The sequence below is a fragment of the Streptomyces sp. NPDC007189 genome, from assembly GCF_040703635.1.
In the GTDB taxonomy this organism is placed as follows: domain Bacteria; phylum Actinomycetota; class Actinomycetes; order Streptomycetales; family Streptomycetaceae; genus Streptomyces.
This window is the reverse complement of record NZ_JBEYEY010000009.1, coordinates 1-226616: the sequence shown is the minus strand read 5'-3', so window position 1 is coordinate 226616 and position 226616 is coordinate 1. Positions and strand designations below refer to the sequence as shown.

208 protein-coding genes, 5 tRNA genes, 1 pseudogene and 3 riboswitches (1 of these 217 running past the window's edge) are annotated in these 226616 nt (G+C 71.7%); of the genes and pseudogenes, 66 read left to right on the top strand and 148 right to left on the bottom strand.

What is annotated here, in order from left to right:
- The 6 genes from AB0950_RS20565 to AB0950_RS20540 form a co-directional block, all read left to right on the top strand.
- Nucleotides 1-377 carry the 3' portion of an Lrp/AsnC family transcriptional regulator gene (locus AB0950_RS20565; protein WP_071375713.1) on the top strand. The gene continues 145 nt to the left of window position 1, outside the view, so the window shows 377 of its 522 coding nt (coding positions 146-522); its start codon lies off the left edge, out of view; it ends in the stop codon at nt 375-377.
- Entirely contained in the window at nt 362-1744 is a 1383-nt protein-coding gene (locus tag AB0950_RS20560; protein ID WP_360152646.1) for an aspartate aminotransferase family protein, read from the top strand. Before AB0950_RS20565 ends, AB0950_RS20560 begins: the two co-directional genes overlap by 16 nt.
- Before the next feature lie 196 nt (nt 1745-1940).
- A complete protein-coding gene (locus AB0950_RS20555) occupies nt 1941-2687 on the top strand; it encodes an ATP-binding cassette domain-containing protein (protein WP_360152643.1) in 747 nt (248 codons plus the stop codon).
- Nucleotides 2669-4126: a hypothetical protein gene (locus tag AB0950_RS20550; RefSeq protein WP_360152640.1), complete on the top strand. Its 1458-nt coding sequence runs from the start codon at nt 2669-2671 to the stop codon at nt 4124-4126. The genes AB0950_RS20555 and AB0950_RS20550 overlap by 19 nt, the downstream gene beginning before the upstream one ends.
- A 109-nt stretch (nt 4127-4235) precedes the next feature.
- Complete coding sequence (locus AB0950_RS20545; RefSeq protein WP_360152637.1) at nt 4236-4643, top strand: VOC family protein; 408 nt, start codon at nt 4236-4238, stop codon at nt 4641-4643.
- Between the two features lie 209 nt (nt 4644-4852).
- A complete protein-coding gene (locus tag AB0950_RS20540) occupies nt 4853-5548 on the top strand; it encodes an LAETG motif-containing sortase-dependent surface protein (RefSeq protein WP_366779133.1) in 696 nt (231 codons plus the stop codon).
- Nucleotides 5549-5622: 74 nt separating this feature from the next.
- On the opposite strand, the gene AB0950_RS20535 is transcribed toward AB0950_RS20540, so the two are convergent.
- The 5 genes from AB0950_RS20535 to rlmN all read right to left on the bottom strand — a co-directional run bounded on the left by AB0950_RS20535 (nt 5623) and on the right by rlmN (nt 11552).
- Nucleotides 5623-6420: a maleylpyruvate isomerase family mycothiol-dependent enzyme gene (locus tag AB0950_RS20535; protein ID WP_360152631.1), complete on the bottom strand. Its 798-nt coding sequence runs from the start codon at nt 6418-6420 to the stop codon at nt 5623-5625.
- Between the two features lie 24 nt (nt 6421-6444).
- The gene (locus tag AB0950_RS20530) at nt 6445-7464 is read right to left on the bottom strand and encodes an ABC transporter ATP-binding protein (RefSeq protein WP_360152628.1); all 1020 of its coding nucleotides are present in this window, start codon (nt 7462-7464) and stop codon (nt 6445-6447) included.
- Nucleotides 7465-7526: 62 nt separating this feature from the next.
- The gene (locus AB0950_RS20525; RefSeq protein WP_366779132.1) at nt 7527-9128 is read right to left on the bottom strand and encodes an iron ABC transporter permease; all 1602 of its coding nucleotides are present in this window, start codon (nt 9126-9128) and stop codon (nt 7527-7529) included.
- Nucleotides 9129-9166: 38 nt separating this feature from the next.
- The gene (locus AB0950_RS20520; RefSeq protein WP_366779131.1) at nt 9167-10240 is read right to left on the bottom strand and encodes a thiamine ABC transporter substrate-binding protein; all 1074 of its coding nucleotides are present in this window, start codon (nt 10238-10240) and stop codon (nt 9167-9169) included.
- Between the two features lie 70 nt (nt 10241-10310).
- Nucleotides 10311-10419: riboswitch (TPP riboswitch) on the bottom strand.
- Between the two features lie 26 nt (nt 10420-10445).
- Nucleotides 10446-11552, bottom strand: coding sequence for a 23S rRNA (adenine(2503)-C(2))-methyltransferase RlmN (rlmN, locus tag AB0950_RS20515; protein ID WP_360152619.1), 1107 nt, complete (start codon nt 11550-11552; stop codon nt 10446-10448).
- Between the two features lie 166 nt (nt 11553-11718).
- On the opposite strand from rlmN, the gene AB0950_RS20510 reads away from it, so the two are divergent.
- Entirely contained in the window at nt 11719-12054 is a 336-nt protein-coding gene (locus AB0950_RS20510) for a DUF6416 domain-containing protein (RefSeq protein ID WP_366779130.1), read from the top strand.
- A gap of 27 nt (nt 12055-12081) precedes the next feature.
- On the opposite strand, the gene AB0950_RS20505 is transcribed toward AB0950_RS20510, so the two are convergent.
- Complete coding sequence (locus AB0950_RS20505; RefSeq protein WP_366779129.1) at nt 12082-13680, bottom strand: NAD(P)/FAD-dependent oxidoreductase; 1599 nt, start codon at nt 13678-13680, stop codon at nt 12082-12084.
- A gap of 575 nt (nt 13681-14255) precedes the next feature.
- Between AB0950_RS20505 and AB0950_RS20500 the strand changes: the two genes are divergently transcribed.
- Nucleotides 14256-14432 carry a hypothetical protein gene (locus AB0950_RS20500; RefSeq protein ID WP_360152610.1) on the top strand — a complete coding sequence of 59 codons (177 nt, stop codon included), beginning with the start codon at nt 14256-14258 and terminating at the stop codon, nt 14430-14432.
- Nucleotides 14433-14456: 24 nt separating this feature from the next.
- Here AB0950_RS20500 and AB0950_RS20495 read toward each other — a convergent pair whose 3' ends face one another.
- On the bottom strand, nt 14457-14663 hold the full coding sequence (locus tag AB0950_RS20495) for a hypothetical protein (protein WP_360152607.1): 207 nt from the start codon (nt 14661-14663) through the stop codon (nt 14457-14459).
- 277 nt (nt 14664-14940) lie between these two features.
- Between AB0950_RS20495 and AB0950_RS20490 the strand changes: the two genes are divergently transcribed.
- Nucleotides 14941-15591 carry a YceI family protein gene (locus AB0950_RS20490; RefSeq protein ID WP_360152604.1) on the top strand — a complete coding sequence of 217 codons (651 nt, stop codon included), beginning with the start codon at nt 14941-14943 and terminating at the stop codon, nt 15589-15591.
- A gap of 75 nt (nt 15592-15666) precedes the next feature.
- Here the strand turns inward: AB0950_RS20490 and AB0950_RS20485 are convergent, their stop codons facing one another.
- The 5 genes from AB0950_RS20485 to rpsB all read right to left on the bottom strand — a co-directional run bounded on the left by AB0950_RS20485 (nt 15667) and on the right by rpsB (nt 20467).
- Nucleotides 15667-16848 carry a phosphatidate cytidylyltransferase gene (locus AB0950_RS20485; protein ID WP_366779128.1) on the bottom strand — a complete coding sequence of 394 codons (1182 nt, stop codon included), beginning with the start codon at nt 16846-16848 and terminating at the stop codon, nt 15667-15669.
- Complete coding sequence (frr, locus tag AB0950_RS20480; protein WP_031120910.1) at nt 16848-17405, bottom strand: ribosome recycling factor; 558 nt, start codon at nt 17403-17405, stop codon at nt 16848-16850. Before frr ends, AB0950_RS20485 begins: the two co-directional genes overlap by 1 nt.
- A 175-nt stretch (nt 17406-17580) precedes the next feature.
- The gene (gene pyrH, locus AB0950_RS20475) at nt 17581-18339 is read right to left on the bottom strand and encodes a UMP kinase (RefSeq protein WP_360152597.1); all 759 of its coding nucleotides are present in this window, start codon (nt 18337-18339) and stop codon (nt 17581-17583) included.
- Nucleotides 18340-18543: 204 nt separating this feature from the next.
- The gene (gene tsf / locus AB0950_RS20470; protein ID WP_360152594.1) at nt 18544-19380 is read right to left on the bottom strand and encodes a translation elongation factor Ts; all 837 of its coding nucleotides are present in this window, start codon (nt 19378-19380) and stop codon (nt 18544-18546) included.
- A gap of 181 nt (nt 19381-19561) precedes the next feature.
- Nucleotides 19562-20467: a 30S ribosomal protein S2 gene (gene rpsB, locus AB0950_RS20465; RefSeq protein WP_360152591.1), complete on the bottom strand. Its 906-nt coding sequence runs from the start codon at nt 20465-20467 to the stop codon at nt 19562-19564.
- Nucleotides 20468-20736: 269 nt separating this feature from the next.
- Between rpsB and AB0950_RS20460 the strand changes: the two genes are divergently transcribed.
- Nucleotides 20737-21318: a M23 family metallopeptidase gene (locus tag AB0950_RS20460; RefSeq protein ID WP_366779127.1), complete on the top strand. Its 582-nt coding sequence runs from the start codon at nt 20737-20739 to the stop codon at nt 21316-21318.
- Between the two features lie 11 nt (nt 21319-21329).
- On the opposite strand, the gene AB0950_RS20455 is transcribed toward AB0950_RS20460, so the two are convergent.
- The 17 genes from AB0950_RS20455 to AB0950_RS20375 form a co-directional block, all read right to left on the bottom strand.
- Nucleotides 21330-21887, bottom strand: coding sequence for a helix-turn-helix domain-containing protein (locus AB0950_RS20455; RefSeq protein WP_360152939.1), 558 nt, complete (start codon nt 21885-21887; stop codon nt 21330-21332).
- An 85-nt stretch (nt 21888-21972) separates the two neighbouring features.
- On the bottom strand, nt 21973-22815 hold the full coding sequence (gene whiG / locus AB0950_RS20450; RefSeq protein WP_330337563.1) for an RNA polymerase sigma factor WhiG: 843 nt from the start codon (nt 22813-22815) through the stop codon (nt 21973-21975).
- A 333-nt stretch (nt 22816-23148) separates the two neighbouring features.
- Nucleotides 23149-24291, bottom strand: a complete 1143-nt coding sequence (dprA, locus tag AB0950_RS20445; protein WP_366779126.1) for a DNA-processing protein DprA — start codon at nt 24289-24291, stop codon at nt 23149-23151.
- Complete coding sequence (locus AB0950_RS20440; RefSeq protein WP_366779125.1) at nt 24288-25913, bottom strand: YifB family Mg chelatase-like AAA ATPase; 1626 nt, start codon at nt 25911-25913, stop codon at nt 24288-24290. Before AB0950_RS20440 ends, dprA begins: the two co-directional genes overlap by 4 nt.
- Nucleotides 25914-26276: a YraN family protein gene (locus AB0950_RS20435; RefSeq protein WP_360152578.1), complete on the bottom strand. Its 363-nt coding sequence runs from the start codon at nt 26274-26276 to the stop codon at nt 25914-25916.
- Nucleotides 26277-26392: 116 nt separating this feature from the next.
- The gene (locus AB0950_RS20430; protein ID WP_003965949.1) at nt 26393-26701 is read right to left on the bottom strand and encodes a DUF2469 domain-containing protein; all 309 of its coding nucleotides are present in this window, start codon (nt 26699-26701) and stop codon (nt 26393-26395) included.
- A 56-nt stretch (nt 26702-26757) separates the two neighbouring features.
- Nucleotides 26758-27282: an NUDIX hydrolase gene (locus AB0950_RS20425; protein ID WP_360152575.1), complete on the bottom strand. Its 525-nt coding sequence runs from the start codon at nt 27280-27282 to the stop codon at nt 26758-26760.
- Complete coding sequence (lepB, locus tag AB0950_RS20420; protein WP_366779124.1) at nt 27272-28006, bottom strand: signal peptidase I; 735 nt, start codon at nt 28004-28006, stop codon at nt 27272-27274. Before lepB (AB0950_RS20420) ends, AB0950_RS20425 begins: the two co-directional genes overlap by 11 nt.
- Nucleotides 28007-28132: 126 nt before the next feature.
- Nucleotides 28133-29116, bottom strand: coding sequence for a signal peptidase I (gene lepB / locus AB0950_RS20415; RefSeq protein ID WP_360152569.1), 984 nt, complete (start codon nt 29114-29116; stop codon nt 28133-28135).
- Entirely contained in the window at nt 29004-30095 is a 1092-nt protein-coding gene (gene lepB / locus AB0950_RS20410; protein ID WP_360152566.1) for a signal peptidase I, read from the bottom strand. The genes lepB (AB0950_RS20415) and lepB (AB0950_RS20410) overlap by 113 nt, the downstream gene beginning before the upstream one ends.
- Nucleotides 30088-30789: a signal peptidase I gene (lepB, locus tag AB0950_RS20405; protein WP_360152563.1), complete on the bottom strand. Its 702-nt coding sequence runs from the start codon at nt 30787-30789 to the stop codon at nt 30088-30090. Before lepB (AB0950_RS20405) ends, lepB (AB0950_RS20410) begins: the two co-directional genes overlap by 8 nt.
- 45 nt (nt 30790-30834) lie before the next feature.
- Nucleotides 30835-31185 (bottom strand): 50S ribosomal protein L19, encoded by a 351-nt coding sequence (rplS, locus tag AB0950_RS20400; protein WP_055704359.1) that lies wholly within the window; start codon nt 31183-31185, stop codon nt 30835-30837.
- A 135-nt stretch (nt 31186-31320) separates the two neighbouring features.
- A complete protein-coding gene (trmD, locus tag AB0950_RS20395; RefSeq protein ID WP_360152559.1) occupies nt 31321-32154 on the bottom strand; it encodes a tRNA (guanosine(37)-N1)-methyltransferase TrmD in 834 nt (277 codons plus the stop codon).
- A complete protein-coding gene (gene rimM / locus AB0950_RS20390; RefSeq protein ID WP_360152556.1) occupies nt 32151-32696 on the bottom strand; it encodes a ribosome maturation factor RimM in 546 nt (181 codons plus the stop codon). Before rimM ends, trmD begins: the two co-directional genes overlap by 4 nt.
- Nucleotides 32697-32799: 103 nt before the next feature.
- Nucleotides 32800-33039, bottom strand: a complete 240-nt coding sequence (locus tag AB0950_RS20385; RefSeq protein ID WP_003973401.1) for an RNA-binding protein — start codon at nt 33037-33039, stop codon at nt 32800-32802.
- A gap of 5 nt (nt 33040-33044) precedes the next feature.
- On the bottom strand, nt 33045-33464 hold the full coding sequence (gene rpsP / locus AB0950_RS20380) for a 30S ribosomal protein S16 (RefSeq protein WP_208898581.1): 420 nt from the start codon (nt 33462-33464) through the stop codon (nt 33045-33047).
- Nucleotides 33465-33771: 307 nt separating this feature from the next.
- Complete coding sequence (locus AB0950_RS20375) at nt 33772-34368, bottom strand: hypothetical protein (protein ID WP_061925775.1); 597 nt, start codon at nt 34366-34368, stop codon at nt 33772-33774.
- Between the two features lie 523 nt (nt 34369-34891).
- On the opposite strand from AB0950_RS20375, the gene AB0950_RS20370 reads away from it, so the two are divergent.
- Nucleotides 34892-35881 carry an SAM-dependent methyltransferase gene (locus AB0950_RS20370; RefSeq protein WP_366779123.1) on the top strand — a complete coding sequence of 330 codons (990 nt, stop codon included), beginning with the start codon at nt 34892-34894 and terminating at the stop codon, nt 35879-35881.
- Nucleotides 35882-36007: 126 nt separating this feature from the next.
- Here AB0950_RS20370 and ffh read toward each other — a convergent pair whose 3' ends face one another.
- The 5 genes from ffh to AB0950_RS20345 form a co-directional block, all read right to left on the bottom strand.
- Nucleotides 36008-37558 carry a signal recognition particle protein gene (gene ffh / locus AB0950_RS20365; protein ID WP_360152548.1) on the bottom strand — a complete coding sequence of 517 codons (1551 nt, stop codon included), beginning with the start codon at nt 37556-37558 and terminating at the stop codon, nt 36008-36010.
- A gap of 768 nt (nt 37559-38326) precedes the next feature.
- A complete protein-coding gene (locus tag AB0950_RS20360; RefSeq protein ID WP_366779122.1) occupies nt 38327-40768 on the bottom strand; it encodes a [protein-PII] uridylyltransferase in 2442 nt (813 codons plus the stop codon).
- Nucleotides 40769-40796: 28 nt separating this feature from the next.
- On the bottom strand, nt 40797-41135 hold the full coding sequence (locus AB0950_RS20355) for a P-II family nitrogen regulator (protein WP_190180844.1): 339 nt from the start codon (nt 41133-41135) through the stop codon (nt 40797-40799).
- Nucleotides 41132-42475: an ammonium transporter gene (locus AB0950_RS20350; protein WP_360152541.1), complete on the bottom strand. Its 1344-nt coding sequence runs from the start codon at nt 42473-42475 to the stop codon at nt 41132-41134. The genes AB0950_RS20355 and AB0950_RS20350 overlap by 4 nt, the downstream gene beginning before the upstream one ends.
- Nucleotides 42476-42815: 340 nt before the next feature.
- On the bottom strand, nt 42816-44294 hold the full coding sequence (locus AB0950_RS20345) for a hypothetical protein (protein WP_360152538.1): 1479 nt from the start codon (nt 44292-44294) through the stop codon (nt 42816-42818).
- A gap of 458 nt (nt 44295-44752) precedes the next feature.
- Between AB0950_RS20345 and AB0950_RS20340 the strand changes: the two genes are divergently transcribed.
- A complete protein-coding gene (locus tag AB0950_RS20340; RefSeq protein ID WP_360152535.1) occupies nt 44753-45415 on the top strand; it encodes a bifunctional DNA primase/polymerase in 663 nt (220 codons plus the stop codon).
- Nucleotides 45416-45521: 106 nt separating this feature from the next.
- On the opposite strand, the gene ftsY is transcribed toward AB0950_RS20340, so the two are convergent.
- Nucleotides 45522-46724, bottom strand: coding sequence for a signal recognition particle-docking protein FtsY (gene ftsY / locus AB0950_RS20335; protein WP_366779121.1), 1203 nt, complete (start codon nt 46722-46724; stop codon nt 45522-45524).
- A gap of 169 nt (nt 46725-46893) precedes the next feature.
- On the opposite strand from ftsY, the gene AB0950_RS20330 reads away from it, so the two are divergent.
- Nucleotides 46894-48348, top strand: a complete 1455-nt coding sequence (locus tag AB0950_RS20330; protein WP_366779120.1) for a cytosine permease — start codon at nt 46894-46896, stop codon at nt 48346-48348.
- A gap of 512 nt (nt 48349-48860) precedes the next feature.
- Here AB0950_RS20330 and AB0950_RS20325 read toward each other — a convergent pair.
- The 4 genes from AB0950_RS20325 to AB0950_RS20310 form a co-directional block, all read right to left on the bottom strand.
- Nucleotides 48861-50279 carry a sugar porter family MFS transporter gene (locus tag AB0950_RS20325; protein ID WP_360152526.1) on the bottom strand — a complete coding sequence of 473 codons (1419 nt, stop codon included), beginning with the start codon at nt 50277-50279 and terminating at the stop codon, nt 48861-48863.
- Between the two features lie 227 nt (nt 50280-50506).
- Complete coding sequence (locus AB0950_RS20320) at nt 50507-54448, bottom strand: AAA family ATPase (protein ID WP_366779119.1); 3942 nt, start codon at nt 54446-54448, stop codon at nt 50507-50509.
- Nucleotides 54449-54691: 243 nt separating this feature from the next.
- The gene (locus AB0950_RS20315) at nt 54692-54895 is read right to left on the bottom strand and encodes a hypothetical protein (protein ID WP_031167290.1); all 204 of its coding nucleotides are present in this window, start codon (nt 54893-54895) and stop codon (nt 54692-54694) included.
- Between the two features lie 381 nt (nt 54896-55276).
- Nucleotides 55277-55558, bottom strand: coding sequence for an acylphosphatase (locus AB0950_RS20310; protein WP_360152520.1), 282 nt, complete (start codon nt 55556-55558; stop codon nt 55277-55279).
- 181 nt (nt 55559-55739) lie between these two features.
- On the opposite strand from AB0950_RS20310, the gene AB0950_RS20305 reads away from it, so the two are divergent.
- On the top strand, nt 55740-57131 hold the full coding sequence (locus AB0950_RS20305) for a CAP domain-containing protein (RefSeq protein WP_366779118.1): 1392 nt from the start codon (nt 55740-55742) through the stop codon (nt 57129-57131).
- Between the two features lie 62 nt (nt 57132-57193).
- A complete protein-coding gene (locus tag AB0950_RS20300; protein ID WP_360152514.1) occupies nt 57194-57589 on the top strand; it encodes a helix-turn-helix domain-containing protein in 396 nt (131 codons plus the stop codon).
- On the opposite strand, the gene mutM is transcribed toward AB0950_RS20300, so the two are convergent.
- The 8 genes from mutM to recG form a co-directional block, all read right to left on the bottom strand.
- The gene (mutM, locus tag AB0950_RS20295; RefSeq protein ID WP_360572706.1) at nt 57562-58422 is read right to left on the bottom strand and encodes a bifunctional DNA-formamidopyrimidine glycosylase/DNA-(apurinic or apyrimidinic site) lyase; all 861 of its coding nucleotides are present in this window, start codon (nt 58420-58422) and stop codon (nt 57562-57564) included. The two genes, AB0950_RS20300 and mutM, sit on opposite strands and share 28 nt — an antisense overlap.
- 83 nt (nt 58423-58505) lie before the next feature.
- Nucleotides 58506-59363 (bottom strand): ribonuclease III, encoded by an 858-nt coding sequence (gene rnc, locus AB0950_RS20290; protein WP_360152508.1) that lies wholly within the window; start codon nt 59361-59363, stop codon nt 58506-58508.
- Between the two features lie 8 nt (nt 59364-59371).
- Nucleotides 59372-59545 (bottom strand): 50S ribosomal protein L32, encoded by a 174-nt coding sequence (gene rpmF / locus AB0950_RS20285; protein WP_003951102.1) that lies wholly within the window; start codon nt 59543-59545, stop codon nt 59372-59374.
- 2 nt (nt 59546-59547) lie between these two features.
- On the bottom strand, nt 59548-60192 hold the full coding sequence (locus AB0950_RS20280) for a YceD family protein (protein ID WP_360152505.1): 645 nt from the start codon (nt 60190-60192) through the stop codon (nt 59548-59550).
- 147 nt (nt 60193-60339) lie between these two features.
- Complete coding sequence (locus tag AB0950_RS20275; RefSeq protein WP_366779117.1) at nt 60340-61416, bottom strand: cell division initiation protein; 1077 nt, start codon at nt 61414-61416, stop codon at nt 60340-60342.
- Nucleotides 61417-61473: 57 nt separating this feature from the next.
- Nucleotides 61474-61953 (bottom strand): pantetheine-phosphate adenylyltransferase, encoded by a 480-nt coding sequence (gene coaD / locus AB0950_RS20270; RefSeq protein ID WP_360152936.1) that lies wholly within the window; start codon nt 61951-61953, stop codon nt 61474-61476.
- A 26-nt stretch (nt 61954-61979) separates the two neighbouring features.
- Nucleotides 61980-62567, bottom strand: coding sequence for a 16S rRNA (guanine(966)-N(2))-methyltransferase RsmD (gene rsmD / locus AB0950_RS20265; protein ID WP_360152499.1), 588 nt, complete (start codon nt 62565-62567; stop codon nt 61980-61982).
- Between the two features lie 82 nt (nt 62568-62649).
- Nucleotides 62650-64869 carry an ATP-dependent DNA helicase RecG gene (gene recG, locus AB0950_RS20260; RefSeq protein ID WP_366779116.1) on the bottom strand — a complete coding sequence of 740 codons (2220 nt, stop codon included), beginning with the start codon at nt 64867-64869 and terminating at the stop codon, nt 62650-62652.
- 222 nt (nt 64870-65091) lie between these two features.
- Here recG and AB0950_RS20255 point away from each other — a divergent pair, with 222 nt between their 5' ends.
- A complete protein-coding gene (locus AB0950_RS20255) occupies nt 65092-66927 on the top strand; it encodes an HSP90 family protein (protein ID WP_366779115.1) in 1836 nt (611 codons plus the stop codon).
- Nucleotides 66927-69875, top strand: a complete 2949-nt coding sequence (locus AB0950_RS20250; protein ID WP_366779114.1) for a tetratricopeptide repeat protein — start codon at nt 66927-66929, stop codon at nt 69873-69875. The genes AB0950_RS20255 and AB0950_RS20250 overlap by 1 nt, the downstream gene beginning before the upstream one ends.
- A 9-nt stretch (nt 69876-69884) precedes the next feature.
- Here AB0950_RS20250 and AB0950_RS20245 read toward each other — a convergent pair whose 3' ends face one another.
- The gene (locus tag AB0950_RS20245) at nt 69885-71780 is read right to left on the bottom strand and encodes a DAK2 domain-containing protein (protein WP_366779113.1); all 1896 of its coding nucleotides are present in this window, start codon (nt 71778-71780) and stop codon (nt 69885-69887) included.
- A gap of 258 nt (nt 71781-72038) precedes the next feature.
- On the opposite strand from AB0950_RS20245, the gene rpmB reads away from it, so the two are divergent.
- Nucleotides 72039-72224 carry a 50S ribosomal protein L28 gene (gene rpmB / locus AB0950_RS20240; RefSeq protein WP_003993230.1) on the top strand — a complete coding sequence of 62 codons (186 nt, stop codon included), beginning with the start codon at nt 72039-72041 and terminating at the stop codon, nt 72222-72224.
- 115 nt (nt 72225-72339) lie between these two features.
- Here the strand turns inward: rpmB and thiD are convergent, their stop codons facing one another.
- Together thiD and AB0950_RS20230 are read right to left on the bottom strand one after the other, a co-directional pair.
- On the bottom strand, nt 72340-73128 hold the full coding sequence (thiD, locus tag AB0950_RS20235) for a bifunctional hydroxymethylpyrimidine kinase/phosphomethylpyrimidine kinase (RefSeq protein WP_366779112.1): 789 nt from the start codon (nt 73126-73128) through the stop codon (nt 72340-72342).
- Nucleotides 73125-74090 (bottom strand): thiamine-phosphate kinase, encoded by a 966-nt coding sequence (locus AB0950_RS20230; RefSeq protein WP_360152480.1) that lies wholly within the window; start codon nt 74088-74090, stop codon nt 73125-73127. The genes thiD and AB0950_RS20230 overlap by 4 nt, the downstream gene beginning before the upstream one ends.
- Before the next feature lie 267 nt (nt 74091-74357).
- Here AB0950_RS20230 and AB0950_RS20225 point away from each other — a divergent pair, with 267 nt between their 5' ends.
- Together AB0950_RS20225 and AB0950_RS20220 are read left to right on the top strand one after the other, a co-directional pair.
- Nucleotides 74358-74591, top strand: a complete 234-nt coding sequence (locus AB0950_RS20225) for an Lrp/AsnC ligand binding domain-containing protein (RefSeq protein WP_003997603.1) — start codon at nt 74358-74360, stop codon at nt 74589-74591.
- A gap of 20 nt (nt 74592-74611) precedes the next feature.
- Nucleotides 74612-75133, top strand: coding sequence for a DUF3515 domain-containing protein (locus tag AB0950_RS20220; protein ID WP_360152476.1), 522 nt, complete (start codon nt 74612-74614; stop codon nt 75131-75133).
- Nucleotides 75134-75145: 12 nt separating this feature from the next.
- On the opposite strand, the gene AB0950_RS20215 is transcribed toward AB0950_RS20220, so the two are convergent.
- The 3 genes from AB0950_RS20215 to AB0950_RS20205 form a co-directional block, all read right to left on the bottom strand.
- Nucleotides 75146-76303, bottom strand: coding sequence for a D-alanine--D-alanine ligase family protein (locus AB0950_RS20215; RefSeq protein ID WP_360152473.1), 1158 nt, complete (start codon nt 76301-76303; stop codon nt 75146-75148).
- A 103-nt stretch (nt 76304-76406) separates the two neighbouring features.
- Complete coding sequence (locus AB0950_RS20210; RefSeq protein WP_361987433.1) at nt 76407-77417, bottom strand: NAD(P)H-dependent glycerol-3-phosphate dehydrogenase; 1011 nt, start codon at nt 77415-77417, stop codon at nt 76407-76409.
- Nucleotides 77414-78202, bottom strand: a complete 789-nt coding sequence (locus AB0950_RS20205) for a lysophospholipid acyltransferase family protein (RefSeq protein ID WP_360152467.1) — start codon at nt 78200-78202, stop codon at nt 77414-77416. Before AB0950_RS20205 ends, AB0950_RS20210 begins: the two co-directional genes overlap by 4 nt.
- Before the next feature lie 153 nt (nt 78203-78355).
- Here AB0950_RS20205 and cofC point away from each other — a divergent pair, with 153 nt between their 5' ends.
- Both cofC and AB0950_RS20195 read left to right on the top strand, forming a co-directional pair.
- Entirely contained in the window at nt 78356-78991 is a 636-nt protein-coding gene (gene cofC / locus AB0950_RS20200; RefSeq protein ID WP_366779111.1) for a 2-phospho-L-lactate guanylyltransferase, read from the top strand.
- A gap of 72 nt (nt 78992-79063) precedes the next feature.
- Entirely contained in the window at nt 79064-79267 is a 204-nt protein-coding gene (locus AB0950_RS20195) for a hypothetical protein (protein WP_360152461.1), read from the top strand.
- A 71-nt stretch (nt 79268-79338) separates the two neighbouring features.
- Here AB0950_RS20195 and AB0950_RS20190 read toward each other — a convergent pair whose 3' ends face one another.
- The 4 genes from AB0950_RS20190 to leuC form a co-directional block, all read right to left on the bottom strand.
- Nucleotides 79339-79989 carry an HU family DNA-binding protein gene (locus tag AB0950_RS20190; RefSeq protein WP_360152458.1) on the bottom strand — a complete coding sequence of 217 codons (651 nt, stop codon included), beginning with the start codon at nt 79987-79989 and terminating at the stop codon, nt 79339-79341.
- 136 nt (nt 79990-80125) lie between these two features.
- Complete coding sequence (locus AB0950_RS20185; RefSeq protein WP_330337608.1) at nt 80126-80356, bottom strand: hypothetical protein; 231 nt, start codon at nt 80354-80356, stop codon at nt 80126-80128.
- Between the two features lie 263 nt (nt 80357-80619).
- Nucleotides 80620-81213, bottom strand: a complete 594-nt coding sequence (gene leuD, locus AB0950_RS20180) for a 3-isopropylmalate dehydratase small subunit (protein WP_360152454.1) — start codon at nt 81211-81213, stop codon at nt 80620-80622.
- Nucleotides 81214-81219: 6 nt separating this feature from the next.
- Nucleotides 81220-82644, bottom strand: coding sequence for a 3-isopropylmalate dehydratase large subunit (leuC, locus tag AB0950_RS20175; protein ID WP_360152451.1), 1425 nt, complete (start codon nt 82642-82644; stop codon nt 81220-81222).
- A gap of 207 nt (nt 82645-82851) precedes the next feature.
- Between leuC and ndgR the strand changes: the two genes are divergently transcribed.
- Nucleotides 82852-83568: an IclR family transcriptional regulator NdgR gene (gene ndgR / locus AB0950_RS20170; RefSeq protein WP_023546516.1), complete on the top strand. Its 717-nt coding sequence runs from the start codon at nt 82852-82854 to the stop codon at nt 83566-83568.
- A gap of 75 nt (nt 83569-83643) precedes the next feature.
- Here the strand turns inward: ndgR and AB0950_RS20165 are convergent, their stop codons facing one another.
- Nucleotides 83644-84153 carry a DUF4188 domain-containing protein gene (locus tag AB0950_RS20165; RefSeq protein ID WP_366779110.1) on the bottom strand — a complete coding sequence of 170 codons (510 nt, stop codon included), beginning with the start codon at nt 84151-84153 and terminating at the stop codon, nt 83644-83646.
- Nucleotides 84154-84236: 83 nt separating this feature from the next.
- Here AB0950_RS20165 and AB0950_RS20160 point away from each other — a divergent pair, with 83 nt between their 5' ends.
- A complete protein-coding gene (locus AB0950_RS20160; protein WP_366779109.1) occupies nt 84237-84881 on the top strand; it encodes a MerR family transcriptional regulator in 645 nt (214 codons plus the stop codon).
- A 73-nt stretch (nt 84882-84954) separates the two neighbouring features.
- Here the strand turns inward: AB0950_RS20160 and AB0950_RS20155 are convergent.
- From AB0950_RS20155 to AB0950_RS20130, 6 genes are all read right to left on the bottom strand, one after another.
- A tRNA-Glu gene (locus AB0950_RS20155) sits at nt 84955-85027 on the bottom strand.
- Nucleotides 85028-85055: 28 nt separating this feature from the next.
- A tRNA-Gln gene (locus tag AB0950_RS20150) sits at nt 85056-85127 on the bottom strand.
- Between the two features lie 21 nt (nt 85128-85148).
- Nucleotides 85149-85221, bottom strand: a tRNA-Glu gene (locus AB0950_RS20145).
- A gap of 29 nt (nt 85222-85250) precedes the next feature.
- Nucleotides 85251-85323 (bottom strand) — tRNA-Glu (locus AB0950_RS20140).
- Nucleotides 85324-85344: 21 nt separating this feature from the next.
- Nucleotides 85345-85416, bottom strand: a tRNA-Gln gene (locus AB0950_RS20135).
- 90 nt (nt 85417-85506) lie between these two features.
- Nucleotides 85507-86241 carry an HAD family hydrolase gene (locus AB0950_RS20130; protein WP_360152441.1) on the bottom strand — a complete coding sequence of 245 codons (735 nt, stop codon included), beginning with the start codon at nt 86239-86241 and terminating at the stop codon, nt 85507-85509.
- A gap of 40 nt (nt 86242-86281) precedes the next feature.
- Here AB0950_RS20130 and AB0950_RS20125 point away from each other — a divergent pair, with 40 nt between their 5' ends.
- A complete protein-coding gene (locus tag AB0950_RS20125; RefSeq protein WP_360572727.1) occupies nt 86282-86566 on the top strand; it encodes a hypothetical protein in 285 nt (94 codons plus the stop codon).
- Nucleotides 86567-86626: 60 nt separating this feature from the next.
- Here the strand turns inward: AB0950_RS20125 and gltX are convergent, their stop codons facing one another.
- From gltX to AB0950_RS20110, 3 genes are all read right to left on the bottom strand, one after another.
- Nucleotides 86627-88111, bottom strand: coding sequence for a glutamate--tRNA ligase (gltX, locus tag AB0950_RS20120; RefSeq protein WP_366779108.1), 1485 nt, complete (start codon nt 88109-88111; stop codon nt 86627-86629).
- On the bottom strand, nt 88104-88889 hold the full coding sequence (locus AB0950_RS20115; protein WP_366779107.1) for a fumarylacetoacetate hydrolase family protein: 786 nt from the start codon (nt 88887-88889) through the stop codon (nt 88104-88106). Before AB0950_RS20115 ends, gltX begins: the two co-directional genes overlap by 8 nt.
- A 182-nt stretch (nt 88890-89071) precedes the next feature.
- Nucleotides 89072-89263, bottom strand: coding sequence for a hypothetical protein (locus AB0950_RS20110; protein WP_360152429.1), 192 nt, complete (start codon nt 89261-89263; stop codon nt 89072-89074).
- A gap of 569 nt (nt 89264-89832) precedes the next feature.
- On the opposite strand from AB0950_RS20110, the gene AB0950_RS20105 reads away from it, so the two are divergent.
- The 8 genes from AB0950_RS20105 (at nt 89833) to AB0950_RS20070 (ending at nt 100523) form a co-directional block, all read left to right on the top strand.
- Entirely contained in the window at nt 89833-93717 is a 3885-nt protein-coding gene (locus AB0950_RS20105) for a nitrate- and nitrite sensing domain-containing protein (protein ID WP_366779106.1), read from the top strand.
- 9 nt (nt 93718-93726) lie between these two features.
- Complete coding sequence (locus AB0950_RS20100) at nt 93727-94140, top strand: roadblock/LC7 domain-containing protein (protein WP_005479910.1); 414 nt, start codon at nt 93727-93729, stop codon at nt 94138-94140.
- A 112-nt stretch (nt 94141-94252) separates the two neighbouring features.
- Nucleotides 94253-94651 carry a DUF742 domain-containing protein gene (locus AB0950_RS20095; RefSeq protein ID WP_009190816.1) on the top strand — a complete coding sequence of 133 codons (399 nt, stop codon included), beginning with the start codon at nt 94253-94255 and terminating at the stop codon, nt 94649-94651.
- Nucleotides 94632-95207: an ATP/GTP-binding protein gene (locus AB0950_RS20090; RefSeq protein ID WP_069778535.1), complete on the top strand. Its 576-nt coding sequence runs from the start codon at nt 94632-94634 to the stop codon at nt 95205-95207. The genes AB0950_RS20095 and AB0950_RS20090 overlap by 20 nt, the downstream gene beginning before the upstream one ends.
- Nucleotides 95208-95598: 391 nt before the next feature.
- The gene (locus tag AB0950_RS20085) at nt 95599-98880 is read left to right on the top strand and encodes a nitrate- and nitrite sensing domain-containing protein (protein ID WP_366779105.1); all 3282 of its coding nucleotides are present in this window, start codon (nt 95599-95601) and stop codon (nt 98878-98880) included.
- A 10-nt stretch (nt 98881-98890) separates the two neighbouring features.
- Nucleotides 98891-99304 (top strand): roadblock/LC7 domain-containing protein, encoded by a 414-nt coding sequence (locus tag AB0950_RS20080; protein WP_004983065.1) that lies wholly within the window; start codon nt 98891-98893, stop codon nt 99302-99304.
- Between the two features lie 93 nt (nt 99305-99397).
- Nucleotides 99398-99961 (top strand): DUF742 domain-containing protein, encoded by a 564-nt coding sequence (locus AB0950_RS20075; protein WP_360152418.1) that lies wholly within the window; start codon nt 99398-99400, stop codon nt 99959-99961.
- A complete protein-coding gene (locus tag AB0950_RS20070) occupies nt 99942-100523 on the top strand; it encodes an ATP/GTP-binding protein (RefSeq protein WP_093769009.1) in 582 nt (193 codons plus the stop codon). Before AB0950_RS20075 ends, AB0950_RS20070 begins: the two co-directional genes overlap by 20 nt.
- Before the next feature lie 124 nt (nt 100524-100647).
- Here AB0950_RS20070 and AB0950_RS20065 read toward each other — a convergent pair whose 3' ends face one another.
- From AB0950_RS20065 to AB0950_RS20055, 3 genes are all read right to left on the bottom strand, one after another.
- Entirely contained in the window at nt 100648-100842 is a 195-nt protein-coding gene (locus tag AB0950_RS20065) for an acyl-CoA carboxylase subunit epsilon (RefSeq protein ID WP_360152415.1), read from the bottom strand.
- A 57-nt stretch (nt 100843-100899) separates the two neighbouring features.
- Complete coding sequence (locus tag AB0950_RS20060; RefSeq protein WP_360152412.1) at nt 100900-102495, bottom strand: acyl-CoA carboxylase subunit beta; 1596 nt, start codon at nt 102493-102495, stop codon at nt 100900-100902.
- 331 nt (nt 102496-102826) lie between these two features.
- Nucleotides 102827-103324, bottom strand: coding sequence for a hypothetical protein (locus tag AB0950_RS20055; protein ID WP_360152933.1), 498 nt, complete (start codon nt 103322-103324; stop codon nt 102827-102829).
- A gap of 243 nt (nt 103325-103567) precedes the next feature.
- Here AB0950_RS20055 and AB0950_RS20050 point away from each other — a divergent pair, with 243 nt between their 5' ends.
- A complete protein-coding gene (locus AB0950_RS20050) occupies nt 103568-104176 on the top strand; it encodes a YceI family protein (protein WP_366779104.1) in 609 nt (202 codons plus the stop codon).
- 20 nt (nt 104177-104196) lie between these two features.
- Here the strand turns inward: AB0950_RS20050 and AB0950_RS20045 are convergent, their stop codons facing one another.
- Nucleotides 104197-104568 (bottom strand): ATP-binding protein, encoded by a 372-nt coding sequence (locus AB0950_RS20045; protein ID WP_360152930.1) that lies wholly within the window; start codon nt 104566-104568, stop codon nt 104197-104199.
- 139 nt (nt 104569-104707) lie between these two features.
- On the opposite strand from AB0950_RS20045, the gene AB0950_RS20040 reads away from it, so the two are divergent.
- Nucleotides 104708-105511 (top strand): helix-turn-helix transcriptional regulator, encoded by an 804-nt coding sequence (locus tag AB0950_RS20040; RefSeq protein WP_366779103.1) that lies wholly within the window; start codon nt 104708-104710, stop codon nt 105509-105511.
- The gene (locus AB0950_RS20035; protein WP_366779102.1) at nt 105511-105702 is read left to right on the top strand and encodes a DUF397 domain-containing protein; all 192 of its coding nucleotides are present in this window, start codon (nt 105511-105513) and stop codon (nt 105700-105702) included. The genes AB0950_RS20040 and AB0950_RS20035 overlap by 1 nt, the downstream gene beginning before the upstream one ends.
- On the opposite strand, the gene AB0950_RS20030 is transcribed toward AB0950_RS20035, so the two are convergent.
- Together AB0950_RS20030 and AB0950_RS20025 are read right to left on the bottom strand one after the other, a co-directional pair.
- Complete coding sequence (locus AB0950_RS20030; protein WP_366779101.1) at nt 105616-106335, bottom strand: FUSC family protein; 720 nt, start codon at nt 106333-106335, stop codon at nt 105616-105618. The two genes, AB0950_RS20035 and AB0950_RS20030, sit on opposite strands and share 87 nt — an antisense overlap.
- An 11-nt stretch (nt 106336-106346) precedes the next feature.
- Nucleotides 106347-106706: a hypothetical protein gene (locus tag AB0950_RS20025; RefSeq protein ID WP_366779100.1), complete on the bottom strand. Its 360-nt coding sequence runs from the start codon at nt 106704-106706 to the stop codon at nt 106347-106349.
- A 60-nt stretch (nt 106707-106766) separates the two neighbouring features.
- On the opposite strand from AB0950_RS20025, the gene AB0950_RS20020 reads away from it, so the two are divergent.
- A complete protein-coding gene (locus AB0950_RS20020) occupies nt 106767-107213 on the top strand; it encodes a MarR family transcriptional regulator (RefSeq protein ID WP_366779099.1) in 447 nt (148 codons plus the stop codon).
- A gap of 12 nt (nt 107214-107225) precedes the next feature.
- Here the strand turns inward: AB0950_RS20020 and AB0950_RS20015 are convergent, their stop codons facing one another.
- Nucleotides 107226-108578, bottom strand: a complete 1353-nt coding sequence (locus AB0950_RS20015) for a hypothetical protein (protein WP_366779098.1) — start codon at nt 108576-108578, stop codon at nt 107226-107228.
- A gap of 47 nt (nt 108579-108625) precedes the next feature.
- Nucleotides 108626-111640: a glycoside hydrolase family 3 N-terminal domain-containing protein gene (locus AB0950_RS20010; RefSeq protein ID WP_360152391.1), complete on the bottom strand. Its 3015-nt coding sequence runs from the start codon at nt 111638-111640 to the stop codon at nt 108626-108628.
- Nucleotides 111641-111785: 145 nt separating this feature from the next.
- On the opposite strand from AB0950_RS20010, the gene AB0950_RS20005 reads away from it, so the two are divergent.
- The 3 genes from AB0950_RS20005 to AB0950_RS19995 are packed head-to-tail and all read left to right on the top strand — an operon-like array spanning nt 111786 to nt 114802.
- Nucleotides 111786-113651, top strand: a complete 1866-nt coding sequence (locus AB0950_RS20005; protein WP_366779097.1) for a ricin-type beta-trefoil lectin domain protein — start codon at nt 111786-111788, stop codon at nt 113649-113651.
- Between the two features lie 7 nt (nt 113652-113658).
- Nucleotides 113659-114147, top strand: a complete 489-nt coding sequence (locus AB0950_RS20000; RefSeq protein WP_360152385.1) for a hypothetical protein — start codon at nt 113659-113661, stop codon at nt 114145-114147.
- Between the two features lie 55 nt (nt 114148-114202).
- The gene (locus AB0950_RS19995) at nt 114203-114802 is read left to right on the top strand and encodes a GPP34 family phosphoprotein (RefSeq protein WP_360152382.1); all 600 of its coding nucleotides are present in this window, start codon (nt 114203-114205) and stop codon (nt 114800-114802) included.
- 3 nt (nt 114803-114805) lie between these two features.
- Here the strand turns inward: AB0950_RS19995 and AB0950_RS19990 are convergent, their stop codons facing one another.
- The 8 genes from AB0950_RS19990 to ureA all read right to left on the bottom strand — a co-directional run bounded on the left by AB0950_RS19990 (nt 114806) and on the right by ureA (nt 123236).
- Nucleotides 114806-115225 (bottom strand): VOC family protein, encoded by a 420-nt coding sequence (locus tag AB0950_RS19990; RefSeq protein WP_360152379.1) that lies wholly within the window; start codon nt 115223-115225, stop codon nt 114806-114808.
- A 13-nt stretch (nt 115226-115238) separates the two neighbouring features.
- Complete coding sequence (cimA, locus tag AB0950_RS19985; RefSeq protein WP_360152376.1) at nt 115239-116849, bottom strand: citramalate synthase; 1611 nt, start codon at nt 116847-116849, stop codon at nt 115239-115241.
- Nucleotides 116850-117135: 286 nt separating this feature from the next.
- Nucleotides 117136-118437 (bottom strand): MFS transporter, encoded by a 1302-nt coding sequence (locus AB0950_RS19980; protein WP_360572749.1) that lies wholly within the window; start codon nt 118435-118437, stop codon nt 117136-117138.
- A 63-nt stretch (nt 118438-118500) separates the two neighbouring features.
- Complete coding sequence (locus AB0950_RS19975) at nt 118501-119157, bottom strand: hypothetical protein (protein ID WP_360572751.1); 657 nt, start codon at nt 119155-119157, stop codon at nt 118501-118503.
- Nucleotides 119154-119756 carry a TetR/AcrR family transcriptional regulator gene (locus AB0950_RS19970; RefSeq protein ID WP_360152367.1) on the bottom strand — a complete coding sequence of 201 codons (603 nt, stop codon included), beginning with the start codon at nt 119754-119756 and terminating at the stop codon, nt 119154-119156. Before AB0950_RS19970 ends, AB0950_RS19975 begins: the two co-directional genes overlap by 4 nt.
- Nucleotides 119757-119773: 17 nt before the next feature.
- Entirely contained in the window at nt 119774-120811 is a 1038-nt protein-coding gene (locus tag AB0950_RS19965; RefSeq protein ID WP_360572753.1) for an agmatine deiminase family protein, read from the bottom strand.
- Nucleotides 120812-120819: 8 nt separating this feature from the next.
- A complete protein-coding gene (locus AB0950_RS19960; RefSeq protein WP_360572755.1) occupies nt 120820-122544 on the bottom strand; it encodes an urease subunit alpha in 1725 nt (574 codons plus the stop codon).
- The gene (gene ureA / locus AB0950_RS19955) at nt 122541-123236 is read right to left on the bottom strand and encodes an urease subunit gamma (protein ID WP_360152358.1); all 696 of its coding nucleotides are present in this window, start codon (nt 123234-123236) and stop codon (nt 122541-122543) included. Before ureA ends, AB0950_RS19960 begins: the two co-directional genes overlap by 4 nt.
- A 145-nt stretch (nt 123237-123381) precedes the next feature.
- Here ureA and AB0950_RS19950 point away from each other — a divergent pair, with 145 nt between their 5' ends.
- On the top strand, nt 123382-124815 hold the full coding sequence (locus AB0950_RS19950) for a cytosine permease (protein ID WP_366779096.1): 1434 nt from the start codon (nt 123382-123384) through the stop codon (nt 124813-124815).
- 129 nt (nt 124816-124944) lie between these two features.
- Here the strand turns inward: AB0950_RS19950 and AB0950_RS19945 are convergent, their stop codons facing one another.
- The 6 genes from AB0950_RS19945 to AB0950_RS19920 all read right to left on the bottom strand — a co-directional run bounded on the left by AB0950_RS19945 (nt 124945) and on the right by AB0950_RS19920 (nt 131283).
- Nucleotides 124945-126264: a lysine 2,3-aminomutase gene (locus AB0950_RS19945; RefSeq protein WP_360152352.1), complete on the bottom strand. Its 1320-nt coding sequence runs from the start codon at nt 126262-126264 to the stop codon at nt 124945-124947.
- 14 nt (nt 126265-126278) lie between these two features.
- Nucleotides 126279-127349: a hypothetical protein gene (locus AB0950_RS19940; RefSeq protein ID WP_366779095.1), complete on the bottom strand. Its 1071-nt coding sequence runs from the start codon at nt 127347-127349 to the stop codon at nt 126279-126281.
- A 207-nt stretch (nt 127350-127556) separates the two neighbouring features.
- Nucleotides 127557-128645, bottom strand: a complete 1089-nt coding sequence (locus AB0950_RS19935) for a branched-chain amino acid aminotransferase (RefSeq protein WP_360572763.1) — start codon at nt 128643-128645, stop codon at nt 127557-127559.
- A gap of 247 nt (nt 128646-128892) precedes the next feature.
- Nucleotides 128893-129936 carry a 3-isopropylmalate dehydrogenase gene (locus AB0950_RS19930; RefSeq protein WP_366779094.1) on the bottom strand — a complete coding sequence of 348 codons (1044 nt, stop codon included), beginning with the start codon at nt 129934-129936 and terminating at the stop codon, nt 128893-128895.
- Between the two features lie 81 nt (nt 129937-130017).
- Nucleotides 130018-130149, bottom strand: coding sequence for a hypothetical protein (locus tag AB0950_RS19925; RefSeq protein WP_015493350.1), 132 nt, complete (start codon nt 130147-130149; stop codon nt 130018-130020).
- A gap of 225 nt (nt 130150-130374) precedes the next feature.
- Entirely contained in the window at nt 130375-131283 is a 909-nt protein-coding gene (locus tag AB0950_RS19920) for a LysR family transcriptional regulator (protein ID WP_366779093.1), read from the bottom strand.
- Between the two features lie 104 nt (nt 131284-131387).
- On the opposite strand from AB0950_RS19920, the gene AB0950_RS19915 reads away from it, so the two are divergent.
- Nucleotides 131388-132383, top strand: a complete 996-nt coding sequence (locus AB0950_RS19915) for an NADP-dependent oxidoreductase (protein WP_366779092.1) — start codon at nt 131388-131390, stop codon at nt 132381-132383.
- A 7-nt stretch (nt 132384-132390) separates the two neighbouring features.
- Here AB0950_RS19915 and AB0950_RS19910 read toward each other — a convergent pair whose 3' ends face one another.
- The 3 genes from AB0950_RS19910 to AB0950_RS19900 all read right to left on the bottom strand — a co-directional run bounded on the left by AB0950_RS19910 (nt 132391) and on the right by AB0950_RS19900 (nt 135639).
- Nucleotides 132391-132930 (bottom strand): GNAT family N-acetyltransferase, encoded by a 540-nt coding sequence (locus AB0950_RS19910; protein ID WP_360152333.1) that lies wholly within the window; start codon nt 132928-132930, stop codon nt 132391-132393.
- 109 nt (nt 132931-133039) lie between these two features.
- Nucleotides 133040-134671: an L-glutamate gamma-semialdehyde dehydrogenase gene (gene pruA, locus AB0950_RS19905; RefSeq protein WP_360572773.1), complete on the bottom strand. Its 1632-nt coding sequence runs from the start codon at nt 134669-134671 to the stop codon at nt 133040-133042.
- A 41-nt stretch (nt 134672-134712) separates the two neighbouring features.
- Nucleotides 134713-135639, bottom strand: coding sequence for a proline dehydrogenase family protein (locus AB0950_RS19900; protein ID WP_366779091.1), 927 nt, complete (start codon nt 135637-135639; stop codon nt 134713-134715).
- Between the two features lie 164 nt (nt 135640-135803).
- Here AB0950_RS19900 and AB0950_RS19895 point away from each other — a divergent pair, with 164 nt between their 5' ends.
- Nucleotides 135804-137129: a helix-turn-helix domain-containing protein gene (locus AB0950_RS19895; protein ID WP_360572775.1), complete on the top strand. Its 1326-nt coding sequence runs from the start codon at nt 135804-135806 to the stop codon at nt 137127-137129.
- Between the two features lie 93 nt (nt 137130-137222).
- On the opposite strand, the gene AB0950_RS19890 is transcribed toward AB0950_RS19895, so the two are convergent.
- Entirely contained in the window at nt 137223-137807 is a 585-nt protein-coding gene (locus AB0950_RS19890) for a TetR/AcrR family transcriptional regulator (protein ID WP_366779090.1), read from the bottom strand.
- A gap of 96 nt (nt 137808-137903) precedes the next feature.
- Between AB0950_RS19890 and AB0950_RS19885 the strand changes: the two genes are divergently transcribed.
- Nucleotides 137904-139439 carry an MFS transporter gene (locus tag AB0950_RS19885; RefSeq protein ID WP_360152318.1) on the top strand — a complete coding sequence of 512 codons (1536 nt, stop codon included), beginning with the start codon at nt 137904-137906 and terminating at the stop codon, nt 139437-139439.
- A gap of 62 nt (nt 139440-139501) precedes the next feature.
- Here the strand turns inward: AB0950_RS19885 and serA are convergent, their stop codons facing one another.
- The 6 genes from serA to AB0950_RS19855 all read right to left on the bottom strand — a co-directional run bounded on the left by serA (nt 139502) and on the right by AB0950_RS19855 (nt 149518).
- Nucleotides 139502-141091 (bottom strand): phosphoglycerate dehydrogenase, encoded by a 1590-nt coding sequence (gene serA / locus AB0950_RS19880; RefSeq protein ID WP_360152315.1) that lies wholly within the window; start codon nt 141089-141091, stop codon nt 139502-139504.
- Between the two features lie 277 nt (nt 141092-141368).
- The gene (gene ilvC, locus AB0950_RS19875; RefSeq protein WP_360152312.1) at nt 141369-142367 is read right to left on the bottom strand and encodes a ketol-acid reductoisomerase; all 999 of its coding nucleotides are present in this window, start codon (nt 142365-142367) and stop codon (nt 141369-141371) included.
- A gap of 120 nt (nt 142368-142487) precedes the next feature.
- On the bottom strand, nt 142488-143012 hold the full coding sequence (ilvN, locus tag AB0950_RS19870; RefSeq protein WP_018544678.1) for an acetolactate synthase small subunit: 525 nt from the start codon (nt 143010-143012) through the stop codon (nt 142488-142490).
- A gap of 22 nt (nt 143013-143034) precedes the next feature.
- Nucleotides 143035-144882: an acetolactate synthase large subunit gene (locus AB0950_RS19865; RefSeq protein ID WP_361982276.1), complete on the bottom strand. Its 1848-nt coding sequence runs from the start codon at nt 144880-144882 to the stop codon at nt 143035-143037.
- A 243-nt stretch (nt 144883-145125) separates the two neighbouring features.
- Nucleotides 145126-148182 carry an EAL domain-containing protein gene (locus tag AB0950_RS19860; protein ID WP_366779089.1) on the bottom strand — a complete coding sequence of 1019 codons (3057 nt, stop codon included), beginning with the start codon at nt 148180-148182 and terminating at the stop codon, nt 145126-145128.
- A 382-nt stretch (nt 148183-148564) separates the two neighbouring features.
- Nucleotides 148565-149518 carry a 2-hydroxyacid dehydrogenase gene (locus tag AB0950_RS19855; RefSeq protein ID WP_360572781.1) on the bottom strand — a complete coding sequence of 318 codons (954 nt, stop codon included), beginning with the start codon at nt 149516-149518 and terminating at the stop codon, nt 148565-148567.
- A 76-nt stretch (nt 149519-149594) separates the two neighbouring features.
- Here AB0950_RS19855 and AB0950_RS19850 point away from each other — a divergent pair, with 76 nt between their 5' ends.
- Nucleotides 149595-150593 carry an aldo/keto reductase gene (locus tag AB0950_RS19850; protein WP_360152299.1) on the top strand — a complete coding sequence of 333 codons (999 nt, stop codon included), beginning with the start codon at nt 149595-149597 and terminating at the stop codon, nt 150591-150593.
- Between the two features lie 98 nt (nt 150594-150691).
- A complete protein-coding gene (locus AB0950_RS19845; protein ID WP_360152927.1) occupies nt 150692-151861 on the top strand; it encodes a PQQ-dependent sugar dehydrogenase in 1170 nt (389 codons plus the stop codon).
- 27 nt (nt 151862-151888) lie between these two features.
- On the opposite strand, the gene AB0950_RS19840 is transcribed toward AB0950_RS19845, so the two are convergent.
- From AB0950_RS19840 to AB0950_RS19765, 16 genes are all read right to left on the bottom strand, one after another.
- On the bottom strand, nt 151889-154930 hold the full coding sequence (locus tag AB0950_RS19840) for an AAA family ATPase (protein ID WP_366779088.1): 3042 nt from the start codon (nt 154928-154930) through the stop codon (nt 151889-151891).
- A 203-nt stretch (nt 154931-155133) separates the two neighbouring features.
- Nucleotides 155134-155325 carry a hypothetical protein gene (locus AB0950_RS19835; protein ID WP_366779087.1) on the bottom strand — a complete coding sequence of 64 codons (192 nt, stop codon included), beginning with the start codon at nt 155323-155325 and terminating at the stop codon, nt 155134-155136.
- Between the two features lie 199 nt (nt 155326-155524).
- A complete protein-coding gene (locus AB0950_RS19830; RefSeq protein WP_366779086.1) occupies nt 155525-156178 on the bottom strand; it encodes a hypothetical protein in 654 nt (217 codons plus the stop codon).
- 35 nt (nt 156179-156213) lie between these two features.
- Nucleotides 156214-156789, bottom strand: coding sequence for a GNAT family protein (locus AB0950_RS19825; protein ID WP_360152286.1), 576 nt, complete (start codon nt 156787-156789; stop codon nt 156214-156216).
- Nucleotides 156767-158998, bottom strand: coding sequence for an MMPL family transporter (locus tag AB0950_RS19820; RefSeq protein ID WP_366779085.1), 2232 nt, complete (start codon nt 158996-158998; stop codon nt 156767-156769). The genes AB0950_RS19825 and AB0950_RS19820 overlap by 23 nt, the downstream gene beginning before the upstream one ends.
- A 267-nt stretch (nt 158999-159265) precedes the next feature.
- Entirely contained in the window at nt 159266-160780 is a 1515-nt protein-coding gene (gene gatB / locus AB0950_RS19815) for an Asp-tRNA(Asn)/Glu-tRNA(Gln) amidotransferase subunit GatB (RefSeq protein ID WP_360152280.1), read from the bottom strand.
- 16 nt (nt 160781-160796) lie between these two features.
- Nucleotides 160797-161036, bottom strand: a complete 240-nt coding sequence (locus tag AB0950_RS19810) for a hypothetical protein (protein WP_360152277.1) — start codon at nt 161034-161036, stop codon at nt 160797-160799.
- Nucleotides 161033-162532, bottom strand: a complete 1500-nt coding sequence (gene gatA, locus AB0950_RS19805) for an Asp-tRNA(Asn)/Glu-tRNA(Gln) amidotransferase subunit GatA (RefSeq protein WP_360152274.1) — start codon at nt 162530-162532, stop codon at nt 161033-161035. The genes AB0950_RS19810 and gatA overlap by 4 nt, the downstream gene beginning before the upstream one ends.
- Before the next feature lie 5 nt (nt 162533-162537).
- Nucleotides 162538-162834, bottom strand: a complete 297-nt coding sequence (gene gatC, locus AB0950_RS19800) for an Asp-tRNA(Asn)/Glu-tRNA(Gln) amidotransferase subunit GatC (RefSeq protein WP_004925108.1) — start codon at nt 162832-162834, stop codon at nt 162538-162540.
- A gap of 173 nt (nt 162835-163007) precedes the next feature.
- Nucleotides 163008-163502 (bottom strand): cupin domain-containing protein, encoded by a 495-nt coding sequence (locus AB0950_RS19795; protein ID WP_360152271.1) that lies wholly within the window; start codon nt 163500-163502, stop codon nt 163008-163010.
- Between the two features lie 198 nt (nt 163503-163700).
- The gene (locus AB0950_RS19790) at nt 163701-165989 is read right to left on the bottom strand and encodes a bifunctional diguanylate cyclase/phosphodiesterase (RefSeq protein ID WP_360152268.1); all 2289 of its coding nucleotides are present in this window, start codon (nt 165987-165989) and stop codon (nt 163701-163703) included.
- A gap of 259 nt (nt 165990-166248) precedes the next feature.
- A complete protein-coding gene (gene ligA / locus AB0950_RS19785; RefSeq protein ID WP_360152265.1) occupies nt 166249-168444 on the bottom strand; it encodes an NAD-dependent DNA ligase LigA in 2196 nt (731 codons plus the stop codon).
- 14 nt (nt 168445-168458) lie between these two features.
- Nucleotides 168459-169466 (bottom strand): methionine synthase, encoded by a 1008-nt coding sequence (locus AB0950_RS19780; protein WP_366779084.1) that lies wholly within the window; start codon nt 169464-169466, stop codon nt 168459-168461.
- A gap of 79 nt (nt 169467-169545) precedes the next feature.
- The gene (locus tag AB0950_RS19775; RefSeq protein ID WP_366779083.1) at nt 169546-169935 is read right to left on the bottom strand and encodes a hypothetical protein; all 390 of its coding nucleotides are present in this window, start codon (nt 169933-169935) and stop codon (nt 169546-169548) included.
- Nucleotides 169932-170630 carry an SDR family oxidoreductase gene (locus AB0950_RS19770; protein WP_360152256.1) on the bottom strand — a complete coding sequence of 233 codons (699 nt, stop codon included), beginning with the start codon at nt 170628-170630 and terminating at the stop codon, nt 169932-169934. The genes AB0950_RS19775 and AB0950_RS19770 overlap by 4 nt, the downstream gene beginning before the upstream one ends.
- A 7-nt stretch (nt 170631-170637) precedes the next feature.
- Nucleotides 170638-171177: a TIGR00730 family Rossman fold protein gene (locus tag AB0950_RS19765; protein ID WP_360152253.1), complete on the bottom strand. Its 540-nt coding sequence runs from the start codon at nt 171175-171177 to the stop codon at nt 170638-170640.
- Nucleotides 171178-171241: 64 nt separating this feature from the next.
- Between AB0950_RS19765 and AB0950_RS19760 the strand changes: the two genes are divergently transcribed.
- Both AB0950_RS19760 and AB0950_RS19755 read left to right on the top strand, forming a co-directional pair.
- A complete protein-coding gene (locus tag AB0950_RS19760) occupies nt 171242-171565 on the top strand; it encodes a DUF427 domain-containing protein (protein ID WP_360152250.1) in 324 nt (107 codons plus the stop codon).
- Between the two features lie 37 nt (nt 171566-171602).
- Complete coding sequence (locus AB0950_RS19755) at nt 171603-172385, top strand: alpha/beta hydrolase (protein WP_360152247.1); 783 nt, start codon at nt 171603-171605, stop codon at nt 172383-172385.
- 46 nt (nt 172386-172431) lie between these two features.
- On the opposite strand, the gene mnmA is transcribed toward AB0950_RS19755, so the two are convergent.
- From mnmA to AB0950_RS19735, 4 genes are all read right to left on the bottom strand, one after another.
- A complete protein-coding gene (gene mnmA / locus AB0950_RS19750; RefSeq protein ID WP_360152244.1) occupies nt 172432-173556 on the bottom strand; it encodes a tRNA 2-thiouridine(34) synthase MnmA in 1125 nt (374 codons plus the stop codon).
- A gap of 108 nt (nt 173557-173664) precedes the next feature.
- Nucleotides 173665-173866, top strand: a riboswitch (TPP riboswitch).
- A gap of 35 nt (nt 173867-173901) precedes the next feature.
- Nucleotides 173902-175071, bottom strand: a complete 1170-nt coding sequence (locus tag AB0950_RS19745; protein ID WP_360572804.1) for a cysteine desulfurase family protein — start codon at nt 175069-175071, stop codon at nt 173902-173904.
- A gap of 155 nt (nt 175072-175226) precedes the next feature.
- On the bottom strand, nt 175227-175505 hold the full coding sequence (locus AB0950_RS19740) for a DUF4190 domain-containing protein (RefSeq protein ID WP_360152238.1): 279 nt from the start codon (nt 175503-175505) through the stop codon (nt 175227-175229).
- Between the two features lie 32 nt (nt 175506-175537).
- Entirely contained in the window at nt 175538-175705 is a 168-nt protein-coding gene (locus AB0950_RS19735) for a hypothetical protein (protein WP_360152235.1), read from the bottom strand.
- Nucleotides 175706-175851: 146 nt separating this feature from the next.
- Here AB0950_RS19735 and AB0950_RS19730 point away from each other — a divergent pair, with 146 nt between their 5' ends.
- Nucleotides 175852-176478, top strand: a complete 627-nt coding sequence (locus AB0950_RS19730; RefSeq protein ID WP_366779082.1) for a TetR family transcriptional regulator — start codon at nt 175852-175854, stop codon at nt 176476-176478.
- A gap of 17 nt (nt 176479-176495) precedes the next feature.
- Here the strand turns inward: AB0950_RS19730 and AB0950_RS19725 are convergent, their stop codons facing one another.
- Nucleotides 176496-176855: a hypothetical protein gene (locus AB0950_RS19725; RefSeq protein ID WP_360572806.1), complete on the bottom strand. Its 360-nt coding sequence runs from the start codon at nt 176853-176855 to the stop codon at nt 176496-176498.
- Between the two features lie 95 nt (nt 176856-176950).
- A complete protein-coding gene (locus AB0950_RS19720; protein ID WP_366779081.1) occupies nt 176951-177928 on the bottom strand; it encodes a YafY family protein in 978 nt (325 codons plus the stop codon).
- A 114-nt stretch (nt 177929-178042) separates the two neighbouring features.
- Here AB0950_RS19720 and AB0950_RS19715 point away from each other — a divergent pair, with 114 nt between their 5' ends.
- Nucleotides 178043-178642, top strand: a complete 600-nt coding sequence (locus tag AB0950_RS19715; protein WP_366779080.1) for a TIGR03086 family metal-binding protein — start codon at nt 178043-178045, stop codon at nt 178640-178642.
- A 216-nt stretch (nt 178643-178858) separates the two neighbouring features.
- On the opposite strand, the gene AB0950_RS19710 is transcribed toward AB0950_RS19715, so the two are convergent.
- Nucleotides 178859-179722, bottom strand: a complete 864-nt coding sequence (locus AB0950_RS19710; protein WP_360152221.1) for a thioesterase family protein — start codon at nt 179720-179722, stop codon at nt 178859-178861.
- 178 nt (nt 179723-179900) lie between these two features.
- Between AB0950_RS19710 and AB0950_RS19705 the strand changes: the two genes are divergently transcribed.
- Nucleotides 179901-181226: an alpha/beta hydrolase-fold protein gene (locus tag AB0950_RS19705; RefSeq protein ID WP_366779079.1), complete on the top strand. Its 1326-nt coding sequence runs from the start codon at nt 179901-179903 to the stop codon at nt 181224-181226.
- On the opposite strand, the gene AB0950_RS19700 is transcribed toward AB0950_RS19705, so the two are convergent.
- The 10 genes from AB0950_RS19700 to AB0950_RS19655 all read right to left on the bottom strand — a co-directional run bounded on the left by AB0950_RS19700 (nt 181135) and on the right by AB0950_RS19655 (nt 192416).
- Complete coding sequence (locus AB0950_RS19700) at nt 181135-181794, bottom strand: trimeric intracellular cation channel family protein (RefSeq protein ID WP_360152215.1); 660 nt, start codon at nt 181792-181794, stop codon at nt 181135-181137. The genes AB0950_RS19705 and AB0950_RS19700 overlap by 92 nt on opposite strands.
- 47 nt (nt 181795-181841) lie before the next feature.
- Entirely contained in the window at nt 181842-183233 is a 1392-nt protein-coding gene (locus AB0950_RS19695) for a M1 family metallopeptidase (RefSeq protein WP_366779078.1), read from the bottom strand.
- Between the two features lie 100 nt (nt 183234-183333).
- On the bottom strand, nt 183334-184617 hold the full coding sequence (locus AB0950_RS19690) for a dipeptide ABC transporter ATP-binding protein (RefSeq protein ID WP_366779170.1): 1284 nt from the start codon (nt 184615-184617) through the stop codon (nt 183334-183336).
- 11 nt (nt 184618-184628) lie between these two features.
- Nucleotides 184629-185711, bottom strand: a complete 1083-nt coding sequence (locus AB0950_RS19685) for an ABC transporter ATP-binding protein (RefSeq protein ID WP_360152206.1) — start codon at nt 185709-185711, stop codon at nt 184629-184631.
- Nucleotides 185708-186718 carry an ABC transporter permease gene (locus AB0950_RS19680; RefSeq protein WP_360152203.1) on the bottom strand — a complete coding sequence of 337 codons (1011 nt, stop codon included), beginning with the start codon at nt 186716-186718 and terminating at the stop codon, nt 185708-185710. Before AB0950_RS19680 ends, AB0950_RS19685 begins: the two co-directional genes overlap by 4 nt.
- A gap of 89 nt (nt 186719-186807) precedes the next feature.
- Nucleotides 186808-188550 (bottom strand): ABC transporter substrate-binding protein, encoded by a 1743-nt coding sequence (locus tag AB0950_RS19675; RefSeq protein WP_360152200.1) that lies wholly within the window; start codon nt 188548-188550, stop codon nt 186808-186810.
- 28 nt (nt 188551-188578) lie between these two features.
- Nucleotides 188579-189577: an ABC transporter permease gene (locus tag AB0950_RS19670; protein WP_360152197.1), complete on the bottom strand. Its 999-nt coding sequence runs from the start codon at nt 189575-189577 to the stop codon at nt 188579-188581.
- Between the two features lie 375 nt (nt 189578-189952).
- Nucleotides 189953-190744: an enhanced serine sensitivity protein SseB C-terminal domain-containing protein gene (locus tag AB0950_RS19665; RefSeq protein WP_360152194.1), complete on the bottom strand. Its 792-nt coding sequence runs from the start codon at nt 190742-190744 to the stop codon at nt 189953-189955.
- Nucleotides 190745-190881: 137 nt separating this feature from the next.
- Nucleotides 190882-191673 (bottom strand): enhanced serine sensitivity protein SseB, encoded by a 792-nt coding sequence (locus AB0950_RS19660; RefSeq protein WP_360152191.1) that lies wholly within the window; start codon nt 191671-191673, stop codon nt 190882-190884.
- A gap of 92 nt (nt 191674-191765) precedes the next feature.
- Entirely contained in the window at nt 191766-192416 is a 651-nt protein-coding gene (locus tag AB0950_RS19655; RefSeq protein WP_366779169.1) for an AAA family ATPase, read from the bottom strand.
- A 156-nt stretch (nt 192417-192572) separates the two neighbouring features.
- A riboswitch (glycine riboswitch) is annotated at nt 192573-192672 on the top strand.
- Between the two features lie 159 nt (nt 192673-192831).
- On the opposite strand from AB0950_RS19655, the gene gcvT reads away from it, so the two are divergent.
- From gcvT to AB0950_RS19635, 4 genes are all read left to right on the top strand, one after another.
- Nucleotides 192832-193950 (top strand): glycine cleavage system aminomethyltransferase GcvT, encoded by a 1119-nt coding sequence (gene gcvT, locus AB0950_RS19650; RefSeq protein ID WP_360152188.1) that lies wholly within the window; start codon nt 192832-192834, stop codon nt 193948-193950.
- 109 nt (nt 193951-194059) lie between these two features.
- The gene (gene gcvH, locus AB0950_RS19645; protein WP_360152185.1) at nt 194060-194437 is read left to right on the top strand and encodes a glycine cleavage system protein GcvH; all 378 of its coding nucleotides are present in this window, start codon (nt 194060-194062) and stop codon (nt 194435-194437) included.
- A gap of 14 nt (nt 194438-194451) precedes the next feature.
- Complete coding sequence (gene glyA, locus AB0950_RS19640; RefSeq protein WP_360152182.1) at nt 194452-195735, top strand: serine hydroxymethyltransferase; 1284 nt, start codon at nt 194452-194454, stop codon at nt 195733-195735.
- Between the two features lie 85 nt (nt 195736-195820).
- Nucleotides 195821-197188 (top strand): L-serine ammonia-lyase, encoded by a 1368-nt coding sequence (locus tag AB0950_RS19635; protein ID WP_366779077.1) that lies wholly within the window; start codon nt 195821-195823, stop codon nt 197186-197188.
- A gap of 12 nt (nt 197189-197200) precedes the next feature.
- Here AB0950_RS19635 and AB0950_RS19630 read toward each other — a convergent pair whose 3' ends face one another.
- The 3 genes from AB0950_RS19630 to AB0950_RS19620 are packed head-to-tail and all read right to left on the bottom strand — an operon-like array spanning nt 197201 to nt 198606.
- Nucleotides 197201-198061 (bottom strand): class I SAM-dependent methyltransferase, encoded by an 861-nt coding sequence (locus AB0950_RS19630; RefSeq protein ID WP_360152176.1) that lies wholly within the window; start codon nt 198059-198061, stop codon nt 197201-197203.
- A gap of 19 nt (nt 198062-198080) precedes the next feature.
- Nucleotides 198081-198425 carry a VOC family protein gene (locus tag AB0950_RS19625; protein ID WP_360152173.1) on the bottom strand — a complete coding sequence of 115 codons (345 nt, stop codon included), beginning with the start codon at nt 198423-198425 and terminating at the stop codon, nt 198081-198083.
- A 1-nt stretch (nt 198426) separates the two neighbouring features.
- Complete coding sequence (locus AB0950_RS19620; RefSeq protein WP_360152170.1) at nt 198427-198606, bottom strand: CopG family transcriptional regulator; 180 nt, start codon at nt 198604-198606, stop codon at nt 198427-198429.
- A gap of 153 nt (nt 198607-198759) precedes the next feature.
- On the opposite strand from AB0950_RS19620, the gene AB0950_RS19615 reads away from it, so the two are divergent.
- Nucleotides 198760-199797, top strand: coding sequence for a phosphatidylinositol-specific phospholipase C domain-containing protein (locus tag AB0950_RS19615; protein WP_366779076.1), 1038 nt, complete (start codon nt 198760-198762; stop codon nt 199795-199797).
- 36 nt (nt 199798-199833) lie between these two features.
- Complete coding sequence (locus tag AB0950_RS19610) at nt 199834-200388, top strand: GH25 family lysozyme (RefSeq protein WP_366779075.1); 555 nt, start codon at nt 199834-199836, stop codon at nt 200386-200388.
- Between the two features lie 8 nt (nt 200389-200396).
- Here AB0950_RS19610 and AB0950_RS19605 read toward each other — a convergent pair whose 3' ends face one another.
- On the bottom strand, nt 200397-201059 hold the full coding sequence (locus AB0950_RS19605; protein ID WP_366779074.1) for an NAD(P)-binding domain-containing protein: 663 nt from the start codon (nt 201057-201059) through the stop codon (nt 200397-200399).
- Between the two features lie 103 nt (nt 201060-201162).
- On the bottom strand, nt 201163-202155 hold the full coding sequence (locus AB0950_RS19600; RefSeq protein ID WP_366779073.1) for a zinc-dependent alcohol dehydrogenase family protein: 993 nt from the start codon (nt 202153-202155) through the stop codon (nt 201163-201165).
- 104 nt (nt 202156-202259) lie between these two features.
- Between AB0950_RS19600 and AB0950_RS19595 the strand changes: the two genes are divergently transcribed.
- On the top strand, nt 202260-203180 hold the full coding sequence (locus tag AB0950_RS19595) for an AraC family transcriptional regulator (RefSeq protein WP_366779072.1): 921 nt from the start codon (nt 202260-202262) through the stop codon (nt 203178-203180).
- Nucleotides 203181-203311: 131 nt separating this feature from the next.
- On the opposite strand, the gene AB0950_RS19590 is transcribed toward AB0950_RS19595, so the two are convergent.
- The 9 genes from AB0950_RS19590 to AB0950_RS19550 all read right to left on the bottom strand — a co-directional run bounded on the left by AB0950_RS19590 (nt 203312) and on the right by AB0950_RS19550 (nt 211958).
- Nucleotides 203312-203524 (bottom strand): EF-hand domain-containing protein, encoded by a 213-nt coding sequence (locus AB0950_RS19590; RefSeq protein ID WP_330337704.1) that lies wholly within the window; start codon nt 203522-203524, stop codon nt 203312-203314.
- A gap of 59 nt (nt 203525-203583) precedes the next feature.
- Nucleotides 203584-204495, bottom strand: a complete 912-nt coding sequence (locus tag AB0950_RS19585) for a MerR family transcriptional regulator (protein WP_366779071.1) — start codon at nt 204493-204495, stop codon at nt 203584-203586.
- 51 nt (nt 204496-204546) lie between these two features.
- Entirely contained in the window at nt 204547-205158 is a 612-nt protein-coding gene (locus tag AB0950_RS19580; RefSeq protein ID WP_366779070.1) for an ADP-ribosyltransferase, read from the bottom strand.
- A gap of 77 nt (nt 205159-205235) precedes the next feature.
- Nucleotides 205236-206423, bottom strand: coding sequence for a beta-propeller fold lactonase family protein (locus tag AB0950_RS19575; protein WP_360152146.1), 1188 nt, complete (start codon nt 206421-206423; stop codon nt 205236-205238).
- Nucleotides 206423-207232 carry a polysaccharide deacetylase family protein gene (locus AB0950_RS19570; RefSeq protein WP_366779069.1) on the bottom strand — a complete coding sequence of 270 codons (810 nt, stop codon included), beginning with the start codon at nt 207230-207232 and terminating at the stop codon, nt 206423-206425. Before AB0950_RS19570 ends, AB0950_RS19575 begins: the two co-directional genes overlap by 1 nt.
- Before the next feature lie 85 nt (nt 207233-207317).
- Nucleotides 207318-207821 carry an ATP-binding protein gene (locus AB0950_RS19565; RefSeq protein WP_360152140.1) on the bottom strand — a complete coding sequence of 168 codons (504 nt, stop codon included), beginning with the start codon at nt 207819-207821 and terminating at the stop codon, nt 207318-207320.
- Nucleotides 207822-208119: 298 nt separating this feature from the next.
- Nucleotides 208120-208887 (bottom strand): enoyl-CoA hydratase-related protein, encoded by a 768-nt coding sequence (locus tag AB0950_RS19560; RefSeq protein ID WP_360152137.1) that lies wholly within the window; start codon nt 208885-208887, stop codon nt 208120-208122.
- Between the two features lie 326 nt (nt 208888-209213).
- Nucleotides 209214-210386 (bottom strand): Ig-like domain-containing protein, encoded by a 1173-nt coding sequence (locus AB0950_RS19555; RefSeq protein WP_360152134.1) that lies wholly within the window; start codon nt 210384-210386, stop codon nt 209214-209216.
- 339 nt (nt 210387-210725) lie between these two features.
- Nucleotides 210726-211958: an Ig-like domain-containing protein gene (locus tag AB0950_RS19550; protein ID WP_360152131.1), complete on the bottom strand. Its 1233-nt coding sequence runs from the start codon at nt 211956-211958 to the stop codon at nt 210726-210728.
- A gap of 268 nt (nt 211959-212226) precedes the next feature.
- Here AB0950_RS19550 and glgX point away from each other — a divergent pair, with 268 nt between their 5' ends.
- Nucleotides 212227-214473 carry a glycogen debranching protein GlgX gene (gene glgX, locus AB0950_RS19545; RefSeq protein ID WP_360152128.1) on the top strand — a complete coding sequence of 749 codons (2247 nt, stop codon included), beginning with the start codon at nt 212227-212229 and terminating at the stop codon, nt 214471-214473.
- 30 nt (nt 214474-214503) lie between these two features.
- Here the strand turns inward: glgX and AB0950_RS19540 are convergent, their stop codons facing one another.
- Nucleotides 214504-216372: an ABC transporter ATP-binding protein gene (locus tag AB0950_RS19540; protein ID WP_366779068.1), complete on the bottom strand. Its 1869-nt coding sequence runs from the start codon at nt 216370-216372 to the stop codon at nt 214504-214506.
- The gene (locus AB0950_RS19535; RefSeq protein ID WP_360572835.1) at nt 216369-218171 is read right to left on the bottom strand and encodes an ABC transporter ATP-binding protein; all 1803 of its coding nucleotides are present in this window, start codon (nt 218169-218171) and stop codon (nt 216369-216371) included. The genes AB0950_RS19540 and AB0950_RS19535 overlap by 4 nt, the downstream gene beginning before the upstream one ends.
- 208 nt (nt 218172-218379) lie before the next feature.
- Here AB0950_RS19535 and AB0950_RS19530 point away from each other — a divergent pair, with 208 nt between their 5' ends.
- From AB0950_RS19530 to AB0950_RS19500, 7 genes and pseudogenes are all read left to right on the top strand, one after another.
- The gene (locus AB0950_RS19530; protein ID WP_360152119.1) at nt 218380-219300 is read left to right on the top strand and encodes an ABC transporter ATP-binding protein; all 921 of its coding nucleotides are present in this window, start codon (nt 218380-218382) and stop codon (nt 219298-219300) included.
- The gene (locus AB0950_RS19525; RefSeq protein ID WP_360152116.1) at nt 219297-220034 is read left to right on the top strand and encodes an ABC transporter permease; all 738 of its coding nucleotides are present in this window, start codon (nt 219297-219299) and stop codon (nt 220032-220034) included. Before AB0950_RS19530 ends, AB0950_RS19525 begins: the two co-directional genes overlap by 4 nt.
- 25 nt (nt 220035-220059) lie before the next feature.
- Nucleotides 220060-221310 (top strand): sensor histidine kinase, encoded by a 1251-nt coding sequence (locus tag AB0950_RS19520; protein WP_360152113.1) that lies wholly within the window; start codon nt 220060-220062, stop codon nt 221308-221310.
- A complete protein-coding gene (locus AB0950_RS19515; RefSeq protein ID WP_360152110.1) occupies nt 221300-221944 on the top strand; it encodes a response regulator transcription factor in 645 nt (214 codons plus the stop codon). Before AB0950_RS19520 ends, AB0950_RS19515 begins: the two co-directional genes overlap by 11 nt.
- 106 nt (nt 221945-222050) lie before the next feature.
- Nucleotides 222051-223793: an ABC transporter ATP-binding protein gene (locus AB0950_RS19510; RefSeq protein WP_366779067.1), complete on the top strand. Its 1743-nt coding sequence runs from the start codon at nt 222051-222053 to the stop codon at nt 223791-223793.
- Nucleotides 223790-225553 (top strand): ABC transporter ATP-binding protein, encoded by a 1764-nt coding sequence (locus tag AB0950_RS19505; RefSeq protein ID WP_360152104.1) that lies wholly within the window; start codon nt 223790-223792, stop codon nt 225551-225553. Before AB0950_RS19510 ends, AB0950_RS19505 begins: the two co-directional genes overlap by 4 nt.
- A gap of 281 nt (nt 225554-225834) precedes the next feature.
- Nucleotides 225835-226616, top strand: a pseudogene (locus AB0950_RS19500) (peptidase M4); the annotation flags it as partial.

The window sequence follows — 226616 nt, the reverse complement described above, 5'->3', positions numbered from 1 at the left end:
CGATCGGCAAGGCCGTGGGCCTGTCGGAGGCGGCCGTGCGCCAGCGCGTCCAGAAGCTCCTGGACCAGGGCGTGATGCAGATCGTCGCCGTCACGGACCCGCTCACCGTGGGCTTCCGCCGGCAGGCGATGGTCGGCATCAACGTCGAGGGCGACGTCGAGTCGATCGCGGACGCGCTGACCGCCATGTCGGAAGTCGAGTACGTGGTGATGACCGCGGGCTCGTTCGACATCCTCGCCGAGATCGTCTGCGAGGACGACGACCACCTGCTGGACGTCATCAACAAACGCATCCGGGCCCTGCCCGGCGTGCGCTCCACCGAGAGCTTCGTCTACCTGAAGCTGAAGAAGCAGACCTACATGTGGGGAACCCGATAACCGTGACCCAGAAGGACCTCAGCCGCACCGCGTACGACCACTTGTGGATGCACTTCACCCGCATGTCCTCGTACGAGAACTCCCCCGTGCCGACCATCGTCCGGGGCGAGGGCACCTACATCTACGACGACAAGGGCAAGCGCTACCTCGACGGTCTCGCCGGTCTGTTCGTGGTCCAGGCCGGTCACGGCCGCACGGAGCTCGCCGAGACCGCCTTCAAGCAGGCCCAGGAGCTGGCCTTCTTCCCGGTGTGGTCGTACGCCCACCCGAAGGCCGTCGAGCTGGCCGAGCGCCTCGCCGACTACGCCCCGGGCGACCTGAACAAGGTCTTCTTCACCACCGGCGGCGGCGAGGCCGTCGAGACCGCCTGGAAGCTCGCCAAGCAGTACTTCAAGCTGCAGGGCAAGCCGACCAAGTACAAGGTCATCTCGCGTGCGGTCGCCTACCACGGCACCCCGCAGGGCGCCCTGTCCATCACGGGCCTGCCGGCCCTGAAGGCGCCGTTCGAGCCGCTCGTCCCGGGCGCGCACAAGGTGCCGAACACGAACATCTACCGTGCCCCGATCCACGGCGACGACCCGGAGGCCTTCGGCCGCTGGGCCGCCGACCAGATCGAGCAGCAGATCCTCTTCGAGGGCCCGGAGACCGTCGCCGCGGTCTTCCTGGAGCCGGTGCAGAACGCCGGCGGCTGCTTCCCGCCGCCGCCCGGCTACTTCCAGCGCGTGCGCGAGATCTGCGACCAGTACGACGTGCTGCTCGTCTCGGACGAGGTCATCTGCGCCTTCGGCCGCCTGGGCACGATGTTCGCCTGCGACAAGTTCGGCTACGTCCCGGACATGATCACCTGCGCCAAGGGCATGACCTCGGGCTATTCCCCGATCGGCGCCTGCATCATCTCCGACCGCCTCGCCGAGCCGTTCTACAAGGGCGACAACACCTTCCTGCACGGCTACACCTTCGGCGGCCACCCCGTGTCGGCCGCGGTGGGCCTCGCCAACCTCGACCTGTTCGAGCGCGAGAACCTCAACCAGCACGTGCTGGACAACGAGGGCGCCTTCCTGCAGACCCTGCAGAAGCTGCACGACCTGCCGATCGTCGGCGACGTCCGCGGCAACGGCTTCTTCTACGGCATCGAGCTGGTGAAGGACAAGAACACCAAGGAGTCCTTCAACGACGAGGAGACCGAGCGCGTCCTGTACGGCTTCCTCTCCAAGGCGCTGTACGACAACGGCCTGTACTGCCGTGCCGACGACCGCGGCGACCCGGTCGTCCAGCTCGCCCCGCCGCTGATCTCCAACCAGGAGACCTTCGACGAGATCGAGCAGATCCTGCGCGCGACGCTGACGGAGGCGTGGACCAAGCTCTGAGCCTGATTCATCCGATCAGCTGATCTGTGCCGGCCCCGGTGCCGTCCGTTCGAGTGGGAACGGCGGCCCGGGGCCGTGTGCTGTCCGGCCTCCCGGTGACCGCTGCCTAGCGTGCCAGTGACCGATCGGCCCAGCCTTCGTTCCCCCGGACGAGGGATCGGAAGCGGGAAAACGGATCAGAACCGAGGTGTACGCCATGGAGGCCGAGGCCCCGCCGGACAACGACGTGCTCTGGGCACGCTCCCTGCACTTCAGCCACCCCGACGGCTCCCCCGGACTCACCGGGGTCTCGCTCGGTGTGCGCGCGAGCGAGATCCTCGCCGTCACCGGCCCGCGCGGCAGCGGCAAGACCACCCTGCTGCGCTGTCTGTCCGGTCTGGTGCCGGTGCGTGAGGGCGAGGTGTGGTTCAACAGCTCCCCCATGCACACCCTCGGCCCGATGCGCCGCGAGCGGCTGCGCCGGGAGCGGTTCGCCTGGATCGACACCCAGCCGGTCCTGGTGCCCGAGCTGAACGTCTGGGAGAACGCCGCGCTGCCCCTGATGCTGCGCGGCGCCGGCCGCCGCCGGGCCAAGGTCGCGGCGCTGGAGTGGCTGGAACGCCTCGACGTCGGCGACAAGGCCCGCAGCCGCCCGCACCAGCTGCAGCAGGCCGAGCGCCAGCGCGTGGCCATCGCCCGGGCCCTGGCCACGACCCCCACGGTCCTCTTCGCCGACGAGCCCACGGCCCCGCTGCACCGGGCCGACCGCACCCACGTGCTGCGCACCCTGACCACGGCCGCCCGCTCGCACGGCATCACGGTCGTCCTCGCCACCCACGACCCCGACACCGCCGCCCTCGCCGACAGCACCGTCTGCCTGCTGGACGGCCGGCGCGTCAGCACCGTGCACCTGCCGGAGACCCCCGAGACGGAAGGCCGGGCCGCGTGGTCGCTCTCCGTCTGACCCGTGCGGCCCGGCCCGCCGTCCAGCTGCGCCGGCTGCTGGTGACCGCAGCCTCGGCGGGCACCGGATTCCTCCTGCTGTCCTGCTTCGGCTACGCCCTGAACCACCCCGAGGCCGCGGACGCCGCCGCGCTGCGGCTCGCCTGGTGCACGGTGCCGCTCGCCGCCACGGTGTACTTCGCGCTCGCCGTCGCCCGCACCGACCCCGCCACCCGGCCGCGCACGGGACTGTCCGCGCTGGGCCTCGGCCCGGCCCGCATGATGGCGATCTCGGCGCTGACCACCGCCCTGTGCTGCACCCTGGGCTCGCTGCTGGCCCTGCTGGTCTTCCTCGACCTGCGCGGCGACCTCACCGGCGTGCCGTTCGACGGCGCGGCGGCGGACTTCCTGGCCGTGGACGCGCACCTGCCGGTGCCGGCCACCCTGACCCTGCTCTTGCTGGTCCCGGCCGCCGCCTCGGCCACGGTGGCCCTCGCCCTGCGCCCCAAGGACCCCCGCCCCACCGCCCCGCTGCTGCGCAGGTACGGCCGCTTCGGCGCGTACGGCTACTCGGTGGCCCGGGAGACGTTCGGGACGTACGGAAGGTTCGGTGCGCGGCTGCGGCCGGGGGCCGGAGGCCCGCGCGACGCGCACGGGAAAGCGGACGACGGCGAGCAGCCCGGTCCCCACCCCACGGGCGGCCGTACCGCCACGGCGACGAAGACGGCGGACGCCGACGGCACCTCGGCAGCGCCGGGCGGTGCCGCCGACCTCGGCCGCGCCGCCGCGGCGACAGGAACGGCGGACGCCGACGGCACCCCGGCGGCGCCGGGCAGCGCCACCGACCTCGAGCCGCAGACGCCGGCCACCGCGTGGACGGACGGCGCCCAGCCCCCCAAGGGCGCCCCCGCCGGCCTGCCCTGGGGCATCAGCCTTCTGGCCACCGGTCTCGCCGTCCAGGCCTACGCGGGCCACGCGGACATCGCCGTACTGCTCGGCCGGCTGCTGACCGCCACCGGCCTCGTCCTCGCCGGGCCCGGCCTCACCCATCTGTGCGGCCTCCTGCTGCAGTCCACCCGTCCCGGCGCCCTCCGCCTGCTGGCCGGGCGGGTCCTCATGACGGAGGCCACCCGCATCGGCCGCCCCCTCGGCGTCGTCTGCGCGGTCGCGTCCGCCGGCTACGCGATGACCACGCTCTACGCCGGCTCGGCGCCCGCGTTCGGCCCGCTGACCACCCTCGGCGCGCTGCTCGTGACCGGCTGCACGGTCGCCACCCTCCTCACCGCGGCCGTGGAGACCCGCCAGTGCCGGGCGGAGACGACGGCCGCGCTGCTCCGGCTCGGCGCGCCCGCCACGATGCTGCGCGCGGCGGCGGCCCTCCGCGCGGCGGCCCTGGTGGCCCTGTTCGGCCCGCTCACCCTGGCCGTCGCCGCCCTGGCGGCCCTGCCCGTGGAGCGCTGACCACCCGCCCGCGAAAAAGCTCTCCGGCGACCGATGAGTTCTCCCGGGGTCCCCGGTCCAACCCACCGAACACACCGACGTACGGCACGGACCGCCCCGGGAGGGCCCCATGTACCAGCAGATGATCTTCGTGAACCTGCCCGTGAACGACCTCGACGCCGCGAAGAAGTTCTTCACGGAGCTGGGCTACACGATCAACCCGCAGTTCAGCGACGACAACGCCGCCTCCGTGGTGATCAGCGACACCATCGTCGCGATGCTGCTGACCAAGCCGTTCTACGCGACCTTCACCAAGAAGGAGATCGCCGACGCCACGAAGACCAGCGAGGTGCTGATCGCGTTGAGCGCCGAGAGCCGCGAGAAGGTGGACGAACTGGTGGACCGGGCCCTCGCCCTGGGCGCCACGCCGAGCGGCGAGACCCAGGACCACGGCTTCATGTACGGCCGCTCCTTCGACGACCTCGACGGCCACACCTGGGAGGTCGTCTGGATGGACCCGGCGATGGTCCAGGGCTGACTCGCTGTCAGGGGGCGCGTCGACACGGTCAAACGTATCTGCGGGTAATAAGCAGGCAAAGCCAACGGCCGTTGGCGGCATATGCATTGACACTGCTTATGAAGCGCTTATAGACCTGTGAGTCTCTTGGGGGTGGTGGGGCACTGGTCTCGTTCGGTGCCGCAACTCCCCCTCTACCCCCCGCAGTTGCACACTGTAAAGGACAAGCGTTGTCCATAACTCACCGTGGCGCACGTCGTTCCGTGCGCATTCTGGGTGTTGCCTCCGCATCGGCCGCGATCGTGCTGGGTGTCTCCGGCTCCGCGCTCGCCTGCCAGATCGGTGACTTCAAGGCCGAAGCCGGCTGCGCCGGCGACAAGGGCCAGATCGTCATCACCGACACCGACTCGTCCAACACGACCGCTCACATCACCGTGTTCGAGAAGAACGACGCGGTCGAGACGAAGGTCGCCGAGGTCGACGTGCGGGGCTCCGCCCAGGGCACGAAGACCCCCGTCGACGTGGACTGGAAGGCCAAGACCACCTACAGCATCGAGGTCAAGGTCGACAGCGGCCGGTTCCACTTCGACCAGTACATCAAGCCGGATCTGACCACCCCGGCCGAGGCCTGCAAGAAGGAGGACTCCCCGACTCCGACGGCCCCCTCGAAGCCGACGCCGTCGCCGTCGAAGTCCGCCCCGGCCGAGTCGGCGACCCCGACCCCGTCGGCCTCCGCGTCCAGCTCCGCCCCGGCGAGCGCGCCGAGCAACGCGCCGTCCCCGGCGGCCGGTGACTCCAACCTCGCCGAGACCGGTGCCAACTCCAACACCGGCCTGATCGCCGGCGTCGCCGGCGCGCTGGTCGTCGTCGGCGGCGGCGCGGTCTACTTCGGCATGCGCCGTCGTGGAGCGCGCGGCAACGGCTGACGCCTCGCCCGTCGGCATCCGTACACCACCGCGGCCCGTCCCCCTATCCCCAGGGGACGGGCCGCGGTCGTACGTCAGCCGAAGGTGGCGTGCTGCCTCCAGAACTCCAGCACCTCGCGCTCACCGACGATCTCCAGGCCGGGGGCCTCCAGCGGCAGCCGGTTGTAGAAGGCGAGCAGCACGGAGGTGAGCGGGCCGCGCAGGGCGACCGTGGCCTTCTCGTGGCCGCGCCGCCAGCTCAGCCCGTCCTCGCCCAGCTCGATCAGCCACTCGGCGTTCAGGTCCGCGGCGGCGTCGGTGGCGTGCAGATGGATACTGCGGCCGGGCCCGCGCAGCTCCGCGGCCCACGGGCGCGCCCCGGCGCGCTGCACCCACTGGGCGATCTGCAGCCACTCGTCCAGCGCGTCGGCGGCGACGTCGGGCGCGACGTCGTAGGCCGCGCCGACGGTGAGCGCGGCGTCCGCGCGATGGACGGTGATCTCGTGGGTCATCCGGCGGGCCCAGAACCCGCTGGGGACCATGCCCATCCAGGACCACACCTTGGCCTCGGGACCGGCCTCGCGCAGCGCCCCGACGATCATCTCGCCGGTCTCCGCGAGCCAGGCGTCCAGGGCCGCCGCGTCGCCCTCGGCCTCCGGTCCTTCGCCGAGCGGCACCTGCTCGCGCGGGAGCATCTCCTGCGCCCGGGTCCGCACCAGCGTGGCCGCCCAGCGCAGGGCGCCGCCCATGTGCCGTACGAGCCGTTCCAGGGTCCAGTCCGGGCAGGTCGGCACGGTGGCCGACAGATCGGCGCCCGAGGTCACCAACGCCCTGAACCGGTCCACCTGGTCGGCGATTTCGTCGCAGTAGCGATCATGCGTGAGCAAGGTCATGCCCCCACCCTAGGGCGGGGGTGATCAGTCGAGCACGACGATTTCGGTCGCGTCGAACTCCACGCCCACGGCCTGGCCGACCTCGGGCGCGTCCCGCAGCGCGCAGGCCGCCTCCAGGCGCGGGGCGTCCGCGGGCTGGAGGCGGACGGCCACATGGGTGCCCTTGAAGGTGCGTGCCGTCACCGTGCAGCGCAGACCGGCGTCGGCGGCCACCAGCCGTACCCCGGCGGGCCGCACCAGCAGGCTGCGGGCGCCCTGCGGCGAGCCGTCGGGGACCGGCAGCTTGCCCCAGGGGCTGTCGGCGGCCGTACCGGCGACGGTCGCCTCCACCACGTTGTCGAAGCCGAGGAAGCGGGCCACGAACGCGTCGGCGGGCCGCTGCCAGACCTGAAGGGGCGTGCCGGACTGGGCGATCCGCCCGTCCCGCATCACCACCACCCGGTCGGCCAGCGCGAACGCCTCGCCCTGGTCGTGCGTCACGGCGAGCACGGTCGTGCCCAACCGGCCGAAGAGTTCCCGCAGTTCGACCACCAGGCGTTCGCGCAGCGAGCGGTCGAGCTGGCCGAGCGGCTCGTCCAGCATCAGCAGCCGGGGGCGGGGCGCCAGCGCGCGGGCGAGGGCCACGCGCTGCTGCTCGCCGCCGGAGAGGGAGGCCACGGCCCGCCGGGCGGCTCCGGGCAGCCCCACCAGGTCCAGCAACTGGGCGACCCGGGCGTCCCGTTCGCCCTTGGCCATGCCGTGCATGCGCAGCCCGAAGGCCACGTTCGCGCCGACGTCCCGCTGCGGGAAGAGCTGGTGGTCCTGGAACATCAGGCCGACGCCCCGCTTGTGCGCGGGCACGCCCGCCTGGTCCCGGCCGTCGAGCAACACCCGTCCGGCGGACAGCGGCTGCAGCCCGGCGACCGCCCGCAGCAGGGTCGACTTCCCGCTGCCGCTGGGCCCGAGCACGCACACCACCTCGTGCTCGGCGACCTGAAGGCCCACCGCGTCCAGCACGGCCAGGCCGCCCAGGCGTACGGTCGCGGCGTCGAGACTCAGCAGCATCGCAACTCCCCCGTCGGGAACTCACCTGTCCAGGCGGCGGCCACGCGTCCGGTCGGCGGCATCTAGAACTCCCCCGTCCGGTCGGTGCGCAGCCGCTCCAGGAGCAGCAGCGCGGCGGCGCACACCACCATGAGGATGGTCGAAAGGGCCATCGCCTGGCCGTAGTTGAGGTCGCCGGGGCGGCTGAGCAGCCGGGCCACGGCGACCGGGAGCGTCGGGTTGTCGGGCCGGGCGATGAACACGGTCGCGCCGAACTCGCCGAGCGAGACGGCGAACGCGAACCCGGCCGCGACCAGCAGCGCCCTGCGCACCATCGGCAGGTCCACCTCGCGCCACACCCGCCAGGACGAGGCCCCGAGCACAGCGGCGGCCTCCCGCAGCCGTACGTCCACCGCGCGCAGCACGGGCAGCATGGTCCGTACGACGAAGGGGGCGCCGACCAGCGCCTGGGCGAGCGGCACCAGGATCCAGGACTGGCGCAGGTCCAGCGGCGGCTTGTCGAGGGCGATCAGGAAGCCGAAGCCGACGGTCACGGCGGAGACGCCGAGCGGCAGCATCAGCAGCGCGTCGAAGCCCCGCACCAGGCGTCCGGCGTCCCGCCGGGCGAGCGCGGCGGCGGCGAGAGCGCCGATCACCACCGCGATGGCCGTGGCGGCGACGGCGTACTGGAGGGACGTCCACACCGCGTGGACCGGCGCCACCAGGAACGTACCGCCGTCGGCGTCGGTGAGCGCCCGGTAGTAGCCGAAGCCCGGCGCGTCGAGGGAGCGCTGGACGAGGACGCCGAGGGGCAGCACCAGGAGCAGGACGACGGTGCCGAGGACGAGGGCGAGCAGCGCCCACTGCCCGGCGCCGCGCGGCCGGCGGGCGGTCACCGCCGGGTCCACCAGCCGCAGGGCGGTCTCCCGGCGCCGTACGGTCCAGGCGTGCACGGCGAGGATCGCGCCGACGGCGGCGAACTGGACGAGGGTGAGGACGGCGGCCGTGGACAGGTCGAAGACCTCGGAGGTCTGCCGGTAGATCTCCACTTCGAGGGTGGAGAAGGTGGGGCCGCCGAGGATCTGGACGATGCCGAAGGAGGTGAAGCAGAACAGGAACACCATCAGCGCGGCGGCGGCCACGGCGGGCGCGAGCGCGGGGAGGGTGACCTTGCGCCAGGCGCCGAGCGGCGAGGCGCCCAGCATGCGGGCGGCCTCCTCCTGCCGGGGGTCGAGCTGGGACCACAGCCCGCCCACGGTCCGTACGACGACCGCGTAGTTGAAGAAGACGTGGGCCAGCAGGATGGCCCAGACCGTGGTGTCCAGCCGTACGCCCCACAGGTCGTCGAGCAGCCCGCCGTGCCCGACGAGGGCGAGGAACGCGCTGCCGGCGACGACGGTCGGCAGCACGAACGGCACGGTGACCACGGCCCGCAGCACCTGCCGGCCCGGGAAGTCGAGGCGGGCGAAGACGTAGGCGGCGGGCAGCGCGAGCAGCAGGGTGAGCGCGGTGGAGGCGAGCGCCTGCCAGGTGGTGAACCACAGCACGTGGCGGATGTCCGACTGCGTCACCACGTCCGCGAGCCGCCCCCACCGCCAGGCGCCGTCCGCCTTCAGCCCGCGCGCGACGATCGCGGCGACGGGCCAGGCGAAGAACAGCGCGAAGAACGCGACGGGCAGGGCCATCAGCCCCAGCCGCGCCGCGTACCTCCGCCGGGGCCCGGCTACTTCAGTACGAGCGAGGTCCACGACTTGACCCACTGGTCACGGTTGGCGGCGATTTTGCCGGAGGCCATGGTCTCGGGGTGCTGGGCGGCCTTGCCGTACTCGGTGAACTCGGCGGGCACCTTGGCGCCCTGCACCACCGGGTAGACGAACATGTTCAGCGGCATGTCCTCCTGGAACTCCTTGGAGACCAGGAAGTCGATGAACGCCTTGGCGCCCTTGGGGTTCTGCGCGTTGCTCAGCAGCCCGGCGAACTCGATCTGCCGGAAGCAGGTGCCGTACGACACCCCGGTCGGGGCGGTGCTGGGGCGCTTCTTGGCGTAGATCACCTCGGCGGGCGGCGAGGAGGCGTACGACACGACGAGCGGCCGGTCGCCGCCGGCCTTCTTCCCCTCCGAGGAGCCGGAGAACTCCTGGTAGTAGGCCTGCTCCCAGCCGTCGACGACCTTCACGCCGTTGGCCTTGAGCTTCTTCCAGTACCCCTGCCAGTTGTCGTCGCCGAACTGCGCGGCGCTGCCGAGCAGGAAGCCGAGGCCGGGCGAGGAGGTGGCGGCGTTCTCGGTGACGAGGAGGTTCTTGTACTGGGGCTTGGCGAGGTCGGCGAAGGACTGCGGCGGGGTGAGGTGGTGATCGGCGAAGTACTTCTTGTCGTAGTTGACGCAGATGTCGCCGTAGTCGACGGGCGTGACCCGGTGCTTGTCCTTGTCGAGCTGGTACGGGGCGCCGACCTTGTCCAGGCCCTTGGCGGTGTACGGCTGGAAGAGGCCGTTGTCGAGGGCGCGGGAGAGCAGGGTGTTGTCGATGCCGAAGAAGACGTCGCCCTGCGGGTTGTCCTTGGTCAGGATCGCCTTGTTGACGGCCTGCCCGGCGTCGCCGTCCTTGAGGACCTTGACCTTGTACCCGGTCTTCTTCTCGAAGTCGGCGAGCACGTTCTTGGACACGGCCCACGAGTCGTGGCTGACCAGGGTCACGGTCTTGGAGTCGGCGGCGCTCTTGGCGTGCGTCGAGCCGCACGCGGACAGACCGATGAGGCCGAGGCCGACCGCGACGGCCACGAGGGTCTTGTTCTGCACTGGTTGTCCTCCTGGGGTTGGCCAGGAAGAGACGCGGCCCCACCCGGGGAATCCGGGCAGGGCGCAACAGCTTGAGTGATGACCGAACTTCCTACCCAGAATGACCTGGGCGAGGTTCAGAGGGTCTGCGGCCCTGTCCGCCGCACTCTCAGCGCTGTGGCGCTCCCCTGTCGGAATATGAAGATGTGATGGGACGGTGGCCAGATTACCGCTCGGTGGCCGCCAGCTGACCACAGGCCCCGTCGATCTCCTGTCCCCGGGTGTCCCGGACGGTGACCGGCACACCGTGGGCGGCGATGGCCTCCACGAAGGCCTTCTCGTCCTCGGGCCGCGAGGCGGTCCACTTCGAGCCCGGCGTCGGGTTCAGCGGGATGAGGTTGACGTGCACGGGCCGGCCCTTGAGTAGCCGCCCGAGCCGGTCGCCCCGCCAGGCCTGATCGTTGATGTCGCGGATGAGCGCGTACTCGATCGACAGCCGGCGCCCGGACTTCTCGACGTACTCGAACCCGGCGTCCAGCACCTCGCGCACCTTCCAGCGGGTGTTGACGGGGACGAGGGTGTCGCGCAGCTCGTCGTCGGGGGCGTGCAGGGAGATCGCGAGCCGGCACTTGAAGCCCTCGTCGGCGAACCGGTGGATGGCCGGCACCAGCCCGACGGTGGACACGGTGATCCCGCGCTGCGAGAGCCCGAGCCCGTCCGGGGCGGGGTCGGTGAGCGCCCGGATCGCGCCCACGACCCGCTTGTAGTTGGCGAGCGGCTCACCCATGCCCATGAACACGATGTTGGAGAGCCGGGCAGGGCCCCCGGGCACTTCCCCGTCCCGCAGCGCCCGCATCCCGTCCACGATCTGGTGGACGATCTCGGCGGTGGACAGATTCCGGTCGAGACCCGCCTGCCCGGTCGCACAGAACGGGCAGTTCATGCCACACCCGGCCTGCGAGCTGATGCACATGGTGACCCGGTCCGGGTACCGCATCAGCACGGACTCCACGAGGGTCCCGTCGAACAGCCGCCACAGCGTCTTGCGGGTGGCCCCCTGGTCGGTCGACAGATGCCGGACGACGGTCATCAGCTCCGGGAACAGCGCCTCGCGCAGCTTGTCCCGCGAGCCGGCGGGGATGTCCGTCCACTGCTCGGGGTCGTGCGCGTACCGCGCGAAGTAGTGCTGCGCGAGCTGCTTGGCACGAAACGGCTTCTCACCGATCTCGGCCACCGCGTCCTTGCGCTCCGCGGGCGTGAGATCGGCAAGATGCCGCGGCGGCGTCTTGGCACCGCGCGGCACGACGAAAGTGAGTTCTCCGGGCTTGGGCATGGTGGTACCAGTGTCGCAGATCCACTTGGGTGGCCTGGGGCACGGCTGTCGCTCGCTACGACTGTCATGGGTGCTACGTATGAAAACCCCGAAGCGCCGGCGACCGATGACCTCTCCGGTGAACTGAGCCCTCCAGAGGCAGGGCCGCGACGGTTGCCGCCCATTGATGCTGGCCCTGGGCGGGCCGAACGAGAGTGATCCGGCGCGGCGCGTGGCAGGGGTGCTGTCGGGGATGAGCAAGGGACACGGCAAAAGTGGGCGGCGGCTTCCGTTCTACTGGTGGGAGGCACCCGGGGGGAGCGCGGGCGCGACGTGCGCAGTCCGCCCCTCCGTGGCAGCGGTTTTCCTGGCCTGCGTGAACATCGCAGGAGTTCCTTCCAGCGGCCCGAGGGCCGGGTGTGCGGCTTGCTGGCGTCCTGTGCAGTGTCCGGCATCGATTTCCCTGGTAGCCGGGATCCGTCAGCGGGGGTGGGACGCTGAGCGGGTCATCCCGACTGGGTGACCGGGCAGATGCCCACCTCACCGCGGGTCAGCGGCGGCTGCTCCGGCGCCTGCCGCGGATGAGGTGCTGGGCCACGAGGTGCCCCGACCCGGCGCCGAGGCCGGGGCCGGGGTGGGTCGAGGCGCCGATGTGCCACAAGCCGGGTACAGGTGTGGCGTGCCGGGCCGCGCCCGGTAGGGGGCGCCACAGCAGGGCCTGGTCGAGTTCGGTCGAGCCGCCGTAGGGGTCGCCGTTGACCGCGTTCCGATTGTGCGCCATCAGGTCCGACGGTGTGACGGCGTCCCAGGCGAGCAGCTTCTCCGGCAGGTCGGGCGCGTGAAGCGCGATCCTGGCCAGGACCCGTTGGACGTATCCCTCGGTCAGCTCCTTCGTCCAGTGGCCGTGGGCGTCCAGTTCGCCCGCCGCGTCGCCGCTCGGCTTGTAGGGCCGTTCCTGGAGCTGGGTCCACAAGGTGGCGGCGCCGTCGGGCACGCGTGAAGGGTCCAGGACATACTGCTGGCCGACGACCAGTGTGGGCCTGCGCGGCAGCAGCCCCGCCTCGGCCTCCGCGCACGCGATCGCGGTGCTCGCGGACCCGTCGCTGAGATGGACCAGCGGTATGCCGGCCAGGCGCGCATCGCGCCAGCCGAGCGGGGCGGAGAGGGCGACGTGGAGCTGCATCGCAGCGCGTCCGTACCGGAAGCGCAGGGCCTCGTCGCGGATGGCGGGCGGGACGGGCGCGTCCTGTGGCAGAAGCTCGCCGTACAGCGCGGTCGGGGTTACCGAGACCAGGACGGCGTGGCGGGCCCGGATGGTTTCGCCGTCGGTGGCCACGCCCATGACCCGGCCGCCTGTGATAAGCAGCCGCTCCGCCGACTGCCCCGTGGAGACGTGCACCCCGAGCTCGTCGAGCAGTGCCTCGAAGGCGCGGACGAAGTTCTGGGCGCCGCCCGCCACCACGGGCATGCCGAAACCGTGCAGGGTCGTGGCCATGACAGGCAGCGTCAGACCGCCCAAGGCGTGGTCAGGAGACAGTCCGGCGTGCAGCAGCCAGGGGATCCACAGCACATCAGGCTCGTCGCCGCGGAAGGCGCCGCGGCAGTAGGAGCGGCCGCTGGTCATGGTGGCCCGCAACCACTCCTCGGCGCCGCTGAAGCGCTCGCGGCGCAGCAGTTTCACCACATGCCGGAGCACACGGGGCGAGCGTGGTTCACCGCCCAGGATGCCGCCCAGTGCGTCGGCGTTGTCGAGGAACCTCTGCAGCAGGGTGAGGTAGGCGGTTCGGTCCTCGGAGTGGCCGAACATCTCGGCGGTGGCCGCGGGGTCGCGGTGGGCGAGGACCACGCGCCCTTCGTCGGTGACGGTGCCCGTGATCAGTCCGTCGGTGTTGCGATACTCCAAACCGTGACGGTGCAGGTCCTCACCGAGGGCGGCGTAGGCCCCGCCGGACACGAACAGCGGGTGCCACGAGGAGTACGTGTCGTGCAGGTATCCAGGCAGAGTCCGCTCCTCGGTGGCGATGAAGCCGCCCAGCCGGTCGCTTCCTTCTATGAGGGCCACCGACCAGCCGCTCTTGGCCAGCTGGGCAGCGGCAACCAAGCCGTTCACGCCGGACCCGATCACGACCGCGTCGAAGGTGGGTGTCATCAGCGCTCCTCCGACGTGAGGGGGGTTGGGTGCCAAGGCTCCGCCTGAGCGAGCCACCACCAGCCAGGACGAGGGCGCGGCCCTCGCCCATCCAGCCTTTCCCTCAGGCGCCGGGCTGTCCAACGCTTGCAGCCGCCGCCCCAGGCCCTGAGCACTGCGCCGATCAGTGCCTTGTTCGCGAGTCGGCCGAGCTCGTGCCGCTGCTGCTGGGCGGCGCCGGTGTCACCACACTGCAGGCACGCCCGCATCAGCGTGTCCCGCTGCCAGCGGCGTCTGCCCGGACTCGAACGCACCGGCGTGATCAAGAGGCTCTGTTCTGACCATGGCCGCGCTCTACGGGTGATCGACTCATGTCCGCCTGCTTACCCACGCGTCGGTGCGCGTCGGCGCAGCCCGCGCGGAGCGGGCCGAAGGCAGGAGCGGCGCGCGGAGCGGAGCCGGGAAGCGCGCCCGGCGGAGCGGAGCGCAGCCGGGGCTTGGCATCCAGGAGTGGAAGCCTGCCTTGCGGGTGCTGGACGCAGCGGGCGCGCGAGCGGCAACCGCCGGGATACAGTCTCGCAGAATGGGGGTGAGCCATGGCCGCGCTTTTCTATTCCGGTGTCGTGGCCGGTGTGGCGTTGCTGGCTTTCCTGGTTCTGCGGGAGCACGGAACGCGGCCGGCGAAGGCGGCTTCCTGGTTGTGTCTGGCGGTCGCCGCCCTCCCCGGGCTGGCGGTCATCGGCGTCGTTCTGCAAGTGGTCTTCGGGTCGTGAGACCGGTGCGGGGCTGCCGTCCAGTTACAGGCAGGGGACGTTGGCGTAGCCCGGGTAGAAGTAGCGGCCGGCCGGGCCCATGCTGTGGACGCAGCGGTCGAGGGCCGGGGTCTGGGGCTTCGGGCTGTCGGTGACGGCGGTCGCGGTCGGGGTGATCAAGAGGGTCGCCCCCAGGACCATCGCCGCCACCGCCGATTTCTTGCCCGGCATGCGCCTTCGGAACGTCTTCATTGCCGCCCTCCTCAGGGCCGAGACGGGAGCGCCGCGCGGTCCACGGGGCGAGGATTCGGCGCTCGGGGTTTCGTTATGGTCATATGCCTCAGTCATGGCGTCAATACCTTTAATCGGGCATTGGGCATCTTCAGTGCCTTTTCTGGCCCCTTGTCGTGGTCACCGGAATCGGCACGGGACGGTCGCCGTTGCTGCGCGGCGTGAAGTTCTGCCGGGGAACGGTCGGGTTTCCTGGTCGGGTCTTGTCCGGCACCCTGCCCTGGCGTAACCACGAGCCATGAACCTTTTCGGCCGCAATTCCTTCCAGCGGCGTGCACAGCCGTCTGCCGCCCCCGTGGCGACCGTCGCCCCGCGGGCCGGTGCCACCGCCGTTCTGCCCGACCCCGAGCTGGCGCATCTGACCGGCGAGTGGCTGATCGATCCCGCGCACAGCAGGATCGGGTTCTCCGTGCGGCACGCGATGGTGACGACGGTGCGGGGCGCGTTCACCGAGTACGAGAGCCGCCTCTACTTCGACGGCCGTCAGCCCACGCGCTCCCGCGCCGACATCGTGCTCTACACCGCCAGCGTCGACACCGGTGTCGAGCAGCGCGACGCGCATGTGATCGGGCGGCAGTTCCTGGACTCCGGGGCGCACCCGCGGATGACCTTCACGAGCACCGCCGTACGGCTCGTGGACGCGGACGTCTACCGCATGACCGGCGACCTGACGATCAAGGGCACCACCCGGCCCGTCGACCTGGACCTCACCTACATCGGCCATGTCACCGACGTGTTCGGGGACGAGCGCGTCGGCTTCGACGGCACCACGACGATCAACCGCTCGGACTGGGGCCTGACCTACGACGCCCGGCTGGCCCAGGGCGGGGCCATGGTGAGCGAGAAGGTCCGCCTCCAGTTCGACATCGCCGCCATCCGGGCCACGTGAGACTGTGCCGGACACACGTGAACGGCCCCGTCCTCCGCGGAGGACGGGGCCGTACGTATCCCGGCGTACGACGGCTCACGCCGAACCGACGAACACCACCAGCAGCAGCCACACCACCGGGGCCGTGGGCAGCAGGGAGTCCAGGCGGTCCATGATGCCGCCGTGGCCCGGGAGCAGGGTGCCCATGTCCTTGATACCCAGGTCGCGCTTGATCATGGACTCGCCGAGGTCGCCCAGGGTGGCGCTGGCCGCGACCGCGAGGCCCAGCACCAGGCCCTGCCACCAGGTGCCGTGGTGGATCAGGAACTGCATGCACAGCGCGCCGGCGACCATCGCGAAGGTCACCGCGCCCACCAGCCCCTCGCGGGTCTTGCCGGGGCTGATGCGCGGGGCCAGCTTGTGCTTGCCGAAGCGCCAGCCGACCGCGTACGCGCCGGTGTCGCTGACGACCGTGAGGAGGAGGAAGGTCAGCACCCGCCAGGGGCCGTCGTCCGCGGTCAGCATCATGGCGACGAACGTGGCCAGGAACGGCACGTAGAACGCCGCGAAGACGCCCGCCGTGACGTCCTTCAGATAGCCCTCCGGCGGCTCGGTCATCCGCCACACCAGGGTCGCCAGCGCCGTCAGCGCCATGGCGACCCACGCGCCCTCGGCGCCGCTGACGTACCCGGCGACCACCATCGCCGCACCGCCCACCGCGAGCGGCACCAGCGGGGCCTTGATCTCCTTGCGCTCGCGCAGCCTGCTGGTCAGCTCCCACAGGCCGACGACGACCGCGACCGCGATCACCCCGACGAACACGGCCTTGTAGACGAACAGCGAGGCGACGATCACCACCCCGAGCCCGACCCCGACCCCTATGGCCGCGCTCAGGTCACGGCCCGCGCTCTTCTTCTGCGGCGCTGGGGCCGGCTGGTGGGCGTCGGGCATGGGCTCCGGATTCTGGTTCTCGGCCGGGAGTGCCCGGCCCTGCGGGGACTCGGGGCGGAACGCGCCGCGGAATTCCTGGAACGAGGGGCCGCTCTGCCGGGCGGCCCCCAGGTCGCCGTCCTGGTCCGATCCGTACGCGGGGTCCGATCCGTACGCGGGCTCGTCGGGCACGAGGGGCATGGGGCGGGTGTGCTGCGCCTCGGGCGCATCGTACGCGGGACCCGCCGGGACGGCCCCCGGGGCAGGCTGGGCCGGCCCGCCCTCGGCGGCCCCCCAGTACCCGGCCCGGCCCGCCGTGGGCGGCACCCTCCAGGAAGAGTCGCTCATCAGACTTCGAGCAGCTCCGCTTCCTTGTGCTTCAGAAGCTCGTCCACCTGGGCGACGTACTTCGCCGTGGTGTCGTCCAGCTCCTTCTCCGCACGGCGGCCCTCGTCCTCGCCGACCTCGCCGTCCTTGATCAGCTTGTCGATGGCGTCCTTGGCCTTGCGGCGCACGGAGCGGATCGAGACCTTGGCGTCCTCGCCCTTGCTCTTGGCGACCTTGATGTACTCGCGGCGGCGCTCCTCGGTCAGCTCGGGGAACACCACACGGATGATGTTGCCGTCGTTGCTGGGGTTGACGCCCAGGTCGGAGTCGCGGATCGCCTGCTCGATGTTGCGCAGCGCGCTCTTGTCGAACGGGGTCACGACCGCCATGCGCGGCTCCGGCACGGAGAACGAGGCCAGCTGGTTGATCGGCGTCGGGGCACCGTAGTAGTCGGCCACGATCTTGTTGAACATCGCCGGGTGCGCACGACCGGTGCGGATCGCGGCGAAGTCCTCCTTGGCGACCACGACGGCCTTCTCCATCTTCTCCTCGGCCTCGAGGAGGGTCTCTTCGATCACCACTTGCTCCTGCGTGTCTTGAGTAAGGCCCGGCTGCTGTTCCTGAGTCGGGGCGGCGGCCGGCTGCGTCGCGTCTTCTTCCTGCACGGTTCCCGACCGGCAGGACATTGTCCATCCCCCGGCCAGGGTCAGGCCCCTCGCGGGGCCGCGCACCACCGGCCGGGTTGATCCCGGGTCAGTCCCGGCTGCCGTGTTCACCCACCAGCGTGCCGATCTTCTCACCCTTGACGGCCCGGGCGATATTGCCCTCCGCGAGAAGTTCGAAGACGAGGATCGGGAGCTTGTTGTCGCGGCACAGCGTGATGGCGGTGGCGTCGGCGACCTTGAGGTCGCGGGTGATGACCTCGCCGTAGCCGAGGGCGTCGAACTTGACGGCGTCGGGGTTGGCCTTGGGGTCGGAGTCGTAGACCCCGTCCACGCCGTTCTTGCCCATGAGCAGCGCCTCGGCGTCGATCTCCAGGGCGCGCTGGGCGGCGGTGGTGTCGGTGGAGAAGTACGGCATGCCCATACCGGCGCCGAAGATGACCACGCGGCCCTTCTCCAGGTGGCGCACGGCGCGCAGCGGGATGTACGGCTCGGCGACCTGGCCCATGGTGATGGCGGTCTGCACCCGGCTGTCGATGCCCTCCTTCTCCAGGAAGTCCTGGAGGGCGAGGCAGTTCATGACCGTGCCGAGCATGCCCATGTAGTCGGAGCGGGCCCGGTCCATGCCGCGCTGCTGCAGCTCGGCGCCGCGGAAGAAGTTGCCGCCGCCGATGACGACCGCGATCTGGGCGCCGTCCCGGACGACGGCCGCGATCTCACGGGCGATCTTGTGCACCACGTCCGGGTCCACGCCCAGGCCCCCGCCGCCGGAGAAGGCCTCTCCGGACAGCTTCAGCAGATACCGGCCGCGTACTTTGCCGTCGTCGCTCTTCTGGGCCTTGGTGGTCATGGGAGATCCCGCCTCTTTCACGTGTTGCACATACGAAGAAGGCCATTGCCGGTGGGGTCGCTTTTCGCTCCCATGCGCGGCAATGGCCTCCTCGTCAGATCTGCTGCCGTCCGCCACGTGCCTGGGTGTGGCGGTGTGCGCGGACGACTGCTGTCGACCCTACCGAGATTTCCCTCAGGGTCGCGCGTCGATCGCGGTACGGACTCAGATGCCGACCTTGATGCGCGAGAAGCGCTTCAGGGTGACACCGGCCTCGTCCAGCACCTTCTGGACCGACTTCTTGTTGTCGAGCGCGTACGGCTGGCCGAGCAGCGTGGCGTCCTTGAAGAAGCCGTTGAGGCGACCCTCGACGATCTTGGCGATCGCGGCCTCGGGCTTGCCCTCGGCGCGGGTGGTCTCCTCGGCGATACGGCGCTCGGACTCGACGACGTCGGCCGGCACGTCCTCCTTGGCCAGGTACTTCGGCGCGAAGGCGGCGATGTGCTGGGCGATGCCCTTGGCGACCTCGGCGTTCGGCTTGTCGAACTCGACCAGGACACCGATCTGCGGGGGCAGGTCGGGCATGGTGCGGTGCATGTAGGCGGTGACGTAGCCGTCGGAGAACTGCGCGAAGCGGTCCAGGACGATCTTCTCGCCGAGGTTGGCGTTGGCCTCGTCCACGAACGCCTGGACGGTCTTGCCGGGCTCGATCTCGGAGGCGAGCAGGGCCTCGAGGTCGGCCGGGTTCGTCTTGGCGACGTGCTCGGCGATGGCCTTGGCCACGGCCTGGAACTTGTCGCCCTTGGCGACGAAGTCCGTCTCGCACTTCAGCTCGACCAGGACGCCGGAGGAGTTGTCGTCGGCGATGATGGAGACCACGGCGCCGTTCTCGGCGGAGCGGCCCTCGCGCTTGGCGACGCCCTTCTGGCCCTTGATGCGCAGCGCCTCGACGGCCTTGTCGACGTTGCCCTCGGCCTCGTCCAGCGCCTTCTTGCAGTCCATCATGCCGGCGCCGGTCAGCTCACGGAGCTTCTTGACGTCGGCGGCGGTGTAGTTCGCCATGAGTCTGTGAGTCTTTCTCGAAGTCTGGAAGATCTTCAGATCCGCGCGGTTGCGCTCCACATGTAGTCGCGGAACGCGTACGTCGTGCCGACCTGCGGGTGAACAGCGGGGGCGGACTTCACCGCGCCAAAGGCGCCGTGACGCAGCACCGCCCCCGCCGTCGAACGCTGACGGACCGGCGTCAGGCCTGCTCGGCCTCGGCGGCCGGAGCCTCGGCAGCCGGGGTCTCGGCGGCCGGAGCCTCGGCGGCCGGGGTCTCGGCAGCCGGAGCCTCGGCGGCGGCCTCGGCCGGCTTCTCGGCCTCGTCGGCCTTCTTCTCACCCTCGAGCAGGTCGCGCTCCCACTCGGCGAGCGGCTCGCCCGCGGCCTTCTCGCCCTTGTCACCGGTGGCGACGCGAGAGCGGGAGATGAGGCCCTCGGCGACGGCGTCGGCGATCACGCGGGTGAGCAGGGTGACGGAGCGGATCGCGTCGTCGTTGCCCGGGATCTTGTAGTCGACCTCGTCGGGGTCGCAGTTGGTGTCGAGGATCGCGACGACCGGGATGTTCAGCTTCCGGGCCTCGCCGACGGCGATGTGCTCCTTCTTGGTGTCCACGATCCAGACGGCGCTCGGCACCTTCTGCATCTCGCGGATACCACCGAGGGTCTTCTCCAGCTTGGCCTTCTCGCGCGAGAGCACGAGAAGCTCCTTCTTGGTCAGACCGGACGCGGCGACGTCCTCGAAGTCGATCTGCTCGAGCTCCTTGAGGCGCTGCAGACGCTTGTAGACGGTCGAGAAGTTGGTGAGCATGCCGCCCAGCCAGCGCTGGTTGACGTAGGGCATGCCGACGCGGGTGGCCTGCTCGGCGATGGCCTCCTGCGCCTGCTTCTTGGTGCCGACGAACATGACCGTGCCGCCGTGGGCCACGGTCTCCTTGACGAACTCGTAGGCGCGGTCGATGTACGACAGCGACTGGAGCAGGTCGATGATGTAGATGCCGTTGCGCTCGGTGAAGATGAAGCGCTTCATCTTCGGGTTCCAACGGCGGGTCTGGTGACCGAAGTGGACGCCGCTCTCCAGCAGCTCCCGCATCGTGACGACGGCCATGGCCGTATCTCCTTGAGTTTCTCGGTTGTGCCGCGGATGCCGGACGGCTTCCGCGCCTGACGCCCGCGTGCGCCGTGCCGCTGAGGACCGAGAGGCGCTGACACCGGCCGGTGAGGGCTTGTGTCGGGGCGTGCGAAGTCGACCCGGTGACCCGGATCGCCAGAAGAAGTGTACGGGACCGCCGGGGCGCCGGGTGACGCCGCTGTCCACAACCAGCGGGTTGTCCACAGGCCCGACCATGATCGGCGGCGGTGCGGCACGGTGGTCGCATGCGAGAAGCGATGCGATATGTCCTGCTGTCGGCGGGTCTGCTCCTCGGGCTGGCGATGGCGGCCCTGGCGCCCTGCCGGTCCTGGGCGGACACCCCGCCCCCGGCCCCCGCGCCGCCCCCTCAGGCCCCGGTCCCCCGCGTCGCGCGCGTCTGGCCGGTGGGCGTGCCCCCGCTCGTGTTACGCGGCTTCGAGCCGCCGGCGACACCGTACGGCCCCGGCCACCGGGGCGTGGACCTGTCGGCGCCGGCCGGCTCCCCGGTCCGGGCGGTGGCCCCGGGCCGGGTGTCCTTCGCGGGCCGGGTGGCGGGCAGGGAGGTCGTCTCGGTCGACCTGACGGGTACGGACCTGCGCACGACGTACGAGCCGGTGACTCCGTCGGTCCACAAGGGGGACGAGGTGCGGGCCGGCGAGGCGGTGGGCGCGGTGCAGCCGGCGGGCTCCCACTGCCCCACCGCGTGCGTCCACTGGGGCCTGCTCAGGGGGAAGACCTACCTGAACCCGCTGTCCCTGCTGCCGCCCTGGCTGCTGCACCGGGGGCCACCGAGACTGCTGCCGGTGCTCGGGGTGCCGTTGCCGTAGCCCGGCGGGCCTCAGCCCTTCACGCCCCGCAGCGCCATGGCCACCGCCGCGTCCGTCACCGCGGAGGGGTCCTCGGCGGCTCCCAGCTCGATGCGCCGCACCGCAGCGTCCACGATCCCCTGCAGCAGCATCGCCGCCAGCCGGGGCTGCTCGTGCCCCATCTCCGCGAGCGCCTCGGCGATCATCGCGACGAGACCGCCGTGCGCCGCCCGGATCTTCTCCCGCGCCCCGGCGTCCAGCTCGCTCGCCGAGATGGCGACGACCGCCCGGTGCCGCCGGTCCCCGACCAGCGCCAGCTGCCGGCGTACGTACGCCTCGACCTTGCCCTCGGCGGTGCCGGCCCGCTCCATCGCGGCGGCCACCTCCGCCGCCCAGACCGGAAAGTCGACCGCGCACAGCTCCTCGACCACGGCGGCCCGCGACCGGAAGTACTCGTACACGGACGACCGCGCCAGCCCCGTCCGCTCGGCCAGCGCGGGGAACGTCAGCGCTTCGGTCCCGCCTTCGGACAGCAGAGAGCGAGCCGCGTCCAGCAGGGCGGCTCGCTGCATCGACCGGTGCTCGGCCACGGAGGCCGCTCGAATCCTTGGCACGTCAACCACTTTACGGACGCCCCCACCCGAACGGGAGCCGCGCGCCGCCGTGCCGCCCGCCTCAGCGCCCGAAGCTCGCCAGCTTCGCCCTCAGCTGCAGCACCGACTTGGTGTGGATCTGGCTGACCCGGCTCTCGGTGACCCCGAGGACGTTGCCGATCTCGGCCAGGGTGAGGCCCTCGTAGTAGTACAGCGTGACCACGGTCTTCTCCCGCTCGGGCAGTGTGTTGATCGCCCGCGCGAGGAAGCGGCGCAGCTCACGGTCCTCGGCCACCTCCACGGGGTTGTCCGCGGCGGTGTCCTCCAGCGTGTCCATGAAGCTCAGCCCGTCGCCGTCCTCGCTGCCCACGTGCAGCAGCTCCTCCAGAGCCACCACGTTGGCCAGCGACAACTGGCTGAAAACGGCATGGAGTTCCTCGACCTCCATGCCCAGCTCGGCGGCGACCTCGGTTTCGGTCGGGGTGCGCCGCAGCCGGGCCTCCAGCGTGGCGTAGGCCCGCTCGACGTTGCGCGCCTTCTGCCTCACCGACCGCGGGATCCAGTCCAGCGCCCGCAGCTCGTCGATCATCGCGCCCCGGATCCGGGTGATCGCGTACGTCTCGAACTTGATCTCCCGGTCGACGTCGAACTTCTCGATCGCGTCGATCAGCCCGAACACCCCGGAGGAGACGAAGTCGGCCTGCTCCACGTTGGGCGGCAGTCCGACGCTCACCCGCCCCGCGACGTATTTCACGAGCGGCGAGTAGTGCAGGATCAGCTGCTCCCGCAGCCGCTCGTCCCCCGTCGCCTTGTACGACCGCCACAGTTCGTCGAGCGTCGAGGGAGCGGGCGGCCGCACGCTGCCACCGTCGCGGGCGGCTGGGGGGATCGCCGCCCGGTCGGACCCGGAGGTGTGCTGGGGCATTCGTCGCCTTGTGCCGTTCTGCCGTGAAGTGCCGTGAAGTGCTGTGAAGTGAGAGCGGGTGGGGTTCGTGGGGTGGTGTGTGCGGTGATGTGGGGTAGCCGGGTGAGCTGTCGGTCTGGTGTCGAGTTGGCGCGTTCTGTGTCGGCGCCTTCGTGAGCGTAGCGTGACTGAGGTGTCGCGGTGCGCGAACAGTGCGGCACCACCCGTGCGCGGGGCGCTCCGGCCCGCCCGGGGTGCGGGTCGCGCGGCTCGCTCTGTGTGACCGGCCTGGGCGCCAACTCCGGGAAACCCCAAGGGCGTCGGGCGTTCCCCCGGACGGCCGAACACGCTCGGTCAGCACGGCCCGCGACCGGTACGCACCGACATCACCGCCTGGCGTGTCAACTTCCAGCCATCGCCATGTCGTTCGACGTAACCAAGTGCTCGGAGTTCGTACAGTCTCGCGATCGCCTCGTCGCGGGTGGCCGACGCGCCGAGCGCGATCTCCTCGACGCCGGCCGCGCGGTCGCCGGGCAGGGCGGCGAGGACGGCTCGTGCGGCGGGTTCCAGCAGGTCGCGCGGGAGCACGGGGCCGCGCCGGGGCGGGGCCAGCTCGCCCATGTCGCCCACCAGTTCGACGACTTCCGCGGCATCGGTGACCAGCGTGGCCTCGCCGCGCAGCAGTTCGTGCACACCGGCGGACAGGGCGCTGGTGACGGGTCCCGGCACGCCCATGGTGAACCGTCCGAGGCGCTGCGCGGCCCGTGCGGTGGCCAGCGAGCCGCTGCGGCAGGCGGCCTCCACGACGACGGTGCCCCTGGTCAGGGCGGCGATGACGCGGTTGCGGAGGATGAACCGGCTGGGCGTCGGATGGTCGCCCGGGGGCAGCTCGCCCACCACCAGGCCCTGTTCCGCGATCCTGCCGATCAGGGCGGCGTGGCCGCGCGGGTACGGCCGGTCGACGCCGCAGGCCAGGACGGCGACGGTGGCCCCGCGGGCGGCGAGGGCGCCGCGGTGGGCGGCGCCGTCGATGCCGTACGCACCGCCCGACACCACCACCCAGCCGCGCTCGGCGAGCCCCGAGGCGAGGGTGGCGGCGACATGGGTGCCGTACTCCGTGCAGGCCCGCGCGCCGACCACGGCCACCGACCGCAGCGCCCACATCCGCAGGCTGGGCCGGCCGCGCACCCACAGCCCGAGCGGCCGGGCGTCGCCGAGGTCGTCGAGCTGGCCGGGCCACTCGGCGTCGCCGGGCGCCACGAACCGGGCCCCGGCCGCCGCCGCGACCGCGAGATCCCGCTCGGGCTCGGCCCGCCGGGCCCGCGCGACGAGTCCGGCCCACCGCACGTCGCTCACCCCCGGCAGCGCCGGACCCCCGTCCCGCAGCCGCCGCACCACCTCCTGCACCCCGAACTCCCGAACCCACCGCCCTCCGACCTCGTCCCCCGGCTCGACCACCCGGCACAGGAACACCCGCGCAAGCAGCTCCGCACTCACATCAACGCCCCGATGGCCATGGGCACCCCTCGCGGGACCCCGGTGCGCAGCTGGAGGGCCAGCGCGACGTCCGTCGCGTCCGGGCGGTCGTGTCCGACGAGGTCGGCGACCGTCCAGGCGACGCGCAGCACCCGGTCGATGCCTCGGGCGGTGAGCACGCCCCGCTCCAGGCTGCGCTCCGCCTCGTCCATCGCGCCGGGGACGGGATGGTACCTGCTGCGCAGCTCCCGGCCCGGCACTTCGCTGTTGGTGCGCCACGGGGTTCCGGCCAGCCGGGCCGCCGCTCGCTCGCGGGCCTGCCGTACCCGCTCGGCCACGGTCGCGGTGGACTCGCCCCGGGCGTCGGGTTCGGTGAGCTGGGCCCGGGTGACCGGATCGACCTCGACGCGCAGATCCACCCGGTCCAGCAGCGGGCCGGAGAGCCGGGACTGGTACCGGCGGATCACCGACGGCGGGCATTCGCACAGGGAGTCGCGCTGTGAGAAGCGTCCGCAGGGGCAGGGGTTGGCCGCCAGCACCATGAGGAAGCGCGCCGGGAACCGGACGACGCCGGCGCTGCGCGCGATCACGACGTGCCCCGACTCCAGCGGCTGCCGCAGGGCGTCCAGAGTCTGGCTGTGGAACTCGGGCGCCTCGTCCAGGAACAGCACGCCGCGATGGGCGAGGGAGACCGCCCCGGGCCGTGCGATGCCGGGGCCGCCGCCGACCAGGGACTGCATCGTGGCCGAGTGGTGCGGGGCGCAGTAGGGGGCCACGTCGATGAGCGGCTTGCCCGGCGGGAGCAGTCCGGCCACCGAGTGCACCGCGGTGACCTCGAGCGATTCCTCCCTGGTGAGCCGGGGGAGGACGGCGGGCAACCGCTCGGCGAGCATGGTCTTGCCCGCTCCGGGCGGCCCCTCGAGCAGCAGGTGGTGCCCTCCGGCGGCGGCGACCTCCACGGCCGTACGCGCCGAGGTCTGGCCCACGACGTCCGCTAGGTCGTGATCCGGCTCGTGCTGTGCGGCGCCGACGCTGTGCATGCCGGTGGCCGCGCCGGTGCCCGGCACGCGCAGGCCGGCCAGAAGGGGGTCGGGGCGGCCCTGCTCGTCGCGTTCCTCCTCGGGGACGGGCTCCTCGGTGAGGACCGCGACGAGCTGCCGCAGGCTCCGCACGCCGAGCACCGAGACGCCCGGGACCAGGGAGGCCTCGGCGGCGGCGCACTCGGGTACGACGACTTGTTCGTAACCGGCGTCGGCGGCGGCGAGGACGGCCGGCAGGATGCCGCGGACCGGCCGGACCCGGCCGTCCAGGCCCAGCTCCCCGATCATGACGATGTCCGCGAGGACACGCGGATCGATCCGTTCGGCGGCGCCGAGCACCGCGCAGGCGACGGCGAGGTCGAAGCCGGAGCCCGCTTTGGGCACCGACGCCGGGCTGAGACCGACGGTGAGCTTCTTCTGCGGCCATTCGCCGCCCGAGTTCACCACCGCCGCCCGTACCCGGTCGCGGCTTTCCGTGAGGCTTTTGTCCGGGAGGCCTACCAGGGTGAACGCGGCGACGCCGGGTTCCAGGTCGGCCTGGACCTCCACGACGACGCCCTCCACGCCGACCAGGGCGACCGCGCAGGTGCGGGCGAAGCCCATTCAGGCCACCCCCCGCGCGTGCTCCACGGACGGGGCGCCCCGGCGGGGCAGCAGGACGCCGATCAGGTCGACGCGGACGCCGCCCGGTGGAGCGCCTCCGTGGGCGTGGATCCAGTGCTCGGCCAGTTCCCGCAGCCGGGCCGCCTTCTCGGGGGTCACGGCGGCCATCGGGTGTTCGTAGCCGCCGCCCCTGCGGGTCTTCACCTCGCAGATGACCAGCGTGTTCCCGTCCCGGGCCACGATGTCGATCTCGCCGGACCGGCCGCTGCGCCAGTTGCGCTCCAGGATCGTCATCCCGGCCTCGGCGAGCCGCCGGGCGGCCAGGTCCTCGCCGTACCTGCCCAGTGCCTCTCGTGCGTTCATGTCGGCACCACCTCCGGCGCCAACGGTCACGCATCCGCCCGACAGATGTTGATCTTGGTGGGTTACTCAGCGGTTGTGGACAACCTTGTCACCCACACGAGTCACAGCAGTCCCGCTCAGCCGCCCGGAAGCTCGAGATCGCTCTTGTTCAGCTCCTCGATGTTCACGTCCTTGAACGTGAGGACCCTGACCTGCTTCACGAAGCGCGCCGGCCGGTACATGTCCCACACCCAGGCATCCGCCATCGACACCTCGAAGAACACCTCGCCCTGCACCGAGTGCACCTGCATCTCGTAGTCGTTGGTGAGGTAGAAACGCCGCTCGGTCTCGATCACGTATTTGAACAGACCGACGACATCTCGGTACTCCCGGTAGAGCTTCAGCTCCATCTCGGTCTCGTACTTCTCGAGGTCCTCGGCGCTCATGGCATGTTCCCCTTCAGCCGTGCGATCCCCCCATTGTGCGCCAGTCAGACGGACCCTCAGACGATTTCCGTATCGAGGGTCACAGGACTGGCCGGGGGACCTTCGTCGAGCAGCGTGCGCAGCAGCTCGGCGAGTCTGGTCGGATACACCGTCTCATGTGCCCGGGTCAGTTCCTGGCACGTCCACCAGCGCGCTCCGGCGACACTGCGCCGCTCGAGCTCCGTCAGCGCCTGCGCGGCGGTGGCCGTCTGCGTCGTACGGGCCAGGTAGTACCACTCGTCCTGGTCCCAGCGGCGGCCGGCGAACGGGAAGGAGCACACGCGCCGCCACAGCACCGGGCCGAGGGCGACGTCGGTGATGCCGGTCTCCTCGGCGAGTTCCCGCAGCGCGGCCTCCTCGCGCGTCTCGGCGCCCTCCAGACCGCCGCCCGGGGTGAACCACCAGTCGTCGGCCGGATCGTCCGGTTCGTGGCCGTGCAGCAGGAGGATGCGGTCCTGCGGGTCGAGGAGGACCACCCGGGCCACCTTGCGCAGGCCGCCCCGGTACGGCTCCGCGCCGGTCGGGGCGGTGTCAGCGGACACCTGCCGCCTCCGGGCGGGCGGTTCGGGCGCGGGAGCGGCCCGTGCGCTTGGCGATGGGGCCGTAGGCTCCGCCGGCCAGCACCAGGACGGCGCCGGCGACGATCAGCAGCTCGATCGTGGACAGCGGGCCCGGCTGGGAGAGGGCGCCGAGGGGCTCGAAGCCGGTGGGGCGCTTGAGCGAGCCCTTCCAGGGCCAGATGACGGCGTCCACGCGGGCGGTCACGGCGTCCCGGGAGACCGTGCCCTTGGCCGCGTCGGTCAGATGGGCCGTGGAGTCCAGCGATCCCTGGCGCTCGTCGCCGAGGAGGAACAGCCGGCCCTTGGGCACGGTCACCGTGGGGAAGTTCTTGATCTCGGCCAGGGTGCCCTTGGGCAGATAGGGCTCGTCGATCTGCTTGCCGTCGACGGTCAGCTTGCCGTCGGTGCAGCAGGAGACGGTGTCGCCGCCGACCGCGACCACCCGCTTGACCACCTTGGCGTTGGTGACCCAGCTCTTGTCCTCGAAGACGACGACGTCACCGCGCCGCACCTCGCCGCCGTCGACCTTCTGCGCCAGCACCCGGTCGCCGGCGTCGATCGTGGGCGTCATGGAGCTGGTGGGCACGGTGTACGGCCGATAGGTCACCGCCGCCCAGGCGAACCCGCCGAGGAACAGCACCAGACCCAGTGCAACCGCCACCCCGGACAGCCGTTGTCCGAGCCCTTGCCTGCTCTCACCACTCATGGACCCGGACCCTACCCGGCGGTACGGCGGCTTGCCCACCCACCCGGGTCACTCCGTCCGGCGGACCGTCCACCGGAGCCCGATCCGCCCCGGACCCGAGGTCCGGGGCGCCGTCCGCTCGGCCGGTCAGCCGCGCTCGGCCTTGGCCGCCTTGCGCCGCCGCCACACCACGACCGGCAGCACCGCCGCGACGGCCACGCCCTGCGGGGCCACCGTCAGGGCGGCCGGGGTCGCGTACTGCTGGTTGATGCCGGGCTGGTCGAAGGTGTCCGGGACGGGCAGGGTGCCCCAGTGGTTGATCGGCCAGGCCTTGACGATCGCGCGGCCCACGACGTCCTTGACCGGAACCATGCCGTGGTGCTTGTCCGACTGGTTGTAGCGCGAGTCCCGGGAGTTCTGCCGGTGGTCGCCCATCACCCAGATGTAGCCCTTGGGGACCGTCACCTTGAACTGGCCGCCCAGCTCGTCGTCCGTGCAGGGCGTGTTGCCGGCGTACACGTACGACTGCTCGTTCAGGGCGCGGCCGTTGACCAGCAGCGGGCCGGTGCCCTTGCACTGGACCGTGTCGCCGCCGACGCCGATCACGCGCTTGATGAGGTCCTTCTCGTCCGCGGACGGCATCAGCCCGATCCAGCTGAGGACCTTCTGCACGGGGTTCGGGTGCGGCGCCGGCTCGCCCGCCAGCCAGTTGTCCGGGTCGTGGAAGACCACGACCTCGCCGCGCTCCGGCTTGGAGCCGAACCACGGGGTGAGCTTGTCCACCAGGACGCGGTCACCCACCTGAAGGGTGTTCTGCATCGAGGCCGACGGGATCGAGAACGCCTGCACCAGGAAGGTCTTGATCAGCAGCGCCAGCACCAGCGCGATCACGACGAGGATCGGCAGCTCCTTCCAGAAGGAGCGGGGCTTCCTCGGCCCGTCGGCCGACTCGCCCGCGCCCGCGCTCCCGGTGCTCGGCCGCTGTCCGTCCCGCGGCGCGCCCTCGTCGCCCGCCGCGTCATTCCCGGAGGTCATGGCGCCGTCCGGCACGGGGACGTTCTCGCCCACGGGGTGCCCGCGGTGCTCTTCGCCGTCGTGCCCCGACCGTGCGCCAACCGCCACATCCCCCACGCCAACTCCTTACTCTGCTCCGCCGCCCGCGCCGCATACGGCGCAGGCCCACCACTCCCATAACGAGCGGGAGTTCCGCAGGGGTCGGGAGCTGGGTCGTTCCGTTCGGATTCTCGGAGGCAACCCTATGCGACAGTCGGGGACCAGCCGTCGCACCCGACCCGGAGTGGCCGACGCTTGCGAAGGTTTTAGGTTCTTGGAGGCGTGTCCAGTGGCCGATCGGCCAGCCGATGGCGACGGCCCGGCCGACCACGGAGCTCTCGGCCACCGTGCCGCCGTACGGCGTGTCCTGGTGGAACCGGGAGTCCGCGGAGTTGCCCCGGTGGTCGCCCATGACCCACAGCCGGCCCTTGGGGACGGTGATGTCGAAGGGCTGGGCCGACGGGGCGTCACCCGGGTAGATGTAGCCGCCCTCGGTGAGCGGTACGCCGTTGACGGTGACGCGGCCCTGCTTGTCGCAGCACTTCACATGGTCGCCGCCGACGCCGATCACCCGTTTGATCAGGTCCTTCTCGTTGTCGGAGGGCAGCAGGCCGATGAAGGTGAGGCCTTCCTTGAGCTGCTTGACGACGACCGGGTCGTGCTTCTTGGCCGTCTGCTCGTCGGCCAGCCAGCCGCCCGGGTCGTGGAAGACGACGACGTCCCCGCGCTGCGGCTTGGCGCCGAACCACGGGGTGAGCTTGTCGACCAGGACCCGGTCACCGATCCGGATCGTCTGCTCCATCGAGCCGGACGGGATCACGAACGCCTGGACCAGGAAGGTCTTCAGGACGAGCGCTATGAGGACGGCGACCCCGACCAGAAGAGGGATCTCCCGAACGGCCGAACGCCTGCGCTTGCGTTTGACCTTGCGCTGGAGTTTCCGCCGCTCCGCGCGCGTGCGGCCGCCGCCCGGCGCGGAGGCGCGGCGCGCGCCGGTGGGCAGCAGGTTGTCGGCGGGGCTGCCGGGCACCCCGCGCGGTTTGCCGCGGTTACCCATGGGCGCCCTCCGCGAAGGCCGCCGGCACGCGCGCGTAGGCGCCGGGACGCGTCAGGTGCCTGAAGTGGCCGGACGGCCACAGGATCCAGTCGGCGCGGCCGATGACGTCGCCGACCGGGATCATGCCGCCGCCGGGCGAGCCGAGGTGGTCGCGGGAGTCGCTGGAGTCGCTGCGGTGGTCGCCGAGGACGAACAGGCGGCCGGCGGGCACGACGACGTCGAAGGGGACGCTGGAGGGGCTGTCCCCGGGATAGAGGAACGACGACTCGTCGACCGCGCGGCCGTTCACCTCGATCCTCCCCTTCTTGTCGCAGCAGACCACATGGTCTCCCCCCACACCGACGACGCGCTTGATGTAGTCGGCGTCCCCGAAGTACCCGGTGCCGTCGAACACGATCACATCGCCGCGGCGCGGCCGGGAACCGAAACGGTATGCCAACTTATTTACGAGAACGCGGTCCCCGATCCTCAACCCCTGTTCCATGGATCCGCTCGGAATCTGGAACGGTTGCACCACGAACGCGTTGAGGAGCAGCAAAAAGACCAGGCAGACCAGCACGGTGAGGGTGATCCGCCCGCCCGGCACCCAGTCGGCGATCCGCGCCGCCAACGCGAAACGCGACCGCTCCTCCGGGCCCGGGGAATCCGGGTGGGAGGAACGGTCGCGTTCCGTCGGCTGTGCTTCGGTGTCCATCGGAGCCAGATGCTATCCGGCTCCGCTGTGACGCCGGTGAAGCGCTCAGCTCTCGCGCTTCTCCTTGATCTTCGCGGCCTTGCCGCGCAGGTCACGGAGGTAGTACAGCTTGGCGCGGCGCACGTCACCGCGGGTGACCAGCTCGATCTTCTCGACGATCGGGGTGTGCACCGGGAAGGTGCGCTCGACGCCGACGGAGAACGAGACCTTGCGGACCGTGAAGGTCTCGCGGACACCGGAGCCCTGGCGACGGATCACCACGCCCTTGAACTGCTGCACACGGGAGCGGTTGCCCTCGATGACGCGGACGTGGACGTTGACGGTGTCGCCCGGGCGGAAGGCCGGGATGTCGCTGCGCAGCGACGCGGCGTCGACGGAGTCGAGCAGGTGAGACATTTCGTCTGCTTTCTTCGCTGATGCCACAGGTCATCAACGGAAACTAGGTGTTTGCACGAAGCCGTGTGCGGGTCGGGGCGGGCGTCGTCTCCCCCTGTGGCAGGGGCGCACGCCGGACGGGCGCACAACAGCGGCCTATTCTTCCACGCCCGCGGCCCGCCGCCAAAATCGCCCGTACGGCTCGCCCGCAGGGTCCGGCTCCCAGCCCAGGATGGAGAGCATCTCGCGGTCCTTCTTGTCGAAGGCCTTGGGGTCGCAGCGCTCGATCAGGTCCGGCCGGTGGGCGGTCGTACGCCTGAGGGCCTCGTCGCGGCGCCAGCGGGCGATCCTGCCGTGGTGACCGCTGAGCAGCACCTCGGGGATGTCGCGGCCGCGCCACACGGGCGGCTTGGTGTAGACGGGGCCTTCGAGGAGGCTCGCCATCGCGCCGGGCGCGAAGGAGTCGTCGCGGTGGGAGTCGGCGTTGCCGAGGACGCCGGGCAGCAGCCGCGCCACGGCCTCCGTGATGACCAGGACGGCCGCCTCTCCGCCGGCGAGGACGTAGTCGCCGATGGAGACCTCGTGGACGGGCACGCGCGTGGCGTACTCGTCCATGACGCGCCGGTCGATGCCCTCGTAGCGGGCCGGTGTGAAGATCAGCCAGGGGCGCTCGGAGAGCTCCACGGCGAGTTCCTGGGTGAAGGGCCGGCCGCTGGGCGTGGGCACGATCAGCGCGGGCGCCCGGTCACCGTTCTCGTACCCGTCGGCGAGGATCGTGTCCAGGGCGTCGCCCCAGGGCTCGGTCTTCATGACCATGCCGGGGCCGCCGCCGTAGGGCGTGTCGTCGACCGTGTGGTGCCGGTCGTACGTCCAGTCCCGCAGGTCGTGCACCCGGACGTCGAGCTGTCCACGCGCGCGTGCCTTGCCCACGAGGGAGACGTTCAGGGGTTCCAGGTACTCGGGGAAGATCGTGACGACGTCGAGCCTCATTCGCTGTCTTCCCTCACGGACGCGATCTCGGCGCGGTCGTCGATCAGGCCTGGCGGCGGGGCGATGACCGCCTTCTGCTCCGCCAGGTCGATGTCGGTGACGATCTCCTCGACGAAGGGGATCATGACCTCGGTCCCGTCCGGCCGCTCCACGATGAACAGGTCCTGGGAGGGCAGGTGCGAGATCTCGGTGATCCGGCCGACCTCCTCGCCGTCCTCGGTGACCACGTCGAGGTCGATGAGCTGGTGGTCGTAGTACTCGTCCTCGCCCTCGGGCAGCTCCTCGGGATCGACCTCGGCGATCAGGAGGGTGTTGCGCAGGGCCTCGGCCGCGCTGCGGTCGGTGACGCCCTCGAAGCGCAGCAGGAGGCGGCCGCTGTGGACGCGTCCCGTCTCGATGGTCAGCGGTCCCGCGGAGGCGGGGTCCGTGGCGAGTACGGCGCCGGGCGCCAGCCGGAGTTCCGGCTCGTCGGTGCGTACCTCGACGGTGACCTCGCCCTTGATGCCATGGGCACGGCCGATCCGTGCGACTACCAGCTGCACGTGTCCAATTCTCCTGTCATCTCCTGCCGGCGTCCTGCTCATACGACTGCGGGCCGGGGACGGCCAGTGGCCCTCCCCGGCCCGAGCCGGTTGCGTTGAAGCGTCAGCGGACGTGGTCCACGTCGACGAGGTCGACGCGGACGCCGCGACCGCCGATGGCGCCCACGACGGTGCGCAGAGCGCGCGCGGTGCGGCCGTTGCGGCCGATCACCTTGCCGAGGTCGTCCGGGTGGACCCGGACCTCGAGCACGCGCCCGCGACGCAGGTTGCGCGAGGCGACCTGCACATCGTCAGGGTTGTCGACGATGCCCTTCACGAGGTGCTCAAGCGCCTCTTCGAGCATGCTGCTCAGGCCTCGGTCGACTCGGACTCGGCAGCCGCCTCGTCCTTCTTCTCAGCCTTCTTCTTCTGGGTGATCGCCTCACCCTTGCCCTCGTCGTCACCACCGAGCGCCTCGAACGACGGACGGGCCGGCTTCGGCTCGGCGGTGAGCAGCGGCGCGGGGGCCGGCTCGCCCTTGAACTTCTGCCAGTCGCCGGTCTTCTTCAGAATGGCGAGCACGGGCTCCGTCGGCTGAGCGCCGACACCGAGCCAGTACGCCACACGCTCGGCGTCCACCTCGATGACCGACGGGTTGTAGGTCGGGTGGTACTTGCCGATCTCCTCGATCGCCCGGCCGTCACGGCGGGTGCGGGAGTCGGCGACGACGATGCGGTAGTGAGGCGAACGGATCTTGCCCAGACGCTTCAGCTTGATCTTGACTGCCACGGGAGTGGATTCTCCTGGATTTGACGTGGTTGGGCACGGCGAGAGAGCCGCGTGGGGTTGCGGTACCCGAGTGCCCGATGGACGCGTCAGCCGGAGGAGAGAGGGGTCCTGTGCGGCTGTCGAGTACAGCTAGCCATTGTGCCACACCCTGAGGGGCGCTTTTGGCCGGGCCGGGACGGTGAGCTTTGGGCATGGGTCGGAGGCACCCGGCGTGGAGGTGAGGTCACGTCGGGTGCGCCGTCCGATGCCATGCAGTCGCCGGCTGCGGTCCGGCACCCACGAGATGCCGGTGCTCCGCGCGGCCGCCTCACGCCGCTCCCGCGACCTCCGGGATCCGGAACGGCTTGCCGCAGCCGCCGCAGACGATCGGGGCCTGGGCCAGGACCGAGGGGACCACCCGGACGTTGCGGCCGCAGTCGCACACCGCCTTGACCCGGACGCCGCCCCCGGAGGAGCCGTGCCGCGCGGCCGGCCCCCGGAAGGTGCGGCTGGTGTCCGAGGAGGTGGCCGCCGTGTGGGCCTTCAGCGCGCGCTGGAGCCGCTCGATCGTCGGGCGGTAGCGGCGCTTGGCCTCGGGGTTGAGCGTGACCAGGGAGAAACCGCTGCTCGGGTGCGGCTCCTCCGGGTGGTCGAGGCCCAGCTCCTCGGCGATGGCCAGGAAACGGCGGTTGTGGTAGCGGCCGGCGCGGGAGGTGTCGCGGACGCCGCGGGCGGCGGCGATGCCGTGGACTGCCTCGTGCAGCAGGCGCTCGAAGGAGAGCTCGTGGCCGCAGGCGGACGACGACTCTCCGATCAGGGATTCCGGGGCGGCGAGGTCAGGCAGCTCGGGGTGGTACCGCTGAATGTCGGCCCACGCCTGTGCCAGCTCCGCGGCGAGAACAGGTGGTGTCTGTGTCGTGCTCACGTAATGACAACGAGCGGGAGCTCGGATGTGTTCCTATTCCGGGGCCATCTCAAATAATTTGCACGTACCCGTCAGTTGCCGCTGATGCGTCCGGACGAGGGCGGGTGCGCTGATCTGCGGAGAAGCCTCACAGCTCCTACCAAGCTGGTGCGTAGGCCGCCGTACGTCCCGGCCAGTAGTGCCCGGTGCGAGAGGGGCCGGCGGGTGCGCAAGAGGTGTTTCGGCCGCTCTCGTCGCGAGGCCTCACCTCGGTCAGCGTCCGTGACGCGCGTGACGTTACCGCGCGCCGTCCGACCTCGCGGTACCGGCCCGTCCGCCGGAGCGGACACCGTACGGCCACGCAGGTTGCGGGGATGTGAAATCTCGCCACACCGGCGTCCGCACCCCAAGCCGGGCCCCACGACCCCTGGACGGGGCAGCGAGCCGGGAGTTACCTGGCATACGTGGGAAGTGCGCGCGCACGGCACGGGGGCCACGCAACCGGACACAGCGGTGAACTGTCGGCGGATTGGGGCGCTTACCTATGACACCTACGCTCGTGCGACAGCACGTGGCTCACGCGGCACCCCGCGTGGACCTGTGCGCACGCGCGCGTGACTGGTCCGAGATCCAGGAGCGGATGCTGGTGCCGCTCTACGAAGCCGTCCACGAACGACTCGAAGTGGGCCCCGGCACCCGGCTGCTGGGCCTGCGCTGCGGCGCCGGGCTCGCCCTGCTGCTGGCGGCCGGCAGAGGGGCCGAGGTCACCGGTGTCGACGCCGCCTCCCCCGAGCGGCTCGCCCTGGCCCGCGAGCGGCTGCTGCCGGGCGCCTCGCGCGGCGCGAACGGGGGCGCCGGCGCCGGATCCAGAAAGGACGGGCCGCGCGGCGAGAGCAGAACCGTGGCCACCGGGCCCGGGGACGACGGCGGGCGCGGGCAGGGGCCGCGCGGGGAGAGCGGGGTCGGCGCGGGCGGCCGTACACGCGCGCGTGGCGCTCGGCTCGTCGGCGGCTCGTCCCGTGACGCGGCCGGTTTGGAGGACTCCCCCTACACCCTGGTGACCGTCTTCGAGCCGATCGGCTGCCTCGCGGGCGACTCCGAGGGGCTCGGTGAGCTGCTGGCGGACGCACTGCCGCTGGCCGCGCGCGGGGCCGCCGTGGTGCTGGCCGGCTGGGGGCCGCCGGAGCGCTGCGCCACCTCCTCGGTGCTGCGGGTGGCGACGAAACTGGCCGATCCTTTGCGCAGCGCGCGCAGCTGGCGTCCCGCCCGGCGGGACGACCTGGAGGAGGTCGCCCAGCGGGCGGGGCTGAAACCGGACGGCTCGGGGCGGGTGGCCTGTCCGTTCGGGTACGCCGACACCGACAGCGCGGTACGGGGGCTGCTGTCGACCGGTCTGTTCGACGCGGCGATCGCGGCGACGGACGCCAAGCAGGTCGACAAGGAGCTGACGGAGGCCCTGCATCCTTACCGGCGCACCGACGGGACCGTGTGGATGCCGAACGTCTTCCGTTACCTCGTCGCGCGCGTGCCCTAGACCTGGGTCTGTCAGCGTCTCGTTCGCCGGCAGCGCCTCGGCGAGGGCGTCCGAGCGGGGTTGGCCATATGCCGTCGGTACGGCCATGGCCAACCCCCGGCACGCGCGGAGGTGGACTCGGGCGGATCAGCCCATGAACTTCTTGAACTCGTCCGGCAGCTCGAAGTCCTGACCGCCCTGCTGCGGCAGCCCGAAGGCGTTACCGCCCTGCGCGGCGGCCTCGCGGCGCTGGGCCTCCTCCAGCTCCTGCTGCTTGCGCTTCATCGGGTTGCCGGAGCGCTGCTTGCCCTTGGCCTTCTTCGGCTGCTTCTTCGCCCGGCCGGGGCCGCCGCCCATGCCCGGGATCCCCGGCATGCCCGGCATACCGCCGCCCTGGGCCATGCGGGACATCATCTTGCGGGCCTCGAAGAACCGCTCGACCAGGTTCTTCACCGCGCTGACCTCGACACCGGAGCCCTTGGCGATACGGGCGCGGCGGGAGCCGTTGATGATCGTCGGGTCCTGGCGCTCGGCCGGGGTCATCGACTTGATGATCGCGGCGGTGCGGTCGACGTCGCGCTCGTCGATGTTGTTGATCTGGTCCTTGATCTGGCCCATGCCCGGGAGCATGCCGAGCAGCTTGGAGATGCTGCCCATCTTCCGGACCTGCTCCATCTGGGCCAGGAAGTCGTCCAGGGTGAAGTCCTGGCCCTTCTTGGACGCCAGCTTCGAGGCCATCTTGGCGGCCTCTTCCTGGCTGAAGGTCTTCTCCGCCTGCTCGATCAGGGTGAGCAGGTCACCCATGTCGAGGATGCGGGAGGCCATCCGGTCCGGGTGGAAGGCGTCGAAGTCGTCGAGCTTCTCGCCGTTCGACGCGAACATGATCGGCTTGCCGGTGATCTGCCGGATCGAAAGGGCGGCGCCACCGCGGGCGTCGCCGTCGAGCTTGGAGAGCACCACGCCGTCGAAGCCGACGCCGTCGCGGAAGGCCTCGGCGGTGTTGACCGCGTCCTGACCGATCATCGCGTCGACGACGAACAGGATCTCGTCGGGGCTGACGGCGTCGCGGATGTCCGCGGCCTGCTGCATCATCTCGGCGTCGATGCCGAGGCGGCCGGCGGTGTCCACGATCACGATGTCGTGGACCTTGGACTTCGCGAAGTCGATGGAGTCCTTGGCGACCTTGACCGGGTCGCCGACGCCGTTGCCCGGCTCCGGCGCGTACACGGCCACGCCCGCCCGCTCGGCGACGACGCTGAGCTGGTTGACGGCGTTCGGGCGCTGGAGGTCGGCGGCGACCAGGAGGGGCGAGTGGCCCTGCTCCTTCAGCCACCGGCCGAGCTTGCCCGCGAGGGTGGTCTTACCGGCACCCTGCAGACCCGCCAGCATGATCACGGTGGGCGGCTGCTTGGCGAAGCGCAGGCGCCGGGTCTCGCCGCCGAGGATCGTGACGAGCTCGTCGTTGACGATCTTCAGGACCTGCTGGGCCGGGTTCAGCGCCTTGGAGACCTCGGCGCCGAGGGCACGCTCCTTGACGTTCTTGATGAACGAGCGGACGACGGGCAGGGCCACGTCCGCCTCGAGGAGCGCGATGCGGATCTCGCGTGCCGTGGCGTCGATGTCCGCCTCGCTGAGGCGCCCCTTGCCGCGGAGATTTTTGAAAGTCGCGCTGAGGCGGTCGGAGAGGGTATCGAACACGGTGGCGTCGGTCCTCGAGGTCGGGGTCGTTTGGGCTGCCCTCCAGGGTATCCGCCCGCGCAACCAATCCGTCCGCGCCCGCCCGCACCGGTGAGCACGGAGGGCGGGATACGGGCGGTCGGCGGACGCTGGGAGCGTGTGGGGGCGAGCGCTGGGGGTGTGGGGGTGTGGGGGTGTGGGGGCGAGGCGCCGGGGCGCGATGCCCGGGCGCGTGCACGCGGGTAACGCTGGAACGTGTGGGGGCGGGCGCTGGGGGTGAGGGGCGAGACGCCGGGGGCGCAATGCCCGGGGGGCGTGCACGCGGGTGGCGCTGGGAGCGTGTGGGGGCGGACGCTCGGGGTGAGGGGGCGAGACGCCGGGGGCGCAATGCCCGGGGGGCGTGCACGCGGGTGGCGCTGCGAGCGTGTGGGGGGCGGACCCTGGGGATGTGGGGCGAGGCGCCGGGGCGCGATGCCAGAGGCGTGCACGCGGGCGGCGCTGGGAGCGCTGGGGGTGAGGGGACGCGGCGCGGGGGCGCAATGCCCGGGCGCGTGCACGCTGGTGCCATAGGGCATGTGGCGGCCCGATGCCGGGAGGCGCGTGGGGCGCGATGCCTGCTGCCTGCACCCGCCGATGGTTGCTCGGGCTGCGATCGCCGCCGCCCGTGCGCGCGCAGGGCTGCGACGCCCGCGGCCGCGCCGACTCGCTCCTGCGGACGCGCGAAAACTCCGCGCCCCCGAACCACATCCGCCCACCCCGCGAGGCGCGGGAGCGCAGCGCGCCCGGAGTTCACCCCCGCAGCGTCTCCTCCAGTGCGTGGGCCAGGGAGCCCGCGTCTTCGCGGGGCAGGGGCTCGCCCGTGTCGGTTGTGACGTAGAAGGCGTCCACCGCGTTGGAGCCCAGGGTCGACACGTGCATGCTGCGTACCCGCACGCCCGCCTTCTCCAGGGCCATGCCGATGCGGTGCAGCAGGCCGGGGGCGTCCTGGGCGCGGACCTCGATCACCGTGGCGTGGTGGGAGGCGGCCGGGGCCACCGTCACCCGGGGCGGGGGGGCGATCCAGCCGCGGCGCCTCGGATAGGCCGCGTCCCGTTCGGCGAGCCGCCCGGCGATGTCCAGGGTGCCGTCCAGGGCGCGGACGAGGTCGGCGCGCAGCCGGGTGGCCTGCGGCAGGGAGCCGTACTCGGCGGCCACCCGCCAGTTGAGCAGCAGCACCGAGCCGTCGTCGACGTCGTCGGGCAGGCGCACGGCGCGGAGTTCCGCCGTACGGACGGTGAGCCGGTGCACCGCGAGGACGCCGGCGACGGCGGGGAGCACGGCGGGCTGGTCGGGTACGGCGATGAGCAGTTCCACGCCGAGGGGTTCGCCGGAGGCTTCGGCCTCGGTGGCCGGTTCCGTCTGGGCGCGCAGCGCGAGGACCGGGCCGCCGGTGCGGAACGCCTCGACCGCGAGCCGCTCCTGTTCGGCGGTGGGCGCGGCGGGTTCCGGCTCGCCGGGGGCGTCGCCCGCGAGCACGGCCCGCACGCGCCGGACGAGATCGGCGACGAGGGAGCCGCGCCAGGAGGACCACGCCGCGGGCCCGGTGGCGAGGGCGTCGGCCTCGGTGAGGGCGTGCAGCAGCTCCAGGGTGCTCTGGGTGCCGACGGCCTCGGCGACCGAGCGGACGGTGGCCGGGTCGTCCAGGTCGCGGCGGGTGGCCGTCTCGATCAGGAGCAGGTGGTGGCGGACCAGGAGCGACAGCACGGTCACGTCCGCGCGGTCGAAGCCGATCCGTGCGGCCACGTCCTTGGCGATGATCTCGCCGGCCACGGAGTGGTCGCCGGGCCAGCCCTTGCCGATGTCGTGCAGCAGGGCGGCGACGAGCAGCAGGTCGGGTCGGCTGACGCGGCGGGTGAGTTCGGAGGCGCGGACGGCCGTCTCGATCAGGTGCCGGTCGACCGTCCAGATGTGGACGGCGTTGCGCTGCGGGCGGCAGCGGACCCGCTCCCAGTCCGGCAGCAGGCGGCTGATCAGGCCCTCGGCCTCCAGCGCCTCCCAGACCTCGACGGTCGGGCGGCCGGAACCGAGCAGGGTGACCAGCTGCTCGCGGGCCTCGGCGGGCCAGGGCGTGGGCAGGGGGCGCGCGGTGGCGGCCATGCGCCGTACGGCGTGCAGGGAGAGCGGGAGGCCGGCCTGCGCGGCGGCGGCCGCGGCGCGCAGCGGAAGCACGGGGTCGCGTTCGGGGCGCGCGGCGCGGGCGAGTACCACCTCGCCGTCCTGCTCCACGACGCCCTCGGCCAGGGGCGAGCGCTCGGCGACCGGCTTGCCGCCGCCCAGCATGGCGCGCAGACGCGGGCGTACGGCGCGCGACCGCAGCACGCGCCCCACTTCCCGCCAGGTGACGTCACTGGCGTACGAGACGATGCCTGCGGCCTCGTAGACCTGCCGGAGCAGCGTGTCGGCGTCCAGGAGGCCCAGTTCGGCGGCCACCTGGTCCTGTTCCTGGAGCGCGAGCCGGTCGGTGGCTCGGCCCGTCACCAGGTGCAGCGCGTCCCGGACGTCGAGCAGCCGCCGGCGCGCGTCGGCGAGGCCCTCGCGCGGGGCGTCGGCCAGCCAGGAGGCGGCGACGGCGCGCAGGGCGGTGGCGTCCCTCAGGCCGCCGCGCGCCTCCTTGAGGTCGGGTTCCAGCAGGTACCGCAGTTCGCCCTGGCGCGCGGCGCGCTCGGCGCACAGTTCCTGCAGTTCGGGCAGGCGTTTGGGGGCCTGGTTGCGCCAGTCGGCGAGGACGGCCGTGCGCAGGCCGGCGGTGAGCCCGAGGTCGCCGGCGAGATGGCGGGCGTCCAGGAGACCGAGGTGGACCTTCAGATCGTCCCCGGCGGTCTTGCGGGCCTCGGCCGGGGTGCGCACGGAGTGGTCGAGGGCGATGCCGAGGTCCCACACGGGGTACCAGAGGCGGTCGGCGAGGGCGGCGACCGCGCCGGGGTCGGAGCCGTCGTGCAGCAGCAGCAGGTCGAGGTCGCTGCGCGGGGACAGCTCGCCGCGGCCGTAGCCGCCGACGGCGACCAGGGAGACTCCCGCGCGTCCCGCGGCCGCAGCCGTGAACAGTCCGGCGAGCCAGTCGTCGGTCAGCTCGGCGAGGGCGGAACGGCGCGGCGGCCCGGACCGCGCCCCCTCGGTGAGGAGGCGCAGCCGGGCCGCCGCGTAGCCGCTGGGTCCCGAGTCCTCTGCCATGCGCTCGTCCGTTCCCGTCACCCAGCGACTCCCGTTCTCGAAGTGGTGCTCAGAGCGCGTCGGGGCCGCGCTCGCCGGTGCGGACCCGTACGGCCGTGCCGACCGGCAGGGACCAGACCTTGCCGTCACCGATCTTGCCCGTGCGGGCCGCCTTGACGATGACCTCGATCAGCTGCTCGGCGTCGTCGTCCTCGGCCAGCACCTCGATGCGGATCTTGGGGACCAGGTCGACGGTGTACTCGGCACCGCGGTAGACCTCGGTGTGGCCCCGCTGACGACCGTAACCGCTGGCCTCGGTGACCGTCAGGCCGTGCACGCCGAATGCCTGCAGGGCCTCCTTGATCTCGTCCAGCCGGTGCGGCTTGACGACGGCGGTGATGAGCTTCATGCGTCAACCTTCTTGGTCTGCGTGGCGGCCAGGGACGGGACGTGGGCGGTGGAGCCGAGGACGCCGCCGCCGGTGCCGCTGAAGTCGTAGGCGGTCTCGGCGTGCTCGGCCTGGTCGATGCCGGAGATCTCCTCGTCCTCGGTGACCCGCATGCCGATCGTCTTGTCGAGCAGGAAGGCGAGGACCGCGGAGGCGACCAGGGAGTAGGCGAGGACCGCGCCGACACCGGCGCACTGCTTCCACAGCTGGGTGAAGGAGTGGTCGCCGTAGAAGACGCCGGTCGCGGTGGACTGGCCCTTGCCGGTGGCGAAGAAGCCGATCAGCAGGGAGCCGAGGATGCCGCCGACCATGTGGACGCCGACGACGTCGAGGGAGTCGTCGTAGCCGAACCTGAACTTCAGGCCCACGGCCGCGGCGCAGGCGACACCGGCGATGGCGCCGACCGCGATCGCGCCGAGCGGGGAGACCGCGCCGCCGGACGGGGTGATCGCGACCAGACCGGCGACCGCGCCGGAGGCGGCGCCCAGCGTGGTGAACGCGCCGTGCCGGATCTTCTCGTAGGCGAGCCAGGCCAGCATGGCGGCGGCGGTCGCGACCTGCGTGTTGACGAACATCAGCGCGCCGACGCCGTCGTCGTTGCCGAGCCAGGAGCCCGCGTTGAAGCCGAACCAGCCGAACCACAGGAGCCCTGCGCCGAGCATGACCAGCGGGAGGCTGTGCGGGCGCATCGGGTCCTTCTTGAAGCCGACGCGCTTGCCGATGACGAGGATGACACCGAGGGCGCCGGCACCCGCGTTGATGTGGACCGCCGTACCACCCGCGAAGTCGATCACACCGAGCTTGTAGGCCCAGCCGTCGGCGCCCCAGACCCAGTGGGCGACCGGGACGTAGACGATCGTGAGCCACAGGGCGATGAACAGCGCCCAGGCCGAGAACTTCACGCGGTCCGCGAGGGCGCCGCTGATCAGGGCCGGCGTGATGATCGCGAACATCATCTGGAAGACCATGAACACGAAGATCGGGATCGTGTAACCGGGCCACAGCTCCGTCAGACCGATCTTGCGCAGGCCGAACCAGTCGGAGTCCCAGCCGATGAGGCTGTTGTTCGTGCCGAAGGCGAGGGAGAAGCCGTAGAGCACCCAGAGGATGGTGACGATGCCCATGCTGATGAAGCTCATCATCAGCATGTTCAGGGTGCTCTTGACGCGGACCATGCCTCCGTAGAAGAAGGCGAGACCCGGCGTCATGATCAGGACCAGGGCGGAAGCAATGAGCATGAAGCCTGTGTTCGCGGCAGACAGCTTGGGTGCCTCCGCGGCAAGCGTGATGGCCGGTGCCATCGGCGTCTCCTCGTCGGTTGGTACGGCCCCGTGCGGGCGGTGCCTGAGCGGTCCGGCGGGTCGTGGGGTGGGCCGGTTATGCGCCATGAGAGTGGCGCAGCGCGGTTTCGGTCGAAGCCCCTCGTTGTTTCACCGGGGTGACGAAGACGCCGGGCGTGTTACGCCTCCATGAACTGCCGGATCCCGGCCGTGCCGACCGTTATCGTGACGCAACCTGTTCCGGAGATCTCGCCGGACACACAGGCCGGCCGCGGCGGCCTCTCCGATGACCTGGCGTGGGGGAGCCGAGTCGGGCAGTTCGGGGAGGACCGGCCGCGGCCGGGGCGGGGGTGCCGGGTGATCAGACCGCTTCGGCGGCCTCCGGCAGATCGGCGGCGAGCCGATCGGTGAGGTCGACCACGGCCGCGAGATCGCCGTAGTCGCGGACGGCCGCGTCGACCGTCTTTCGGATACGAGTGTTCACACGCTCGGAGCGGACCTTCTTGGCGATGTCCATGGCCTGCTCGGCGTAGGCCGTGCTCTGCTCGGGCTCGCGCCTCAGCAGGTGCACGGTGGCCATGCCGATCAGGTTCAGCGCGTACGACCGCTGGTGCTCGCCGTCCTCGGCGAACAGCTCCACCGCCTTCTGCATGAGCGGCTCGGCGAGGGAGGCATAGGTCGGGCTGCGTCCGGCGACGTAGGCGAGGTCGCGGAAGGAGTGGGAGTTCTCGCCGTACAGCTCGGCCTCGGAGAAGAAGCGGATCCAGTCGGGGTCCGGCTCGTCCCACTCGTCGGCCTCGGCGAAGGTGTCCTCCGCCATGCGGACCGCGCGCTTGGTCTTGCCGGGCTGGCCCATGTTGGCGTAGGCGCGGGCCTCCATCGCATACAGCATGGACAGGGTGCGCGGGCTGGCGCAGTCCCGGCTGCCGTACTGGGCGAGGTGGATCAGCTCGAGCGCGTCGTCGGGCCGGCCGAGATGGATCATCTGGCGGCTCATGCTGGAGAGGATGTACGAGCCCAGCGGCCGGTCGCCGGCCTCCTTGGCCGCGTGCAGGGCGAGGACGAAGTACTTCTGCGCGGTGGGCTGGAGTCCGACGTCGTAGCTCATCCAGCCCGCCAGTTCGGCGAGTTCGGCCGCGACCTTGAAGAGTTTGCGGCTGGTGGCCTCCGGCTGTGGCTCCTGGAGCAGGTCGGTGACCTCGTGCAGCTGGCCGACGACCGCCTTGCGGCGCAGGCCGCCGCCGCACTGGGCGTCCCACTGGCGGAACATCCGCGTGGTGTGCTCCAGCAGCTCCAGCTCGGGCTTGGACAGCCGGCCGGGCCTGCGCGCGTCGAGGAGCGGCTCGGGCTCGGCGGGGACCGGGGAGCCGGGGCTCGGCACGAGCCAGCGCTGCATCGGCTCGATCAGGGACGGGCCGGCGGACAGCGCCAGCGAGGCGCCGAGGAAGCCGCGCCGGGCCAGCATCAGGTCGCTGCGCGAGAACTCGCCGAGCAGGGCGACCGTCTGCGGGGCGGTCCAGGGCAGGTCGACTCCGGAGGCGGAGGGCGTCGGGCGGGCGGCGCGCAGGCCGAGGTCCTCGATGGAGACCACGCAGCCGAAGCGCTCGGAGAACAGCTCCGAGAGGATGCGCGGGATCGGCTCGCGCGGGTTCTCCCCGTCCAGCCAGCGGCGCACGCGCGAGGTGTCGGTGGAGATGTGGTTGGCGCCCAACTGGCGTGCCCGGCGGTTCACTTGGCGAGCCAGCTCGCCCTTGGACCAGCCGCTGCGCACGAACCACGACCCGAGCAGCTCGTTGGGGCGCTTGTCAGCGTTCGTCCCGCTACCGCCGTTGCCGCCCACTGGAACGCCCCCATCCCTGAGACCACTTGTCGTCGAGTGCGCCAAGCCCTATCAGAATGCCGGTAAATACGGCCTGCTGTCCGCCGGTTCTCACCCTTCGAACGAGCTGACGACTCGCCTCCGGCATACCCACTGATGCATATGCCGACCCGACTCGCACACTCAGAGTAATCCTACGATCACCCGTCCAGCCACGGGGATCCCAGAATCGCCACCATTCGCCACCCCTTCGAATGAACTCACGATGGCCGGTCCGCGATTCACTTGACATAGGACGGCCGGAAGTGGGCGGAGTGGTGCGCACGGGGGGCGTGAAGACCCCGACGCGCCACCCGTTGTGCCTCAAGGCGCTGCCTTGCGTTCGCGTCGGCAAGGGAAGGCGGAGCCGTAGCGTTACGTTCCGCTTCCGTCTCGTTCCGTGGCGTAACCACCGGCGCGCTGGACCCGTTGGAGGGGGCATGGGCTTCACGATCGGCGGCATTCGCGAGATTCGTTCCGGCACGCGTCGGCGCGGCCGTTCGTCGGAGTGCACCGCCGTCGCCGAGTTCACCGGGCTGTGGGGCTGGGACGTGGTGCCGGGGGCGCGGGCCGCGGCGGGCGCGTGCTCGTGCGGACGCGCGGACTGCGCGGCGCCCGGCGCACACCCACTGGACTTCGCTCCCCCGGTGCCGGCCGGGGCCACGCTCGACGAGGTGAGCAAGGCCTGGGCGGAGTTCCCGGGCGCCGCGGTGATGCTGCCGGTGGGCCGGGCGTTCGACGTCATCGAGGTCTCCGAGGCCGCCGGCCGCCGCGCCCTGGTCCGCCTGGAGCGGATGGGACTGCCCCTCGGCCCGGTGACCGCGACCCCGGACGGCCGCGCCCACTTCTTCGTCGCCCCCGGCGCCGCCGCGGAGCTGCCCCGGCTGCTCTACCGCATGGGCTGGGACGATCCCTCGGCCCTGGACCTGCGCGGCCTCGGCCCCGGTACGCACATCACCGCGCCGCCCTCCGACCGGGGCGGCCTCGGCCCGGTGCGCTGGCTGCGCCCTCCCGCGCTGGACTCGGCGACCCGCCCACCGGCGGCCCGGCTGCTGCTGGGCACCCTGGCGTATGTGGCGCACCGGTCGCGGGCGCGGGCGTAACAGCCGTACGCCGCCGGACAAGGCGAAGCGCCCGTACCCAACTGCACCTTGGGGCGGGCGCTTCTCGTAGCAGGCCGTGGAAGCAGGCCGTCGATACTCCGGCTGCTCAGTCGCCGATGAGGGCGTCCACGAAGGCCTCCGGCTCGAAGGGCGCCAGGTCGTCCGCGCCCTCGCCGAGCCCGACCAGCTTGACCGGCACGCCCAGCTCGCGCTGGACCGCGACGACGATGCCGCCCTTGGCGGTGCCGTCCAGCTTGGTCAGCACGATGCCGGTGATGTCCACGACCTCCGCGAAGACGCGGGCCTGCACCAGGCCGTTCTGGCCGGTGGTGGCGTCCAGGACGAGCAGCACCTCGTCGAGCGGCGCGTGCTTCTCCACGACGCGCTTGACCTTGCCCAGCTCGTCCATGAGGCCGGTCTTGGTGTGCAGCCGGCCGGCGGTGTCGATGAGGACGACGTCGACCCCCATCTCCTTGCCTTCCTTCACCGCGTCGAAGGCGACGGAGGCGGGGTCGCCGCCCTCGGGGCCGCGCACGGTGTAGGCGCCGACCCGCTCGCCCCAGGTCTGCAGCTGGTCGGCGGCGGCGGCGCGGAAGGTGTCGGCGGCGCCGAGCACGACCGTACGGCCGTCGGCGACGAGCACGCGCGCGAGCTTGCCGGTGGTGGTGGTCTTGCCGGTGCCGTTGACGCCGACGACCATCACGATGCCGGGCTTGCGGTCGGCGGGCTCGGTCTTGACCGTACGGTCGACGTCGGCGCCGACCAGCTTGAGCAGCTCCTCGCGCAGCAGGCCGCGCAGTTCCTCGGGGGTGCGGGTGCCGAGCACCTTGACGCGCTCGCGCAGGCCCTCGACCAGCTCCTGGGTGGGCTGCACGCCGACGTCGGCGGTGAGCAGCGTGTCCTCGATCTCCTCCCAGGTCTCGTCGTCCAGGTGCTCGCGCGAGAGCAGCGTGAGCAGGCCCTTGCCGAGGGCGGTCTGGGAGCGGGACAGGCGGGTGCGCAGCCGGACGAGCCGGCCGGCGGTGGGCTCCGGGATCTCGATCTCGGGAGCCTCGACAGCGGGAGGCTCCTCCACGACGACCGGTGCGGGGCCGCCGGGGAGGTCCACCTCCTCGATGGTCCGGCGCGGTTCTTCGCGCGGTGTCTCGGCCTCGTCGCCGACGTGCGGCTCGGCCGGGGGCGCGGTGATGTCGGGCGCCTTCGGGGGCGGCGGAGGCAGCGGCTTCTTGCGCCGGGTGCCGATCACCAGCCCGCCGAGCGCCGCGATCACGACCACGGCGATGACTACAGCAAGGATGACGGTTTCCATAACTCGTCCAGTATCAGCCATGGGGTAGGGCGGGAGCCGGTTTGTGGCTTCCTCCCAGAGACAAACGCCACTTAATGCGAGGACTCGGAGCAAAGTACGATGGTGGCGGCTCCGTCCACGCGCGTAGAGTCCCGACCGTCCCCGTCCCCCCACGTCTGGCCCCTTTTTGATGAGCAAAACCGTCGAGACCGAAGGTGCTCTCGAGACCCGAGGCATCGAGCAGGTCCCGGATCACGAGCGCACCGCGAAGACCCGTGAGCTGTTTCCCACCTGGGTGGGCGCCAACATCAGCGTGCTGCTGCTGACGATGGGCGCGAGCCTGGTCGTGGCGTACCACCTGGACATCTGGCAGGCGCTCGTCGTCGCGGTGGCCGCGCCGGTCGTGTCGTACGGCCTGGTCGGTCTGATCGGCATCGCGGGCAAGCGCGGCGGCGCGCCCGGCATGGCGCTGTCGCGCGCGGTCTTCGGCCAGCGCGGCAATCTGCTGCCCGGTTCGCTGATCTGGGTCGCGCGCTGGGGCTGGGAGACGATCAACGCGGTCACCGGCGCCTACGCGATGCTCACCATCCTGGACATCCTGTTCGGCCTGAAGGCGAACAGCGTGCTGGACATGGTGACGCTGCTGGCCTTCGTGGTCGCGACCTTCGCGATCTCCGGTCTCGGCATCAACGCCGTGCAGAAGTGCAACAAGTACGCGACCTATCTCTTCGGCGTCTTCTCGGTGCTGGTCCTGGTCTACCTGGTGGCGAACACCGACTGGTCGAAGGTGGTGCACCACGGCGGCGGCTCGACGGCGGCGGTGATCACCGGTGTCGGCATGATCGCGGCCGGCGGTGTCAGCTGGATCCCGTCCGCCCCCGACTTCACCCGCTACCTGCCCCGCACGGCGTCCTCGAAGGCGATCGTCGGCACGGCGGTGGGCGGCGCCGGTGTCGTCGTGCTCCCCATGGTGCTCATGGGCGCGGTGATGGCGGTGTCCACGCCGGACCTGGCCAAGGCCACCGACCCGGTGTCCTTCCTCGGCGAGATCCTTCCGACGTGGATCGCGGTGCCGTACCTGTTCATCGCGCTGATCGGCATGCTGCTGATCAACTCGATGTCGATGTACTCGGCGGGCTTCACCGCGCAGACCCTCGGCTTCAAGGTGCCGCGGCACTGGGCGGTCTCGGTCAACGCCGTGATCTCGCTGGCCTTCGGCGGTGTGCTGATGCTGGTGGCGACGAGCTTCATGGGCTCGTTCATCGCCTTCCTGTCGCTGCTGGCGGTCGCGTTCTCCGCGTGGGTCGGCGTGTTCGGCGCGGACATGCTGCGCCGCACCGAGTACGACGGCGCGGCGCTGGCCGACACCACGCGCACCAGCGCCTACTGGTACAAGGGCGGCTTCTCCCCCGCGGCCGTGGCCGCCTGGGCGATCGGCCTGGTCTCGGGCCTGATGTTCACCACCTCCGACTGGTTCACCGGCCCGCTCGCGAAGAACAACCTCGTCGGCGAGTACGGCCTCGGCTGGGTGGCCACGATCGCGATCTCGGGCGCGCTGTATCTGGCCCTGCCGAAGCCGGCGGTGAAGCGGCCGGAGGCCGCGGAGCCGGCGCCGGCCGAGGAGCGCGCCGCCGTCAACGCCTGACGGATCCCGGCCGACCGTCCCGCGGGCACGGATTCTCCCGCCCGCGTTCGTCCCCCTCCACCGCGTCGCACCGGAGGGGGACTTTATCGTGCCCGTGACCTGCTGAAGGCCTGCGCATCGCCGAGGCGTGCAGCGGGTGCTCACCCCTTAGGAGTGGGCGGCGCCGGACGCTGGGCGCCGGCGGGCTCGTACCGCATCCGCTACCCCTGAGGAGTGCGCGGCGCCGGGCGTCCGCAGGCTCGTACCGCATCCGCTACCCCTTGAGAGTGCGCGGCGCCGGGCGCCGGCGGGCTCGTACCGCTTCCGCCGGTGGGCGGGGTGCCGATGGAGGGGGGCGGCGCAGCCTCGGGGTCCTCGTGCAGCGGGGGCGGGGGCTGACGACGGGGTGCGCTGAGGGGCCGTACGACACCGCCGCCCCCGGTCCGGGCAGTGGCCGGAGCGGGGGGCGGCGGAGGGTGCGAGGAGAGGGGCAGCGGGGACTTGGCCCTTCTCCTCGGGTTCGCGGGGGCCGGTCAGCCCATCTCCTCCAGGGACTTGCCCTTCGTCTCCTTGACGAACCTCAGGACGAAGGGGATGGAGAGCGCGGCGAAGACCGTGTAGATCACGTAGGTGCCGGAGAGGTTCCAGTCGGCCAGGGACGGGAAGCTCGCGGTGATGGCCCAGTTGGCGATCCACTGCGCGGCGGCGGCCACGCCCAGGGCGGCGGCGCGGATCTTGTTCGGGAACATCTCGCCGAGCATGACCCAGACCACCACGCCCCAGGAGAGGGCGAAGAAGAGGACGAACACGTGGGCGGCGATCAGCGCGACCCAGCCCTCGGTGGCGGGGAGCTTGCCGTCGACCAGGTGGGACGAGAACGCCCAGGCCTCCAGCGCCAGGCCGACGGCCATGCCGATCGAGCCGATGAGCGCGAGCGGCTTGCGGCCGACGCGGTCCACGAAGATCATCGCGATCACGGTGCCGATGATGTTGATGATCGACGTCGTGAAGGAGTAGAAGAACGAGTCCGTCGGGTCGACGCCCACCGACTGCCACAGGGTGGAGGAGTAGTAGAACGCGACGTTGATGCCGACGAACTGCTGGAAGACGGAGAGGCCGATGCCGATCCAGACGATCGGCTTGAAGAAGAAGCCGCCGCCGAGCAGGTCCTTGAACGTGGACTTGTGCTCGCTCTTCATCGCCAGTTCGATCTCGGCGACGCGGGCCTTCAGGTCGGTGCTCTCGCCCTCGACCTCGGCGAGGATCTCACGGGCGCGCTCGTGCTTGCCGACCGAGATCAGGAAGCGCGGGGACTCGGGGATCGCGAAGGAGAGCAGGCCGTACAGGACGGCCGGGACGACCATCACGCCGAGCATGACCTGCCACGCCTCCAGGCCCATCAGGTGGCCGCGCTGGTTGCCGCCGGCGGCGTTGAGCAGGCCCCAGTTGACCAGCTGGGAGATGGCGATGCCGACGACGATCGCGGCCTGCTGGAAGGAGCCGAGCCGGCCGCGGTAGGCGGGCGGGGCGACCTCGGCGATGTAGGCGGGGCCGATGACGGAGGCCATGCCGATGGCGAAGCCGCCGACGACGCGCCAGAGGGCGAGGTCCCACAGCGCGAAGGGCAGCGCCGAGCCGACGGCGCTGATCGTGAACAGGACGGCGGCGATCTGCATGCAGCGGATACGGCCGATCCGGTCGGCTATGCGGCCGGCGGTCGCGGCGCCGATGGCACAGCCGATCAGGGCGATCGCGATGACCTGGGCGAGGGCCGCGGAGCCGATGTCGTAGCGGTCGCGGATGGCCTCGACCGCGCCGTTGATCACGGAGCTGTCGTAACCGAAGAGGAAACCGCCCATGGCGGCGGCGGCCGCGATGAAGATGACGTGCCCGAGATGCTCGGGTTGAGCCGTCCTGACTCCTGACTGAGGTGCCTGCGTAGTGCTGGTCACGTGAATCTCCTCGGGCGCGGCAACGCTGCCGCGTGGGGGCGAGCCCTTACAGGCGAAACCTGTTACAGGCGAGACCTGAAGGTAAAAGCAACGTTGCAGAGACTATGCCTTCAAGTTTCGAAGTCAATAGGTCAGTGGCTGTGAGTTTTTAGATAGGAGTGGGCAACGGATCAGAGGATCTGTGTTCACTTCTTGAACCTAGAGTGAAGTTGATCTTGGGGTGGGCGCTAACGAAGGCGCTGCGAGATGACCTTTGACACCCCGTCACCCTGCATGGAGACGCCGTAGAGCGCGTCGGCGACCTCCATCGTGCGCTTCTGGTGCGTGATCACGATCAGCTGGGAGGCCTCCTGCAGCTCCTGCATGATCCGGATCAGCCGCTGGAGGTTGGTGTCGTCCAGGGCCGCCTCGACCTCGTCCATGACGTAGAACGGGCTCGGCCGGGCCTTGAAGATCGACACCAGCAGCGCGACGGCGGTCAGCGAGCGCTCGCCGCCGGAGAGGAGGCTGAGCCTCTTGACCTTCTTGCCCGGCGGACGCGCCTCGACGTCCACACCGGTGGTGAGCATGTTGTCGGGGTCGGTGAGCACGAGCCGGCCCTCGCCGCCCGGGAAGAGGCGGCTGAAGACACCCTCGAACTCGCGGGCGGTGTCCCGGTAGGCCTCGGTGAAGACCTGCTCGACCCGCTCGTCGACCTCCTTCACCACCTGCAGCAGGTCGGCCCGGGTCTTCTTCAGGTCCTCCAGCTGCTCGCTGAGGAACTTGTGCCGCTCCTCCAGCGCCGCGAACTCCTCCAGCGCCAGCGGGTTGACCTTGCCGAGCTGCTGGTAGGCCCGCTCGGCGGCCTTCAGCCGCCGCTCCTGTTCGGCGCGGTGGAAGGGCTTCGGCTGGTTGCGGGGATGCTCGGGGTCGTCCGGCAGGACCTCGCCCTCGGCGGGGGGCGAGGGCGGTACGAGCTGGTGCGGGCCGTACTCGGCCACCAGCCCCTCCGGCTCGACGCCCAGTTCCTCCAGCGCCTTGGACTCCAGCTGCTCTATGCGCAGCCGCTTCTCGGCGCCGAGCACCTCGCCGCGGTGGACCGAGTCGGTGAGTTTGTCCAGCTCGGCCTTGAGGTCGCGGCCCTGGGCGCGGGCGGCGGCCAGCTCCTGTTCCCGGCGCGCCTTCGCGGCCTCGGCGGCGGTGCGCTCCCGCTCGGCGCGGGCGAGGGATACCTCGATGTGCGCGAGCAGCTGCCGGGCGCCCGAGGCGACGGCCTCCGCGACGGCCGCCTCGTGCCGCAGCCGGGCACGGCGCTGCTCGGCACGCACGCGTGCCTCGCGTTCCGCGCGGGCGGCCCGGTCCAGCGCGTCGGCGCGCCCGGCGAGCCCCTTCACCCGCTCCTCGTGCGTACGGACCTGGAGCCGGGCCTCCATCTCGGTCTGCCGGGCGTTGGCGCCGTCGGCGGCGAGCCGGTCGCGCACGGAGGTGTCCGGCTCCTCCTCCACCGGCATCTCCTCGGCGACGGCCAGCCGTTCGGCCAGCTCCTCCGCCTCCTGTACGGCCTTCTCCAGCGCCTCCTGGGCACGTGCCGCGGCGGCGGCCGACCGCTCGGCCTCCCCGGCGGCACCGCGCGCCTGGCCGGCGAGCCGGCCGAGCTGCTGGGCCACGGCCGACTTCTCCCGGTCGGCGGCCCGGCGCCGCTCCGCGAGCTCTTCGACGAGGGCGGCGGTCTCGGCACGCCGTTCGGCCGCCGCGCGCTGCTCGTCGGCCAGTGCGTCGCAGCGCACCGCCAGCTCGGCCAGCTCGGCCGCGGCCTCGTCGACGGAGGCCTGCACCTCCAGCAGGCTGGGGGCGCCGGCGGAGCCGCCGTGGGCGAAGTGGGCGCCGAGGAGGTCGCCTTCGGCGGTGACGGCGGTGAGGTGCGGGTGGGCGGCGACGAGGTCTTCGGCGTCTTCCAGGGTGCCGACCACCACGGTTCCTTGCAGGAGGCGGCGGGCGGCGGGGAGGAGGTGGGCGGGGCCGTGGACGAGGTCGGCGGCGAAGCGCACTCCGGGGGGTGCGGCGGGGGTCTGTTCGGCGGCTGCGGGTGCGTTGTGGCTGGTCGCGCCGTTCCCCGCGCCCCTATGGGGCGCCGGGGCGCCGTTGCCCTGTGCGGGTCCGTCCTGGTTGAGCGCGCCGTTCCCCGCGCCCCTATGGGGTGCCGGGGCGCCGCTGTCCTCTGCGGGTTCGTCCTGGTTGAGCGCGCCGTTCCCCGTGCCCTTATGGGGTGCCAAGGCACCGCTGTCCTCTGCGGGTCCGTCCTGGTTGAGCGCGCCGTTCCCCGCGCCCCTATGGGGCGCCAAGGCACCGTTGACCTCTGCGGGTCCGTCCTGGTTGAGCGCGCCGTTCCCCGCGCCCCTTTCGGGCGCGGGCCCGCCGTTGTCGGCTGCCGGTGCGTCGTGGGTTGTCGCGGCCCTTTGGAGCGGCTCCGGTGGTCCTGCCAGCAGGAGGGCTGCGCGGCCCGCGTCCTGTTTGCGGAGCAGGCGGATGGCCTCGGCTGCCGCTGCGGGGCTCGAGACGGCGATGGCGTCCGCGGCCGCGCCGAACGCGGCTGCGAGGGGGACCTCGTAGCCCGGGGTGACCGTGAGGAGTTCCGCCGCGGGGCCCAGGATTCCGGTGAGGCGGTCGCGGGCGTCGAGCAGTATGCCGGTGCCGTCCTTGCGGCGCAGGCCGAGGGCCAGCGCCTCGTGGCGGGCCTGGGTCGCGGCGCGGGTGCGTTCGGCGGTGGTGAGGGCCTCGCGGGCGGCGCTGAGGGCGGCGTCCGCCTCGGCGAGCCGGCGCTTGGCCGCCTCGTGGCGTTCGGCCAGGTCCGCGTCGTCGGCGTCGAGGCCGTCGACCTCGGCCTTCAGGGTCTCGTACTCCTCCTGGGCGCGCGCGGCGCGCTCCTGGGCCTCGTCGCGGGCCGTGGCCAGGCGGTCGATCTCGGCCTGGGCCGAAGCCGCGCGGGAGCGGGCCGCGTTGACCTGCCCGGACAGGCGGGCCAGGCCCTCGCGGCGGTCGGCGATGGCGCGGGCGACGTCCTTCAGCCGGCGTTCCTCGGCCGCCAGCTCACGCTCCAGTTCGGCCCGGTGGGCGACGGTGTCGTCGAGGGCGCGCTGGGCCGCCTCCAGGGCCGCCTCCAGCTCGGCCTCCTGCTCGCGGATGCGGGCGGCCTCGCGCTCCAGGTCCTCGGGGTCACGGCCACGGCGTTCGTCCACCGGCGCGGAGGTGGCGCTCTTCACGCGCGCGTCGGCGAGCGAGATGGTGCCACGGACGCGCTCGGCCAGCTGGGACAGCTCGTACCAGGTCTGCTGGGCGCGCTGGAGTCGGGGCGAGAGCTGCCGTACCTCGTCCTCCAGGAGGGCCTCGCGGTGCAGGGCCTTCTTCAGCTCCTGCTCGGCGGCCTCCTTGCGCTCCTTCAGGGCGGCCTCGTCGGCGATCTCGGACTTGAGGGCCTCGCGCAGGCGTACGAGGTCGTCGGCGAGCAGGCGCAGGCGGGCGTCCCGGAGGTCCGCCTGGATGACGGCGGCCCGGCGGGCGACCGCGGCCTGGCGGCCGAGAGGCTTGAGCTGGCGGCGCAGTTCGTCGGTGAGGTCCTGCACGCGCGCGAGGTTGGCCTGCATCGCGTCCAGCTTGCGCAGCGCCTTCTCCTTGCGCTTGCGGTGCTTGAGGACGCCGGCGGCCTCCTCGATGAAGGCGCGGCGGCCCATGGGGTCGGCGTGCAGGACGGAGTCCAGCTGGCCCTGGCCGACGATGACGTGCATCTCCCGGCCGATGCCGGAGTCGGACAGCAGTTCCTGGATGTCCAGGAGGCGGCAGGTGTCGCCGTTGATCTGGTACTCGCTGCCGCCGTTGCGGAACATGATCCGCGTGATGGTGACCTCGGCGTACTCGATGGGCAGCGCGCCGTCGGAGTTGTCGATGGTCAGGGACACCTCGGCGCGGCCCAGCGGGGGGCGGCCGGTGGTGCCGGCGAAGATGACGTCCTCCATCTTGCCGCCGCGCAGCGACTTGGCGCCCTGCTCGCCCATGACCCAGCTGAGCGCGTCCACGACGTTGGACTTGCCCGAGCCGTTCGGGCCGACGACGCACGTGATCCCCGGTTCGAACCGGAGCGTGGTCGCCGAGGCGAACGACTTGAACCCGCGGAGGGTCAGGGCCTTGAGGTGCACGCCGCTGGACTCTACCGGGCGCCGCTATCTCACTCCATGAACCCTCGCAACCCCGCGGTTTCGCCGTTGAACAGGCAGGGCACACCGTACGTTAAAGACAGTGAAAGGATGCGTGGAAAAGAAAGAAGGGACGCCGAAGCGTCCCTTGCAACTCTGACGACCGGGTTGCGGCCGTCTGATCAACTGAGCGGTTGATACGGCAGCCCGATCACTGCGACTGCTGTTGTGGAGCTGATGCAGCGATCAGGTGAGCGCAGGCTCCGCCTGGTGTGCGTCGATGCTCTCCATGATCCTGTCCTGAGAGGCGGCAGCCGACAGCGCTTCGTTCTCCGCCTGGATCCGTACGAGCTCGGACTCCAGGTCCTGCACGCGCTGCTGCAGCCGTCGCATCTCGGCGAGGAGTCGAGGGTCGGAGCCGCCGACGTAACCGAGAAGCGCCTTTGCCATGATGGATGGTCCTCCACAATGAGTGACCGACCGATGCGGTGTGGGTCGTGAGGGATTGCACCCGCGGTGCTTGGCACATCCAGGTGTGGATCTGGTGTTGCTCCATGCCAAACAGCTAAGGTGCGCGGGGCTTTCAGCGTCTCACCAAAAAGTTTGACGGTCAACACGATCACGCCCTGTATTGGCGGGCAAACCGGGCGCGCGGCCGGGAAAATCGGCGGCGCCGCATGTCATCCGGTGCCCTCGGGGCGTGGCGATCAGCTGATACCGCGGAGCCTGCCACGCCGGGCCGTTCTTGGCAACCACCAGGTCGTTTCTGCTTCCCGCATGTGCCCCCGGCAAGTCCCCGTGCGCCGGCCTGTGCGCCTTTACAGAACCGGCTCAGCGGATGGCGAAGCCGTCGTAGCCGCCGCGGGGTGTGTCCCAGATCTCGGTGACTCCGTCCACGCGCCCGGGCGTGTCGTCGCCCTGGAGCCAGCCCAGGAGCCCCTCGCAGTTCTCGCGCGAGCCCTCCGCGACCACCTGGACCCGGCCGTCGGCCAGATTGAGAGCAAAACCACTCAGGCCGCCGATCTCCAGCGCCTTGGCGCGCGTGAACCAGCGGAAACCCACACCTTGCACGCGTCCCCGCACCCAGGCGACCAGCCGTACGTCTTCGCTCATGGGGGCAACCTAACCGGCCGATGTTGCTCGGCACACATCACTCCCGGGCGGCATGCGGTACCGTCCCGACCCGATGAATCTCATATGAAACTCACTCGATCGAGTGAGTCGGGTCGGCCAAGCGGTGCCACTCGCCGCGCAGGCGCCGGTCGCCCGCGAGGACGCGAAAGAGGGCTAGGACATGGGACGCCACCGACGCACCGACGCCGGCCGCGCCACCACGGGCCGCGCCACGGGGGTTCCCCTGGCGGAGCACTCCCCCGGCGCGAGCGCGGACCCGTGGGACGTGTACGCGGGTGAGACCGTCCGCCGCGCACCGGAGCCCTGGGACGACCCCGCGCCGTACGCGGACGCGCGGGCGCGCAGGGGCTACTCCGCGGATTCCTACGCGGCCCCCTACGCGAGCGAGCCGGAGCCCTGGGACCCGTACCCGAGCGTGCCGGCGCCCCGGAGCCCGTACCTGGGCGAGCCGGAGCCCTGGGACCTCGGGCCGTACGCGGGCGACCGCGCGCCCCGGAACATCTCGTCGCACGCGGACCGCCAGGCCCCCCGGGGCATCGCGCCGTATCTGAACCCGGAGGCCTACACCCCGGCGAGCGGTCTGCGGACGCTGGACGATGCCGACGCGACCGCGAGGGCGCACGCCTACCTGTTCGCGGACGGGGACGGCGGTACGGGCGGTTCCGGAGGCGATGACGTCGCCCCGGTGAGCGGCCACTCCCCCGGCCACCGGCGCCGCAAGAAGAGCGCGCGGCCGGTACGCACGGGCCTGCTCGGGGTGTCGGCGGCCGTCGCCCTCGGTACGGCCGCGGTGGCGACGGGCGTGGTGCCGGGCCTGCAGAACTACAAGCTCGGCGGCGGCGCGCACACCACCGGCGGGGACCGGGTGCAGGCGGCGAACGCGCCCGGCAACACGGCCGCCGAGCAGGGCGGCAGCTCGGGCAGCGCCGACAGTCCCGGGGGCGCGACCGGCGCCGGCCCGGCCACCACGGCCCCCGAGTCGCCGATCCGGTCCGCCTCCCCGTCGGCGTCGGCTTCCCCGTCGGCGTCCGCGTCGGCCTCCCCCACGCCCGCCCCCTCGAAGACGGCGAGCAGGAAACCGGCTACGGCGACGCCGGCCGGCAAGCCCCGGACCACCCCGTCGCATACGGCGAGCAAGGCGCCCACGGCCGGTGTGCCGGGGACGGCGTCGGCGGCGAGCGCCGCCGAGGCGCAGGTGCTGAAGCTCGTCAACGAGGAGCGGGCGAAGGTCGGCTGCAGCCCGCTGACGGCGAGCTCCTCGCTGAGCCGGCTGGCCGGGTCGTTCAGCGACGACATGGCGGCGCGGGGCTTCTTCGACCACACCGACCCCGACGGCAAGTCGCCGTGGGACCGGGCCGCCGCGGCGGGCATAGCCAACCTCGGCGGCGAGAACATAGCCCGCGGCCAGTCCGACGCGGCGGCCGTGATGCAGGCCTGGATGAACAGCCCCGGCCACCGCGCCAACATACTGAACTGCGACTTCAAGACCCTGGGCGTCGGCGTCCACTTCGGCCCGGACGGCCCCTGGTGGACACAGGACTTCGGCTACTAGATGCACTAACCGCTGGTTAGCGCAACCTGGTGGTCAGCGCTGCGCGCGCGTACCCTCGTGTCATGACCGCCACCACCGAGGACCATGACGACCTCGCGTACAACGTCTTCGCCAAGGCGTGCCCGTCGCGCGGCACGCTGGAGCACGTCACGGGCCGCTGGGGCGGGCTGACGCTCGGCGTGCTGTACGAGGGCTCGCTGCGCTTCAACGAGCTGCGCCGGCGCGTCGACGGCGTGAGCGAGAAGATGCTGTCCCAGACGCTGCACGCGCTGGAGCGCGACGGCCTGGTGCACCGCGAGGCGCAGCCGACCAACCCGCCGCGCGTGGACTACGAACTGACCCCGCTCGGCCGCCAGGTCGCCGAGCGGCTGCTGGCGCTCATCCACTGCGTGGAGGGCGCCATGGACGACGTGCTCGCGGCACGCGCGCGTTACGACGAGACGCGCGGCGCCCGCTGACACCTCGGGCAGAAGTAGCTGGACCGGTTCATCCAGGGGCGCCGGCGCATGGGCGTACCGCACCGCCGGCAGGGCTCGCCCTCGCGGCCGTAGGCGTCCAGGGACCGGTCGAAGTAGCCCGACTCGCCGTTGACGTTGACGTACAGGCTGTCGAAGCTGGTGCCGCCGACGGCGAGGGCCGCGTTCATGACGTCCCGGACGTGGCCGAGGAGTTCGGTGGTGAGCGGGCGGGTGAAGTTCGCCGTGGGGCGTTCGTAGTGGATGCGGGCGCGCCACAGGGCCTCGTCGGCGTAGATGTTGCCGACCCCGCTGATCAGCGACTGGTCCAGCAGGGCGCGTTTGATGGTGGTCCGCTTGCGGCGCAGCGCCAGGTGGAAGGCCTCGTCGTCGAAGAGCGGGTCCAGGGGGTCGCGGGCGATGTGCGCGATGACGTCGGGCAGGCCCTCGGGGGTGTTGTCGTGCAACGACAGCCCGCCGAAGGTGCGTTGGTCGACGAAGCGCAGTTCGGTGCCGAGGGAGTCGGCGAACCGGACCCGGATGCGCAGGTGCTTCTCGTCCGGCGTCTCGTGCGGCTGCACCAGCAGCTGGCCGCTCATGCCGAGGTGGGCGAGGACGGACTGGTTGGTCTCCTCCAGCGGCAGCCACAGGTACTTGCCGCGGCGGCTGGGGGTGCCGATGTGGTGGCCCTTGAGCCGGTGCGCGAAGTCGTCGGCGCCCGCGATGTGCCGGCGTACGGCGCGCGGGTGCAGCACCTCGACCTCGGCGACGGTGCGGTGGGCGACCCAGCGCGCGAGGCCGCGCCGGACGACCTCGACCTCGGGCAACTCGGGCATGGGACCCCCCGTGCGAAGCGGTGGACGATGGAAGCGCCCGCCCCTTCGCGGACGAGGGGGCGGGCGCTCGGTACTGCTGTGGGTCAGGCGGGAGCGGACGACGACTCGTCGTCCTTGACGGCCTCCTTGGCAGCCTGGTCGGCCTCCTGGGCCTCCTTGGCCGCCTTGGCGCGCTCGTCCGCGGCGGCCTTGATGGCCCGCCATGCGGACTCGGCGGCCTGCTGCTCCGCCTCCTTCTTGCTGCGGCCGGTGCCGGTGCCGTACGAGACGCCTCCGACGCGGGCGGCAGCAGTGAAGGTCTTCTCGTGGTCGGGGCCGGTCTCCGTGACCAGGTACTCGGGCACGCCGAGTCCTTCGGTCGCGGTCAGCTCCTGGAGGGAGGTCTTCCAGTCCAGGCCGGCGCCGAGGTTGGAGGACTTCTCGATCAGCGGGTCGAAGAGCCGGTGCACCAGCTCGGACGCCGCGTCGAGGCCCTGGTCGAGATAGACCGCGCCGATCACCGCTTCCAGGGTGTCGGCGAGGATGGACGCCTTGTCCCGGCCGCCCGTGCCCTCTTCACCGCGGCCGAGCCGGATGAAGGAGCCCAGGTCGAGCCCACGGCCGACCTCCGCCAGCGCACGCGAGTTGACCACCGCGGCCCGCAGCTTGGCCAGCTGGCCTTCGGGCAGGTCGGGGTGGGTGCGGTACAGCGTGTCCGTGACGACGAGGCCGAGCACGGAGTCCCCGAGGAACTCCAGCCGCTCGTTCGTCGGCAGACCGCCGTTCTCGTACGCGTAGGAGCGGTGGGTCAGCGCGCGCACCAGAAGGGCGGACTCGACCTTGTAGCCGAGCCGCCCTTCCAGAAGCGTGTGGGACGAGGCCTGGTTGTCCGCCTTCTTCTTGGCGGGTGCGTCCGCCTTGGCGTCTTCCGCCTTCTTGGGACTGGACACAGTGCCTCTCACCAGCCCGCTCAGACTTCGAGGACCTGGCGCTTGTTGTAGGTGCCGCAAGACGGGCACGCGATGTGCTGCTGCTTGGGCTCGTGGCAGCGCTCGCACGCAACCAGGGTGGGGACCGCAGCCTTCCACTGCGACCGGCGGTGGCGCGTGTTGCTGCGCGACATCTTCCGCTTCGGAACAGCCACGGCTACTTCTCCTGCTTCTCGTCGACGCCCGCTTCGGCGCCGCTCATCTCGTCCTTCTCGCCGTCTTCGAGTGAACCGGCGAGTCCCTGCAAAGCCGCCCAACGGATGTCGACGGCGTCGTGGTGGTGGTCCGGGTCGTCCGCGAGCCGCGCCCCGCACTCGGAGCACAGGCCCGGGCAGTCTTCCTGGCACACCGGCTGCATCGGCAGTGCGAGCACCACCGCATCGCGCAGCAGAGGTTCGAGGTCGAAGAGTCCGTCCTCGATGAAGAACCTGTCCTCGTCGTCCTCGGCGTCGTCGCCCGGTTCCGCGATCACGCGGCCCCGGTCGTCGGCGTCAGGGTACGAGAACAGCTCCTGGAAGTCCGCTTCGAGCTCCAGCTCGACCGGCTCCAGACACCTTACGCACTCCCCCTCTGCCTGTGCACGGGCGGTGCCTGTGACGAGCACCCCTTCCATGACCGACTCGAGGCGGAGTTCGAGCTCGACCGGGGCGCCTTCCGGCACTCCGATGACTCCCTGGATGCCGAGATCGGCGGGAGCGTCGATCGTGCGGGTCAGGCGCTGCAGCGCGCCAGGCCGCCGGCCCAGCTCGTGCGTGTCGAACACGAGGGGGTTGCGGTGGTCGAGGCGGGCGTTGGAAGCCATTCCTGCTTTCGATCTTCGAACTCGGAGGGCCGCCGCCCGTCGGTGCCGTGGGCAGCGGAGATCGCGGACGTACACGCGACCGAAGAGCCAGGATACTGGACCTTTCGCTCACGGCCCAATCCGGTGGTCGGCGGGCCGCGCTCGCCGCTACAGGCCCCGGCCCTGCTCGTACGCCCTGAGCTGCTCCGCGCTGATCATGCCGGTGTCGAACAGGCTGGTCTCGTCCAGGGCGTAGCCCTGCTGCGGCTGGGTCTGCTGGGACTGCTGGTGGGCCTGCTGGGGGTCGTAGGCGGCCTGCTGGGGGTCGTAGCCCTGGTAGGCGGCGTAGGGGTCGGCCTGCTGGTAGCCGTAGGGGTCCTGCTGGCCGTAGCCGGCCTGCTGCGGGAAGCCGCCGTAGGGGTCGGGCTGCTGCTGCTCGTACGACGCGTAGGCGGGCTGCGGGTCGTACGACGGCTGCTGCGGGGCCTGCTGCGGCCGGTCCGGGCGCTCGGCCGGGGCGTCCTGCTCGGCGAGCGCGGCGAGGTCGGCGAGGTAGTCGGCGTCGCTGGAGTGCTGGAAGGTGGAGGTGTCGTCGGCGAGGGCGCCGAGGTCGTCCGTGGCGATCCGGCCGTGCAGCTTCTGCCGGCCGCGGCCGACCGCCTCCAGGGTCTTGGCCAGCACCGCCTCGAAGGCGCCGAGCTTGGCGTCGACGTACTGGTCGGCGTTCTGGCGCAGGGTGTGCGGGTCGTGGCTGCGCTCGGGGGCGTCCTCGTCCTCGTAGCCGTTCTCGTCCAGGCCGGGGCCGGTGCCGAGCAGCTTCTCGCGGCCGCGGCCGACCGAGCCGAGGGTCTTGGTGAGGACGACCTCGAAGTTGGCGAGCTTGGAGTCGACGTAGTCGTCGGCCTCGGCGCGGATCTCCTCGGCCTCCTTGCGGGCCTCGGCGAGGATCCGGTCGGCCTCGGCCTGCGAGCGGCGGGCGATCTCGGTGCCGGCGATCAGCGAGCCGCGCTCGGCGTGCGCGCTCTCGATGATCCGCTCCGCCTCCCGGCGGGCCTCCTCGACCATCTGCTCACGGTCGCCGATCAGCTCCTGCGCCTGTGCGAGGGAACCGGGCAGGGCCTGGCGCACCTCTTCGAGCATCGCGAGCAGCTCCGCGCGGTTGACCACGCACGACGCCGACATGGGCATGGACCGGGCGCCGGAGACCGTGGAGACGATCTCGTCGAGCTTCTTCTGCACGTCCACCTGTGCTCGCCACTCTCTACAGCCGGGTTGGAGACGGACGGGACGACTGTAGCCCCATCAGGGTTTGCTCAGGCGCTTGTTCAGGGCCTCGAGCACGGGGGCGGGCACCAGGTGGGAGACGTCGCCGCCCCAGGCCGCGACCTCCTTGACCAGGGAGGAGGAGAGGAAGCTGTAGGTGGGGTTGGTGGGCACGAACAGCGTTTCGACGCCGGTGAGGCCGTTGTTCATCTGGGCCATCTGCAGCTCGTAGTCGAAGTCGCTGACGGCGCGCAGGCCCTTGACGATGGCCGGGATGTCGCGCTGCTTGCAGAAGTCGACGAGGAGGCCGTGGAAGGCCTCGACCCGGACGTTGGCGTAGTCGGCGGTGACCTCGCGGATCAGCTCGATCCGCTCCTCGATGTCGAACAGGCCCTTCTTGGACTTGTTGATCATCACCGCGACGTACACCTCGTCGTACAGGCGGGAGGCGCGGGCAATGATGTCGAGGTGTCCGTTGGTGATCGGGTCGAACGACCCGGGACAGACGGCGCGGCGCACTTGTGATCCCTCGCTCTCCGGTCCGGTCATCGTGCGTCTTCGCACGTAGAGGCGGCGCGACCGTACCAAAACGTTCCCTCGCCGTAGCGACGGGACCTGATCGCCTCGAAGCCGTCCGGCCACGGGAAGGGACCGCCTCTGGTGCTGCGCTCCACGGTGACGAGCGCTTGCTCAGCGAGCCAGCCCCCCGAGCGGAGTGTGAGGAGAATCTCGCGAAGATCGTGATCTGTGACCGCGTACGGCGGGTCGAGGAAGACCAGCTCGTACGGCTCTTCCGGCGCCGGTTGCCGGATGATCTGTTCCGCTTTGCCCGCTCGTACTTCGGCGCCGGGAAGGCCCAGGTTCTTCACGTTTTCGCGGACGATTCTCACCGCGCGGGCGTCGGCTTCGACGAGGAGTGTGTGGCTCGCGCCCCGGGAGAGGGCCTCCAGGCCCACGGCGCCCGAGCCGGCGTACAGGTCCAGGACCCGTTCGCCGTCGAGGGGGCCGCCCAGGAGGGACTGCCAGGTGGAGAAGAGGCCCTCGCGTGCGCGGTCCGAGGTCGGCCTGGTTCCGGTGCCAGGGGGTACTGAGAGGCGCCGTCCGCCGGCTCGGCCGGCGATCACGCGGGTCATGTGGGGTCCTTCTTCGTGGGCGGCTTTACGTCCATTGTGGCTGTCGTGCGGTTCCCCGCGCCCCTGTCGGGGCGCTTGCGCCTCACCCCTTTTCCAGGTACTGCTCCCTCTCCTCGTCCAACAGCGCGTCCAGCGCCGTACGGAGGCCCGGCAGACCCTCCAGCTCCGGGTCCGCCGCCACCAGGGCCGTCGCCTCCGCTCTCGCCTCGGCGATGACCTCCTCGTCCTCGATGACGGCGAGGACGCGCAGGGAGGAACGGGCGCCGGACTGGGCCTGGCCGAGGACGTCGCCCTCGCGGCGCTGTTCCAGGTCGATACGGGAGAGCTCGAAGCCGTCGAGGGTGGCGGCGACCGCGTTCAGGCGCTGGCGGGCGTCACTGGCCTCGGGCATCTCGGTGACCAGCAGGCACAGGCCGGGCGCCGAGCCCCGGCCGACGCGGCCGCGCAGCTGGTGGAGCTGGGAGACGCCGAAGCGGTCGGCGTCCATGACGACCATGACCGTGGCGTTGGGGACGTTCACCCCCACCTCGATGACCGTGGTGGCGACCAGGACGTCGGTCTCGCCGGCCGCGAAGCGGCGCATCACCGCGTCCTTGTCGTCGGGGTGCATACGGCCGTGGAGGACCTCCACCCTCAGGCCCTGCAGGGGGCCGCGGCCCAGTTGCTCCGCCACCTCGAGGACGGCCAGCGGCGGGCGCTTCTCCGCGTCGTCCTCGGGGGACTTCTTCCTGCCGGACTTCTTCGGGTCGTCCTCCTCGTCGCCGATGCGCGGGCAGACGACGTACGCCTGGTGGCCGCCGGCCACCTCCTCGCGGACGCGCTCCCAGGCGCGGGCGAGGAAGTGGGGCTTGTCGGCGGCCGGGACCACATGGCTGGCGATCGGCGAGCGGCCCGCGGGGAGCTGGTCGAGGACGGAGGTCTCCAGGTCGCCGAAGACCGTCATGGCGACCGTGCGCGGGATCGGGGTGGCCGTCATCACCAGCAGGTGCGGGGGCTGTTTGCCCTTGCCGCGCAGGGCGTCGCGCTGCTCGACGCCGAAGCGGTGCTGCTCGTCGACCACGACCAGGCCGAGGTCGTGGAACTGGACCTTGTCCTCGATCAGGGCGTGGGTGCCGATGACGATGCCGGCCTCGCCGGTGACCAGGTCGAGCAGGGCCTGGCGGCGGGCGGCGGCGCCCATGGAGCCGGTGAGCAGGACGACCTTGGTGGCGTGCTCGGCGCCGCCCAGCATGCCTCCCTCGGCCAGCTCACCCATCATCTCGGTGATCGAGCGGTGGTGCTGCTGGGCGAGCACCTCGGTGGGCGCGAGCATGGCGGCCTGCCCGCCCGCGTCGACCACGGCGAGCATGGCGCGCAGGGCCACCATCGTCTTCCCGCTGCCCACCTCGCCCTGGAGCAGGCGGTGCATCGGATGCTCGGTGGCGAGGTCGCCGAAGATCTCCTCGGAGACCTTCCGCTGGCCCTCGGTGAGGGTGAAGGGCAGGCGGTCGTCGAAGGCCGCCAGGAGGCCGTCGGGCCTGGGCCTGCGGGGGACGGCGGGGAGCTGGGTGTCGGCGTGACGGCGGCGGGCCAGGGCGACCTGGAGGACGAAGGCCTCGTCCCACTTCAGGCGGGCGCGGGCGTCGGCGATGTCGGCCTTGGTGTGCGGGCGGTGGATCTTGAGCAGCGCCTCGGGCAGGGGCACCAGGCCTCGGCCCTCGCGGAGGGCGGCGGGGAGCGGGCCCAGTGCCTCCTGGGCGGTGGGCAGCACCGTCTGGACCGCCTTGGCGATCTTCCAGGACTCCAGTTTGGCGGTCGCCGGATAGATAGGGATCAGGGCGCCGGCCCAGGCCTCGACGGTCTCCTCGCCGTCGCCGCGCAGCAACTCGTAGGCGGGATGCGCCAGTTGCAGGCGGCGGTTGAAGACGGAGACCTTGCCCGCGAAGAGCGCGCGGGTGCCCGGCAGCAGCTCCTTGTGGGGCTTGTGGACGCCGTTGCCGAAGAAGACCAGTTGGAGCCGGCCGCTGCCGTCGGTGATCGTGACCTCCAGGCGCTGGCCCTTGCCGCGGGGCGCCTTGGCGGAGGCGAAGGAGTGCAGGCGGGCGTCGGCGACCTGGGCGACCACCGTGACGTGCTCGTCCATGGGCAGCTCGGCGAGCCGGGTGAGCTGGCCGCGCTCCTCGTATCTGCGCGGGTAGTGGTGGAGGAGGTCGCCGACGGTGTGCAGGCCGAGGTGCTCGGCCATCACCTTCGCGGTGGCGGGGCCGAGCACCGACTTCAGTGGCTGCTTCAGTGGTTCTCGCAGTGCGGGCACGAGATCCATTGCACACCACGGCACTGACAATGCCGTAGCGCCGACCTGCGGATGTGCCGCACAGGGCGTGCCGGGGGCGCGGCACGCCTCGTCGGACAGATCCGGGAATCTCCTGGTCAGGTGGCTCTTAGGGGCCTAGGATGGCGCGCTCCGGCCATCCTTTCGCGGTCACCGCCCCGCCGGGACCGCCCGACCCCGCGCCGTACGCCCTCCCCCTGCGGCGCAGTGACGATGGACTCCCAGACCTCGCAGTCATCCCAGGCATCCCAGTCACCTCACCCACCTCACATGTTCCAGGTCGACCTGCGCGGTCTGGTGGACCTGCTCTCCCATCACCTCTACTCCAGCCCCAGGGTCTATCTGCGCGAGCTGCTGCAGAACGCCGTGGACGCCGTCACCGCCCGGCGGGCCGAGCAGCCGGACGCCCCGGCGCTGGTCCGGCTGCAACCGGCGGACGGCGCCCTTCGGGTGGAGGACAGCGGGATCGGGCTCACCGAGGCGGATGTGCACGATCTGCTGGCGACCATCGGGCGCAGTTCCAAGCGTGCCGAGGGCCTTGAGGAGGCCCGCTCGGGCTTCCTCGGCCAGTTCGGCATCGGCCTGCTCGCCTGTTTCCTGGTCGCCGAGCGGATCCGGGTGGTCAGCCGCAGCGCCCGTACGCCCGGCGCACCACCGGTGGAGTGGACGGCGTGCGACGACGGCTCGTACACCGTCCGTACCCTGCCCGACTCCGCGCGGCCCGAGCCGGGTACGACCGTGCACCTGACCGCGCGGCCCGGGGCGGCCGAGTGGCTGGCGCCGGAGCGGGTGCTGAGTCTGGCCCGCGACTTCGGCTCGCTGCTGCCGTACGACGTCCGGGTGGGCGAGGAGCCGGTCACCGCCCTGCCCGCGCCCTGGGACCGGCCGTATCCGAGCCCGGCGGCCCGAAGGGTGGCGCTGGCCCGGCACTGCCACGAGCTGTTCGGGTTCACGCCGCTGGACTCGATCGGTCTGGATGTGCCGCTGGCCGGGATCCGCGGGGTGGCGTACGTGCTGCCGGCGGCCGTGAGCCCGGCCCGGCGGGCGGGCCACCGGGTGCATCTGAAGGGCATGCTGCTGACCGAGCGGGCCGAACAGCTGCTGCCCGACTGGGCGTTCTTCGTGCGCTGTGTGCTCGACACCGACAGTCTGCGGCCGACGGCCTCGCGCGAGTCGCTGTACGAGGACGAGACGCTGGCCGCCGTGCGGGAGGCGCTCGGCGAGCGGATCCGCTCCTGGCTGACGGGGCTCGCCGCCGGTGATCCGGAGCGGCTGACGGCGTTCCTCGCGGTGCACCACCTGGGGGTGAAGTCGCTCGCCCGGCACGACCGCGGCATGCTGCGCACGATGCTGCCCTGGCTGCCGTTCGAGACGACCGACGGGCAGCTGTCCCTGGAGGAGTTCGCCCAGCGGCACCCGGTGGTGCACTTCACCCGGACCGTCGAGGAGTACCGGCAGGTCGCGCCGATCGCCTCCGCGCAGGGCATCGGGGTGGTCAACGGCGGCTACACCTACGACGGCGACCTGGTCGAGGCGCTGCCCTCGGTGCGGCCGGGGACGGTGGTCGCCGAGCTGGACGCGGACACCGTGACCGCGCACCTGGACGCGGTCGACCCGGCCGAGGAACTGGCCCTGTCCGGCTTCCTCGCGGCCGCGCGGGCGAAACTCGACCCCCTGGGCTGTGACGTCGCCCTGCGGGCCTTCCATCCGCTCTCCGTGCCCGCGCTGCACCTGGACGACCGGGCGGCGCGGCACGAACAGGCCCGCGCTGCGGCCGAGGAGCAGTCCGACGACCTGTGGGCGGGCATCCTCGGCTCGCTGCGCGGCAGCGCCCCACGCGCGCGTCTGGTGCTCAACCACCTCAACCCCCTGGTGCGCAGGATCAGTTCGCTGCGGGACCCCGAGCTGATCGGCACGGCGACCGAGTCGCTGTACGGACAGGCCCTGCTGATGGCGCAGCGACCGCTCAGACCCGCCGACTCGGCGCTGCTGAACCGGGCGTTCATCGGCCTGCTGGAGTGGGCCACCCACGGGGAGGGCGACCGCTGATGGGGGAGATCACGGACTTCGACGCGCTGCGCCGGGCGATGGCGGAGAACGCCGAGGAGGCGGAGGGACCGGCCCGCAACGCGCGCGCGGAGCGGCTGCTCGCCGAGGCCGAGTCGCTCGGCGTCCCACTGGCCGTCGTCGAGGCCCTCGGGCACCAGCTGAAGGTCTACAACTACAGCTCCGAGAAGGACAAGATGTTCGTCCCGTTCGCGCGGCTGCTGCGCATGTGGGACGAACGGCCCGAGGACTTCGACGCGTACGAGGCGCACTCGCTGCACTGGGTCTTCAAGTGGATGTCGGCGGGCATGCTGGACCAGCCGCACATCCCGCTGGCCTCCGTCGAGAAGTGGCTCGGCGAGATGGAGCACCGCTACCGGCTCGCCGGGTACTCCGAACGCGCCGTGCGTGCCGCCGAGTTCAGTGTGGCCGCACACACCGGGGACCTGGCGCGGGCGGAGCGGGCGTACGCGGCGTGGCTCGCCGCGGACCGCGACGAGATGGCCGACTGCCACGCGTGCGAGCTGCACGGGCAGGGCACCTGGCAGGCCGAGCGCGGCCGGGACGCGGAGGCGCTCGGCCTGTGGGCGCCGGTGCTGGAGGGCGAGTTCGTCTGCGCCCACGAGCCGCACACCGTGCTGGCCTCCTCGCTGGCCCCGCTGCTGCGCCTGGGCCGGCTCGACGAGGCCCGCGCGAACCATCTGCGGGGCTTCCGGCTCGTCCGCCCGATGGAGTCGATGCGCGGCGCGTACGCCGACCACGTGGAGTTCTGCGCGCTGACCGGCAACGAGGCGCGCGGTCTGGAACTGCTCGCCGAGCGGCCCGCGTACTTCACGGACACCGGGCATCCGCGCAGCCGGCTGGACTTCCTGGCCGTGGTGACGCTGCTGATGGACCGGCTGACCGAGCTGGGCCTGGGCGCACAGCGGGTGCCGGGGCCGGCCGGGCGGACCTGGACGGCGAGCGAACTCGCCGCCCACGCGCGCGCGGAGACGCTGGAACTGGCCGAGCGGTTCGACCGGCGCAACGGCACCTCCTACGTCGGCGACCGGGCACGCGCGCGTATGGCCCAGCGGCCGCTGGTGGACCGCCTGCCGCTGGGCGTGCGCACTGTGCGCCCGGCGCCGGCCCCGGTGGCCGCGCCCCCGCCGTCCGAGGCGCGGGACGAGGCCGACCTCGCGGCCCTGCTCGCCGAGGCCCGGCGGCTGTCTCGGACACTGCGCCCGCACGCCCTGGAGGCTTGGGCGGCGGTGGCGCGGGCCGCGCAGGGCGTGGAGCTGGAGCCGCGGGCCCGCGCGGAGATCACCGAGAACGAGGCGATGGCCCGCGGCCCCGAGGGCATCGGCCTGTTCGAGCGGGCGGCGGCCCTGTACGCGGAGGCGGGCGACCCCGGCGAGGCCCTGGCGGCACGCGCGCGTGGAGCGTACGTCCGCGCCCTCGCGGGCGACCCGGCCGCCGCCCTGGACACGGTCGACGCCCTGTACGACGAGGCCCTCGCCCTGTACGCCGAGGAGGCGACCGGCGTACGCCAGACGGCGTCGGTGGTGATGAGCCGGGCACGGGTGCTGATGCGGTGCGTGCACGAGGGAGCTGACAGGACCCCCGCCCCGGAGACGTTCACCCGGGCCGAGCAGGCCGTGCGGGAGGTGCTCGCGCTGGTCGGCGGGCGGACCGGGGACGACGTACGGCTGGCCGCCCGGGCCGCGGAGGCGCGGGGGATGCTCGCCGAGCTGGCCGTGATGCGCGGGGACGGCGAGCGGGCCGCGGAGCTGTTCCGGCGGACGGCCGAGGAGTACGTGAGCGCCGGGCTGCCGTGGTTCGCGGTGGAGTACGAGGTGCAGGTCGCCGCGCTGGCCCACCAGGCCGGTGACGCGGCCGGGGCCGAGCGGGCGCTGCGGTCCGCGCTGGAGCACGGCGGGCCGTACGTGGAGCCGGTCGGGCGGGCCCAGCTGCATCTGCAGCTCGCCGAGGTGACCGGCGGGCGCGGTGCGGTCGCCGAGGCCGCCGAGCACGCGCTCCAGGCCGCGCACTGGGCCGACGAGGCGGGCGAGAGCGGCACGCTGGGCGCCTGGGCGCGGCAGGCGCTGGGCGGGCACCTGCTCCGGCAGGGCCGCTGGGCGGAGGCCGCCGAGGTGCTGGAGTCGGCGCTGGCCGACCTGTCCCCGCAGACGCACGGCGACGGGGCCGTCGTACAGGCGCTGTGGTGGCTCGGCGACTGCCTGGACGAGCTGGGCGACCATCGTGAGGCGGCCGAACGCCGGCTGCGTGCGGCCGGGATCGCCCGGCACTGGCCCGAGCAGCAGGACCACGCCACGCTCGCCCATCTCGCCGCCGAGTCCCTGGGCAAGGCCGGTCTGCCGGAAGAGGCCGACCAGGCGTACGCGCGCGCGGGCGAACTGTGGCGGGCGCTGGGCAATTCGGCCTTCCTCGTCCGCTCGCTGCGGGCCCGCGGCTGGCTGGCGCTGCGCCGGGAGGGCGGAGCGGAGGGCGCCCGGGAGCGGATGGCGGAGGCGGTGCGGGAGTGCGAGCGAGCGGTCCGGGCGGCGGCCGACCCGGTGACCCGGGAACAGCTGACGGACGAACTGGCTCACACTCACCGCCAGTTCGGCGAACTGCTGGTCCGCTCGGCGACGGAGGAGTCGGGAGACGCCGAGGAGCCTGCTGGGCCGGGGGACACCGAGGACCAGGCGGTGCAGGCCGTGTTCGAGGCGGCCCTGGTTCAGCTGGACCGGGCGGCCGCGCTGTTCGGCGCCCTGGGCGCGAGCGCGCTGGACGACCGCACCGGAGCCGAACTCGCCGCCGGACGACTGGCGGCCGCACTGGGCCGTCCCGCCGAGGCGGCGACACGCGCGCGTGCGGTGCTCGCGGCCTACGAGAACGCCGACGACGGGAACGAGACGGTCCGGGCACGGCGAGCGGAGGCCACGGAGCTGCTGGGGCTCGACGGGTGAGGCGGAGGGTCACTCCACGCCGATGAGCAGCAGCGTCCCCTGGTGGCCGCCCCGGTAGACCACCGTGTCGACGGCGAGGTAGGACTCCCGTACCCGGGCCTGGAGCTGCTCGGCGACGGTCTCCGGGGCCTCGTCGCCGACGACCAGGGTGACCAGCTCGCCGCCGGCCTGGAGCATGCGGTCCAGGACGGTCCGGGCGGTGGCGGTGACATCGGCGCCGATCACCGCCACGTCGCCGTCGATGAGCCCGAGCACGTCCCCGGCCTGGCAGATGCCGGCCGTCGTCCAGGACTGGCGCTCGGCGACGACGACCTCGGCGTACCGGGTGGCGCCCGCCGCCGCGGTCATCTGGACGACGTCCTCGTCGAACCGGCGCTGCGGCTCGTGCACGGCGAGCGCGGCGATGCCCTGGACCGCCGAGCGGGTCGGGATCAGGGCCACCCGGATGCCCTCGGTGCGGGCCTGCTCGGCAGCCGCCGCGGCCGTGTGGCGCAGCTCCGCGTCGTTGGGCAGCAGGACGACCTCGCGCGCGTGGGCCCGTCGTACGGCCTGCACCAGCTCCCCGCTCGCGGGCGGCTCCCCCGGGCGCGCGAGCACGGTCGTGGCGCCCGCCTCGGTGTAGAGCCCGGCCAGGCCCTCGCCCGGTACGACGGCGACGACGGCCCGCTGGGCACGCTCGCGCGGCGGCCCCTCGCCCCCGGTGTGCACGTCCCCGAGCCCGAAGTGGGTGATCCGGATCCGGTACGGCCGCCCGGCCTCCACGCCCGCCTCCACGGCGGCGCCGGCGTCGTCGACGTGCACATGGACGTTCCACAGCCCGTCGCCGCCCACCACGACCAGGGAGTCGCCGAGGGCGTCGAGGCGGTCCCGGAGCCGGGCCACGGCCGTGTCGTCGGCCTCCAGGAGATAGATCACCTCGTAGGCGGGCCCGCCGGTGTCGACGGCGTCCGCGCACAGGTCCGCACCGGACGCGCTCCCCACGCGCGCGTGCCCACCGGAAACGGCTACCGGAGCTTCGGCCGCCTCCCGCACGGCAGGGATCTCACGTACGGCAGGGATCTCACCGACGGCCCGGTATCCCGGCGCCTCCCCAACGACAGGCGTCCCGCGCGCGGCCCGGTTCCCCGGAACCGCGGGCGCGTCCCCTACGGCAGGCGTCCCGCCCTCCGCCCGGCTCCCCGGAACCGCAGCCGCGCCCCCTACCGACGCCCCCTCCCGTACCGACGAGGAAGCCTCCCGTACCGTCTCCCCCGTGAGCGTCTCCACCAGTGCCCCCAGCACCGCCACCAGGCCCCGGCCGCCCGCGTCGACCACTCCGGCGCGGCCGAGCACGGCGAGCTGGGCCGGGGTGGCCGCCAGGGCCGTGCACGCGCCCTCGTAGGCCACTCGCGCGACCGTCCCGCAGTCGCCCTCGGCCTGCTCGGCGGCGTCCGCGGCGGCCGAGGCGACGGTGAGCACCGTGCCCTCGACGGGGTGGGCCACAGCCTGCCGGGCGGAGTCGGCAGCCCGCCGCAGCGCCAGCCGCAGCCCCGCGCCGTCGTCGCGCGTCTCCTGTCCCTCTTCGCCCTCTTCGCCGAGCACCTGCGCCATGCCGCGCAGCAGCTGCGCCAGGATCGTCCCGGAGTTGCCGCGGGCCCCGATGAGCGCCCCGTGGGCCATGGCGTGCACGGTGTCCGCCAGGGACGGCTCCCCGTCACCCGTCTCGTACCCGGCGAACACCGCCTCCACGGCCGTCGCCGCCGACTCCACGGTGAGGTAGAGATTCGTTCCGGTGTCGCCGTCGGCCACCGGATAGACGTTGATCGCGTCGATCTCCTCACGCGCGCGCCCCAGAGCCCCGAGCGCCCGACCGCACCAGGTGCGCACCGCGAGAGCATCGAAGAATGTCTGCGGCACCTGCGCCACCTGCGCCTCCCTGAGCCGGCCGTACGTGGGACGCAGCGTAGACCCCGTACGGGCGTCCACCGGAAGAGGGCCGTGAGCCGGCCCTGAGCTGCCATGGTAGTTTCGTTGTACGGGCGCAGCCGTTGTATGCTGCTCCGGTTGCCCGATCCTGATCGGGCCATTCCCCTGGCAGCGCCACTCAAGATCTCAGGTCTTAAGATCTCGATTCCGGCATGCCGGGATCAACCGTAAGTGCATCTGAAGTCTTTGGAGTGACCCGTGGCTGCCAACTGCGACGTCTGCGGCAAGGGGCCGGGCTTCGGCAACAACATCTCGCACTCGCACCGCCGTACGTCCCGCCGCTGGAACCCGAACATCCAGCGTGTGCGTACCGTGGTCGGCGGGACGCCGAAGCGCGTGAACGCTTGCACCTCGTGCATCAAGGCCGGCAAGGTCTCGCGCTGACGCTACAGCTGAGCGCGCGGCCACTGCCTGGTTCGCTGCACTGAGCCGGTCCACCTCAGGGTGGACCGGCTTTTTGCCGTATCCGAATCCGCGGTACCTGACGCACCCGCCGCGGTCACTCCCGCAGCCGCCACCCGTGGTCCACCGGCCCGATCCCCGCCCCCAGGGAGAAGCCGGCCGCGATGGCCCCCGTGACGTACTCCTTGGCCTTCCGGGCCGCCTCCGGCACGCTCAGCCCCTTGGCCAGCCCCGAGGCGATCGCGGAGGCCAGTGTGCAGCCCGTGCCGTGCGTGTGCCGGTTGTCGTGGCGCGGGGCGCGCAGCCAGTGCTCCGCCGAGCCGTCCGTGAGCAGGTCCACGGCATCGCCGGACAGATGGCCGCCCTTGATCAGCACCCATCGCGGCCCGTACTCGAGCACGGCCGCCGCGGCCCGGCGCAGATCGTCCTCCGACTCCACGCGGATGTTCGTGAGTTGGGCCACTTCGTCCAGGTTCGGCGTCGCCACGGTCGCCGCAGGGAGCAGCTTGGTGCGCACGGAGTCCAGCGCGGAGGCGGCCAGCAGCGGATCCCCGTGCTTGGAGACGCCCACCGGGTCCACCACGGCCGGCGCGTCCGTGCCGGAGATCAACTCGGCGACCGCCTCGACCAGTTCCGCCGAGGCCAGCATCCCGGTCTTCACGGCCTGGACGCCGATGTCGTCCACCACGCTGCGGTACTGGGCCCGCACCGCCTGAACGGGCAGCTCCCAGGCGCCCTGGACGCCCAGCGAGTTCTGCGCGGTCACGGCGGTGATCACGCTCATGCCGTGCACGCCGAGCGCGAGCATCGTCTTCAGGTCGGCCTGGACGCCGGCGCCGCCGCCGGAGTCGGAGCCGGCCACCGTCAGGACCCTCGGCAGGCTCATGACTCGATGTCCCCGAAGTGGTCCCAGCCGCCCTTGCTGGTCCAGGGCGCCCCGTCGACGGTGACCTGGGGCAGCGCGGAGGGGTTGAGGACCTCCCCGATGACCTTCCAGCGGGCCGGGAGCTTGGTGTCCGGCGGGAAGGTCGCGACGATCGCGTGGTCCTCTCCCCCGGTCAGCACCCACTGCAGCGGATCCACGCCGACGGCCTGCCCGATGTCGTTCATCTGCGAGGGGATGTCGATCGCGCCGGAGCGGATGTCGATGCGGACCTTGCTGGCCTCGGCGATGTGCCCGAGGTCGGCGATCAGCCCGTCGCTCACGTCGCACATCGCGGTCGCGCCGAGCCCGGCGGCCGCCGGCCCCGCGTGGTACGGCGGCTCGGGGCGCCGGTGGGCCTCGACGAAGGCGCGCGGGGAGCGGAAACCGCGGGAGAGGACCGCGTAACCGGCCGCGGACCAGCCCAGCCAGCCCGTGACGGCCACCAGGTCGCCGGGCTGGGCTCCCGCGCGCGTGACGGGCTCCTGGTTGCGCAGATCGCCGAGCGCGGTGATCGACACCATGATCGTGTCGCCGCGCACGACGTCGCCGCCGACCACGGAGGCGCCCGCGACCTGGCACTCGTCGCGCAGGCCGTCCATCATCTCGCTCGGCCAGGTCACCGGCAGTTCGGCGGGGACCACGAGGCCGAGCAGCAGGGCGGTCGGCACCGCGCCCATGGCGGCGATGTCCGCGAGGTTCTGCGCCGCCGCCTTACGCCCGACGTCGTACGCCGTGGACCAGTCGCGGCGGAAGTGCCGCCCCTCCAGCAGGATGTCGGTGCTCGCCACCACCCGCCGGTCGGGAGCGGCGACCACCGCGGCGTCGTCGCCGGGCCCGATCCGGACCGCCGGGGTGGTGGTGAGACGGGAGGTGAGCTCCCTGATGAGCCCGAACTCCCCGAGCTCACCAACAGTGCCCTTCATCGCCCTTGCTCCCCTTCTCTGCCATGCCGTGTCCACTCGCGCGTCATCAGTGTCCCCGATACGGTCGAGGTGACTGTCGATGCGGTCCCGTTGACCGCCGACACGGTCCGCCCGGCCGTGGAGACGATCGCGAGACCGTCAACTTCGGTCGTGCCTGCACCCTGGCGCGCAAGCCCGGTTCCCGCAGGTCTCCCCGCGGAGAGCGGCGACGCGATACCGTGGCGTTCCTTTTCCCCACATGATCCTCGTGGCCGCCCTGGAGGTTCCGTGGTACAGGCGTACATCCTGATCCAGACGGAGGTCGGCAAGGCGTCGACCGTCGCCGAGACGATCAGCAAGATCCCTGGAGTCATCCAGGCCGAGGACGTGACGGGACCGTACGACGTCATCGTGCGCGCCCAGGCCGACACCGTCGACGACCTCGGCCGCATGGTGGTCGCCAAGGTCCAGCAAGTGGACGGCATCACCCGCACCCTGACCTGTCCGGTCGTGCATCTGTAGCCCCCGTCTACCCTTGGCCGGTGAACATCTTCCGTCACCGGCCGCTCGCCCTGCTCGCGCCCGCGCTGCTGATCGCGGTCGCGGGCTGCTCCTCAGCAGACGACAGCGCCACCGTGGCGGTTCCCAGCCCCGACGCGAGGACGGCGGCGGTGTGCCGGGATCTGCACCGGGTGCTGCCGCAGAAGCTCGACGGGCGACGCCGCGACGACCCCACACCCCGGTCCGCCTACACGGCGGGCTGGGGAAACCCGGCGATCATACTGCGCTGCGGTGTCGTACGGCCGCCGAAGATGATCGACCCGAAGGTGGCCGAGGGCGGTGACCCCGACGCGATCGCGGGCGGCGTGAACGGCGTCGACTGGCTGATGGAGAAGCAGGGTGACGGCACCTGGCGCTTCACCACCGCGGGCCGTGTGGCGTACGTGCAGATCAGCCTGCCCGCGGGGATGTCCGCGCAGGACGAGGGCTCCGCGATCCTCACCGATCTCGCCCCGGCCGTGAAGAAGGCGATCCCCAAGGGGATCGCCTCCATGCGGGGATGACCGACCGGCTGCTCAGCGCAGCCCGGTCGGGCGCCGCAACGCGGCCTGCACCAGGCGGTCGATCAGCTCCGGGTAGCTGACGCCGCTGGCCTGCCACATCTGCGGGTACATCGAGATCGGCGTGAAGCCGGGCAGGGTGTTGACCTCGTTGATCACGAACTCGCCGTCCTCGGTGAGGAAGAAGTCCGCGCGGACCAGGCCCTCGCAGGACACGGCCTCGAAGGCCTGCACGGCGAGCTCCCGCACCTCGTCGGTCTGCTCCTCGGTGAGCGGCGCGGGGACGATGCCGGGCGTGGAGTCGATGTACTTGGCCTCGAAGTCGTAGTACGCGTGCGTGTCGGGCGCCGGGATCTCGGCCGGCACGGAGGCGCGCGGCCCGTCCTCGAACTCCAGGACACCGCACTCGATCTCGCGGCCCCGCACGGCGGCCTCGACGAGGATCTTCGGGTCGTGGGCCTGCGCGGCGGCGATCGCCTCGTCCAGGCCGGAGAGGTCGTCGACCTTGGTGATGCCGATGGACGAGCCCGCGCGCGCGGGCTTCACGAACAGCGGCCAGCCGTGCTCGCCGGCGAAGTCGATGATCTTCTTGCGGGCGGCGGACTCGTCCCGCTCCCACTCGCGCGGCCGGATCACCACGTAGGGGCCGACCTTGAGCCCGTAGGAGGTGAAGATCCGCTTCATGTACTCCTTGTCCTGGCCGACGGCCGAGGCGAGCACACCGGCGCCCACGTACGGCACCCCGGACAGCTCCAGCAGGCCCTGGAGGGTGCCGTCCTCGCCGTACGGGCCGTGCAGCACCGGGAAGACGACGTCGACCTCGCCGAGCGCCTTGGGCACCGCGCCGGGCTCGCTGTAGACGACCTCGCGGCTGGCCGGGTCGACCGGGAGCACCACGCCACCGTCGGCGGACTCCGCCAGTTCCTCGACGGCGGGCAGGCGGCGGTCGGTGATGGCCATCCGCTCCGGCTCGTCGGCGGTGAGCACCCAACGGCCCTCCCGCGTGATGCCGATCGGCAGGACGTCGTACTTCGACCGGTCGATGGCCTTGAGGACCGCGCCGGCGGTGACCATGGAGATCCCGTGTTCGGAGCTGCGCCCGCCGAACACGACGGCCACGCGCGGCTTGCGCGACGGCTGCTCGGGGCTGTGGGGAAGGTTCTCGGTGCTCATATCGCGTTGAGAGTACCCGTTGGTATCCCCCGAGTCAGCGCCCGCTCGGCCGCCGTGACTGCGTGTCCCCCGGGCGGTCGCTCAGCGTCGTAGACAGGCCGTTTCAGTGCCGCTCGGGCTTGGCGGTGCGCGACATCAGCTCCTTGACGGCGACCACCGGCGACTTGCCCTCGTGGACGATGGCGACGACCGTCTCGGTGAGGGGCATGTCGACACCGTGCCGGCGGGCCAGATCCAGCACGGACTCGCAGGACTTGACGCCCTCGGCGGTCTGCTTGGTGACCGCGATGGTCTCCTCGAGGGTCATGCCCTTGCCGAGGTTGGTGCCGAAGGTGTGGTTCCGGGACAGCGGCGAGGAGCAGGTCGCCACCAGGTCGCCGAGTCCGGCGAGTCCGGAGAAGGTCAGCGGGTCGGCGCCGAGGGCCATGCCGAGCCGGGTGGTCTCCGCCAGGCCGCGGGTGATGAGCGAGCCCTTGGCGTTGTCGCCGAGGCCCATGCCGTCGGCGATGCCGACCGCGAGCCCGATGACGTTCTTGACCGCGCCGCCCAGTTCGCAGCCGATGACGTCGGTGTTGGTGTACGGCCGGAAGTACGGCGTGTGGCAGGCGGCCTGCAGGCGCCGGGCGACGGCCTCGTCGGTGCAGGCGACGACGGCGGCGGCCGGCATGCGGGCGGCGATCTCCCGGGCCAGGTTGGGCCCGGTGACGACCGCGATGCGCTCGGCGCCGACCTTGGCGACGTCCTCGACGACCTCGCTCATCCGCATGGCGGAGCCGAGTTCGACGCCCTTCATCAGGGAGACGAGCACGGTGTGCGGGGCGAGCAGCGGGGCCCACTCGGCGAGGTTGGCGCGCAGGGTCTGGGAGGGGACGGCGAGGACGGTGAAGTCCGCGTCCCGCAGGGCCTCGGCGGCCTCGGAGGTGGCCCGGAGGTTCTCCGGGAGTTCGACGCCGGGCAGGTAGTCGGGGTTGGTCCGGGTCGAGTTGACGGCCTCGGCCAGCTCGGGGCGGCGGGCCCACAGGGTCACCTCGCAGCCCGCGTCGGCGAGGACCATACCGAAGGCGGTGCCCCATGAGCCGGTGCCCATGACCGCCGCCTTGACCGCCTTGCTCACTTGCCCTGCCCCTCCGGTTCCTTGCCCCTGATCTGCGCCGTCTGCGCCGTCTGCGCCTGGGTGCGGCGCCGCTGCTCGATCCGCTCGCGGCGCGGGTCGTAGCGGGTCTCGGGCGCCTTCTCGCCGCGGATCTCCTCCAGCTGGCGGGTGATGGCCGCCATGATGACCTCGGTGGCCTCCTTGAGCAGCTCCGGGGTCATCTCCTTGTCGTAGAAGCGGGAGAGGTCCACGGGCGGGCCGGCGAGCACGTGGTGCGTCTTGCGCGGGAAGAGGCTGGGCTTCTTCGCGTACGGCGGCAGCAGTTCGTTGGCGCCCCACTGGGCGACCGGGATGACCGGGCACTTGGTCTGCAGGGCCACCCGGGCGGCGCCGGTCTTGCCGGTCATGGGCCAGCCGTCCGGGTCGCGGGTCAGGGTGCCCTCGGGGTAGAAGGCGACGCACTCGCCGCGCTCCACGGCGTCGATCGCGGCGCGGAAGGCGCTCAGCGCGTCGGTGGACTCCCGGTAGACGGGGATCTGTCCGGTGCCGCGCATGGCGGCGCCGACGAATCCCTTCTTGAAAAGCCCGCTCTTCGCCAGGAATCGCGGAACCCGTCCGGTGTTGTACTGATAGTGCGCGTACGCGAAGGGGTCCACGTGGGAATTGTGGTTCACCACGGTGATAAATCCGCCCTCGGCCGGAATGTGCTCCATTCCACGCCAGTCCCGCTTGATCAGAACCACCAGCGGCGGTTTGCAGATCACCGCGGCGAAGCGGTACCAGAAGCCGATTCTGCGGCGGGGCACAAGGACACCTTCCTCTAGGGCTGTCACCCCGGCGGGGGGCCGCACAAGTGTCGCTCCGAGCCGCCGGTCTGTCGAGGACACCGTACGCCCCGAGGGTCGAACGGCCTCAGGGCCCGGGGACAATGATCGTGACGAGTAAGGGACGGTACGCCGGTGCAGTGGACCTTGGTCATCCCCCTGAAACCCCTGTCCCGGGCCAAGAGCAGGCTCTCGGACACCGCGGCGGACGGCGTGCGGCCGGGGCTGGCCCTGGCGTTCGCGCAGGACACGGTGAGCGCGGCGCTGGCGTGCGGAGCGGTGGCGGATGTGGCAGTCGTCACGGACGACGAGCTGGCAGCGCGCGAGCTGGCGGCGCTGGGCGCGCGGATCGTCCCGGACGCGCCGGCGAACGGTCTGAACGCCGCCCTGGCGCACGGGGCGGCGGTCGTACGGGAATCGCGTCCGCGCGCGCCCGTCGCGGCCCTGAACGCGGATCTGCCCGCACTGCGTCCGGCGGAACTGGCCGTCGTGCTGAGCGCGGCGGCGCATTTCACGCGGGCGTTTCTCGCGGATGCGGCGGGGGTTGGCACGACCTTGCTGGCCGCGGGGCCGGAGGGGGAATTGCAGCCGGATTTCGGGGCGGATTCCCGCTCCCGGCACCGGGCCTCCGGGGCGACGGAACTGTTGTTGTCCGGCGTCGATTCGGTACGGCAGGACGTGGACACCGGCGACGATCTGCGGGCGGCGCTGGCGCTGGGCGTCGGACCGTACACGGCGGCGGTGTCGGCGGGGTTGCTGAGCGCCCCGTAAGGGGCGCGGGGCCGTGCCGATATACGGCTCCGCCGCGTGGGCGCGATCAGCCGCGACCACTACGCTGCTGCCATGCAAGCCACCGCATACACGTACGACCCCGAAACCCGCAGCGGGCAGGTGCTGCTCGACGACGGCACCCCCGTGCCCTTCGACGCCGCGGCGTTCGACAAGGGCGGCCTGCGACTGCTGCGTCCCGGGCAGCGCGTGCGGATCGAGACCGAGGGGCAGGGAGACGCCCTGCGGATCACTCTCGTAACCCTTCAAACGCTGTAACCGCCCTTACACACGCCGCGGGCCGGACTCCCCAAAGGAGTCCGGCCCGGCGCGTGAGTGCCTCGGCGTCCTTACGACGTCGCCTTGCGTGCAGTGGCCTTCTTGGCGGTGGTCTTGCGGGCCGTCGACTTCTTGGCCGGGGCCTTCTTCGCGGTGACCTTCTTCGCCGGGGCCTTCTTGGCCGTCGCCTTCTTGGCGGTGGTCTTCTTCGCGGCGGTGGTCTTGGCGGTCGCCGTGGTCTTCTTGGCGGGCGCCTTCTTCGCCGTCGTCTTCTTCGCGGCGGCCGTCGTCTTCTTGGCGGTCGTCTTCTTCGCGGTGGTCTTCGCCGCGCCCGTCTTCTTGGCGGCGGCCTTCTTGCCCGCGGCCTTGGCGATGGTGGGCGGCGGGCCGGACAGGCTGCCCTTGGGCGCCTTCTTGACGGCGACCTCGCCACCGCGCGGCAGCTTCTTCGAGCCGCTCACCAGGTCCTTGAACCCCTGGCCGGCGCGGAACCGCGGCACGGAGGTCTTCTTGACCCGAACCCGCTCGCCCGTCTGAGGGTTGCGGGCGTAGCGGGCGGGGCGGTCCACCTTCTCGAAGGACCCGAAGCCGGTGACCGAGACCCGCTCGCCCGCGACGACCGCGCGGACGATGGCGTCCAGGACATGATCGACAGCGTCGGCGGCCTGCTGGCGGCCACCCAGCTTGTCGGCAATCGCTTCTACGAGCTGCGCCTTGTTCACGTCTTCCCCTTCGGAGACATCGCCAGAACGAAAGTGTTCAAGCTTTTTCGCACGTTAGGCAGATATATACCGCAAATCAAACACGAAACGGGCTTATCACCCTTGTGCCGCAGCGGACTCGGCGATCTCGGGCGGTTCAGCGGTCCTCGTCGGGGATCCGACCCTCGTCGAGGTCCGCGTTGAACCGCTCGAGCCGCCTTGCCGCAGCGGCGAGATCGTGCTTGGCCGCGGCCGTAATGACCAGCAGCTTCCGGGTCAGCGCCATCCGTACGCCCTCCGGGACTTGCAGTGCGCGCACCCTTGCGTGCGCTTCCTTGAGTTGGTTCGCGACCGCCGTATAGAGCTGGAGTTGGCCGTCGTGTCCCATGCACAGATTGTGCCATCTGGGGCGAGTTGTCGCCTGCGCAGGGGGCAACTCCCGCCTCTCATGGCCTTCCAGGCACTTGCGAAGGACGCGGTCCCAGCACTCACGTACCCAGGCAACCACCGTCGTAACGTGGCAAGTTGAGGGCCGGGCGAGAAGATCAGGGGGCCGTTCGGGTGCAGACACGGCCGTACCCCCGATCGTGGCGATCGGGGGTACGGAGGGGGTGTTGAGGTGGCCGAAACGCGACCCGTCGGCGGGGTGGATCAGACCTGGAGCGTCCTCGGCTTGTACGACGGCCGCTTGGCCTCGTAGGCGGCGATGTCGGGCTCGTTCCGCAGCGTGATCGAGATGTCGTCCAGGCCGTTCAGCAGCCGCCAGCGGGAGTTCTCGTCCAGCTCGAAGGCGGCGGTGATGCCCTCGGCGCGCACCTCACGAGCCTCAAGGTCCACAGTGACCTCAGCAGTGGGGTCCTGTTCCGTGAGTTCCCACAGGGCTTCCACGATCTTCTGGTCCAGCACGACCGTGAGCAGGCCGTTCTTCAGCGAGTTGCCCCGGAAGATGTCGGCGAAGCGGGAGGAGATCACGGCTTTGAAGCCGTAGTTCTGCAGCGCCCAGACGGCGTGCTCGCGGGAGGAGCCGGTGCCGAAGTCGGGGCCCGCGACCAGGACGGTCGCGCCCTGCCGCTCGGGGCGGTTGAGGATGAACTCGGGGTCCTTGCGCCAGGCCTCGAACAGCCCGTCCTCGAACCCGTCGCGCGTGACCTTCTTGAGCCAGTGAGCAGGGATGATCTGGTCGGTGTCGACGTTGGAGCGGCGCAGCGGGACGGCCCGGCCGGTGTGCGTGGTGAATGCTTCCATGACTGATCAGACTCCAGCGGGCACAGAGGTGTCGGACAGGTCGGCCGGGGAGGCCAGGTGGCCCAGGACGGCGGTGGCCGCCGCGACCTGCGGCGACACCAGGTGGGTACGGCCGCCCTTGCCCTGCCGGCCCTCGAAGTTGCGGTTGGAGGTGGACGCGGAGCGCTCACCCGGGGCCAGCTGGTCGGGGTTCATGCCCAGGCACATCGAGCAGCCCGCGTGCCGCCATTCGGCGCCGGCCTCCTTGAAGACCACGTCCAGGCCCTCGGAGACGGCCTGCAGACCCACCCGCGCGGAGCCCGGGACGACCAGCATCCGTACGCCGTCGGCGACTTTGCGGCCCCGCAGCAGCTCCGCGGCGGCCCGCAGGTCCTCGATGCGGCCGTTGGTGCAGGAGCCTACGAAGACGGTGTCCACCTTGATGGAGCGCAGCGGCTGCCCGGCCTCCAACCCCATGTACTCCAGGGCCTTTTCGGCGGCGAAGCGCTCCGAAGCGTCTTCGTACGAAGCGGGGTCGGGGACGGACGCCGAAAGCGGCGCGCCCTGGCCGGGGTTGGTGCCCCAGGTGACGAACGGCGACAGCTCGTCGGCGTTGATCACGACCTCGGCGTCGAACTCGGCGTCGTCGTCCGTCCTCAGCGTCTTCCAGTACGCGACGGCCGCGTCCCAGTCGGCGCCCTCGGGGGCGTGCGGGCGGCCCTTGAGGTACTCGAAGGTGGTCTCGTCGGGGGCGATCATGCCCGCGCGGGCGCCGGCCTCGATCGACATGTTGCAGATGGTCATCCGGGCCTCCATCGAGAGCTTCTCGATGGCGGAGCCGCGGTACTCCAGCACATAGCCCTGGCCGCCGCCGGTGCCGATCCTGGCGATGATGGCCAGGATCAGGTCCTTGGCGGTGACGCCGTCGGGCAGCTCGCCCTCGACCGTGATGGCCATGGTCTTGGGGCGGGCCATCGGCAGCGTCTGGGTGGCCAGCACGTGCTCGACCTGGGAGGTGCCGATGCCGAACGCCAGCGCGCCGAACGCGCCGTGCGTGGAGGTGTGCGAGTCGCCGCAGACGACCGTCGTGCCGGGCTGGGTCAGGCCCAGCTGCGGGCCGACCACGTGCACGACGCCCTGCTCGACGTCGCCCAGCGGGTGCAGGCGCACGCCGAACTCGGCGCAGTTCTTGCGCAGGGTCTCCAGCTGGGCCCGGGAGACCGGGTCGGCGATGGGCTTGTCGATGTCGAGGGTCGGGGTGTTGTGGTCCTCGGTGGCGATGGTGAGGTCGAGGCGGCGGACCGTGCGGCCGTTCTTGCGCAGCCCGTCGAAGGCCTGCGGGCTGGTCACCTCGTGCAGCAGGTGCAGATCGATGTAGAGGAGGTCGGGCTCGCCCTCGGCGCGCCGGACGACGTGGTCGTCCCAGACCTTCTCCGCGAGTGTCCTACCCATCGCTTTCCCTCCGGCCGGCATACGTCCACCGGCCCAACTAGAGATCCTGGGGATGCGGCGACTGCCCTTGAGGGGCCCCTGAAAGTCGTGATTCCGGGCGTCCACCGCCGGGCCCGTTGGTCCGCGGGCCGCTGTGTGATTCAAGAGTGGCGCGTTCCACGGAAAATTGAACTTGCGTTTCACAGAGTGAGACGCGAGTATCGTTGCATGGACAACAGTAGCGGCGTCGGCGTTCTGGACAAGGCGGCCCTCGTCCTGAGCGCTCTGGAGTCCGGTCCGGCCACCCTCGCGGGTCTGGTCGGCGCCACCGGACTGGCACGACCCACGGCTCACCGCCTGGCCGTGGCCCTGGAACACCACCGCATGGTGGCACGCGACATGCAGGGCCGTTTCATCCTCGGCCCGCGCCTTGCGGAACTGGCGGCGGCGGCCGGCGAGGACCGCCTGCTCGCGACGGCGGGCCCCGTGCTCACCCACCTCCGCGATGTCACCGGCGAGAGCGCACAGCTCTACCGTCGCCAGGGTGACATGCGGATCTGTGTGGCCGCGGCGGAACGCCTGTCCGGCCTTCGGGACACCGTCCCGGTCGGGTCCACGCTCACGATGAAGGCCGGCTCCTCGGCGCAGATCCTGCTCGCCTGGGAGGAGCCCGAGCGCCTGCACCGCGGTCTGCAGGGCGCCCGCTTCACGGCGACGGCCCTGTCGGGCGTACGGCGGCGCGGCTGGGCCCAGTCCATCGGCGAGCGGGAGCCGGGCGTCGCCTCCGTCTCCGCGCCGGTGCGCGGCCCCTCCAACCGCGTGGTGGCCGCCGTGTCGGTCTCCGGCCCGATCGAGCGCCTGACCCGCCACCCCGGCCGTATGCACGCCCAGGCGGTCATCGACGCCGCGGCCCGCCTCTCGGAGGCCCTGCGCCGCTCGGGCTGACCCGGCCCGCCGGGAACGCCGAGGAGGGCCTGCCTCAACGCCGCGGCAGGCCCTCCTCGCTCCCCCGGCCCCCCGTCAGGCGGCCTTCTCCCCCACCGGCGCCTGCTGCGACCGATGAGCGAACCGGTCCTTCGCGTACCGGCCCCTCCGCTCCAGCGGGATCTGTCCGTGCGCGGCGGCCAGCCCGAACGCCGGCATGTCGCCGTAGATCGCCTCGTAGGACCCCTCCGGCACGACGTAGGTCTCGTGCCAGATCCCGACCTGCCCGCGCAGCTTGCCGGTCCGCTCCAGGCGGTTGAGGCGCGCCCAGGCCGTGTGGTGGAAGGCGTCCGGCGCGGTCGCGTAGCCGTACAGCTTGTCCTTGGACTCCCAGTACTGCACGACGTAGTACGTCCGCGGCGACGCCGTCAGCAGCACGTGGCTCAGCAGCCCGCGCTCCGGTTCCTTCCGCAGGTCACGCAGCATGCGGAGCATCCCGAGCATCACCGGCAGCCACAGGTGCGCCGCCCAGAAGCGGTTGATGCGCATGCCGATCAGCAGGACGACGACCTCGCCCTGCGCGTCGGCGGTCGTACGGGTCACCATGAGCGCGTCCCCCCGGTTGGTGAGCGGAGCTATCCAATGGGCGATGCTTGGATAGTGCCGTTATCCGAGAAGGAGCGCAAGAGATGCGGCTGGCGGAGTTGAGCGGGCGCAGCGGTGTGTCCACCGCGACGATCAAGTACTACCTGCGCGAAGGGCTGTTGCCGCCGGGCCGCCAGATCAACACGACGACGGCCGAGTACGGCGAGGAGCATCTGCGCCGGCTGCGGCTGGTGCGGGCGATGATCCAGGTCGGCGGGCTCCCCGTGGCCAGGGTCCGGGAGGTGCTGCGCCATGTCGACGACGACTCCCTGGGCCGCACGATCCGGCTGGGCGCGGCCCTGTGGGCGCTGCCGCAGGTGCCGGAACCGGACGAGGAGGACGCGTTCGCGCGGGCGGCCCACCAGGAGGTGGACCGGCTGCTGGACGAGCTGGGCTGGACGAACGCGAAGCTGCTGACGACGGTCTCGCCCGCGTACCGCTCCCTGGTGGTGGCGGTGGCCGCGTTCCGCCGGCTCGGGTACGAGTGGGGGCACGAACTGCTCGCGTCCTACGCCCACTTGATGCACGAGGTGGCCAAACTCGACCTGGACTTCGTGGAGACGTATCCGTCGGAGGCGGAGAAGGTGGAGACGGCGGTGCTCGGTGCGGTGCTGACCGAGCCGATGCTGCAGGCGCTGCGCCGGCTGGCCCAGGAGGAGGAGTCGGCACGGCGGTACGGCTTCGAGTGAACCGCCGGTACGGCGCCGAGCGGACCCGGATACGGCGAAGGCCCTTCGCCGTAGCGAAGGGCCTTGCGTGACGTACCCCCGACCGGATTCGAACCGGCGCTACCGCCTTGAGAGGGCGGCGTGCTAGGCCGCTACACAACGGGGGCGTGGACGCTGCGTTTCCGCAGGTCCGAGCTGGTCTACCTGGACTCGAACCAAGACTAACTGAACCAGAATCAGTCGTGCTGCCAATTACACCATAGACCAATGATGGTTTAGACCAGTCAGTACCCCCGACCGGATTCGAACCGGCGCTACCGCCTTGAGAGGGCGGCGTGCTAGGCCGCTACACAACGGGGGCCCTAGCGATCCCGACAAGATCGGAATCAGTACCCCCGACCGGATTCGAACCGGCGCTACTGCCTTGAGAGGGCAGCGTGCTAGGCCGCTACACAACGGGGGCTTTGCAGATAAGCTCTGCGAGCTGGCCTACCTGGACTCGAACCAAGACTAACTGAACCAGAATCAGTCGTGCTGCCAATTACACCATAGGCCACTGGAACTCAAGCCCCCTGCGGGGTCTCGTTCTAGCTTGCTCCTCGGGGCTCCGGCCTTCCGGCCTGCTCCCCTCGGCGCAGGAAGAACATTACCCGAAGGTGGACGGGGCTCCAAAACGGGTATCCGCGCGGACGAGCGCCGGGAGTTCGGCGAGGGACGAGATCCGGTGCGCCACGGCCTCTCCCGCGCCGCTGACCGTGGCGGTTCCGCGATCGATCCACACGGACAGCAGCCCGGCCTCGGCGGCGCCCCGCCCGTCGATCTCCGGGTGGTCGCCGACGTACGCCACCTCGTGCGGCGGCAGCTGAAGCGCCTCGCAGACCGCCAGGAAGGCGCCGGCCTGAGGCTTGGAGACGCCCAGCTCGGCGGCGCACAGCACGGCCTCGAAGCGGTCGAGCAGGCCGAGGGTGCGCAGCTTGTGCTCCTGGACGGCGATGCTGGAGTTGGACAGCACCGCGTGCCGGTGGCTGGCGGAGAGGGCCTCCAGGGCGGGCAGGACGTCCGGGAAGACGCTCCAGGCGGCCTCGTAGTGCCCGAGGTAGCGATGGAACCAGGCGTCGGCCTCCGCGTCGGTCAGCGCGGCCTCGCCGAGGAACACCCGCACCCGGTCGCGCCGCTGCCCCTCGAAGCCGATCTCCCCCGCCGAGAACCGGGCCCACTGTGCGTCGGTGATCTCCCGCCACCGGGCGAGGGCCTGCTCCGCGGTCGCGTACCCGGCGAGCAGCCCTTCCGCGGCCAGATGCGCCCGCATGCCCTCCCGGTCGGCGCTCGTGTAGTCGAACAGCGTGTCGTCCACGTCCCAGACCACGGCTCTGATCGTCATACCGCTGACGGTACCGCCGAACGGCCGCCAGACTGTGGCCATGACCGAGCACCGAGTCCAGTTCACCGTCGAGGCCCGCGCCGCGTACGACACCCTGCCCGCGGAGCGCCGGGCCGGGCTGGACAAGGCCGTGCGGGTACTGGCCCGCGACCCATTTCGGAAGCACTCGACGGCGCCACTCGGCCCGGACGAGCACTTGCGCAGGGCGTACATCGCCCCAGGCGTCAGGCTGGAGTACACGGTGGCCGGCGCGATCATGGTCATCGTCGTGCTGGAGATCTTCGACGAGAGTGCCTCTCTGATCGACGAAGCCGACGCTCAGTGACCAACGCAACAGGGGCGGCACCCGGAAGACACCGGGTGCCGCCCCTGGCGTATGCGTCGGTTATGCGCTCAGCCTGGTCAGGGCCGCGTCGAGCCTGGTCAGGGTCTTTTCCTTGCCCAGGACCTCGAGGGACTCGAAGAGGGGCAGGCCGACGGTGCGGCCGGTGACGGCGACGCGGACCGGGGCCTGGGCCTTGCCGAGCTTGAGGCCGTGGGCCTCGCCGGCGGCCAGGACGGCCTCCTTCAGGGACTCCGCGGAGGTCCAGTCGGCCGACTCCAGCTTCTCCTTCGCCGTGCGGAGCAGGGCGTCGCTGCCCTCCTTCATCGCCTTCGTCCACGACGCCTCGTCGAAGACCGGCTCGGGCAGGAAGAGGAAGTCGACGTTGTCGGTGATCTCCGACAGCACCTTCAGCCGGGTCTGGGCGTGCGGGGCGATCGCCTGCCACTTCGCCTCGTCGAAGTCCTCCGGCGCCCAGGGCGCGAAGGGGGCCTTCAGCCAGGGGCGGCAGCGCTCGGTGAAGTCCTTCACCTCCAGCATGCGGATGTGGTCGCCGTTGATCGCCTCGCACTTCTTCAGGTCGAAGCGCGCCGGGTTGGGGTTCACGTCGGAGATGTCGAAGGCGGCGACCATCTCGTCGATCGTGAAGATGTCCTGGTCCGCGGAGAGCGACCAGCCCAGCAGCGACAGGTAGTTGAGCAGGCCCTCGGGCAGGAAGCCCCGCTCGCGGTAGAGGTTCAGCGACGACTGCGGGTCGCGCTTGGACAGCTTCTTGTTGCCCTCGCCCATCACGTACGGCAGGTGGCCGAACCGCGGGACCTGCTGGGCGATGCCCAGCTCGGTCAGCGCCTTGTAGAGCGCGATCTGGCGCGGGGTGGAGGACAGCAGGTCCTCGCCGCGCAGCACGTGGGTGATCTCCATCAGCGCGTCGTCGACCGGGTTGACCAGCGTGTACAGCGGGGCGCCGTTGGCGCGCACGATGCCGTAGTCCGGCACGTTCTCCGGCGTGAAGGTCAGCTCGCCGCGCACCAGGTCGGTGAAGGTGATCGTCTCGTCGGGCATCCGGAAGCGGACGATCGGGGTGCGGCCCTGGGCCTTGTACTCCTCGACCTGCTCGGCGCTCAGGTCGCGGCAGTGGCCGTCGTAGCCGGAGGGCTTGCCGGCCGCGCGGGCGGCCTCGCGGCGGGCGTCCAGCTCCTCCTGGGAGCAGTAGCAGTGGTAGGCGTAGCCGCCGTCCAGGAGCTTCCGGGCGACGTCGGCGTAGATGTCCATGCGCTGCGACTGCCGGTACGGCGCGTGCGGTCCGCCGACCTCGGGGCCCTCGTCCCAGTCGAAGCCGAGCCAGCGCATGGCGTCGAGCAGCTGCTGGTACGACTCCTCCGAGTCGCGGGCCGCGTCGGTGTCCTCGATGCGGAAGACCAGGGTGCCCTGGTGGTGCCGGGCGAACGCCCAGTTGAACAGGGCGGTGCGGACCAGGCCCACGTGCGGGTTACCGGTGGGCGAGGGGCAGAAACGGACGCGTACGGGTGAGCCGGGTGCGCTAGCCACGCTTGACAACCTTGTTGGTGAGAGTGCCGATGCCTTCGATGGTGACGGCGACCTCGTCGCCGACGTTCAGGGGGCCGACCCCCGCGGGGGTGCCGGTGAGGATGACGTCGCCGGGCAGCAGGGTCATGGCCTCGGAGATGTTGACGACCAGGTCCTCGATGGGGTGGATCATCTCGCTGGTGCGGCCCAGCTGGCGCTGCTGTCCGTTGACCGTCAGCTGGACGGTCAGGTCGTTCGCGCGCTGGAGGTCGAGGTCCGTCTCCACCCAGGGGCCGAGCGGGCAGGAGGTGTCGAAGCCCTTGGCCCGGGCCCACTGCTTCTCGCGCTTCTGCACGTCGCGGGCGGTGATGTCGTTGGCGCAGGTGTAGCTGAAGATCACGTCCTTGACGCGCTCGCGCGGCACCTCGCGGCACATGCGGCCGATCACGACGGCCAGCTCGGCCTCATGGTGCAGCTCCTCGGAGAAGGGCGGGTACTGGATCTCGTCGCCGGGGCCGATCACCGAGGTGGAGGGCTTGAAGAAGGCGAAGGGGGTGTCCGGGACCTCGTTGCCCAGCTCGCGCGCGTGCTCGGAGTAGTTGCGGCCGAACGCCACGACCTTGTTGGGGAGCACCGGCGGAAGCAGCCTGACCTTGCTCAGCGGCACCTTCGTACCGGACAGCTCGAAGTCCGCGAACGGGATGCCCTTGATGATGTCGAGGACGAGTTCGTCCTGCTTGTCGCCCTCGACCGCGCCGAAGGCGACGTTCCCGTCGATGGAGAACCTGGCGATGCGCACGGGATCCTGCGCCCCTTGACTAGAGAACCGGCGTACTGTCGCCCCAGGTTAACCGGTCGGACCGCGCACTTCCGCCCGAAAAGGAGCGGTCATACGGGTGGGCCGCCGGTGTGCACCGGCGGCCCGTTCTCATGGGTGACAAGTGGGCGCCGCCCCCGCCGGGGGCCGGGGCGGCCCGTCGGCTACTCTGCCGAGGCCGACGCGCCGGCGGGGACGTCCACCAGCACCGTGCGCCGGGGGTTGGCCGTCTGGGCCGGGAGATCGACGGAGTGCTCCGGCAGGTCGGGGGTCTCCAGTTCGCCGGCGTCCTTCAGATGCGCCAGGGTCGTGCGACGCGGGTTGGCGATCTTGTGGAACATCATCGTCGTCTTCACGGTTGTACGAGTCCTGGTTCTGTGTCGGCGGGCTTACAGATGCGTCCCTCTTGTAAAGCGTCAGGCTAAACATCGGATTCCCCGCCGAAGGCGCCAACTGTTCACTATCTGCGTGTGAGTTTGCTCACGACCTCGCGGACAAACCGGTCAAATCTGACCGCCAATCCGCCCCAGCGAAACGGACATTGACCCCCTGAAGCCATCATTCCGCTCCTGATCATGGCGACTCAGACACTCGGGAGCCGCCGACGACTCGCAGGGGTATGTCCGTTACCTCCGGGATCGGCCTCCACGGCTGGTGACGCGGCACTCACAGCCCGTCACGTAGGTCACAGCTAGGGGCACGGCCCTTGTTGGAGATCCGGCACTGTGCTGGAATTCCACGGACCGCCGCGGGATCGAGCCGGCGCACAGGGGGCGCGAAGCCGCGCCGAGTGGCGGGCGAGACAGGGGGAACGCGCCGGTCACTCAAGACCATCGGGGGGCGTATTCAGGGCGCTCTCCACAACGCCGACACCGTGTCCCTCCGTTCACGCGGGGGGGTGCCTGGTCCAGAGGTTGCGACGCTAGTGCAGGGACGTTTCAAGAGGGATGGCAGCGCTTCGGCGGAGCCGGAGTCGCACGACGGAACTGGCCCCATGAAGGGCAGCTCCTCGCCCCAGCACGCCCAGAACCCGGGCCTGGCCCCTTCGTCGGACGGAGGTGACCGCCCCGGACGCCCCGGTGTGTCGTCCTCGTCGACGGCCACGGCGGCCGGCGGCTCCGGCACCGCCCCCACGCCGGCCATCAAGCCCGCCAAGGGCCCCAGCGGCCCCGGCTCGCGCCTGGCCCTGCGCAACTGGCGCATCTCCACGCGCCTGGTGTCGCTGCTCGCGCTGCCCGTGGTCGCGGCGACCTCGCTGGGCGCGCTGCGCATCGACCAGAACATCACCGACATCCAGCAGCTCGACAACATGAAGCTGCTGACGGACATGACCAAGCAGGCCACCGAGCTGGCCGCCGCGCTCCAGGAGGAGCGCGACCAGTCGGCCGGCCCGCTGGCGCACGGCCTCAACGCGAGCGACTACACGGTCAAGGGCTACCGGGACAAGACCGACCGGGCCCTCGCCAACTTCGAGAACTCCACCCAGGAGATCGACGACGCCAGCAAGGGCGGCCAGCTCCAGGGCGTCCGCGACAACCTCGTCGGCATCTTCAACCAGCTCGACCAGCTGGCCAAGATCCGCAAGAGCGCGTACCAGCAGCACGGCAACTCGACCCAGACGATCGAGTCCTACCACCGGCTGATCACCCAGCTGATCGACCTGTCGCAGGACATGGCGCAGGCGTCCAGCAACCCGGAGATGATCTCGCGCACCCGCGCCCTGGCGGCCTTCTCCACCGCCAAGGAGTACGCCTCGGTGCAGCGCGCCACGATCGCCGCCGCGCTGCCCGCGACCACGACCACCAAGGGCGACCTGTCGACGAACGACCGCCTCTACGGCCAGTCGGCGTACCAGAGCGAGAACTCCGAGATCTCGATCTTCCGGAAGATCTACGCGAACAACAACGCCGAGGAACTCCTCAAGCCGATCGACGAGGGCAACCCGACGATCGAGGCCGCGGACACCTACGCCAAGCGCGTCTTCGACTCCTCCGACGGCCTGCAGAGCCTGAACGCGCGCTCCTACCGCGACTGGGTGGACGACAGCTCGACCAAGATCGAGCAGATGAAGAAGATCGAGCACACGCTGCTCGAGGAGATGGAGCAGAAGGCCCGCGAGCTGAAGAGCGCCACCCAGCGTGACGCCATCATCTCCGGTGCGCTGATCCTCCTCGTGCTCGGCGTGTCGCTGGTCGGCGCCTTCGTCGTGGCCCGGTCCATGATCCGCTCGCTGCGCCGGCTGCAGGAGACCGCGACCAAGGTCGCCCAGGACCGGCTGCCCGAGCTGGTCAAGCAGCTGTCCGAGTCGGACCCGCAGGACGTCGACACCTCCGTCGAGTCGGTCGGTGTGCACTCCAAGGACGAGATCGGCCAGGTGGCCGCGGCCTTCGACGACGTGCACCGCGAGGCGGTCCGCCTCGCCGCCGAGCAGGCCCTGCTGCGGGGCAACGTCAACGCGATGTTCACCAACCTCTCGCGCCGCTCCCAGGGTCTGATCCAGCGCCAGCTGTCGCTGATCTCCGAGCTGGAGTCCCGCGAGGCCGACCCGGACCAGCTGTCCTCGCTGTTCAAGCTCGACCACCTCGCGACGCGTATGCGCCGTAACGGTGAGAACCTCCTCGTCCTCGCCGGTGAGGAGCCCGGCCGCCGCTGGACCCGCCCGGTCCCGCTGGTCGACGTGCTGCGCGCCGCCGCCTCCGAGGTGGAGCAGTACGAGCGCATCGAGCTGGCCGCCGTACCGACGACCGAGGTCGCGGGCCGCGTCGTCAACGACCTCGTGCATCTGCTCGCCGAGCTGCTGGAGAACGCGACCTCGTTCTCCTCGCCGCAGACCAAGGTCAAGGTCACCGGTCACGCGCTGCCCGACGGCCGCGTGCTGATCGAGATCCACGACACCGGCATCGGCCTGTCCCCCGAGGACCTCGCGGCGATCAACGAGCGGCTGGCCTCGCCGCCCACCGTGGACGTCTCCGTCTCCCGCCGCATGGGCCTGTTCGTGGTCGGCCGTCTGTCGCAGCGCCACGGCATCCGCATACAGCTGCGCCCGTCCGACTCCGGTGGTACGACCGCGCTGGTCATGCTGCCCGTCGACGTGGCCCAGGGCGGCAAGAAGCCCGCTCCGGGCAAGCCGGGCGCGCCCGTCGGCAGCGGTGGCCCGGCCGCCGCGCAGGCCGCCGCCGGCGCGGCCGCGGCCCGCCGCCAGGCGGCCGGCAACAACAGCGGCGCCCCGTCCGGCGGGGGTCTGCTCGGCGCCGGTTCCGGTCCGCGCGGCCAGGTGGGCGCCGGCCAGGGTCCCCGGGCCGCGCTGCCCGGCACCGGCCAGGGCGGCCGTCCCGGCGCCCGCGGTCCGCAGGGCGGCCCCGGCGCTCCCGGCGGCCCCGGTCTCGGTGGCCCGCAGGGCCGGCCGGTGCCCGCGGGTTCCGGTGCGGGCGGCTTCGGTGGCCAGGTGCCCGGCGCCCCGCAGAACCTCCAGACCGCGAACCCGGGCGGCCCGCAGCAGGACGCCTACGGCGGCCGTGGCCCGCAGCGGCCCGGCGCCGGTTCCGACCAGGGCCGCCAGCCCCAGCTGCCGCCGCGCGGCGGCGCACGGGCCGAGCTGCCCGGCGGCGACCAGCGCACCCCGGACTGGGGCGACGCCCAGGCCCCGCTGTCGCGTGCCTCGCTGGACGCGCCGCGCGGCCACGACGAGCAGGACCCGGCGCATACCGCGCGCATGCCGCGCATCGACGACCGGCAGGGTCCGGGCTCGACCGCGGAGATACCCCGGATCGACGCCCAGGGTCCGTCCGCCACCGGCGAGTTCCCGCGTCCGGACTTCAGCAGCCCGCAGAACACCGGCCAGTTCGCCCGCCCGGACAGCCCCCAGCAGACGGGTCAGTACGCCCTCCCGGAGGGCCCGCAGCAGACGGGTCAGTACGCCCGCCCGGACGGCCCCGGTCAGACCGGCCAGTACCCGCGCCCGGCACATCCGCAGCAGACGGGGCAGTTCCAGCGGCCCGAGGCCCCGCAGCTGCCCGGCGGGTTCGAGCGGCCCGGCAACCGGCAGGACTCCGGCTCGGGTCAGTTCGTCCGCTCCGACGTCTTCGGCACGCCGGCGCCCCGCCAGGACGACCCGGCCCGCAACATCGGCCGGGACACCGGCCAGTTCGCGGCCCCGCAGGGCTTCGACGGCGGCTACGACGGCAGCTCCACCGGCCGGCACGCCCTGCCCGGACGCCAGGACCCGGCCCACACCGGCCAGTTCGAGCGTCCGCAGCCGGCCGGCCGGGACGGCTTCGGCGCCCCCCGCCCGCCCGCCCCGCAGCAGCCCCAGCACCGTGAGCCGGAGGCGCTGCCGCCGGCCACCGGCCCGGGCGACGGCCGCACTCCGCTGTACGACACGCTGGAGACCAACTGGTTCCACGGCGGTCCGCAGGCGTCGTCCGCGCCGCAGCAGCAGGCGCCGGCCCCGCAGCGCAACGCGAACGGCAACGGCAACGGCAGCGCCAACGGCAATGCCAACGGCTCCTCCACCACCGGCTCCTGGCGCACCTCGCCGAACGACGAACTCGTCCGCCAGGCCGAGCGCGTCCGGCAGCCCGCGTCGGGCGGTGTCACCACCTCCGGCCTGCCGCGCCGGGTGCCCCGGGCGAACCTCGTCCCGGGCACGGCTCAGCAGCAACAGCACCAAAGCGGTCCGCAGGTCTCGCGTGCGCCTGACGACGTGCGCGGACGGCTGACCAACCTCCGTCGGGGCATCGCTCAGGGCCGCCAGGCCGGCAGCGGCCAGACCGGCAGCTTCCCGAGCCCCACTCACCAGCAGGAGCGTTAGTTGAGAGCGATGAGCCAGGCGGCACAGAACCTGAACTGGTTGATCACCAACTTCGTGGACAACACCCCCGGGGTGTCGCACACGGTGGTGGTCTCCGCCGACGGCCTTCTGCTGGCGATGTCCGAAGGCTTTCCGCGCGACCGCGCCGACCAGCTCGCGGCCGTCGCCTCCGGCCTGACCTCGTTGACGGCCGGGGCGTCCCGGATCTTTGAGGGCGGCGACGTGGCGCAGACGGTCGTCGAGATGGAGCGCGGATTCCTCTTCCTGATGTCCGTCTCGGACGGGTCGTCCCTCGCGGTCCTGGCCCACCCCGAGTGCGACATCGGCCTTGTCGGCTACGAGATGGCACTGCTCGTCGACCGCGCAGGGGCGGTACTCACCCCGGACCTGCGCGCCGAACTGCAGGGCAGTTTGCTCCACTGAACGGCCCCGGCACCACCCACCTCACGAAAACACCGTCCGGCCGCCACAATCCCCCCACCGGCCCCTTCCGACGGCTTGACTGACCGACTTGCTGTCCCGCCCGGAGGATTCGATGACCCCGCCCACCGCCCATCATGATCCGTACGCGGAGCCGTACGGGGACGAGGGCGACCAGCCGCTGGTCCGTCCGTACGCGATGACCGGCGGCCGGACCCGGCCGCGCTATCAGCTCGCGATCGAGGCGCTGATCAGCACCACCGCGGACCCCGCAGCACTCATGGGGCTGCTCCCGGAGCACCAGCGCATCTGCCACCTGTGCCGTGAGGTCAAGTCGGTCGCGGAGGTCTCCGCGCTGCTGGCCATGCCGCTCGGGGTGGCCCGGATCCTGGTAGCCGACCTCGCCGAGGCCGGCCTGGTCGCCATCCACCAGCCGGGTGGCGACGAGAACAACGGCGGCGCACCGGACGTGACGCTGCTCGAAAGGGTGCTCAGTGGACTTCGCAAGCTCTGACGGGGGCCGGGCCACCACCTCCGCGAAGATCGTGGTGGCGGGCGGCTTCGGCGTGGGCAAGACCACGTTCGTCGGCGCCGTCTCGGAGATCAACCCGCTGCGCACAGAGGCCGTCATGACGTCCGCTTCGGCCGGCATCGACGACCTCACTCACACCGGGGACAAGACCACCACCACGGTGGCCATGGACTTCGGCCGCATCACCCTGGACCAGGACCTGATCCTGTACCTGTTCGGCACCCCCGGTCAGGACCGGTTCTGGTTCATGTGGGACGACCTGGTGCGCGGCGCGATCGGCGCGGTCGTGCTCGTGGACACCCGGCGCCTCGCCGACTGCTTCCCGGCCGTCGACTACTTCGAGAACAGCGGCCTGCCCTTCGTCGTCGCCCTGAACGGCTTCGACGGCCAGCAGCCGTACGCTCCGGAGGAGGTGCGGGAGGCGCTGCAGATCGGCCCCGACACCCCGATCATCACCACGGACGCCCGCCACCGCGCCGACGCCAAGAGCGCGCTGATCACGCTGGTCGAGCACGCCCTGATGGCGCGGCTGAAATAGCACCGGCGTCCGCACTCAAGTGCGACGTCACATACGGCAGTTGTCGTAAAGGAACCTCGGAGCCGACTGTGGCCTTTGACACGGTCGGCTCCGGTGTTCATAACAGTTCGGCAGAGGAATCCCCCGGGATCACCACGCCGCGCGGTCGGGCAGTGCCGCTGTGCTCACAATCGCCCCGCAATTTGCCGGGGCTCGTTCTTTATGACCGTTTTATCTGGGCCTTACAAGAGCATCACGACGGGGTTTCCACTGTTTGGAAGAGCACTGGTCCGCGTGCTGGAATGCCTGAACTGCCCAATAGTCAAAGACGTACTCAACTGTCGACGACGAAACGGGCTCTGAGAGACTGCGGCACGACGTAGGTGCCGACCGCCGAGAGGTTGTTGGTCGAGTGAGGCGAAGCAAGAACGGTCCCGAGCCGTCGGCACGGGGCAACTTCACCCCGCCGCCGCGCGCTGCGGCTCCCAGCCCGGTAACCGGTGCGGAGCCGGCGGCCACTCCCGCGCCGAGCGGCGGCCGTTTCTCCCCGCGCAACTGGCGCGTACCGACCAGGCTGAACGCGATCCTGCTGATTCCCGTGGCGGTCGGCCTCGTCATGGGCGGATTCCAGGTGAAGACCTCGATCGACACCTGGCAGCAGGCACGCGACGCCGAGAACACCGCGCGTCTGGTACGCGCCTCGCTGTCGTACGCCGACGCTCTCTACAACGAGCGGGACACCACCGCCGCTCCCCTGCTCAAGGGCAGCCAGGAGACCGCCACGGACAAGGCGATCGTCACGCAGGCCCGCAACAAGACCGACAAGGCGGCCGACGCCTTCGACCAGGCCGCGCAGAACATGCCGCACAAGTCGGGCCTGGAGCGCCGGCTGAAGCTGTTCCGCCAGACGGAGCCCAAGCTGCAGTCCCTGCGGGCGGCCGCCTACACCTCCAACCTCACCGGCGTGCAGACCGAAGAGGGCTACGTCGCGGTCGCCCACCCGCTGATGGAGTTCGCCAACGAGCTGGGCCTGGGCACCGGCAACATCACCTCCTACGGCCGTACCGTCTACGCCATCTCGCTGACCAAGGCGGCGCTGTCGCTGGAGCGCTCGATCGGCATGCACATGCTGATCAAGCCGGGTCCGGACGCCGGCAACCTGGCGAGCCAGCGGGTCGCCCTGTCCTCCTACGCCTACCTGGAGGGCATCGCCGTCGAGGAGTACCTCGGCGGTGGCACCCAGGCCGACGCGGACCGGCTGGACGCGGAGAAGGCGGACATCCAGGCCAAGGCCAAGGCGATGGTCCAGGAGGCCAAGGCCAAGGACCCGAACTACGTGGCGCCGCCGTCCGACTCGAAGGACATGGTCACGGCCCTCGCCACGCTGGACTCCACCAGCCTGGCCGCGCGTCAGCAGCTCGCCGCCAAGGGCATCACCCCGGAGAACTGGTGGGCGGTCAACACGCTCAAGTTCGACGCGTACCGCGCGATCGAGTCGGACATGGCCGACAAGGCGGTGAGCGAGGCCTCCGGCATCGCCGACGACGCCAAGAACTCCGCGATCACCACCGGTGCCGTCGTCGTCGTGGCCCTGCTGCTCGCCTTCATCCTGGCCGGCGCCGTGGCCCGCCAGATGAGCCGCTCGATGCGCCAGCTGCGCAACGCCGCCTTCGGCATCGCCGAGCAGCGCCTGCCGATGCTGGTCGACCAGCTCTCCCGCACCGACCCCGGCCGGGTCGACACCCGGGTCGCCCCGATCCCGATCAACACGAAGGACGAGATCGGCGAGGTCGCCCGCGCCTTCGACCAGGTCCACCGCGAGGCGGTCCGGCTCGCCTCCGAGCAGGCCCTGCTGCGGGGCAACATCAACGCGATCTTCACCAACCTCTCGCGCCGCAACCAGTCGCTGATCGAGGGCCAGCTGACCCTGATCACCGAGCTGGAGAACAACGAGGCCGACCCGGACCAGCTGGAGAACCTCTTCCGGCTGGACCACCTGGCGACCCGTATGCGCCGCAACGGCGAGAACCTCCTGGTCCTCGCCGGCGAGGAGCCCGGCCGCCGCTGGGACCAGCCGGTCCCGCTGGTCGACGTGCTGCGCGCCGCCTCCTCCGAGGTGGAGCAGTACGAGCGCATCGAGCTGTCCGGCGTCCCGGAGGCCGAGATCCACGGCCGCGCGGTCACCGACCTCGTGCACCTGCTGGCCGAGCTGCTGGAGAACGCGACCACGTTCTCCTCCCCGCAGACCAAGGTCCGCGTGACCGCGACCCGTCTCCCCGACGGCCGCATCATGATCGAGATCCACGACAAGGGCATCGGCCTGACGGCCGAGGACTTCGCGGACATCAACCACAAGCTGGCCAACCCGCCGACCGTGGACGCCGCGATCTCCCAGCGCATGGGCCTGTTCGTGGTCGGCCGGCTGTCCGACCGGCACGGCATCCGCGTCCAGCTGCGCCCCTCGGGCGAGCAGGCCGGCACCACCTCGCTGGTCATGCTGCCGGACGCGATCACGCACGGCGGTGGCGGCGAGGCCCCGCTGGACCGCGAGGAGTTCACCGTCTCGCAGATCATCCCGGAGCAGCAGTTCCAGGGTGAGAACTTCAGCCAGCTGCAGCCGATGCGCACCGCCGCGGAACTCGGCTTCGACGACGCCCGGTACGCCGACGTCCCCGACGACATCCGCGAGCTGGACCCCGTCGGCCGCTCCCTGATGCGCGAGGAGCGCCGGGCGGCCCTGGAGGCCCAGTCGCACGGCCAGCAGCCCGGCGGGCCGCAGCAGGAGTCCGCCGAGGCCCCCGCCTACGAGGACCCGCTGTTCGACGGGCAGAACGCGTACCAGGAGCGGCAGCAGGCGTACGAGGAGCCCTCGTACCAGGAGCAGCAGGCCGCGTACCGGGAGCCGTACTCCGAGTCGTCCACGGGCGCCCACGCGGCGACGCAGGCGACGTCGTACGACAAGCCCTACGAGGAGCAGTACTACGCGCCGACCGGCGAGCTGCCGCAGGCCGACGGCTACTCGTCGAACGAGGGCTACTCCTCGAACGACGGTTACTCCTCCAACGGCGGCTACCCGGAGCCCGCGTACACCGAGCCGGCCGCGAGCCCCTCGTACCAGGACGACTGGCCGCAGCAGCCTCAGCAGGACGGCTACCAGAACGGCCATCCTGCCCAGTACGCTCCGGAAACGGAGTCCTCGCAGGCCGCTGACGCAAGTGAGCCGGACCGCGTAGGCTTCGACCGTCCGGGAACGGCATCTCCCGCCGCACACAAGCTGACCGACGCCGGGCTGCCCCGCCGCGGGTCCGTGGCGAGCGGTTCCAACGGCTCGGGTACCGCGGCCGGCACGGCGCGCGTGCAGCAGGAAGCGCCGGCTCCCACTCCGGAGGCAGGCGGCGACAGCAGCTGGCGCTCGCAGAACGACGAGCGGTGGCAGCAGGCGGCGCAGCTCCGGAAGCCCAAGGCAGGCGGGGTCACCGCCTCCGGTCTGCCCAGGCGGGTGCCCAAGGCCAACCTGGTCTCGGGTGCCGCCGAAACCACCCCCCAGGGGGGCCCACAGGTCTCCCGTGCCCCGGAGGACGTCCGGGGCAGGCTGAGCAACCTGCGCCGCGGCGTCCAGCGCGGACGCAGCGCAGGCAGTGAAACGAACGGCCAGGGCTTCGGTCCTGACAGCACCTACAACCAGGAGCGTTAGTGTGAGCCCGATGAGCCAGGCGGCACAGAACCTGAACTGGTTGATCACCAACTTCGTGGACAACACCCCGGGGGTGTCCCACACGGTGGTGGTCTCCGCCGACGGACTCCTTCTGGCGATGTCCGAAGGCTTCCCCCGCGACCGCGCCGACCAGCTCGCGGCCGTCGCCTCCGGTCTGACCTCGCTGACCGCCGGTGCCTCGCGCATCTTCGAGGGCGGCAGCGTGAACCAGACGGTTGTGGAGATGGAGCGGGGATTTCTCTTCATCATGTCCATCTCCGACGGGTCGTCCCTCGCTGTTCTGGCCCACCCGGAGGCGGACATCGGCCTCATCGGGTACGAGATGGCCCTTCTGGTGGACCGCGCGGGCACGGTACTGACCCCGGATCTGCGCGCTGAGCTCCAGGGCAGCCTTCTCAACTAGTAATCGGACGGTGCGTATTCGCGTCCCGGGGCCGTAAGGTTTCGGGACGCGGTGCACAGCGATGGGCGCCAGGCACAGTCGGAGGAGGAGAAAGTGGCAACACCCCCAGGTGGTTCGCATCCGGGCAACTGGTCGTACGGTCCTGCCCAGGGCCAGGGCGACGGCTCGGCGAACCGGTACAACTTCCCCTCCGCTCCCCGCCACCGCCAGCCGTACGCCCCGCAGGGCCCCGGCCCCTCGCCGTACGACCAGCCGCCGGCCCCGCGCATCCAGCCGGTGCAGCCGCAGCGCCGCCCCGAGCCGGCGCCGGCGGCCAACAACCCCTTGGTGCGTCCGTACGCCATGACCGGCGGCCGGACCCGCCCGCGCTACCAGCTCGCCATCGAGGCGCTGGTGCACACCACCGCCGCTCCGCACCAGATGCAGGGCCAGCTGCCCGAGCATCAGCGGATCTGCAACCTCTGCCGAGAGATCAAGTCGGTAGCGGAAATCTCCGCGCTCCTGACAATCCCCCTCGGCGTGGCCAGGATCCTCGTCGCCGACTTGGCGGAGGCGGGCCTGGTCGCCATCCATCAGCCCGGCGGCGACGAGAACGCCGGTGGCCAGCCAGACGTGACACTGCTCGAAAGGGTGCTCAGTGGACTTCGCAAGCTCTAGCGGCGGTCCTTCCCGCTCCACCACCTCCGCGAAGATCGTGGTGGCGGGCGGCTTCGGCGTGGGCAAGACCACGTTCGTCGGCGCCGTCTCGGAGATCAACCCGCTGCGCACAGAGGCCGTCATGACGTCCGCTTCGGCCGGCATCGACGACCTCACCCACACCGGGGACAAGACCACCACCACGGTGGCCATGGACTTCGGCCGCATCACCCTGGACCAGGACCTGATCCTCTACCTCTTCGGTACGCCGGGCCAGGACCGCTTCTGGTTCATGTGGGACGACCTGGTCCGCGGCGCCATCGGCGCGATCGTGCTCGTGGACACCCGCCGCCTCGCCGACTGCTTCCCGGCCGTCGACTACTTCGAGAACAGCGGCCTGCCCTTCGTCATCGCCCTCAACGGCTTCGACGGCCAGCAGCCCTACAGCCCCGACGAGGTCCGCGAGGCCCTCCAGATCGGCCCCGACACCCCGATCATCACCACGGACGCCCGCCACCGCGCCGACGCCAAGAGCGCGCTGATCACCCTGGTCGAGCACGCCCTGATGGCGCGCCTGCGCTAGCCCATCGCTCGAGAAGCACCCCGCGTCCCCAAGGGCGCGGGGTGCTTCTGTGTCTGCCCGCACACCAAAACGGGCCCCTCCACAGGGGGAGGGGCCCGTCAGGAACCGGCCGAAGCGGCGCGACCTAGCGCCAGCTGTGCGGGGCGCGGAAGCCGGGCTCGCGTTCGAGGCGGCGCCAGGCGGCCCGGGCGCGGGCTCGGTGGGGGTGGGCCGTGGGGGCGGGCTGGGCGGCCGCGCGGGCCAGGAGGACGGCCGTGATGGCGGCGACTTCCTCGGGCTCGGCGTGGCCCTTCTCGACGCGGATGTCGGGAGTGCTCATGGGTGTCAGTCTCCGTGAGAGAGAGGTCCGCGGGGTTGCCGCGGCGGGTCCGCTCGGTTACTGCGGGGGGTTGCCGTGCTTGCGGGAGGGCAGGTCGGCGTGCTTGGACTGCAGCATCGCCAGCGACCTGACCAGGACCTCGCGGGTCTCGGCGGGATCGATGACGTCGTCCACGAGGCCGCGCTCGGCCGCGTAGTACGGGTGCATCAGCTCGGCCTTGTACTCCTTGACCATCCGGGCCCGCATGGCCTCGGGGTCCGGCGCCTCGGCGATCTGGCGGCGGAAGATGACGTTGGCGGCGCCCTCGGCGCCCATGACGGCGATCTCGTTGGTGGGCCAGGCGTAGGTGAGGTCGGCGCCGATCGACTGGGAGTCCATGACGATGTAGGCACCTCCGTACGCCTTGCGCAGGATCAGCGAAATCCTCGGCACGGTCGCGTTGCAGTAGGCGTACAGCAGCTTCGCGCCGTGGCGGATGATTCCGCCGTGCTCCTGGTCGACACCGGGGAGGAACCCCGGCACGTCCAGGAAGGTGACGATCGGGATATTGAAAGCGTCACACATCTGGACAAAGCGCGCAGCTTTTTCGCTCGCCTCGATGTCCAGCACGCCGGCCAGCACCTGCGGCTGGTTGGCGATGATGCCGACGACCTGGCCGTCGAGACGGGCGAGGGCGCAGATGATGTTGCGCGCCCAGCGCTCGTGGACCTCGAGGTACTCGCCGTCGTCGACGATCTCCTCGATGACCTTCGCCATGTCGTACGGCCGGTTGCCGTCGGCCGGGACCAGGTCCAGCAGGACGTCGGACCGGCGCTCCACCGGATCGCTCGAGTCGACCCGCGGCGGGTTCTCCCGGTTGTTCTGCGGCAGCAGCGACAGCAGGTACCGCACCTCGGCGATGCAGGTCTCCTCGTCGTCGTACGCGAAATGGCACACGCCGGAGGTCTCCGCGTGCACGTCCGCGCCGCCGAGCCCGTTCTGCGTGATCTCCTCGCCGGTGACCGCCTTGACCACGTCCGGGCCGGTGATGAACATCTGCGAGGTGTCACGGACCATGAAGACGAAGTCCGTCAGGGCGGGGCTGTAGGCCGCACCGCCCGCGCACGGGCCCAGCATCACGCTGATCTGCGGGATCACCCCGGACGCCTTGGTGTTGCGCTGGAAGATGCCGCCGTAGCCGGCGAGAGCGCTGACGCCCTCCTGGATGCGGGCGCCCGCACCGTCGTTGAGCGACACCAGCGGAGCCCCGGCCGCGATGGCCATGTCCATGATCTTGTGGATCTTCGTGGCGTGGGCCTCGCCCAGCGCGCCGCCGAAGATCCGGAAGTCGTGGGCGTAGACGAAGACCGTACGGCCCTCGACCGTGCCCCACCCGGTGACGACGCCGTCGGTGTACGGCTTCTTCGCCTCCAGGCCGAAGCCGGTCGCCCGGTGCCGGCGCAGCTGCTCGACCTCCTGGAAGGACCCCGGGTCCAGGAGCAGCTCGATCCGCTCCCGCGCCGTCAGCTTGCCCTTGGCGTGCTGCGCCTCGGTCGCCTTCTCGCTGGGGCCCGCCACTGCCTTCGCACGGATCTCGTGCAGTTCGGCGACCCGCCCGCGCGCGTCCGTCGGCTCGCCGGTCGGCTCACCCGTCGTCTCTTCCAAAACGGTCATGTAGCGACCTTACGAAGGACACCAAGGAAAGCGAGCCGTCGACTCCGTACAGTCTCCGGCCCGTTTTCCTGGTAGCAGTGAACAGAACCACGGCCGCATGCAGCCGTTCCGACTGCTCACAGGGCGTCGGCGTTGTAAGGGGGCCACAAAGACGCCACCGGAGAGCCACCTCACATTCGCGGCCCGCGCATGCCATCGCCGGGGTGACATGGGACCTCGGACGGCGGTCCCCCGAACGGAGCACACCGGCCCGGCGCACCGACGATACAGGACAAAAGGGCGGCGGCCGGCCACCGCACGACGGGACCGGCCGCCGCCCTCCTCGCCCGGCTCAGCAGCCGCCGCAGTTGTAGTACAGGGCGTCCCAGTGGGTGCCCTCGTCGGCGTAGACGTTGCCGGAGGCGGACTGCCACATCGGGTAGCCGTCGCCGCGCAGGCCGATGTAGCCGAAGTTGTTCTTGATGTACGACGTCACGCAGGTGTTCTTGCTGTAGTCGAGCTTGTAGCCGTTCCAGTGCGAGTAGGTGCCGGAGGCGTGGCCGGTCTCGGTGCCGCCGGTGATGTTGAGGGCGCAGCCGCTGGCCCGCTTCAGGGTCTGGGCGCCCTGGGCGGTGGCGAGGTTGAGCTGGTCGAAGGACGTGCACGTGGAGTTGTTGCGGTTGGTGCAGTTGCCGGAGGACGACCAGGTGATGCCGACCTGACGGAACATCGACTCGGCGGTGGCCTGGCTGATCTTCGTGACGGCGAAGGCGTCGGTGGCGGTGCCGACGACGGCGACACCGGGGGCGACGACGAGGGCGAGCGCGGTCAGGACAGAGCGGAGCCGCATGGGTCTGGTGAGCTTCATGGGGACCTTTCCTGCGTAGGGCCGTGCTTCCAGTGGGGCGGCTGTGCAGGTGGTGCACGCAGATGGTGCCCGAGTTCTACGCGCGTCCGCCAGAGGGCGTACGAGATCACTCCATGCGACGACAAAAATACTCTCCGGATGATGTTGAAAACCGAACCGAATGGGGCTACGGTCATACTTACCGACTTGGTTTAACGTTCAACTGATCTGATCCGGGAGTACGACATGGGCATCTTCAGCCGCAAGGACAGCACCGCCGAAGGCACGGCCGCACCGACCGCCACGAGCCCCGACCTTTCCGCGCTGACCGGCGACTACACGATCGACCCGGCGCACACCACGATCGGCTTCACCGCCCGGCACGCCATGGTCACCAACGTCAAGGGCGCCTTCCACGACTTCACCGGCACGCTGCACCTGGACGGCGCGGACCCGAGCCGGTCCACCGCCACGATCGACGTCCAGATGGCGAGCATCGAGACGGGCAACGCCGACCGGGACGGCCACCTGAAGTCCGCCGACTTCTTCAAGATCGACGAGTTCCCGGCCATGACGTTCCGCTCCACGAAGGCGGAGGCCCTGGGCGGCGACGAGTACCGCATCACCGGCGACCTCTCCCTGCTCGGGGTGACCAAGGAGATCACCATCGACCTGGAGTTCAACGGCGCCGCGAAGGACCCGTTCGGCAACGAGCGCGTCGGCTTCGAGGGCAAGGCGGAGATCCTGCGCTCGGAGTGGGGCCTGACCTGGAACGCGGCCCTGGAGACCGGCGGCGTCCTGATCTCCGACAAGATCAAGCTCAACTTCGAGATCTCCGCCATCAAGCAGGCCTGACCCGCCGTCCCGTGGTGCGGTCACCCCTCGAACTCGCACCACACGAACTTCCCGGGGTCCCGCTCCCCCACGCCCCACTTGTCCGCGAGCGCCGACACCAGAACCAGACCCCGGCCACCCTCCGACTCCGTGGACGGCTCCCTCAGGCACACGGTCCCGGGACCGCTGTCGTGCACCTCCAGCCTGAGCGTGCCGTCCAGGAGACACAGCCGCACGGAGAAACCCCGGCCGGGCGGCACGCCGTACAGCAGGGCGTTGGTGGCCAACTCGCTGACGCACAGCAGCACATCGTCCTCCCGCGCCCGCCGCCGCCAGCTCTTCATCACCGCCCGCGTGAACTCCCTTGCCGCGCACACCGACCTGCGGTCCCGCCGGAAGAACGCCACGCGCATCTCGCCGAGTTGAGTTTCTTCGTTCACGGGACGAGCGTCACCGTACGTGACTAGATTGGACCACTGAGTGAGGTCGTAGAGCTTTTCTCTACGGCTCCACTACGAGGACTTCCGTACGGCACCGGGGAATGGCACACGCATGCCCAAGAAGGTCGGTACCTGGCAAGCGGTGGGCGCGCTGGTCGCCCACTACCGAAAGAAGGCTCGCCTCTCACAGGAGGGGTTGGCCGAGCAAGTCAACCTTCACGTCGACACCGTGGCGTCCATCGAGCAGGGCCGACTGGCTCTTCAGCCGCATCGCGCCGAGCAGTTCGATGAAGTGCTGGACACGGGCGGGGCGTTGGCGGTGCTGCTGGAGAAGCTGCCGGTTCGGGACCGGGTCGTTCAGTTCGCGCAGGGGCTGGTGGATCACGAGCAGGAGGCAATCAGCTACCTGTCGTACGAGACTCTGGTCGTTCCCGGCCTCCTTCAGACCCCGGACTACTGCCGGGCTGTCTTCGACTACCGGTACCCAGCCCTGGGCAGCGAGACGGCTGATCAGTGGGTCAAGGCCCGCATGGAACGGCAGTTGATCTGGCAGCGCGAGCAGCCGCCCGTGGGTCACTTCGTCTTGGAGGAGAGCATTCTGCGCCGTCCGGTCGGTGGTCCGGGCGTCATGCGTGAGCAGATCCGGCAGATCCTGGAGTTGACCCGGCCCGTTCACATGAGCGTTCAGATTGTGCCCACGAGCCAGACGCCTCACGCTGCGCTCGGTGGGCCCATGGTGCTCCTGGAGACTCCGGAGCATGAACGGCTCGTCTACCTGGAAGTCCAGCGGGCCAGCTTCCTCGTCGATGACCTAGATGAGGTCGGCTACTACCACCACAAGTATGCGATGCTGCGGTCCCAGGCGCTCTCCTGCCAGGAGAGCGAGCGCCTCCTTGAGGGACTGCTAGGAGAGTGATGAACACCGCAGCACTGGCTTGGTTCAAGTCCAGCTACAGCAGCAGCGAAGGCGGCAACTGCCTCGAAGTGGCCACCACCCCCACCACCATCCACATCCGTGACTCAAAGCGGCCGGCCGGCCCTGTCCTCACTCTCTCTCCCTCGACGTGGAGCGAGTTCCTGCGGGCGGCGGCGCTGGACCGGCAGTAGCCACCACGCCGCTGCCACGGACAGGCCGGCGCCGAGCGCGATCGCGGCCAGCCGGGTCGGCAGCAGGCTCACCGCGTCCTGGCCGAAGTAGCCGAGGAGCAGGGACAGGGCGGTCGTCATTCCGGCCGCCCAGTAGCCGTAGTTGAGCGGGCGCAGCCACAGGGCGACGGCCAGGACCGCGAACATCACCGCCGCCGCCGCGTGCCCGGTGACGCCGACGGCCGCCACGCCGGTGGCCAGCAGCGTGCCCACGGCCGCACCGGCGAACCGCTCAATCCCCTTGCGGAGCACGTCGGTTCGGCCCCGGTTGCCGCTCGCGGCCACGTACGCCGTCAGCACCGCCCACGGCCAGTGACCGTCGAAGAACAGCCGGCCGCAGACGAACGCCGCCGCGACACCCGCCGCCATCTGCAGCGCCATCCGCGTGCTGGGACGCGGACGCAGCCGCGAGGCCCGGCGGGGTGCGACCCGCTCGGGCTCCGGGCGCCAGGGTCCGTACCGGTCGCCGAGCCCCTGGACCAGCCAGACGCTGAGACAGGCCAGCACACCGACCACGGCCGACCAGAACCAGCTGACCAGCCCGCTCTCGGCCTCGGACGGCAGGGCCGGGCCGGGGACGACCAGCAGGGCCACGAACGGCAGGGTCAGCAGTGTGTTGTGCCCGCCTTGGCGGCGGCGGGGCCGTAGCGGCGGATCCAGATGCACAGGGAGATGCCCGCCGTGTAGACGGCGGCGCCGACGGCGTAGTGGTGCATGATCAGGCGGCCCAGCAGCTGGGCGCCGGCGGCCGTGGCCGGCAGCAGCACGAGCGCCGCGAGCCGGCGGCGCGGGGGTGCGGTGCGCTGGGTCGAGAACAGGGTCAGGGTCAGGGCGACCGCCAGGACGAGCACGTCGGTGTGCAGCCCGGCCGCGCCCTCCAGCCACAGGACGGTTCCCCAGCACAGCAGGACCGCCGTCATCGCCAACAGGGATTCGTACGCACTGCGTATGAGTTTTTCGCGCACAGGCTGACGATACAGCTACCCAGCGACGTCAGATATTAAGTACTCGCGTACTATTCAGTCATGGATCACCTCTACGAAGCCGCCCGTCTCCGCCGTGCCGTCGTCCGGCTCAACCGGCGTCTGCGGCAGGAGCGCGGGGAAGGGAGCCTCAGCCCCAACCAGCTCGCGGTGCTCGGGTATCTCCACCGGTACGGGCCCGCGACGCCCGGCGAGATCGCGGCGGCGGAGCGGCAGCGGCCGCAGTCGCTGACCCGGGTGTACGCCGAGCTGGAGTCCGAGGGGCTGATCGTGCGCCAGCGCGGCACGGACGACCGGCGCCGGTCCGTCCTGTCGCTCACCGAGGCCGGCCGCGCGGCCCTGGAACAGGACATGGCCGACCGCGACGCCTGGCTGGCGGGAGCGCTCGGCACCCTGGGCGAGACCGAGCGCGGTGTGCTGACCCTGGCTGCCGCGGTGATGGAACGGCTGGGGGCGCTTCAGACGCCTCACACGGACGGTGGGGGCTGAGCCCGAGCGGCCCTAGAACCCTCCGCCGAAGTCCCCGCCGCCCCCGTCGCCACCCCCGCCGAAGCCCCCACCGTCCCCGAACCCGCCCCCGAAGTCCCCCGCGTCGAAGTCCGTGCCGGACACGTCACCGCCCTGGTAGTCGCCCCCGTACCCGTCCCCGTATCCGTAGCCGTAGTCGGCCGCGTACGACGGGGTGGCCATCATGCTGCCCAGCAGCGTGCCGACGAGGAGGCCGGGGAGGATGCCGCCGCCGAAGTAGCCGCCCGCCCAGGGGCCGTAGGCGGGGCCCGCGTCCCAGTAGGGGCGGCGGCCGTAGTCCGTGTCGACCTCGCGGATGACCGGGTCGCGGCCGTCGGCCAGCCGGGTGCCGTCGGCGGCGCAGACGGGGACCTGGCGGGGCGCCCCGCCGGGCGGGGTCCAGGTGGCGTCGGTCACCGAGGGGCCGTGGCGCGGGTCGAAGAAGCAGGGCGGGCGGCGCTCGGGCAGCGGCCGGCCCGCCCGGCGGGCGGCGAGGCGGGCCAGGGAGAAACGGCCGTCCTCCAGTGCCTCGGTGACGGTCCGGACCTCCTCGGGGCGCGTCGCGGCGGCCATGCGCTGTTTCGCCGTCTCGTAGGCGTCCAGCGCGTGTGCGTAGTCGGCGCGCATCGCGTCGTCGGCGCCGGGCTCGCCCGGCTGGAAGTCGAGCCGGTCCAGTTCCTCGCCGAAGGCGGTGATGTCCTCGTCCACGACCACCCGCAGCCGGTCGAGCGCGGCCCGCTGGTCCTCGGCGCGCCTGCGGCGGTTGCGGCGGACCAGTGCGTAGGCGCCGGCGCCGCCCGCCACCAGCACCACGGCGACCGCGATCAGCGCCGTACCGGAGGATCCGCCGCCGCTGCCGCCCCAGCTCTTCGGGGCATGGCCGCCCATGTGGGCCAGCGCGCGGTCGGTGAAGTCGGTGAGCTGGGCCTTGGCGGACTCGCCCTGGACGCTGCTCACCAGGTTCTGCCGGGCCGTCGCCGACATGACGGAGGAGTCGGCGCGGGCGTCGAAGCGGTCGCCGAGGCGGATGCCGTACAGGCCGGTGACGCCGGTGGCCGCGCGCAGGTCGGAGAAGAGGTTCGCGGTGGGGTAGCCGGCCGGGAGGACCGCGATGAACAGCGGCTTGTCCGCGTCCTCGATGCGTTTCGCGAGCGCGTCGGCGTCGGCCTTCGACAGCCGGCCCGAGGCGGCCGGGTCGACGTAGACCGGGCTCTTGCGAAGGGCCTGGGCGACGGTGGAGATGCTCGTGTCCGCGCTCGCCCCGGGGGCGAGGACGGTCGCCATCACCAGGGCGAGGACGGCGAGCAGCAGTGCTGGGAGGCTTCGGTTCCGCAGGACGGCCTTCATCCTTCGAAACTACCCGAAGCCTCCCATAGTCGGGCATGGAGCCAGGTCTACGCCGCCCGGTACGCCTCGCTCAGCTTCTCCACCGCCTTCCCGTAGCGCCCGGTCAGCAGCAGATGGTCGGCGTCGGCGAACGGCTTGGCCACCGCCTGTGTCATCCGCTCCCCCACCCGGTTCTGCACGAACAGCCGCGCCTTGGTCACCAGCTCGCGTCCGGCCCGGTCGTCGCCCCTGCGCTCGGCCGCCGTCGCCGCCGCGCCCAGCGCCTTGAGGGTGGCTGTACCGCCCTCGGGCGCGCTGGTGAGGGTGGTCAGGCCCCAGCCGTAGGGGAACTGGGGGTCGTACGACGCGTCGCCGACGTTGATCGGCAGCTGGGACTCGGACTTCGGCCAGGTGACGGGGAGCTGCCCGGTGAAGGGCCGCTTGCCGTAGAGGACGTCGGCGACGCCCTCGCCCTCGGTGCCGGGCAGCCAGGACGCCACGAGAGCGTCGATGTCGCCGAGCCGGTCGCCGATGAGCTGCGGGCGGCCGGAGACGATCAGCACCGCGCACTTCATGGCCGCGCACACCTTGTCCACGGCCGCCTGGTCGGCCGCCGACAGCTGGAGGCTGTGCCCGTTGCCGACGTCGCCGACGCCCTCGGCGTACGGGGTCTCGCCGACGACGACCACGCCCACGTCGTAGCCGTCCGTGGAGGCGGAGGCGTCCTTGGAGTAGGTGACGTTCCCGCCGGCGTCGCGCATGCCCTGCAGGATGGTCGTGCCCTGGGTGTGGGTGCCGGAGGCGCCCTGCCAGGTGATGGTCCAGCCGCCGGTCTGGTTGCCGAGGTCGTCGGCGTTGGACCCGGCGACGTACACCTTCTCGCTCTTCTTCAGCGGCAGCAGCCCGCCGCTGTTCTTCAGCAGCACCTGCGACTCGGCCGCCGCCCGGCGGGCGACCGCCCGGTGCGCCGGGGAGCCGATGGCGGCGGCGCCGGAGGTGTCGGCGTAGGGGTGCTCGAACAGGCCGAGCTTGAACTTCTGGGTGAGGATGCGGGAGACCGCGTCGTCGATCCGCTTCTCGCTGATCCGGCCCGCCTTCACCTCGTCGGCGAGCGTGGAGCTGAAGTCCTTGTAGGAGTTCGGCACCATCATCATGTCGACGCCCGCGTTCACCGCCGTGCGGACATGGGCGGCGTAGTCGCCGGGGAGCTGGTCGATGGCGTTCCAGTCGCTGATGACGAAGCCGCCGAAGCCCATCCGGTCCTTGAGCACGCCGTTGATCATGTCGCCGCGGGCGTGCATCTTCACCGCGCCCTTGCCGTCGCCGACGATGTCGAGGGAGGAGTACGACGGCATGACCGTGCCGATCCCCCTCTGGACGGCGGTCTGGTACGGCGCCAGGTGGATGTCCTCCAACTGCTGCCGGGTGACCGTGGTGACGCCCTGGTCGATGGTGTAGGTGCCGGTGGTGGAGGAGCCGTAGGCGGTGCCGCCGTCGCCGACGAAGTGCTTGGCGGTGGCCAGCACCTTGTCGTTCCGGCTCAGGTCACGGCCGTCGGCGCTGCCCTGGAGGCCCTGGATCATCGTCTCCATGGACTGCACGAGGGCCGGGTCCTCGCCGAAGGACTCGTAGGAGCGGCCCCAGCGTTCGTCGCGGCTCACGCACAGGCAGGGCGCGAAGTCCCAGGGGATGCCGGTGGCGCGCACCTCGGCGGCCGTCACCGAGCCCGTGTCCTGGGCGAGTTGGGGATCCCGGCTGGCCCCGATGCCGATGTTGTGCGGCATGATCGTGGCGCCGGCCAGGTTGTTGTGGCCGTGGACGGCGTCGACGCCGTAGATCAGCGGGACCTGGAACCGGGTGGCCTGCGCCCGGAGCTGGAACCCGTCGATCATCTTCGCCCAGGCCTCGGGGGTGTTCGGCGTGGGCGTGGAACCGCCGCCGGACAGGAGCGAGCCGAGGGAGTACGCCGCGACGTCCGCGCCGCCGCCGACGGCGCCGCGCTCGGCCTGGGTCATCTGCCCGGCCTTCTCCTGAAGGGACATGCGGGACAGCAGATCCGCGACGCGCTTCTTCACGGGCAACTTGGCGTTCTGGTACGGCAGTCCGTGCGCGTCGATCACGACCTGCGGGGTCTCGGCGGGCGCCTTCGCGCCGGTGACCGTGAGCTTCAGCGGGATCGTCTTCGCGGCCGAGGGTGCCCGGTTCGGCCGGGTGGGCACCTCGATGGTCCGCGTCGTGCCCGAGGCGGTGCCGGCCGGGAAGGTGAGGGTGCCCTCGACCGGGGTGTAGTCCCGGCCGGCGGTGGCGGTGCCGCCGCCGGTGGAGTAGCTGACCGTCACCGGGTCGTCCACGGGCCGGTCGCCGGTCGTGGCCAGGGTGACCTGGACCCGGGCGGTGCCGCCGGCCTTGACGGGGTAGACGGGCGCGCCGGTGGTGACGGAGGCGTGCAGCGCCTGGTCGGCCTTGCCGTACAGCTCGACGTCGTCCATGGCGAAGTCGCCCTTGGCGCCGGCCGGGAGGGTGACGGCGTACCCCCACATCTGTGTGAGGCCGAGGACGTGGTCGATGCCGCCGACGGGCTGGTAGTCGGTGCGGTACTGGAAGTCGGTGAACGGGATCTCGATCTGCTTCCAGCCGGTGAAGTCGTCGGTGAAGGAGGTCGTCCACAGCTCGGAGGCCTCGCCGTTCGCGCCGCCGTCCTTGATCTCGAAGGCGATCTTGCGGCCGTTGTCCCGGCCCTCCCACCAGAAGCGGATGCCCTGGTGGGCGGACCAGTCGTGGGCCGGCTGGTCCGCGGCGAAGTCATGGGTGAAGCCGCCGTAGCCGCTGATGTCGTAGGTGCCGGTGAGGACCTTGGCGCCCTCGGGGGCGTCGGCGCGGTCGGCCAGGCGCAGGGCGGGCGGGTCGTCGGCGTCGCTTCCCCAGGTGAAGATGCCGTCGGCGGGCTGGGAGGCGAAGGGCACCTCGCCCTCGAAGCGGTCGACGGGGGTCGGCGCGGGGTCGTCGGCGGCGTGCGCCGCGGCGGACAGGGGCAGCAGGGCGGCGAGCAGAGCCCCGGAGACGAGCAGGGCGGTTCTCGGCATAGACCTTCCCTCGGCTCTCATGGTTCACTCATGGCTTAGATCACGCCGTGAGTTAACTAACGGCTCGCCAAACCGTCAAGACGGCACGTCAGTTGCGTCTTGCGTGACATCCCCACAGTCGACCCGAGAGGAAGGGCGACACACCATGAGGAGAACCCCCCGCACAGTCCGGCTGCTGCTCGCCGGACTGCTCTCCGCCGCCGGCTTCACCGCCGCCGTGCCCCCCGCGCACGCGGCCGGTGAGCAGGTCACGGCCTGGCTCACCACCACCGACGACTCCGCCGGCCGGCATGTCGTCCGCGGCCTGCAGGCCCAGACGCCGTTCGCCTTCCAGTCCGGCACCGGCGGCAGCGGCACGAACATCACCGTGGACGAGAACACCCGCTACCAGACCTTCACCGGCGGCGGCGCGTCCTTCACGGACACCGCGGCCTGGCTGATGAACAGCAGCGGGGCGCTGTCCCAGGCGACCCGGGACGCGACCATGCGCAAGCTGTTCTCGCCGACGGACGGCATCGGGCTGTCGTTCCTGCGCAACCCGATGGGCGCCTCGGACCTCGCGCGGTACGGCTACACGTACGACGACGTGCCGTCCGGCCAGACCGACCCGTCCCTGGCGAAGTTCTCGATCGCCCACGACCTCGCCGACGTCGTGCCGCTCACGAAGCAGGCGCTCCAGCTCAACCCGTCCCTGACGGTGATGGCCTCGCCGTGGACGGCACCGGCCTGGATGAAGGACAGCGGCTCGCTCAACGGCGGCTGGCTCAAGTCCGAGGACTACGGCGCGTACGCCTCGTACTTCGTGAAGTACCTCCAGGCGTACAAGGACCAGGGGATCAACGTCTCGTACGTCACCCCGCAGAACGAGCCGACGTGCTGCTCCGGCTACCCGTCGATGAGCTGGAACGCCTCCGGCATCCAGTACTTCCTCAAGAACGACCTGCTGCCGCAACTGCAGTCGGCGGGCCTGTCCACCAAGGTCCTGGCGCACGACTGGAACTGGGACACCTACGACTCCTACGCGGCCCTGTCGGTGGACGACCCGGCGATCCGCAATCACCCCAACTTCGGCGGGATCGCCTGGCACGGCTACGGCGGTGACGTCAGCGAGCAGACCACGGTGCACAACAAGTACCCGTCGCTGGACGCGTTCGGCACCGAGCACTCCGGCGGCACCTGGATCGCCGACCAGCAGCGCGAGGACATGTCCAACATCATCGACTACACCCGCAACTGGGCGAAGTCGGTGACCAAGTGGTCGCTGGCCGTGGACCAGAACATGGGTCCGCACAACGGCGGTTGCGGCACCTGCACCGGGCTGATCACCGTGCACAACGGCGACGGGGCGAGCGGGACGGTCGACTACACCGTCGAGTACTACGACATGGGCCACCTGACCAAGTTCGTCCGGCCGGGCGCCCAGCGGATCGCCTCGACGGCGTCCACCACCGTGCCGAACGTGGCCTGGCGCAATCCCGACGGCAGCAAGGCGCTGATCGCCTACAACGACTCCTCCTCGGCGCAGACCGTCACGATCAACTGGGGTTCGCAGCACGCCACCTACTCGCTGCCCGGCAGGACCTCGGCCACCTTCACCTGGTCCGGCACCCAGTCCAGCGGCGGCGCCCGCACCGGATCCTTCGTCGGCCTGGCCGGCAAGTGCCTCGACCTGGCGGGCGGTTCGAACGCCAACGGCACGGCGGTGCAGCTCTACGACTGCAACGGCACGGCGGCCCAGCAGTGGACGGTCCAGCCCGACGGGTCGATCCAGGCGCTCGGCAAGTGCCTGGACGTGACCTCGGGCTCGACGGCGGACGGCGCGAAGGTGCAGTTGTACGACTGCAACGGATCCGGCGCACAACAGTGGTCGTACAACTCTTCGACCGGTGATGTGGTCAACACTGCGGCGAACAAGTGCCTCGACGTCACGGACAACTCGTCGGCGAACGGGGCGCGGGCGCAGATCTGGTCGTGCACCGGGGCCGCCAACCAGAAGTGGACACTGCGGTAGGGGGCGCATGAGACGCACGGGGGCCGTGGCGGCGGGGATCGCCGGCGGGATGCTGCTGCTGAGCGGCTGCGCAGCCGTCGACCTGCCGCTCGCGGGGGTGCGGGCCGGCGCGGACGGGACGCCGTACGCGGTGTTCCGTCCGTGCGGCGACGACGCCTACCGGGGCCCGTCCCTCGAAGGGCGGCCGCGCGGCGGCGGGGACGGGTCCGCGACCACCGGGTGGGATGCGCGCAGAGAGGGGCTGCACGGGGACACCGAGTTCCCGCTCTTCGCCCCGCCCGCGGGCTGGCACGCCCGGCACCGCGGCACGCAGGAGCTGCTGCCCGGGCACGACTACACCCTGGGTTTCGGGCACTACGTCACCGGTGACTCCTACAACGCGGTCGTGGAGTTCACCGCCGCGCAGATCGCCCGGCTGCGGCCCGGACAGGTGTGGGCGGACGGGCGGGCGATGAGCCTGGGCTCCTTCGAGCGGCTCGCCGAGGAGTCCTGCTGAGCGGGACGGGTGTGGCGTGGTGCGCATCGGGCGCCCACGGACCATGGTGGTGGGTATGACCACACCGCAGGATCTGTTCCTCGTCAGTCTCGACGTGCCCGGCGACCATCCCGTCGAGGCGGGTGATCTGGCGCTGGCGCTGGCGGGGGCCGAGCTGATCGACCTTCTCGGGGCGCGGGCGCTCACCCTGGACGGTGAGCGGATCGTGCCCGGCCCGGTGCTGACCACGGGTGACCGGATGCTGGACGAGGCCGGGGCCGCGCTGCGGCGCGAGGAGCCGTACGAGACGGTCGAGGACTGGCTGTGGCGCCGGGGCGAGGGGCTGGCCACGGCCTACCGGGACGTGCTGGACGCCGGGGGGCAGCTGTCCGGCAAGCGGCACCGCTGGCCGCACCGGGCGGCCAAGGCCGCGGCCGCCGACACCCCGGCCCGCCGGCACGCCGCCGACCGCTGGTGGTCCCGCGAGCCCGTCCTCGCCGGGCTCGCCGCCACCCTGGGCATCCAGGGCGAGCAGCCGCCCGAGGAGGAACCGGGCGACGAGTCCGTCGTCACCGTACTGGTCGCGGTCGGCGACGCGGTGACCGAGCTGGGGGCCGTACGCGAGCGGCGGCGCATCGAGAACGTGGCCTTCGACAACATCTGGCGGGCGCCCTGAGCGTCAGACGACCGGCTCGCCGATCCCCAGCAGGTTGCCCTCGCTGTCCCGGAACCACGCGGCCCGCTCCCCGCGCGCGCCCTTGCTGGGGTAGTTGCCCTCGATCTCGGCGATGCCGTCGCGGGTGCGGAAGCCGGGCGCGTCCACGTCCTCGAACACCACCCCGCGCCGCCTCAGCTCCGCCACCACCGCTTCCAGGTCGTCGACCTCGAAGCCCATCTGGGTGAAGGTGCCGGGCGAGGCGCCGGTGGAGCGGAACACCACGAAATCGGTCCCGCCGCACCGGTACAGCAGCCCGCCGGGGCGTTCGTCGACGGGCTCGAGGCCGAGTACGTCGGCGTAGAAGCGCCGGGCCCGCTCCAGGTCCCGGGCGGGCAGCCGGGTCGCGGCACGGGCCCGGGACAGCACGTCGGCGTCGGTCATGCCTCCACTATGGCTACTCGGCCGGCTCTACGCCCGCCCGCAGCAGGCCATAGGTGTACGCGTCCTCCAGCGCCTGCCAGGACGCGGCGATGACGTTCTCCGCCACGCCGACCGTGGACCACTCGCCGGCGCCGTCCGAGGTGGAGATCAGGACGCGGGTGGTGGAGGAGGTGCCGTGCACGCCCTCCAGGATGCGGACCTTGTAGTCGACCAGGTCCAGCTTGGCGAGCTGCGGGTAGATCTTCTCCAGGGCGACGCGCAGGGCGCGGTCGAGGGCGTTGACCGGGCCGTTGCCCTCCGCCGTGGCGACGATCCGCTCGCTCTTGGCCCACAGCTTGACCGTGGCTTCGTTGGCGTGGGTGCCGTCGGGGCGGTCCTCGACGATGGCCCGCCAGGACTCCACGTCGAAGTACTTCAGCGGGCGGCCCTCGACCTCGGCGCGCAGCAGCAGCTCGAAGCTCGCGTCCGCCGCCTCGTAGGTGTAGCCCTTGAGCTCGCGCTCCTTGACCCGCTCGACCACCCGGCCGACCAGTTCCCGGTCGCCGCCCAGGTCGATGCCCAGCTCCTTGCCCTTCAGCTCCACCGAGGCGCGGCCCGCCATGTCGGAGACGAGCATGCGCATGGTGTTGCCGACCAGCTCGGGGTCGATGTGCTGGTACAGGTCCGGGTCTACCTTGATCGCGGAGGCGTGCAGGCCCGCCTTGTGCGCGAACGCCGACACCCCCACGTACGGCTGGTGGGTGGAGGGGGTGAGGTTGACGACCTCGGCGATGGCGTGGGAGATCCGGGTCATCTCCCGCAGCCTGCCCTCGGGCAGCACCTTCTTGCCGTACTTCAGCTCCAGGGCCGCGACCACCGGGAAGAGGTTGGCGTTGCCGACGCGCTCGCCGTAGCCGTTGGCCGTGCACTGCACGTGCGTGGCGCCCGCGTCCACCGCCGCCAGGGTGTTGGCCACCGCGCAGCCGGTGTCGTCCTGGGCGTGGATGCCGAGCCGGGCCCCGGTGTCGGCCAGGACCGTGGCGACGACCGCGTGGACCTGCGCCGGCAGCATGCCGCCGTTGGTGTCGCACAGGATCACGACGTCGGCGCCCGCCTCGGCGGCCGTACGGACGACGGCCTTGGCGTACTCGGCGTTGGCGCGGTAGCCGTCGAAGAAGTGCTCGCAGTCCACGAACACCCGGCGGCCCTGCTCGCGCAGGTACGACACCGTGTCGCGGACCATCTCCAGGTTCTCGTCCAGCGTGGTGCGCAGCGCCAGCTCCACGTGCCGGTCGTGCGACTTCGCGACCAGGGTGATCACCGGGGCGCCGGAGTCGAGGAGCGCCTTGACCTGGGGGTCGTCGGCGGCTTTCGCGCCGGCGCGGCGGGTGGCGCCGAAGGCGACGAGCTGGGCGTGCCGGAAGTCGATCTCCGCCTGGGCGCGGGCGAAGAACTCGGTGTCACGGGGGTTCGCGCCGGGCCAGCCGCCCTCGATGAAGCCGACGCCGAAGTCGTCCAGGTGCCGGGCGATGGCGAGCTTGTCCGCGACGGTGAGGTTGATGCCCTCGCGCTGCGCCCCGTCGCGCAGCGTCGTGTCGAAGACGTGGAACGAGTCGTCGAGCTCGCTGGTTGCCGTCTCGGTCATGGTCTCAAGGCTCCTGTTGTGGATCTTCGGTCTTACCGGAATGACCGGCTCCACCGTCCCCCCAATGGTCCCTCGCGCACCGCTTCCGGCCGTGGGTGGGGCCGGAAAACGAAAAAACCCCTCGCGGGTGCGAGAGGTCTGCGCGCGGGTCGAGGACGACGGTGGCCACCCGCACCTGGTCGTACGAGGTGGTCACTGCGGACCGGCGCGCCTGCTGCCAATAATCATGGCGAACGAGAGCACGGGGGCAGTCTGGCACAGTCCCGCCCCCGGCTCGCCGTCCGTCTCAGGATGCGGTCGTCAGACTGGAATCCGTACGGTCCCTCACCCGGGCGAGGTCCAGGTCCTTGGTCTCCCGCATGGTGACGTACACCACCAGCGACACGGCGGCGCAGCCCGCCACGTACCAGAAGAAGCCGGACTCGACGCCGGCCTTCTTGAACCACAGGGCGATGTACTCCGCCGTACCGCCGAAGAGGGCGTTGGCCAGGGCGTACGGCAGGGCCACGCCGAGGGCGCGGACGCCGGTCGGGAACAGCTCGGCCTTCACGCAGGCGTTGATCGAGGTGTAGCCGGTGACGACGACCAGCGCGAGCAGGGCGAGCCCGAGGGCCGGCCAGAAGCCGCCGGCGTGCCCCAGCAGCGTCATGATCGGCACGGTGAGGACGGTGGAGCCGACGGCGAAGGTGATGAGCAGCGGGCGGCGGCCGATCCGGTCGGACAGGGCGCCCGCGAGGGGCTGGAGGGCGGCGAAGACGAGCAGCGCGGTGAAGGAGACGAGCGTGGCCGTCTGCTTGGACAGGCCCGCGGAGTTGGACAGGTACTTGGTCAGATAGGTGGTGTACGTGTAGTACGCGACCGTGCCGCCCATGGTGAGGGCCATGACCAGCAGCGCCTCCCGGCGGTGCTGCCACAGGGCGCGCAGGGTGCCGCGCTCCTCGGTGCGCGAGGTGTCCTCCTCGTAGACCTCGGTCTCCAGCATGCTGCGCCGCAGATAGAAGACGACGGCCGCGCCGAGCGCGCCGACGACGAACGGGATCCGCCAGCCGTAGCTGTGCAGGGCGCTGTCCGACATGGTCCGCTGGAGGATGATCTGCAGTCCGAGGCCGACGATCTGCCCGGCGGTCATGGAGACGTACTGGAAGCTGGAGGCGAACCCGCGCCGCCTGGGGTCCGAGGCCTCGGTCAGATAGGTGGCGCTGGCCGCGTACTCGCCGCCCACGGACAGGCCTTGCAGCAGGCGGGCGACGAGCAGGACGAGCGCGCCGCCGTAACCGGCCACCGCGTAGGTCGGGGCGACGGCGATCAGGACCGCCGACGCCGACATCAGCGTCACGGTCAGCGTCAGCGCCGCCTTGCGGCCCCTGCGGTCCCCGACCCGGCCCAGCAGCCAGCCGCCCACGGGGCGCATGAAGAAGCCGACGGCGAAGATCCCGGCGGTGTTCATCAGCTGGGCGGTGGGGTTCCCCTTCGGGAAGAACGCGCCGGCGAAGTAGGTGGCGAAGCTCGCGTACACGAACCAGTCGAACCACTCGACCATGTTCCCCGCCGAACCGACCCAGATCTTCTTCCAGTGTTGTGGTCCCATGGGCCGGTACATGCCCGCCCGCGGAGGAAACGATTCCTTTACCTCCCCGGCCACCCGCCTCCGCTACCCGCCTCCCCGCAGCCCCCAGTCGTCGAGCCCCGAGTAGATCACCGCGACGCGGCCCCTGGGGAAGTCCAGGGCCTCGGCCTCCCCCGTGTACAGAGCCACCAGCGAGTCGGCGCCCCGCCACCAGGTGTCCGCCAGACCCCGCACCTCGGCCACCGGCTCGCAGCCGTCCCGTTCGACGCCGTCGGCGTCATCGCCGACGAGCGTGGTGATCTGCCGTGCCCACCGAGACGCGTGATGAGCCAGCGCGAGCGACTCCACCCATCCCTCGACGGTCGCGTGGAGGGGCACCCACCGGTTCGCGTGGATGCCGAACTCGCCCGACGGCCCGATCATGAACGAGTAGGGCACCGCGGTTCGCTGCGTCCCGGCCTCGAACCACCAGCCCTCGGAGTCCGACCCTTCCGGCGCGTCCGGCTCGAGGTACCTGGGTCCTCCGTCGTACTGCGGCGCGGGCGGCAGGAGCAGACCGCCCCAGCGCCGCTGGTAGGCCGCCATGCGGTCGATCACCGCGGCGGGGACGTCCCGCTCCAGCCACCACTGTCTGTGGCTCTCCACAGGCCGGACATCGACCGTGGCGCCGTGCGTGCCGACGAACCCCCGCGCTCGTCGCGTCAGGCCGTCGGGCACGTCGCGCAGGAGCCCGGCCCTCACGGCACCAGTGCCTCGTCGATGAACTCGCGGACGTGGGCCAGGACTTGGTCCCGGCCGGTGCCGCGCAGGCCGATGGCGACGTGGATGGAGAAGCCGTCGAGGAGGGCGCGCAGGCGGGTTGCGAAGCGGTCGGCGTCGACCTGGCGGAACTCGGCGCGTGAGACGCCCTCGGCGATCAGGGCGACCAGGTCGCGGTGCCAGGCGCCCTCGATGGCCAACTGCCGGGCGCGCGCGTCGTCGTCGGCGTTCTGCGAGCGGTTCCAGACCTCCAGCCACAGGGTCCAGTGCGGGTCGCGGTGGCCGTCGGGGACGTACAGGTCGACGTAGGCGGTGAGGCGCTCGCGGGCGGTGCCGGGGCCGGTGAGCAGCCGGCCCCGCTCCGCGCCGAGCCGGCCCTCGCTCCACTCCAGGGTGCGCAGCAGCAGCTCGTCCTTGGAGCGGAAGTAGTACAGGAGGTGGCCGCTGCTCATGCCGACCTCGCGGCCGAGCGCCGCCATGGTGAGCTTCTCCAGACCGCGGTCGGCGATCATGTCCATGGCGGCGGCGAGGACCTCCTCGCGCGGCGGCGCGTTCCTCCGCGCCCGTGCCGCACCGGCCATCGATGTCTCCTACGCGCTCAGACCTTCGGCTGCTGCTGGGTGATGCAGTGGATGCCGCCCCCACCCGCAAAGATCGTACGCGCGTCCACCAGGGTCACCGTCCGCTCGGGGAAGAGACGGCGGAAGATCCCGGCGGCGATCTCGTCGCGCGGGTCGTCGAAGCCGCACAGCACGACGCCGCCGTTGCAGAGGTAGTGGTTGATGTAGGAGTAGTCGGCCCAGTGCCCGTCGGCCTCCAGCACGGTCGGGGCGGGCACCTCCACGACCTCCAGGGCGCGGCCCCGGGCGTCCGTCTGGGCGCGCAGGATGCCGATGACCTCCTGGGTGACCTCGTGGTCGGGGTGCGCCGGGTCCGGCTGGGAGTGCGCCACCACGACACCCGGCCGGGCGAAGGCGGCCACGATGTCGACGTGGCCGAGGGTGCCGAAGCCGTGGGGCGGATAGTCGGCGGTCAGGCCGCGCGGCAGCCAGATCGCCTTGCTCGTGCCGAGCTGGGCGTGGATCTCGGCCTCGACCTCCGCCTTCGACCAGTGCGGGTTGCGCTCGGGGCCGAGCTGCACCGTCTCGGTGAGCAGCACGGTGCCCTCGCCGTCGACGTGGATCGCGCCGCCCTCGTTGACGAGCTTCGACGCGTACGTCTTCGCGCCCGCGAGGTCGGAGACATACGCGGCGATCTTGGAGTCGTGCTCCCAGCGGGCCCAGTCCTGGGCGCCCCAGCCGTTGAACGTCCAGTCCACGGCGGCCAGTTCCCCCTTGCCGTTGGTGAGGAAGGTGGGGCCGATGTCCCGCATCCAGGCGTCGTCCAGCTCCCGCTCGACGGTGTCGACGTCCGGCCCGAGCAGCGCCTGCGCCTCGGCGGACTGGCCGGGGCCGCAGACCACGGTCACCGGCTCGAAGCGGCGGATCGCGCGGGCCACGGAGGCCCAGGCGGCGCGGGAGGCGGCGAGGTCGTCCGGGTCGTCGAAGGTGGGGTTGGGGCCCGGCCAGGCCATCCAGGTGCGCTCGTGCGGGGTCCACTCGGCGGGCATGCGGAAGCCGTCGGCGGCAGCAGACATGGTGATCCTCACAGGAAGTACAGGCGGTTGAGGGAGACGGAGTCGGCGGGCTCGGAGCTGAGCGGGTCGCCGTCGAGGGTGACCAGGCCGGTGCGCCGGTCGACGTCGACGGCTCCGATGCGGGAGTTCAGCCGCAGGTCGGCCGGTCCGATGCCCCGGGTGCCGCGCACGGCGACCCTTCTGCGGCGCGTCGGCATCGTGTCGCCCCCCTGGTCGGCGGCGGCCCGGGCGACGAAGGCGACCGAGATGTCGGCGGCCGTGGCGCCGTACGCGCCGAACTGCGGGCCCAGCACCAGGGGTTCGCAGGTGTCGGTGGCCGCGTTGGGGTCGCCGGTCACGCCGTACGCCGGGAACCCGGACTTGAGCACGAGCTGCGGCTTGGCGCCGAAGTACTCCGGGCGCCACAGCACGATGTCCGCGAGCTTGCCGGCCTCGATCGAGCCGACCTCGTGGGACAGCCCGTGCGCGATGGCGGGGTTGATGGTCAGCTTGGCCATGTAGCGCAGCACGCGCGCGTTGTCGTCGCCGTCGCCGTCGCCCTCCAGCGGGCCCAGCTCGGCCTTCATCTTGCCGGCCATGGCGAACGTACGCCGCACGGTCTCGCCGGCGCGGCCCATGCCCTGGGCGTCGGAGGAGGTGATGCCGATCGCGCCCAGGTCGTGCAGCACGTCCTCGGCGCCCATGGTGCCGGCGCGGATGCGGTCGCGGGCCATGGCGGCGTCGCCGGGCAGGTCGGGCTTGAGGTCGTGGACGGAGACGATCATGCCGTAGTGCTCGGCGACCGCGTCCCGGCCGAAGGGCAGGGTGGGGTTGGTTGAGGAGCCGATGACGTTGGGGACGCCCGCCATCTTCAGCACGTTGGGCACGTGTCCGCCGCCGCAGCCCTCGATGTGGAAGGCGTGGATGGTCCGGCCCTCCAGCACCCTCAGGGTGTCCTCCACCGACAGGCACTCGTTCAGCCCGTCGCTGTGCAGGGCGACCTGGACGTCGTGCTCCTCGGCGACCCGCAGGGCGGTGTCCAGCGCCCGGGTGTGGGCGCCCATGTCCTCGTGCACCTTGAACCCGGACGCGCCGCCCTCGGCCAGCGCCTCGATCAGCGGGGCGTCATGCGACGACGAACCCCGGCCCAGGAAACCGATGTTGACCGGCCAGGCGTCGAAGGCGTTGAAGGCGTGCCGCAGCGCCCAGGGCGAGTTGACGCCGACGCCCCAGACCGGGCCGAACTCCTGCCCGATGATCGTGGTGACGCCGGAGGCCAGGGAGGCCTCCATGATGCGCGGCGACAGCAGATGGACATGGGTGTCGACGGCCCCGGCGGTGGCGATCAGCCCCTCGCCGGAGACGATGGAGGTGCCGGTGCCGACGACGACGTCGACACCGTCGAGCGTGTCCGGGTTCCCGGCGCGGCCGACGGCGTGGATGCGGCCCTCCCGGATGCCGATGGAGACCTTCCGGATGCCCTGGACGGCGTCGATCACCACCACGTTGCTGATGACGACGTCACAGGTCTCGCGGACGGCGGCGGCCTTCAGGTGCAGTCCGTCGCGGGCGGTCTTGCCGAAACCGGCCAGGAACTCGTCGCCGTAGCGCTGGGAGTCGGACTCCACCCGTACGGTGAGCCCGGAGTCGCCGAGGCGGATGCGGTCGCCGGCGCGGGGACCGTGGGTGGCGGCGTAGGCGTGCGGGTCGATGTGGATCGCCCGGCTGACCTCGCGTCCCTTCGAGCGGCTCATCGCTCCTCGTCTCCTTCCGTGACACCGAGGTATCCGCAGGCGGCGGCCCGGCGCAGGGCCTCCTGCCTGGCGCCGGGCGCGTCCAGCGGCCCGTCGACCAGGCCGGCGAAGCCGATCGCGACCCGCTCGCCGCCGATCGGCACGAGACCGACCTCCTCGCTCTCCCCCGGCCCGAACCGCACGGACGACCCGGCGGGCACCGCGAGCCGCATGCCGTAGGCGGCGGCGCGGTCGAAGGCGAGGCGCGGGTTGGCCTCGAAGAAGTGGAAGTGGGAGGTGACGGAGACCGGCACGGTCGCGGTGTTGGTGACCGTGAGCCGCAGCGCCGGCTCGGGGTCGGCGTGCTGGGGGCCGGGCAGCAGCGCGCCCGGGGCGTCCTGCCCCAGGCCGCCGCCGATGGGGTCGGAGACGACCGCGAGCCGGGAGCCGTCGTCGAAGACCGCCTCGACCATCACCTCGGTGACGACGTCGGCGACGCCCGGCAGCACGTCGTCGGGGCCGAGCACGGACCGGGCCGCCTCGATGGCCTCGGCGAGCCGCCTGCCGTCGCGCGCCGCCTCGCACACGGTGTCCGCGATCAGCGCGGTCGCCTCCGGCACGTTCAGCCTCAGCCCGCGCGCCCGGCGGGCACGGGCCAGCTCAGCGGCCCCGAAGAGCAGCAGCCGGTCACGTTCCGTGGGGGTCAGTCTCACGACGCGGCACCTCCTTGCCTTCCATAGTTTAGAACGACACTCTAAACGTCGAATTCGTGAAACAGAAGCATTGACCGGAGACGAGGCCACACGTCACATTGAACGTCGCTCAAACTGACGGGCGGCAGTCGAAGGAGACCATGCCATGCCGATAGAACAGCGCGGAGTCGACACCATCCCGGACGAGGAGCGGACCAGCGGTCCACGCGATCTCGTCTCGATCCTGCTCGGCTCCAACCTCTGCCTCGGAGTGATCATCTTCGGCTGGCTGCCGCCGTCCTTCGGGCTCGGCTGGTGGGCGTCGGTCAGCGCGATCGTCGCGGGCACGGTGGTCGGCACGGCCGTCACGGCGCCGCTCGCCCTCGTCTCCCTGCGCACCGCGACCAACCTGTCCACCTCCTCGGGCGCCCAGTTCGGCGTCCGGGGCCGGCTGGTCGGCTCGGTCGTGGGACTGCTGCTCGCCCTCGGCTACACCGCGCTGACGGTCTGGATCGGCGGCGACGTGATGGTGAGCGTGCTGGGCAGGCTGTTCGGGCTGCCCGCGGACGGGGTGTCGTACGCCGTCGTCTACGCGCTGCTCGCCGCGGCGACCGTCGCGGGCGCGGTGTACGGCTACCGGGTGCTGCTGAACATGTCGAAGGTGCTGTCCCTCGGCATGACCGTCCTGCTGGCGCTCGGCGTCCTCGCCTACGCCCCGCACTTCACCACCGCCGCGCTGCCGCAGACGGGCGGCTATCTGCTGGGCTCCTTCTGGCCGACCTGGTTCCTGTCGGCCGTGGCCGCCGGCCTGTCCGGCCCGATCGCCTTCATCACCCTGCTCGGCGACTACACCCGCTACATCTCCCCCGCCCGCCACTGCGACCGCAGCGTTCTGCGGGCCACCTGGCTGGGGCTGATCCTGGGCCTGCTGGTGCCGCAGCTGTTCGGCACGTTCACGGCGTACGGCGCCCACGCGGCCCTCGACTACGCCGGTCCGCTGGTGCAGGCCTCCCCCGCCTGGTACCTGGTCCCGCTCCTGCTGTCCGCCTCGGCCGGCTCGGTCGGCAACGCCGGTCTGATGCTGTACTCCATGGGCCTGGACCTGGACGCCATCCTGCCCAGGGCGTCCCGCGCCCGCGCCACCCACACGGTCGCGATCGTCGCCACGGCCTGCGTCTTCGCCGGCCACTACGCCTGGAACGCCCAGTCCGCGATGACGTCCTTCGTGCTCCTGCTCACCGCCATCGGCACCCCGTGGGCCGTCATCACCCTCATCGGCTTCGCCCGCTGCCGCGGGGTCTACGACGCCGACGCGCTGCAGGTCTTCAACCGCCGCTCGCGGGGCGGGATCTACTGGTACCGGGCCGGCTGGAACGTGCGGGCCACCGCCTCCTGGGCCGTCGGCGCCGGTGTGGGCCTGCTCGCGGTGTCCCTGCCGTCGTACCAGGGCCCGCTGCTGCGGCTGACCGGCGGGGTGGACTGCAGCTTCCTGCTGTCCGGCGCGGTGGGCGGGCTGGCCTACCTGCTCCTCACCACCCGCCCGGCGCCGTCCCCCGCCCAGCCGGAGCAGGAACCGGTCGGCGCGGAGAGCGGGCGCTAGCTATCCAGCTAACTCCTCGGTAGCCCGGCACTCGCACGACTGGTCGGGCTCAGGCCCATGGTGGCCACGAAGACCGCCGCCGCGGCCGGGAGTGCGTCAGCCCGTCGGCTGCGACGCCGAGGCGGGCATTCACCCCACCTCCAGACCCGGCAGGAAGGAGGGGGCGTGGAAAGCCGGCTTCAGGTCGGTGAACCAGGTCGCGGCCTCGTCGTACGCGGCGAAGAACGGCCGGTCGACCAGTGCGGGGTCGCGGGCCTGGATGAGGTGCAGCACGAAGACCTTCTCGCCCGCGACCTCGGCGACGCCGTCCACGCAGACCTTGCCCGGCATCGCGGACATCACCGGGCCGCGCACCGTGCGGGCGAGCCCGGAGACCCGGGCGTGGGCGTCCCGGAAGATCGCGTGACCGCGGGCCAGCGGCACCGCGAAGTACCCCTGCGGTCCGGTGTCCCGCTCCACGAACTGGTAGTACGGCACCGCCCCCAGCGCGGTCGTCTCCTCCCACAGCTCCGCCCACGCCTCGGCGCTGTCGTTGATCCCGGCGACCAGCGGCCCCTGGCAGCGGATCACCGCGCCGGTGTCCCGCACCCGGCGCATCGCCTCCCGCACCACCGCCGGGCGCAGTTCCCGCGGGTGGGTGAAGTGGGCCATCAGCGCCAGATGGCGGCCGCTCGCCACCACCTTCTCGAAGAGCCGGAGCAGGTCGTCGGCGTCCCGGTCGGTGAGGAAACGGTACGGCCAGAAGGCGAGGGACTTGGTGCCGATCCGCACCGAGCGGACGGTGTCGATCTCCAGCAGCGGCTCCACATAGCGGCGCAGCACCTCGGTGCTCATCACCAGCGGGTCGCCGCCGGTGATGAGCGTGCTGCTCACCTCGGGGTGGGCGCGCAGATAGGCGCTGGTGGCGGCGATGTCGTCGGTGGCGATGCGCAGCTCGGACTCGCCGACGAACTGCGGCCAGCGGAAGCAGTACGTGCAGTAGGCGTGGCAGGTCTGGCCCTGCCGCGGGAAGATCAGCACCGTCTCGGGGTACTTGTGCTGAAGCCCCGTCAGGCGGCGGCCCTCGTGCACGGGGACGTTGGCGTCGAGCTGGCCGGAAGGGTGCGGATTGAGCCGCATCCGGATCTCGTGCGCGGCCCGCCGGACCTCCCCCTGGGGCGCGTCCCGCGCCAGCAGGTCCGCCATCCGGCGCAGGTCGTGCGCGGGCAGCATGCCGCTCTGCGGGAACGTCAGCCGGAAGACCGGGTCGTCGGGGACGGCCGACCAGTCGATCAGCTCGTCCACCACGTAGGAGTTGGTGCGGAACGGCAGGACCGCGGACACGGCCCGCAGGGCGAGCCGTTCGGCGGGCGACAGGGACACCCGGTCCAGCAGGCCGTCCAGGTCACGGGGGGTGAAGGCGCGGAACCGGGGGTTCGCGTGCGGAGCGGGGTGGTGCGCTGAGCTCATGTGTGCCAGGGCCTCTATTCCGTGACCAGGACCGGCGGCCGCAACTCCACGAAGGCGGCCGCCGACGCATCGTACTTCTCCGCGAAGTGCTGGATGAGGAGCGCGTGCAGGGGACTTTCGTCGTCGACCACGATCAGTTCGTGGGCGCCCGGCACGGTGAAGGCCTCGCTGTGGGCGGAGAGTTGGTCGAGGCGGTGCCGGGCCATGTACGACACCAGGTCGGACCCGGCGACGTACAGGCGGTCCTCGACGGACACGAAGGGGCAGCGGAAGTCCCTGCGGCCGTCGGTGGCGTCGACCAGGGTGAGCGGCAGCCGGGTGAAGTGCTCCATGGGCTTGCTCTGCCCCCACAGCTCGTCGAAGCGCTGCTCCACGAAGGTGCCGAGCGGGGAGCGGACGGCGACCTCCAGCTGGACGCCCTCGCCGGAGAGCCGGCCCACCGTCAGGAAGGAGACCAGGCAGCGCTCGTCCCAGCGGTAGAGCGTGACGCCGGGGGACGTCTGGCACAGGCGGACCTCGAGCAGGGCGCGGGAGCCGGCGTCCAGGCGGCGCGCGAAGCGGTCCAGGGTGCGCAGGTTGCGCATGATGTCGCGGCGGATGTCGGCGCTCTGCTCGCCGAGTTCCCGGCCGCGCAGGATGACGGCGAGCGAGTCGGGGTCCAGCAGCAGGATCTGCACCCGTGCGCCGTGCGCGGTGGCCGCCTTGACGCCGCGGAACAGGCGCTCGGAGAACTGCGGTCCGAACAGGTTGGAGAAGGTGTCGAGCACCTTCACGCACGCCGTCGCGCCGTGCACCTGGGAGGCGAACCACTCGTAGTCGAGCCGGGTGTGCTCACGGACCCGGCCCTCCTGGGCGCGGGAGATCAGCGGGCCGATCACGAAGACGGTGATGACCACGCCGACGAGGTCGGTGCCCAGGTTGAGGGCGAGGTTCTGCTCGTAGGCGTCCATGGCGGCGGCCCGCCACAGCAGCAGGCCCGCACAGCCGGCCAGCGCGAGCAGCGCGGTGAGGCTCTGCGGGCGGCGCGGGGTGCGCAACGCCCGCCATAACCAGCGCAGCCGAGGTATCGGTGACCATGCGTTCACCCTGCGACGTCTCCCCCCGATCCCGTGCACGCGGGGGCCACGCGCCCCCCCCGTGGGATGGGTGAGATACCCAGGTGCTCCGTCCGCCAACCGCTCGCTTGTTCCCCGCCGCCCCGCTCACGGATGATCCGCCGCGACGGCGCTCAGCCCGTACGGTCCGCGCCGTCGTGGTCGAGCGCTGTCGCCGCGGTGAGAAGTGGGGCGTTGTCAGCCGACGCGGTGCATCCAGCCGTGCTTGTCCTCGGTCACACCGCGCTGGATGCCGAGGAGGGCCTCGCGCAGGCGGAGGGTGACCTCGCCGGGGGTGCCGTCGCCGTGGGTCCACTGGTCGGTCTTGGTCTTGACGTGGCCGATCGGCGTGACCACCGCGGCCGTGCCGCAGGCGAAGACCTCGGTGAGGGCGCCGGAGGCGGCGTCCGCGCGCCACTGCTCGAGGGTGATCACACCCTCCTCGGCGGTGTAGCCGAGGTCGCGGGCGACCTGGAGCAGGGAGTCGCGGGTGATGCCCTCCAGGATCGAGCCGGTCAGGGCGGGGGTGACGATCCGGTCGCCGTAGACGAAGGCGACGTTCATGCTGCCGCTCTCCTCGACCTTGGTGCGGGTGACCGCGTCGAGGTAGACGACCTGGTCGCAGCCGTGCGCGGCGGCCTCGGCCTGCGGCAGCAGGGACGCGGCGTAGTTGCCGCCGGTCTTGGCGTCGCCGGTGCCGCCGGGGACGGCGCGGACGTGGTCCTCGGAGACCCAGATGGTGACCGGCTTGACGCCGCCGGCGAAGTACGAGCCGGAGGGCGAGGCGATGAGCATGAACAGGTACTCGTTCGCCGGGTGCACACCGAGCGCGGCCTCGGTGGCGAACATGAACGGACGCAGGTACAGCGACTGCTCGCCGCCGTGCGGCGGCACCCAGTCGGCGTCCTGGGTGAGCAGCGCGTCCAGCGCGGCGATGAACAGCTCCTCGGGCAGCTCGGCCATGGCCATGCGGCGGGCGGAGTTGCGGAAGCGGCGGGCGTTCGCCTCGGGGCGGAACAGCGCGATCGAGCCGTCGGGCTGGCGGTAGGCCTTGAGGCCCTCGAAGATCTCCTGGCCGTAGTGCAGGACGTGGGTGGAGGGGTCGAGGGAGATCGGGCCGTACGGGACGAGCTGGGCGTCGTGCCAGCCGCGGCCCTCGGTCCACCTGATCGTCACCATGTGGTCGGTGAAGTGGCGGCCGAACCCGGGGTCGGCCAGGATCGCCTCGCGCTCGGCGGCGGCGAGGGGGCTGGCGGAGGGCTTGAGCTCGATCGTGGGCGTCGTCATGAGTGGTTGTCCTTCACCGGTTGTAGTGACGGGCCGCGCTCACGCCCGTCATCGGCCTGGTCAGACCGGTGTTAGGACGTCCGAGCTTTCCCTCATACCGCGGCTCCGCGTTCGATTATCGCGCGGGGCCGGCGGCGGAAGGAACGGGGGTGAAAGCGGCCCGGGGTCGATGGTGGCACCCGGCGGGGACAGGGGAAAGCCGCCGGGCGGTCGTCCGACCCGGCGGCTTCTCGTGGGGAGCGCCGGGTCAGCCGGCTACTCGGGTGGCGAGCGCGTCGCCGATCTGGGAGGTGCTGCGGGTGCCCAGCGCGGCGCGCTCGGTGAGGTCCGCGGCGACCGCGGCGTCGACGCGGTCGGCCTCGGCGTCGTACCCGAGGTGGCGCAGCAGCAGGGCGACGGACAGGACCGTGGCGGTGGGGTCGGCCTTGCCCTGGCCGGCGATGTCCGGCGCGGAGCCGTGGACCGGCTCGAACATCGAGGGGAACTCGCGGGAGGGGTTGATGTTGCCGCTCGCCGCGACGCCGATGCCGCCGGAGACGGCCGCGGCGAGGTCGGTGATGATGTCGCCGAAGAGGTTGTCGGTGACGATGACGTCGAACCGGGCCGGGTCGGCGACCAGGTAGATGGTGGCCGCGTCGACGTGGATGTAGTCGGTGGTGACCTCGGGGAACTCCTCGGCCACCTTGTTGAAGATGTTCGTCCACAGGTGACCGGCGAAGGTCAGCACGTTGTTCTTGTGGACGAGGGTGAGCTTCTTGCGCGGGCGGGCCTGGGCGCGGGCGAAGGCGTCGCGGACCACGCGCTCGACACCGAAGGCGGTGTTGACGGAGACCTCGGTGGCGACCTCGTGCTCCGTGCCCTTGCGGATGGTGCCGCCGTTGCCCGTGTAGGGGCCCTCGGTGCCCTCGCGGACCACGACGAAGTCGATCTCCGGCTGGCTGGCGAGCGGGGTGGCGACACCGGGGAGGAGCTTGGACGGGCGCAGGTTGACGTGGTGGTCGAAGGCGAAGCGGAGCTTGAGCAGGAAGCCCCGCTCCAGGACGCCGGACGGCACCGACGGGTCGCCGATGGCGCCGAGCAGGATGGCGTCGTGCTGCTTCAGCTGCTCCAGGTCGGCGTCGGTGAGGGTCTCACCGGTGGCGTGGTAGCGCTTGGCGCCGAAGTCGTACTCCTTGGTCTCCAGCTTCACATCCTGCGGCAGGACGGCGGAGAGGACCTTGAGACCCTCGGACACGACTTCCTGTCCGATGCCGTCCCCGGGAATCACTGCGAGATCGATGCTGCGAGACATGCGGGCACCCTACTCCTCGTCCCAGGTGATGACACGGCCCGTCCACCATGTGGACGAACGCGGACGGCATCGGACGAGGCGTCAGTGTCCGGTCTCGCCGCCGTTGTCGCGGCGGTCTAGGGCGCGCTGGAGGGCGGCGGCGGCGTTCTTGCGGTCGGACTCACTCGTGCGGGACACGTGGCGGACTCGGCGGCGGACGGTCGTCTCGGCCATGGGAATCGACTCCTTCGTCAAACGGAGCACGGCAATGAGAGATTGCGAGACGCCGGAAGGGGCGGGGAGCTGACGGGCCGCAGGGGTTGCCTGCACCGGTGCCCGGCTCACGACCGCCATTCGCTTGATCGAGCGAGACGTTCGGCTTCTACAAACGTAAGGGAGCGACCCGGTCCTGTCTGCACAATTACTCGGACTTCCTACTATCTGAGACGGCGACCCGCGTCACACCGCCCTGAGCTGGGCTTTCGTGCGTCCGGGTGACACCGCGCCGAGCGAGCGCAGGGTGCGGATCAGGGCCCGTACGGCGGCGGTGGCGGCGAGTTCGGGGGTCGTGACGTAGCCGACGGCGCGGTAGGGCCGCTCCGGGCCGAGGCCGGTGATCTCGACGCCGGCCGGCGCCCCGGTGAGCGACAGCTCCGGCATGATCGCCATGCCGAGACCGCTGCCCACCATGGACAGCACCGCCCCGTCGTCCTCGGCGTTGATCCGCGCCGCCGGGATCCAGTCCTGGGCGGCCCACCAGGCCCGGGTGGAGGAGCCGCAGTTCTCCGCCCAGTCGACGAGCGGCAGGGTGCGCGGCGCCGGGTGCCCGGCCGGATGGACCAGGGAGTAGGGCTCCTTGAGCAGACGTGCGCCGACCAGCCCGGCCGGCGGCGGTCCGCTCAGCGTGGCGATCCCGAGGTCGGCCCGTCCGGCGGCGACCTCGCCCGCGGCGCCGGCGCCCAGTTCCCGTACGACGGTGACCGTCACGTCGATGCCGGGGTGCTGCTCGGCGAGCCGCTCCAGGGCGGGCGGCAGCAGGTGCAGGGCCGCGCTGCGGAAGGCGGCGATGCGCAGCGGCCCGGACGGCTCGCCGGTGTCCGCGCCCCGCACGTCGTCGGCCATGGCCCCGAGCATGCGCAGCACCCGCCGGGCGTGGGCCGACGCGCGCTCCCCCGCGGGCGTCGGCCGGGCGCCGAACCGGCCGCGCTCGAACAGCACGGCGCCCAGTTTCCTTTCGATGCCGCGCACGGCGTGGGAGACGGCGGACTGGGTGGCCCCGAGCCGGGCGGCGGCCGCGGAGAAGCCGCCCTCCTCGGCCACGGCGACGAGAATCCGCAGCTCCTGCGGGCTGAGGTCGCTTGCTGTCACTCGGGGGCTCCTGCCTGCGGGTATGAGGACGTTTCATGGACCGGCGCGTTCCATGAGCCCAACTGGCTGCCCCCGCCCGGCATTCCTCCCTACCGTCCCCTGCCATGACCGAGACCGCGCTCACCGTGCAGCAGACCGCCCGCCCCGCCGGCTTCCCCACCGCCGGTCACTTCCGTTTCGCCGAGTCCCCGGTGCCCGAGCCGGCGCCCGGCACGGCCCTGGTGGAGAACCTGCTGTGGTCCGTGGACCCGTACCACCGCGAAATGATGGACGGCGACTTCCCGTTGAACGCCCCGCTGGAGGGCCGCACCCTGGGCAGGGTGGTCGCCTCGCGCACCCCGGCCCTGCCCGAGGGAGAGGTGGTCTTCCACCGCCGGGGCTGGCGCACCCACGCCGTGGTGGGCCCCGAGGAGGTCAGGCGGCTCCCCCACCACCCGGGCGTGCCGCTGACGGCGTATCTCAGCGTGCTGGGCGGCACGGGCCTGACCGCGTACGTCGCCCTGACCCGGATCGCCCGGCTGCGCGAGGGCGAGGACGTGTTCGTCTCCGGCGCGGCGGGCGGGGTCGGCACGGCGGCCGGCCGTTTCGCCCGGCTGCTCGGCGCGGGCCGCGTGACCGGCAGCGCGGGCGGCGCGGAGAAGGTCGAGTACCTGACGGAACAGGTGGGTTACGACGCGGCCTTCGACTACCGCTCCGGCCCGGTCGCCGGCCTGCTGGCCCAGGCCGCCCCCACCGGCATCGACGTCTTCGTGGACAACGTCGGCGGCGAGCAGCTCGGCGCGGCGATCGGCGCGCTGCGCGAGCGGGGCCGGGTGGTGCGGGTCGGCACGATCAGCCAGTACAACACCCCGGACGCCCCGCCGGTCGTCTTCAACCACGCCGATGTCGTGGAGAAGAGCCTGCGCATCGAGGGCTTCCTGGTGAAGGACCACCTGGACGCCCAGGAGGAGCTGTACGACTTCGCCGTGCCGCATCTGCGCAGCGGGGCGCTGGCGGCGGACGAGACGGTGGTGGAGGGCTTCGAGCGGATCGTGGAGGCGTTCCTGCTGATGCTGCGGGGCGGCAACACGGGCAAGATCCTGGTGCGAGCAGTCGCCTGACGACCGATCAGGCCACGTCCCCGTCCCGCCAGTCGAAGACCAGCTCGCCGGCCGGGTCGAGGGGCCCCGCGAGCGCGGACCGTACGAACACGTCCCCCTCCTCGTCCGGCAGCCGTACGATCCCGTCCGGCGAGAGGGCGTGCACCTGACCGGGCCACCGCTGCCAGCCCCGGGCGGTGTACAGCCGGGCCCCGTCCTCGCTCGCGGAGAGCGCACCGAGGTCGTACGCCCGGCCGATGATCCGCTCCAGCTCGCCCAGCACCCGCCCCCCGAGCCCGGTACGCCGCGCGTCCGGCCGTACGGCGACGGCCTCGACGTACCCGGTGCGCAGCCAGCGCCCCCGGTGCCGGATGCGCCGCATCACCACGGATCCGTGCGCGGCGAGCCCGGCCCGGTCGTGCACGAGCACGTGCGTCCCGCCGAGCCCGTGGTCCCAGTCCTGGTCGGAGAAGCCCCCGTCGAACGCCTGGTCCAAGAGGGCGCGGGCGGCGCGGAGTTCGCCGGGTGCGAGGTCGGCGGTGTGGGCGATGCGCAGTCGGACCGTCATGGGCCCACTGTCCCGCGGTCCGCGCCGTGTGATGGGCGGTTCATGGAAACGGGCCGGGAAGCCTGCTCGGTGGCAGGCTTCCCGGCCCGTGTTCGGGGAGGGCCGAAGGTCAGCCCATGTGCGGGTAGGAGTAGTCGGTCGGCGGGACCAGCGTCTCCTTGATGGCCCGGGTCAGGGTCCAGCGCAGCAGGTTCTGCGGGGCGCCGGCCTTGTCGTTGGTGCCGGAGGCGCGGCCGCCGCCGAAGGGCTGCTGGCCGACGACGGCGCCGGTCGACTTGTCGTTGATGTAGAAGTTGCCCGCCGCGTAGCGGAGCTTCTCCATCGTGTACGCCGCCGCGGCGCGGTCGTTGGCGATGACCGACCCGGTGAGCGCGTAGTCGGACACCGACTCCATCTGGGTCAGCATCTCGTCGTACGTGTCGTCCTCGTAGACGTACACGCCGAGGACCGGGCCGAAGTACTCGGTGCGGAAGATCTCGTTCTCCGGGTCGGTGGAGACGATCACCGTCGGGCGGACGAAGTAGCCGACCGAGTCGTCGTAGCTGCCGCCCGCGATGATCTCGCAGGCCGGGTCGGACTTCGCGCGGTCGATCGCGGCCTTGTTCTTGGCGAACGCGCGGTCGTCGATGACGGCGCCGATGAAGTTCGACAGGTCGGTGACGTCACCCATGGTGAGGTGGTCGACCTCGGCCGCGAACTCCTCCTTGAAGCCGCTGTTCCAGATCGACGCCGGGATGTACGCCCGGGAGGTCGCGCTGCACTTCTGGCCCTGGTACTCGAAGGCGCCCCGGGTCAGGGCGGTCTTCAGCACCGCGCGGTCGGCGCTCGGGTGGGCGACCAGGAAGTCCTTGCCGCCGGTCTCGCCGACGAGCCGCGGGTAGGAGCGGTACTTCTCGATGTTGGCGCCGACCGTCTTCCACAGGTACTGGAAGGTCTTGGTCGAGCCGGTGAAGTGGATGCCCGCGAGGTCGCGGTGCTCCAGGGCGACCTTGGAGACCTCGATGCCGTCGCCGGTGACGAGGTTGATGACGCCCTTGGGCAGACCGGCCTCCTCCAGCAGCTGCATCAGCAGGACGGCGGCGTGGGTCTGCGTCGGGGACGGCTTCCACACGACCACGTTGCCCATGAGCGCTGGGGCGGTGGGCAGGTTGCCCGCGATCGCCGAGAAGTTGAACGGCGTGATCGCGTAGACGAAGCCCTCGAGCGGGCGGTGGTCGAGGCGGTTCCACACGCCCGGGGAGTTCGCCGGCGGCTGCTCGGCGAGGATCTGGCGGGCGTAGTGGACGTTGAAGCGCCAGAAGTCGACCAGCTCGCAGGGGGTGTCGATCTCCGCCTGCTGGGCGGTCTTCGACTGGCCGAGCATGGTGGAGGCGGCGAGCGTCTCGCGCCAGGGGCCGGCGAGCAGCTCGGCGGCGCGCAGGATGATCGCGGCACGGTCGTCGAAGGACATCGCGCGCCAGGCCGGGGCGGCGGCGAGCGCCGCGTCGATGGCGTCCCGCGCGTCCTGCTGGGTGGCGTGCCGGCCGGTGCCGATGACGGACTTGTGGTTGTGCGGCTGGACCACCTCGAAGGGCTCGCCGCCGCCCATCCGCTTCTCGCCGCCGATGGTCATCGGCAGGTCCATCGGGTTCTCGGCCAGCTCCTTGAGCTTGGCCTCCAGCCGGGCGCGTTCGGGCGAACCGGGGGCGTAGCCGTGCACCGGCTCGTTGACCGGGGTGGGGACCTGGGTCACAGCGTCCATGAGATCCGTAACTCCTTGTACGTGAGCGGGTGTTGGCTGGCTCAGCCCTTGCTGACCATGCTGCGCAGGAAGAACCGGAGGTTGGCCGGCTTCTCCGCGAGCCTGCGCATGAAGTAGCCGTACCAGTCGGTGCCGTAGGCGGTGTAGACGCGCATGCGGTGGCCCTCGGCGGCCAGTCGCAGGTGCTCCTCGCCGCGGATGCCGTACAGCATCTGGAACTCGTACTCGGCCGGCTTGCGGCCGGCGCGGTGGGCCAGCTCCTGCGCGATGGCGATGAGGCGCGGGTCGTGGGACCCGATCATCGGGTAGCCCTCGCCCTCCATCAGGATCCGCAGGATGCGGACGTACGCCTTGTCGATCTCCTGCTTCTGCTGGTAGGCGACCTCGGCGGGCTCCTTGTAGGCGCCCTTCACCAGACGGACGCGGCTGCCGGCGGCGGCGAGCCGGCGGGCGTCGGCCTCGGTGCGGAAGAGGTAGGCCTGGATGACGCAGCCCGTCTTCGGGAAGTCCTTCCGCAGCTCCTCGTGGATGGCGAACATCGAGTCGAGGGTGGTGTGGTCCTCGGCGTCCAGCGTCACGGTCGTACCGATGGCGGCGGCGGCCTCGACGACCGGGCGGACGTTGGCGAGGGCCAGCTCGTGGCCGCTCTCCAGCGCCTGGCCGAACATGGACAGCTTCACCGACATCTCGACCTTCTCGCCCAGCTCCAGCGGCTTGAGCCGGTCGATCAGCTGCAGGTAGGCGTCGCGGGCGGCGGCGGCCTGCCCGGGGGTGGTGATGTCCTCGCCGACGACGTCCATCGTCAGCTCCAGGCCCTTGGCCGTGAGGTCCTTGATGATCGGCACGATGTCGTCGACGGTCTCACCGGGGATGAAGCGGTCGACGACCTGCTTGGTCACCGGGGCCGCCGAGATCAGGCGTCGCATCCGGTCGCTGCGCGACGCGGCGAGAATCACGGGACCCAGCACGGGGCACCTCCACAGACAAGCACCGAATAGGCCGTTTCCCGACGCTTCGGGTACGGCACGGAGAACCACCGTGAAACCTAAGGATCTCTTTGATCCTGGGCCATCGACAGCTGTCACGCATCCGTGCGCGGGATCTCAGACAGATGTATGAAGGCCGCCGGAAAATGAGGGAGAATGGCGGAGTGGCGGCGGATTTCAAGGGCCCCGAGGGCGACTACCAGGAGCTGGTCGACGAGATCTCCGAGCTGCTGGGCGTCCCGGCGACCCTGGAGAACCGCGACTTCGAGCTGATCGCCTTCGGCGCGTACGACAGCGAGGACGAGCTGGATCCCTCCGCGCTGGACCCGGTGCGCACCCGCTCGATCCTCACCCGGCGCTCCACCGCGACCGTGCGCGCGTGGTTCGAGGGCTTCGGCATCACCCGCGCGACCGGCCCCGTGCGGATCCCGCCGAGCCCGGAGGCCGGGGTCTACCGCGGCCGGATCTGCCTGCCGGTCCGCCATCGGGGCGTGGTCCTCGGTTACGTCTGGCTGCTGGAGGGCGACCCCGGGCCGACGGACGCCCAGCTGGCCGCCGCGATGGAGGTGGCCGGCCGGATCGGCGCGCTGCTCGCGGACGAGGCGGAGGCCGGGGCCGGGCTGAGCCGGGAGCTGCGGGCGGTGCTCACCGCGGAACGCGGCTGGCAGCAGGACATGGCGGTGGCCGAACTCCGCACCGCGCTCGGCCCGCGCGCCGACGGCCCGGTGACCCTGGTGTGCGTCGCCCCCTGGCCGTCGGCCGACCCTGACGACGCCCCCGCCGCCCGTACGATCCCGCACGCCACGGCGCTGTGCACGCTGCCCTGGGGGGCAGCGGCGCAGAGTCTGGCGTTGCTGGTGCGTCTGCGGGCCTCGGACGTGAGCGCCCCCGCGACGGCGGCGGCCATGCGGCTGCTGAAGGAGGCGGAAGCGGTGCGCGGGGTCCCGGGGAGCGCGGGAGGTGCGCCGGACGGCGCCGCGCGCGGGGCCGGGGCCCGGGCGGCCGCGGCGGCCGCCGCGGGACTCGCCGGGGCGGCGGTGGCCCGGCACGCCGCGGGCCCCCGGTGCGCCGCCGGGATCGGGGAACCCCGTCTCGGGCTGGCCGAGTTGGGGACGGTGTGGCAGGAGGCCGCCGCCGCGGCGCGCGCCGCGCTGGCCGAGCCGCGGTTCGGGCCGGTCGCCCAGTGGGCGCGCATCGGGCCGTACCGGCTGCTGACCGCGCTGCCGGCGCAGGCCGCGCACGATCCGGTGGTCGGCCCGCTGCTCGTCCCCGCCCATCGTGAGCTGGCCCGCACCGCGGAGGTCTTCCTCGACTGCGCGGGCCAGGCCGGCCGCACCGCCGCCGCACTCGGCATCCACCGCCAGACCCTGTACTACCGCCTGTCCCGCGTCGAGCAGCTGACGGGCCTGGACCTGGACGACGGCGAGGACCGGCTCCTGCTGCACATGGCCCTGAAGCGGGCCCGGCTCTAGCGGTCCCGGATCCCCCGCCCTCGAAGTCCCCCTCGGAGCACCTCACGGGACCCGCCGCGTCGGCCGGTTCCGGGTGCCGGCTGATCCCGGCGGTCAGCTCTTGCCGACTCCGTCGAGCACCCGGCGCAGCCCCTCGGTGAGCTGCTCCGCGGTGGTCGCCGAGTCCGGGTCGAAGAGCCACTGGACCATGAGGCCGTTGAGGAGGGTCTGGTAGAGGCGGCCCTCGGTCTCGACCGCCTCCTGGTCGAGGTCCGCCTCGGGGACACCGCTGAACAGGGCGGCGAGTCCGGCCCGGCCCTCCTTCTGCGCCTCGGCCAGGAGCTTGCGCACCTGCTCCAGTCGCTCGTCCTGGAACATGAGCTCGAAGCTGAGCAGCCAGATCGGCCGCGATTCGGGGACCGTGCGGATGATGCTCGTCCACACCTCCTGGAAGCGCTCCAGCGATCCGGGAGGCTGCGTCACCTTTCCGCCGAGCCTGGGGTCGAACCGCTCCCCCACGCCCTCGATCAGCGAGACGTACGCCTGCACCAGCAGCTCGGCCTTCGACCCGTAGTGGTAGCCGATCGACGCCAGGTTGGTGCCCGACTCCTTGACGATGTCCCGCGCGGTCGTGCGCAGGAACCCCTTCTGAAGCAGGCAGCGCTTGGCGCCTTCGAGCAGATCCTCGCGGTGTCCCATGGGCCCACCCTAGCGCCGATCCATACAGCCGTCCTATACGGCTGAATTACACAATCGTTCTAGACAGTTGTGTAAGACGGCCGTACAGTCATCGGCATGACGAACTCGACGAGCACGAACGCCCCGGTCGGCGCCGGCAACTCCGTACCCGCCCGCGCCGGGCGCCGCGAGTGGACCGCTCTCGGCGTGCTGATGCTCCCGCTGCTGCTGGTCTCGATGGACGTCTCCGTCCTGTACTTCGCGACCCCCGCGATCAGCGCCGACCTGCACCCGAGCGGCACCCAGCAGCTGTGGATCTTCGACATCTACGGCTTCGTCCTGGCCGGCCTGCTGATGACGATGGGCTCCCTCGGCGACCGCATCGGCCGCCGCAAGCTCCTGCTGACGGGCGCCGCGGCCTTCGGCGGAGCCTCGCTCCTCGCGGCCTACGCCGGCAGCGCCGAGACCCTGATCGCGGCCCGCGCGGTCCTCGGCATCGGCGGCGCGACCCTGATGCCGTCCACGATGGCCCTGCTGCGCACGATGTTCACCGACCCCGCACAGCGGGCGAAGGCGATCGGCCTGTGGTCCGGCGTGATGACCGGCGGCATCGCGCTCGGCTCGGTGATGAGCGGCATCCTCGTCGAGCACTTCTGGTGGGGCTCGGTCTTCCTGGTCAACCTGCCCGCGATGGCGCTGCTGCTGCTCCTCGGCCCGGTGCTGCTGCCGGAGTCGAAGAACCCGGACCCCGGGCGCTTCGACTGGCCGAGCGTCCCGCTGTCGATGGCCGCCGTGCTCCCCGTGATCTACGGCCTGAAGGAGATCCCCTCCGAGGGCTGGCACCCGCTGTACGTCGTCTCCGTCACCGTCGGCCTGCTCTTCACGGCTCTGTTCGTCCACCGCCAGCGCACGGCCGCCTCGCCGCTCATCCCGCCGGCCCTGCTGAAGAGCCACGGCTTCACCCCGGCGCTGGTCCTGAACCTCATCGGCAGCCTCGGCATGATGGGTTCGGCCGTCTTCACCACGCAGTACCTGCAGTCGGTCCTCGGTTACAGCCCGCTCGCCGCGGCCCTGTGGAGCCTGCTGCCCTCGGTGTTCATCGGCTTCGCCGGCCCGGTCACCGCACACCTCGTCCAGCGGGGCGTCAACCGCGGATACGTCGTCGCCGGTGGCTTCGCGGCCATGGCGGCCGGTTACTCGATGCTCGCCCTCGTCGGCACCGACTCGCTCTGGCCCACGCTGGCCGGGGCCGGCGTCCTCGCCTGCGGGGTCGTCGCGATCATGTCCCAGCTGACCGACCTGGCCATGAGCGGCGCACCGGTGGAGCGGGCGGGCACCGCCTCCTCCCTGCTGGAGACCAGCGCCGAGTTCGGCGGGGCGCTCGGCATGGCGGTCCTCGGCTCGATCGGTACGGCGGTCTACCGCCACGAGATGCCGGCCGGCGCCCCGGCCGGGGCCCGCGAGACCCTGGGCGACGCCCTCGCCACGGCCGCCCACCTGCCCGGCCGGACCGGTGCGTCCCTGCTCGCCAGCGCCCGGGAGGCGTTCACCACCGGGATGCACGGCGCGGCGGTCGCCGGGGCGGTGCTGCTGGCCCTGGCCGCGGTGGGCGCGGCGGTGAGCCTGCGGAGGATCGAGGTCAGGGAGAAGTAGGGCGGAAAAGAACGCCGGGCGGGCCGACCTTCGTCAGCCCGCCCGGCGTTTCACAGCACGTCTCAGACGAGGTTCACCGACCGGGCCGACGTGGCGCCGATCTCGGAGGCGACCTCGGCCAGCACGCCGGGGGACACCGTGTCGTCGACGGTGAGCACCGCCAGGGCCTCGCCGCCCTGCGCGGCGCGGGCGACCTGCATGCCGGCGATGTTGATGCCCGCCTCGCCGAGGATGCGGCCGACGGTGCCGACGACACCGGGACGGTCCTCGTAGCGCAGCACCACCATGTGGTCGGCGAGGGCGAGGTCGACGTCGTAGTCGCCGACCGCGACGATCTTCTGCAGGTGCTTGGGGCCGGCCAGCGTGCCGGAGACCGACACCTCCTCGCCGTCGGCGAGCGTGCCGCGCACGGTGACCACGTTGCGGTGCTCGCTCGACTCGGAGCTGGTGGTCAGCCGCACCTCGACCCCGCGCTCCTGGGCGAACAGCGGCGCGTTGACGTACGACACGGTCTCGTCGACGACGTCCTCGAAGACGCCCTTGAGCGCGGACAGCTCCAGCACCTTCACGTCGTGCTGGGTGATCTCGCCGTAGACCTCGACGTCGAGGCGGACGGCGACCTCACCGGCGAGCGCGGTGAAGATACGGCCGAGGCGCTCGGCGAGCGGCAGGCCCGGCTTGACGTCCTCGGCGATGACACCGCCCTGGACGTTCACCGCGTCCGGCACCAGCTCGCCGGCGAGGGCGAGGCGGACGGACTTGGCGACGGCGATGCCCGCCTTCTCCTGGGCCTCGTCGGTGGAGGCGCCCAGGTGCGGGGTGCACACGACCTGGTCCAGCTCGAACAACGGGGAGTCGGTGCACGGCTCCTTGGCGTACACGTCGAGGCCGGCGCCGGCGACCCGGCCCTCCTTCAGCGCCGCGTACAGCGCCTCCTCGTCGACGATGCCGCCGCGCGCGGCGTTGACGACGCGCACGCCCGGCTTGACCTTGCGCAGCGCCTCGTCGCCGATCAGGCCGAGGGTCTCGGGGGTCTTGGGCAGGTGGACGGTGATGAAGTCGGAGACCTCCAGCAGCTCGTCCAGGGACAGCACCTTGACGCCCATCTGCGCGGCCCGCGCGGGCTGCACGTAGGGGTCGTAGGCGACGACCTTCATGCCGAAGGCGGACATGCGCTGGGCGACCAGGGCGCCGATGCGGCCGAGCCCGACGACGCCGAGGGTCTTCTCGGCCAGCTCCACGCCCGTGTACTTGCTGCGCTTCCACTCGCCGTTCTTCAGCGCGGCGTTGGCCTGCGGGATGTTGCGGGCGGTGGACAGGATCAGACCGCAGGCCAGCTCGGCGGCGGTCACGATGTTGGAGGTCGGGGCGTTGACGACCATCACGCCGGCCTTGGTGGCGGCGGAGACGTCGACGTTGTCCAGGCCGACGCCGGCGCGGGCGACGACCTTGAGCTTCTTCGCCGCGGCGATGGCCTCGGCGTCGACCTTGGTGGCGGAACGGATCAGGATCGCGTCGACGTCGGCGATGGCGGGGAGCAGTTCGGCTCGGTCCGCTCCGTTGCAGTGCCGGATCTCGAAGTCCGGGCCGAGTGCGTCCACGGTCGCGGGCGACAGCTCTTCAGCGATGAGTACGACGGGTTTCGAGCTCACGTGAGGTCCTCACAAGTCCAATGCGGACGGCCGTCCCGACGGCCGCTGGCGGTGGAGGGGTGCTAGCCGCGTGGAAGACGCACGACGCTGTGGGCCTGACGCGCTTGTTGTGCAGCAGTCTAGTTGCGCCGCGGGCGTCGGTTTGCGCCGCTGCGGAAGTATCACCCGTCCGGGGCTGGACGGGGTGGACAACGCTCGGGGTCGCCCTCGACCCGGCGCCGTCCGGGGTGACCGAAAGGGGGCCGAAGCAGATTGCCCCGGCCCCCTGACGTGAGGCTTACGCCTCCTCGTTCACCCAGCTCATCAGCTTGCGCAGCTGCTTGCCGGTGGTCTCCAGCAGGTGCTCGGCGTCCTGCTGCTTGTACTCGTTGTACTTCTTCAGGCCGCCGTGGTACTCGTCCATCCACTGCTGGGCGAAGGAGCCGTCCTGGATCTCGGCGAGCACCTTCTTCATCTCGGCCTTGGTGGCGTCGGTGATGATGCGCGGGCCGGTGACGTAGTCGCCCCACTCGGCGGTCTCGGAGATGGACCAGCGCATCTTCTCCAGACCGCCCTCGTACATGAGGTCCACGATCAGCTTCAGCTCGTGCAGGCACTCGAAGTAGGCGATCTCCGGCTGGTAGCCGGCCTCGGTCAGGGTCTCGAAGCCCGCCTTGACCAGCGCGGCCGTACCACCGCAGAGGACGGCCTGCTCGCCGAACAGGTCGGTCTCGGTCTCCTCGGTGAAGGTGGTCTTGATGACGCCGGCGCGGGTGCCGCCGATGCCCTTGGCGTACGACAGGGCGAGCGCGAAGGCGTTGCCGGAGGCGTCCTGCTCGACGGCCGCGATGCACGGAACGCCGCGGCCCTCCTCGTACTGACGGCGCACCAGGTGGCCCGGGCCCTTCGGGGCGACCATGCAGACGTCGACGCCGGCCGGGGGCTTGATGAAGCCGAAGCGGATGTTGAAGCCGTGGCCGAAGAACAGCGCGTCGCCGTCCTTCAGGTTCGGCGCGATGGACTCCTCGTAGACCTGGGCCTGGATCGGGTCCGGGACCAGGATCATGATGACGTCGGCCTCGGCGGCGGCCTCCGCCGGCGTGACCACGCGCAGGCCCTGCTCCTCGGCCTTGGCCTTGGACTTGGAGCCCTCGTGCAGACCGACACGCACGTCGACGCCGGAGTCACGCAGCGACAGCGCGTGGGCGTGGCCCTGGCTGCCGTAGCCGATGACCGCGACCTTGCGGCCCTGGATGATGGACAGGTCGGCGTCAGCGTCGTAGAACAGCTCGGCCACTTTGGGTTCTCTCCTTGGTGTGCAGGTTGTGCGTCCCACCGTATGACGGTGGGTGGGAAGGAAGTCTGGGGGTCTCGGCATACGGGCGGGCGGCGGCGCGCCGACCGCCCGTTTCCAGCCTTACGCGGATCGGTCGAGCGCGCGCAGCGAACGGTCCGTGATCGAACGGGCGCCGCGGCCGATCGCGATCGTGCCCGACTGGACCAGTTCCTTGATGCCGAACGGCTCCAGCATCTTCAGCATCGCGGACAGCTTCTCGCCGGATCCGGTGGCCTCGATGGTGACGGCCTCCGGGGAGACGTCGACGGTCTTGGCGCGGAACAGCTGGACGATCTCCACGATCTGGGAGCGGGTCTCGTTGTCGGCGCGGACCTTCACGAGGACGAGTTCGCGCTGCACGGCCTGGCCCGGCTCCAGCTCGACGATCTTCAGCACGTTGACGAGCTTGTTGAGCTGCTTGGTCACCTGCTCGAGCGGCAGGTCCTCGACGCCGACCACGATGGTGATGCGGGAGATGTCGGGGTGCTCGGTGACGCCGACCGCGAGCGAGTCGATGTTGAAGCCGCGCCGCGAGAACAGGGCGGCGATCCTGGCCAGGATGCCCGGGGTGTTCTCCACCAGGACGGAGAGCGTGTGCTTGGACATGGTCTTTTTACGTCTCTCTCGCTCAGTCGTCTTCGTTGTCGCCGAAGTCGGGGCGGACGTCCCGGGCGGCCATGATCTCGTCGTTGGAGGTGCCGGCGGCGACCATCGGCCACACCATCGCGTCCTCGTGGACGACGAAGTCGACGACGACGGGACGGTCGTTGATGGAGTTCGCCTCCTGGATGACCTTGTCCAGATCCTCCGGGCGCTCGCAGCGCAGGCCCACGCAGCCCATCGCCTCGGACAGCTTCACGAAGTCCGGCACGCGCGTGCCCTTGGCCTCCGGGTTGATGTCGTCGGGGCCGGAGTGCAGCACGGTGTTGGAGTAGCGCTGGTTGTAGAACAGGGTCTGCCACTGGCGGACCATGCCGAGGGCGCCGTTGTTGATGATGGCGACCTTGATCGGGATGTTGTTCAGCGCGCAGGTGGTCAGTTCCTGATTGGTCATCTGGAAGCAGCCGTCGCCGTCGATCGCCCAGACGGTCTGCTCCGGCTGTCCGGCCTTGGCGCCCATCGCGGCCGGGACGGCGTAGCCCATGGTTCCGGCGCCGCCGGAGTTCAGCCAGGTGGCGGGCTTGTCGTACTGGATGAAGTGCGCGGCCCACATCTGGTGCTGGCCGACGCCCGCGGCGAAGATCGTGCCCTCGGGCGCCAGTTGCCCGATGCGCTCGATGACCTGCTGCGGGGACAGGGAGCCGTCCTCGGGCTGGTCGTAGCCGAGCGGGTAGGTCTCGCGCCAGCGGTTCAGGTCGCTCCACCAGGCGCTGTAGTCGCCCTTGTGGCCCTCGCTGTGCTCCTTCTGCACGGCCTGGACCAGGTCGGCGATGACCTCGCGGGCGTCTCCGACGATCGGCACGTCGGCGGCGCGGTTCTTGCCGATCTCGGCCGGGTCGATGTCGGCGTGGACGATCTTGGCGTACGGGGCGAAGCTGTCCAGCTTGCCGGTGACGCGGTCGTCGAAGCGGGCGCCGAGGGCGACGATCAGGTCGGCCTTCTGCAGCGCGGTGACGGCGGCGACCGCACCGTGCATGCCCGGCATTCCCACGTGCAGCGGGTGGCTGTCGGGGAACGCGCCGAGCGCCATCAGGGTGGTGGTGACGGGCGCTCCGGTGAGTTCGGCGAGGACCTTCAGTTCGGCCGTCGCGTGGGCCTTGAGGACGCCGCCGCCGACGTAGAGGACGGGCCGCTTGGCGGAGGTGATCAGCTTGGCGGCCTCGCGGATCTGCTTGGCGTGCGGCTTGGTCACCGGGCGGTAGCCGGGCAGGTCCATGGTGGGCGGCCAGGAGAAGGTGGTCTTCGCCTGCAGGGCGTCCTTGGCGATGTCGACCAGGACCGGGCCCGGGCGGCCGGTGGAGGCGATGTGGAACGCCTGCGCGATGACCCGCGGGATGTCCTCGGCCTTGGTGACCAGGAAGTTGTGCTTGGTGATCGGCATGGTGATGCCGACGATGTCCGCCTCCTGGAAGGCGTCGGTGCCGATCGACTTCGAGGCGACCTGGCCGGTGATCGCGACCAGCGGGACGGAGTCCATGTGCGCGTCGGCGATCGGCGTGACCAGGTTGGTGGCACCGGGGCCGCTGGTCGCCATGCAGACGCCGACCTTGCCGGTGGCCTGGGCGTAGCCGGTGGCCGCGTGGCCGGCGCCCTGCTCGTGGCGGACCAGCACGTGGCGCACCCGCGTGGAGTCCATCAGCGGGTCGTACGCCGGCAGGATCGCGCCGCCGGGAATGCCGAATACCGTGTCAGCGCCGACCTCCTCGAGGGAGCGGATGAGGGACTGCGCACCCGTGACGTGCTCGACGGGGGCGGACTGCTGTCCTCCGGATCGGGGCCGCGGCTGCGGATGGGCCCCGGTGGCCTGCTCGGTCATCGGCATTCTCTTCTCGATGCTGAGGGTTTTTGCGAGGTTTGAGCGGAGTTCAAGCGCTGCACGAACGGCACTCGTGCAACAAAAAACCCCTCGTGCCGCAAGGCAAGCGAGGGGAGCGCGCCGGTGAGGTCGCTGGGGATTCCGGAAGGTTCTCCGGTGGGTCCCAGCTCAGCCGACGCGCTGTCCAAGTACGAGAATTCGGGTGCGCATGGCACTGACCCTCCCCCCGACGCGCACCACATGTCAAGTAGGTGGGACGGGAGTCTCAGAATGTGAACGAAGGCCGCCGCCGCCTCCGACGACGGCCGTCACACCCCCGGTGTACACCCCCGAGCGCCCCTGCGGCTCGCTCACCCCTTTCCACGGCTCGTTCACCTCCGGGGCGCCCGCGAACGCCGGCTCGGCCGGCGGGTGCGGCACAGGGCAGTGGCCGGATGCGAGCGCCCGGCGCAGCCGGTACTCGTCCAGCGGGCCCGCGAAGGCCATCCCCTGCCCGTGGGTGCAGCCCATCGCGCGCAGCGCGACGACCTGCTCCGGCAGGTCCACGCCCTCCGCCACGGACTGCAGCCCGAGATCGCCGGCGATCCGCAGCAGACCACTGGTGATCTTGTACAGCCGTGCGGACTCCACGACGCCCTCGACCAGGCTTCGGTCGAGTTTCAGGATGTCCACGGGCAGCCTTCTGAGCGCGGTGATGGCCGCGTGGCCGCTGCCGAAGCCGTCCAGCGCGATCCGCACCCCGAGCCGGCTCAGCGCCGTCAGCCGGCGCTCCAGCTCGTCCAGGCCGACCCGCGGATCGGTGTCGGACAGCTCCAGCACCAGCGCGCCGGGCGGCAGCCCGTGCCGGGTCAGCAGCGTTTCCACGGAGCCGGGCGGCATCGAGCGGTCCAGCAGCCGCCGGGCGCTGGTCCGCACCGCCACCGGGACGACGGTCCCGCTCGCCGCCCGCTCGGCGGCCTGCTCGACCGCCTCCCGCAGGATCCAGCGGTCCAGCTCGGCCGTCTTGTCGCCGTCCTCGGCCATCCGCAGGAACTCGGCGGGGGTGAACAGCACCCCCTGCGAGGAACGCCAGCGCGCCTGCGCCGAGACCGCCGTGATCCGGCCGTCGTCGAGGCGCACCACCGGCTGGTGCAGCAGCGCGAACTCGCCGTCGTGCAGCGCGGCGCGCAGCCGGGTGGCCAGCTCCGCCTTGCGTACGACGTCCTGCTGCATCTGCGGCCGGTACAGCTCCACCCGGCCCTTTCCGCCCGCCTTCGCGCGGTACATCGCGAGGTCGGCGTTGCGCAGCAGCTCGCCCGCGCCGAGGCCCGGTTCGGCGAAGGCGACGCCGATGGAGGCGTTGACCCGGACGTCCCGGCCGTCGATGGCGTACGGCTGGGAGAGGGTCACCCTGAGGCGGTCGGCGAGCTCCAGGATGTTCCGCTCTCGGGCGGCACGCTCCCGGGTACCGTCCCCGACGATCAGGGCCGCGAACTCGTCGCCGCCCAGCCGGGACGCGGTGTCCCCGTGCCGGACCGCGTCCTGGAGTCTGCGGGCGGCCTGGACGAGCAGCTCGTCGCCGGCCTGGTGCCCGATCGTGTCGTTGACGGCCTTGAAGCCGTCCAGGTCGATGAAGAGCACGGCCGTACCGCGCAGGGCGGCGCCCCGGTCGGTGGCGCGGCGGCCGGACAGGGCCTGCTGGACGCGCTTGGTGAACAGGGCGCGGTTGGGCAGGTCGGTCAGCGGGTCGTGCTCGGCGTTGTGCTGCAACTGCGCCTGCAGGCGGACCCGCTCGGTCACGTCCCGGCTGTTGAAGATCAGGCCGCCGTGGTGGCGGTTGACGGTCGACTCCACGTTGAGCCAGCCGCCGTCGCCGGACCGGAAGCGGCATTCGATCCGGGTGGTGGGTTCCTCCAGCGGGCTGGCGGCGAGGAAGCGGCGCACCTCGTGCACCACGCAGCCCAGGTCCTCCGGGTGGATGAGGGCGGCCAGCTCGGTGCCCACCAGTTCCTCGGCGGGGCGGCCGTAGACCCCGGCGGCGGCCGGGGAGACGTACCGCAGGACGCCGTTGGGCGCGGCGATCATGATCACGTCGCTGGAGCCCTGCACCAGGGAGCGGAAGTGGTTCTCCTTCTGCGCCAGTTCCTGGGTCAGGGTGATGTTGTCCAGCAGCATGATGCCCTGCCGGATGACGAGCGCGAGCACCACGGCGCCCGCGGTGATCAGCACCACGTGGTCGGGCCGGCGGCCGTTGAGGACGTTGTACAGGATGCCCAGGGTGCACACGGCCGCGGCGAGGTACGGGGTGAGGGCGGCGAGGGAGCCGGTGAGCGGCCGTCCGGCCGGATACCGGCTGTGATCACCTCCCGGGGTGGGCACGGGCACGTGGTGGTGGCCGGTGCCGCGCTGTCCGGGCAGGTGCTCGTGCACCACGCGCGTGTGCCCGTCCGGTACGTGCCTCTCCCGCGCGCCCTTGCGGCGGGGCGCCGCCCAGGGGGCGTAGGCGAGCAGCAGCGAACCGGAGAACCAGCCGGCGTCCAGCAGCTGCCCGGAGTGGTAACTGCTGTGCAGCAGCGGCGAGGTGAACAGCGCGTCGCACATCACGGTCAGCGCGAGCGCGCCGATCGCGGTGTTCACCGCCGTGCGGTTGCCCGGGCTGCGGCGGAAGTGCAGCGCGAGCACCATGCTGACGAGCGCGATGTCCATCAGCGGGTACGCCAGCGACAGCGCGGTGTGCGCCACGCTCGGTCCGTCGAACCGGGCCGCCTGGGCGAGCGCCAGGCTCCACGACAGCGTGAGCAGCGAGCCGCCGATCAGCCAGGCGTCCAGCGCCAGGCAGATCCAGCCGGCCTTGGTCACCGGCCGTTTGGCGAGCACCAGCAGGCCCACGATGGCGGGCGGCGCGAAGCACAGGAAGAACAGGTCGGCGTAGCTGGGGCTCGGCACGGACCGCCCGAGGACGACCTCGTACCACCCCCAGACCGCGTTGCCGAGGGACGCCATCATCGAGGAGAGCGCGAACAGCAGCCAGGCCGAGCGGAAGCGGACGCGCGGGCTGCGGGCGTACGCGAAGCAGGACACGGCGGCGGCGCCGGCCGCGGCGCTCAGTCCGAAGTCGCCCATGATCAACGCCAGTTCGTCCGTGCCCCAGTCGAACGCGGCCCCGACGGCGTAGGCCGCGCAGACGAGGGCAAGGACGAGTTGCTCCCGCGTGCGGGTGCCCTCACCGGCGGCCGGCCGGCCCGGCGGCGGCGCCTGCTGCGGGTGCGGTGCGCGCACCGCTGAGTCGAGGGCGGTCGTCAGCGAGGGCGGCGCGCTCACCGGGGCCTCCCGGTCCGCGCCGCTCCCGGGCCGCGGTGCCGGTGCGCCGGGTGCGCGTGCCTCCTGCGGCCGCTGTGCCGGCGCTGGTGATGGCTGTGGTGGCCGGTGTGGTGACCGCGTCTGCGCGCGGCCGTGCGCCAGGGTCGCCGTCGGCGGCTCCGCCGCGTCGGATCGTTCGTCCATAGGCCGTGCATCGCCCGTCGCCCCCCTCACAAATCTGAAATGTCCATCCCCGGCGCCCAACGGTCGGCGGCGCTGCCCCTTCCGGGACGATACACCAGGATCGTCACTCAGGGACATAGCTTCTCTACGCTCCGTGACGACCAGGGGGGATGCGGGTACGGCCCGCGTCCGGGGGGTTGCGGAGGGTGCCGGAAGCGGATCAGACCCCTGTCGTCAGGATCACGTTCCGCAGCGGCTCCTGGTTCACGAACCGGGTCAACTGCTCCACGAGCAGCCGCTTCGCGCGGGGCAGGAACGCCGAAGTCGGCCCGCCCACGTGGGGGCTGATGAGCACGCCGGGGGCCTGCCAGAGCGGGTGTCCCGGCGGCAGCGGCTCGGGGTCGGTGACGTCCAGGGCCGCGGTGATCCGGCCGCTCTCCAGCTCCGCGAGCAGCGCCTTGGTGTCGACGACCGGGCCGCGGGCGACGTTGACGAGCAGCGCGCCGTCCTTCATCCGCGCCAGGAACTGGGCGTCCACCAGGCCCCGCGTCTGCTCCGTCAAGGGCGTGGAGAGGATCACGACGTCGGCGTGTGGAAGCAGAGAGGGCAATTCGGTGAGCGGATGCACCGGACCGCGCGCCGTGGTGCGCTCAGAGCGCGCGACGCGCGCCACCCGCGCGACCTCGAACGCCGCGAGCCGGTCCTCGATGGCGGCGCCTATGGAGCCGTAGCCGACGATGAGGACGGACTTGTCGGCGAGGGCGGGCCGGAATCCGCCCAGCCACTCGCCGCGGTCCTGGGCCCGCACGAAGTCCGGGATGCCGCGCAGGGAGGCGAGCGTCAGGGCCAGCGCGAGTTCGGCGGTGCTCGCCTCGTGCACGCCGCGGGCATTGCACAGCTGCACGCCCGGCCGGATGACGGACAGCCGGGCGGTGACGTCGTCGACGCCGGCCGTCAGCGTCTGGACCACCCTGACGTTCGTCAGATGCTCCAGCGGGCGCACCTTGACCGGCCACCGCTTCATGTAGGGCACCACGTACACGACGCAGTCCGCCGGGTCGCCGGGAAAGGGCTGCTCGCCGTCCTCGCCCCCGTCCCAGAACAGGTACCGGGGTCCGGCGGGAAGCCCCTCGATCTCCTCGGGCGCGATGGGAAGCCACACGTCAGCACTCATGGCAAGGAGGCTATGTCAGGCACGCGCGCGTGCAGAGGTTAGGTTGGGGGCCGGGCAGAGGGAGGTTCACGAGCAGGTGGAGCGCAGGACGATCGGCGCGGGGGCGCTCGCGGTGGGGGCCGTCGGCCTCGGGTGCATGCCGATGAGCTGGGCGTACAGCACCTCCCGGCAGCGCGGCGACGAGTCGCTCAGATGCGTGCACCGGGCGCTGGACCTGGGCTCGACCCTCCTGGACACAGCCGACATGTACGGCCCCTTCACCAATGAGCTGCTGCTGGGCCGGGTGCTGAAGGAGCGGCGCGCGGAGGCCTTCGTGTCCACGAAGGTGGGGCTGCTGGTGGGCGAGCAGCACATCGTGGCCAACGGCCGCCCCGGATATGTGAAGCGGGCCTGCGACGCCTCGCTGCGGCGCCTGCAGACGGACGTGATCGACCTCTACCAGCTGCACCGCGCCGACCCCGAGGTGCCGGTGGAGGAGACCTGGGGCGCGATGGCCGACCTGGTGCGGGCCGGCAAGGTGCGGGCGCTGGGCCTGTGCGCGGTGGGGGCGCGCGGCGGACGGCGCTCGGGCGCCGGGCTGCACGACGGCACCCTGCGCCAGTTGCAGCGGGTGCAGCAGGTGTTCCCGGTGGCCGCGGTGGAGGCGGAGCTGTCGGTGTGGTCGCCGGAGGCGCTGCGGGCGCTGCTGCCGTGGTGCGAGGCGCGGGGCGTGGGCTTCCTCGCGGCGATGCCGCTGGGCAACGGCTTCCTGACCGGCACGCTGACTCCCGGCGAGGGCTTCGAGCCGGACGACGTACGCGCCCGGCATCCCCGTTTCACGGCGGAGATGATGGCGGCCAACCAGCCCATCGTCGCGGGCCTGCGCCGCATCGCCCGCCGGCACGGCGAGCACGTCACCCCGGCCCAGGTGGCGCTGGCCTGGGTGCTGTCCCACGGCCGCCATGTGATCGCCCTGCCCGGCGCCAAGCAGGAGCGGTGGGCGGCGGAGAACGCGGCGGCGAGCGAACTGCGCCTGACCGAGGAGGACTTCGCGGAGATCGCACGGCTGCCGGCGGCGCAGGGATCCTGGGACTGACGGGTGTGCGGGATCGGTGGTGCCGGAGCGGGAACCCGGGGAGGCTGGCGGTGTACGAGAACGAGCACCCGCCGCTGGACCACCGCCTCGAAGGGACCATGATCGTGCGACGACGCGTTGTGCCGGCCGTGCTGGCCGCGGCCGCCCTGCTGCTGGCGGCCGGCTGCTCCTCCGACGGCGGAGGGCCCCCGGCCGGTGCCGGGCGGACGACGGCCACGGGTGCGGCGCCGGGCACGGCCCCCTCCGGCCGGGCCACCGCCTCGCCCCCGCCGGCGAGGGGCTCGGTGAAGGTGCTGCGCACCGTGGCCCGGAACCTGAAGACGCCGTGGGGGCTGGCCCCGCTGCCCGGCGGCGGCCTGCTGGTCTCGTCCCGCGACGACGGCACGATCGTCCGGATCGACGACAGGACGGGCCGTACGACCGAGCTGGGCACGGTCTCCGGGGTGTCCCCGGCCGGCGAGGGCGGTCTGCTGGGCATCGCCCTCTCCCCCGGCTTCGCCTCGGACCACATGATCTACGCCTACTTCACCTCGGCCTCGGACAACCGCATCGTCCGCATGCTGTACGACGCGCACAAGCCGGCCGGCGAGCAGCTGGGCGCCCCGGACACGGTGTTCAAGGGCATTCCCATGGGCTTCATCCACGACGGCGGCCGGATCGCGTTCGGCCCGGACGGCATGCTGTACGTGGGCACGGGGGAGAGCGGCGAGCGGGGTCTGGCGCAGGACAGGAAGTCCCTCGGCGGCAAGATCCTGCGCCTGACCCCGGAGGGCGAGCCCGCTCCGGGCAACCCGTTCCCCGGCTCGCCGGTGTACTCGTACGGCCACCGCAACGTCCAGGGCCTGGCCTGGGACAACCACCAGCGCCTGTTCGCCTCGGAGTTCGGCCAGGACACCTGGGACGAGCTGAACGCCATCAAGCCGGGCGGCGACTACGGCTGGCCGAAGGCCGAGGGCCGGTCCTCCGACCCCGCCTTCCAGAACCCGCTGGCCCAGTGGCACCCCGACGACGCCTCCCCCAGCGGCATCGCCTACGTGAACGGCGTGATCTGGATGGCGGCCCTCAGGGGCGAGCGGCTGTGGCGCGTCCCGCTCGACGGCACGCGGGCCTCGGCGCCGCCGCAGGCCTTCCTGACCGGCAGGTACGGCCGCCTGCGCACGGTGGTCGCGGCGGGCGGCGACAAGCTGTGGCTGGTGACGAGCAACACCGACGGCCGGGGCCGGCCCCAGAAGGGCGACGACCGGGTGCTGGAGGTGGAGGTGAGGTGAGCCGCGGTGAGGTGAGGTGCGCCGTCGTCATCCCGCCACCAGCCGGTCCCCGTCCTCCAGCGGGAACAGCCCCAGCCGGTGGGCCAGGGCCGCCGCCTCGCCCCGGCCGGAGACGCCGAGCTTGCTGAGGATGTTGGAGACGTGGACGCTCGCGGTCTTCGGGGAGATGAACAGCTCCTCGGCGATCTGGCGGTTGGTGCGGCCCGCGGAGACCAGGCGCAGCACGTCCCGCTCCCGGCTGGTGAGCCCGAGGGCCGCGGCCGGGTCGGCCGGGGCGAGGGCCTGCCGGGGCGGACCGGTCAGGGTGAGGCGGGCGCGCTGGGCGAGCCGGGCGACGGCGTCGGCGAGGGAGCGGGCGTCGAGGTGGGCGGCGACCGCCGCGGCCAGCCGGAGCAGTTCCAGCGCGCGGTCGCGTTCGTCGTCGCCGCCGTCGGCCAGGAGGGCCGCGGCGAGGCGGTGGCGGACCCGGGCGAGGTCGTAGGGGCGGTCCAGGCACTCGAAGGCGGTGACGACCGGCGACCAGTCGTCGGCGGTGTCCGCGCCCTGCGCGCGGCGCAGTTCGGCGCGGGTCCACTGCTCGTAGGCCCGCCAGAGCGGGGCGCCGGTGGCGAGGTGCCGTACGGCCTCGCCGAGGCGGTCGAGGATCTCGGCGCGGCCGGGCTCGGCGGCGGGCAGGGCGCGGGCCTCGGCCTCCGCGCCGGCGGCGGCCCGCAGCAGTGGCCAGCCGTAGCGCTGGGTGCCGGGCGGGAAGCCGTCGTCCAGGGCCCGGAGCAGTTCGGCGCGCGCGTCGGCCGTGCGGCCCTCCTCGGCGGCGACACCGAGGACCACCCGGGCCAGCGGCAGGGAGTGCTGGGGCATGGGGTCGTGGGTGCCGTAGTGGGCGCGGGCGGCGGCGAGTTGGCGGCCGGCCTCGGCGAGGTCGCCCCGGGCCAGGGCGAGGTGGGCCAGGTGCAGGGCGCCCGTGCCACGGGTCTTGGCGCTGTGCCCGGCCCGGGACGCGTGGGCGGCGGCCTCGGCGGCCTCCGCCCAGTCGCCGAGCGCGTACAGGGCCTCGGCCAGGTTGCCGCGTATCCAGGACTCGGAGTCCAGCAGCCCCTGGGCGCGGGCGAAGGCGATGCCCTCGCGCAGGAGGACGACGGCCTCCCGGTCGCGGCCGATGCCCTGCAGCTGGGACGGCAGGTTGACGTAGGTGCGGCCCGCCACCTGGTGCACGCCTTCGGCGAGGGTGTCCCGCAGCACCTGCCGCATCCGGTCCAGCCCTGTGTCCGTGTCGCCGGCGTCGACCTCCAGGCAGCCCAGGGTGAGGCGGGCGTGCAGTTCGATCTCGCGGGCGCCGACCATGCGCGCGTACTCCACGGCACGCTCGGCGGCGGCGAAGGCCTCGGGTCCGGGGCGGTGCAGCATGGACCAGTTGGCGGCGAGGGCCAGCACCTCGGCGTGCACCTCGGACGGCGGCAGGCCGCGCACCAGGTCCTGGGCGGTGGCCAGTTCCTGCCGGCCGTCGCCGCGGGCCTGGGCCTGCACCAGGCGGGAGCGCTGGATCCAGAACCAGGCGGCGCGCAGGGGGTCCGGCTCGTCCTCCAGGAGGCGCAGCGCGCGCTTGGTGATCTTCAGGGCCCGTTCGCGTTCACCGCCGAAGCGGCCCGCGACGGCGGCCTCGGCCATCAGGTCCAGGTAGCGCAGCGGGGTGGTGGCCGGGTCGCAGCCGCAGGGAGGGTAGACCTCGGTGTAGTCGACCGGGCGCAGGGCCGAGCGCACCTCCTCCGGGACGCCGTCCCACAGCTCCATCGCCCGCTCCAGCAGCCCTAGTTGCTCGGTGTAGGCGTGCCGGCGGCGGGCCACGACGGAGGCGTCCAGGACGGCGGGCAGCGCCTTGGCGGGGTCGTGGGCGTGGTACCAGTAGCTGGCCAGGCGCATCACGCGCGCGTCGGCCGGGACGAGCGTGGGGTCGGCCTCCAGCGCTTCGGCGTAGCGGCGGTTGAGGCGGGAGCGTTCGCCGGGCAGCAGGTCGTCGGCGACGGCCTCGCGGACCAGGGAGTGCCGGAAGCGGTAGCCGTCGCCGGCCGGGGTGACGGTGAGGATGTTGGCGCCGACGGCGGCCCGCAGCGCCTCGATGAGGTCGTCCTCGCCGAGCTGGGCGACGGCGGCGATCAGCCGGTACTCCACGGTGGAACCGCCCTCGGCGACGATCCGGGCGACCCGCTGGGCGCTCTCGGGCAGCGCCTCGACCCGGACCAGGAGCAGGTCGCGCAGGGAGTCGGTGAGGCCGGCGCAGCAGCCGTCGCGGGCGGCGACGGCGAGTTCCTCCACGAAGAAGGCGTTGCCGTCGGAGCGTTCGAAGATGTCGTCGACCTGGGCGGGGTCGGGTTCGGCGGCGAGGATGCCGGCGATCTGGCCGCCGACCTCCGCGCGGGTGAAGCGGGCCAGTTCGATGCGGCGGACGGTGCGCAGCCGGTCCAGCTCGGCGAGCAGGGGGCGCAGCGGGTGGCGGCGGTGGATGTCGTCGGAGCGGTAGCTGGCGAGGACGAGGAGCCTGCCCGTGCGCAGGGTGCGGAACAGGTAGGCGAGGAGGTGGCGGGTGGAGGCGTCGGCCCAGTGCAGGTCCTCCAGGACGAGCACGACCGGCCGCTCGGCCGCGACCCGCTCCAGCAGCCGGACGGTGAGCTCGAACAGCCGGGTCATGCCCTGCTCGTCGTGGTGGCCGGCGCCGGCCTCGCCGAGGTCGGGCAGCAGGCGGGCCAGCTCCTCCTCCTGACCGCGCGCGGCGGCGGCGAACTCCTCGGGCAGGGCGTCCCGCAGGGTGCGCAGCGCGGCGGCGAAGGGGGCGAACGGCAGCCCGTCGGCGCCGATCTCCACACAGCCGCCGACGGCCACGACCGCGTGCCGGCCGGTGAGCGCGGCGAACTCCTCGACGAGGCGGGTCTTGCCGACCCCCGCCTCACCGCCGAGCAGCAGCGCCTGGGGCTCGCCGGCGCGGGCGCGGGCGAGCGCGGCGTTCAACGTGTCCAGCTCGTCGGTGCGGCCGACGAACACGGGACTGACGGACCTGGTCTCCACGGGCCCGAGCATCGCACGGGATCGGGACGGCGGGGCAGCGGTTTTCCACAGGTCCGGTGCGATCGTCGTACCCATGGCCGGAAGGGGCGTACCCGGGGACGGACGGGTCGCACGGCCGGGACGGGCAGTCGTACGACCCCGGCCCGGGTGGTCCGGAAGGCGGCCGACCCCCGTACGGCCGCCCTCCGTCCCGGCCCCCTCCGCCGCTCCGGCGGTCACGCGGTGCGTGGGATCCGGTGCCGGCGGGGCCGGTCGGTATGGGACTCGGCGGCCGCGCCCTCGGGGCCGGCCGAGCCCGCGCGGCGGGCGGCGCGGTGCGCCCGGACGGCCGCGCGGGCCAGCCGTGCCCGCTCGGCCTCGCGGATCAGCTCGGCGGAGCGCATCTTGTGGTAGTCGAACTCGATCATGACGTGTCCCTTCGCGGAGGGCCGGTGTGGTGCGTCGCGTTCTGCGATGCCTCCACCTTCGTCTCCCAGCCGGGTGCGCCGCATCGGGAGAGTTCCGCATCTTCGGGCGTCGTACGGGCCGCACGCGCGCGTAAGGGGCCTCAGGGAGTCCGTAAGGTGCTCATGGATTCCCTAAGGCCCCTTGGGACCTGCGGCTTTCTCAGCTTGTCGAGGGCAGGGCGAGCAGGGCGTCGGAGTACTTCAGGACCGCCAGCAGCAGGCCGATGACAGCGAGCGAGACACCGCCCCAGGCGACCGACTTGATCCAGTGGGCCTGCGGGCGCCCGGGGGTGCCGAAGGCGGGCCGGGCCAGCACGACGACACCGGTGAGCAGCGCGGCCAGCGCGAACAGGCCGGCCCACAGGGCGGTGCTGTGCCAGGCGTTGCCGTACACCGCCTTGATCTGGGTGGCGACGGTCGCGGTGGACGACGTCCGCAGCTGGCCGACGAGCTGTTCCCGGGCGCCCGCGACGGTGCCGATCCAGCCGCCGCTGAGCGAGACGAACCCCAGCGCGGCGGAGACGACGGCACCGGCGCCCTGCCCGACCCCGGAGGGCGCCTTCTCCCGCCCGGCCGCCTCCTCGGCGGCCCCTTCCGCGGCGGCCACTTCCTCGGCGGCCACTTCCTCGGCGGCCTGTTCCTCGGCGGCCTTCTCCTCCGCGGTCACGTCCTCGACGGCGTCCGTGTGCCCGGAGCCGTCCTCACGGGTCTGTGCCCGCGCCGTCTCCTCCTCGGTGCCGGCGGCCTCCACCGCCGTGTCGTCGTCCTGCGCCTCGGTGCCGGCCGTGGCGCCTTCCTGTGTCTTCGTAGCCATGCCCGGCACCGTACGGACCCTGTCTGAGAGGCCCCTTAATGATCGTCTTGTGCGCCACGCGCGCGTGCCGCGCGCCACTCGGGGGCGAGCAGCGACCAGATCTCGGTGCTCGCGCGCACCCCGTGGTGCGGGTGGTTCTCGCGGAGCACGCCCTCGCGCGTCATGCCGAGCCGGCGGGCCACGTTGATGCTGGGCTCGTTGGCGGAGGAGGCATACCACTCCACGCGGTGCATGCCGCGCTGTTCGAAGGCCCAGTCCAGCAGTACCCGCATGGCCCGGGTGACCAGTCCGCGCCCGGTCGCCGCGGGCTCCAGCCAGCACCCGGCCTCGCACACCCCGCTCGGCGTGTCCCACACCCGGAACAGCACACCGCCGACCAGCTTCCCGTCCAGCCAGATGCCGTGCACGCTGCCGGCGTCGGCGGCGCGCTTGTCGGCGTACGACCTCAGCCACGAACGCGCGCCGTCCAGGTCGTGCACCACATCGGCCAGTCCGATGTGCCGGCCGATGAACTCCCGTCCGCGGTCGACGCCTGCGAGCACCTCCTCGGCGTGCCACACCTCCAGGGGCCGCAGTTCCGCGCCGTCGTCACCCAGGGATATCGCGTACATCGCGCTGATCGTCCTCCCGCAGATCCGCCACAGAGACGTCGCCGAGCCTCTCATGCGCGGCACGGCACTCGGGCGGCTCGATGCTGAGATGCGGCAGGCGGCGCTCCAGCCAGGCGGGCAGCCACCAGTTGGCGGCGCCCAGCAGATGCATCAGCGCGGGCACGAGCAGGGTGCGCAGGACGAAGGCGTCCAGGGCGACGGCCGAGGCGAGCGCTATGCCGAACATGGCGATCACGCGGTCGCCGCTGAGTACGAAGGCGAGGAAGACCGAGATCATGATGATCGCCGCGGAGTTGATGACCCGGCTGGTCTCGGCGAGGCCCACGCGGACGGCGCGCCGGTTGTCACCGGTCTCCAGCCACTCCTCGTACATCCGGCTGACCAGGAAGACCTGGTAGTCCATGGACAGCCCGAAGAGCACCGAGACCATGATCACCGGCAGGAAGGGCTCGATCGGGCCGGCCCGGCCGAGGCCGAGCAGTTCGCTGCCCCAGCCCCACTGGAAGACGGCGACGACGATCCCGAACGCGGCGGCCACGGCGGCGATGTTCATCACCGCGGCCTTCAGCGGGATGCCGAGCGAGCGGAACGCGACGAGCAGCAGCAGACAGCCGAGCCCGATGACCGCGCCGACGAACAGCGGGAGTTTGCCGACGATCACGGCCGCGAAGTCGTCGTAGCCGGCGGTGACCCCGCCGACCTGGATGTGCAGGGAGGTGCCGGTCTCGGCCCGCGGCAGCACCTTGGTGCGCAGCCGGTGCACGAGGTCGCTGGTTTGCTGCGACTGCGGCGCCGAGGTGGGGACGACGGTGAGGTAGGCGGTGGTGCCGCTCGCGTCGAAGGTGGCCGGGGTCACGGAGGCGACGCCCGGGGTGGCGCGCAGGGTCGTGTCGAGGTTGTCCAGGGCCAGCCCGCCGTCGGCGCCGTCGACCCGGGTGACCAGGGTGAGCGGCCCGTTCACCCCGGGCCCGAAGCCCTCGGCGAGCAGGTCGTAGGCCTTGCGGGTGGTGGAGGTGCGAGGGTCGTTGCCCTGGTCGGAGGTGCCGAGGTGGAGGGAGAAGGTGGGCAGGGCGAGCACGGCGATGACGACCACGGCGAGCGAGCCGAGCAGCTTGGGGTGGCGTTCGACCAGCGCCGACCAGCGGGCGGCGAGCCCGGTGGGCAGCTCCGGGCGCGGCCCGTGCTCGGCGAGCCGGCGCCGCTCGCGGCGGCTGAGGGCCCGCGAGCCGATGTACGACAGCAGGGCGGGCAGCAGGGTGACCGAGGCCGCGACCGTGAGCAGCACGGTCAACGAGGCGGCCACGGCGACCCCGTTGAGGAAGCTCAGGCGCAGGATCAGCATGCCCATCAGCGCGATGCACACCGTCGCGCCCGCGAACACCACCGCGCGTCCGGTGGTGGCGACGGAGTTCACGGCGGCCTCGGTGACGCCCAGGCCGCGTTTGAGTCCGCGCCGGTGTCTGGTCACGATGAACAGCGCGTAGTCGATGCCGACGCCGAGGCCGATGAGCATGCCGAGCATGGGCGCGAAGTCGGCGACCGTCATGGCGTGCCCGAGCAGCCCGATGCCGGAGTAGGCGGTGCCGACGCCGACCAGCGCGGTGGCGATGGGCAGGGCCGAGGCGGCGAGCGAGCCGAAGGCGAGGAACAGCACGACGGCGGCGACGAGGACGCCGACCACCTCGGCGGTGTGCTCGCGCGGGGACGCGGTGAGGCCTATGGCGCTGCCGCCCAGCTCCACCTGGAGCCCGTGGCCCTCGGCGGCCTCGGCGGTGTGCACCACGGCCTCCGCCTCCGCCTTGCCGATGTGCTCGGCCTCCTGCGTGAAGGTGACGGTGGCGTAGGCCGTGTGGCCGTCGTCGCTGATCCGGTGGGCGCCCTGGCGGCCGTAGGGGCCGTCCACCGAGGCGATGCCGGGCAGCGCGGCGATCCGGTCCAGGGCGCGGGTCATGGTCTGCTCGACGCCGGCGGCGCGGACGCTGCCGGCGTCGGTGTGCCAGACGACGGTGTCGCTGTCCCCGCCCAGGCCGGGGAAGCCCTCCTTGAGCAGCTGGGTCGCGCGGCCGGCCTCGGTGCCGGGAACGTCATAGGCGTTCGAGTACGACGAACCGGCCACGGCGGCGCCCGCGGTGACCCCGCCGAAGGCGAGGAGCCACAGCAGCACGACGATCAGCCGATGCCGGACACACCAACGCGCGAGGTCTGCCACGGACGAGCTCCCAGAAGTACGATTTGTTGATCTTTGGCCGGGAATGATCGTCCATAAACTGAACAGCCCGCAAAGAACGCATGTGCAATCAGAGGACACTCTTGCAGGCGAACGTGATCGTTTGATGCGTTCGTGGGCTTATTCACACCAGTGGGAGCGACATCACAGGACAGACCCGCGAACTCTGTCGCGCCGCAGGAGACTTGGACATGCGTACGGCCCCGGAGGGCGCGCCTTCCGGGGCCGTACGAACGGGTCGGCGGGGTCTCAGCCCTCGCTCACGCCCAGCTTCTGCAGGATCAGTTCCTTCACGCGGGCCGCGTCGGCCTGACCCCGGGTCGCCTTCATGACCGCGCCGACCAGGGCGCCGGCCGCGGCCACCTTGCCGCCGCGGATCTTGTCGGCGACGGCCGGGTTGCCGGCGATGGCCTCCTCGACGGCGGCGGTCAGCGCGCCCTCGTCGGAGACGACCTTCAGGCCGCGCTTGTCGACGACCTCGTCCGGGGTGCCCTCGCCCGCGAGGACGCCCTCGATGACCTGCCGGGCCAGCTTGTCGTTCAGGTCGCCCTTCGCGACCAGCTCGGTCACCCGGGCCACCTGCGCCGGGGTGATCGGCAGCTCGTCGAGCGCCTTGCCGGACTCGTTGGCGCTGCGCGCCAGTTCGCCCATCCACCACTTGCGGGCGGAGGCGGCGTCGGCGCCGGCCTCGATCGTGGCGACGATCGGGTCCAGCGCGCCGGCGTTGAGGATCGCCTGCATGTCGGTGCCGGAGACGCCCCACTCCTCGCGCAGCCGGTTGCGGCGCACCAGGGGCAGCTCGGGCAGGGCCGCGCGGATCTCCTCGACCCACTCGCGCGGGGGCGCGACCGGGACCAGGTCGGGCTCCGGGAAGTACCGGTAGTCCTCGGCCTCCTCCTTCACGCGGCCGGAGGTGGTGGAGCCGGTGTCCTCGTGGAAGTGGCGGGTCTCCTGGACGACCGTGCCGCCGCCGGAGAGCACGGCCGCGTGGCGCATGATCTCGTAACGGGCCGCGCGCTCCACCGAACGCAGCGAGTTGACGTTCTTGGTCTCGGAGCGGGTGCCGAACTTGTCGGCGCCCTTGGGCATCAGCGACAGGTTCACGTCGCAGCGCATCTGGCCCATCTCCATGCGGGCCTCGGACACGCCGAGGGAACGGATGACCTCGCGCAGCTCACGGACGTACGCCTTGGCGACCTCGGGGGCGCGCTCGCCGGCGCCGGTGATCGGCTTGGTGACGATCTCGATCAGCGGGATGCCGGCGCGGTTGTAGTCCAGCAGGGAGTGGGACGCGCCGTGGATACGGCCGGTCGCACCGCCCACGTGGGTGGACTTGCCGGTGTCCTCCTCCATGTGGGCGCGCTCGATCTCCACGCGGAAGGTCTCGCCGTCCTCCAGCTGCACGTCGAGGTAGCCGTTGAAGGCGATCGGCTCGTCGTACTGGGAGGTCTGGAAGTTCTTCGGCATGTCCGGATAGAAGTAGTTCTTCCGGGCGAAGCGGCACCACTCGGCGATCTCGCAGTTCAGCGCGAGACCGATCTTGATCGCCGACTCGACGCCGGTCTTGTTCACGACCGGGAGCGCGCCGGGCAGGCCGAGGCAGGTGGGGCAGGTCTGGGTGTTCGGGTCGGCGCCGAGCGTGGTCGAACAGCCGCAGAACATCTTGGTCTTGGTGCCGAGTTCGACATGGACCTCGAGGCCCATGACGGGGTCGTACGACGCCAGAGCGTCCTCGTACGACACCAGGTCGGTCGTGGTGGTCACGGTGAAAACTTCCCTCTCAGCCCAGCAGGACGTCGTCGTCGCCCAGCCGCTTCAGCTCGCGGCAGAGGATCGCGAGACCGGTCACGATCGCCACGGCGGAGACCGTGGCGTCGATCAGCCGCAGCGTGTCGTGCTCGGCGCGGGCCTTCTTGATCTGCTTGGCGACACCGATCGCGCCGAACGCGGTGGTGGCCATGGACAGGTACGTACCGGACTTGGACTTCTTGAAGTCCTTGGCCTTCGACAGCTTGGTCACAGCGACGGTGCCTCCTCCAGCAGCGGGTGACCCCACCTTTCCACGAAGGCGGCCTCGACGGCGGCGCCCACCTTGTACAGCCGGTCGTCCTGCAGCGCCGGGGCGATGATCTGCAGGCCCACCGGGAGGTTGTCCTCCGGGGCGAGACCGCAGGGCAGGGACATGGCCGCGTTGCCCGCCAGGTTGGTCGGGATGGTGCACAGGTCCGCGAGGTACATCGCCATCGGGTCGTCGGCACGCTCGCCGATCGGGAAGGCGGTGGTCGGGGTCGTCGGCGAGACGATCACGTCGACCTGCTCGAAGGCCTTCTCGAAGTCACGCGTGATGAGCGTGCGGACCTTCTGCGCGGAGCCGTAGTACGCGTCGTAGTAGCCGCTCGAGAGGGCGTACGTGCCGAGCATGATGCGGCGCTTGACCTCGGGGCCGAAGCCGGCCTCGCGGGTCAGGGAGGTGACCTCCTCCGCCGAGTGGCCGCCGTCGTCGCCGACCCGCAGGCCGTAGCGCAGGCCGTCGAAGCGGGCGAGGTTGGAGGAGCACTCGGACGGCGCGATCAGGTAGTACGCCGACAGGGCGAGGTCGAAGGACGGGCAGTCCAGCTCGACGATCTCGGCGCCCAGCTCCTTGAGCAGCTGGACCGACTCGTCGAAGCGCTGGATGACACCGGCCTGGTAGCCCTCGCCGCGGAACTGCTTGACCACGCCGACCCGCATGCCCTGGACGCTGCCGTTGCGGGCCGCCTCGACGACCGGCGGGACCGGGGCGTCGATGGAGGTGGAGTCCAGCGGGTCGTGCCCGGCGATGACCTCGTGCAGCAGGGCCGCGTCCAGGACCGTACGGGCGCAGGGGCCGCCCTGGTCGAGGGAGGAGGAGAACGCCACCATGCCGTACCGCGACACCCCGCCGTACGTCGGCTTCACGCCGACGGTGCCGGTGACGGCGGCCGGCTGGCGGATGGAGCCGCCGGTGTCGGTGCCGATGGCGAGCGGGGCCTGGAAGGCGGCCAGCGCGGCGGAGGAGCCGCCGCCGGAGCCGCCGGGGATCTTGGTGAGGTCCCACGGGTTGCCGGTCGGGCCGTAGGCGCTGTTCTCGGTGGAGGACCCCATGGCGAACTCGTCCATGTTGGTCTTGCCGAGGATGACGACGTCGGCGGCCTTCAGCTTCTTGGTGACCGTCGCGTCGTACGGCGGGATCCAGCCCTCGAGGATCTTCGAGCCGACCGTCGTGGGCACGCCCTCGGTGGTGAAGATGTCCTTGAGCGCGAGCGGGACGCCGGCCAGCGGGCCGAGCTTCTCGCCGCGGGCCCGCTTCTCGTCCACGGCGCGGGCCTGGGCGAGGGCGCCCTCGCGGTCGACGTGCAGGAAGGCGTGCACCTTCTCGTCGACGGCCTCGATCCGGGCGAGGTGGGCCTCGGTGACCTCGACGGCCGTCAGCTCGCCGGAGGCGATCTTCTCGGCGATCTGCGCGGCCGTGAGCTTGATGATGTTGTTGTCCGTCATGGCGGTCACTCCTCCCCCAGGATCTGCGGCACCTTGAAACGCTGCTGCTCCTGTGCGGGGGCGCCGGAGAGCGCCTGCTCGGGGGTGAGCGAGGGACGGACCTCGTCCGGGCGCATGACGTTCGTCAGCGGGAGCGGGTGCGAGGTCGGCGGTACGTCTTGGTCGGCGACCTCGCTGACGCGGGCGACCGCGCCGATGATGTCGTCCAGCTGTCCCGCGAAGTGGTCGAGTTCTTCGGGCTTCAGCTCCAGACGCGCCAGCCGGGCGAGGTGGGCGACCTCCTCGCGCGTGATGCCAGGCATGCAGCGATCCTCTGGGGTGAGTGTGTGTGGTTGGGGCGGGGGCCAGTCGTCCCGTTCCCGTCGTCCGCCCGAAGGGCGGGCCGGGCGTCGCACGGCAGACGGGAACGGGACGACTAGCCCCAATCCTATGGGGCCGGGCCGGGTGGCCGTGAAACGGTTTCCCGCCCGGCCGGTCAGGCCCGGCGCGTCTCCCAGGCCTCGCTGCGCAGGAAGTGGTTGTCGTACAGGTCCTGGACCTCCAGGATGCTCTCCGCAGTGGCCTCGCCCAGGCGGATGCGCTGCAGGTGCCGGAAGTACTCGAAGCGCTCGACGCCGGGGGTGATGACGATGAGCAGATCGGCGTCGGCCCCCGGTACGGCCGCGAAGGCGTGCGGCTTGCCGGGCGGGACGATGACCAGGTCGCCGGCCCCGGCGGTGACGACGTCCTCGCCGGAGAGGATGTCGGCGGCGCCGTCGAGCAGGAAGAACATCTCGGCGGAGTTGTCGTGCCAGTGCGGCTTGGCGCCGTCCGCGCCGGCCTTGAGGGTGACGCGCTGGGTGGACAGGGCGCCCCCGGTCGCGCTGCTGTCGGCCAGCAGGCGGATGGTGGCGGGCGCGGCGCCGACGACTTCGGCCTCGGCCTCGCGGACGATCACGGACTCTTCGAACTTCGGCACGAACAGTGACATGGCTGGGGTCCCCCTTGAGCCCTCGAGTACTGGCCGGACCGCGAAGAGAAGTCCGGCGCCGATCAGTACAACGATCAAGGGGGCGGGATGAATCCCGAACACGACGCCGAGGTCGCGCCCTGAAAAGGGCGCGGGGAACTGCGCGACCAGCCACGACGCACCGCCACCCGCCGACGGCGCCGAGCCACGGTGGGAGAACTACTCGGCGGCCGGCAACGCGGCCCGCGGCCGCTGCCACCCCCGGGACCCCCGCGCCCGCAGCCACGCCGTCGTCTCCTCCGGCGGCATCGCCGCGGCGACCAGCCACCCCTGCACGGCGTCACACCTCAGGTCCCGCAGCCGCTCCCACGTCTCGTCGTCCTCCACCCCTTCGGCGACGACGAGAAGCCCCAGCGAATGCGCCAGATCCACGGTGCACCGCACGATCTCCGCGTCCTCCGCGTCGACCGCGAGCCGCGCCACGAACGACCGGTCGATCTTCAGCTCGCTCACCGGCAGCCGCCGCAGATGCACCAGCGACGAATACCCGGTGCCGAAGTCGTCCAGGGACATCTTCACGCCGTGCCCGGTCAGCGCGGCGAGGGTGTCCGCGGCCCGCTGCGGGTCCTCCAGCAGCACATGCTCGGTGATCTCCAGCTGCAAGGCCCCGGCGGGAACCCCGTGCCGGGCCAGCCGCGCGGCGACCGAGCCCGCGAACCCGGGCGTGTGGACGTCGCGCGGGGAGACGTTGACGGCGACCGGGACCCGCAGCCCCTGCGCCCGCCACTTGGCGACCTGCCCGAGGGCGGTCTCCAGCACGTACTCGGTGAGATGGGGCATCAGCCCGGAGGACTCGGCGATCGCGATGAACTCGTCCGGCGGAACCTTCCCGCGCTCGGGGTGCACCCAGCGGACCAGCGCCTCCAGGCCGGCGACCTGTCCGTCGAAGCGGACCTTGGGCTGGTAGTGCAGCTGCACCTCGTGCGCGTCCAGCGCCCGGCGCAGGTCCCCGAGGAGGCCGAGCCGGTCCGGGGTGTTGGAGTCCCGCTTGGACTCGTACACCTCGACGCCCGTACGGTCCCTCTTCGCCTGGTACATCGCCACGTCGGCGCGCCGCAGCAGCCCTTCGGCGTCCAGCGCGTGGTCGGGGAAGACGGCGACTCCGGCGCTGGCCTCCAGGACGAGGGTGAGCCCGTCGAGGTCCAGCGGCGAGCTGAGCTCGGCGACCAGGCCACGGGCGATGCGGGTGGCGGAGGTCGTGGAGTCGGCGACGGGCAGTAACACGGCGAACTCGTCGCCGCCGAGCCGCGCGGCCTCCGCTCCGCGCGGCAGGGCCAGCCGCAGCCGGTCGGCGATCTGGAGCAGCAGCCGGTCACCGGCGAGATGACCGAGCGTGTCGTTCACCGACCGGAAACGGTCGAGGTCGATCAGCATGAGCGCGGAGCGGGCGTCGATGCGTTCGGCGTCGTCGAGGGCCGTCCAGATCCGCTCCAGCAGCCACTGCCGGTTGGGCAGCCCGGTCAGCGGGTCGCGCAGCTGCTCCTCGGCACGCGCGCGCGCCATCCACAGCGTGGAGTCCAGGGCGATGAGAGGGATGGCGAACAGCGGGAGCAGGATCGGCTGGGCGACGGCGACGACGCACAGCAGCGGTGCGATGCCGAGCAGCGCGACGGCGACCAGGCCGTGTCTGATCACGGCGGTGCGGGTCACGCTGGGCCTTCTGCCGCCGGGCGGGGCGTGCAGGTACCACTGCAGGCCGCGGCTGACAGCGAGGTAGGCGCCCGCGGCGAGGACGATCTCGAGGGCGGTGGCGGCGCTCCAGCCGTCCGGCCGCCAGGGCGTCTCGACGCTGGGGACGCGGCCGAACGCGCGCAGCAGCAGCGCGCCGGCGCCGATGCCGAGGATGTCCACCGCGCCGTGCAGCACTCCTTGCCGCCAGCGGTGGCGCCGGGCGATGCCGACCAGGACGACGACGGTGAGGCTGACCATGCCGGCGGGCACCCAGCCGTACAGCAGCAGCACGGCGAGGGTGAGGGCGGCGCCGGAGCCGGTGCCGCCCCACCAGCGGGCGCGGCCCAGCATGACGAGGTGGCCGACGATGACACCGGTGAGCAGGGCCAGCGACCAGCCGGCGGTGCCGCTCGGGAAAAGGGCGTGGTGGCCGGTGAAGGCGCGGCAGAAACCGGCGCCGAGGACGACCGCGGCGGCGGCCGTGACGGCCGCGGGCAGGGTGGGCCGGGACAGGCGCCGTCCGGGCCCGGCATCGGTCAGGCCGGGGGCGGGCTCGAGGGCCACGGGTATCGGCGGGTGGGTGTCGGCGGCGGCGCCCGGCCGGGCCGTACGGGCCTGGCCGGGGGTGCGTCCGTGGGTCCGCGCTGTCCAGCGGGTCCCTGTCGTCCATCGGGCTCCCGCCCACCGGGTACCCGTCCATCGGGTCGTCCGCTCTGTGCCCGCGCGACGGCGCAGGCGCAGCCGTGAGTCCGGGGCGACGCTCTCGGTCGGTTCCATTCCCGTCCCTCTCACAGCCGGCGGTGCCCACGCCACGCGGTCCGATGTCCGACAGCCATCAGCAGCTCCGCGTTGAAGAACCCTTCCCCGCACGCCGGAAGCGCACGGGGATGCCCCAACCGCAGCCGGGCACGGCAGGTGCACACCTCAACAGTAGGCCGCGGAAGGCTTCCACGGGCACCGGTCGTCGACGGTTGCCCGAATGCGCCCGGGCCACCCGTATGCAACTGATATGCGCCGATCGGGTGGCCTTCAACCGCTACTCCCCGGTCGAAAGCGCGACTTCGGCCGCCGCTTCGGGACCCTGCTCCAACAGGACGCCGAAACCGTCCTCGTTCAGCACCGGAACCTTCAATTGCATGGCTTTGTCGTACTTCGATCCGGGGTTGTCACCCACCACGACGAACGAGGTCTTCTTCGACACCGATCCGGTCACTTTCGCGCCCCGGCTCTGCAGTGCCTCCTTGGCGCCGTCCCGGGTGTGGTGCTCCAGGGTGCCGGTGACGACGACCGTGAGCCCCTCCAGCGGGCGCGGGCCCTCGTCCTCGCCGGTCGAGGCGTCCTCCAGCGGGACTCCGGCGGCCTTCCACTTGCGGATGATCTCGCGGTGCCAGTCCTCGGCGAACCACTCCTTGAGCGCGGCGGCGATGATGGGGCCGACGCCGTCGGTGGTGGCCAGCTCCTCCTGAGTGGCCTGTTCGATGCGGTCGATGGAGCGGAACTCGCGGGCGAGGGCCTGCGCGGCGACCGGTCCGACGTGCCGGATGGACAGGCCGTTCAGGAACCGGGCCAGCGGGCGCTGTTTGGCCGCCTCGATGTTCTCCAGCAGGGCGAGGGTGTTCTTCTTCGGCTCGCCCTTCTGGTTGGCGAAGACCGTGACCACCTTCTCCTCGCCGGTCTTGGGGTCCCGCTTGGGCAGGCCGCTGTCGGGGTCGAGGACATAGGCCTTGATGGGCAGCAGCTTCTCCACCGTCAGGTCGAACAGGTCGCCCTCGTCCACCAGCGGCGGGTCGGCCGGCTCCAGCGGGCGGGTGAGCGCGGCGGCGGCCACCGCGCCGAAGTGCTCGATGTCCAGGCACTCACGGCCCGCGAGGTACGACACGCGCTCGCGCAACTGGGCAGGGCAGGTGCGGGCGTTGGGGCAGCGCAGGTCGACGTCGCCCTCCTTCATGGGCCGCAGCGGGGTGCCGCACTCGGGGCACTCGCCCGGCATCACGAACTCCCGCTCGCTGCCGTCCCTGAGGTCGACCACCGGGCCGAGGATCTCCGGGATGACGTCACCGGCCTTGCGCAGCACGACCGTGTCGCCGATGAGGACGCCCTTGGCCTTGACGACCTCCTGGTTGTGCAGGGTGGCGAACTCCACCTCGCTGCCCGCCACCGTGACCGGCTCGACCTGGGCGTACGGCGTGACCCGGCCGGTGCGGCCGACGCCCACCTTGATGTCGACGAGCTTGGTGTTGACCTCCTCCGGTGCGTACTTGTAGGCGATCGCCCAGCGCGGCGCACGCGCGGTGGAGCCGAGGCGGCCCTGGAGGCGGATCTCGTCCAGCTTGACGACGACGCCGTCGATCTCGTGCTCCACGGAGTGGCGGTTCTCGCCGTAGTGGGCGATGAACTCGCGCACGCCGTCGAGGTCGTCGACCACCCTGTTGTGCGGGGAGGTGGGCAGGCCCCAGGTCTTCAGCAGGTCGTAGGCCTGGGAGAGGCGGGTCAGGCCCGTGAAGCCCTCCAGGGCGCCGATGCCGTGGACCACCATGTGCAGCGGGCGGGTGGCGGTGACCCGGGGGTCCTTCTGGCGCAGCGAACCGGCGGCGGCGTTGCGGGGGTTGGCGAACGGCTTGTCGCCGGCGGCGACCAGGCGTTCGTTCAGCTCGAGGAACTTCTCCATCGGGAAGTAGACCTCGCCGCGGATCTCCACGAGGTCGGGCACCTTGTCGCCCGCCAGGCGGTCCGGGATCTCGGCGATGGTCCGGACGTTGGGGGTGATGTCCTCGCCGGTGCGGCCGTCACCACGGGTGGCCGCGCGCGTGAGGCGGCCCTTCTCGTAGGTGAGGTTGACGGCGAGGCCGTCCACCTTCAGCTCGCACAGGAAGTGGTATTCCTGGTCGCCGAGTTCGCGCGCGATCCGCTCGACCCAGGCGGCCAGCTCGTCGTCGTTGAAGGTGTTGTCGAGCGAGAGCATGCGCTGGCGGTGCTCGACCGCGGTGAACTCCGTCTCGTACGCCCCCGCGACCTTCTGGGTCGGGGAGTCCGGGGTGCGCAGCTCCGGATACTGCTCCTCCAGCGCCTCCAGAGTCTTCAGGAGCTTGTCGAACTCGGCGTCGCTGACGACGGGAGCGTCCTTCACGTAGTACCGGAAGCGGTGCTCCTCGATCTGCTCAGCGAGCTGCGCGTGCCTGTCGCGTGCCTCGGCGGGCACTGCCGTCTCCGCCTGCTGCTTGTCGCCGGCCACCGTGTTTCCTCCCGTTACTCTGGGTTGTCCGCGAGGGATCTCGCCGCCCGGACGCAGTGGGCGAGGGCCTGGCGCGCGTAGGCGGGGGAAGCGCCCGCCAGACCGCACGCCGGGGTGACCGTGACCGCCTCGGTGAGCAGTCCCGGATGCAGGCCCAGCCTGCGCCACAGCGTCCTGACACCCATGACGCTACCGGCAGGGTCTGACAATGGGCTCTCGGTGCCCGGCACGACGCCGGCGAACAGCCGCGTGCCCCCTTCGACGGCCTCGCCGATCGCCTCGTCGTCACGCTCGGTGAGCAGCGAGAAGTCGAAGGAGACACCGGCCGCGCCGGCCCGGCGCAGCAGCGCGAAGGGCACGTCCGGGGCGCAGGAGTGGACGATCACCGGACCGTCGCCGTGCACCCCGACGACGTCCCGCAGGGTGGCCTCCACGACCTGCCGGTCGACGGCGCGGTGCGTACGGTAGCCGCTGGCGGTGCGGACCTGTCCGCGCAGGACGGCGGTGAGGGAGGGTTCGTCGAGCTGCAGCACGAGCCGGGCGCCGGGAACACGGCGCCGTACCTCGCCGAGGTGCAGCCGCAGCCCCTCGGCGAGGGAGGCGGCGAGGTCGCGGCAGGCGCCGGGGTCACCGAGGGCGGCCTCGCCGTTCTTCAGCTCCAGCGAGGCCGCCAGCGTCCACGGGCCGACCGCCTGCACCTTCAGGTCGCCCTCGTACCCCTGGGTGAACTCCTCCAGGGCGTCCAGGTCCTGGCCCAGCCAGGACCGCGCCCGCTTGGTGTCCCGGCCGGGCCGGTCCCCGATGCGCCAGCCGCTGGGCTCCACGCGCGCGTACAGCTCGACGAGCATGCCCGCGGTACGGCCGATCATGTCGGCGCCGGGCCCGCGTGCGGGCAGCTCGGGCAGGAAGGGGAAGTCCTCGAAGCTGCCGGTGACTGTCTTGGCGGCTTCCCTGGCGTCGACGCCGGGCATGGACCCGACACCGGTGGCCCCCGGAAAGGTGAACTGGCTCTTCTCACTCACCCCGGCAGCGTATGCCGAACCTCCGGTCCCCATCCCCACCCACGGCCCGCCCCGGCCGCCCGGGAAGTGGCCCAGGGGGTCAGCTTCCCGGTGTGCGGTGCCGCTCCAGGAAGGCGAGCAGGCCGTCGGGGTCGGCCACCGTCAGGTTGTTGCGGAAGCGGCCGCGCTCCCAGGAGATGTCACGGCCGCCGTGGAGTGCGCCCGAGCCGATGAACGCGCCGTCGGCGTCCAGCAGGGCCACCGTCGGGCTGCCGGGGCAGCGGCAGAGGTCGCCGAGGAACGCGCCGGTGGTGGTCAGGGCACGCAGTTCGGCGAGGCCGGCCCGGTCGAAGACCTCGCCCACGACCGGCCGGCCGGCGAGCGGAGTGCCGAGGGCGGTGCCGCCGAGGATCAGCGCCGCCTCGGTCCGGGACCACGCGCCGGCGAGCCAGGCCCGGATCGTGGTGGCGTCCGCGGTTTCGGGGATCACCGGCCCGGCCGTACCGTCAGGTCGTTGACCTCCGCGTCCCCGGGCAGGTCCAGGGACATGAGGATCGTCGTGGCGACCGACTCGGGGTCGATCCACTGGGAGGCGTCGTACTCCTTGCCCTCCTGCTGGTGGACCTTGGCCTGCATGGGGCTGGCGGTGCGGCCGGGGTAGACGGAGGTGACCCGGACGCCGTTCGCGTGCTCCTCGTGGCGCAGGGAGTCGGCGAGGGCCTTCAGGCCGTGCTTGGAGGCGGCGTACGCGGACCAGCCGGCGTGGGCGCTCAGGCCGGCGCCGGAGTTGACGAAGATCACATGGCCGCGGGCCGCGCGCAGCTGCGGCAGGAGGTGCCGGGTCAGCTCGGCGGGGGCAATCAGGTTGACGTTGAGCTGGTGGTGCCAGGACTTGGTGGTCAGCTCGCCGACCTCGCCCAGGTCGACGACGCCGGCGATGTGCAGCAGGGAGTCCACCCGGTCCGGCAGGCTCTGGTGGGAGAACGCCCAGGAGAGCCGGTCCGGGTCGGCCAGGTCGCCCACCAGGGTGCGGGCGCCGGGGAACTCGGCCGCCAGTTCCTTCGCGCGGCCCGCGTCGCGCGCGTGCAGCACGAGATCGTCCCCGCGCGCGTGCAGACGGCGGGCGACGGCCGCGCCGATGCCGGAACCGGCCCCGGTGATCACATGAGTAGCCATGCCCGCCATGCTCGCATCACTGCACGCCGAGCTGCTCCTCCAGGTAGGCCAGCGCCCCGACCGGCTCCTCCGCGAAGAAGACCAGCTCGGACAGCGGACGGGGCAGGAAGCCCTCGTCCTCCATGCGGCGGAACTGCTGCTTGAGGCCGTCGTAGAAGCCCGCCGTGTTCAGCAGGACGACCGGCTTGTCGGTGCGGCCGTGCTTCTTCAGCTCCAGGATCTCGGTGGCCTCGTCCAGCGTGCCGGTGCCGCCCACCATGATCACCACCGCGTCGGCCTTCTCCAGCAGCAGCCTCTTGCGCTCGGCCAGGTCCGCGGCGACGATCATCTCGTCGGCGCCGGGCCGCGCCTTGTTGGCGAGGAACTCCACGGAGACGCCCAGCAGCCTGCCGCCCGCGTCCTGCACCCCGTCCGCGACGACCTTCATCAGGCCCACGTCGGAACCGCCCCACACCAGCGTGTGACCGGCCTTGCCGATCAGTTCCGCGAACTCGCGCGCGGGGCGCGTGTAACGCTCGTCGAGGTCGGCGGCGGACAGGAAGACGCAGATGTTCATGACCTCTACCGTACGGCCCCGCCGAAGACGGGAAGAAGCGCGGTCCCGCCGGTGCTGTCCAGGTATGACGCGAGGACACACGATCACCATCGACAAGAGCGAGCGGCACGTGCGCGTGGTGCGCGGCGGCCAGGTGCTGGCGGAGACCGACCGGCCGCTGGTGCTGCGGGAGACCGGCTCTCCGGACCGGTACTACATCCCCGCCGAGGACGTACGCCTCGATCTGCTGACGCCCTCCGAGACGCACACCGTGTGCCCCTTCAAGGGCACGGCGTCCTACTGGTCGCTGCCGGACGCCCCGGACCTGGTGTGGGCGTACCCGGACCCGAAGCCGGGCGTGGCGGAGATCAAGGACCACTTCTGCTTCTACGACGCCGACGTGTCGTGAGCGATGAGTCCGTGCCGGTACGGCAGTCTCGACCGACATGGACAAGAAGACGACTTCGCGGGACGGAACCCCGCTCGCGTACCGAGTGACCGGTCAGGGGCCGACGGTGGTCCTGGTGAGCGGCGCGATGTCCACCGGTGGCACTCTGGCGCCTCTTGCGGAGCGGCTCGCGGACCACTGCACGGCCGTCGTCTACGACCGCCGCGGCCGCGGCGAGAGCGGCGACACGGAGCCCTACGCGGTCGAGCGTGAGGTCGAGGACCTGGCCGCGCTGATCGACGCGGTGGGAGGCGAGGCGGCGCTGTTCGGGGTGTCCTCGGGCGGCGCGCTGGTGCTGCAGGCGGTGGCGAGCGGGCTGCCGGCCGGCCGGGCCGCCGTGTACGAGGTGCCGTACGCCGACTTCCTGCAGGGCGGCGCCGAGCGGGAGGCCGTCTACAAGGAGCAGCTGACCAAGGCGCTGTCTCAGGGCCGGCGCGGCGACGCGGTGGAGCTGTTCCTGCGGCTGACGGGCCTGGCCGAGGAGATGATCCAGGGCGCCCGCCAGTCCCCGATGTGGGCCGGCATGGAGGCCGTCGCGCCGAGTCTCGCCCACGACGACGCGGTCATGGGCGACGGCCTGCTCCCCCGGGACCGGCTGACCGCGATCTCCGTGCCCGTGCTGGCGGTCGCGGGCGGCGCGAGCCCGGAGTGGATGCACCGGGCGAGCCAGGCCGTCGCCGAGGCCGTGCCCCAGGGCACCTACCGGGTGCTTCCGGGGCAGACGCACATGGTGGAACCGGACGTGCTGGGGCCGGTGCTGACGGAGTTCTTCGCCCGCTGAGCGGTCCCGAAGGGCTCCCGCCCGGTCCACGAAGGTCCTGCGCGGGCTACACCGTCGCTGCGCTCGCGCGCGTGGTCGTCGCGATCGTCGCCGAGCCGATCACGCGCGTGCCGTCGTACAGGACGATCGCCTGGCCGGGGGCGACGCCGCGGACCGGCTCGGCGAAGGTGACGCGCAGTTCGCCGCCGACCGGCTCCGCGGTGACCTCGGTCTCCCCGCCGTGGGCGCGCAGCTGGGCGGTGTAGGTGCCCGGGCCGGTGGGGGCGGTGCCGCACCAGCGGGGCTTGATCGCCGTCAGCCCGGAGACGTCCAGGGCCTCGGCGGGGCCGACGGTGACGGTGTTGTTCACCGGGGAGATGTCCAGGACGTAGCGGGGCTTGCCGTCGGGGGCCGGGGTGCCGATCCTGAGGCCCTTGCGCTGGCCGATGGTGAAGCCGTACGCGCCCTCGTGCGTGCCCAGTTTGGCGCCGGACTCGTCGACGATGTCGCCCTCCGCCTTGCCGAGCCGCTTCGCCAGGAAGCCCTGGGTGTCGCCGTCGGCGATGAAGCAGATGTCGTGCGAGTCGGGCTTCTTGGCGACCGCGAGCCCCCGGCGCTCGGCCTCGGCGCGGATCTCCTCCTTGGTGGTGACCGTGTCGCCGAGCGGGAACATCGCGTGCGCGAGCTGCTTCTCGTCGAGCACACCGAGGACGTACGACTGGTCCTTCGCCATGTCGGAGGCGCGGTGCAGCTCGCGGGAGCCGTCCTCCTTGCGCACGATCTTCGCGTAGTGCCCGGTGCACACCGCGTCGAAGCCGAGCGCCAGCGCCTTGTCGAGCAGCGCGGCGAACTTGATCTTCTCGTTGCAGCGCAGGCAGGGGTTCGGGGTGCGGCCGGCCTCGTACTCGGCGACGAAGTCCTCGACCACGTCCTCGCGGAAGCGGTCGGCGAGGTCCCAGACGTAGAAGGGGATGCCGATGACGTCGGCCGCGCGGCGGGCGTCGCGCGAGTCCTCGATGGTGCAACAGCCCCGCGCGCCGGTCCGGAAGGACTGCGGGTTCGCGGAGAGCGCGAGGTGGACGCCGGTGACGTCGTGGCCGGCTTCCGCGGCGCGCGCGGCGGCGACGGCGGAGTCGACTCCACCGGACATGGCGGCGAGGACGCGGAGAGGGCGCTGCGGGGTCTCAGTCATAACCCTTTCAGGGTACGGGGCCGCGGGGACCGGGAAATCGGTGAAAAAAATCAAGGCCCAGGCCCTTTTTCATCCGGTATGCACGGTTCTATCCTATTTACAGGTCTACGAGACGAGTGAGGGAGCCCAAGCGGAGTAGCCGACTTCAGCGAGAGAAAGATCGATCTCTTCAAGGAGAGGTACAGGAAATCTCCGCTGATGCCGACATCGACGCTCGGGCTGAGAGGCCGGAAGGTCCGCGAGGACCGGAAGGCGACCCCCAGAACCTGATCCGGACAATGCCGGCGAAGGGAACCCGCCTCGTAGGCCGTTTGCTGTCCCGGCCCGCTTCTGCCGCCCCGCGCCTCAGGTGAGGCCCGCCGCGCGGGCGCGCTCCACCGCCGGGCCGATCGCCTTGGCGACCGCCTCGACGTCCGCCCGCGTGGAGGTGTGGCCGAGGGAGAAGCGCAGGGTGCCGCGGGCCAGGTCCGGGTCGGTGCCGGTGGCGAGCAGGACGTGGCTGGGCTGGGCGACGCCCGCGGTGCAGGCGGAGCCGGTCGAGCACTCGATGCCCTGCGCGTCCAGCAGGAGCAGCAGGGAGTCGCCCTCGCAGCCGGGGAAGGTGAAGTGCGCGTTGGCCGGCAGGCGGCCCTCGGGCGCCGGGTCGCCGCCGAGGATCGCGTCCGGGACGGCGCTTCGGACGGCGTCGATCAGCTGGTCGCGCAGGGCGCCGATCTCCCGGGCGAACCACGCGCGGCGCTCCGTGGCGAGCCGGCCGGCGACGGCGAAGGAGGCGACGGCGGGGACGTCGAGGGTGCCGGAGCGGACGTGCCGCTCCTGGCCGCCGCCGTGCAGGACGGGTACGGGGCTCTGGTCGCGGCTGAGCAGCAGCGCGCCGATGCCGTAGGGACCGCCGATCTTGTGGCCCGACACGGTCATCGCGGCGAGGCCGGAGGCGGCGAAGTCGACCGGGACCTGACCGAAGGCCTGGACCGCGTCCGAGTGCACCGGGATGCCGAACTCGGCGGCGGTCTCGACGAGTTCACGGATCGGCAGCACGGTGCCGATCTCGTTGTTGGCCCACATCACGGTGACCAGCGCGACGTCGCCGGGGTTGCGGGCGATGGCCTCGCGCAGGGCCTCGGGGTGGACGCGGCCGTAGGAGTCGACGGGGAGGTACTCCACCGTCGCGCCCTCGTGCTCGCCGAGCCAGTGGACGGCGTCGAGGACGGCGTGGTGCTCCACGGGGCTGGACAGGACGCGGGTGCGGGCCGGATCGGCGTCGCGGCGGGCCCAGTACAGCCCCTTGACGGCGAGGTTGTCGGCCTCGGTGCCGCCGGAGGTGAAGACGACCTCGCTGGGGCGGGCGCCGAGCGCTTCGGCGAGGGTCTCGCGGGATTCCTCGACCGTGCGGCGTGCCTGCCGGCCGGATGCGTGAAGGGACGAGGCGTTGCCCGTGATGCTCAACCGGGCGGTGAGTGCCTCCGCCGCCTCCGGGAGCATCGGGGTGGTCGCGGCGTGGTCGAGGTAAGCCATGGTGCCCTGATTCTACGGCTCCCCCGCCGCCTGCCTCGGCTGCGAGGTCGCCGCAGGCCCCGGGCGCCGGGCCCGCGCTCGCCTCCGCGCCGTATGCCGGCCGGCTGCCCCGTCGTCCTCGGGGCGCCTTCTGCGTCAGGTGAGGCGCTGCCGGTTCACAGGCTCCACGACAGCGTGTGGGAGACCTCCATCGCGATGGCCAGGACGGCCAGGTCGGCCACGCCCAGGGCCAGGCCCAGCAGGGCCCGGCCGCGGCGGGCGGTGCCGCGCCAGAGGGAGACCGCGGCCAGGACGATGGCGATCGGGCCGAGGAAGATGTTGAGGACGAGCAGGCCGAGCAGGCCGAGGATGAAGGACGCCACGGCCATGCCGTCGGCGTCCCGCGCGGCCGGACGGGTTTCGTTGCCGCTCGTGACCGGTGCGGTGAGATGCATGGTGCTCAGCTCCTGGAAGTCGGTGCGGACGGTCAGTTGGCCGGCGTACGGCGCCGGCGGCCGAGGCGCTCGCGGATCGCGAAGGCGCCGAGCCAGACGGCGATGCCGGCGGCGATGACGGCGGTGACGGTCAGCGGTGCGTGAGCGACGGTGCCCAGTACGACACCGAGCAGCATGAGTGCGGCGACGAGGAACAGCATGGGAACGGGTCCCCCCTCCGAGTTGCCTCGTGAATCGAGCCGGTGTGAAGTTTGGGTGAACAGTTGTAGTAACACTTGTTCACTGACTTCTACTGTACCGCGCCCGGCGGTTTCCAATTCCGGAGAACAGTTGTTAACTGGATGACATGAGTCACACCTTCGGCATCCGGCAGGCCCAGAAGCAGAAGACCCGCCAGGCGTTCCTCGACGCGGCGCTCGCGCTGCTGGAGGAGCAGAGCCTGAGCAGCCTGGGCCTGCGCGAGGTCACCCGGGCCGTCGGCGTCGCCCCGACGGCCTTCTACCGGCACTTCCGCTCGACCGCCGACCTCGGGGTGGCGCTGGTCGACGAGGCACTGGGCAGCCTGCATCCGATGGTGCGGACGACGGTGTCCGCGGCGGGCGACAGCGAGGAGCGCATCGCGCGCGCCATCGAGTTGATCGCCCGTCACGTGGACGAGTACCCCGCACATGTCCGGTTCATCGCCCGGGAACGGCACGGCGGGGTGCAGCCGGTGCGGGAGGCCATCAAGGCCCAACTCGTCCGGTTCGCCGAGGAGGTGAAGGCCGAGCTGGCCAAGGACCCGGAGGCCGTGGGCTGGAGCGACGACGACCTGCTGATGCTCGCGCATCTCTACGTCGACCAGATGCTCATCACCGCCTCCCTGTTCCTGGAGGCCCTGGACGGCCCGCCGGAGGAACGCGAGCGCGTCACCCGGCTCGCCGCCCGGCAGTTGCGGCTCATCTCCGTGGGCCGCGGCCACTGGCTGGACTGAGCGGCCCCGCCCCCGGCTCAGCCCTGCTGCGCCTGCCCGCCGGACCGCCCCGGAGCCTGGCCGCCGCGGCAGCCGCCCCGGCCGCCGGGACCACCCTGGCCGCCGGGCGCGCCGCTCGGCATGCCGGAGGGCCTGCCGCCGGGTGCGCCGCTCGGCCGCGCGGTGGACGCTTTCGACGGCGCGCCCGAAGGCGCACCGCTCGGCCGGTGCCCCTTGGTGCCGCCCGTGGGCATGCCGGACGGCGCCTTGCAGCCCTGCTGCCGGACGGAGTTGCCGCCCCCGGAGGAGGACGACGAGTCGCCGGAGCCGCACCCGGTCAGCAGCAGCGGGGACAGGGCCAGCAGGGCGACGGCGGGGGCGAGATAGACACGCTTCATGAGAGTCGGCTCCGATGAGGATGAGGAAGTCCTGAGAAGCCGCACTCAACCAAGGCCGCCTGGGAGGGGCTTGGGCTCCCGCTGTCCGCCCGCTGTCAATCCCCGGCGCCGGGGCCGCCCTGGTACAGGGCCGTGACGGAACGGGCCGCCGCCAGCAGCTCCGCGCGCGCCTCGGGCGGGTCCAGCAGCTCCACCTGGTCGGAGAACGCCAGGAGTTGACGGACCGCCCCCGGCATCGGGTAGGCCAGCCGGGCGGTGACCCAGTCGCTCTCGCCGTCGTCGTCGGGCGGGGCGGTCAGGTGGGCGGCCGCGATCCGCTGGAACATGTCCAGCCGCTCGCGCCGTACCCGCACGGTGACCTCGATCCCGTGCGGCTGCTCCTCCACCTGCCGGCGCAACACCTCCCAGACGTCGGCGAGTTCGACGCCCGGGCGACGCCGTACGGGCTCGTCCAGCGGCCGGGCCGAGCGGATCCGGTCGGCCCGGAACAGCCGGGGCGCACCGCGCCGGTCGGCGACCAGATACCAGGTCCCGGCCTTGGCGACCAGGCCGTAGGGGTCCACGGTGTACGTCCGCGCCTCCCGCGACCCGCTGTGCCGGTAGCGCAGCCTCAGGCGCCGGTCGGAGAACACCGCGTCCTGGAGAACCTGCAGGTCGACGGCCTGCTGGGGGCCGCTCTTCCAGCGGGTGGCGTCGACCAGGATGCGGCGGCTGGTCACCTCTGCGGCGGGCCGGTACGGCGCCGGCAGCGCGGCCATCACCTTGCGCAGGGCCGAGCCGAGGGCCGCGTCCAGGCCGAGCGCGGCGTGGGCGCCCTGGGCGGCGAGGATGAACAGGGCGCGGGACTCGTCGGCGGTCAGACCGGTGACGTCGGTGCGGAAACCGGCGAGGAGTTCGATGCCGCCGTGCCGGCCGCGCTCGGCGTACACCGGGACGCCGGAGGCCGACAGCGCCTCGACGTCCCGGTAGATGGTGCGGACCGACACCTCCAGCCGGTCGGCGAGTTCGCGTGCCGGGACGCGGCCCCGGGTCTGCAGGAGCAGCAGGATCGACAGCAGCCGGTCGGACTTCACGCGGCCAGGATCGCGCCGGGCGCGGGCTTCCCGCAAATGTTGACGGGAGTTGTCAGGTTATCCCGCGATCCTGGTCCCACCGACCCACGGAAGACACGGACACGGAGGCATCTCATGACCACCACCGGCTTCACCGACCCGCGCCCCGTCTACGCCCGCGCCACCGAGCAGGCCGCGGCCCTGATCAAGACCGTGCGCCCGGAACACCTCACCGCGCCGACACCCTGTACCGAGTTCGACGTACGGGCCCTGCTGAGCCACGTGGTCGGCGCCACCCGGCGGATCGCGGTGGTCGGCGAGGGCGGCGACGGACTGGCGGTGGAGCCGGTCGCCCACGGGGTCGCGGACGACGGCTGGGCCGCGGCCTACGAGGAGGTGCGCGTCCGGGTGCTGAAGGCGTGGGAGAGCGACGAGCGGATGACGTCCCCGGTGCGGGTGCCGTGGGGCGAGGTGCCGGGCCACGCGGCGCTGTCGGGCTACGTCATGGAGATCGTGACCCACACCTGGGACCTCGCCGAAGCCCTCCGCCACCCCCTGGGACTCGACCCCGAACTCGCCGAGTTCGCCCTCACCACCGCCCGCAGGGTCCTCCCGGCCTCCCGGCCCCGCGACGCCGAGACCCCCTTCGACGCCCCCCGCGAGGCCGCCGAGGACGCGGACACCTACGAGCAGCTGGCGGCCTGGCTGGGCCGCGCCCCGCTGGCGCGGGCCTGACGCGGGCCGGGAGGCCGAGGGGCAACCGCTCCGACTCGCCACCGGGCGAAGTGCCGCGACACGCCGGGACCACGTAGGGGAAGCCACAGAACGGCCCGGCCGGTCCGCTCACCGCTGGCGCGGGCCTGGCCCCACGCGATTCCGCCCGGCCCGGGTGACCGGCGTGCCAGTCGGCCGGCGGACGCTGCCGCACGACCCGGCCGCCGGCCTCCCCGCTCAGCCGAGTCTGACCCTGGCCAGTTGCCTGGACTGGGCGACCAGGTGGTCGGAGCTGTCCCAGATCTCGGCGTCCTCCTCCAGGAAGCCGCCGGCCAGGTTGCGGGTTGTGATGGACACGCGCAGCGGGCCGGGGGCGGGGCGGCGGCGGACGTGGACGGTGAGTTCGACGGTGGGGACCCAGCCCTTCAGGCCGAGTTCGAAGGCCGTGGGCGGCAGGGCGTCCACCGCCAGCAGCAGGGACAGCGGGTCGGCGTCGCGGCCGTCGGCCAGGCCGAACCAGGCGCGCATCTCGCCCTTGCCGGAGGGCGCGCCCAGGGCCCAGCCGAGGGTCGCCGGGTCCAGCTTGAGCATGAGGCGGTCGGTGATCGCCGAGCTGCCCTCGACGGGGGCGGGACCGTCTTCGGGGCCGAAGCACTGGTCGAGCGGAGGGATCGGCGGCGGCGTCGCCGTCGTACGGACGTCGTCGGGCAGGGCGGTGAGGTCGCCGTAGGAGGCGAGGACGCGGATCCGCTCGACCTCGTGGCCCTCGTCGTCGTACTGGAAGAGGGAGGCCTGGCCGGTGGAGAGGGTGCGGCCGGTGCGGACCGTCTCGGTGCGGACCACCGCCGGGCCGGGCTGGGAGGCGGTCAGGTAGTGCGCGGTGACGGTGAAGGGGTCGGGGTGCGGGAGCGTGTCCGCGAGGGCCCGGCCCAGCACGGCCAGCAGATACCCGCCGTTCACGGCGTTGATGATGGTCCAGCCGGCGGAGAGGTCGATGTCGTAGACACCGGGCTCGCGCCGGGTGACCGCGGTGTCGCGGTCGAACTCGCTGTCGCCGATCACGGCCCGCGACGGGGAGGCTGCGGAAGCTGCTTCTGGCATGGGTGAACGGTACAACAGGTAACTACTAAGCGGTAGCTTTCTCTGCTCGGTCGCCGGAACCGGACGTCAGGGGCCCCGCCGGGCCGCGATGGGCCTGCCGGGTGAGGTTCCGGCAATTTCTAAGTAAGTGTCCGGACACGTCCACAACCTCGGGCCTTCGTTTTCCCTCTATGGGGACATGAGCCTCACCGGGACTCCGTTCCTCTACACGACCGTCGTGCTGGCGGTCGTCGCACTGATACTGCCGCTCGTCCTGTGGTCGCGGGTGCGCGGGCCCAAGTCCCTGCGCGCCGCGGCCCGCCTGGCGATGCTGCTGTTCGCCCAGGGCACCGCCGTCACGCTGATCTTCGTCCTGGTCAACAACCAGAACAACCTGTACGACAACTGGGCCGACCTGCTCGGCACCGGCAACCACGTCCAGCAGGCCCAGGACCTGGGCAGCGACGGGACCGGCGGCATAGCGGTGAAACGGTTGCCCAAGGTCAGGCAGGCCTTCACGGCGGCCGAGGGGCCCGGCATGCGCGCGGCCGGCGGAGTGAGGGTCACCCAGCTCAGGGGCCGGGTGTCCGGGGTGAACGCCGAGGTCTACGTGTGGCTGCCGCCGCAGTACGACGAGCCGGCCTACCGCACCAAGAAGTTCCCGGTGGTGGAGCTGCTGCCCGGCTACCCCGGTTCGGCGAAGGCCTGGTTCGGCTCCATGAAGGCCCACGAGCAGCTGCTGCCGCTGATGCGGAGCGGCCAGGTGGCGCCGTTCATCCTGGTCGCCCCGCGCACCAACCTGCTGGCCGGCGTCGACACCGGCTGCGCCAACATCCCCGGTCAGGTCAACGCGGACAGCTGGCTCAGCATCGACGTGCCGAAGATGGTCATGGACAACTTCCGGGCCGAACCGGCGCCGCAGGGCTGGGCCGTGGCCGGGTACTCGGCGGGCGCGCACTGCGCGGTCAAGCTGGCCGTGGCCCACCCGGACCGCTACCGGGCCGCCGTGAGCCTGTCCGGCTACAACGACCCGATCGGCGAGCGCAACTCCCTCGCCGCGCAGAACCCCACCCTGCGCGCCGAGAACAACCCCTACCTGCTGCTGAGGAAGGCCCCGGTACCACCCAGGATCGCGCTGTACATCTCCGGCGAGTCCGGGGACGGCTACCAGGCGGGCGTGGCCCTCGAGGCCATCGCCAAGGCGCCCACGACCGTGCACGTGGTGTTCCTGCCGCACAGCGCGGGCGGCCACAACATGGCGCTGTGGCGGCCCCAGGTCGACACGGTGTTCCGCTGGCTGACCCTCCAGATGGGCCAGAACCGCGCCCGGGGCCAGGACCGGTCTCTTACCGGAACCACGGGTTCTCTTACCGGGTCCGCCGCCGGACCCACCGGGAGGACAGGGACCACGGGGGCGGCAGGGACCACGGGGACTACTCCTCGGTCACCGTCGACCGGCGGTTCCACGCGCGCGGAGCTCGCCAGTGGAACCGCATCGCGAGCAGGCGCAGCGCAAAAGCGGTGACGACGGCCAGCCCGCTGGTGAACGGGGTCAGCACGTCGTAGCGGATGCACAGCACCACCATCGTGGCGCCGACGATCGCTGGGACCGCGTACAGATCGCGGTCCCAGCGCAGCAGCGAGGGCACCTCGTTGGCGAGCACGTCCCGCAGCACACCGCCGCCGACGGCGGTGGCGAGGCCCAGGGTCGCCGACGCGGTCAGGCCGAGGCCGTAGCTGTACGCCTTCGTCGTACCGCTGACGCAGAACAGGCCGAGGCCGGCCGCGTCGAAGACCAGCACCGCCGTCTGGATGCGCTCCACGTGCGGGTGCAGGAAGAAGACGACCAGGGCCGCGAGCAGCGGGGTCAGGAAGTACCCGAGGTCGGTGAAGGCGGCCGGCGGCACGGCTCCGATGATCAGATCGCGGAACAGCCCTCCGCCCAGCGCGGTCACCTCGGCGAGGACGGCGATGCCGAAGACGTCGAAGTTCTTCCGGACGGCCAGCAGCGCGCCGGAGATCGCGAACACGAAGATGCCGATGACATCGAGCGTGTGCTGGACGGAGTGACTGAAGAGGGGCTGGAGCTGCACCCCTACATTCTCACCCGGCGGCGGGTGTGAACCTTACAAAGCCAGGCTCACAGGGCCGGTTTCCCTGTGGTGAACAGCCACGTATGGAAGAGGTCGTCCAGTTGCTGCCCGCTGACGCGCTCGGCGAGGCGGACGAAGCCGGCGGTGTCCGCGTTGCCGTACCGGTGGAGATTCGTCCAGGCGGGCAGCAGCGTGAAGAAGGCCTTGTCGCCGATGCGCTCGCGGAGCATCTGGAGCGTCATCGCGCCGCGCTGGTAGACGGCGGAGGCGAACATCGTGTCGCGCTGCGGGTCGGCGACCTTGGTCTGCCAGAAGGACGAATCGGCCGGCAGGGCGTTGTACGCCGCGAGGAAGGAGTCGTGGGCGGAGCGGGTGCCCCGGTGCTCGGCCCACAGCCACTGGGCGTAGGTGGCGAAGCCCTCGTTGAGCCAGATGTCCTTCCACTGCGCCACGCTCACCGAGTCGCCGAACCACTGGTGGGCCAGCTCGTGCACGATGGTCGTCTCGTTGCGCACGGCCGAGTAGGCGGGCTTGCTCTGCACCTCCAGCGAGAACCCCGCCTCCGGCATGTCGTCCACGATCGCGCCGGTCTCCTCGAACGGGTACGGCCCGAAGACCTTCGACCAGTAGTCGGTGGCCGCGGCGGTGACGGCGTACACGTCGACGCCGTTGCTGTTCTTCAGCACCGGGTCGATGGCGACGTAGACGGGGATGCCGCCAGGAGTGCGGCCGGTGCGCACGTCGAACTTCCCGATGGTGGCGGTGGCGAGGTAGGTCGCCATCGGCCGCGACTCGCGCCAGTGGGTGTACGTCGAGCCGCCCTTGCCGTACGTCGACAGCAGCCGGCCGTTGGAGACGGCGGTCAGGCCCTTCGGCGCCCTGATCCGGATGTCGTAGGTGGCCTTGTCGGAGGGGTGGTCGCTGGACGGGAACCAGGTGGAGGCGGCGTTGGGCTCGCATGCGACGAAGACGCCGTCGGGGGTCTTCATCCAGCCGTACTTGGAGCCGAACACGATGGGTCCGCTGAGGGGCTGGGGTACGCCGCCGTAGGTGACGGTGACCCTGAACTCGCGCCCCTTGCGCAGGCTTTGGCGCGGGGTGACGGTGACCTCGTCGCCGTCGCGGGTGAACTGTGCGCGTCTGCCGTTCACGTCGACCCGGGTGATCCGCAGCTGCTGGAGGTCGAGGTCGAAGGAGGAGAGGTTCCGGGTGGCGTGCGCGGTGAGGGTCGTACGGCCGTCGAGGCGGCCGGTGTCCGGGGCGTAGGCGACGTCGAGGTCGTAGTGCAAGGCGTCGAAGCCGCCGTTGCCGAGGTAGGGGAAGTAGGGGTCGCCGATGCCGGGGGCGCCCGGAGTGGGGGCGGGTGAGGCTCCGATGACGAGGAGGGAGGCCGCCGCGGTCGCGAGGGCCCCCAGACGTGCCGAACGGGAGAGTGCCATGCGTCGTCCCTTTCGAGCGTGTGCCGATCAGTGGTCGGACACGGACGACTGTGCACTCTCCCGCTCAGCCATGTACATGACTTTGCCGAGCTGTCATGTGCTACTTGTCGGTTGACTCCTGGGAGTCGGCGTCGGATTCGGACTCGGGCTGGGAGTCGGAAGCCTCGGCGGCCGCCTCCTCGGAGGGGGTCTCCTCAGCGGCCGGCTCCTCGGCGCGCTCCTCGGCCAGTTCCGCCGCCACCGCCGCCGACGTCTCCGCCGACTCCGCGAGGACCTCCTCGGAGACCAGCTCGGCCGCCTCCCTGGCAGCGGAGAGCAGAACCGTGTCCTGCGGGGCCTGGTCCTCGAAGTTCTCCGGGTGGTGGCACGCGACCCGCTGGCCGGGCCGCAGCTCCTTGAGCGCCGGCTCGGTGGTCCGGCAGATCTCCGTCGCCTTCCAGCACCGGGTGTGGAAGCGGCAGCCGCTCGGCGGGGCGATCGGCGAGGGCACGTCGCCCTTGAGCAGGATGCGCTCGCTCTTGGTGTTCTTCCGCTTCGGGTCCGGGATCGGCACCGCCGACATCAGCGCCTTGGTGTACGGGTGCATCGGCGCCTTGTACAGCGAGTCCCGGTCGGCGAGTTCCACGACCTTGCCGAGGTACATCACCGCGATCCGGTCCGAGACGTGCCGGACGACCGAGAGGTCGTGCGCGATGATCACGTAGGTCAGGCCCAGCTCCTCCTGGAGGTCGTCCAGCAGGTTCACGACCTGCGCCTGGATCGACACGTCCAGCGCGGAGACCGGCTCGTCCGCGACGACCAGCTTCGGCTTCAGGGCCAGCGCGCGGGCGATGCCGATGCGCTGGCGCTGACCGCCGGAGAACTCGTGCGGATAGCGGTTGTAGTGCTCGGGGTTGAGACCGACCACCGACAGCAGCCGCTGCACTTCCTTCTTGATGCCGCCCTCGGGCTCGACGCCCTGGAGCTTGAAGGGCGCGCCGACGATCGTGCCGATGGTGTGGCGCGGGTTCAGCGACGAGTACGGGTCCTGGAAGATCATCTGCACGTCGCGGCGCATGGGGCGCATGCCGCCGACGCCGAGGTGCGTGATGTCCTTGCCCTGGAACTCCACGGTGCCGGCGGTCGGTTCGAGCAGCCGGGTGATCAGCCGGCCCATGGTCGACTTGCCGCAGCCGGACTCGCCCACGACGCCCAGGGTCTCGCCCTTGCGCACCTCGAAGTCGATGCCGTCGACGGCGCGCACCGCCCCGACCTGCCGCTGCAGCAGGCCCTTGCGGATCGGGAAGTGCTTCTGGAGCCCGGTCACCTTCAGCAGGATCTCGCCGTCGGAGACGGCCTCTTCCTCGGTCACGTCGGCACCGTCACTCTGCGCGGGGATGCTCACTTTTTCGTCGCTCACAGCTTCGGCGCAATCTCTTCGGTCCAGATACGCTCCCGCTGCTCCTGCGTCATGTGGCAGGCCGCCCAGTGCCCGTTGCCGACCTCGGTCAGCTCGGGGCGGACCGTGCGGGTGACGTTGTCCTTCGGGATGTCCGCGTACGGGCAGCGCGGGTTGAAGGCGCAGCCGGACGGGACGTTGATGAGGGAGGGCGGGGAGCCCTTGATCGGGATGAGCCGCTCGGTCTCCTCCCGGTCCAGCCGCGGCATCGAGCCCAGCAGCCCCCAGGTGTAGGGGTGGCGGGGCGCCTCGAACACCTCGTCGGCCGGACCGCGTTCCACGCACCGGCCGCCGTACATGACCAGCAGGTCGTCGGCCATCTCGGCCACCACGCCGAGGTCGTGCGTGATCATGATGACGGCGGAGCCGAACTCCTTCTGCAGGTCCCGGATCAGGTCCAGGATCTGCGCCTGCACGGTGACGTCCAGGGCGGTGGTCGGCTCGTCGGCGATGAGCAGCTCGGGGTTGTTCACCAGCGCCATCGCGATCATCGCGCGCTGGCGCATACCGCCGGAGAACTCGTGCGGGTAGCTGTCGACGCGCTTGGCCGGCTCCGGGATGCCCACGCGGTCCAGCATCTCGATCGCCCGCTGCCTGGCGACCTTCTTGCTGACCTTGTGGTGGACCCGGTAGGCCTCGATGATCTGCGCCCCGACCGTGTAGTAGGGGTGCATCGCGGACAGCGGGTCCTGGAAGATCATCGCCATCTTGCGGCCGCGCATCCGCCGGACCTCGTCCGGGTCGGCGGCGATCAGTTCCTGGCCGTCCAGCCACACCTCGCCGGAGACGCGGGCGTTGGCGGCGCGGTGCAGGCCCATCACACCGAGCGAGGTGACGGACTTGCCCGAACCGGACTCGCCGACGATGCCCAGGGTCTTGCCCCGTTTGACGTCGAAGCTGACGCCGTCCACCGACTTGACCAGGCCGTCGTCGGTGTTGAAGTGGATGCGCAGATCGCGAACGGAGAGGAACGCGTCGTCGGCGTCGGAGGGGGCGGTGGTGGCCGGTTCGCCGACCGCCGCCTTGTCGAGCTTGCTCACGAGTACCTCACGCGGGGGTCGATGGCTGCGTACACCAGGTCGACGAGGAGATTGCAGAGGACGATGAAGAACGCGGCGACCAGGGTCACGCCCATCACGATGGGCAGGTCGTTGTCCTTGATCGCCTGGATGGAGTACGCCCCGACACCCTGCAGGGAGAAGACGGTCTCGGTGAGGACCGCGGTGCCGATGAGGGTGCCGAAGTCCATGCCGAAGATGGTCACGATCGGGGTGAGCGTGGAGCGCAGCCCGTGCTTGGTGACGACCACCGACTCCTTCAGGCCCTTGGCGCGTGCCGTGCGGATGTAGTCCTCGCTCATCGTCTCGAGCATGCCCGCCCGGGTGAGCCGGGCGTAGGTGGCGGAGAAGAGGAACGCGAGGCTGATCCAGGGCAGCAGCAGGTGCCAGGCCCAGTCGGCCGGGTTCTGGGTGAAGGGCACGTAGTCGGTGCTGTCCCAGACGGGCCACTGGTAGACGAAGAGCGCGTTGATCACCTGGCCGGTGAAGAAGATCGGCAGCGAGACGCCGGCGAGCGCGATGAACATCGAGATGCGGTCCACCGGCTTGCCCTTGCGCAGCGCCGAGATGACACCGGTCGTCACACCGAAGATCAGCCAGATCACGGCCGCGCCGACGGCGAGCGAGAAGGAGACCGGGATGCGCTGCTGGAGCTGGGGCCACACTTCGATGTGACTCTTGAACGAGTACCCGAAGCAGGGGGCGCTGCAGTGCGTGGCGTCGGGGCCGAACTTGTAGTCGGCGCCCACGAACAGGCCCTTGATGTAGTCCCAGTACTGGAGGTAGATGGGCTGGTCGAGACCCAGGTTGTGCTTGATCGCGGCGATGGACGCGGGGTTGGCGTCCTTGCCGACGTACTGGGTGGCCAGCTGGTCGGCTGTCTGGCCGCCCAGGCGAGGGACCAGGAAGAAGATGGCGAAGGTGACTGCGCTGACCACCAGCAGCAGTACCAATGCGCCGAAGACGCGTCGGATGATGTACGCAGCCACAGCTGTGCGGCTCCGGGTGGCCGGGGCGGGATCTGTCCGCCCCGGCCACCCGGTGCCTTCACCTGCCTTTCAGGGTATTCGGCCTGCTGTTACTTCGAGGAGCTCATCAGCAGGTAGTCGTACATGCCGAGGTACGCCTGCGTGACCGTGACGTTGGTCGCGGACGTGGGCCTGATCAGCAGGTTCTTGCGGTAGACGAGCGGGACGATCGAGGCGTTGTCCTGCACCATCTTGTCGATGTCGCCCCACGCCTTGGTGCGCGCGGCGGCATCGGTGTTGGAGATGGCGGCCTTGAGCGCCGCGTTGATCTTCGGGTCGTTCAGCTCGCTGAGGTTGTTGCCGCCCGAGGGCTTGATCGCGCTGCCGTCGATGATCTGGTCCAGGAAGCCGTAGCCCGTGGGCCAGTCGGCGCCCCACGCGGTCATCATCATGCCGAGCTTGTGCTGGTGGACGTAGCTCGGGACACCGGCGAAGTTGGAGAAGTACTTGCCGGCGGGGAACTGCTTGATGTCGACCTTGATGCCGACGGACTTCAGCGAGTTCTGGATGGCCGTGGCGGCCGCGACCTCGGCGGGACGGTCCGAACGGGCCGTCAGCGTGGTGGAGAAGCCGTTCGGCTTGCCGCACTGCTTCAGCTCGGCCTTCGCCTTGGCGACGTCACCCTTGTGACCGGCGGTCGGGTACTGGTCGAACTTGGTGTAGCCGTTGACCGACGGCGGCAGCAGCGTGGTGGCCACGTCGCCCTTCGGCGCACCGCCCATGGCGTCGAGCGCGGACTGCTTGTCGACCGCCCACTGCACGGCCTTGCGGCAGTGCACGTTGTCGAACGGCGCGACGTGCTGGTTCAGCGCCATGTACGAGGTGGCGCCCGCGTAGGAGTTGTCCGTCTGCTTGGCGTACTTGCCGCTCAGGATCTTCGGCTGGGTCTGCGGCTGCACACCCGCGCCGGCGATGTCGGCCGTGATCTTGTCGGCGAGCAGGTCGTTGTCGATCGAGACCGGGTTGACCTTGAACTTGACGACGATCTTGTCCGGCAGCGCCTTGCGGATCGGGTCCGTCTTCGGGTCCCAGTTCGGGTTGCGGACGAGGGTGGCGCTGGCGCCCTCCTCGTACGACGAGAACTTGTAGGGACCGGAGGACACGATGTGCTGGACGTACTTGGCGCCGTCGTCCTTCGCCTGCGGCACGGGGGCCGTCTGGGAGAAGGTCGCCAGGTAGTCGAAGTCGGCGAACGGCTGGTTCAGGTGGAAGACGATCGTGCGGTCGTCCGGGGTGCCGATGGAGTCCAGGCCCTTCTTGTCCTTGTACGGGCCCTTGTACTTGTCACCGCCCTGCAGGTACGACTTGAAGTACGTCGGGCCGTTGGACAGGGCCTCGGGCGCGAAGTTGGAGCGCTCGATCGCGTACTTGACGTCCTTGGACGTGATCGGGGTGCCGTCGTCGAACTTCAGGCCCGGACGCAGGTGGTACGTCCAGGTCTTGGCGTCCTTGCTGGGCGTGCCCAGGGACTCCGCGAGGTCCGGGACGACCGTGAGGCCGTCCTTGCCGGCGGCCGGCTTGAACGTGACGAGCGTCCGCGCGTACAGGCGCGAGAAGTTCTGCACGAAGCCGTAGTAGGTGTTGCCCGGGTCCAGGGAGTCCGGCACGTCGGAGTCCTCCAGCGTGACCGTTCCCCCCTTCTTGCTCGAGGCGTTCACGATGGAGCTCAGCGCCGCGTCCTTGCTGCCGCTGCCGCCACTGCTGCTCTTGCCGCCCCCGCCGCCACAGGCGGCCGCGCCCAGGGAGAGCGCCGTGACCGACGCCACGGCGGCGATAACCCTTCTGGTCTTCACGTTGAGGAAAGCCCCCTCTATCGATGGATCACTTGCTGCGAGGGTCGAGCGCGTCACGCAGCCCGTCACCCAGCAGGTTGAAGGCCAGGACGGTGATGAAGATCGCCAGTCCGGGCACGAACATGTACTGCGGATCTGCGGTGTACAGATCCACGGCGTTGCTGAGCATGCCGCCCCAGGAGGCCTGCGGCGGAGCGATACCGACTCCGAGGAAGCTCAACGCGGCCTCGAAGAGGATGTTGGTCGGGATGATCAGCGTCGAGTAGACGAGGATCGGCGCGACGAGGTTGGGGAGCAGCTCGCGGAACAGGATGTACGGGCCGCGGGCCCCCAGGCTGGTGGCGGCCTCGACGAACTCCCGCCTGCGCAGGGTCATCGTCTGGGCGCGCACGATGCGGCCGATGTACGGCCAGCTGAAGAAGCCGATCACGAAGATCAGCACACAGATCCGCAGCGGCAGGCCGTTCAGCCCGAAGAAGCCGTCCTGCACCGAGGCGGAGATGGCGATGGCGAACAGCAGCAGCGGGAACGCCAGGAAGGTGTCCATGAGCTTGCTGATGATGCTGTCGACCCAGCCGCCGTAGTAGCCGGCGATGACGCCGAGCACCGTTCCGATGACCACCGAGAGGAGGGTGGCGCCGCCCGCGACCAGGAGGGAGACCCAGGAGCCGTCGATGATGCGGGCCAGCATGTCGCGGCCGTACTGCGGGTCCACGCCCAGCGGGTGGGAGAGGCTCATGCCGCCCCAGCCGCCCTTGGGAGCGAGCAGCGCCGGGTCGATCAGGTCCTGGTGGAACTTGTCCGGGTCGAGCCCGAAGATCCACTCGATCGGCTTGGCGAGCACCGCCATCAGGACGAGCAGGATGACGACGACGCCGCCCGCCACGGCCACCTTGTCCCGCTTGAACCGGGTCCAGGCGATCTGGCTGAGTGAACGCCCTTCGATCTGGCTCTTCTTGGCCCCGGCGAGCACGGACTCGGGAGGCGCTGCAGCCTCTTCCCCGGTGGTCTCGATCGGTGCGGTCACAGTTGACCTGACCCCTCTCGCCGGTGGTGACCGGCCTTTGTCCGCCGCTGTGGGCGGCTTGGTTCTCTTACCTGCGCCGGCCGCACGATGGGTGACGGCCCCGGAGAGCCAGCTGGTCCCGTGACTGGTTCGAGCACAGGATCGATGGCCTCGCGTCTTGAGAGGCGAGTCTTCAACGCGCTCTCGATCACGCGCCAGGTCTGATGGAGAAAGTATGCGTAAACGTGATGCCGCCTAGGGGAATCCGTTATCCGAACAGGGAAGATCGGCTGCCGGACGCGGGCATCGCGGGGCACCTCGCCCGGATCGGGCGGACATACAGGGTAGTTGAGGGCGCCCGACGTCGTTGTGGCCGGCGTCACAGCGGCCGGGTGCTCAGTAGGACCGGGGTCCCGTGTAGCCGTACCCGGGGCCGGCCGCGGGCGCCGGCGCCGCGTGCGCCTCGCGGTCGTAGAACGGGCGGGCGCCCGCCCGCATCCACATCACGACCGGGTCGTAGTCGTCGGTCATCACGACCGTCGACACCGGCAGGCCCTCCGGGACCGCCCCGATGGACTGCTGCATCATCGCGCGCACCGAGTCCACCGCGGCCGGGGAGGTGTCGTACACGTCCAGGCCGATGGCGAGGTACGGCGCGCCGAGCGCCGGCTGCACCCAGGCGCGGCGCAGGGAGCGCAGGGCCGGGGTGCGGTGGGCGTTCTGCGCGAGCAGGGCGTAGAACTGCGGGATCTCGATGCCGGGCTCGCTCAGCCGGAGGGGTCCCGCGGGCTGGCGGTCCAGCCCGGTGGCGATCCGGCGCAGGTCCAGCCAGGGGATGCCGACGCCGCCGCCCGGGGCGTGCGGGTTCAGCCAGAGGCCGTAGTGGTCGGGGTAGAGGGTGCGGGCCACGTCGAGCCCGTCGACGACCTCGTACGACCGGTTCCAGCCGCTGGCCGACAGTTCCTGGGCGGAGGTGACGCACGGGGCGTAGTGGAAGCCGTCGACCTCCATGTTTCCGTACTGGGCGTCCGGGGAGCCGGCGTGGCCGTGCCACAGCAGCATCCAGACCTGGCCGGCGGAGGGGGTGGCGAGGGCGCGGAGCAGGGCCTCGTAGGCGTCGTAGCGGCCGGGGGTGACCTGGCGCAGCGCGTGTTCCACGCTGACGCTGCCGCTGTGGCTCGCGCTCACCTGTCGTGCCCTTCTCTTTTCTGTGCCCCGCGTTTGGGGACAGCTTAAGCGCCCAGGGGGGTGCCGCCTCGGGTGCGTGCGCGGGTGCGGGTTGTGGGTGGCCGGTCGCGCCGTTCCCCGCGCCCCTTCCGGGCGCCTCAGTGGCCGTACTGGTAGAAGGGGCGCACCTTTGACTTCATCCACTCCGCCACCGGGTCGTCCGTGACGTCCAGGAGGACCAGGTTGACCGGCCACTTGACCGGGACTTTGCCGAGGGCTCTGCCGAGGGCCTGGAGGGGGAGGGTGCGCAGGTCGCCCTCCCACTGGGAGAGTTCGACGCCCACGAACATGACCGGCTCGTCGGTCTCGATCGCGGCCAGGCAGCGGCGGGCGGTGCGGACCACGCCGGTCCCGGCGAACTCGGCGGACGCGGCGGAGAGGAAGTCGACCGGGTCGTCCTGCCAGTCGGGCTCGAAGAGCCGGACCCGGCCGCCGGTGTTCTGGCCGTCCAGCGGGGTGCGGCCGGCCCGGCACAGCTCGGCCACCGCCGCGGGCGGCAGCGGGATGCCGACCAGCGCGTCGGGGTTCACGGCGATGCCGATCTGCGGGGGCAGACCGCGGGCGAACTCCACGGCGGGCGCGATGGTGTACGCCATGTGGGAGCCGGCCGCCTGGCGCAGCTGCTCCTCCGAGCTGAACACCGGGACGTAGGCCTGGCCGTCGATGTCCAGCGAGGGCAGGTCCAGCGGGCCGCTGTCCGGGCCGCCGCCGTTGGGCAGCGGGATCCACAGCAGGCTGCGGCCCAGTACCTCGATGATCCGGCCGGCCGCGGCGGGCACGCCGAGGGAGGCCGAGAGCACCTCCTCCAGTTCGTTGCCGGGCCAGCCGCCGTGCGGCTGGGGGTGCGCCTGTGCCGGGAAGTCCGCGGGAATGTCCGCCGGGAAGTCCATCTGCCTACCGCCTGCTGGGAACCACTGCTGTGCCATGAAGGCTAGCGGGTGGCTGTGACAGTCCCTCACCTTCCAACACCCTTTCGCCGGCCTCATGCGGTGAACGCGATCCGGTGCAGGGCGTCCGCGGTGGCCCGGTCCAGCAGGGTCGCCGAACCGCAGCCCGCGGGCAGCTCGCCCGCCTCGACCGCGGCGATCAGCCGGGCGGTCGTACGGCGGTGGCGGCGGAAGGCGTAGGCGGAGACGCCCCGGCCGCGCTCGCGCTGGCCCTCGCGGGCGGTCTCGGGGGTGACGTCGAGCAGCAGCAGGTGGAGGGCGGCGCCACGGCGGCGGGCCTCGCGGGCGAGCCAGCCGCGCACCCAGGGCTGGGTGCCGCAGTCGTGCACGACGATGCCCTCGCCGGTGCGCAGGGCGCGGCGCAGGCCCGTGTAGTGGGCGAGGCGGACCAGGGGGCGGTACAGGGCGTAGGGGACGAGGCGGGGGGTGCGGGCGTCCCAGCGGTCGCGGGTGTCCTGGGAGTCGACGCGGGGGCCGGTGACCGCGCGCCGCATCAGAGTCGACTTGCCGCTGCCGGGCAGGCCGGTGATCACGACCAGGTCGCGGGCGCCGAAGAGCAGGGTGCGCGGGCCGCGGCCGGCGCGGTCGCGCAGGTCGCGGACGACGGGGGCCGGGGCGTGGCGCTGCTTCGGCACAGTGATGCCGGTGGTGACGGTGGCGTACACCAAGGTCCTGTTCACCGTGATCGTCCTCCCCTGTCGGTCCGGTAATCTTCCTGCCCGCAGTGCGTAAAGAGAAGGTAATGGGCGATGTCGTCGGCGAGGTCCGGGGCCTGCCACAGGTCGGTTACAAAAGCCCGCTCGCCGTGCGATGATGTGGCCGCCAACTGCATACCGGCCGCTTGAATCCGCGCGGGAGAGTCCCTGGCAGCACTGACGCCGGGGCGCCGAAGGAGCAAGTCCCTCCCTTGAATCTCTCAGGCCCCGTTACCGCGCGGGCGAGGCACATCTGAAAAGCGGGCCGCTCTACGCCAGTGGCTCCACCCAAGGTGCAAGCCGTGATCGTCCCTGTGGCGGTCCCGGCGAACCTCTCAGGTTCCGATGACAGATGGGGAGGAACGTTCCTCGCCCGTTCTGCCTTGCCCTGGGAGACGACCGACCGATGAGCAGTACTGAACTCCGTCACACCGCGCTCGATGCCGTGCATCGCGCGCTCGGTGCGACGATGACCGACTTCGCCGGCTGGGACATGCCGCTGCGCTACGGCTCCGAGCGCGACGAGCACATCGCCGTGCGGACGAAGGCGGGTCTGTTCGACCTCTCCCACATGGGCGAGATCACCGTCACCGGCGACGGGGCGGCCGCCTTCCTGAACCACGCCCTGGTCGGCAACATCGCCTCCGTCGGCGTGGGCCGCGCCCGCTACACCATGATCTGCCGGGCCGACGGCGGCATCCTGGACGACCTGATCGTCTACCGGCTCGCCGAGACCGAGTACATGGTCGTCGCCAACGCCTCCAATGCCCAGGTGGTGCTGGACGCCCTCACCGAGCGCGCCGCCGGCTTCGACGCCCAGGTCCGCGACGACCGCGACGCCTACGCCCTGATCGCCGTCCAGGGCCCTGAGTCCCCCGGCATCCTGAAGTCCCTCACCGACGCCGACCTCGACGGGCTGAAGTACTACGCCGGCCTGCCCGGCACCGTCGCCGGCGTCCCTGCGCTGATCGCCCGCACCGGGTACACCGGCGAGGACGGCTTCGAGCTGTTCGTGAAGCCCGAGCACGCCGTCGAGCTGTGGCAGGCGCTGACCAAGGCCGGCGAGGGCGTCGGTCTCGTCCCCTGCGGCCTGTCCTGCCGGGACACCCTGCGCCTGGAGGCGGGCATGCCGCTGTACGGGCACGAGCTGACCACCGAACTGACCCCCTTCGACGCCGGGCTCGGCCGGGTGGTGAAGTTCGACAAGGAGGGCGACTTCGTCGGGCGCGAGGCGCTGCGGCAGGCCGCCGAGCGCGCCGCTTCCCAGCCGCCGCGGGTGCTCGTCGGCCTGATCGCCGAGGGCCGTCGCGTCCCGCGCGCCGGGTACGCCGTCGTCGCGGGCGGCGAGGTGATCGGCGAGGTCACCTCCGGCGCCCCGTCCCCCACCCTGGGCAAGCCGATCGCCATGGCGTACGTCGACGCGGAGCACGCGGCGCCGGGCACCGAGGGCGTCGGCGTGGACATCCGGGGCAGCCACGAGCCGTACGAGGTCGTGGCGCTGCCGTTCTACAAGCGCCAGAAGTAGACACTGGGCGCGGCCACTCTGTGACCCCGCGCACGTCACCGCTGCCCACCAGCGGCTTCACCAGTCCCCCCGTCATCAGCACTCCCGCGTGTACAGGAGAATTCAGGCCATGAGCAACCCCCAGCAGCTGCGCTACAGCAAGGAGCACGAGTGGCTGTCGCCCGCCGAGGACGGCGTGTCGACGGTCGGTATCACCGAGTTCGCGGCGAACGCGCTCGGCGACGTCGTCTACGCCCAGCTCCCCGAGGTCGGCTCCACGGTGTCCGCGGGCGAGACCTGCGGCGAGCTGGAGTCCACCAAGTCGGTCTCCGACCTGTACTCGCCGGTCACCGGTGAGATCGTCGAGATCAACGAGGACGTCGTCAACGACCCGTCGCTGGTGAACTCGGCCCCCTTCGAGGGCGGCTGGCTGTTCAAGGTGCGCGTCACGGAGGAGCCGGCCGACCTGCTCTCCGCCGACGAGTACACCGCCCAGAACGCCGGCTGAGGAGTCGTAGCCGTATGACCGTCCTGAACACGTCCCTGCACGAGCTGGACCCGGAGATCGCCGCCGCGGTCGACGCCGAGCTCGGCCGCCAGCAGTCCACGCTGGAGATGATCGCCTCCGAGAACTTCGCGCCGCTCGCGGTGATGGAGGCGCAGGGCTCGGTGCTGACCAACAAGTACGCCGAGGGCTACCCGGGCCGCCGCTACTACGGCGGCTGCGAGCACGTCGACGTCGCCGAGCAGATCGCCATCGACCGGGTCAAGGAGCTGTTCGGCGCCGAGTACGCCAACGTCCAGCCCCACTCCGGCGCCTCCGCCAACCAGGCGGCCCTGTTCGCGCTGGCCCAGCCCGGTGACACCATCCTCGGCCTGGACCTCGCCCACGGCGGCCACCTGACCCACGGCATGCGCCTGAACTTCTCCGGCAAGCAGTTCGACGTGGTCGCCTACCACGTGGACGCCACCACCGGCCTGGTCGACATGGCCGAGGTCGAGCGGCTCGCCAAGGAGCACCGCCCGAAGGTGATCATCGCCGGCTGGTCGGCGTACCCGCGCGAGCTGGACTTCGCCGCCTTCCGCCGGATCGCCGACGAGGCCGGCGCCCACCTGTGGGTCGACATGGCGCACTTCGCCGGCCTGGTCGCGGCCGGTCTGCACGCGAACCCGGTGCCGTACGCCGACGTGGTGACCTCCACCACGCACAAGACGCTCGGCGGCCCGCGCGGCGGCATCATCCTCGCCCGCAGCAAGGACTTCGCGAAGAAGCTGAACTCCTCCGTCTTCCCCGGCTTCCAGGGCGGCCCGCTGGAGCACGTGATCGCGGCCAAGGCGGTCTCCTTCAAGGTCGCCGCCTCGGAGGAGTTCAAGGAGCGCCAGCGTCGTACCGTGGAGGGTGCCCGCATCCTCGCCGAGCGCCTGACGGCGGCGGACGCCCGTGCGGCCGGGGTGAACGTCCTGTCCGGCGGCACGGACGTGCACCTGATCCTCGTCGACCTGCGCGCCTCGGAGCTGGACGGGCAGCAGGCCGAGGACCGCCTCCACGAGGTCGGGATCACGGTCAACCGCAACGCGGTCCCGAACGACCCGCGGCCCCCGATGGTGACGTCGGGCCTGCGGATCGGCACGCCCGCCCTCGCGACCCGCGGCTTCACCGCCGAGGACTTCGCCGAGGTCGCGGACGTGATCGCGGAGGCGCTGAAGGCGCCTTCCCCCTTCGGGGAGGCCGACGCCGAGGCCCTCAAGGCGCGCGTGAAGGCGCTCGCCGACAAGCACCCGCTGTACCCGGGCCTGGCCAAGTAGGCCCGGCCGAGCAAGTCCCCGGTGGGGCGCCCGAGGCCGGACCGGCGAGGGCGCCCCGCCATCCCCCTGTTCTTGAGGAGTGACCGTGGCCATCTCGGTCTTCGACCTGTTCTCGATCGGCATCGGCCCGTCCAGCTCCCACACGGTCGGCCCGATGCGCGCGGCGCGCATGTTCGCCCGCCGGCTGCGCAACGAAGAGCTGCTGCCCTCGGTGGCCTCGCTGCGCTGCGAGCTGTACGGCTCCCTCGGCGCGACCGGCCACGGTCACGGCACCCCGAAGGCGGTCCTGCTCGGCCTGGAGGGCGCGTCGCCGCGCACGGTGGACGTGGTGACCGCGGACGAGCGGGTGGAGAGGATCAAGCAGTCGGGCCGGATCTCGCTCCTGGCCGAGCACGAGATCGCCTTCGACTTCGGCAAGGACCTCGTGCTGCACCGCCGCAAGGCCCTGCCGTACCACGCCAACGGCATGACCCTGTGGGCGTACGACGCCTCGGGTGCGGAACTGCTGACGAAGACCTACTACTCGGTCGGCGGCGGCTTCGTCGTGGACGAGGACGCGGTCGGCGCGGACCGGATCAAGCTGGACGACACAGTCCTGAAGTACCCCTTCCGCACGGGCGACGAGCTGCTGCGCCTGACGAAGGAGACGGGTCTGTCGATCTCCTCCCTGATGCTGGAGAACGAGCGGGCCTGGCGCACCGAGGACGAGATCCGCGCGGGCCTGCTGGAGATCTGGCGGGTGATGCGCGAGTGCGTCCAGCGCGGCATGTCCCGCGAGGGCATCCTGCCCGGCGGCCTGAAGGTGCGCCGCCGCGCGGCGGTCTCCGCCCGCCAGCTGCGCGCCGAGGGAGACCCGCTGGCGCACGCCATGGAGTGGATCACGCTCTACGCGATGGCGGTGAACGAGGAGAACGCGGCCGGCGGCCGCGTGGTGACCGCCCCGACGAACGGCGCGGCCGGCATCATCCCGGCCGTCCTGCACTACTACATCAACTTCGTGCCGGGCGCCGACGAGGACGGCGTGGTCCGCTTCCTGCTGGCCGCGGGCGCGATCGGCATGCTCTTCAAGGAGAACGCCTCCATCTCCGGCGCCGAGGTCGGCTGCCAGGGCGAGGTCGGCTCCGCCTGCTCCATGGCCGCGGGCGCGCTGGCCGAGGTCCTCGGCGGCTCCCCCGAGCAGGTGGAGAACGCCGCGGAGATCGGCATGGAGCACAACCTCGGCCTGACCTGCGACCCGGTCGGCGGCCTGGTGCAGATCCCCTGCATCGAGCGCAACGGCATGGCCGCGGTGAAGGCGGTCACCGCGGCGAAGATGGCCATGCGCGGTGACGGCTCCCACAAGGTGTCCCTGGACAAGGTCATCAAGACCATGAAGGACACCGGTGCGGACATGTCCGTGAAGTACAAGGAGACGGCGCGCGGCGGGCTGGCGGTCAACATCATCGAGTGCTGACCCGGACCGCGCTCAGGTGGTGGCCAGGAGGAAGTCCTCGCCGGTCGACGGGCGCAGGCCGTCGGGGCGGCCGGTGAAGTAGCGGTCGGCGAGCGCGGTGCCCGGGACGTGGCGGGCCTCCTTGAAGCCCGCCGCGCGGGCCAGGGCGAGCATCTCGTCCGGGGTGTAGAAGCTGAGGAACGGCGTGCCGGAGGCCCGGGCGCCCTCTTGGCTCGCGCGCAGGCCGGGGCGGTCGGGCTCGGCCACCAGGTCCTCCGGGAGCAGGAAGGTCAGAGCGAGGGTCGAGCCGGGTGCCAGCCCGGCGATCCGGCGCAGGGTGGCCGCCGTGGCCTCGCTGGTGAGGTACATGGTGACGCCGGTGCACGCGACGATCGCCGGCCGGCCGGGGTCGAATCCGGCCGCGGCGAGTTGCTCCGGCCATGTCTCGGTGCTCGTCTCGAAGTCGACCGGCACCAGGTGCAGCCGGTCGGGGACGCCGTAGCCGAGTTCGGCCAGGCGCCGGCGCTTCCAGTTCTGGGTGCCGGGCTGGTCGACCTCGTAGACCCGCAGCCGGGAGGCGGTCTCCGGGGCGCGCTGGGCGAAGGTGTCCAGGCCGGCGCCGAGCAGGACGTACTGGTCGACGCCTCGGTCCGCCTGCTCGGCGACCAGGTCCTCGACGAACCGGGCGCGGGCCACCATGGCGGCCCGGAATCCGCGGGTACCGGCCGGGTCCATGTCCGGGCGGTCGCGCCAGCCGTCGCCTGGGGCCACGAGCCGCAGGCCGATCTCGTCCTCCAGTACGTGCGGCGGCGGGTCGACCTGGACGTGCATCGCCCGCCACAGGGCGCACCGCACGGCGGTGTTGTCCGGAACCTCGTGCACCTCGCGCGTCATCGTGTCGTCTCCCGCTGGGTCACTTCGCCGCCGGGGCCTGGAGGCTCCACAGCCGCCCGTCGGGGTCGCGGACTGTCATCATCCGGGTCCCGAAGTGGGTGTCCTCGAAGGGCGTGACCACCTCGACGGCGGGATCGGCGTGGAAGGCGTCCGCGTCCGGCACCTTGAACACGATCTGCGTGCGCGGCTCCTGGTGCTCGGGGACCTCGGCGATGAACACGTACGGGCCTTCACCGTTGCGGAACTGGCCCGAGTTGTGATCCGTCGCGAACTCCAGCTCATAGCCCAGCGACTGGAAGAACTTCGCCGCCTTTCCCCAGTTGTGGGTCTCCAGGAACACGGCCTCGATGCCCTCGGTCGCCATGTCAGGTCTCCTTCCCGGTCGACTGCTGTTGCGGATCACGGGCGTCGTCGAGGTAGGCGCGCAGCGCGTCTGCGACCAGCGCCGACAACGACATGCCCGACTCGATGGCGCGGTACTTGACCTGCTTGATCAGTCCGATCGGCAGGTACACGTTGAACTGCTTGACTTCCTCATCACCCACACCCCGGACGCTAGCATGCTAGCAACCTAGCCACCACCGGAGACGGAGCACACGACATCCGAGAGTGGCTGATGTTCCTCCGGGGGCTACCGTGCAGTAACCGCTCACCCCTACGCTGCCGTCAACTCGGCGACAGCAAAGGGGAGTTGAGCTATGCGCGCGGTGAGACGGCTGGCGGCACTCGTGGGGGCCGCCGCTCTGCTGGTGGCGGGAGCGGGCAACGCCCACGCGGCGGCGCCGAAGTTCTCCGGGACGACGGCGATCGGCACGCACAACGCGTACGACAAGTCCAAGTACACCTATTTCGCACAGGCGTTGGACTCGGGCGCCTCACTGCTCGAGATCGACATCTACGCGGACAGCATCAGCAAGCGCTGGCGGGTGAGCCACAGCAACCCGTGGGGCGACGACAACAACTGCGAGACCGCCAAGACCCCGAGCCAGCTGTACAGCACGAGCCGCGACCAGGACTTCGGCAGCTGCCTGGACAACATCGCGGCCTGGAACCAGCTCCACCCCGACCACCCGCCGATCGTCTTCAAGATCGAGATGAAGGTCGGCTTCAACAACGACGTCGGGCTCGGCCCGGACGAGTTCGACACGCTGATCAGCCAGAAGCTCGGCGGCAGCGTCTACAAGCCGGCCGACCTGCTGGGCGGCACCTACAGCACGCTGGACGCGGCCGCCAAGGCCGACGCCTGGCCCTCCCGCGACGCCCTCAAGGGCAAGTTCCTCTTCGAGGTCATCCCCGGCACCGTGGAGATGGACAACCCCTTCGACCACTACTGGACCGACCAGGAGTACGGCGACCACCTGCGCGACCTGTACGCGGCCGGGAACATCGCACAGGCCCAGGCCTTCCCGGCGGTGCTGGGCGCGGCGAACGGCGACCCCAGGGCGACCCGCTGGACCTCCGACACCTCGATCCGCCCCTGGTTCGTGTTCTTCGACGGCGACGCGGCGACGTACGTCAACAACGGGTACGACACCTCGTTCTACTCCGCGAACCACTACATCTCGATCATGACCGACGCCGCCGGCGTCTCCCCCGCCATCTCCTCCACCAACCCCACGGACGCCGAAGTCGCCGCCCGGCTGGCCCTGTTGGCCAAGGACCACGCGAGCATCATCACCTCCGACTGGTCGGCGAAGTCACCGTCGGTGCTCGGTGAGGTGACCACCCGAAGCTGAGGTTCCGAATAGGGGCGCCAGGGGCAGAACCCCTACATGTTGCACGGCATCGACGTAAGCGCCTTCCAGTCCTCCGCGTACGACACGGACGGCCTCTCCTTCGTCTTCATCAAGGCGACGGAGGGCCGTTCGTACGTCAATCCGCGGCTCAGCGCCCAGACCAAAAGAGGCCGCGACGCCGGACTGGTCGTCGGCTTCTACCACTTCCTGTGGCCGGGCAACATCACCGCCCAGGCCGAGTACTTCGTCCAGCACACCCCCGAGCGCGCCGGCGACATCCTCGCGGTCGACTGGGAGACCACCGGCGACGGCACCCACGCGAGCAACGCGGAGAAGGACCACTTCATCCACACACTGAAGGGCCTTCGGCCGCACAACCGGGTCATTCTCTACACGAACAGGAACTACTGGTTGACGGTCGACACGACCTCCTACGCCGGCGACGGCCTCTGGATCGCCGACTACGTCACCGCCGGCCACCCCCGCATCAAGGCCAAGTGGCGCTTCCACCAGTACACCAGCACCCCCCACGACAAGGACGTGGCCAACTTCTCCAGCAAGGCCGCTCTGAAGGAGTGGGCCACGCCGTAGTGCCGGTGTCAGCCCCGGAAGTCCGCCGGGCGGGCCGGGGAGGCTGCGGTGAGGGCCTTCTTGACGGCTTCTGTGTTTCCGCGGAGGCCGTAGACCGGGGTGCCGGGCTGCTGGCGCCAGGAGTCGTCGATGCCGCCCGCGTCGACCGTGTCGAAGCCGAGTTCGTCGATCAGGGTGCGGACCTTGGCCTTGGCCGCCTCGTCGTCGCCGGCGACCGGGAGGGCGATGCGCTCGGGGTCTCCCGCGGGGCGGGGGCGGTCCAGGATGTCCTGGGCGTAGGTGCCGTTGAAGGCCTTGATCACGGGGTGGCCGAGGTGCTGCTCGGTCCAGCGGCTCTCGGTGAGGCCCTCGTCCTCGATGGCCGCGATCCGGCCGTCGCGCTGCTGCGGGTAGTAGTTGCCGGTGTCGATCACCGCGGCCCCCTCGGCGGCGCCGTCCAGCAGGCCGGAGGGGAGGTCGGGGACCGCCTTGAGGGGGACGGTGACGACCACGACGTCGGCGCCCTTGGCCGCCTCCTCCGCCCGGACCGGGGTCGCTCCGGTCTCTTCGGCGAGTTCCCTGAGTGTCTCGGGGCCGCGGGAGTTGGCCACGGCGACGTCGTGGCCGAGGGCGGTGAGCCGCCGGGTGAGGTTGCCGCCGATGTTCCCCGCGCCGATGATGCCGATCTTCATGACACGCCTTCCGGGTCATTGCATGCATGTGCATGCGTCTGTCCGGCGACAACCTCGTCGGTACGGCTGCTATTCCGCCGCCACGCCGATCGGGTGAGCGCCCTCACGGCCGTACGACGATCTTGCCGGTGTGGCGGTTGGACTCCATCAGGCGGTGCGCGTCCCGGATGCGGTCCAGGCCGTCGTACACCTCGGCGATCACCGGGCGCAGGGTGCCGTCGGTGAGGCCGGCGGCCAGGTAGCGGGCGGCGCGGTGGCGGCCCTCGGCGGTGCCGGTCACCACGAAGTTGCTGTAGCCGTGCACGGTGACGGGCCAGTTCAGCGGCAGTTCGATGGGCCGCTCGGACAGCCAGCCGTAGCTGACCATGTGGGCGTCGGCGGCGGCCGCCCGGCCCAGCTCGCGGAAGACGGGGCCGCCGATGGCGTCCAGCACGATGTCGGCGCCCCGGCCGTCGGTCAGCCGTACGGTCTCCTTGATCACGTCTTCGTGGTCGCCCACGACGACCAGGTCCGCGCCCGCGTCGAGCAGCGCCTGCCGTTTCGCCTCGCTGCGGGTGGCCGCGATGGGGATCGCGCCGGAGCGCCGGGCGATCTGGATCGCGGCGGTGCCGGCCCCGCCGGCCGCCGCCGTGATCAGGACGTGCTGCCCGGCCGCCATCCGCGCCCGCTCGACCAGGGCGCCGTAGGCCGTGGTGTAGGTGAGCCAGACGGCGGCGGCGGTGACCGCGTCGACCCCGGACGGGCGCGGCAGGACCGAGGTCTCGGGCAGCAGCACCAGGTCGCCGTAGACCCCGCGGGAGCTGAGGTTGAAGTTCGCCGCGCTGAACACGGGGTCGCCGGGCGCGAACGCCGTCACGTCCGCGCCCACCGCCACCACCTCGCCGGCGGCCTCGTAGCCGTTGCGCGAGCCCGGCAGGGCCGGCGGGTACCAGTAGGTGCCCGTGCGGAGCATCGCCTCGGCCCGGTTGAGCCCGATCGCCTCGACCCTGACCAGCACCTCGCCCGGCCCGGGGTCCGGCAGTTCGGTCTGCTCGACGGTGAGCACCTCGGGGCCGCCGGTTTCGTGGAAGAGCACTGTGCGTGCGGAATGTGTCATGGCGTCGACGCTAGAAGCCGGTCACGAGACGTTCCATGTCCTCCGGTCTCCGGTTCCTGTCCGATCGTCTCCCGCCCGGAAATCCCGTGGTTAGGCTGGCGGGCATGGACGTGCTCAGCGATGTCGTCGCGGCCATGCGCATCGGCCGGCCGCACTCCGCGCGCCGGTACCAGTACGCGCCCTGGGGGCTGCGGTTCGCCACCGACGACGAGGCCGGGTTCCATGTGGTGCTGCGCGGGTCGGCCTGGCTGGTCCCCCAGGACGGTGAGCCGGTGGCGCTGGCGCCGGGGGACGTCGTCTTCCTCGCGCACGGGCTCGGGCACTCCCTGGTGAGCGCGCCGGGCGTGCCCACGCGGGAGGTACGGCTGCTGCCCGACGGCACCTGGAGCGGGGCTGCGCCGGAGGAGCCGCGGGAGGGCTGCCCGGACACGGTCACGCTGTGCGGGATCTACCGGCTGGACCGGGACCGCTCGCACCGGCTGCTGGCCGAGTTGCCGGAGATCGTGCACCTGCCCGCCACCGTCGGCGGTCATCGCTCGCTGCGGGCGGCGGTGGAACTGCTCGGGATGGAGCTTCAGGAGCAGCGGCCGGGCACGGACGCGATCGTCACCTCGCTGCTGGACACGCTGCTGCTGTTCATCCTGCGGGCCTGGTGGGAGAGCGAGCGTGCGGCGGGCCGGGCGCGGGGCTGGGCGGCGGCGCTGGCCGATCCGGCGGTCGCGGCGGCGCTGCGCGCGGTTCACGCCGAGCCGGGGCGCCCTTGGACGGTGGCGGAACTCGGCGCCGCGGGCGGGCTGTCCAGGGCGGCGTTCGCCCGCCGGTTCACGGCGCTGGTGGGTGAGCCGCCGCTGACGTATCTGACCTGGTGGCGGATGACGACGGCGGGCCGGCTGCTGCGCTCGGACGACCTCTCCCTGCGCCAGATCGCCGAACGCACCGGTTACACCTCGGAGTTCGCCTTCGCCAAGGCCTTCAAGCGGGAGTACGGGGTGCCTCCCGGGCAGTACCGGCGGGGTGTCGCGTAGGGCCGGTACGGCAGTGCCGCCGGGGGTCAGCCGCTTCCCCGCAGCAACTCCAGCGCCGCCCGCCGGCACCACGCATGAGGGGCCCTCCCTCCGGGAGAGCCCCCTTGCCGTGCGTCACTTGGTGCCGTGCGTCACTTGTTCAGGTACGCCCAGAACTCGTCGAACGACAGTACCTTGTCGCCGTTGAGGTCGCGCTGCTTGATGATGGCCTCGGCGACCGTCTCGGTGACGTTCCAGTCACCGCCCTGCGCGAGGGCGCTCTTGAACTCGGCGGCCGTGATGAATCCGTCACCGTCCGCGTCGATCCGCTGGAACTGCTTGCGTGCTTCCTCGATGTCCGCCACCGATCCGCCCCTTTTGGTCGTGTTTCTCATGCCGTGCTGGCGTACTGACGCTGGTCAGATTAACGGCCCGCACGAGCCTCGAGTGCGGCGACCACCCAGGCGAAGTCCTCCTCGTGCGCGGAGACGGGGGTTCCCTTCAGTATGCCGATCAGTTCGCGGTAACGGGCGAGCCGGACGTTGTGGCTCGCCTTCATCCGCTCCAGCACGGCCGCGTGGTCGGCGTCGCCGAGCAGTTCACCCAGCACCGTGCCGGCCTCCGGTGCCTCGGGGGCGATGCCGCGCTCCCGGGCCGGGCCCACCAGCTCGACGAGCCGTTTGACGAACCACATGGACGCCCCGGGTGGCGTGTCGTGCCGCCGGTCGGCGGCGTTGAACTCGGCCGCCCGGCGCATCTGTGCCCGGAAGGCGGGGTCCTGGATCAGTTCGGCCAGCTCCACCCAGGCGTCGACCTGCTCGGGCGTCGGGTCGTCCGGCAGGTGGACGGCGGTGTCGCGCATCCGGCTCCGGATGTCGGAGTCCGCCGTGTCCAGCCCGTGGAACGTCTCGTCCACGAACTCCTCCATGATCCGCTGCCGTTCGGCGGCGGACAGCCGCGCCAACTTGTTCATGAGTGCCGTCTCCTCTGCGGTCGAGCCTCGTCGGGCGACCGTCGACAGCACCGCACGGGTCACCTTCAGCGACCGGATCTGTGCGTCCAGGGCGGCGACATGGGTGGCCGCGACCTCGGCCACCGTCCGCTCCCCGGCCAGCACCTCGCGTACGTCGTCCAGGCCCAGCCCCAGCTCGCGCAGGGTGCGGATCAGTTCCAGGCGGGCGACGGCGGCGGCGTCGTAGAGCCGGTAGCCGCCGGCCGACCGGGCCACCGGGGTGAGGACGCCCTCGTCGGACCAGTAGCGGATGGTGCGCACGGTCAGCCCGGTGGCCCGGGCCAGCTCGCCGATGGTGAGAAGTCCGGTGCCGTCTTCGGTCATGTCGGCGAGTCTGGTCCCTCCAGCGGCTGGAGACTCAAGGCCTCCCGGCCGTCAGTGCCAGGGCTGGTAGTACGGGTTGCTCACACAGTCGCTCATGATCTCGGTCTTGGTCTGCTTGTCGACCGGGCAGGCGCCGACGATGTACTGCCGGGCGATGCCGCCGGTGAAGGCGACCTCGACCTGGTCGGCCCATTTGTGGGTGTCGCCGATGGTCTTGTTGACGTCGATGCCGCCGGGCGCGTCGATGTAGTAGTTGTACTTGGACTTCCAGGTCTTGTAGAGGTCGTGGTCGTAGGTCGTGGAGACGTACGGCGAGGGCTGGTTGACGAGGACGTACTGCTCGATGTCGTACTGGCCGCCCACCACGCCCCGGGGGAAGAATCCCTGCTCGAAGATGGCGTCCGGGGCGCGGTTGTCGTTGCGCCACAGGGTGCCGCAGGTGGTGCGCCACGCGGGTGCCGGGGTGATCCGGGTGAGGTCGACGTCGTGGTCGGCGGCGGCCTTGAGCTTGTCCTCGAACCGGGGGCAGGCCGGTGCGGCCGCCCTGGCGGGTGCCGGGGCCGTGTGCGGTGCGGCCGGGGCGGTGGCGGCCGTGGTGGCGAGGACGGCGCCGAGGGACAGGAGGGCGGCGGCGGTACGGCGCCGCAGACGGGTGATGATCACGCGCAGCACGATGGCGGCCGGCCGGCCGTCCCGCGTGGATCATCACTCGATCGGCGGCGTGTCCGCCCGACCCGCGGTCAGCGGAAGATGCCGGTGTGGCCGAGGGAGTAGCGGCCCGGCTGCGGGTAGACGGCGAGGCCGTGCGGGCCGCTGCCGACCTTGATGCGGGCCAGTTCCTTCCCGGTGCGGGTGTCGATGGCGTACACCTCGGCGTCGTAGCGGCCGGACAGCCACAGGACCGTGCCGTCGGCGGAGACGCCGCCCATGTCGGGGCTGCCGCCGCCGGGCAGGCGCCACTTCTCGGTGAGCCGCTTCTTGGCGAAGTCGAAGACGGAGATGGTGCCCTCGCCCCGGTTGGAGATGTACATGGAGCGGGAGTCGCGGCTGATGTAGAGGCCGTGGGCGCCCTTGCCGGTGTAGAGGAACGTCGGCCGGGTGAACTTGTCGCCGTCCAGGATCCACAGGCCGTTGGCCGCCATGTCGGCGATGTAGAACAGCTTGCCGTCGGGTGAGATCTTGACGTCCTGCGGCATCGCTCCGGCGTACGGCAGCTTCTCCTGGCGTACGACCTTCATCTTCGCGGTGTCGACCTTGAGGATCTCGCCGCTGAACTCGCAGGAGACGATGAAGTAGCGTCCGTCGGGCGAGAAGTCGGCGTGGTTGACGCCGTAGCAGCTGACCGGCACCGCCTTGACGACCTTCATGGTGTGCGCGTCCCGGAAGACCAGCTCGCGGTCCCGGGAGGCCATCACGACGGCGTACTTGCCGTCGGGCGTGAAGTACAGGTTGTACGGGTCGTGCACGGCGACCGGCTTGCCCGCCTTGCCGGTTCTCGGGTCGATCGGGGTGAGGCTGTTGCCGAGGTCGTTGTTGACCCACAGGGTCTTCAGGTCCCAGGACGGCACGACGTGCTGGGGCTGGCGGCCGACCCGGATGGTGTCGATGACCTCGTAGGTCTTGGGGTCGATGACGGTGACGGTGTTGGAGTTGGTGTTGGGGACGTACACCCGGGACGGGAAGTCCTTGACGACCGGGGAGAGTTGGTTCGGGCGGTCGGCGGAGTAGAGGTCCTTGGGGTTGGCGACCGGCGGCATCCCGGGCAGCACGTCGACCTGCCGTTTGCCGTTGCCGGGCCGGGGCGGCGCCTTGCTGGCCAGGGCGTCGTTGCCGTGGTGCTGAGCCCCCGTACTGCACGCGGACAGCAGCGTCAGGGCGGTGAGGACGGCGCCGGCCGCCAGCAGGCGGGCGGCTTTCGTGGTTCGCATCAGCTCAGCAGCTCCGTGGTGGTGACCGCGCGCAGTCCGCGGCGGTCGAGTTCGTGGAGGAGATCGGGCAGGGCGGCGACCGTGTCCGGGTACCCGAAGTGCATGCTCACCACCGACCCGCCGCGCACGTCGGCGAGAACCTTGCGGGTGACGGCGGCGGCGCCGGGTCGGGTGTAGTCGAGCGAGTCGACGTCGTACGACAGCACGTGCGGGTAGCCGGCGGCGCGGGCGAGCCGGGCGACCAGCGGGGAGGCGGCCGGTGCGCGGGAGGGGCGGAACCAGGTGCCGATGGATCCGGTGAGCCGCTTCAGCCGGTCCGCGCAGTCGGTGATCTCCTTGCGGGCGTCCGCCTCGGGCAGGGTGTTGACGGCGATGTGGCGCTGGGTGTGGTTGCCGAGGTCGTGGCCGCCGTCGAGGATCCGGCGGGCGATGTCGGGGTGTTCGTCCAGCCAGGTGCCGACGGCGAGCACGGTGAGGCGGGCCCCGGCCTTCTCGGCCTCGGTGAGCAGCGCGTGGGCGAGCCGCGGATCGCCCTGGCCGTGGAAGGTGAGGGCGACCTGGGGGCGGGTGCGCGGGCCGTGGGTGATCTGGGCGGGCTGCCCGGGGTAGGCGCGGGGGGCGGGCACCGCGTGGGCGCCCGCCGGGCGGGGGGCGGAGGGGGTACCGGACGGGGACGGGGACGTGGGATCCGGGGTGCCGGGCCGGGCGGGCTGGTCCGCGCCGCAACCGGCGGCGAGCGCACCGCCGGCGACGAGCCCGGCGCCCGCGCGCAGCACTCCGCGTCGGTTGGTCGTGGTCACCCGCACCATTTAAGGCGCGTCAGGTAAGAAAACCGCCGATTGCCCCGAAAGAAGGATGATTTCGGGTCGTGTCGGCGAGGAGGTCACGCCACCGCTACCGGTCGGCCACCCGCATCTCGAACCAGGTCGTCTTGCCCCGCGGCAAAAGGTCCACGCCCCAGCGGTCGGAGAGCCGGTCGACGAGGAACAGCCCCCGGCCGCTGGTGTCCATCTCCTGCACCGGCATCAGACAGGGCAGGCCGCGTGAGGGGTCGCGGACCTCCACCCGGATCCAGCCGGGGCGGCGGCGCATCCGCAGGCCGAAGACCCGGGCGCCGGTGTGCCGTACGGCGTTGCCGACCAGCTCGGACACGAGCAGCACGCAGTCCTCGGTGAGCTTGGGGGTGAGCCGCCAGGTGCGCAGCACGACGACCTGGGCGAGCCGGCGGGCGGTGGCCGCGGACTCCGGGCGGGACGGCAGCGGCACCTCCGCCTCCGTCGGGTCGCCGAACAGTTCGAGCGCCTTGAGCGCCCGTTCGTCCTCGACCGTGGGCGACCAGCGCGCCGCGGCCGCACGGCTGTGTCCCCGCGGCTGTTCGATGCCCTCCAGCCCCGCCATGCCAACATGATGGCGGCCCGGAGCCGTCTTCGGGGCCGTTCCGGGGGAATACGCCCCCTGCACGCCCCCGCTCTCCGCCGGGCGACCGGCATATGCCGACGACATGTCACCGGCCGGTAGGGCCCGGTTGACCTGCGAAGACGGCTCACTTCCGGGCAATCGTCGGCCTCCCTCGACAACGCGGGCTTAAGGCTGCGTTAAGGCTCCCATAAACCGCCCCATCGAGGGACACGGATGAGACGACGCGTCAACTGCAAGGGCGCCCGGCGGAGTTGGGGGGAAGGTCACACGGCCCGCGCTAGCGGAACTTGGCCTTGCCCGGGCCCTCCTCCACGAAGCTGCGCATGCCGGTCTCGCGGTCCTCGGTGGCGAACAGACCCGCGAACCAGTTCCGTTCGACGGCGAGTCCGGTGTCGATGTCGGTCTCCAGGCCGGTGTCCACCGACTCCTTCGCCGCGCGCAGGGCGATCGCCGGGCCCTGCGCGAGCTTCGCGGCCCAGGCGTGCGCCTGCTCGTACACCTCGGCGGCCGGTACGACGCGGTCGACCAGGCCGATCGCGAGGGCCTCGTCGGCCTTGACCTGGCGGCCGGTGAAGATGAGGTCCTTGGCCTTGGAGGGGCCGATCAGCCGGGGCAGCCGCTGGGTGCCGCCGGCGCCCGGGATCAGGCCGAGCAGGATCTCGGGCTGGCCGAGCTTGGCGTTCTCGGCGGCGATGCGGAAGTCGGCGCACAGGGCCAGTTCGCAGCCGCCGCCGAGGGCGTAGCCGGTGATGGCGGCGACGACGGGCTTGGGGATGCGGGCCACGGCCGTGAAGGAGTCCTGCAGCGCGCGGGAGCGCAGGACCATCGCGGTGTGGTCCATGTTCTGCATCTCCTTGATGTCCGCGCCCGCCGCGAACACCCGCTCGCCGCCGTAGATCACCACGGCGCGCACGTCGTCGCGGCGCGTGGCCTCCTCGGCGAGTTCCTTCAGCCGGTCCTGGGTGGCGACGTCCAGCGCGTTCATCGGCGGACGGTCCAGACGCAGGGTTCCGACGCCTTCGGCGACTTCGAGAGTGACGGTCATGGAGGCAGGTTAACGGGGATTAACGGCAGGGGCTCGGGTGCGGTCGATCACACGCGGCCGGGGGTCCGGGGGTTGTCCCCCAGGCAGGCACAGCACGGGGATTAACGGCACGGGCTCGGGTGCGGTCGATCACACGCGGCCGGGGGTCTGGGGGTTGTCCCCCAGGCAGGCACAGCACGGGGATTAACGGCACGGGCTCGGGTGCGGTCGATCACACGCGGCCGGGGGTCCGGGGGTTGTCCCCCCAGGCAGGCACAGCACGGGGATCAACGGCAGCGGGCCCGGTGCAGTGGCTCACAGCACCGGGCCCGCACGTCACGCGGGACTCACTTCGTCCAGTCCGCCCACGGCATGTTCCAGCCGTTGAAGCCGTTCGCCGGGTCCACCGTGCGGTCGTGGGAGTTCTTCACGATCACCACGTCGCCGATGATCGAGTGGTTGAACATCCAGGCCGCCGGAGTGGAGCCGTCGTAGCCGCCGCGCACGTCGCGCAGGCCGACGCAGCCGTGGCTGGCGTTGTAGTTGCCGAAGGCGCCGCCGCCCCAGTAGTTGCCGTGCAGGAAGGTGCCGGAGGTGGTCAGGCGCATGGCGTGCGGGACGTCCTTGATGTCGTACTCGCCGCCGTAGCCGACCGTCTCGCCGTTCATGCGGGTGACGGTGAGCTTCTCGCTGATGACCATCTGGCCGTTCCAGGTGTCGTAGCCGGGCTTGCCGGTGGTGACCGGGAGGGTCCTGATGACCTTGCCGTCCTGGGTGACCTTCATCGTGTGCTTCTTGGCGTCCACGATCGAGACCTGGTTGCGGCCTATCGTGAAGGTGATCGTCTTGTGCTGCTTGCCGTAGACGCCGTCGCGGCCCTCGACCCCGTCGAGGTCGAGGTCGACGGTGACCTTGGTGCCTTCCTTCCAGTACTTCTCCGGGCGGAAGTCCAGGCGGTCGTTGCCGAACCAGTGGCCCTCGACGTCCACGGCCGGCTCGGTCCTGATCCTGATGGCCTTCTCGACGGCGTCCGGGTGCGTGATGCCCCGGGTGAAGTCGATGGAGAACGGCATGCCGACGCCGACGGTGGAGCCGTCTTCGGGGGTGAAGTAGCCGAGGAAGGTGTTCTTCGGGGTCAGGGTGGTGAACCGGGAGTCCTCGGCGGCCTCGCGGCCCGCGGAGTCCTTGGCGACCGCGTGCACCGTGTAGGTGGTGGACGCGGCGAGATGGGTCGACGGCGTCCAGGAGGCGCCGCCGCCGGTGAGGGCGCCGGCGACCGCGTGGCCCTTGCCGTCCTTGACGGTGACCTCGGTCAGTTTGCCCTTGGCGACGCTCACCTTGAGCGCGCCGCTGGTGTCGACGCCGGTGGCACCGGACTTGGGCGAGATGGTGACGTCGGCGGCGGACTGCTGCTTGCCCTGCTGGGTGCTGGAGTCCTTGCCCTTGCCGTCGGCCCCCTTGCCGCCGCCACCGCCACAGGCGGCGAGGGCGAGCACGAGGGCACCGGATATCAGCGCCATCCCCCCACGGCCCCGCCCCTTCTTGTCGCTCGTTCGCCTCCGGGGCGCTCCAGCCGGTATCGGGAGGGCGACCGTGCTCACCCCTTCGGGCCTCCGCGCGCTCGCCCTCCCGATACCGGCGCGCCCCTGCGTCTCTCTCGGCCCCGCCTTCGACGCCCCCGGTACAGGCCGCATGTTCAAGTTGTTCTCCCCTCGCCGGACCTGGTCAGGCCCGCTCCCCACCACACTGGTGCGCGCATATTAACCGCCTGGTTCTGAGCGGGGTGTCAGGCGAATGTCACCGTTCCGTCGCAACTTCCCGCCGCCGCACCGCCGCCCGAACCGAGGGCCCCCACCTGGTTACTTCTCCGCGCCGCCCGCCTTCCACTCCTTCCACGTCATGTTCCATCCGCCCAGGCCGTTGTCGGGGGCGACGGTCCTCTCGTCGCTGCCCACGACTTCGACGACGTCGCCGACGAGACTGCGTTGGAAGAACCAGCCGGCCGGGGTGTCCGGTCCGCCGCCCTTGACGTCCCTGAGGCCCACGCAGCCGTGGCTGACGTTGACGTGTCCGGGGGCGTTCGGCGACCAGTAGTTGCCGTGCACGAAGGTCCCGGAGTCGGTGAGCCTGAGGGCGTGCGGCACGTCGGGGATGTCGTACTCGCCGCCGAACCCGACCGTGCGGCTGTCCATGCGGGTGACCTCCAGCATGTCCATCACCACCATCTTGCCGTTGTACGTGGGGTTCTCGGGGGCGCCCGCGGTGATCGGCACGGTGGCGAGCAGCCGGCCGTCCCGGCGCACCTGCATGGTGTGCCGGGCCGCGTCGACCCGCGAGACCTGGCTGCGGCCGACGGTGAAGGAGAACGTCTTGTCCTGCAGCCCGTAGACGCCCGGCGCCCCTTGGACGTCGCGCAGGTTCAGGTCGACGGTGACCTCGGTGCCGGGCTTCCAGTACCGCTCGGGGCGGAAGTCGAGCCGGCTGCGGCCGAACCAGTGCGGGCGGATCTCCACACCGGGCCGCGCGGTGACGCGTACGGCGCGTTCGACGGCGGCGCGGTCGGTGATCCGCCGGCTGAAGTCGAGGGAGACGATCATGCCGGTGCCGACCACGGCGTGGTCCTCGGGGGTGACGTAGCCGATGAAGCGCGCGTCGGGGACGAACGTGGTGAAGGTGGTGTGCCGGGCCGAGCGGCGGCCCGCGGGGTCCAGCGCCACCACGTCGACGGTGTACTCGGCGGCGAGCGCGAGCCGGTCCTCGTCCGGCCGCCATGCCGTGCCGTCCGCGCTGATGCGCCCGGGGACCGGCACGGCCTGCGCGTCCTGCGCGTCCTGGGACCGGACGACGGTCACCTTCTGCAGGCGGCCGCCGGGCACCCGGACCCGCAGCGGCCGGCCGGGGCGGACGGCCCTGCTGCCGTCGTCGGGGGTGATGTGGATGACGTCCTCGGGTGCCGGGTGCTTGCCGGGCGCCGCGTCGAGACCGAGCGGTCCCGAGCCCCCCGACGAGCAGCCTGCCAGCAGTGCCGCCCATGTCAGTACGGCGGCCAGCGCGGCTCCCGCGCGCCGCGCGCGTCCTTCTCGATGCCTCACGCGGACTCAACGACCACGCACGCTCCGGGGAAACGTGAGTGCGACCCACGCGCTGGGCAGAACAGAGGGAAGGACGACACGCTGGGGAGCCGCCGCGCCCGCACGGAAGGGGCGCCCTTCGGACAGATCGGCTGAAAGGGACGCAGCGCGATCCGGAGGGCGCCCCGGCCGTCGGGGCGCAGCCGTACCGGGCGGGCCGGGCGCCGTGGGACGCGCCCGGCCCGCCCGCGCCGCCCCGGGGCCGAGCCACTGAAAGAGGGGCCGACAGGTGACGAGCGCAGCCGAGCAGCGGGCACCGGCCGGGGAGCCGGCCGCCGGGACCGGGCAGCGGCCGGCCGTGGCGAACGGCGCGCGGCGCGCCGCGGTGCCGGCCCCTGTGGTGTGGCCGGGCGCCCCGACGCCCCTGGGTGCCCGGTTCCGGGTCGGCCCGGACGGGGTCGCGGGCACCAACTTCGCGCTGTGGGCGGGCGGGGCGGAGGCGGTCCGGGTCTGCCTGTTCGACGAGCGGGGGCGGGAGACGCAGATTCCGCTGACCGAACTGACGCACGAGATCTGGCACGGCTTCGTGCCCGGCGTGATGCCGGGGCAGCGGTACGGCTACCGGGTGGACGGCCGCTGGGACCCGTGGACCGGGGCCCGCTGGAACCCGGCCAAGCTGCTGCTGGACCCGTACGCGCGCGCGGTGGACGGCGAGTTCGGCCTGCCGCCGGAGGTGTACGGGCACGTGAGGGACTGGCCCGAGCAGTACGTCGCCGACACCGTGCGCGACGACCGGGACTCGGCGCCGTACGTCCCCAAGGGCGTCGTCGTGCACGATGACGACGACTGGTCCGACGACCGGCGGCCCAAGACGCCCTGGGCGGACTCGGTGATCTACGAACTGCACGTGCGCGGCTTCACCAGGCTGCACCCGGGGATTCCGCCAAAGCTGCGCGGCACGTACGCGGGCCTCGCGCACCCGGCGGCGATCGAGCACCTGGTGAAGCTGGGCGTCACGGCGGTGGAGCTGCTGCCGGTCCACCAGTTCGCGCACGAGGACCACCTGCTGCGCCGGGGACTGGCCGACTACTGGGGCTACAACTCCATCGGCTACTTCGCCCCGCACGCCGCCTACGCCGCCTCCGGTACGACGGGCCAGCAGGTCGGCGAGTTCAAGCGGATGGTGCGCGCGCTGCACGCGGCCGGCATCGAGGTGATCCTCGACGTGGTCTACAACCACACGGCGGAGGCGAACGAGCTGGGCCCCACGCTGTCGTTGAAGGGCATCGACAACCGCGGTTACTACCGCCTGCAGGACGACGCCCGCCGGTACGCCGACTACACCGGCTGCGGCAACACCCTGCACGTCGTGCAGCCGCAGGTGCTGCGCCTGATCACCGACTCGCTGCGCTACTGGGTGACGGAGATGGGCGTGGACGGCTTCCGCTTCGACCTCGCGGCGGCGCTGGCCCGCTCGATGCACGACGTCGACATGCTCTCGCCCTTTCTGGCGGTCATCGCCCAGGACCCGGTGCTGCGCCGGGTGAAGCTGATCGCCGAACCGTGGGACATCGGCTCGGGCGGCTACCAGGTCGGCGCGTTCCCTCCGCTGTGGACGGAGTGGAACGACCGCTACCGGGGCGCCGTCCGGGACTTCTGGCGGCACGCCCTGCCGGACGTCCGCGAGATGGGCTACCGGCTGTCCGGCTCCAGCGACCTGTACGCCTGGGGCGGCCGGCGCCCGTACGCCTCGGTCAACTTCGTCACCGCGCACGACGGGTTCACGCTGCGCGACCTGGTGTCGTACGAGCGCAAGCACAACGAGGCCAACGGCGAGGACAACCGCGACGGCACCGACGACAACCGCTCCTGGAACTGCGGGGCGGAGGGCGAGACGGACGACGAGCGGGTGCGGGCGCTGCGCCGCCGGCAGCTGCGGAACCTGCTGACGACGCTCCTGCTGTCCACCGGTGTGCCCATGCTGGTGGCCGGCGACGAACTCGGCCGCACCCAGCGCGGCAACAACAACGCCTACTGCCAGGACAACGAGATCAGCTGGCTGGACTGGTCGCTGCTGGACGACCCGGCGTGGCGGCCCCTGTTCGACCTCACCTCCCGGCTGATCGCCCTGCGCCACCGGCATCCGGTGCTGCGCCGCCGGGCCTTCTTCTCCGGCCGCGCCCACTCGGCGGACGGGCTGCGCGACCTGGCCTGGTTCACCGCGCGGGGCGCGGAGATGACCGAGGGCGACTGGTACGCCCCGGCCGCCACGCTCGGCATGTACCTCTCCGGCCGGGACATCCCGGGCCGCGACGAGCGGGGCGCGCCGGTCACCGACGACAGCTTCCTCGCGATCCTGCACGCGGGCGAGGACCCGACGGGTTTCGTCCTGCCGGGCCAGCCCTGGGCGGACGGGTACGAGGTGGTCGTGGACACCGCCCGCGAGGAGCAGGCGGAGGCGCCGGGCACGGTCCATCCGGCGGGGACGCGGATCACGGTGCCGGAGCGGTCGGTGCTGCTGCTGCGCGTGGTGTGACGGCCCCGCGGACTGCGGCGGCCCCGACCCTCAGGCCAGGCTGTCCCGCCACGCCCTGTGCAGGTCCGCGAACCGGCCGGTGCCGGCGATCAGTTCCTCGGGGCGGCCGTCCTCCACGATCCGGCCGTGCTCCATCACCAGCACCCGGTCGGCGATCTCCACGGTCGACAGCCGGTGGGCGATCACCACCGCCGTACGGCCCCGCAGCACCGTCGCCATCGCCCGCTGCACGGCCCGTTCGCCAGGGATGTCCAGGGAGCTGGTCGCCTCGTCCAGGATCAGCACCGCCGGGTCGGCGAGCAACGCCCGGGCGAAGGCAACGAGTTGGCGCTGCCCCGCCGAGATACGGCCGCCGCGCTTGCGCACGTCGGTGTCGTAGCCGTCGGGCAGCGCGCTGATGAACTCGTGCGCGCCGATCGCCTTCGCCGCCCGCTCGATCTCCTCCCGGGCCGCGTCGGGCCGGCCGATCGCGATGTTGTCGGCGACCGTGCCGGAGAACAGGAACGCCTCCTGGGTCACCATGACCACCCCGCGCCGCAGTTCCGGCCCGGGCAGCTCGCGCAGATCGACCCCGTCGAGCAGGACCCGGCCCTCGGTGGGGTCGTAGAAGCGGGCGAGGAGCTTGGCGAGCGTGGACTTGCCGGCGCCCGTGGAGCCGACCACGGCGACCGTCTGCCCGGCGGGCAGGGTCAGAGCGAAGCGGGGCAGCACCTCGCCGCCGGTGCGGTAGGAGAACCGGACACCCTCGAAGACGACCTCACGCCCCGGAAACTCGCCCTTCAGCGGCGGGAGTTCGCGTGGCGACGCCGGCTCCGGCACGGACGGGGTCTGCGCCAGCAGCCCGGCGATCTTCTCCAGGGAGGCGGCCGCCGACTGGTACGAGTTCAGGAACATCCCCAGCCGGTCGATCGGGTCGTACAGCCGCCGCAGATACAGCACCGACGCCGCCAGCACGCCGAGCTCCAGCGAGCCGGACGCCACCCGGTAGGCGCCCCACAGCACGATGCCCGCGACCGCCGTGTTCGCCACCAGCCGGGAACCGACCACATAGCGGGCCATCTCCAGCAGGGCGTCGCCGTTCGTGCGCTCGTGCCGCCGGTTGAGCACGGCGAACTCGGCGTCGTTCGCGGCCTCCCGGCGGAAGGCGCGCACCGGGCGGATGCCGTTCATCGTCTCCACGAACTTCACGATCACCTTGGCGATCGCCGTGGACCGCGCCCCGTACACCCGGGCCGCCCTGCGCTGGTAGAGCCGGACCAGCAGGTACAGCGGTACGAAGGAGGCCACCGCCACCGCGCCCAGGCCGAGGTCCAGCCAGAGCAGCATCGCCGAGATGTAGACGAAGGACAGCACGACGGTCACCAGTTCCTGCAGGCCGTCGTCGAGCAGTTCGCGCAGCGACTCCACGTCCGTGGTGGAGCGGGAGATCAGCCGCCCGGACGTGTACCGCTCGTGGAAGTCGATGCTCAGCGCCTGCGCGTGCCGGAAGATCCGGCCCCGCAGATCCAGCAGCACGTCCTGGCTGACCCGCGCGGACGCCCCGATGAACGCGAACTGCAGCGTGCCGGAGAGCAGCGCGCACAGCAGATAGCCGGCGGCGACCGCGATCAGCGGGCCGTGCCGGTGGTCCCGGAACGCCGGTACGGCGTTGTCGATGGCGTACGCCACCAGCAGCGGGCCGGCCTGCACCGCCGCCTGCTGCAACAGCAGCACCAGCGTGGTCACCGCGACCCGCGCCTTCAGCGGTGCGAGCAGGGAGCGCAGCAGGGCGGCCGTGGCGCCGGGCGGGGCGGGCAGGACGTCCCGGTCGAAGACGTCACCGCCGCCGTCGCCGTCCCGGTGCGGGCCGGGGAGTTCGTCGTCTTCGGCGGTGGGGGTGGAGGCGGTCGTGGTCGTCAACGGGAGTCCTCCGTATCCCCGGCGTACGCGGGTTCGCCGGACATCAGGTGTGCGTACTCGGCGTTGCTGCGCAGCAGTTCCTGGTGGGTGCCGACGGCGGCGATCCGGCCGCCGGAGAGCAGGGCGACCCGGTCGGCGAGGAGCACCGTCGACGGGCGGTGGGCCACGATCAGCGCGGTGGTGTCGGCGAGGACCCGGCGCAGCGCGGCCTCCACGGCGGCCTCCGTGTGCACGTCCAGGGCGGACAGCGGGTCGTCCAGCACCAGGAACTCCGGTCTGCCGACCACGGCGCGGGCCAGTGCGAGGCGCTGCCGCTGGCCGCCGGAGAGGCTCAGGCCCTGTTCGCCGACGCGGGTGTCGGTGCCCTGCGGGAGGGCGTGCGCGAACTCGGCCTGCGCGACGCCGAGCGCCCGGTCCAGGTCCGGCTTCCCGGCGCCGTCCGGGGCGCCCATGAGGACGTTGTCTCCGACGCTCGTGGAGAACAGGGTGGGTTCCTCGAAGGCGACGGCGACCTTCGCGCGCAGTTCCTCGCGGGGCATCGCCGCGATGTCGACGCCGTCGAGGGTGATCCGGCCGGAGGTGACCTCGTGCAGGCGCGGGACGAGGGCGGTGAGCGTCGTCTTCCCGCTGCCGGTGGCCCCGACGAGGGCCATGGACTCGCCGGGGCGGATGTGCAGGTCGATGCCGGTGAGCAGGGGCGGGGAGCCGGGGGGTGCGTCGGGGTAGCGGAACGAGACGTTCTCGAACCGCAGGCCGGCGTCGGTGGGTTGCGCCCGCCCGTGCCGGCCGGGTCGCGGAGAGTCGTCCTCCGGCGCCTCGTCCATCACCTCGAAGTACCGCTCCGTCGCCGTGGCCGCCTCCTGGCTCATCGCCAGCAGGAACCCGATGGAGTCCACCGGCCAGCGCAGCGCGAGGGCGGTGCTCAGGAAGGCGACCAGCGTGCCCGCCGACAGCCCGCCGTCGGCCACCCGGACGGCGCCCAGCACCAGCGCCGCCCCGATGGCCAGCTCCGGCAGGGTCACGATGACGCCCCAGATCACCGCCAGCAGCCGCGCCTTGTGCAGCTCCGTGCCGCGCAGGGTGAGCGCCAGTTCGCGGAACGCCCGGGCCTGGCTGCGGTGCCGGCCGAAGCCCTTGATGATGCGGATGCCGAGCACGCTCTCCTCGACGACCGTCGTCAGGTCGCCCACCTGGTCCTGCGCGCGCCGCGCCACCAGCGCGTACCGCCGCTCGAAGACCGCGCAGGTCCACATCACCGGGATCGCGGGACCGAGGATGACCAGTCCCAGCACCCAGTCCTGCAGCAGCATGATGATCACGCCGACGAGGATGGTGACCCCGTTGACCAGCAGGAACGTCAGCGGGAAGGCCAGGAACATGCGCAGCAGCATCAGATCGGTGGTGCCGCGCGACAGCAGCTGGCCGGAGGCCCACCGGTCGTGGAAGGCGACGGGCAGCCGCTGCAGCCGGCCGTACAGGGCCGCCCGCATCTCCGCCTCGACGTGCGACAGCGGGCGGGCCACCAACCAGCGCCGTATGCCGAACAGCACCGCCTCGGCGATTCCGAGCAGGAGCAGATACAGCGCGCCGAGCCAGACTCCGGCCGGGTCCCGGCCGGCGACCGGCCCGTCCACGATCCACTTCAGCACGAGCGGGATCACCAGCCCGGTGCAGGAGGCGACGATCGCGACGAACGCGGCCGTGAACAGCCGCGCGCGCACGGGGCGGACGTACGGCCACAGCCGCAGCAGGGTGCGAACGGCGGAGCGGTCCTCGGTGGTTGCACGTGTCGTGGGCATCACTGGCGAGCGTACGGACCGGCACTGACATCGCCCACCGAGTTTTGGCCGGACCGGGCTCGGTCGCTGGTCCTACGACCTGCGCGTTCGACCCGTCGTACGACGCCGTCGCGGGCGGAGTCGTAGCCCGGCATCAACCGATCGGACGATGCCGCTTCGAGCGGGCCGGCCGATGTGCCGGGCCCCTGCCCCGCGGGAGTCTCGGAGCATGCCATCCGTCATCGAAGTCACCGATCTGCGCAAGTCGTACGGCGGCCGGGCCGTGGTCGACGGTGTCTCCTTCGCCGTCGAGGAGGGCGAGATCTTCGGGATCCTCGGCCCGAACGGCGCCGGCAAGACCACCACCGTGGAGTGCGTCGAGGGGCTGCGGGTCCCCGACGCCGGCCGGGTCCGGGTCGCGGGCCTGGATCCCGTCGCCGACCACGACGAGGTCGCCGGGATCCTCGGCGCGCAGCTCCAGCAGAGCGAGCTGCAGCCCAAGCTGACCGTGCGCGAGGCACTTCAGCTGTACGCCTCCTTCTATCCGGACGCGGCCGACTGGCGGCCGCTCGCCGAACGCCTCGGGCTCGCCGAGAAGCTCGGCACCCGGTTCGCCAAGCTGTCCGGCGGGCAGCGGCAGCGGCTGTTCATCGCGCTCGCCCTCGTCGGCAGGCCGCGCATCGTCGTGCTGGACGAGCTGACCACCGGCCTCGACCCGCGTGCCCGCCGCGACACCTGGCAGCTGATCGAGGACGTCCGCGCCGGCGGCGTCACCGTGCTGCTCGTCACCCACTTCATGGAGGAGGCGCAGCGGCTCTGCGACCGGATCGCGGTGATCGACAAGGGGCGGGTGGCCGCCCTGGACACCCCGGCCGGGCTCATCCGCCGCTCGGCGGGCGCCACCGTCATCAGCTTCACCCCGTCGGCCCCGCTGGACGACGACGACCTCGCCGCCCTCCCGGCCGTCGCCTCGATCGAGCGCAAGGACGGCCGGATCACGCTCTCCGGCACCGACGAGACCGTGAACGCGGTCGTCACGCTGCTGGCCCGGCACCGCGTCACCGCCCATCAGCTGCGCGTCCTCGACGCCACCCTGGACGACGCGTTCCTCGACCTGACCGACGACCGGACGAAGGAGGCCGCGGCATGAACACCGCCGTCCTGCGCACCGAGTTCCGCCTGTTCCGCCGCGAACCCGGCGCCGTCTTCTGGATCTTCCTTTTCCCGACGCTCCTGCTGGTGATCCTCGGCTCGATCCCGTCGTTCCGCCAGACGGACGACTCGCTCGGCGGCGGGCTGCGGCTGGTCGACGCCTACGTCCCCGTCGCCGTGCTGATCGCGCTCATCATGTCCGGGGTGCAGTCCCTGCCGCAGGCCCTGACCGGCCACCGGGAGCGGGGCGTGCTGCGCCGGATGCGGCTCACCCCCGTACGGCCCTCCGCCCTGCTGACCGCGCAGATGGCGGTGCAGGGCACGGTGGCGCTGGCCTCGGCGCTGCTCGCGCTCGCCGTCGGCCGGCTCGCCTTCGGCGTGACGCTGCCGAGGCAGCCGGCCGGGTATCTGCTGGCCCTGCTGCTCACGGCCGCGTCGGCGCTCGCGCTCGGCTCCCTGGTCTCGGCGCTGTCCCGGACCACGAAGATGGCGAGCGCGATCGGCTCGGCGGTGTTCTTCCCGATGATGTTCTGCGCGGGCGTGTGGCTGCCGGTCCAGGCGATGCCGCACACGCTGGCGCGGGTGGTGCAGCTCACCCCGTTCGGCGCGGCGGCCCGCGCCCTGGGCGAGGCGGCGGCCGGACACTGGCCCGGCTGGGACCACCTGGGGGTGCTGGCGCTGTGGACCGTCCTGCTGACGGCGGGCGCCGCCCGCTGGTTCCGCTGGGAGTGAGCGGGCCGTGCCGGACACTGGGGGAATGACGCACGCCGGGCAGCAGCAGCCCCGGGCCTCCTTCGACACGTGGGGGCCCTGGGCGCTGCTGGCCGCCGGTGCCGTCGCGGCGGCCCTGTCCGCTCCCCTGACCGGGATGAACCGGCCCGGGATGATCCTCTGCGCCGTCCTGGTGCCCGCGGCCGTCGTGCTCCAGCTGGTGTGGGGCAGGCTGCGGCACAGGCGGCCGGGCCCGAGCCGGGCCGGTGTCTGCCTCTACGCGCTGCGCTGGGCCATCGCCTTCGTCCTGACCTGGGCCAACCCGTTCTTCGCCTTCTACGCGGTGACCGGCTACTACACCGCGGCCCGGGAGCTGCCGCGCCGGCTGGTGATGCCCGGGCTGTTCCTGACCGCCGTCACCATGGCGGGCAGCGAGATCGGCGGCTGGCCGCCGCACGGGCTGATCCTGTGGGTCGGCTTCTTCCTGGTCCTGGCCGTCAACATGAGCATGGTCAGTGTGTTCACCCGGTACGCCGAGCAGGAGCAGGAACGCTCCCGCGTCCAGGCCGACACCATCGCCGAACTGGAGCGCACCAACACGGCGTTGCAGCAGGCCCTGGACGAGAACGCGGCGCTGCACGCCCAGCTCCTCCTCCAGGCGCGGGAGGCGGGCGTGGCCGACGAGCGGCGCCGGCTCGCCGCCGAGATCCACGACACCATCGCGCAGGGCCTGACCGGGATCATCGCCCAGCTCCAGGTCGTCGCGGGCGCCCCCGACCTGGACACCGCCCGCACCCACCTGGAGCGCGCCTCCACGCTGGCCCGGCACAGCCTGGGCGAGGCCCGCCGCTCGGTGCACAACCTGGCGCCGGTCGCCCTCGCCGCCGACGGGCTGCCGGAGGCGCTGAAGAAGACGGTCACCGAATGGGGCGAACGTACCGGCGTGCGCGCCGAGTTCACCGTCACCGGCACCGCCGAGCAACTCCACGACGAGGTGTCCGCGACCCTGCTGCGCATCGCCCAGGAGGCCCTGTCCAACGCGGCCCGGCACGCCCGCGCCACCCGGGTCGGGGTGACCCTGTCCTTCATGGGCGACGAGGTCTCGCTCGACATCCGCGACGACGGCACCGGCTTCGACCCGGCCGCCGTACCGGAACGCACCCGCAGCGGGGGCTTCGGCCTGGACGGCATGCGGGCCCGCGCCGAGCGGATCGCGGGCCTGCTCACCGTCGAGTCGGAGCCGGGGCACGGCACGGCGGTGTCGGCTCGCGTACCGTTGGTCCGCGATGACCGCTGAGACCGTGATCTCCCTGCTGATCGTCGACGACCACCCGGTGGTACGCGACGGTCTGCGCGGCATGTTCGAGTCCGCCCCCGGCTTCCGGGTGCTCGGGGAGGCCGCGAACGGCATCGAGGCGGTGGCCCGGGCCACGGCCCTGGACCCGGACGTGGTCCTCATGGACCTGCGCATGCCCGGCGGTTCCGGCGTGGAGGCGATCCGCGAACTGGCCCGGCGCGGCGCCCGCGCGAAGGTGCTGGTCCTCACCACGTACGACACCGACTCCGACACCCTGCCCGCGATCGAGGCGGGCGCGACCGGCTATCTCCTCAAGGACGCGCCGCGCGACGAGCTGTTCACCGCCGTCCGCGCCGCCGCCGAGGGCCGTACGGTGCTCTCCCCGGCCGTCGCCTCCCGCCTGGTCCACGCGGTCCGCACCCCCCGCGGGCCCGGTGCCGAGCCGCTGTCCGCGCGCGAGCGCGAGGTGCTGGCCCTGGTAGCCAGGGGCACGTCGAACCGGGAGATCGCCCGCGAGCTGTTCATCAGCGAGGCGACGGTGAAGACCCACCTCACCCATCTGTACGCCAAGCTCGGCGTCAACGACCGCGCGGCGGCGGTGGCGGCGGCGTACGACCGGGGCATCCTCGGCTAGGCCCGCAGGGCCGGACGGGCCCTCGGCGTCCGATATTCCGTGGAAGCGCTTGCCCGGCCCCGATAGGTTCGGTGTCTGCCGGCGGGGCGAGCCGATCGGGGGATGGATGATCGACGCGTACGAGGATCCGGGCACGCCCGACGCGCGCGGCGGCTGGCGGTATCTGTGGTGGCTGGTGCTGCGCCAGCCGGGCCGCTCGGTGGCCGGGGCGCTGCTGGGCAGTGTGTGGATGGTGCTGCTGGCCGCGCAGCCGTATCTGATGGCGCGGGCCGTGGACGAGGGGCTGGTGCCGGGGCGGCCGGGGGTACTGGCGGCCTGGTCCGCGGTGATGTTCGCGGTGGGGTCGGTGAACGCCTGGCTGAGCATCATGCGGCACCGCACGATGACCCGGGTGCGGATGGACGCCTACTTCCGCACGGTGAAGGTGGTCATGGGGCAGGTGGTGCGGCTGGGGGCCGCGCTGTCGCGCCGGGCCGGGGCCGGTGAGGTGGTGACCATCGGGGTCGGCGACGTGAAGACCGTCTCGCAGGCGCTGACCGTGGTCGGGCCGGGCGTCGGCTCGGCCGTGGTGTACGTGGTGGTGGCCGGGCTGCTGCTGACGGTCTCGGCGCCGCTCGCCGCCGTCGTCCTGCTCGGGCTGCCGGTGCTCGCCCTGGTCACCGGCCCGCTCACGCTGCGGCTGCAGGGCGCGGAGAGCGTCTACCGGGAGCGGCAGGGCGTGCTCACCGCGCGCATCGGCGACCTCGCGGGCGGGCTGCGCGTCCTCAACGGCCTCGGCGGAAAGCGGCTGTTCGCGGACGCCTTCCGGCGGGACTCGCAGCGGCTGCGCGCCCAGGGCTACCGGGTGGGCGCGGTGGCCAGCTGGGTGCAGGCGCTCGGCGTGGGCCTGCCCACCCTGTTCCTGGCCGTGGTGACCTGGCTCGCCGCCCGGCTCGCGGCCCAGGGATCCATCACCGTCGGCGAGTTGGTCTCGGTCTACGGCTATGTCGCCGTGCTGATCGGGCCGGTGGCGTTCTTCGTGGAGATGACCTACGACCTGAACCGGGGCGTGGTGGCCGCGCGCCGGGTGGTACGGCTGCTGGCGCTGCAGCCGGAACCGGACGAGGGCACCCTGCCGGCGCCCGAGGGACCGGCCGAGCTGCACGACCCGGCGTCCGGGATGCGGGTGGCGCCGGGCCGGCTGACCGCGCTGGCCGCCGCCCGGCCCGCCGACGCCGCCGCCGTGGTCGACCGGCTGGGCCGCTTCGGGCCGACCGACGCCACCTGGGGCGGGGTACGGCTGGACGCGGTGCCGCTGGCGGACGTGCGCGCGCGGATCCTGGTCGCGGACAACGAGGCCGACCTGTTCGCGGGGCCGCTGCGGGAGGTCGTGGCGACCGGGCGCCGTGTCGACGAGGCCGCGCTCGGCCGGGCCCTGTACGCGGCCGCCGCCGAGGACGTCGTACGCGGCCTGCCGGACGGCCCCGACTCGCCGGTGTCCGGCCAGGGCCGCAGCCTCTCGGGCGGCCAGCGCCAACGCGTGCGCCTGGTCCGGGCCTTGCTCGCCGACCCCGAGGTGCTGCTGGCGGTGGAGCCGACCTCGGCGCTGGACGCGCACACCGAGGCGACGGTCGCCCACCGCCTGCGTGAGGCACGGGAGGACCGTACGACACTGGTGACGTCCACGTCGCCGCTGCTGCTGGACCGCGCGGACACGGTCGTCTTCCTGGTCGACGGCAAGGTCGCGGCGAGCGGCCCGCACCGCCGGCTGCTCGCGACGGAACCGGGTTACCGGGCACTGGTGGCGCGGGACGCGGAGGGGGTCGCGGACATGGAGGAGGCCGTCGACACGGAGGGGGTCGGGCGGTGACGGCGGGGGAAGGGCTGCTGCCGGTCGCGGACCGGGTGCGGGTGCGGCGGGCAGCGCTGCGGCTGGTGCGGGCCGACGGGCGGGCGTTCACCGCCGCGCTGCTGCTGAACGCCCTGGCGGCGGGCGCGGGGCTGGTCGGGCCGTGGCTGGTCGGGCGGATCGTGGACGACGTGCGGGCCGGGCAGGGGGCCGGCGCGGTGGACCGGCTCGCGCCGTGGATCCTGCTGTGCGCGCTGGTGCAGCTGCTGCTGGCCCGCTGGGCGCGGTACGTGGGTTACCGGTTCGGGGAGCGGACGCTGGCCCGGGTGCGCGAGGAGTACGTCGAGCGGGTGCTGACGCTGCCCGCGTCCGTGGTGGAGCGGGCCGGCACCGGCGACCTGACCGCGCGCGGCACGGCGGACGTGGCCATCGTCGGCACCACGCTGCGGGACGTCGGCCCGGAGCTGCTGGTCAACACCGTGCAGGCGCTGTTCGTGCTGGTGGCGGTGTTCGCGCTCGACCCGCTGCTCGGGGCGTTCGGGGTGCTCGGGCTGACCCCGATCTGGGTGGCGCTGCGCTGGTATCTGCGGCGGGCCCGGGACGGCTATCTCGCCGAGGGCGCGGCCACCTCCCAGGTCGCGGAGATCGTCGCCTCGACGGCGGCCGGGGCCCGGACCGTCGAGGCGTTCGGGCTGCGCCGGCCGCGGATCACGGCGAGCCGGGACACGCTCGAGGAGTCCCGCCGTACCCGCTTCTACACGCTGTTCCTGCGCACGGTGTTCTTCCCGGCGGTCGAGGTGACGTACACCGTGCCGGTGGCGGGCGTGCTGCTGCTCGGCGGCTGGCTGCACCAGCGGGGCGCGGTCGGGGTCGGGGCGGTGGTGGCCGCAGCGCTGTACCTGCGGCAGTTCACCGAGCCGCTGGACCAGATCCTGATGCGGGTGGAGCAACTGCAGAGCAGCAGCGCCTCGTTCGCCCGGGTGGAGGGTCTTGCGGGGGCGCCCCACGACGCCACCGCGCCGCACTCCCCCGTGCCGGTGGACGACCGTATCGACGTGTGCGGGGTCCGGTACGCCTATGAGCGCGGCGGTGAGGTGCTGCGCGGCGTGGACCTGACGGTGCGGCCGGGGGAACGGCTCGCGGTGGTGGGCCCGTCCGGGGCCGGCAAGACCACGCTGAGCAGGCTCCTCGCGGGCATCGACCGCCCTGGCACCGGTACGGTCACGGTGGGCGGAGTGCCGGTCGCCGATCTGGAGCCGGAGGTGCTGCGCCGCCAGGTGGTCCTGGTGACGCAGGAGCACCACGTGTTCCTCGGCACGGTCCGCGACAACCTGCTGATCGCCGAACCGGACGCCACGGACGCCGACCTGTGGGCGGCGCTGTCCGCGGTCGGCGCCGACGACTGGGTCCGCGAGCTGCCGGACGGCCTCGACACCCGGCTGGGCGCGGGCGGCCGGTCCACCGACGGCTCCCAGGCCCAGCAACTCGCCCTGGCCCGCGTGGTGCTGGCCGACCCGCACACCCTGATCCTGGACGAGGCGACCGCGCTGCTGGATCCCACGACGGCCCGGCACGCCGAACGCGCCCTCGCCGCCGTCCTGGAGGGCCGTACGGTCATCGCCATCGCGCACCGCCTGCACACGGCCCACGACGCCGACCGGGTGGCGGTCATGGAGGACGGCCGCCTGACGGAACTGGGCAGACACGAGGACCTGGTGACGGCCGACGGCGCGTACGCGGCACTGTGGCGGACCTGGCACGGAGACACGGCGGAGAACTGAATCCGGCCCATTTCCCGTGCCCTCAGGAACAGTTCGCATACCGAACATGAACATCCGGTCAACGAACCATTTCCGGCCATATTCGTGACGCGCTCCTGACAGGCCCACCGATCCCCTGTCACGCTGCCAAAGCCGGTTCACAGCAACCCCACAGCCCCACCTGCTCCGTGCGAGCCGGCCTGCACATGGTTCCGCGTACCGCCCTGCTCTGCCCGGACGTCCCCTCCTCACCGTCCGGTCTCCCCGGCCGCGCGACCCGCGGCCCGCAGAAGGAGTCAGTGTTGAGAAGCAGATCCTCTCGCAGACGCACCCCCCACACCCCGCGTCGCACCGCCACCGTCGCCCTCGCCGGCGTCGCCGCCCTGATCGCCGCCGCCGTCCAGTCGGGCGCGGCCCAGGCCGCACCGGCGAAGCCCCGGCCCGGCCGGATCGACAGGGCGCACACGGCGGCCGCGCTCACGCCCTCGCAGCGCGTCGCGCTGATCCGCCACGCCGACGGCGCCAAGGCCGCCACCGCCCGCTCCCTCGGGCTCGGCGCCAAGGAGAAGCTGGTCGTCAAGGACGTCGTCAAGGACAACGACGGCACCCTGCACACCCGTTACGAGCGCACCTACGCCGGCCTGCCGGTGCTCGGCGGCGACCTGATCGTCGACAGCGACAACGCGGGCAAGACGATGGAGGTCGTCAAGGCCACCCGCGCCGCCCTGAAGGTGGCCCGCCTCACCCCGGCCGTGCCGAGGGCCGCCGCCGAGAAGCAGGCCGTGCAGCGGGCGAAGGCCCGGGGCGGCACCCGGTCCGCGGCGGACAGCGTGCGCACGGTGATCTGGGCGGCGAGCGGCAGGCCCGTGCTCGCCTACGAGACGGTCGTCGGCGGCCTGCAGGACGACGGCACCCCGAACCGGCTGTACGTCATCACCGACGCCGCCACCGGCAAGAAGCTGTACGAGTACCAGGGCATCGAGACCGGCGTGGGCAACACCCGCTACAGCGGGCAGGTGTCGCTGACGACGACCCAGTCGGGCTCGACGTACACGCTGACCGACGGCACCCGCGGCGGCCACAA

What these genes read in the sequence shown, in the direction of transcription:
- AB0950_RS20555 (WP_360152643.1), top strand. Translation starts at nt 1,941, where the DNA reads ATGGAGGCCGAGGCCCCGCCGGACAACGACGTGCTCTGGGCACGCTCC.
- AB0950_RS20545 (WP_360152637.1), top strand. Translation starts at nt 4,236, where the DNA reads ATGTACCAGCAGATGATCTTCGTGAACCTGCCCGTGAACGACCTCGAC.
- AB0950_RS20535 (WP_360152631.1), bottom strand. Translation starts at nt 6,420, where the DNA reads ATGACCTTGCTCACGCATGATCGCTACTGCGACGAAATCGCCGACCAG.
- AB0950_RS20530 (WP_360152628.1), bottom strand. Translation starts at nt 7,464, where the DNA reads ATGCTGCTGAGTCTCGACGCCGCGACCGTACGCCTGGGCGGCCTGGCC.
- AB0950_RS20525 (WP_366779132.1), bottom strand. Translation starts at nt 9,128, where the DNA reads ATGGCCCTGCCCGTCGCGTTCTTCGCGCTGTTCTTCGCCTGGCCCGTC.
- rlmN (WP_360152619.1), bottom strand. Translation starts at nt 11,552, where the DNA reads ATGCCCAAGCCCGGAGAACTCACTTTCGTCGTGCCGCGCGGTGCCAAG.
- AB0950_RS20510 (WP_366779130.1), top strand. Translation starts at nt 11,719, where the DNA reads ATGCTGGCCCTGGGCGGGCCGAACGAGAGTGATCCGGCGCGGCGCGTG.
- AB0950_RS20505 (WP_366779129.1), bottom strand. Translation starts at nt 13,680, where the DNA reads ATGACACCCACCTTCGACGCGGTCGTGATCGGGTCCGGCGTGAACGGC.
- AB0950_RS20500 (WP_360152610.1), top strand. Translation starts at nt 14,256, where the DNA reads ATGGCCGCGCTTTTCTATTCCGGTGTCGTGGCCGGTGTGGCGTTGCTG.
- AB0950_RS20495 (WP_360152607.1), bottom strand. Translation starts at nt 14,663, where the DNA reads ATGAAGACGTTCCGAAGGCGCATGCCGGGCAAGAAATCGGCGGTGGCG.
- AB0950_RS20490 (WP_360152604.1), top strand. Translation starts at nt 14,941, where the DNA reads ATGAACCTTTTCGGCCGCAATTCCTTCCAGCGGCGTGCACAGCCGTCT.
- AB0950_RS20485 (WP_366779128.1), bottom strand. Translation starts at nt 16,848, where the DNA reads ATGAGCGACTCTTCCTGGAGGGTGCCGCCCACGGCGGGCCGGGCCGGG.
- pyrH (WP_360152597.1), bottom strand. Translation starts at nt 18,339, where the DNA reads ATGACCACCAAGGCCCAGAAGAGCGACGACGGCAAAGTACGCGGCCGG.
- tsf (WP_360152594.1), bottom strand. Translation starts at nt 19,380, where the DNA reads ATGGCGAACTACACCGCCGCCGACGTCAAGAAGCTCCGTGAGCTGACC.
- rpsB (WP_360152591.1), bottom strand. Translation starts at nt 20,467, where the DNA reads ATGGCCGTCGTCACGATGCGGGAGCTGCTGGAGAGCGGCGTCCACTTC.
- AB0950_RS20460 (WP_366779127.1), top strand. Translation starts at nt 20,737, where the DNA reads ATGCGAGAAGCGATGCGATATGTCCTGCTGTCGGCGGGTCTGCTCCTC.
- whiG (WP_330337563.1), bottom strand. Translation starts at nt 22,815, where the DNA reads ATGCCCCAGCACACCTCCGGGTCCGACCGGGCGGCGATCCCCCCAGCC.
- AB0950_RS20440 (WP_366779125.1), bottom strand. Translation starts at nt 25,913, where the DNA reads ATGGGCTTCGCCCGCACCTGCGCGGTCGCCCTGGTCGGCGTGGAGGGC.
- AB0950_RS20435 (WP_360152578.1), bottom strand. Translation starts at nt 26,276, where the DNA reads ATGAACGCACGAGAGGCACTGGGCAGGTACGGCGAGGACCTGGCCGCC.
- AB0950_RS20430 (WP_003965949.1), bottom strand. Translation starts at nt 26,701, where the DNA reads ATGAGCGCCGAGGACCTCGAGAAGTACGAGACCGAGATGGAGCTGAAG.
- lepB (WP_366779124.1), bottom strand. Translation starts at nt 28,006, where the DNA reads ATGAGTGGTGAGAGCAGGCAAGGGCTCGGACAACGGCTGTCCGGGGTG.
- lepB (WP_360152566.1), bottom strand. Translation starts at nt 30,095, where the DNA reads ATGGGTAACCGCGGCAAACCGCGCGGGGTGCCCGGCAGCCCCGCCGAC.
- lepB (WP_360152563.1), bottom strand. Translation starts at nt 30,789, where the DNA reads ATGGACACCGAAGCACAGCCGACGGAACGCGACCGTTCCTCCCACCCG.
- rplS (WP_055704359.1), bottom strand. Translation starts at nt 31,185, where the DNA reads ATGTCTCACCTGCTCGACTCCGTCGACGCCGCGTCGCTGCGCAGCGAC.
- trmD (WP_360152559.1), bottom strand. Translation starts at nt 32,154, where the DNA reads ATGAGGCTCGACGTCGTCACGATCTTCCCCGAGTACCTGGAACCCCTG.
- AB0950_RS20385 (WP_003973401.1), bottom strand. Translation starts at nt 33,039, where the DNA reads ATGCTCGAAGAGGCGCTTGAGCACCTCGTGAAGGGCATCGTCGACAAC.
- AB0950_RS20370 (WP_366779123.1), top strand. Translation starts at nt 34,892, where the DNA reads ATGACACCTACGCTCGTGCGACAGCACGTGGCTCACGCGGCACCCCGC.
- AB0950_RS20355 (WP_190180844.1), bottom strand. Translation starts at nt 41,135, where the DNA reads ATGAAGCTCATCACCGCCGTCGTCAAGCCGCACCGGCTGGACGAGATC.
- AB0950_RS20350 (WP_360152541.1), bottom strand. Translation starts at nt 42,475, where the DNA reads ATGGCACCGGCCATCACGCTTGCCGCGGAGGCACCCAAGCTGTCTGCC.
- AB0950_RS20340 (WP_360152535.1), top strand. Translation starts at nt 44,753, where the DNA reads ATGGGCTTCACGATCGGCGGCATTCGCGAGATTCGTTCCGGCACGCGT.
- ftsY (WP_366779121.1), bottom strand. Translation starts at nt 46,724, where the DNA reads ATGGAAACCGTCATCCTTGCTGTAGTCATCGCCGTGGTCGTGATCGCG.
- AB0950_RS20330 (WP_366779120.1), top strand. Translation starts at nt 46,894, where the DNA reads ATGAGCAAAACCGTCGAGACCGAAGGTGCTCTCGAGACCCGAGGCATC.
- AB0950_RS20315 (WP_031167290.1), bottom strand. Translation starts at nt 54,895, where the DNA reads ATGGCAAAGGCGCTTCTCGGTTACGTCGGCGGCTCCGACCCTCGACTC.
- AB0950_RS20310 (WP_360152520.1), bottom strand. Translation starts at nt 55,558, where the DNA reads ATGAGCGAAGACGTACGGCTGGTCGCCTGGGTGCGGGGACGCGTGCAA.
- AB0950_RS20305 (WP_366779118.1), top strand. Translation starts at nt 55,740, where the DNA reads ATGGGACGCCACCGACGCACCGACGCCGGCCGCGCCACCACGGGCCGC.
- AB0950_RS20300 (WP_360152514.1), top strand. Translation starts at nt 57,194, where the DNA reads ATGACCGCCACCACCGAGGACCATGACGACCTCGCGTACAACGTCTTC.
- mutM (WP_360572706.1), bottom strand. Translation starts at nt 58,422, where the DNA reads ATGCCCGAGTTGCCCGAGGTCGAGGTCGTCCGGCGCGGCCTCGCGCGC.
- AB0950_RS20280 (WP_360152505.1), bottom strand. Translation starts at nt 60,192, where the DNA reads ATGGCTTCCAACGCCCGCCTCGACCACCGCAACCCCCTCGTGTTCGAC.
- rsmD (WP_360152499.1), bottom strand. Translation starts at nt 62,567, where the DNA reads ATGACCCGCGTGATCGCCGGCCGAGCCGGCGGACGGCGCCTCTCAGTA.
- recG (WP_366779116.1), bottom strand. Translation starts at nt 64,869, where the DNA reads ATGGATCTCGTGCCCGCACTGCGAGAACCACTGAAGCAGCCACTGAAG.
- AB0950_RS20255 (WP_366779115.1), top strand. Translation starts at nt 65,092, where the DNA reads ATGGACTCCCAGACCTCGCAGTCATCCCAGGCATCCCAGTCACCTCAC.
- AB0950_RS20250 (WP_366779114.1), top strand. Translation starts at nt 66,927, where the DNA reads ATGGGGGAGATCACGGACTTCGACGCGCTGCGCCGGGCGATGGCGGAG.
- thiD (WP_366779112.1), bottom strand. Translation starts at nt 73,128, where the DNA reads ATGAGCCTGCCGAGGGTCCTGACGGTGGCCGGCTCCGACTCCGGCGGC.
- AB0950_RS20230 (WP_360152480.1), bottom strand. Translation starts at nt 74,090, where the DNA reads ATGAAGGGCACTGTTGGTGAGCTCGGGGAGTTCGGGCTCATCAGGGAG.
- AB0950_RS20215 (WP_360152473.1), bottom strand. Translation starts at nt 76,303, where the DNA reads ATGAGCACCGAGAACCTTCCCCACAGCCCCGAGCAGCCGTCGCGCAAG.
- AB0950_RS20195 (WP_360152461.1), top strand. Translation starts at nt 79,064, where the DNA reads ATGCAAGCCACCGCATACACGTACGACCCCGAAACCCGCAGCGGGCAG.
- AB0950_RS20185 (WP_330337608.1), bottom strand. Translation starts at nt 80,356, where the DNA reads ATGGGACACGACGGCCAACTCCAGCTCTATACGGCGGTCGCGAACCAA.
- leuD (WP_360152454.1), bottom strand. Translation starts at nt 81,213, where the DNA reads ATGGAAGCATTCACCACGCACACCGGCCGGGCCGTCCCGCTGCGCCGC.
- leuC (WP_360152451.1), bottom strand. Translation starts at nt 82,644, where the DNA reads ATGGGTAGGACACTCGCGGAGAAGGTCTGGGACGACCACGTCGTCCGG.
- ndgR (WP_023546516.1), top strand. Translation starts at nt 82,852, where the DNA reads ATGGACAACAGTAGCGGCGTCGGCGTTCTGGACAAGGCGGCCCTCGTC.
- AB0950_RS20165 (WP_366779110.1), bottom strand. Translation starts at nt 84,153, where the DNA reads ATGGTGACCCGTACGACCGCCGACGCGCAGGGCGAGGTCGTCGTCCTG.
- AB0950_RS20160 (WP_366779109.1), top strand. Translation starts at nt 84,237, where the DNA reads ATGCGGCTGGCGGAGTTGAGCGGGCGCAGCGGTGTGTCCACCGCGACG.
- AB0950_RS20130 (WP_360152441.1), bottom strand. Translation starts at nt 86,241, where the DNA reads ATGACGATCAGAGCCGTGGTCTGGGACGTGGACGACACGCTGTTCGAC.
- AB0950_RS20125 (WP_360572727.1), top strand. Translation starts at nt 86,282, where the DNA reads ATGACCGAGCACCGAGTCCAGTTCACCGTCGAGGCCCGCGCCGCGTAC.
- AB0950_RS20100 (WP_005479910.1), top strand. Translation starts at nt 93,727, where the DNA reads ATGAGCCAGGCGGCACAGAACCTGAACTGGTTGATCACCAACTTCGTG.
- AB0950_RS20095 (WP_009190816.1), top strand. Translation starts at nt 94,253, where the DNA reads ATGACCCCGCCCACCGCCCATCATGATCCGTACGCGGAGCCGTACGGG.
- AB0950_RS20080 (WP_004983065.1), top strand. Translation starts at nt 98,891, where the DNA reads ATGAGCCAGGCGGCACAGAACCTGAACTGGTTGATCACCAACTTCGTG.
- AB0950_RS20065 (WP_360152415.1), bottom strand. Translation starts at nt 100,842, where the DNA reads ATGAGCACTCCCGACATCCGCGTCGAGAAGGGCCACGCCGAGCCCGAG.
- AB0950_RS20060 (WP_360152412.1), bottom strand. Translation starts at nt 102,495, where the DNA reads ATGACCGTTTTGGAAGAGACGACGGGTGAGCCGACCGGCGAGCCGACG.
- AB0950_RS20055 (WP_360152933.1), bottom strand. Translation starts at nt 103,324, where the DNA reads ATGCGGCTCCGCTCTGTCCTGACCGCGCTCGCCCTCGTCGTCGCCCCC.
- AB0950_RS20050 (WP_366779104.1), top strand. Translation starts at nt 103,568, where the DNA reads ATGGGCATCTTCAGCCGCAAGGACAGCACCGCCGAAGGCACGGCCGCA.
- AB0950_RS20045 (WP_360152930.1), bottom strand. Translation starts at nt 104,568, where the DNA reads ATGCGCGTGGCGTTCTTCCGGCGGGACCGCAGGTCGGTGTGCGCGGCA.
- AB0950_RS20040 (WP_366779103.1), top strand. Translation starts at nt 104,708, where the DNA reads ATGCCCAAGAAGGTCGGTACCTGGCAAGCGGTGGGCGCGCTGGTCGCC.
- AB0950_RS20035 (WP_366779102.1), top strand. Translation starts at nt 105,511, where the DNA reads ATGAACACCGCAGCACTGGCTTGGTTCAAGTCCAGCTACAGCAGCAGC.
- AB0950_RS20020 (WP_366779099.1), top strand. Translation starts at nt 106,767, where the DNA reads ATGGATCACCTCTACGAAGCCGCCCGTCTCCGCCGTGCCGTCGTCCGG.
- AB0950_RS20015 (WP_366779098.1), bottom strand. Translation starts at nt 108,578, where the DNA reads ATGAAGGCCGTCCTGCGGAACCGAAGCCTCCCAGCACTGCTGCTCGCC.
- AB0950_RS20010 (WP_360152391.1), bottom strand. Translation starts at nt 111,640, where the DNA reads ATGCCGAGAACCGCCCTGCTCGTCTCCGGGGCTCTGCTCGCCGCCCTG.
- AB0950_RS20005 (WP_366779097.1), top strand. Translation starts at nt 111,786, where the DNA reads ATGAGGAGAACCCCCCGCACAGTCCGGCTGCTGCTCGCCGGACTGCTC.
- AB0950_RS20000 (WP_360152385.1), top strand. Translation starts at nt 113,659, where the DNA reads ATGAGACGCACGGGGGCCGTGGCGGCGGGGATCGCCGGCGGGATGCTG.
- AB0950_RS19995 (WP_360152382.1), top strand. Translation starts at nt 114,203, where the DNA reads ATGACCACACCGCAGGATCTGTTCCTCGTCAGTCTCGACGTGCCCGGC.
- AB0950_RS19990 (WP_360152379.1), bottom strand. Translation starts at nt 115,225, where the DNA reads ATGACCGACGCCGACGTGCTGTCCCGGGCCCGTGCCGCGACCCGGCTG.
- cimA (WP_360152376.1), bottom strand. Translation starts at nt 116,849, where the DNA reads ATGACCGAGACGGCAACCAGCGAGCTCGACGACTCGTTCCACGTCTTC.
- AB0950_RS19980 (WP_360572749.1), bottom strand. Translation starts at nt 118,437, where the DNA reads ATGGGACCACAACACTGGAAGAAGATCTGGGTCGGTTCGGCGGGGAAC.
- AB0950_RS19970 (WP_360152367.1), bottom strand. Translation starts at nt 119,756, where the DNA reads ATGGCCGGTGCGGCACGGGCGCGGAGGAACGCGCCGCCGCGCGAGGAG.
- AB0950_RS19965 (WP_360572753.1), bottom strand. Translation starts at nt 120,811, where the DNA reads ATGTCTGCTGCCGCCGACGGCTTCCGCATGCCCGCCGAGTGGACCCCG.
- AB0950_RS19960 (WP_360572755.1), bottom strand. Translation starts at nt 122,544, where the DNA reads ATGAGCCGCTCGAAGGGACGCGAGGTCAGCCGGGCGATCCACATCGAC.
- AB0950_RS19950 (WP_366779096.1), top strand. Translation starts at nt 123,382, where the DNA reads ATGCCGATAGAACAGCGCGGAGTCGACACCATCCCGGACGAGGAGCGG.
- AB0950_RS19945 (WP_360152352.1), bottom strand. Translation starts at nt 126,264, where the DNA reads ATGAGCTCAGCGCACCACCCCGCTCCGCACGCGAACCCCCGGTTCCGC.
- AB0950_RS19935 (WP_360572763.1), bottom strand. Translation starts at nt 128,645, where the DNA reads ATGACGACGCCCACGATCGAGCTCAAGCCCTCCGCCAGCCCCCTCGCC.
- AB0950_RS19930 (WP_366779094.1), bottom strand. Translation starts at nt 129,936, where the DNA reads ATGTCTCGCAGCATCGATCTCGCAGTGATTCCCGGGGACGGCATCGGA.
- AB0950_RS19925 (WP_015493350.1), bottom strand. Translation starts at nt 130,149, where the DNA reads ATGGCCGAGACGACCGTCCGCCGCCGAGTCCGCCACGTGTCCCGCACG.
- AB0950_RS19915 (WP_366779092.1), top strand. Translation starts at nt 131,388, where the DNA reads ATGACCGAGACCGCGCTCACCGTGCAGCAGACCGCCCGCCCCGCCGGC.
- AB0950_RS19910 (WP_360152333.1), bottom strand. Translation starts at nt 132,930, where the DNA reads ATGACGGTCCGACTGCGCATCGCCCACACCGCCGACCTCGCACCCGGC.
- pruA (WP_360572773.1), bottom strand. Translation starts at nt 134,671, where the DNA reads ATGGACGCTGTGACCCAGGTCCCCACCCCGGTCAACGAGCCGGTGCAC.
- AB0950_RS19895 (WP_360572775.1), top strand. Translation starts at nt 135,804, where the DNA reads ATGAGGGAGAATGGCGGAGTGGCGGCGGATTTCAAGGGCCCCGAGGGC.
- AB0950_RS19890 (WP_366779090.1), bottom strand. Translation starts at nt 137,807, where the DNA reads ATGGGACACCGCGAGGATCTGCTCGAAGGCGCCAAGCGCTGCCTGCTT.
- AB0950_RS19885 (WP_360152318.1), top strand. Translation starts at nt 137,904, where the DNA reads ATGACGAACTCGACGAGCACGAACGCCCCGGTCGGCGCCGGCAACTCC.
- ilvN (WP_018544678.1), bottom strand. Translation starts at nt 143,012, where the DNA reads ATGTCCAAGCACACGCTCTCCGTCCTGGTGGAGAACACCCCGGGCATC.
- AB0950_RS19865 (WP_361982276.1), bottom strand. Translation starts at nt 144,882, where the DNA reads ATGACCGAGCAGGCCACCGGGGCCCATCCGCAGCCGCGGCCCCGATCC.
- AB0950_RS19855 (WP_360572781.1), bottom strand. Translation starts at nt 149,518, where the DNA reads ATGAGTGCTGACGTGTGGCTTCCCATCGCGCCCGAGGAGATCGAGGGG.
- AB0950_RS19845 (WP_360152927.1), top strand. Translation starts at nt 150,692, where the DNA reads ATGATCGTGCGACGACGCGTTGTGCCGGCCGTGCTGGCCGCGGCCGCC.
- AB0950_RS19840 (WP_366779088.1), bottom strand. Translation starts at nt 154,930, where the DNA reads ATGCTCGGGCCCGTGGAGACCAGGTCCGTCAGTCCCGTGTTCGTCGGC.
- AB0950_RS19835 (WP_366779087.1), bottom strand. Translation starts at nt 155,325, where the DNA reads ATGATCGAGTTCGACTACCACAAGATGCGCTCCGCCGAGCTGATCCGC.
- AB0950_RS19830 (WP_366779086.1), bottom strand. Translation starts at nt 156,178, where the DNA reads ATGGCTACGAAGACACAGGAAGGCGCCACGGCCGGCACCGAGGCGCAG.
- AB0950_RS19825 (WP_360152286.1), bottom strand. Translation starts at nt 156,789, where the DNA reads ATGTACGCGATATCCCTGGGTGACGACGGCGCGGAACTGCGGCCCCTG.
- gatA (WP_360152274.1), bottom strand. Translation starts at nt 162,532, where the DNA reads ATGACGGACAACAACATCATCAAGCTCACGGCCGCGCAGATCGCCGAG.
- gatC (WP_004925108.1), bottom strand. Translation starts at nt 162,834, where the DNA reads ATGCCTGGCATCACGCGCGAGGAGGTCGCCCACCTCGCCCGGCTGGCG.
- AB0950_RS19795 (WP_360152271.1), bottom strand. Translation starts at nt 163,502, where the DNA reads ATGTCACTGTTCGTGCCGAAGTTCGAAGAGTCCGTGATCGTCCGCGAG.
- AB0950_RS19790 (WP_360152268.1), bottom strand. Translation starts at nt 165,989, where the DNA reads ATGGAACCGACCGAGAGCGTCGCCCCGGACTCACGGCTGCGCCTGCGC.
- AB0950_RS19770 (WP_360152256.1), bottom strand. Translation starts at nt 170,630, where the DNA reads ATGGCGGGCATGGCTACTCATGTGATCACCGGGGCCGGTTCCGGCATC.
- AB0950_RS19765 (WP_360152253.1), bottom strand. Translation starts at nt 171,177, where the DNA reads ATGAACATCTGCGTCTTCCTGTCCGCCGCCGACCTCGACGAGCGTTAC.
- AB0950_RS19760 (WP_360152250.1), top strand. Translation starts at nt 171,242, where the DNA reads ATGACGCGAGGACACACGATCACCATCGACAAGAGCGAGCGGCACGTG.
- AB0950_RS19755 (WP_360152247.1), top strand. Translation starts at nt 171,603, where the DNA reads ATGGACAAGAAGACGACTTCGCGGGACGGAACCCCGCTCGCGTACCGA.
- mnmA (WP_360152244.1), bottom strand. Translation starts at nt 173,556, where the DNA reads ATGACTGAGACCCCGCAGCGCCCTCTCCGCGTCCTCGCCGCCATGTCC.
- AB0950_RS19745 (WP_360572804.1), bottom strand. Translation starts at nt 175,071, where the DNA reads ATGGCTTACCTCGACCACGCCGCGACCACCCCGATGCTCCCGGAGGCG.
- AB0950_RS19740 (WP_360152238.1), bottom strand. Translation starts at nt 175,505, where the DNA reads ATGCATCTCACCGCACCGGTCACGAGCGGCAACGAAACCCGTCCGGCC.
- AB0950_RS19735 (WP_360152235.1), bottom strand. Translation starts at nt 175,705, where the DNA reads ATGCTGTTCCTCGTCGCCGCACTCATGCTGCTCGGTGTCGTACTGGGC.
- AB0950_RS19730 (WP_366779082.1), top strand. Translation starts at nt 175,852, where the DNA reads ATGAGTCACACCTTCGGCATCCGGCAGGCCCAGAAGCAGAAGACCCGC.
- AB0950_RS19725 (WP_360572806.1), bottom strand. Translation starts at nt 176,855, where the DNA reads ATGAAGCGTGTCTATCTCGCCCCCGCCGTCGCCCTGCTGGCCCTGTCC.
- AB0950_RS19715 (WP_366779080.1), top strand. Translation starts at nt 178,043, where the DNA reads ATGACCACCACCGGCTTCACCGACCCGCGCCCCGTCTACGCCCGCGCC.
- AB0950_RS19710 (WP_360152221.1), bottom strand. Translation starts at nt 179,722, where the DNA reads ATGCCAGAAGCAGCTTCCGCAGCCTCCCCGTCGCGGGCCGTGATCGGC.
- AB0950_RS19705 (WP_366779079.1), top strand. Translation starts at nt 179,901, where the DNA reads ATGAGCCTCACCGGGACTCCGTTCCTCTACACGACCGTCGTGCTGGCG.
- AB0950_RS19695 (WP_366779078.1), bottom strand. Translation starts at nt 183,233, where the DNA reads ATGGCACTCTCCCGTTCGGCACGTCTGGGGGCCCTCGCGACCGCGGCG.
- AB0950_RS19660 (WP_360152191.1), bottom strand. Translation starts at nt 191,673, where the DNA reads ATGGACTTCCCGGCGGACATTCCCGCGGACTTCCCGGCACAGGCGCAC.
- gcvT (WP_360152188.1), top strand. Translation starts at nt 192,832, where the DNA reads ATGAGCAGTACTGAACTCCGTCACACCGCGCTCGATGCCGTGCATCGC.
- gcvH (WP_360152185.1), top strand. Translation starts at nt 194,060, where the DNA reads ATGAGCAACCCCCAGCAGCTGCGCTACAGCAAGGAGCACGAGTGGCTG.
- glyA (WP_360152182.1), top strand. Translation starts at nt 194,452, where the DNA reads ATGACCGTCCTGAACACGTCCCTGCACGAGCTGGACCCGGAGATCGCC.
- AB0950_RS19630 (WP_360152176.1), bottom strand. Translation starts at nt 198,061, where the DNA reads ATGACGCGCGAGGTGCACGAGGTTCCGGACAACACCGCCGTGCGGTGC.
- AB0950_RS19625 (WP_360152173.1), bottom strand. Translation starts at nt 198,425, where the DNA reads ATGGCGACCGAGGGCATCGAGGCCGTGTTCCTGGAGACCCACAACTGG.
- AB0950_RS19615 (WP_366779076.1), top strand. Translation starts at nt 198,760, where the DNA reads ATGCGCGCGGTGAGACGGCTGGCGGCACTCGTGGGGGCCGCCGCTCTG.
- AB0950_RS19610 (WP_366779075.1), top strand. Translation starts at nt 199,834, where the DNA reads ATGTTGCACGGCATCGACGTAAGCGCCTTCCAGTCCTCCGCGTACGAC.
- AB0950_RS19605 (WP_366779074.1), bottom strand. Translation starts at nt 201,059, where the DNA reads ATGAAGATCGGCATCATCGGCGCGGGGAACATCGGCGGCAACCTCACC.
- AB0950_RS19600 (WP_366779073.1), bottom strand. Translation starts at nt 202,155, where the DNA reads ATGACACATTCCGCACGCACAGTGCTCTTCCACGAAACCGGCGGCCCC.
- AB0950_RS19595 (WP_366779072.1), top strand. Translation starts at nt 202,260, where the DNA reads ATGGACGTGCTCAGCGATGTCGTCGCGGCCATGCGCATCGGCCGGCCG.
- AB0950_RS19585 (WP_366779071.1), bottom strand. Translation starts at nt 204,495, where the DNA reads ATGACCGAAGACGGCACCGGACTTCTCACCATCGGCGAGCTGGCCCGG.
- AB0950_RS19575 (WP_360152146.1), bottom strand. Translation starts at nt 206,423, where the DNA reads ATGCGAACCACGAAAGCCGCCCGCCTGCTGGCGGCCGGCGCCGTCCTC.
- AB0950_RS19570 (WP_366779069.1), bottom strand. Translation starts at nt 207,232, where the DNA reads ATGGTGCGGGTGACCACGACCAACCGACGCGGAGTGCTGCGCGCGGGC.
- AB0950_RS19565 (WP_360152140.1), bottom strand. Translation starts at nt 207,821, where the DNA reads ATGGCGGGGCTGGAGGGCATCGAACAGCCGCGGGGACACAGCCGTGCG.
- AB0950_RS19560 (WP_360152137.1), bottom strand. Translation starts at nt 208,887, where the DNA reads ATGACCGTCACTCTCGAAGTCGCCGAAGGCGTCGGAACCCTGCGTCTG.
- AB0950_RS19555 (WP_360152134.1), bottom strand. Translation starts at nt 210,386, where the DNA reads ATGGCGCTGATATCCGGTGCCCTCGTGCTCGCCCTCGCCGCCTGTGGC.
- AB0950_RS19535 (WP_360572835.1), bottom strand. Translation starts at nt 218,171, where the DNA reads ATGCCCACGACACGTGCAACCACCGAGGACCGCTCCGCCGTTCGCACC.
- AB0950_RS19530 (WP_360152119.1), top strand. Translation starts at nt 218,380, where the DNA reads ATGCCATCCGTCATCGAAGTCACCGATCTGCGCAAGTCGTACGGCGGC.
- AB0950_RS19525 (WP_360152116.1), top strand. Translation starts at nt 219,297, where the DNA reads ATGAACACCGCCGTCCTGCGCACCGAGTTCCGCCTGTTCCGCCGCGAA.
- AB0950_RS19520 (WP_360152113.1), top strand. Translation starts at nt 220,060, where the DNA reads ATGACGCACGCCGGGCAGCAGCAGCCCCGGGCCTCCTTCGACACGTGG.
- AB0950_RS19515 (WP_360152110.1), top strand. Translation starts at nt 221,300, where the DNA reads ATGACCGCTGAGACCGTGATCTCCCTGCTGATCGTCGACGACCACCCG.
- AB0950_RS19510 (WP_366779067.1), top strand. Translation starts at nt 222,051, where the DNA reads ATGATCGACGCGTACGAGGATCCGGGCACGCCCGACGCGCGCGGCGGC.